Genomic DNA, 230,686 nt, shown 5'->3' on the forward strand with positions numbered 1-230,686 from the left:
AAAAGATAGGATCAAAGCCGTAGCCGATGCGTGTAATGCGCGGGGGATTCCCATTAGAATCGGTGTGAATGGCGGGAGTTTGGAAAAGCCTTTTGAGGAAAAGTATGGTCCAACGCCTAAGGGAATGGTAGAATCTGCCTTGTATAATATTAAGCTTTTAGAAGATTTTGGATTTACTAACATCAAAGTTTCACTCAAAGCAAGTGATGTGATTCGCACAATGGAAGCTTATCGTATGTTGCGCCCTTTAGTAGAATATCCCTTTCATTTGGGTGTAACTGAAGCCGGCACGCTCCCGCATTCAATGGTAAAAAGCTCAATGGCGTTAGGTGGATTGTTGATGGAAGGTATTGGTGATACGATGCGTGTGTCGATTACTGGTGAGCTTGAAGAAGAAATCAAAGTCGCCAAGATGATTTTGCAATATAGTGGGAGACAAAAAAGTGGTGTGAGTATTGTCTCTTGCCCGACTTGTGGGAGGATTGAGGCAAATTTAGTGCAAATGGTCAAGGAAGTAGAATCACGCATTAAGCATATTAAAACACCTTTACAAGTGAGTGTTATGGGCTGTGCAGTAAATGCTTTAGGTGAGGCAAAGCACGCTGATATTGCAATTGCTTTCGGGCATAAAGACGGCTTGATTATCAAAGAAGGCAAGATTCTATGCAAACTTAAAGAAGATGAGATTCTTGATGTGTTTATTCAAGAAGTAGAAGCTCTTGCAAAATCACGCGAAGAAAGTGATGCCGTATGACAAGGTAGATTCTGTATTGTGGAGGAAAAAATGAGCGATCAAAAATCAAATCAACAGCAACTTACACCGCTTTTAGAAACACTGATAGCGGCAAAAGAAAGTGCGCGGATTCTCGCAAACACTTCTCATCAAAAACGCAATCTTGTGTTAAAGACAATGGCAGAGCAGCTTAAAAAACATCAAGAGGCGATATTACAAGCTAATGCAACGGATTTGGCTCTTGCTAAGGAACAGAATCTTAGTCCTTCAATGCTCAAAAGGCTTGAATTGAATGCCCATAAAATTAACGCAATGGCAGATTCTATAAATGATATTACGACTTTAGATGACCCGATACATCAGACTTTGGCTTTATGGACAACAAAAGCAGGATTAGAGATTCGCAAAATCAGTGTGCCTATCGGCGTAATTGGCGTGATTTATGAATCTCGCCCAAATGTAACGAGTGATGTCTCTGCCTTGTGCTTTAAAAGTGGCAATGTTTGTGTGCTTAAAGGTGGCAAAGAAGCGTATCATTCTAACCATGCAATTTTAATTGCTTTGAAAGAAGCCTTAGAGCTGCATCATTTGCCTTTAGCGTGTGTGAGTATGATTGAGGATACTTCGCGTGAAGGGATTTTAGAATTTGTCAAAATGGATTCTTATGTGGATTTGTTGATTCCACGTGGTGGAGAGGGATTGATAGCATTTGTCAAGCATAATGCGACTATCCCTGTGATCAAACACGATAAAGGTGTGTGTCATTTGTATGTCCATAAAGAGGCGGATTTGTCTCAAGCTCTTGCAATTGCAATTAATGCAAAGACAAGCTACCCTGCTGCTTGTAATGCGTGTGAGACTTTATTGCTTGATTTTGACTTGATTGAGAGCTTTTTGCCCACACTTTTAAAGACATTGCGCAAACACCATACGCGTTTAATGTTTGAAGATGAAGCAACACTCCAAAAGTGGGGTAAGCAAGATGAAGATGAAGAAGTCGATGATGGATTGGCAGATTATGAAAGAGAATATGGCACGAATACGCTTAATATCAAGATTGTAAGCGGTTTTGATGAGGCAATTAGCCATATTGCTACCTTTGGCTCACAGCATTCCGAAGCGATTATTACGCAAAATGAAGAAGTCGCGCAGAGATTCTTAGATGAGGTTGATGCAGCCTGTGTGTATGTGAATGCTTCAACGCGTTTTAGTGATGGCGGAGAGTTTGGTTTTGGTGCAGAAATAGGCATCTCGACTTCCAAGATTCATGCACGAGGACCTATGGGTATAGAATCTTTGCGCAGTTATAAGTATCAAATCAAAGGCAATGGAGCAGTGCGTTAAAGTTTAATTTGATTGTTTCAAATGCTTGTCTTAAGCCTATTAGAACAGATTCTTATAGTAAATAAGAATCTGTTTATTCTTATATTTATGGTCTTTTTAAGATAACCTGCATTATACTCACAAATGGGTTTAGCCCAAAAATCAAACAACAAATAAGGGAGTAAGAGATGGCTGTAAAAATCACAGATATTTGTATTGCTTGTGGTTCTTGTATTGATGAGTGTCCTGTAAGTGCGATTGTTGATGATGACAGCAATCCAACAGGTGAAGGCACTTATTATGTGTATCCTGATAAATGTGTAGAATGTGTCGGACACAATGAGCAACCTGCTTGTGCAAGTGCTTGCCCAACTGATGGTTGTATCGTGTGGAGTGAGCCCGGAAAGAGCTTCAGAGACAATATTACTTCAGATTTACGAGATGGCACACACCCTGTAATGCCATAATTTTTTAAGCGTGTATAAAAACTATACGCGCTTTTTATTTATCCCCCCCCCTCCCTATACCTTTTTATTATTTGTCAAATAACATTTACCATTTTTACAAGCAAAAACAGATAAGCAATTTAAATTTTTAAGGTAGAATGTTTCATAGCTTACGCGAGATTCTATGACATAAAAAGGAGAAAAAGATGAGATTCTATAAAATTGCTGGGTTAGGCGTAGCGGTATTATTATTTGCAGGGTGTGGTGGCAATGAGCCTGAAATCGTTACACAAGATACACAAGTTTGTAATCAACCTAAATATACCATTGCAATAGGTAAAATTAGCACGACTGATAGTAATGTGATGAGCAAGGAGGATTTCAGAAGCTTGCTTGGCAAGACGATTAAAAATACGAATTGTTTTATCGTAGAATCTAAGCTTAGTAATCCAAAAGTCGGCTATGTATTGGATATTGAGTATGGGTTGCAAGTGCAAGAAACCAAAGAAGATACAAGTATGATTAGCTCTAAGGACACGGCTCTTTTAAAAAGTGAAGTGCATTTTACCCTCAAAAATCCAAGTCAGACAATTACTCAAAATGCTTCAAACACAATGAAGTTAAGCGGTAAGAAGTACCTTGGATTGGGTGAAAAAGTTGAGGTAACTTATGAACAAAAGAGTGGTCTTGTCAAAAAGAGTCTTTATAGCATCATCACAAATCTGTCTAAAATGCCTTAATTTGGAGAAATTTGTATGACTATCACGATTATCGGTAGCGGGTATGTTGGATTAGTGGCAGGTGCGTGTTTTGCCCAAATGGGCAATGATGTAATATGTCTTGATGTCGATGAAAATAAAATCAATCGTCTGAAACAAGGTATTATTCCCATTTATGAACCCGGTTTAGAATCAATGGTATTGGAGAATCAAAAGCTAGGCACACTCACATTTACGACTGATAAAAAGGAAGCTATTAGAAATGCTCAAGTGATTTTTATTGCAGTAGGGACACCTATGGGAGATGATGGCAGTGCGGATTTACGCTTTGTGCGCAGTGTGGCAGAGGATATTGGGACGCATATAGAGCGTGAATATGTCGTAGTGGTAGATAAAAGCACCGTTCCGGTAGGCACAGCAAGAGAAGTAAGAAGTATCATCAGCTCTGCAATCCAAAAGCGCAATATGACTTTGGTGGATTCTGCTGCGATAGATTCTCATTCTGTGCAGAATCAGCAAGGTAGTCAAAGTATAGCCTTTGATGTAGTGAGTAACCCCGAGTTTCTCAAAGAGGGTGTAGCAATTAAAGATTTTATGAGTCCAGATAGGGTAGTGATAGGCACAGATTCTCCAAAGGCTTTGGAGGTAATGAAGTCGCTTTATGCGCCTTTTTTGATTAAGAGCGACAGACTTATTGCAATGGGTATAGAATCTGCAGAGATGACAAAATACGCGGCAAATGCAATGCTTGCAACAAAAATTAGTTTCATTAATGAGATGAGTCAGATTTGTGAGCGTGTGGGCGCGAATATTAATGATGTGCGCTTGGGTATTGGTTCGGATTCTCGCATCGGATATAGTTTTATTTATCCGGGCTGTGGTTATGGTGGGAGTTGTTTCCCTAAAGATGTGCGTGCGTTAGAGAAAACAGCGGCGGATTTTGGCTATAAAGCGCGGATTCTCGATGCAGTCCAAGTCGTCAATGAAGCGCAAAAAATGCTTTTAGTCGAGAAAATCACACAACGATTTGGTGAGAATCTAGCAGGCAAAAGTTTTGCTGTGTGGGGATTGAGCTTTAAACCTGAAACTGATGATATGCGTGAGGCAAGCTCTTTGGTGTTGGTGCGTGAATTGATTAAACGCGGAGCAAGAATCAAGGCGTATGATCCAAAGGCGTATGAACAAGCATCATTTTACCTTAAAGATTGTCTGGATTCTCTTAGTCTAGAAGGCAGTAAATATGAAGCTTTGAAGGGTTGTGCGGCACTTGTAATTATAACAGAGTGGCGTGAGTTTAGAAGCCCAGATTTTGATGAAATCGCTAAACTTCTCAATGAGCCAATTATTTTTGACGGACGCAATATTTACCAAAGTCTTAATATGCAATCTAAGGGTTTTGAATACCATCAAATCGGCGTGAAGTCTTGATACTAGATTCATAGGATTTGGTGAAGTTTTGTGCAAAAAGACAAGCTTACAAGGAATATCTCTTGTAGGCTATTAAATCAATCTAAAAATATCATCTTCGTATAATATACAATACAGAATCTTGAGATAAGTTTTAAAATATCTTTATCATCGCATTATTTATGATAAAATAAATACTTAACGCACATCTTGCATAGGGTATTATGATGAATAATTTTAGCAAAATCGGTTTTATGTTGGCAGCATTGGGGAGTTCTGTGGGTTTGGGGCATATTTGGCGATTTCCCTATATTGCAGGCACAAATGGCGGAGGATCGTTTGTGTTATTGTATTTGTTTTTGGCATTGGGGATAGGTATTGCAATGTTGATTGGAGAAATGCTGATTGGTAATAAAGGACGGGCAAATGCTTTTAAAAGCTATGAGAAACTCGATCCTTCACCCCGTAAAAGATGGCGTTTTGCAGGTCTGACACTTATCGGAGGTCCTATTATCCTTTCATTTTATGCTATCGTATTGGGGTGGGTGTTTTATTATTTATTTTTTGTGAGTTTTTCTTTGCCTACCGATATGGAGGTTTCTAAAGCAAATTTTGACACATTGTATTCGCAGAATTTTATTGCGCAAACAATGGGTTTGATGCTGGTATTAGGGATTAGCGGTTGGGTTATCGCACGAGGTGTCAAAAAGGGTATTGAGCTTTTAAATTTGATTCTTACGCCTATGCTTTTTTTGATATTTTTAGGATTGTTAATCTATGCAATGAGTATGGATTCTTTCCCCAAGGCTTTGCATTTTATGTTGGGTTTTGAATGGGAGCAAGCAAAAAAAGCCCTAACGCTTTCTATTTTTATTGATTCTTTGGGGCAAGTGTTCTTTTCTCTTTCTTTAGGGATTGGGATTATTATCACCTATGCAGCCTCTTCAGATTCTCAACAGAATCTTTTCAAAAGTGCGCTTTTTATCGTGCTAAGTGGGATTGTTATTGCGATTATGGCGGGATTAATGATTTTTACTTTTGTGTATGAATATGGTGGGGAAGTTGATGGTGGTGCAGGGCTTATTTTTAAGACTTTACCTGTTATGTTTGCACATTTGGGGTTTTTGGGGAATATCATTGCTTTTTTATTTTTAATAGCTTTTAGTTTTGCAGGGATTACTTCTGCAATCTCTTTGCTCGAACCATCGGTAATGTATATTGTCGAATATTATAAAATCAGCCGTTTTAGAGCGACTTGGAGTGTGGTTGGGGTTATTTTTATTTTGGGATTGATGATAGTTTGTTCGCTTTGCACACCTTTGGCAAGTTATTTGACCTTTGGTAATAAATCACTTATGGATATTGTAGAATTTTTATCAGCAAATATTATTATGACATTGGGTGGATTGCTTGCGGTTATTTTTGTGGGCTGGGTGATTCCAAAGACGACACTTTATGAATTTACCTCACATTTTTTTAGCAGTTACGCTTTTAAAATCTGGTATATTTTGATGCGTTATGTTGCGCCTTTTATTACAATTGTGATTTTGATTGCTGTGAGTGTGAAATTCTTTGTCGGACAAGATATTGCAAGCTATCTTTTTCAAGAAGAGGCACTTTGAGTATAGATTGATACTTTGAAGTGAGAATCTAGTCTCAAGATTCTAAGGCATATTCTTAACATAATCACATGCGAATTGATTGTGTAAGGCACAAGCTGACCGATACAGCTCTTTTGCTTTGTGTGGATTAGATGGCACACTAAGACCTTTTTCGTAGATTTCTGCACTTAGCACGCACGCATACATTCGATTTTCTTCGCAGGCTTTAGAATCTAGCTCTAAGGCTTTGAGATGTAATTCTTGTGCTTTTTGTAAGTCTTGCGCGACATTTAAGCCATAGAAATAATATGATCCGAGCATTGCACAAGCTCCCTCCATATCTTGCTCACACATTGCTTCAAGGAAGTCAAAACCTTTTTGAATATCTTGTGCTACTCCACGCCCATCAATCAATGATACTGCTTGTGTGATGCACCATTCTGCTGCGCCTTGTTGGCAAGCTTGGACACTATTTTCAAAGCCAAGCTGGTAGTATTTTTTACTTTCGCTAGGAGAGATGTTAGAGCGTCTTTGAGAGGATTTTTGTTCATAATAGCTACCTAGATATAAACATGCGCCGGGGTGTTTAGCATTGCAGGCTTGCTTGAGAAATTTACTTGCTTCATCGGCGTTACTACTCCAAAGTGATACGCCTTGATAAAAGAGTGAATCTGCCTTGCGGATTTGCTGGATAAGCTCTGATTCTTGATAATATTCAGAGGGAGATTCTGTGGTTTCTTGTGCGTATATAAAGCCTACAATCACGCTCAATAAGTATCCGACTTGTAACCATTTTGTCAAGTGCATATCAAACCTCCTCCAAAAAATAATACCATTAGCTTGTTTTTTTATTGAGATGAATGAGCTGGGGAAAATTTTGGGTGATTAATTCGTTATTTTGTGTGCTGAAAAACTCTTCAATGCGTTGAGTGATCTCATACACATCGGTTAAGTGATTTACAATATTTCTGAATTCACTTGCATTATCGTGTCCTTTGGCATAAGCATGGAGATTCTTGCGAAACATAATTGCCCCACGCTCACCATAAAATGCGATCATTTTATTGAAGTGTTGCAAAACGAGTTCTTTTTTGATAATGGGCGGGATTTGCTGGGTTTGGTGTTTGATTTGCCAAAAGATCCAAGGTGAAGTAACTGCTGCCCGTCCTATCATCACTCCGTTTGCTCCCGTGTGCGCAATAACTTCTTGAGCTTTTTGTGCAGAATCAATTTCTCCATTAGCAATCAAAGGTATAGAGATGTGTTTTTTAATGGTTGCAATCGCATCATAATCAATGCGTTCTTTTTTGTAGCCATCGGCTCGTGTGCGCCCATGCACGACAACAAAATCAGAGCGAACATCTTTGAGGGCTTGAGCAAGCTCGCAAGGTATCTTTTTGTCAAAACCTAAGCGCACTTTAATGCTTGTGTAGGGTGTTTGGCTTGTGTCTTTGATAAGGTTAGCAATTTTGACAAGTTGTTTTAAGTCTTTGAGCAAACCACTTCCATTGCCGTGATTGGCGACTTTTGGAGCAGGGCAGCCGCAGTTTAAATCAATAATATCAATACCTTCTTGAGTGTTGAGAATCTCTACTGCTTTTTGTATGATTGTTTCTTTAGATCCTGCGATTTGGACACTGAAGGGCGATTCTTCGGGGGATTTTTCAATCATTTTGAGCGTTTTTTGATTCTGATAGACAAGAGCATGTGAGCTAATCATTTCACTCACGGTAATATCGACCCCAAAGTGTTTTACCATACTTCGAAAAGGCAAATCTGTATAGCCTGCCAATGGAGCAAGCATCAAGAGATTGTCAAAATTAATCATACTTAATTTCTTCTCTTGTAATCATCATAGCAAAAGCGTTGAAGCAAATGGGCTTCACCTTGAGAATCTATGCTCCAAAGTGAGGGTAAAGGCACGCCATTGAAAGTATTGTTTTTAACAATCGTATAATGCAGCATATCTTCAAAGATTAATCGATCACCTACATTAAGAGGAGTTTGAAAACTATAATCCCCTATCACATCGCCAGCAAGGCAGGTAGGACCACCTAAGCGATAAGTATAAGCACCTTTATTTTCGCCCAAATCAGATTCTATATTGAGAGTTTGACGAGAAATCTTTTTAACCATTGGGCGATAAGGCATTTCTAAACAATCGGGCATATGGGCTGAAGCACTCACATCGATAATAGCAATAGGGATTTGATTATGCACAATATCAAGCACTTCTCCGATAAGAAAACCCACTTGCCAACCTACTGCTTCTCCGGGTTCTAAAAAAATCCCAATATCGTTGTGGTGTTTTTTAAAATCCTTGATGAGTTTCACTAAAAGCTCTCGATGATAGTCTTTTCGTGTGATATGATGCCCTCCGCCAAAATTGACCCATTTTTTACCTTGAAGGTAAGAGCCAAAATGTTTTTCAAAATGGGGTAATGTGCGCTCCAAGGCAGTGCTATCCTGCTCACAATGTGTATGAAAATGCAGACCATCAATCCCCTCTAAGCCGTATTTTTTGACACCCTCTTTGAATGCTTCAGGGGTGATTCCTAGTCTTGAACCCGGAATACAAGGATTGTAAATAGGAGGCTCTACCTCGCTATATAAAGGATTGACGCGTAAGCCTACTTGAATGGGCGCAAGATTTTGATTCTGTAAAAGTTTATTTTTACGGGTAATATGTGGAAGAAACATTTGCCATTGTGCAAAGGAATTAAAGATAATATGTGTGGCGTATTCTAAGATTTCATCAATTTGAGAATCTTTATAGGCAGGAGCAAACACGCATATTTCTTTGCCTTCTTTTCTTGAGCCGATTTCCTCATAGCCTAATCGTGCTTCATAAAGCCCACTTGCTGTGCTTCCGCTTAGAATCTTTCGGAGATTCTCGAATCTGCGCCAAAAGGCATAACCTTTTAATGCAAGGAGGATTTTTGCACCACTTTGCTCTTGGATAGAATTTAAAATAGCAAGATTTTCATCAAGCTTTTCTTCTTCTAAAACATAGGCTGGAGAATCAATTTGAAAAAGCAGGTGAGATTGATACATTACTTGAGAGCAAATTTCCGCACTGCTGCTTCAATTTCCACAGGATTAGATTTTGAAATAAACTCATCAGCATTCAATGAGCGTGCCATATCTTCATTGCTACTACCGCTCATTGAAGAATTGACAACGACAGGCAAATGCGCTGTATTAGGATTTGCTTTTACTTGTTTGATCACTTCAAATCCGCTTGCTTCAGGCATTTCAAGGTCAGTAATAATCATTCCAATAGAGCTTACATCTGTGGTAGGTGCAAATAAGTAATCTAACAAATGTTTGCCATTGATAAAGTCATGGTGAATCACACCTAATTTATTAAGGATAAGCTGCATTGTCCGAAGAACGGTGGGACTATCATCGGCAAGGAGTATGCTTTTTGTAGTTTGGACTTGAGAAATCTTTTGAATCCCTTCTTCTTTTTCTTTTTCAATCCAAGGGAAGACATCAATCAACATTTTTTCAATATCTACAACTTGCACAAGTCTTCCATCAAAGTAGCGTGTTCTGCTCACAAGTTTGCCATTGCGCCCGCCACCACCGACACCGACACCTTGCTCAATTTCAGTCCATTTTTTATTTAAGATACGATCTGCTTCATAGATTCTCACGCCAATCGTCCAACGAGAAAATTCACAAATCATAATAATGTCTTCTTCACCCGGAGCTCGTTTTACGCCGTAGTTTCGTAGATCCTTTCCTCTGTTATTATTGTCATAATAAAACCATTTTCGCATATCAATCAAAGGAATAGTTAGCTCTCTGATTGTAATAAGCCCTTCTACCAAGCTATTACTTTCGTGGGTTACAACTGTCAATGAGCCGCTATATTTGATTACTTCTCTGATTTTAAAAACATTGACAGCATATAAGTCTCTGTCTTTTTCAAGACGAAAACAAAGCAACTGAAGCTCATTATTTTTGTGAAGATTGGTGACTTGATCGATGCTTGACAAACTTGTTTTAGACATAATTGCACCTCATTAATTTATATAGAAAATGTGAAAATAATAGCATAAAATCGCCTAAAAATAACTTTATCTAAGGTAAATCACCATTTTTCAGAGTGTTTTTTCTTTTTCATTTGTTTTGGTGATAAATTTCATTTTAATTAAGATTGCCATCCATCGCAAAATACCATAGACCACATAACAGCTCATCAGAAAGCAAAGCGTTTCTTTGGGATTAATAAACACAATACCTAAAAGCAAGATGACAGCAATAAAAGACTTAAAATTCCAACGCATTTTCTTAAAGCTAGGATAGCGAATATTACTTACCATCAAGATGCTTATGATGATGCTTGTTATCAGCATAATATAGCCATATCCTTGATTTTGGATAAAGCCATAATCCAAATCAATCAATACCCATAGCATCACTAAAACAGCGGCTGAAGGAATAGGAAGACCGATAAAAAATTGCGGTTCTGAAGTCGTTGTGATATTGAAACGAGCTAATCGAACTGCACCCAAGATGACAAAGATAGCAGGCACACTCATTCCTAGCCGACCATAATTAATGCCCACATAAAAATACAATAACATTGCAGGGGCAACGCCAAAAGCCACGACATCAGCTAATGAGTCAAACTCTACACCAAAACGACTTGAAGTATTTGTAAGTCTTGCTACTCTTCCATCAAGCCCATCAAGAATCATTGATACTAAAATCAGCCAACTTGCAAGCTCAAAGTTACTTTTCGAAGCACAAATAATGCTTAAGATTCCTAAAAATATGCTCCCCGCGGTAAAAAGATTGGGCAGGATAAAAAGAGGATTAAATTTCATTGATATGCCCTATTGGACTTCCGAGTGCATACAAACGATCACCAATATTGATTTTGAGCTCTAATTCAGGTGTATTTTTGTTTTGAGGGATAATAAGTTTGGTAATACCCATTTTCATAAATCCCATTCGTTCACCTATGTTGAGATTTGAATCTGCATAGATTTTGTGTGAAGAAAATAATACAGGATAGAACTCCATTCTAAATTTAAAATCTTGTTTGTGGGTAAAAGACATCATAGCATTTAAGGTAGCTTTTTTGTTTTTATTGCAAAATGCTAAAGCAAGACCCTTTTTTTCACCTTTTTCACCCTCTATAATTTCACAAGGTGCTCGAATGACACCCACATCAATGCTTCTTGTTTCGATCAATATTATCACTTCTGAATCTTGTTTTTGAATATCTCTAACAATACCATCTACAGGTGATACAAAGATATTTCTTTCATCTGTTTGGGGGATTCTTTCAGGATTTCTAAACATAAAAAGCCAAAATACAAGTCCTACGAAGAAAATCAATGTTCCCATATCCATATTGAAAAAAATACAAAGAACAAATAATGCTAATAGCACAATAGCCCCAAGCCAACCTTGTTTTACAATGATTTGTGTAGTGTATGCCATATTTCCTCCTTTATGCTTCTTCTAAAGGCACAAGTCTTGATTCCATTTGATTTTCTTTTTCATATTCTTCAATGATTTCACGCACTCTGACACCATCAATCACTTCTTTGTCTAAAAGTTCTTTTGCCATTGATTCAATCACACCAGCATATTCTCTTAGTGTTTTTTTGACATGTGCATAACGTTCATCAAGCATATTTTTAATGTAACTATCCATTTTTTGAGCCATTTCTTCGCTAAATTCACGGCTGCCACCAGCTCCGCCTAAGAAAGTGTTGCGTCTTGTATAGTCTTCTAAAACCATTAGCCCACTGACATCAGTCATACCAAAATAAACAATCATATTTTTGAGAATCCCTGTCGCTCGTCTTAAATCATCAGAAGCTCCATTTGAAATTTCCTCTAAGAAAATTTCTTCAGCTGCACGTCCACCCAAAAGGACATCAATTTCAGCCATCATTTCATGTTTTTGCTCAAGGTGGCGATTCTCTTCTGGTGTATGGAGTGTGTATCCCAAAGCTCCCATTCCTCGAGGAATGATAGAGACTTTATTGACACGATGTGCACCTTTAGTAACTTCACCCATCAACGCATGCCCGCTTTCATGGTAAGCGACAATCTTTTTTTCTTTTGGAGGGATTCTGCGTGTTTTTTTCTCCAAGCCAATCATTGTGCGCTCCATCGCCTCTTTGAAATGTTTTTGAGAAACCTCTTTTTTGTTTTCTCTTCCTGCTAAAAGCGCGGCTTCATTGATGATATTAGCCAAATCCGCCCCTGCTAGTCCTGCAGTGAATTTTGCAATTTCGTGTAAATCCACATCACGCGCTAGATTCACATTTTTGATATGCACTTTCAGAATCTCGACACGACCATTAAAATCAGGAGCATCGACCAAAACTTGTCTGTCAAATCTTCCCGGACGCAATAAAGCTGGGTCAAGCACTTCCGGTCGGTTTGTCGCAGCCAATACGATGACGGGTGCAGATTCTGAACCAAAGCCGTCCATTTCAGCCAAAAGCTGATTGAGTGTTTGCTCTCTTTCGTCATTTCCGCCAACCATACTTCCTGCAGCGCGGCTTTTACCAATAGCATCAATTTCATCGATAAAAATAATACTGGGTGCATCTTTTTTTGCCATTTCAAACAAATCTCTGACACGACTAGCCCCCAAGCCCACAAACATTTCAATAAAACTACTTCCGCTCATTGAGAAAAAAGGCACACTTGCTTCGCCTGCAACTGCTTTTGCAAGTAAGGTTTTTCCCGTCCCGGGAGGTCCTACAAGCAATACACCTTTGGGAATCTTAGCTCCTACTGCAATATAGCGTTCGGGATATTTAAGAAAATCTACAATTTCTACAACTTCTTCTTTTGCCTCTTCGTTACCTGCCATATCATCAAACCTGACATTAGGCTTTTCAGCATTGACGAGTTTTTTAGAATTCCCCACACCAAAGATTCCACCACTCATACTTTTTTGCATACGGGTAGCTAAAAACATCCATAAAGCCAAGATAATAAAAATAGGCAAAAGCATATTGACTAAATCGCCCAAAAAGCTACCTTCGCTAAACCCGCTGTATTCGATTTTCTTTTCATCAAGTAGGGGAACTAAGCCTAAATCTGCCACTTTTTTGGTTGTGTATAAAATGCGCGGAGAGGTTTGAATAGAGTAAGCTTTGATATAAGTTTGTCCAATACTTACAGAATCAATCTCTCCTTTTGAGACAAGCTCTTTAAATTCGTTGTAAGGGATTTCTTTTGTAACACTACCACCCATAAAACGATCCGTAATAGAATCTCCGCTTGGAGAAAAAACTTTAAACATCACTAATGCAATGATGACAAAAATTGCAAAAGTTAGAAAAGGATTCTGTTTAAAGGGAGGTTTTTTATCATTTGGGTTTTCCATTGTTTATCTTTTCCTTTAGTTGTTTTGTGAAATCAATTTTAATGCTATCCACTCGTCTTTTTGATGTATTTCTGACAATGTGAAGTCGTTAAATGTTGCTATTATATCAGATTTATATTCATCTAATATCCCGGAGAGAATTAAAATGCCATTTTTTTTGAGTTTTGCTTTAAAATCGTTGTGTAAAAGTTTCACAACAAAAGCGACAATGTTGGCGACTATGACATCGTAATGTGAGGGTGTATCAGGAGATTCTTGAATGCTGCCTAGCCACAGAGATTCAAGGGAAATATGATTATTGTGAGCATTTTTTTGTGTTTCTTGAATGGCAAGTTCATCAGTATCACATGCAAATACTTTTGCTCCGAGTTTGCTTGCAGCAATTGAGAGTATGCCACTCCCACAACCAACATCAAGCACATTTTTATTTTTAAGATTTATAGCACTTAAAAACTCTAAGCACATTAAGGTGCTAGCGTGGTGTCCCGAACCGAAAGCAAGAGCAGGGTCAATGATGATTTGTTGCAAATGAGAAGGTGAAGAAGACGCCCATGATGGGCAAATATAGAATGGTGGGCATTCTATGGGTTTGATAGAATCTTGATAGATTTGTAGCCAATCGTGATTGTGTTTTTGTACAATATGGTAGCAAAAATCCACTTTTGTAGGATAATCATCTTTTTGTGTTGCAGTGTATTCGTTAAGTGCGGAGGTAAAATTTTGTAAAGATTCTATCAAAGCGTGAATCTTGGGATCATAAGCTGAATGGTCTGTGTCATTTACTGAAGAGGGAATCCGTAAAATAATTTGTGTTGTTTGAGGACATTGCTTTGCTTGTGTGATGTTGAAGTTATGAAAACTTTGCCATGATGTGTCTTCGTAGCTAATATAAAAAGGAGATAATTGATCAGAAAGATCTTGGTATTCTATTGCGCAAGAAGTTTGATCAATTAAAAAGTTACTAAAAGCATCTAAAAAAGCATTTGGATAAATAATAATTTCCCAATAAGTTTGCTGTTCCAAACCTTGCATTAAATATTGAGCCTATTCTTCATTCACACCTAAAACTACTTCTAGCTTTTCTTTTAAAACTTGTGGGGTAAAAGGCTTGACAATATAGTTATTTACACCTGCTTTGAGAGCGGTAATTACTTCAGCTTTACCACCTTCAGTAGTTACCATAATAATAGGTATAGAAGTGTAGCGAGAATCTGCTCGCACTTTTTTAACTAAATCCAAACCATTCATTTCGGGCATATTCCAATCAGTAATAAGTATTTCAATACCTTCTACAGTGTCCATAAGCTGCCATGCCTCCACTCCATGCTCAGCCTCAAGAATATCCTCATACCCTAATCTTTGAAGAGTATTCTTTATGATCCTTCTCATTGTAGAGCTATCATCAACTACCAACAGTTTCAAGTCATCTCCTTTATTATAGCTATACCTTAAACAAACTAGGGTAATTCTACCATAAATTTTTAATAATCCTACTTATTAAACTTTATGATTTTTCTAAAATTCGTATTTTATCTTAATTTCTAAAATTATACAATATATCTTTAAGATTTATCTTGTTTTCGTAAAACGCTTTTCCTATAATTACGCCCTGAATATAAGGATTTCTCTCAAGAATCTCTAGCTCTTCTGTGTTTGAAAAACCTCCGCTCGCAATAGTATAAATTTGGCTTTGTCGCCCAATATCTTCTGTAAAATCAATATTGATCCCACTTAATGCACCATCACGATTAATATCTGTGCAAACAATTGCTGCAATACCGCTACCAGCAAACATTTTTGCCAATTGATTTGCTTCTATCTGCCCTTCTTCTGCCCAGCCTTGAGCGGCAACTTTTCCATTCCTTGCATCGATTCCTACAACAATAGGATAGATTTGCGCCATTTCTTTGACAAATTGCGGATTCTTCATTGCCATAGAACCAAGTATCACTCTTTTTACACCCATTTGGGTATAGCGTTTGATGCAATCTTCATCGCGAATCCCCCCGCCAATTTGAATCTGTAAATGCGTATGTTGGAGTATTTGTTCGATTTGTTTGATATTTTTTGGCTCACCTGCGAAAGCCCCATTCAAATCCACAATATGAAGCCATTTTGCTCCCATTGCTTCAAATTGTTTGGCAAAATCTAAAGCATCACCATAAACAATGGCACTTTCCATTTCTCCTTTGAGGAGTCTTACAGCTTTCCCATCTTTTAAGTCAATTGCGGGGTAAATATCTAAGCTCATTTTTTGATCCTTGATTTTATTGTTGATTATCAGAATTTTGGGTGTTGTTATACATCCATTCTACGCACCAACCCACAAATGCAAAAATTAAAAAAGTATATCGAGCATTAAAGGAATTATCAGAGACAGCTAAGATAGAAGAGCAAATCAAGCAAATGATAATGCCTAGTATAAGCAAACCAAAATTTATGCGTTCGTAGAATCCAAAAATTTCTTTATGCTTTCTAGAGACATAAATAAGCATACCTATGCCTACTAAAAGCGCAAAAATATCAAGATAGACATAGAGATTATCACGATAGTAATAGGGTTGCAAGGCAAGCGCGAAAAGCATTATAATGACGATATTAATTGACGGACGCATATCGTAGAGAATCTTACCTAGTTCGCTATTTTCATCGGGTTTAATATTTAAAATCATAAAGAGTAAAGGAAGATACACGAAAAATACATAAGCACATATTACGAGTATAATGCGGAGAGAATAGTCTTTTAAAAGCTCAAAAAAACCTCGATGATAAATACTTCCTTCAATCGCAAACATATCTACTATGTCTTGAGTTTCAGGTGTGTGGGAGCAATTTAAGACCATCAAATACATAAAGGCAGTGCTCAAAATAAGCATTATGATTTTTTGAGGGATATTTCCAGAATCTTTCCAGCTACCGATAATCACAAAAGACACACTTAAAACAAATCCACAAAAGAATAACAGGGTGCTTAAATGATCAAAAAGCTGATCTTCGCGAATAAAGATTAAAAAAAGATGTGAAAAAGAGTGTGAAAATTGTGAAATAAAAAGTGTTAAATTGACAAAAACAAAAAGTGCAAAAAATAATAGCGATAAGATAACGGTAACCAAAGAAGTTTGTTTCATTTAAATCCTTAATAATTTCTTATAAAATAGCCATCAATGCCATCAGCAATACCTTTTGCTAAAAGTTTTTGGTATTCTTTTTTGGAGATTAGTTTACCCTCATCTTTATGAGAAGCATAGCCTATTTCAATCAAAACCGATGGCATTAATGCTCCCGCTAAGACCCAAAATGGACCTTCACGCACTGCTCCATCATGGGTGTCATATTGTGGGCGCACTGCATTCAATATACCTGATTGAATGTCAATGGCAAGTTTGTGCGAAGCTACGAGATGAAAGGAACTGATAGTATTGAGAAAAGATTTTGTAGCAAAATGGCTCATTGTTTCCATATCACCTTGATTCTCTGCCTTTGCCACTTGCTCTGCACGTTCGCTTCTTGCGGGAGAGAGGAAGTAGGTTTCTACACCGCTAGGAGTTTTGGGAGAATCTTTAGGCATGGAGTTTGCGTGTATAGAAATAAATAAATCTGCATTTTTGGCGTTGGCAAATTCTGTTCTTTTGCGCAGATCAATATACACATCGGTATTACGCGTCATATAGACATTATAGCCTCGATTTTTTAGTTCTTGAACGACAAGTTTAGCTGCATCAAGGACAATGATTTTTTCGCATTTATCTTCTACGCTTTTTGTGCCACAATCTTTTCCACCATGACCGGGATCAATGACAATCTTCTTTCCCGTCCCCGTTCGTGTTGCGGTTTTGTTTGTTTGGAGCGTGCTTTTTTTCGATTCTGTCTCAAGATTTTCAAAGGTTTTTTTGACTGATTCTGGGGGAGTAGAAGAGGGTTCAGCTAAGGTTACTGATGGCTTTTGTGTTTGGGTTTTGGGTTTGAATTGAATGTAGAGATTTTCTTTCTCTTTGACAATCTCATAGGTTGAATGTGCGTGAGGACTGATAACAACACGCACTATTTTGGGTGTATTTTGTGCAACTTGAAGCGTTGAATTGTCTTTAAAGATAAAATTGCGTTTGGGTATGGTAAGGTTGGCTTCAAAATCAATAAACTTTTTATTAGCATCTTTGAGATGTTTGGTTTGCCATTGTAAATCCGTGATGGGTTTGTCAAATACAATTTTGAGATTATTGTCGCCAAAAGGAACCATTCTGATGATGCGGTGTTCTCCCCATAGGCACAGCACCATCAGAAATAGTAACGCCACGATCCTTTTTAACATCGGCATGCTCTATTCGGGGTCTTTGACTAATTGAGCAATAATATCTTTTACAGGTTCAATGGTTTGGATTCTGTAGCCATTTGCTCCCGTGAAATACAAACCTTTCTCCCTATCTCCTATATAGCCTAATCCTAAAGAATCAGCGATGCAATATCCTACTTTTTTTGCTTCCGTCCCTCTGCGACAAGGCGTAACACAATGGCTTACACATTGAATCTTGGGTGCATTACCTTCAGCAATGCGATCAAAAATACCCGTTTTTACAGCTCTTGCAGGATAGCCTACGGGAGATTTGACAAGAACGATATCTTCTTTTTTGACCAAAGGCATTAAGTTTCTGTAAGCAACAGCATCGCATTCTTCTGAACCGAGCCATCGTGTTCCCATTTGCACGCCACTTGCGCCTAATCCTAACATTCTGTCAATATCGTTTCGATCCCAAATGCCTCCTGCTGCGATTACAGGTATATTTCCCCATTTTTTAGCTTCACTGACCACTTGAGGTAAGACATTTTCGAGCTGATATTCTTCTTTGAAACAATCTTCATAGGTAAATCCTTGATGCCCACCACTTAAGGGACCTTCGACTATGACTGCATCAGGGATACGCTCGTATCTGTCTTTCCAACGCTTGCAAATAATTTTTAATGCTTTTGCCGAAGAAACAATAGGCACTAATGCCACATCAGGGAAATTTTTTGTAAATTCAGGCATATTGGTAGGAAGTCCTGCTCCTGTAACAATGATATTTGCTCCAGCTTCACACGCATCTTTGACAACTCGCCCATATTCATTGATTGCATAAAGAATATTTGCACCCAAAGGATTGTCTCCACAAATTTTTCGCGCATTTTTAAAAATCTCAATGAGTGCTTGTTTAGAGTAAAAATTAATTGCCTCAAATGGCTTTGAGTTAGCAATTCTTTCAACAAATTGCATCTTTTGATAGTATCCTGTGCCTACAGCACTGATGATTCCTAATGCACCTTCTTTGGATACATTGCCCGCAAGTCTGTCCCAGCTGATGCCTACACCCATACCCCCTTGAAAGATTGGATATTTGATTGTGTGTTTGCCAATTTTAAGCGGTTTCAAGCCCATATTATATCCTTAATGTATGATCACTTTTGCAAATTTTCGTTTGCCAATCTGAATGATGTATTCACCTGCTAGCATTTTAAGATTCTCATCACTTATTTTTTCCTTATTAATCTTTAAAGCCCCTGCGCGAATATCTCGCCTTGCTTGTGAAGTAGAATCACAGAATTGACATTCTACCAAAATTTTGCATATCCACACACCTTCATTGTATTTAAAAGTCGGTAAATCCGTGGGTGTTTCATTTTTACTAAACACATTATCAAAGGCTATTTTAGCGTCTTTTGCTAAATCGGCACTATGATAACGTTCAGTTATTTCTAAAGCAAGTTGTTCTTTAGCGGATTTAGGGTGAATTTTTCCGTTTTTTACATTTGTTTTGAGATCTTCAATTTCCCCCAAGCTTAGATTTGAGAGTAAATTATAATATTTCCACATCATTTCATCACTGATGCTTAATATTTTTGCATACATTGTTTTAGAATCTTCTGTAACGCCAATATAGTTATTGAGTGATTTACTCATTTTATGGACACCATCAAGCCCTTCTAATAAAGGCACGGTAAGGATAGATTGTTCTTTTTTAAGTCCATAAGATCTTTGCAAGCTCCGTCCCACTAAAAGATTAAATTTTTGATCATTCCCGCCTAATTCTATGTCAGATTCTAATGCGACAGAATCATAGCCTTGTAAGAGCGGATAGAGAAATTCTACAATAGAAATGGGCAAGTTGTTTTGGTAACGTTTTGTAAAATCATCTCGCTCAAGCATTCGCGCGACTGAAAACTTTGAGGCTAATCCAATCATACCGCCCACACCAAGCTCATTAAGCCATTGAGAGTTAAAGCATACCTCGGTGTATTGAGGGTCAAGAATCTTAAATACTTGCTCTTTGTATGTGATTGCATTGCGTTCTACTTCATCTTTGCTTAAAGGCTTCCGTGTTTCACTTTTGCCACTAGGATCGCCGATTGTTGCGGTAAAATCACCGATTAAAAATTTGACATTCCCTCCGTATCGCTGAAAAGTAGCGAGTTTTTGGAGTAATACTGTGTGTCCTAAATGCAAGTCTGGTGCAGTAGGATCAAATCCAGCTTTGACAATGAATCTTTCCCCACTTGCATAAAATCGCTCTACAAGACTTTGAATATATTCTTGCCCAATAAATTCGACACTCCCTCTTGCGATTTCAGACAATGCCTCTTTGATTTTATTCATTTTTTTCTCCTTAGCCCGAATATGCGTCTTTAAGATTGCTAAATTCAATGATTTTGTATTTTTTTGTTAAAGTGTCTTTGAGTGTTTTGATATTTTGAGAATCTGTCTCAAAGCAGATTTGACAATAAGTCGAAAACTGATGTTCTAACGAATTGAAATCAACGCTCATTACGCGACAATTATATTTTGCTAAGATTGTCAAGAATCCTATCAAGGCACTTTGGTGATTGTTTAATGCAATGATAATCTTATAAGTGTATTTTTGTGTATTGACCCATTGGACAAAAAGCATATCATGCCCTTTTTCTATTTCTTCAATCGCCCTTTTGCACATTTTGTGGTGTATGTAGGCTTTTTGCCCATTTTTTAATGCCACGATATTATCGCCAAATTTTGGATAACAACAATAATCAAACACTACGCCATTAATATTGCGATTGGTTTGCAAAACGATATTATCAAAAACCATTTCTTTGAGTTTAAGCATATTGATTTTGATTTTTCCTAAAAAATTGACTTCACGCACAAAGTTACCTTTGAGGATATTTTTGATGTCTTTGAGATAAGCAGAATCTCTTGCTGCGCGGTAGAGATTGGATTCGAGGTTATTTTCTTTAAGATATGTCAAAATAGTCTTTTGAGAGCTATCAAAGATTGTTTTAAGAATATTGATTGTGCTTTTTGTGTCAATTTCTTTGAGACGAGTTTGGCATTGGATTCTGATATGATTTTTAGCACGGGAAGTTTTTACAGCATCAATCCAAGTGCATCGAGGGTTTGTTTGTTCGTCTTTGTTAAAGAGTGTGATTCTCACAATATCACCATTTCTTAGAGGTTGTAATAAAGATGCTTTTTTATGATTAATATAGGCTTGTTTGGCGTTGTCTCCAATATCACTATGAACAGCATAGGCAAAATCCAACGCAACCGCCCCAACAGGGAGATTATAAATATCTCCTGCAGGCGAAAAAACTATCATATCTTCTTTGTATAAATCATTTTTGGCAAGCTCATAAAACTCTTCAATCGTATCGTTTTGGTATTGTATATTGTTGAGCCACTCTAAATTTGGCTCTCTCCCGCCACTTTTGTATTTCCAGTGTGCTGCTATGCCGTATTGTGCGCTTTTGTGCATATCAAAAGTGCGAATCTGCACTTCATAAATACTTGAATTTTCAAAAATTGTTGTATGGATTGTCTGATACCCATTTTCTTTAGGAAGTGCAATATAGTCCTTTAAGCGTGAAATCACAGGTTTTAACTCAAGATGTAAAAGCCCCAATACCTTGTAGCAAAGAAGTGGGGTTGATACGATGATGCGCACTGCAAGTAAGTCGAGAATCTCATCAATCCCGATGCCTTTGCGCTGCATTTTTAGATAGACAGAATAATGGCGTTTGACACGACTTTCGATTTCAAAATCTTTTTCAGTAAAGCCATTTTGCAAGAGAATCTTGGCAATTTTTTGCGCAAAACTATTGAGTTTAAGCGTGATAGATTGGTTATTTTCTTTGATATACTGATCAATTTGTTGATATTCTTCGGGAAAAATATAGTAAAAACTGCGGTCTTCAAGCTCATTTTTGAGCGAAGCAATACCCAAGCGATGAGCAATCGGAGCATAAACAATAAGCGTTTCTTCCGCAATGCGTTTTTGTTTGTATGCAGGGAGTGCATCAAGTGTCAGCATATTGTGCATACGATCGCTGATTTTGATGACAAGCGCACGAATATCTTTGATTGATGCAAGAAGCATTTTGCGAAAGCTTAATGCCGATGCAGCAAGTTTTTCATTGACATTTGTATTAAGCTCTTCTTTGCGGATTTCTACGATTTTTGTTAAAGCATCGACCAAATGCCCCACATCCCAACCAAAGTGTTTTTGAATCTCTTCAATATCACATAAGGTATCTTCAACTACATCGTGTAGCAATGCAGCACAAAGCATCGTCTCATCACCACCATAAAATGCAACGATGCAGGCAACACATAAGGGGTGAATAACATAAGGAATCCCACTTTTGCGCAGTTGCCCTTGGTGATATGTGGTTGCCATATCAATAGCTTGTTGGACTTTAGGTGTGATAGTTGTCAGGGAGTAAAGTTTTTGAATAGCAGAATCTACGCTTTTAATCTCAACAAGATCATTAAAAAAGTCCAATATTTACCCTTAAGATTTATTCTTTTTCTTCAACAGAAGCAAATTCGATTTTTCCTTCAGCAATTTCGCGCATTGCGATGTCAGGCAATTTGTATTTTTTTATATCCATTTTTACCAAAGGTTTTGCTCCTGCTCCCAATTCCTTGACGCGTTCAAAAATTAAATTTGCAAGCAAATAACGATCATCATTAACGCGCGCTAATGCTTTTGCTGCAATTTCTTCGGTTCTTGATGTTTCCATGAATATTTCCTTCAATTAAATTAAATCAGTGATTCTACTATGAGTTTTATTTAGATTTGCTTTGATTTGATGTTATTTCACGATTGAATAAACACCTTTACCATCTTTCAAAAGATGAAGCAAGTTTCCTTCTTTAAACATATTGCATACTAAAATGGGCAATTTATTATCTTTAGCTAGCGCAATTGCTGTATCGTCCATGACTTTAATATGATCACGCAATGCTTCATCATAGCTGATACTTTCTAGCATTTTGGCATCAGGAAATTTATGGGGATCTTTGTCATAAACACCATCGACTTTTGTTGCCTTGACAATGACATCAGCACCAATTTCTACTGCACGCAATGTCGCTGCACTATCAGTTGTAAAAAAAGGATTGCCTGTGCCTGCACCAAAAATAACTACCCGTCCTTTTTCTAAATGTCTGATTGCGCGGCGGTAAATATAGCTCTCACATATTTCTTTGATTTCTAGCGCACTCTGCACACGCACATCTATGCCTAAATATTCAAGAGATTCTTGCATAGCAACAGCGTTAATCACCGTTGCAAGCATACCCATATAATCGCCACTTGTTCGGCGGATCACCCCGCCTTCAGCCGCAGATACACCTCGAATAATATTCCCTCCGCCAATTACGATGCCTACTTCAATACCATTATCCACTAAAGATTTTATTTCTTGTGCGATATATTTGAGAATCTTGACATCAATCCCAAATCCACTATCACCAGACAAAGCCTCACCCGAAAATTTTACCAATACACGCTTATATTGCATCACCCATCCTTTAAAAAAAATCGTGTTATTGTATCCTAAGATACTTAAAACTAGCAATGAAGCTTTACAATTAGGATTAAGTCGAATGTGATACAATTATGACTTAAAACAACTCAACCAAAGGACAACAAATGCGAAGTGATATTATCAAAAAAGGATTCCAAAAAGCCCCGCACAGAAGCCTTTTGCGCGCCACAGGGCTAAAAGACGAAGACTTTGACAAACCCTTTATCGGCATTGCCAATAGCTATATTGACATTATTCCCGGGCATTTTTTCTTAAACAAATACGCACAGATTGTCAAAGACGAGATTCGCGCTGCCGGTGGTGTGCCGTTTGAGTTTAACACGATTGGTGTTGATGATGGCATCGCTATGGGGCATAGCGGAATGCTCTATTCGCTGCCAAGCCGCGAACTGATTGCCGATAGTATCGAAACGATGATGAACGCGCACAGCCTTGATGCGATGGTTTGTATCCCTAATTGCGATAAGATTGTGCCCGGAATGCTTATGGGCGCGCTGCGGGTGAATGTCCCGACAATCTTTGTCAGCGGCGGACCGATGCGCGCGGGGCGGCTTGAAGACGGGACGATTCTCGACCTAAACTCGGCGTTTGAAGCGGTGGGCGCGTTTAACGAAGGTAAGATTGATGAGCAAAGATTACACGAGATAGAATGCAAGGCTTGCCCTAGTGGGGGGAGTTGTAGCGGAATGTTTACTGCAAACTCGATGAATACCCTCTGTGAGGCAATGGGTGTCGCGCTGCCCGGGAACGGGACGATTTTAGCCCTTAGCCCCGAACGCGAAGAGCTTTTGCGCAAAGCCGCGCGGCGGATTGTCGAGATTGCGCTTGATGAGAAAAAAACCGAGCAATTTAGATTCCGCAATATCTTAAACAGAAAGGCTGTGCATAACGCGTTTGTGGTCGATATGGCTATGGGTGGCAGCACCAACACGATTTTGCATATGTTAGCCATTGCCAAAGAAGCCGAGGTGGATTTTAATCTTGATTCGATTAATACGATTGCAAGCCAAGTTGCGCATATTGCAAAGATTGCGCCCGCGCTTGGCACGATTCACATGGAAGACATTCACCGCGCGGGCGGGGTTAGCGCGGTGATGAACGAGGTGGCGAAGCGCGAAAATAAAGTTTTGCACCTTGATACGCTCACAATCACCGGCGAGACTTTGGGCGAGAGAATCGCGAATGCAGAGATTAAAGATAGTGAGATTATCCGCCATAATGAGAATGCGTATTCGCAAATGGGGGGGCTAAAGATTCTCTATGGCAACCTCGCGCGTGAGGGTGCGGTGCTAAAGGTCGCCGCGGTGGCAGAAAAGATGAAAGAATTTGAAGGCAGTGCAGTGTGTTTTAACTCGCAAGATGAGGCGATTAGGGGCATTGCAGGGGGCAAGGTCAAGGCTGGGAATGTCGTGGTGATTCGCTATGAGGGACCAAAGGGCGGACCGGGAATGCAAGAAATGCTTAGCCCCACGAGTATGATTATGGGAATGGGGCTTGGCGAGTGTGTCGCGCTGATTACCGATGGGCGCTTTAGCGGCGCAACAAGGGGCGGGTGCATTGGGCATGTTAGCCCCGAAGCGGCAGAGGGCGGGCTGATTGCGCTTGTTGAAGACGGCGATAAAATTGCGATTTCTGTAAGCAAAGGGAGCTTGGAACTGCTTGTGGATTCTAAGGTTTTAGAAGCGCGTAAGGCAAAGTGGAAGCCGATTCAAAAAGAGATAAAAAGCAAGTGGTTGCGCCGCTATGCACTGCTTGTGAGTAATGCCGCAAATGGCGCGGTGCTGAAGACGGAGGTGTAGGGGAAAATGAGCTTAGTCAAAATTGCAAATGATAGATTTTACTCTAAGGTTATAAAAATTAGACAAGGAATGTGGGATAAATGCCAAACACTTTAACTTTTGAGGAATTTTTAAAAACACTGCAAACTACCAATAGACGCTTAAACTTTTTTGTGGATTGGCAAAAATGTTTAAGCAATAGAGATTCTGTTAGTATTTGCCTCAATCATTTGAATTTTTTATTGGGTAAAAATAAAGATGAAATGCAAGATTGTGTGCATAAACTCTTTGCTGAATATCCAAAGGCTTTTGAGGTTTTGCACATTTTGATTGCAGTGAGGGATAAAAAAGAAATGGTTTTGGATTCTAATAATAGTCTTTGTGCTATAGAATCTTATTTTTATAATGCAGACAAAGCTTATAATTTTATTTGTGAAAGTGGCTTGTGCGAAGTTTTTAGCGATAGAAAGATTAAGGATTTGAATGATTTTGTATTTGGTATTGAAGTAGGACTTGATAGCAATGCAAGAAAAAATCGTAGTGGTAACACTATGGAATCTTATCTTGAAAATCTTTTTGCAAGGGCTAATTTGCATTTTAAAAGCCAAGTTAATATCAAAGATTTTAACGATTTGCACCAATCGTTTGGAGCTGATATTAAAAAATTTGATTTTGTCATTTGGGGTAAAAACGCTACCTATTTTATAGAATCTAATTTTTATACAAGTGGTGGAAGTAAGCTTAATGAAACTGCAAGAGCCTATCAAGATTTAGCGTTAAGATTCAAAACCTTTTCTTCTTATAAATTTATTTGGATAACAGATGGGCAAGGTTGGTTAAGTGCTAAAAACAAACTCCAAGAGGCTTATAAATCTGTAGAAATTTATAATTTAAGCAACATTAATGACTTCATTCAAAAGGTAAAAAATGGAATTGCTCAATAAAAACTTGTCTCCTATTTTTATAAGTGAAGATTCTCTCTTTAGGCTTTATCAAGGGGATTGCAATCAAATATTGCCTGATTTTAAGGGACAATTTGATCTTATCTTTGCCGATCCTCCTTATTTTCTCTCTAATGATGGTTTGAGTATTCAGAGTGGCAAAATAGTTAGCGTTAATAAAGGAACTTGGGATAGAGAAGAGAACATTAATGATATTGATGAATTTAATGAAGAGTGGATACGCAATGCAAAAATTGCCCTAAAAGATACAGGGAGCATTTTAATTAGTGGAACTTATCATAATATTTTTTCTTTGGGGCGAGTCTTGCAAAAACTTGATTTCAAGATTCTTAATCTCATCACTTGGCAAAAAACCAATCCTCCACCCAACTTTAGCTGTCGCTATCTCACGCATTCGACTGAACAAATCATTTGGGCAAGAAAAAGCCCAAAACATAAGCATATTTTTAATTATGAAATCCTTAAAAGGCTTAATGGAGATAAGCAAATGCGTGATGTATGGAGTTTTCCAGCGATTGCCCCTTGGGAAAAAGCTAATGGCAAACACCCTACACAAAAGCCTTTGAATCTACTTGTGCGATTGCTTTTAATGGCAAGTAATGAGGATTCTATTATCTGCGATCCTTTTAGTGGAAGCTCCACCACAGGAATAGCGGCTAATCTGCTAAATAGAAGTTTTATAGGTATAGAAAAAGAAAATGAGTTTATCAAAATGTCAGTGGATAGAAAAGTGGAGTTAGATAAAAATAGAAAAGAGATAGAATCTAAGATAAAAGACATATCAATACGATTGTCTGCAAATCTTAAATTATCTACTAAGTAAAACTTCCTAAAAACAACACAAAGGAGATTAACCAAATGAAATTCTTAACCAACCTTTTCAAATCCAAGCGCAAAAAGTTTGAAGAGTTACTCAAACAAACCCAAATTATCAGAATTAGGACACTCGAAGAGGGTTGTAATGATGAGATTGTCATCACTCCCGCTATTAATGATGATTTGATAGATTCTATCCACAGCTTATTGCAAAAAGGTGTAGAGGTTACACAAGATGATATTGACTGTATCGAAGAATCCTTAGAAGATTTGAAGCAAGATATATGCAAAAATCCAGAATATCACGATTGTCCGCAAGAAATTCTTAATGTAGAATCTCGGCAAGAACTGCAAGATTGGGTTGAACAAACTTTCACAACACACCCACGAATCCTTGCATTACAAGAGATTCTAAGACTTTTGCAGCAATATTTCCTTAAGGAAGTAAATAGGTAAGCTACATAATGCTTAATATAGAACAACATATCACCTTACTTTGCGATCATAATATCACCCAAAAGCCGCGCTCAAGTCGCTTACTCCAAATGCTTTGTGGGATTACGACACTGAATCTGCACATCAACATCATTGCCAAAGAATGCACAAGCCTTGAATTTTTGTCTAATCTCTCACCACACCTCAAGCTTTTAAGCTTTCCAGCAGATAAGACAAGCAAACAACGCAATGCCCAAGAAAATGCACTTATTCAAAGCTATTGTCATAAGGGTGAATTTGAGCCTTTGATATATACTCCCGCGCGTCTGCATATCCGCAAATATCTCGATTCTTTGCCCCAGCAGGATTTGCTTATCATCGAGGACATCACGCTTTTGCCTTTTGCGTGTGATTATAAAAAATCATTTCCCCATTGTAAGATTCTGATTGATTTGCGTGAATTTTATCCTTTGGAATATGAAAATGACCCTGTATGGGTGCAGGGATTGGGGCGGTTGTTTGTGTATTTGTGCGAAGTGTATTTGCCACGCGTTGATTATGCAATCAGCGTAAGCGAGGGATTGTGCGAACGATACAAGAGAGATTATGGGATTTTATGCGAGGTGTTGTATTCGCTTCCGCCATTTTTTGAATCTGCGCCAAAGCCTACCTTTGCACAACACATTAAAATTCTCTATCATGGCTTTATCAGCCCTGATCGCAGTAGTCAAGAAATGCTTGAGCTAGGGGAGAGGCTTTCAGAATCTGATAAAAAATATCAACTTTATGTGATGGCTTTAAGCAATCAGAAAGGTTTTTTAGAGGATTTTATGCAAAAAGCACACAAGATTCGCTCTCTTAGTGTTTTGCCTCCGGTAATGATGCAGGAGATTATTCCTTTTAGTAGGGATTTTGATATAGGGCTTATTCCTTTTAAGCCTACGACTTTTAATCTTACGCATTGTATGCCTAATAAGCTTTTTGAATACATACAGGCGCGCTTGGCAATTTGTGCGACACCTCTTCCCGATATAGCGCGGTTTTTAAAGCAAAATGCTTGTGGGATTGTATCAAATGGATTTGAGGTCTCCCATATTATGCAGACTTTAGAATCTCTCACACCAGAGGAGATTAATACATTTAAAGCAAATGCGCACAAAAGTGCGTATCAATGGAGTATGCAGACGAATCAAATGCTTGTTGAGCGTATCGTATCGGGGCTATTGGAGCGTTAAGCACATCAAAAATAAAGGGCGACAATGCGCTCACCTACGAGATAAAGTGAAGTGATAAAACCTATGACATCAAGCGTAATAAGCGGAGCAAAAAGCATATTTTGGTTTTTTGAGTGGAAAAGAAAAAATATACTTAAAGGGAAAAGCACAAAGCCCCAACCCAAAAAAATCCACCCTAAAACACACAGCAAAGCTCCGAGCCAAAACATTTGGATTCTCTAAGAGATTCTAGGCTTTCAATAAAACATGCTCAAGCACTTCGTTGATTGTATTGACACCGATGATTTGAAGTTCATTAAGCACTTCTTGAGGAATGTCCTTAAGGTCTCGCTCTTGATTTTTTTGAGGGATAAGAGCAGTTTTTATCCCTGCTTTATGCGCGGCAATGAGTTTTTCTTTTAATCCACCAATTGGTAATACATTGCCCCGTAATGTTAGCTCGCCCGTCATCGCGACACTTGCATTGATTTTGCGCTCTGTGAGAATCGAGGCAATCACACAAGCCATAGCAATACCAGCACTTGGACCATCTTTAGGTGTCGCTCCTTCGGGGACATGGAGATGAATATCATAAGCTTGATAAATTTGTGTGTTTTTGATTGTTTTGGGATTTTGAAGAAATTTTTGATCAAACAGCACTTTGACGACAGAATGTGCGATATGTGCAGATTCTTTCATTACATCACCCAAACTCCCTGTGAGTGTGAGTGTCCCCTTTCCTCGTATTTTAATGGCTTCGATTTTCAACACATCTCCACCTACACTTGTCCAAGCCAAGCCATTAACTAAGCCTATGACATTTTGCTTATCTGCGGGTGAGATTTCAAAAACGATTTTATCAAGGAATGAAGAGAGATTCTTAGGTGTAATACGAATATTTTTTTGTGCGCCTTGAAGAATGATTTTTGCGCTTTTTCGCATAATTTGTGCGATTTTGTGTCTTAAGGAGCGCACACCTGCTTCACGCGTGTATTTTTCTATGATTTCTTTAAGGGCTTGAGGGGAGATTCTGACTTCTTCGGATTGTAGAGCGTGTTTTTTAAGCTCTTGAGGAATCAAATATTTTTTTGCGATTTCAAATTTTTCTTGAGGGGTGTATGATGATACTTCAATAAACTCCATACGATCACGCAAAGGCATAGGAATAGTGGTAATATCATTTGCAGTCGCGATAAAGATGATTTGTGAGAGGTCTAAATTGAAATTGACATAATAATCTCGGAATGCGTGATTTTGCTCGGGGTCAAGAATCTCAAGTAGCACACTTGTAGGATCGCCTCGAAAACTTTTACCGACTTTGTCAATTTCATCAAGCACGACTACGGGATTCATCTCCTTTGCTTCGATTAGTCCTTGAGTGATGCGTCCGGGCATTGCGCCGATATAAGTGCGTCTGTGTCCGCGTAATTCATTGACATCTTCTAAGCCTCCTAAAGCGACACGCACAAGTTGTCGTTTGATTGCTTTAGCAATAGAATTTGCAAGACTTGTTTTACCCACGCCCGGAGGACCATAAAAACACAAAATCGTGCCTTTTTCGTTTTTAATATCCTTTGTTTTAGAGGGATTAGTTTTTTGACGCTGATTGAGGAGTTCTTTGACAGCAAAATATTCTACGATACGCTCTTTTGGCTTCTGAAGTGAATAATGATCACTATCAAGTTGCCTTGCGACATTATCAATGGATAATTTTTTGTGTGCGTGTTGCCCAAAAGGGATTTCAAGCACCCATTCGACATAATTTTGCAAAATATTTGCATCGGCACTGTCTTGGTGCATACGCGAGAGGCGATTAATTTGTTTTTGCACTTCTTTATAGGCATCTTCGCCCATATGAGGCTTGAGGGCGTTTAGTTTTTGTATATATTGATTGATTTCTTCATCGCGTTGATTATCCGTGCCAAGCTCTTTTTGAATCTGTTTGAGTTGCTCTTTAAGGAAATATTCCTTATTGACTTGTTCCATTTTGTCTTGGACTTTGCTTTTGATTTCTTTTTGGAGTTTTTGTGATTGAATCTCTTCAATCACATATTCGATTGCTAAAAGCACTCTTTCTTGGACATTATTCTTTGCAAAAAGTGTGTAAGCTTGATCTTTTTTTAAGCGCATAGCAGCAGCGACTAAATCGACAATACGATTGGGGTCTTCTGTCTCTTCAATGCTTTGAGGTAACTCTGTGGGGAGATAAGGATTGAGATGCGCAAGCACTTTGACTTTTTCTCGCAACACTTGCAAAATCGCGTTGATTTCTTGTGGGTCATAGTCTTCATAGCGGATTTGATCGACTTTTGCTTGCAAGGGGTCATTACCTTCGATAGAGAGAATCTTGCCTCGATATAAGCTTTTAAAAAGTAGTTTCACACGCCCATCGGGCAAGGAAACTCTGCGCATAATCCAAGCAATAACGCCGACATCATAGAAAGATTCTGAAAGGTGTTTATCGGTATGTGTTTTAGCTGCGCTGATAAAAACGAGATTATTTTGATCTTTTGCTTTATCTGCTGCTTTAATATTAGCTTTATCACTTGTGTAGATAGGTCTAATCATAAAAGGATAAATTAATTCATCTTCGACAATGATGGGAATCGTCATCGGGAATTCGTAAGTATTATTCATTCATACTCCTACCAATTGAGAATTTTAACATACCATGGGATATGCGAGGGTTTCGGATCAAGATCCTTATAAAGTTCTTCATCATTTCTGCTGATATATATTTCTTGCGCTTGGGTTTTATTTTGTTTTTCATAGACCCTTGCAATGGATTGATTAAGCTCCATTTGTCCTAATTTAAATTTTAAATAAACATACTCGACATAAGGGGCATAGCGACTATGAGGGTAGTTTTGTAAAAATTCTTGAGCATCAGTAATACTTTGGGTCATAAATTCTTGATCTTTGCTGTAGTTTTTGAATCCAAAGTAGTTTGCGAGAATCTTTAAATACCGCACATAATCTTGGTCGGCAAGAGAAGAGTAACGCTTGAGATATTCATCAAAATAAAATGTCGCAAGGAGATATTCATCTTTTTCCATATGTGCTTCACCGAGAATAAGCATCGCTTCGGGCAATAGAGGTGAGTTGATATGCTCACTTTGTAAAGATGCAAAATACCCATCTGCACCTTCTAAATTACCGAAATTGATTTCTTTGATGATCGATTCATACCAATAAGTGGCAGGTTTGTTGTATTCGATTTCTTTTGACGCGCACCCTAAAAATAAACAAAACATTCCTATGTATAAAATATAACGGATTATCTTTAAAAACATTAAAAACCTTTAAAGAATGATGAGATGTAAAAATGTATTATACCTAAAATACTATTCACTATTTATCATAAAAGCATAGATTTGTGTTATAATGATATTTTAAGAGTTTGTTAAGGTCAAATGGAGTAATAAATGATTTTTGAAGTTAAGTCTCCCATTTTAGGTTTTGAGAGCGTAACAAAAATGAAACTAGAGAAGTTAGATGACTTATTTATGAAGCTTTGTAATGTCGATGGATCAGTGCCACATTTTACTTTGGTGAATCCTTTTTTGCTTCGAGAATATGAATTTGAAGTCCCAGCAAGTATTAAAATACTTCTTGATTTGGAAACATCAAAGAATCTTTTGATTGCCAATATTATGGTGATTCAACAACCTATCGAAAATTCTACAATTAATTTTCTTGCACCTTTGGTATTTAATTTTGATAATGCTACAATGGGGCAAGTAGTGCTTGATAGCACACAATACCCATTTTATAGTCTCAATGATCCTATTGGCAGATTCTACAACAAGGACGAGGCAGAAAAAGGCGAGCAAGCCTCATCTGTAAGAAAACATCAAGATTAAAGGGTTTTTAATGCCGACAAAACGCACACTTATAGTGGTGGGTTATGGAAATATGGCAAAAGCCATTCTCACACAAAATACTTATATTTTCACGCATTATGAAGTATTTATCAGCGGAAGACATAGTGAAAAGATTGATGCTTTTATCCAAGAATGTGGTTTAGAGCAGAAAGCAAAAGTTTTAGAGATTCATAATAGAGAGATACCTATCGAAAATAGTGATGTCTTGCTTTGTGTGAAACCCAAAGGATTAGAGAGTTTTGTATTTGTAGGGCGGGCAAATTGTGTTTATAGTGTGCTAGCAGGTATCAGTATTACAGAAATGTCTTTAAGAATCCAAGCATCAACTTATATCCGGTTAATGCCAAACATCGCCGCTTATGTGAAAAAATCAGCCACTGCAGTATATATTGAGCCACGAGATTCTAAAAATTCTGTGGATTTAGAATCTATCAAGGCTTTAGTAGATTCTTTTGGCAAGGCTGTGATTGTCGATAATGAATCGCTTATCAATGCGAGTATTGCTACTAGTGGAAGTTCAATTGCTTTTTTGGCGTTGATTGCAGAATCTCTTATTGATGCAGGCATTTATGAGGGGCTTACATATCCCCAAAGCGTGGCTTTAGTCAAGCAAACTTTTGAGGGTTTTGCTGACATATTGCAAGACAAAGATCCAAATGCGTTGAAATATGCTATTTCAAGTCCGGGTGGGACAACGATTGCGGGTTTAGCCATTTTGGAGCAAGAAGGAGTAAAAGGGGCTATGATGAAAGCGGCTCACCAAGCAGTGCAACGCGCCTTAGAGCTCGGAAAAAGCCCTAAATGAAAATATTAGATGTGCATATTGATGCACAAGATGGCAAGGCAAGAGCCTTGAGTTTTGCACTCAAGCAAAATACAATTGAGACACCTATTTTTATGCCTGTAGGCACACAAGGCTGTATTAAATCGCTTGATAGTAATGATGTTTGGGAGCATCTAGGAGCAAAAATCATTCTTGCAAATACCTATCATATGTATTTGCGTATGGGGATTGAACGAATGAAAATGCTCGGAGGATTGCATCAATTTGCGCATTACAAGGGTAGCTATTTGACTGATAGCGGCGGTTTTCAAGCCTTTAGCCTCCAGCAAAATACGACTTTATCGCCCGATGGCGTGGCTTTTAAGTCTCATATTGATGGGTCAAAGCATTTTTTCACGCCCGAGTTGGTTTTGGATATACAATACGCACTTAATAGCGATATTATGATGGTTTTAGATGATTTGGTGGGATTGCCAGCAGATGAGGGGAGAATTGCAGATTCTATTCACCGCACGACAGAGTGGGCAAAAAGATCTCTCCTCTATCATCAGCAGCAAAAGATGCAAGGAAAGGCTTTGGACAATCATCTTTTTGCGATTATACAAGGTGGGACAAATCCGCATTTTAGAGAAATATCCGCTCAAGAGTTGGTGGCACTTGAAGGATTTGATGGTTATGCAATTGGAGGGCTTGCAGTGGGAGAATCTGATCAAGAAATGTATGAGACGATTGCACACACAACCGCGTTTATGCCTACCCACAAACCCCGCTACCTTATGGGTGTAGGCACACCAGAGAATATTATAGAATCTATCGCATTAGGCGTGGATATGTTTGATTGTGTGATGCCCTCACGCAATGCGCGCAATGCGACTTTATTCACTTCTTTTGGTAAGCTCAATATCAAAGGTGCAAGGTTTATGAATGATGATGCGCCTATTGATGAAGAATGTGATTGTTATACTTGCAGACATTACTCCCGTGCGTATTTGTGCCATTTGTTTCGTAGCCATGAGATTACCTATCATCGTCTTGCGACTATTCATAATCTACGCTATTATTTGAATCTTGTGCGAGGAGCGCGAGAAGCGATTCTAAAAGGCGAATTTAATCATTATCGCCAGATGTTTTATCATAAGCGTCAAATGGAGGTGCCTTTATGAATAATCAACAAATCAAACGCCAACGATTAGAATCTTTACTCCAAGAAGTCCTAAATGAGGCATTTGCCCAGCTTAGCGACCCTTGTTTGAATGCTTTGAATGTTACGAGCGTAGAATGCTCAAGGGGCAAGCAAAGTGCAGAAGTTTTTATCGAAGGCACAGACATTGCGCAAAATGAGCGTCCTGCATTGTTGCACAAGCTTTCAAAAGCACAAGGTGTTCTAAGAGAATATGTGCTTAGTGCGACAGAGTGGTTTCGATGCCCGAATCTTCATTTTAAGTTTGATGATTCTTTGCATCAAGCCAACACATTAGATTCTATCTTTGATAAACTTGCTCAAGAGAAAAAACACTAAAAATACGCAAAGGATTATTATGCTTAGTGAAAATACGAGACAAAAAATTGAGGCACTCGCCAAGACCTTAGGGCTTTATATTTATGATATGGATTTTATCAAAGAAGATTCTCGTGATATTTTTCGCGTGAGTATTACCAAAAAAGCTCCTTTTATATATCAAAGCCCAAGCTCATCGACATCAGTTGGTGTGCAAGATTGTCAGAATCTTAGTGAGCTTATTTCTCCGTTACTTGATGTTGAAGAAGTGAATCTTGATCGTTATAATCTCGAAGTCAGCTCGCCGGGTTTGGAGCGGAGCTTAAAAAAACCTCAACATTATCAGTTTTCCTTAGGCGAAAATGTGCGTATAAAACGCGTGGATAAAAGCATTGTAGAGGGAATCTTAGAATCTGTTGATGATCAGAAAATCAGTATTAAGACAGAAGATGAGACGCAAGAAATCCCTTTAAGCGACATCAAAACAGCAAAGGTTTGCTTTGAGTTCTAACTTTTCGTGCGATAGCTTATTGCTCAAAGAATGTGTGAATCTCGCTTGGCAGGCACAGACATTAGCTTTGCCTAATCCGAGTGTGGGAGCATTAGTCGTTGATGCAAAAGGTAATATCATCGGGAGAGGCACGCATCAGCTTGCTGGTGATGCTCATGCGGAAGTGTTGGCAATCAAACAAGCTTATCATCATTTGAGTGGTGATGATGAGATTCTATCCATTCATTCAAGCGAAGCCCTGCATGCGTATCTCTCTAAGCATCATCAGAATCTTTTTACTTCATGCGTGCTTTATGTGAGCCTTGAGCCGTGTAATCATTTTGGCAAAACACCCCCTTGTGCGGCACTGCTTGCCAAGCTTAGATTCCAAAAAGTCTGTATAGGCATCAAGGATTATCACCCTGATGCTAATGGGGGATTACAAACTTTACTCCAAGCAGGTATCCAAGCTGAAATCTTAGAATCTCAAGAAGCGCGTAATGTGCTTTATCCCTTTTTGTGCCTCCAAGAAAAAGGGCATTTTAATCTCTTTAAGCTCGCACAAAGGCTTGATGGTAATTACTTGCACGGACAGATTTCAAGCAATCTTTCACAGCAATTTACACACGCTCAACGCAGTGTGTGCGATGCGATTTTTATCTCTGGACAAACGCTAAGGGAAGATAATCCGCGGCTAGATTCACGCTTTGCACCGCCACCCTATGATGCGAAAACTTACCCAAAAGTAGGAATTTTCACAAAAACTTCTTTTGCTCTGCCTCCGCAAAGTCATCTTTTTACACACAGACAAGATTTGCATCGTTGTGTCGAAATCCCCGCATCTTTGTCATCACTCCAAAAAGGATTTCATATCATCGAGGGCGGTTGGAATCTTTTGCCTTTGGTCTTGTCTGATGTGGATATGATTTTATTGCATCTCGCACCTAAGCTTGATTCACTAGCTTATACCCTATCTCACACACTTCAAACGCGATTTAAGATTCTACACACGATGATGTTAGGAGAGGATTTGGCTCTATGGCTTGCAAAGCTTTAAGAATCTATCAACTCTCCGATGGGTATTGCTACAACACCGATAGCCTGATTCTCGCGCATTTTGCAAAGCCATTCCTTAAAAAGTCAATGCGTATTTTAGATGTGGGCGCGGGAAGTGGGATTTTGGGAATCTTGTGCGCACGCGAGATTGTGGAGAATCTACAAGGCAGTGTCGATTTGCATTTGGTTGAAAAAGATCCTCTAATGTGTTTTCTCGCCAATAAAAATGCTTTCAGATTTCAAGGACAAGTTTATTGCGAGGATTTTCTTGCTTTTCGTGATGTTTCTAAGTTTGATCTCATTATTTCTAACCCCCCTTTCTATACGCGCGGTGTGCGGCAAAAAGACAATCCACGTAAAAATATGGCGAAAAATCGCTCATTTTTACCGCTTGATGCGATGCTTTCCCACATTAAACGTCTCATACAGCCTAATGGCGTGCTGTGTATGTGTTATGATGCGCGTAATAGTGGAGAGCTTTTTTATGAATGTCAGCAAAAAGGATTGCGTATAGAAAGTGTGCGTTTCGTGTATCCTTTGCCCGATAGAGATGCTACGCTTGTCTTGCTTAAAGCACGGATTCAGACGCGCTCACAAATGCAGGTTTTACCTCCGCTTTTTACGCATCAAAGTCCTAAGCAAATGGACAATACAGAAGAATTAAAGGCGATTTATGAATGGGCAAAAACAGCAAGTATTAAGGTAGATTCTCAATGGTTGCACACACAAAACTAGTATTATTTGTGTCGGTAAGTGGTATAATGTGTGCTTATATATAAATAAAATGATAATTTTGGTTTTTAGGAAAATACAATGTTATATGGGAAGATTATTAATGTTAATGCTCAAACGCAGACTGCTCAAGTCGAACAAGATTTGAATAAACGCGTTTTTGAGTTTTCTTTTGATATATGGGGAGATGAGGTCAGTGATCTTAAAAAGGGTGAGGAGGTCGAGTTTCTCGTTGAAAGCAAGGTGGTTGTTAAGGCACATCTTAAGCCAAAGCCTGTCGATCCCGATCAGATTCCTGTAACCAAACCTTCGCGCGTGTGTATCGAGGAGTTTTTTGCTCGAGAAAATGAAATTTTAAGTAAGTATAAAGACTATGTATCGGGGCATTTGACACTTGACTTTTTGCGAATGCGGCGATTCTTGCTGACGGCTTATAATGATTTGTGTGCAATGGATTCTAATATTGAAAATGAAGTGCTAAAAAAATTAAAATATGAAATTGCTTATCTTTCCAAAGAGTTTGAGGCTTATCATAAAAAGACGCAATACACCGTTATGTATGCGTTTGAGACGATTTTTTTGGTGCGTCAAGTTGAATTTAATAAAACGGCTCGTCATATTGAGGAGATTCAAAGCTCTCTCGCTAATGCTCAAGCACAAACAAATGTTTTGAGTGCTAGCCTTCAAGATGCCGAAAAGCAATTTGCTAGACGCGAAGATAAAGGGAGCAGGGAATATCTTGAAGCAGAAAAAGAGCTTAAGGGTATGCGCAAGCGTTATGTGGATTTGCTGAATTTTATTGGTAATCAAAAAGATGCCTTAGTCAATGAAAATGCGCGTTTAAAACGTTTCAAAGAAGAGCATTTTGAAGCGTTTAGCTCTGTATATACACCAATGACTGATGAGATTAAAAAGCGATTCATTACGCTTTTAGACACAAAGGCTTATGATTTTGATTCGACTTTATGGAGTCGCGCTAAATACAGCCAAAATGTCAAAAACTTCTTTCGTAATTCCAGAATCGAAGGGAGCTTTAGCTCTAAGACTTTCTTGCGCTACTTTTTGCGTGGTTTAGATAAGAGTAAGCTTTCAAATCGCTCCAAAGAACTCTTTGATTTATTAAAATATTTAGAAAATATTAATCGTAAGAATCTCCTTATCGTGCGTGCTACAGCGGTTAATGTCTCGAAATATAAACAAGTGATTGAAAAGATAGATTCTAGTTTGTCAATCACGACAGACAGCGATCCTTTGAATGCTTTAAAATCTTTGAGGGCTAATCCACAAGATATTATTGTGATTGATGAAAAGATTGGCAATGTGAGTGCGTTTGGATTCATTAAGACCTACAAAGAAATGCCTGAAGCTAAGCCCAATGTCGTCTTTTTAGTAGTCGTCCCCCAGCTTCCCCCAGCTGAAATTGTGTCTAAGGGGAAACAAATGAATGTAGAATTTATACCCGAGCAAAATATGGATATGCTTTATGATGCTGTCCGTATGGCATTGTAGGCGTTATTACAGAGAATCTTTTACAATCTTTTAGCCTATGTGTATAATCAAGCCTTTAGCATAGACTTAGAAGCGGTTTGGTATTTATGATGAATAATGCAAATGACAACAATACAAATGAGACGAAACCACCTAAACAATCCCAATTAAAACATTTTCCGGTGATGATGTTTGCCATTACAATGGGTTTTGGGGGATTAACGCTTGATTATAAAAAAGCAATTGAGATTTTGTCATTTTCCCCTTTGGTTTATAAGATGCTTTCTGTTTTTGTGGTGATGCTTTTTTGCGTGATTGCAGTATCGTATGTGTGCAAGATATGCGCATATCCTAAAGCTGTTTTAGATGAATTCAACCACCCCATTCGGGTTAATTTCTTTGCAACAATCTCAATGAGCACTTTGCTTCTTTCAAATATTTTTCACGAATACACACAAGTCGCTTTGGTGCTTTTCATACTCGGTGCAGGATTCCAAATATTTATCGCATTTTATGCAATTAGCTATTGGCTCAAACGCGACATTGAGTTTGCGCATTCTACTCCTGCGTGGTTTATCCCTGTGGTAGGGAATCTCCTCGTAGTAACTGCTGGAGCAGGATTTGCTGATCATTACACATTAATGTTTTTCTTTTCTTTAGGTATCTTTTTTTGGATCATTTTAAGCGCAATTCTTGTCAATCGAATTATTTTTCATGGTATGCTCGTCCAAAAGTTTTTACCCACACTTGCAATCTTTATCGCTCCGCCTGCTGTGGGAATGCTAGGTTATCTTAAGATTAATCATGGGGAGTTTGATTATTTTGCCGAGATTATGCTAAATGTCGCGATTATCTTTGCGATTATCCTTTTTGCACTCGCACGCAATTTTTATAAACTCAAATTTTTTATCTCGTGGTGGGCTTTTACTTTTCCTTTTGCGGCTCTTACTTTAGCACTTTTGACAGCCTATGAAGTCTCAAGCTATCCTCCTTATTATATTATGGGTTTTTTGTCAATCCTGCTCACAACCTGCATTATTTTGTTTGTTGCTTTTAAGACAATCCAAGCAATTTTGCGTGGCGAACTTTTTGTCGAAGAGAAATGATCACGCACGATTATTTGTATAGACTAGATTCTGTGATTTTGTGATGAGTAATGCGCTGATTAATTTTATAGAATCGTATGACTAAGCCAAATATAAAGTGATATACTTTACAATACAAGCCATTCAATCCTACAAAAAGGCTTCTTTAATGCGCGGTTTCAAACTCTTCAGTGGTTCAGCTCATATTGAGTTTAGCACGGAGCTTGCTAAATATCTTGATGTGATTCTTTCTAAGGCGACTATTAATCGTTTTAGCGATGGTGAGATCAATGTCCAAATCGGTGAATCTGTGCGTGGGAAAGATATTTTTATTATTCAGCCCACTTGTGCACCGACAAATGATAATCTTATGGAATTATTAATTATGACCGATGCCTTAAAGAGGAGCGGGAGTAATAGTATCAATGCAGTGATTCCGTATTTTGGCTATGCAAGACAAGATCGTAAAGCAGCACCTCGTGTGCCTATCAGTGCAAAACTTGTAGCAAATCTCATTGAACAAAGCGGTGTCGATCGTATCATTACAATGGATTTGCATGCGGGGCAGATTCAGGGATTTTTTGATATTCCTGTTGATAATCTTTATGGTTCAATTGTGTTTAGGGATTATTTACGCGCCAAACATTTTCAGAATCCAATCATTGCTTCTCCCGATATTGGTGGGGTTTCTCGTGCGAGATATTTTGCAGACAAAATGGGTATGGATTTAGTCATTGTGGATAAAAAACGAGAGAGGGCGAACGAAAGTGAAGTGATGAATATCATCGGTGATGTGAGCGGAAAAGATGTGATTTTAGTCGATGATATGATTGATACAGCAGGGACAATGTGTAAAGCAGCGGATATGCTCAAAAAGAAAGGTGCAAATAGCGTTATGGCTTTAGGCACACACCCGGTGCTTAGCGGCGTGGCTTTAGAGAGAATTGCCAAAAGTGCGCTTGATGAAGTGATCGTAACTAATTCAATCCCGCTTAAACAAACGCACCCAAAGATTCGGGTTTTGAGTGTCGCACCACTTTTTGCAGAAGTGATTCGCCGCATTTATCATAATGAAAGTGTGAATTCGCTTTTTATTTAGATTTTGTGTTTTTTGAGTCATTTGCAAGGATTTTTCAATGCAGCATATTGAGCTAATGGGTGTTTTTAGTATTGCCTTTTTTGCTTCTTTGGGACATTGTGTCGGAATGTGTGGCGGAATCGTCCTTGCCTATTCTTCTTTACATTTTCCCTCACATACGCATTTTTTGCGCAAAATCTTTTATCATTTGATTTATAATTTCGGACGCATCAGCACTTATGTGATTCTAGGTAGTATTGTCGGAGGATTAGGCAAAGTCGTGTTTTTTGATGTTTTGCCGAAGCATTTTGCCTTATTGGGTATGGGTATTTTAATCGTGATATGTGGTTTGGGGATTTTATTTTTTCCTAGAATCTTGCGTGTGGTTGAGGTGAGTTTCTCCCCGCAGTCGTCTTTTTTTGCTTTTTTTGGTAAGCTTTTAAAGAATAAGAATCCCAGCAGTTTGTATGTGTTGGGGCTGTGTAATGGATTATTGCCTTGTGGGATTGTGTATTATTTTTTGCTTACTGCATCTGTTGCGGGAAATGCTTTGAATGGTGCGATTGTGATGTTTGTTTTTGGCGTAGCGACTTTGCCAAGTTTATTACTCTTAGGGCTTTTTACTTCAAGTTTGCAAAGCAAAAGGGCTCTTTTCCTTATATTTAGCGGCGTGGGAATGTTGCTTTTAGGAGGATATGAAATCTATAAGGCAATCCGTATGTGGCATTTATCATAAATGACAGATTTGACAAAGGAGGCAAGATGCGTCAATGTGCGTTTTTTGATCGTGATGGTGTGATCAATCACGATACGGGCTATGTGTATCAAATTAAGGATTTTGTTTTTTGCGATGGAGTTTTTGAGATTCTTAATACCTTGCACCAACAGCAGTATTTGTTGATTGTGCTAACCAACCAATCAGGCATAGCACGAGGCTATTATACAGAATCTGATTTGGCAATTCTCCATAACTTTATGCAAGAAGAGCTCACAAAACACTTAGGATTTGCTTTTGATGCGATTTATCATTGTCCGCATCTTCCCACAGAGGATTGCCAGTGTCGTAAGCCTAAAATCGGAATGATCACACAAGCTTTGCAAAAGTTTGATATTGATTTGCAGCATTCGTTTTTTGTCGGCGATAGGGTCAGCGATATGGAATGCGCACAAAATGCGGGAATTTATGGAAAATTTTTCTTAGGTAAGGAACAAGAAGAGATAAAAAACATTCAAAATGTCCAAAAGATTACTTCTTTACATCAATTGAATAGTATAATAAAAGAAAATGTTACAAGGAGCAATTGATGAAATACATCTATGATGATCTTGCTGGCAAAAAGATTCTCATTACAGGAGGAGCGGGATTTATCGGGAGTAATCTTGCCTTTTATTTTCAAAAACATCACCCTTTGGCAAAAGTTTATGTCTTTGATAAGTTTCGCAGTGATGAGCGTTTCCCCAATGGTCATTTTAAATCTTTGGGGCATTTTCAGAATCTGATTGGTTTCAAAGGTGAGATTATCATAGGTGATATTAACAATCCTCAAGATTTAGCCTTGCTTGAGAATCGAGAGTTTGATTATATCTTTCATCAAGCGGCGATTTCTGATACGACCGTGCTTGACCAAGAGCTTATAATGAAAACCAACCATATAGCCTTTTTGAAACTTTTAAAAATTGCTCAAAAACATAATGCTTTAATGGTATATGCCTCATCAGCAGGGACTTATGGGAATTCACCCGCGCCAAATGTCGTAGGAGCTGGAGAAGTGCCTGAAAATGCGTATGGATTCTCAAAGCTTTGTATGGACGAAAGTGTGAGGAAGATTCTCGCAGAAGATCCTCAAAGACGCATTATTGGATTAAGATATTTTAATGTCTATGGGCATAATGAATTTCACAAAGGGCAAACTGCCTCAATGATTTTGCAGCTTGGTTTGCAGGCGATCAAAAATAAAAAAGTGCGATTGTTTAAGCATGGTGAGCAAAAAAGGGATTTTGTGTATATCAAAGATGTGATTCAAGCTAATGTCAAAGCAATCGAAGCTCCTGTGAGCGGTATTTATAATATTGGTAGTGGGAATGCGCGTAGTTTTAATGACATTGTTAGCTGTTTGAAAGCACATTTGGGTGAATTTGAAGTAGAATATTTTGATAATCCTTATTCATTTTTCCAAAATCACACTGAAGCGGATATTTCATTAAACGAAGAATATCTTTCTTATATCCCGAGATTCACCTTAGAAGACGGGATCAAACAATATATTGATGAAATCAAAGCCATTGCTGAAAAATACTAAGGTCAGTTGATGTTTAATCTTGAATCAAAAACCCCCAAAATCCTTGTGATTGGTGATTTGATGATTGATCACTATGTATGGGGACAATGTGAGCGTATTTCTCCAGAAGCTCCTGTGCAGGTCGTAGATGTGAAAAGTGAAAGTAATCGTTTAGGCGGTGCTTGTAATGTCGTGAGTAATCTTGCAGCACTCAATGCACAAGTGTTTGTTTGTGGAGTGATTGGGAGTGATGATGCAGGATTATGGCTTGGTGATAAGCTTGAATCCATGGGTGTGGATATTTCTTATCTTTTTGTAGATACTGCACGTCCAACGACTAAAAAAACGCGTATTATTATTTCTAATCAACAAGTTTTGCGTGTCGATCGCGAGAGCAAGATGCCCGTTGATTCTGAAATCATTGATGATATTAAGCAACGACTTCAAGCGGCGATCAATGAAGTGGATTGTGTGATTATTTCAGATTATGGAAAAGGGCTTTTGAGTGTGGATCTCACGCAATACATCATTAAGCACGCAAAAAGTTGTTCTAAAATTATTTTGTGTGATCCTAAGGGCAAGGATTATTCGAAATACAAAGGTGCGACACTACTTACACCTAATAAAAAAGAGGCGCAAGAAGCCACAGGGATTGATATTGTTGATGAGCATACATTGATTGAAGCGGGTATGGCAATCAAAATGCAATGTGAACTTGAAATTTCCTTAATCACATTGAGTGAAGATGGGATTGGCTTGTTTGAGAATCATACGATGCGACAGATTCCCACGGTCGCAAAGGAAGTCTTTGATGTAACAGGTGCGGGAGATACGGTGATTGCTGCGCTTGGATTTGCGCTTAGCGGAGGGTGTGATATTTTACAAGCTTGTGAATTTGCAAATGTCGCTGCTGCTGTCGTTGTAGGTAAAGTGGGGAGTGCTAGTGCTACACATAGTGAGATTTTGCAATATCATACGCAATATTTTTCTTGTAATGAATCTAAATTTGTTTCTCAAGAAATGCTTCTTCATATTCTTCAGGGATTAAAGCAAAGCAAGGTGGTTTTTACAAATGGTTGCTTTGATATTTTGCATCGCGGACATCTTACTTATCTTGCCAAAGCACGAAGTCTTGGTGATGTTTTGATTGTCGGGATTAATAGTGATGATTCAGTAATGCGTCTAAAGGGTGAGAATCGCCCGATTAATTCTTTAGAAGATCGTGCTTATATGCTATGTGGGTTAGAATGTGTGGATTATGTCGTGAGTTTTTCATCAGATACGCCTTTGGAGCTGATTAAGGCAATCAAGCCAGATGTATTAGTCAAGGGCGGAGATTATCATAATAAGGTCGTAGTAGGAAGTGAATTTGCAAAAGAGGTTGTTTTGATTGATTTTGTAGAGGGAAAATCTACAACTAAAATCATTCATAAAATCCAACAAAGGGGCGAATAATGTATCAATCTTTTATAGAATCTGAAATTAGTGCGCATCTTGCTGTCGCACAAAAAATGTCGAATTTATCTCCGCTTATTGTCCAAAGTGCAGATTTGATTATTGAATCACTTCAAAATGGAGGTAAGATTCTCATTTGTGGTAATGGTGGAAGTGCTGCAGACGCACAGCATTTTGCTGCAGAGCTCACGGGACGCTACAAGAGGGAAAGAAAAGGGCTTGCCGGTATTGCTTTGAGTGTCGATACTTCCGCACTTACAGCCATAGGTAATGATTATGGTTTTGATGAGGTATTTTCGCGTCAAGTCCAATCCCTTGCTAAACCTAATGATGTGTTTTTTGGAATCTCTACAAGTGGTAATTCAAATAATGTGCTTAAAGCTGCTCAAATGGCTAAAGATTTGCAATGTCGAGTGATTGGCTTGAGTGGTCGTGATGGTGGAAAATTGAACACTTTATGCGATGTGAATCTGATTATGCCTGATAATGACACGCCTAGAATCCAAGAAATGCACATTCTTGTGATACATATTTTATGTGATTTGATTGAAGACAAATGCGGGGTTGTCTGAATTGCTACTCCCCAAAACACTTCAAAGTCTTAGCACTACTCAAAGAGACAATATCGCAACAACAATTTCTGATATGCTCATTGATGAAGGTATTGCAGCGGGTTTGGTAGATATAGTTTTTGGACATTATTTTGTTTATGTGCTTTTAAGTGATGGTGTTTTGATACCTGTATTCTTGTATGAAGAGCGTATGAGTTATAAACAATTTCAAAGTTATGGTGCGCCTAAACTACATTTTTGCCATTGTTCTGAAATCAAGCAAGATTTTTGCGCCCAACAAAGGCATCATACACTCACACATCGACACTATCTTGCTAAGATTACCAAACGCAATGCGTTTAGCTTTAGTATTTGGCAGGGTGCTAGTCAAGTCGGACTTTATAACGATTATCCCCTTGAATTATGCGCTGCTTGCAGTGATATTTTGAGTGAGATTCGGGAAGGTCAGAGAATCGATAGCACTTTAAGTGTTTTTGTTTTTAAGAATGAATCATTTCATCTTCTACAAGCTAATCCGTCTTTTTTGCAAAAAGAACTCATTGCTTTTCAAGTCGCTGGTTTGGAGTGCTATAAATGCAAACAAAAAATCACACTTGATTCGCAAATATGGATACAAATAAATGGAAATCATCTTCAAGTTTGCTGTTGTTGATATTAACTTTTTGTTGCTAAGATTTATATTTGCTATGTAATCGTAGCAGTCTCATAGTTTTATTTTTATTGTATTTTTGAGAGGTTGATATGAGTTTAACTTTAGGGATTGATATAGGAAGCACGACTGCCAAAGTTGCTTTGATGGACGGAGATGAAATCATCTATAAGCGTTATGAAAGACATTATTCAAAGGTGCGTGAGAAAAGCATTGAGATTGTGCAAGGTATCAAAGAAATTATTGGTGATAGGGAATTAAAAGTTGCTATTTCCGGTTCGGCTGGTTTTGGTATTTGTAAGGCTGTAGGGATTGATTTTGTTCAGGAAGTGTTTGCCACAGCAGGTGCTGTAAGGCATCTTGTTCCTGATGCTGATGCAGTGATTGAGCTTGGTGGAGAAGATGCTAAAATCATCTTTTTGACGGGTGGAACAGAAGAGCGAATGAATGGATCTTGTGCAGGTGGGACGGGAGCATTTATCGATCAAATGGTAACACTTCTTGCCATCACTGCTGAAGAATTTGATGCGATTTCACTTAAGCATCAGAAGCTTTATCCTGTCGCATCTCGTTGCGGTGTTTTCGCTAAAACAGATGTGCAGCCCTTATTGAATCAAGGTGTGAATAAAGAAGATATTGCTGCGAGTATTTTTCAAGCAGTCGTGGATCAGACGATTACTGGTTTGGCTCAAGGGCGAAAGATTGAAGGTAAGATTCTCTTTCTGGGCGGACCGCTTTATTATTATAAGGGCTTACAAGAACGTTTTGCAAAAACGCTTAAGCTTAGCCCCGAAAATGCAGTTTTCCCGGATTTTGCGCAATATGCAGTAGCCATAGGGGTATCACTCCAAGCAAGAGAATTAGAGAAGACTTACACTTGCGATTCGCTTATCGCAACACTTGAAGCAAGTAAAAACACAGCTTCAACCAATAAATACCTTGAACCGCTTTTTGCAAGTCAGCAGGATTTTGATGAATTTATTGAGCGTCATGAGAGTGCAAGTGTTGATGAAATTGATATTGATGAGGCTTATAAAAGGAATAATCATAAGAAGATTGATGTTTATATTGGGATTGACTGCGGAAGCACTACGACTAAATTAGTGATGCTTGATAGCAAAAATGCCATTGTTTATCAATACTATAATTCCAACAAAGGGAATCCGGTAGAAATCATCTCCACACAGCTTAAATACATTTACGAGAATTTTGGTGATAAGATTGTTATCAAAGGAAGTGCGGTAACAGGCTATGGTGAAGAATTGATAAAAGCAGGATTTAATCTTGATGCAGGGCTTGTCGAGACGATGGCACACCTTAAGGCTGCTAAATATTTTAATCCTCAAGTGGATTTTATTATTGATATTGGCGGACAAGATATGAAATGCTTTTATATCAAAAATGAAACTATTGATTCTATTATGTTAAATGAAGCTTGTAGCTCGGGCTGTGGAAGTTTTATAGAAACATTTGCAAAGTCTATGGGATATGATATTCAGACTTTTTCTAAGCTTGGATTAGATTCTAAACACCCTGTGGAATTAGGCAGTCGTTGCACTGTGTTTATGAATAGCTCTGTGAAAGAAGCACAAAAAGAAGGTGCAAGTATTGAAGATATAAGTGCTGGGCTTTCAATGAGTGTCGTAAAAAATGCCATTTATAAAGTAATACGAGCAAGAGATGCAGATGATTTGGGCAAGCAAATTGTAGTTCAAGGCGGAACATTTCTCAATAATGCGGTGCTAAGAAGCTTTGAAAAAGAGATTGGCAGAAATGTCGTGCGTCCTAAGATTAGTGGGTTGATGGGTGCGTTTGGCGCGGCATTGTATGCTAAAGATTTGGCATTAGAGCAATCAACCACGCTTTCTGTGGAACAACTCGCTACATTCTCACACACTGCGACAGCAAGCGTGTGTAAAATTTGCGGTAATAACTGCCATTTGACAATCAATCGTTTCGGTGAGGGCAAGAAATTTATCTCGGGCAATCGGTGTGATAAGCCTTTGGGATTCAAGAAATTACTTTTCTTACCTAATCTTTATGATTACAAACTCAATAAGATTAAAGCACTAAGTAGCTATGAGGGGCAAGATAAGTCTCGTCTTACACGAGGAAAGATTGGTATCCCCTTAGGGCTCAATATGTATGAGAATCTGCCCTTTTGGCATACACTTTTGAGTGAATTAGGCTATGAAGTAGTCGTATCAGATATAACGACTCGTAAGACATTTGCTTTGGGACAATATAGCATTCCAAGTGATACGGTTTGTTATCCTGCAAAGCTTCTTCATGGGCATATTGAGAATCTCCTCAATAAAGGCGTTGAAAAAATCTTTTATCCTTGTATGAGTTATAGTTTCGCAGGTGATGAGAAGCATAAAGACAGCAGCACGAATAACTATAATTGCCCTGTAGTGGCTTATTATCCAGAATTACTCAATGCAAATGTAGATAAGCTTAGAAACATCAAATTTTTCTATCCTTATTTTGGATTGCATCAAAAAGAAGACTTTAAGAAAAAAGGCTTTGAATTCTTTAAAAAAGAGCTAGGTGCAGACAAAAAGTCTTTCCTCAACGCTGTGCAAAAAGCTTATGATGTGCGTGATCAGTGGCTAAGTGATGTCAAAGAACAGGGCGAAAAAGCACTCCATTTTGCAAGAGCGAATAAACTTAAAGCGATTGTGCTATGTGGGCGTCCTTATCACATTGATCCAGAAATCAATCATGGAATTGATAAATTGATTAATTCTTTGGGGCTTGTTGTGCTTAGTGAGGATAGTGTAGAGCATATGGCAGAAGCAGGGGAGCTTCAGATTCTTAATCAGTGGAGTTACCATTCTCGGCTTTATAATGCTGCAGAGTTTGTTTCTCATGATGATAATATCGAGCTTGTGCAGCTTGTAAGCTTTGGCTGTGGGATTGATTCTATCACAACTGATGAGGTGAGAGAGATTCTCGAAAGCCATAATAAATTCTACACTCAACTTAAGATTGATGAAATCAGCAATCTTGGCGCGGTAAAAATCAGAATCAGAAGCTTGCTTGGAGCAATGGAAGAAAAACAAGCCAGCAAAAAAGCAAAAAATTTCCTTGCTTCAAGTAAAATTTTAGAAAATGCTTAATATCAAAAAAAGGAATTCAAATGACACAAAAAATTACACCTAATATCAATTCTTGGCAGGCAGGTAATGGAAGCGAGAATCTTATTTTCAAATCCGAAAATAAGCGTGAGATTCAACGCGTCCCTTTTACAGCAGAGATGAAAGAAACGCACACTATTTTAGTGCCAATGATGCTTCCAGTGCATTTCCGACTTTTAGTTAATATTTTGCACTTGCATGGCTATAAAGCAGAGCTTTTGCACAATGATGGCAAAGGTGTTGTTGATGAAGGATTGCGTAATGTGCATAATGATACTTGTTATCCTGCCTTGCTTGTGATTGGACAAATGATTGATGCGTTAAAAAGCGGTCAGTGGGATTTGGACAAAGTCGCATTGCTTATCACGCAAACCGGTGGAGGTTGTCGTGCGAGTAATTATATTTATTTGTTGCGAAAGGCATTAAACAAGGCTGGGTTTGGCAAGATTCCCGTTATTTCGTTGAATTTTAGCGGACTAGAAAGCAATGAAGGCTTTAGCGTTACAAGACCAATGCTCCAAAACTTTATTAATGCTATCTTATATGGCGATTTGATTATGCACATTGCCAATCAATGTAAGCCTTATGAAAAAAATCCGGGTGATACCGATGCGATGGTAAGTAAGTGGGTCGATCGTATCACCACAGAAGGCACAAATGAAGGCTTGAAAAAATACAGCGCATTTAAGAAAGATATGAAACTCATCTTAGATGATTTTGCAAGTATTCCTAGAGAGAGCGCACAAAAGGTGCGGGTGGGGATTGTCGGTGAGATTTATATTAAATTCTCTCCTTTGGGTAATAATAATCTCGAAGATTTTTTGTTGGCTGAAAATTGTGAAGTTGTGATACCCGGCTTTATTGATTTCTGTCTTTATTGTATTAACGATACGATTGTGGGCGGTAAAATGTATGGCGGGAGTTTGATGCAGACATTGATTTATCGTGTGGTTTATTGGTTTTTTGCAAGCAAACAAGTTGATATGATTAAAGCAATTAAGAAGCATGGTGTATTCAGAGCTCCTACTGCCTTTAACCATACGAGAGATCTTGTAGAGGGATATGTTTCTCAAGGTATGAATATGGGCGAAGGGTGGTTATTGACAGCGGAAATGCTTGAATTAATCGGACAAGGTGTTGAAAATATCGTTTGCACCCAGCCTTTTGGCTGTCTGCCTAATCACATTGTAGGACGAGGTATGATGAAAACGATTAAAGAACGCAATCCTCAAAGCAATATTGTATCGATTGATTATGATCCCGGTGCGACTAAGGTCAATCAAGAAAATCGTATCAAACTAATGCTTAGCAATGCTAAAAAGGCACACGCACTCTCTCAAGAGACAGCCGAAGCTTAATAAACGAAAGGAGTTTCTCTTATCTGATTAGGATAAGAGAAACTTTATCTTGCTTTGTGAGTGATGCAAAAGCAAAGCAAGATTCTTTAAAATCAAGAGTTTAAAATCGCTGCTTTTATAGAATCCTCACAGATTTTTCAAATTTCAATTCAAATAGCCATAAATAATAAAAGACAAAAACAATCTTGATTGCGTAAAGGGTGCTAATTAATGTCTCAAGCCACAAGATTCTAGAAATAGTATGTTGTTTCAATGAGGAGAAGAGTAAAATATTAAGTAAGAATCTATCGCCCTCTTTTGGTGATAAAAGGGCGATTAAGATAAATTATAATTTGTCTGCGTTTTGGCTAAGATATTCTGCTACACCTTTAGCGTTAGCTTTCATACCTTTATCACCTTTATTCCAACCAGCTGGGCAAACTTCGCCATGTTCTTCAACAAATAACATCGCATCAACCATACGAATCATTTCATCGACATTTCGTCCTAATGGGAGGTCATTAATGACTGCGTGGCGAATGACTTTGTTTTTGTCAATCAAAAAGCTACCGCGAAGAGCGACTGCACCATTGAAAAGTACATCATAATCACGAGAAATTTGCTTAGTGATGTCTGACACCATTGGGAAGCTCACAGCCCCGATACCACCTTCTTTGACAGGTGTATTTCTCCATGCAAAATGCACTTCTTTAGAATCGATAGATACCCCAATCACATTGATTCCTCTTTCGGCAAAATCTTTTACTCTGTGGTCAAAAGCAATGATTTCACTAGGACAAACGAAAGTAAAGTCTTTAGGCCAAAAGAAAATTACCGCTCCATTTTTACCAATATTTTTATAGAGGTTGAAATTATCCTCAAACATACCATCAGCCTTGATAGCTTCAGCAGTAAAGTCTGGCGCAGGTTTTGTAACTAACATATAAAACTCCTTAATGAAAAAAATTATTGATAACAAATTATTATCATAGATGATATTGTATGACACTCAAGTAACAAAACGCTAAATAAATGTTAAATTATCCTGCGATTACAGAATCCGCATAAAATCTATGCGGATAAATTTTAAAAAGTGTATTGATATACCATATTTAGAAGTGTTGAAGTTTGCCAATGAAATTTGTCATCATATTTGTTTGTTGTAGGCTTTTTGGCATAAAATTCTAACCGATGCTTTGCATTTAGAGTAATGGCTGCACCAAAATTGATAAATCCTGAACCGCCTGTAAGCGTTGTTAAGTTTTCCCAAATTGATGCTGGGGTATAGTTAAATCCAAATGATCCAAAACCTCCCCCAATAAACAAACCAACATAGCTATAAGTATTAGGGATATTAAAATCCATAAGTATGTCAGCGTTAAGGGCTGTAAATATTTGCATGGTTGTAGCCCCATCCTTAAAAGTTCCTGCACCAACAAAACTATCAAGATATATTCTCCCACCAAATACTTTATTATTAGGGAATCTTTGATAACCAATTCTTGCATTTCCTGTTACAAAATTTTCATTAAAACTTGTTGTGCTAGATAAATAGTCTATCTTTACAGATCCGATTCCTATGCCTAACAGCACCCCATTACGATTTTTGCCAAATATATTCTTGACTTCCGCATCGCGCATTTCTTGTGTGATGACACCAGATGAGTTAGGATTCTGAACAGTGGTTTGTGCTGGGTAGGTTTGTTGTGGGGCTGTTTGCTGTCGTGGAGTTTGACCTGATAACTCTTGGTCAGCTTTAGTTTGAAGCTGTTGCAGTCTGCGCTCAAGCTCTTCTACCTCTTTTTGTTCGTTTTGTTTTGCCTCTAGCTCTGCGATTTGTCTCTCCAATTCTGCTTTTTTATCACTTAACGCATCGGCATAAAGGATTTGTCCTAGCATACCAAAGATAATTGCACTTCTATAAAACATTTTCATAACCGCCTCCATTGATTTTAAATCGAAAAGTCGGATATTCTATCCCCCCCCCCCCTTAACTTTTACTTAATTGTCCTTGTTGTAAGCTGCAAATAAAGGCTTATTGGCATAATAAATCAAACAAAAAATTCAAAATACAATACCTATTTAACATTTTTTACTATCATTTCTTTACAGAAAATCCAAAACACAAGGTGAATTTATGAAAAAATCCTTTCTCTTTACTTCAGAATCTGTAACCGAAGGACACCCCGACAAAATGGCTGATCAAATCAGCGATGCTGTGCTTGATTATATCTTGGAGCGTGATAAAAAAGCGCGTGTAGCGTGCGAAACCTTAGTAAGCAATGGCTTTTGTGTGATTGCAGGGGAGCTTAAAACAACCGTGTATGCGCCGATGCAAGAAATCGCACGCAAAGTTGTAAAAGAAATCGGCTACACTGATGCGCTTTATGGCTTTGACTATCGCTCTGCAGCGGTGCTTAATGGTATCGGTGAGCAAAGTCCTGATATTAATCAAGGTGTGGATAGAGAAGACGGAGAGATTGGTGCAGGCGACCAAGGGCTGATGTTTGGCTATGCGTGTCGCGAAACACCTTCTCTTATGCCTCTGCCTATTTGGCTCTCTCATCGACTTACAGAGGGATTGGCGCAAAAGCGAAAAGATGGCACATTGCCCTTTTTGCGTCCAGATGGTAAGTCTCAAGTAACTGTGCGCTATGAAAATGGTGTGCCTGTGAGTATTGATACAATCGTGATTTCTACTCAACACAGCCCAGAGACAAGCCAATCTCACCTCAAAGATGCAGTGATTGAAGAAATCGTGCAAAAAGTCTTGCCCGAAAAGTATTTAAACGATAATATCCGCTATTTTGTCAATCCCACCGGGAAATTTGTCATCGGCGGACCACAAGGTGATGCAGGTTTGACAGGGCGTAAAATTATCGTGGATACTTATGGTGGAAGCTGTCCGCATGGCGGTGGGGCATTTAGCGGTAAAGATCCTAGTAAGGTTGATAGGAGCGCAGCGTATGCAGCACGATATGTCGCTAAGAATCTCGTAGCAAGTGGTGTTTGTGATAAGGCTGTTGTGCAGTTAGCCTATGCTATTGGTGTGGTTGAGCCGGTTTCGATTCTTGTCGATACGCAAGGCACAGGCAAAGTCGATGATGCTGTTTTGACTGAATGCGTGAAAAAAGTCTTCCGACTTACACCAAAGGGTATTATAGAATCTCTTGATTTGCTCCGCCCTATTTACCAAAAAACCGCATCTTACGGGCATTTTGGACGAGAATTAAGCGAATTTAGTTGGGAAAAGACAGATAAGGTCGAAGCCATTAAGGATTTTTGTGGCTTAAAATAAATACAGCTAGCATACCTTAAGAATCTGCGTGTTTGCCGTGTGCTTATATAGATTCTTAAACTGACCATAATGATAGAGTAAAACAATGAAAAAATATCTTGCGATGATATTGCTAAGCTTTTTTTGTGCGTGTGTGGGGATTGTGATTTTTTATGATAAGCCCGCACAGATTCTAGAATCTACACAAGATGCTCGTATCACGCATATCATGGTAGAAAAGGCTAAGCGCACCTTGAGTTTGTATGCAGGTGATGAAGTCATTAAAACTTATACTATTGCCTTAGGGAAAAATCCTATCGGACATAAGCAGTTTGAAGGCGATAGCAAAACACCTGAAGGAGAATATGTGATTGATTCTAAGAATCCCAAATCGCGTTATTTTCTGAATCTCGGCATCAGTTATCCTAATGAAGCTGATAAAGCCTACGCACAAAATCTTCACAAGAGTGCAGGTGGGGATATTAAGATTCACGGGTTGCCTAATGGATTTGGTTTTGCTAAAGGGCTTTTTAAACTCTATGGTGATTGGACTGATGGCTGCATTGCTGTGGATAATGAATCCATGCAAGAGATTTATCAGCTCGTTCCTGTTGGGACAATTATTACAATACTTCCTTAGAATAAGATTTATTTAAAGTGCAAAAAACATAGAGAAAAAGTGATGAAAAATGATATTTTGCGTGCGTTAAGTATCTTTTTGTTGGTTATAGCCTTTTCCTCGCAAGGACAAGATTCGACACTCAATATCCAATCTTTAGCTCCTTATGGAGAAAATGAAGACGCCGCATCGCTTTCGCTCTCTCTCAATACTTCCTATATGAAAAATAATCTCTTTAGTATTTATGCGCAAAATGTGGGTGTGGGCTACAATACGCAACTTTTTCAAGACGATTACAATCTCTTTTTCCATTCAGAAATCGGTGTTTCTACACTTCGCCTTGATGGCAAAGATTCTGAAAATAGCCTAAGTGTAGGGGGATTTGGCAATGTTGATATTGAATTTGGCAAGTCATCACGCGGGTGGCATCTCATCGGTGTGGATTTTGGCTATGCTCTAGGCATACCTCAATCACAACATAGTCAATTTGACGAACACAATATCTTATTAAATATCGATTATGGCTACGCGTTTTTAGGCAAATATTTTTCGTGGATTCCCTACGCGCGTGTTGAAACTTATATCTTTATCCCGCGTGCTTATCGGAAAAATATACCCTTTGATGGTGGTATGAATGCGATATTGGGTTTGAAAGGCATACAAACATTTAAGATGTGGGAATGGGGTTTTAATATCGGTGCTTTTAGTGATTTAAATCTTTCAGGTTCGAGTATTGGAATCTTGGCGGATAATACGATTATTTATGATCGTGAGGGCATCAGTAATGGGGCTTTTGGTGAGTTTAATATGGCATTAATCACTTCGCATCATTTCCAAATGCTGGCAAAAATCAATTGCTCTTATATGCTTTCGTATTATGAGATTAATCTCAAGGGGACTTTGTTGCTTTCTTATCAATTTTGACACAATCTCGCGTAATAATGTGAAAATATCGGATTTGCTTGGATTTCTTGCGTGTTTTGCGTTAGGGTTTTATCATAGATTCTAATAGAATATGGTATAAATCCAAAGTTTAAATTTTTATAATTTAAACTTGACTTAAGTAACAAAAAGGAGGCTAACATGCAAAAGAGAGAAATTGACAAAAAAGCCGTCAGTGATTTTTTTCGATTTTGTGAGGAAAACGAAGTTGAATTTATCGATTTTCGTTTTACAGACATCAAGGGCGTATGGCATCATTTAAGTTTTAGCATAAGCTCTATTGATGAAGGAAGTTTTGAAGGTATTCCTTTCGATGGTAGCTCTATCCCTGCATGGCAGCCTGTGAATAAATCTGATATGATTCTTATTCCTGATCCAGTAAGATATTTTATTGATCCTTTTACAGCCGATACGACAGCAGTCGTCTTTTGTGATGTATGGGATATTTATAAAGATGAACCTTATGAAAAATGTCCAAGAAGTATTGTTAAACGCGCTATGAAGCATCTTAAAGAAAGTGGGATTGGCGATGTAGCGTATTATGGTCCCGAAAATGAATTTTTTGTATTTGATAGTATCAAGATTAAAGATTCAGTAAATTGTCAATATTATGAAGTAGATACAGAAGAAGGCGAGTGGAATCGCACACGAGAGTTTGAAGGTGGTGTGAATATGGGGCATCGACCCGGCACAAAAGGCGGGTATTTTCCTGTAGCACCTGTAGATTCTATGGTAGATTTACGCGCTGAAATGGTAAAAGTGCTTAATCAAGTGGGGCTAGAAACTTTCGTCCTTCATCACGAAGTCGCTCAAGGACAAGGTGAGATTGGTGTAAAGTTTGGTGATATGCTTGAAGCGGCTGATAATGTCCAAAAACTTAAATATGTCGTTAAGATGGTCGCACATCTTAATGGTAAAACAGCGACTTTTATGCCTAAACCTCTTTATGGCGATAATGGAAGCGGTATGCATGTGCATATCAGTATATGGAAAGAGGGTAAGAATCTCTTTGCAGGTGATGCCTATGAGGGAATGAGTCAAACTGCCTTGCATTTTTTGGGTGGCGTATTGAAACATGCTCGCCCTTTGGCGGCTTTTACAAATCCTAGCACTAATTCTTATAAGCGTCTTATTCCGGGATTTGAAGCTCCTAGTATTTTGACTTATTCTGCACAGAATCGTTCTGCAAGTATCAGAATCCCTTACAATAGTGGTGAAAAAGCAAAAAGAATGGAATTCCGATTCCCCGATAGCTCGAGCAATCCTTATTTGGCTTTTTCTAGTTTGCTTATGGCAGGGCTTGATGGCATACGCAATAAGATTGATCCGGGCAAACCTATGGAAATTAATCTGTTTGAACTCACACTTGATGAAATTCGCGAAAAAGGCATCAAACAGCTTCCGCATACTTTGCGACATGCGATTGAAGAAATGCTTGCCGATAAAGATTATCTCAAGGTCGGTGATGTCTTTACTGAAGAGTTTATCCAAACTTATAAGGCTTATAAATTTGAAACTGAAATTTGGCCATGGGAAGCGCGCCCACACCCATTTGAATTTATCACAACTTATAGCTGCTAAGAATTCTCCCCATTGAGGGAGAATCTAGCATTTTTTTGGTTGTGCGATTTCTCTATAATTGTTCTAAGATTCTGAAATCATTTTTCTGCGCTTAATCTCAAAGACATTCTTATCGCCTTGATTTATGCCTATTTCGTGCGCTTTGAACTGATTAAGTTATAAAAACTTCCTAAAAAGATAAGGCAAAATAAGGCAATTACGCTATTTTTGGGACAACTTGTAAGGAGATTAAATTATGAAAGCTGTGGGTTTATATGATCCATCATTTGAACACGATGCGTGCGGTATTGGTGCAGTAGCAAATATTCGCGGAATCCGTTCTTATAAAGTTATTAATGATGCACTGAAAATTTTAATGTCTTTGGAGCATCGTGGTGGAGCTGGAGCAGAAGAAAATAGCGGCGATGGTGCAGGAATCTTAATCCAAATGCCCTATGAATTTTTTAGCACGCAGGATTTAGGCTTTGATTTACCTAAAGCTGGAGATTATGCCGTTGCACAAATCTTTTTCTCTCCGAATCTTGAAGCTAAAGAAGCAGGAAAAAGCATCTTTTTAGAGGTGCTTAAAGAGCAAGGGATTGAGTTTTTAGGATTCCGTGTTGTGCCGATTAATCCGAGTGATTTAGGCAAAACTGCACTTGCGGCGATGCCTTATTTTTTACAAGCTTTTGTCAAACGCCCAAATGATGTCCCTCGCGGCATTGATTTTGAACGCAAACTCTATGTGGCAAGGCGCATCATCGAAAAGCGTGCGATAAATGTGCCAAAATTTTATATTTGTAGTTTTTCTTCACGCACGATTGTTTATAAGGGAATGCTCCTTTCAACGCAATTGAGTGATTTTTATTTAGATTTTAAAGATGTGAATATGAAATCAGCCATTGCGCTTGTGCATTCTCGATTCTCAACTAATACTTTTCCAAGCTGGGAACGCGCTCACCCTAATCGTTATATGGTGCATAATGGTGAAATCAACACTATTAAAGGCAATGTGGATTCTATTACCGCAAGAGAGGGGCTTTGTGAAAGTGAATACTTTGAGGATTTGAATCAAGTATTTCCGATTATTGCTAAGCCTAGCAGCGATTCAGCAATGTTTGATAATACTTTAGAGTTTTTAAGCCTCAATGGGCGGAGTCTCGAAGAGGCTTTTATGATGATGATCCCCGAGCCATGGAGCAAAAACCATAATATGGACGCTAAAAAGCGTGCATTTTACGAGTATCATTCAATGCTAATGGAGCCATGGGACGGACCTGCGTCTATTATTTTTACCGATGGAATCATCATGGGTGCGAGCCTTGACCGCAATGGATTCCGTCCTTCGCGCTATTATTTGACAAAAGATGATTTTTTGATTCTTGCAAGTGAGACAGGTGCGCTTCATATCGATGAGAATAATATCGCTGCAAAGAAACGCTTAGAACCCGGCAAGATGCTCCTTGTCGATACTGCAAGGGGGCGTTTGGTTTCAGATACCGAGCTTAAAGAGCAATACGCTAATGCAAAGCCTTATGGTAAATGGTTGGAGAATCTTATCAGGATTGAGAATCTTGAGCTTAAGGGCTACAAAGAGACTTATTTGGACAAACAACAAACTTTATTGCTTCAAAAAGCTTTTGGTTGGAGTTATGATGAGCTTAAAGAGAGTATTTTGCCTATGGCACAAGCAGGTAAAGAATCTTTAGCCGCAATGGGTATTGATACGCCTTTGGCTGTTTTGGACGATAACCCACAGAATCTTTTTAGTTATTTTAAACAACTCTTTGCACAAGTAACCAACCCGCCGCTTGATGCGATAAGAGAAGAAATCGTAACTTCTCAACGCATTTATTTAGGGCGAGAGGGGAATTTGCTCAAGCCTAGTGAAAAAAATTGTAAGCGTCTCAAGCTCCCTTATCCCGTGATTAGTAATGAGGATTTACATAAAATCAAACACTTGAAAGGCTTTAAGGTCGCAGAGATAAGCATTTTATTTGACTATCGTAAGCAAAGTTTAGAAGAAGCCCTTGATGCGTTGTTTCACAAGACTTTAGAGGAAATTGAAAAGGGCGCGTGGATTGTGATTCTTAGTGATCGAGGTGTGAGTGAGAATCTTTGCGCTATTCCTTCATTGCTTGCTGTATCGGGTCTGCATAGTTTTTTGGTGCGTTGTAATCGTAGGACGCATGCAAGCCTTGTGATTGAGACTGCAGAACCTAGAGAGATTCACCATTTAGCGTGTTTGTTGGGATATGGAGCAACTGCGATTAATCCTTATTTGGTATTTGAAAGTATTCATCAGCTTATTTTGCAAGGTGAGCTTCGTATAAACGATAAAGAAGCAGTCAAAAATTATATTCATGCTGCTTCTAAGGGGATTGTAAAAATCGCATCAAAAATGGGAATCTCGACAATGCAAAGCTATAATGGCGCACAAATATTTGAATGTGTGGGAATCAGTAGCGATGTGATTGATAAATATTTCACCTCTACACCAAGTAAAATCGAAGGTATTGGATTGGAACAAATTGCCAAAGATTTGCTTAGTGTGCATAAAAGTGCATTTAGCTCACACACCAATGCACTAGATTCTAAGGGTAATCATCTTTACAGAAGTGGTAAGAGAGAACATTTGCTTGATCCTCTTGTGATTTTTAAGCTTCAAGAATCTTGTAGGAGAGGAGATTATGAGCTTTTCAAAGAATATTCGCATTTGGTAGATTCTAAGATTGTGAATTTGCGTGATTGCTTGGAGTTTGATTTTAGTGAGGCGATTGGAATTGAGGAAGTAGAGAGTGTAGAAAGCATCGTCAAGCGTTTTAAAAGTGGCGCGATGAGTTATGGTTCGATTTCTAAAGAAGCGCATGAAACACTTGCGATTGCGATGAATCGTCTTGGTGCAAAAAGCAATAGTGGCGAAGGTGGAGAGAATGCGAGCCGTTACACGCCTCTAGCAAATGGTGATGATAAATCAAGTGCGATTAAACAGGTAGCGAGTGGGCGTTTTGGTGTGAATATTGAATATCTTGTGAATGCAAAGGAGATTCAGATTAAAGTCGCTCAAGGGGCAAAACCCGGTGAAGGAGGGCAATTACCCGGCTTTAAGGTGTATCCATGGATTGCAAAAGCGCGAAACTCTACACCCGGTGTGGCACTCATTTCGCCTCCACCTCATCATGATATTTACTCGATTGAAGATTTGGCGCAGCTGATTTATGATCTTAAAAATGCAAATCCTCATGTCAATATCTCTGTCAAGCTTGTTTCAGAATCTGGCATTGGCACAGTAGCTGCAGGGGTCGCAAAGGCTGGAGCAAATATTATCCTTGTTTCGGGTTATGATGGTGGCACAGGAGCTAGTCCAAAAACCTCAATCGCTAATGCGGGGATTCCATGGGAGTTAGGATTAGCAGAAACACATCAAACATTGATTCTCAATCAATTGCGTGATAGGGTGCGCTTGGAAACTGACGGCAAGCTTTTGACGGGTCGTGATTTGGCGATTGCTACGCTTTTGGGTGCAGAAGAATTTGGCTTTGCGACTGCGCCTTTAATCGTGCTAGGTTGCACAATGATGCGTGTGTGCCATATGAATACTTGTCCTTTTGGTATTGCGACACAAGATAAGGAATTACGCGAGCGATTCAAGGGTAAGCCCGAAGATGTGATGAATTTTATGCGTTTTATTGCTCAAGAATTGCGTGAATATATGGCAAAGCTTGGATTTAAGACGCTCGAATCGATGGTAGGGCGTGTGGATAAACTGCGCCAAAAACAACTTAGCGGTAAGAAAGGAATGATCAATCTTGACAGAATGATTAAAAATCTTAGCACTTACAATAAAACAGCGGTGCATTTTCAAGGATTTAAAGATAATAAGCTTGAAAAAACGATTGATTATAGAATCTTGCTTCCGCTTTGCCAAAAAGCAATCAAGGAGCGTAAAAAAATCAAGCTAAGCCTAGAAGTATCAAATCTTTCCCGCACTTTTGCTACGATGCTTTCTAGTGAAGTTACAAGGCTTTATGGTTTGAAGGGCTTGGCTGAAGATTCTATTCAGATTCAGGCTATTGGTAATGCAGGCAATAGTTTTGGAGCATTTTTAAATCATGGAATCCGCTTAGAGATCATTGGCGATGCGAATGATTATTTGGGCAAAGGGCTAAGCGGAGGAAAAATCATTGCTAAAACCTCAAGTGCTTTCACTTTGAGTGCGGAAGAAAATATTATCGTAGGTAATGCGTGTTTGTATGGAGCGACAAAAGGTGAAGTGTATCTTGATGGTATTGCAGGAGAGCGGTTCTGTGTGCGCAATTCCGGTGTGAGTGCTGTCGTGCTAGGAATGGGTGTGCATGGTTGTGAGTATATGACAGGCGGAAAGGTGTTGTGTTTGGGCGATGTGGGAGAAAATTTTGCAGCAGGAATGAGTGGTGGATATGCTTATATCTTAGGGCAACATAATATCCCACGCGTGAATAAAGAGCTTGTCGATGTGCGCGAAATCAATCGAGATGATGAACGAGAGATTAGAGCATTACTTGAAGCGCATATCTGCTATACAGATTCTAAAAAAGCAAAAGAGGTGCTTGAGCGATTTTCCAAGAACGATTTTTTCAAAGTGATGCCGCGAGATTATGAAAAGGCGATTAAGGCTTTACAATCGTGTAAAAACGAGAGTGATCCAGAGCTTGCGGCATTTTTAAAGATTAGTCAAGGGATAATAAAAGATTGATAAAGACAAAGGAGCGACAATGGGAAAACCAAGAGGATTTTTAGAAGATGCAAGAACAGAAGCAAAGGCATTAGCCCCTAAAGAGCGTGTAAAAAATTATCAAGAGTTTTATGTGCCTCTTAGCAAGAAAGACCAGCAGATTCAGGCGGGACGCTGTATGAATTGTGGTGTAGCATTTTGCCATACAGGCATCATTGCTCCCTCACAAAAAATAACACAACCCTATGGTGTTATTGGCTGCACGCAAACTTCTAATCAACGCATTGTCGGTGGTGAAGTAGGCTGTCCGTTGCATAATCTTATCCCAGAATGGAATGATTTGATTTACAAAGGGCATTGGGAGCAAGCCTATGATCGCTTGAATCTGACAAATCCCTTTCCAGAATTTACCGGGAGAGTTTGTCCTGCTCCTTGCGAAGATTCTTGTGTGTGTGCAATCAATGGAGAGAGTGTAACAATCAAAGCAAATGAGCTTGCAATCATTGAAAATGCTTATAAAAATAAGCTTGTAACACCCTATAAGCCGATGAATCGGAGCAATAAAAAGATTGCAATCATTGGTTCAGGTCCTGCAGGATTAGCGTGTGCGTGGGAGTTAAATCAATACGGGTATCAAGTCGTAGTATTTGAGCGAAGTGATAGAATCGGTGGGCTTTTGATGTATGGCATACCCGATATGAAATTAGATAAAAGTGTGATAGAGCGTAGAGTAAAGATGATGTGTGAGAGTGGGATTGTATTTAAGACTAATCACCCTATTGATTCACAGAAAAAAGTAGATTCTCTTTTATCAGAATATGACGCGCTTGTTTTGGCTACCGGAGCGAGTAAGCCTATTGATTTGTGTTTAGAAGGTCGGAATTTAGAGGGTATTATGTTTGCGGTGGATTATTTGACACACAGCACAAAATCTTTGCTTGATTCAAAACAAGGCGATTATCTCGCAAAGGGCAAAGATGTGCTTATCATAGGAAGTGGTGATACAAGTGTGGATTGTGTGGCGGTGGCGACTAGACAGGGTGCAAAGTCTATCACGCGTTTTGAGCGAAGTCCAAAGCGTCCGTTATCTCGCCCCAAATCCAATCCTTGGCCTCTAAAAAAACAAACTTTCAGCACAGATTATGGGCTTAAAGAGGCGATAGAAGTGTATGGTAAAGATCCTAGAGAGTATCAGAAACTCACGCAAAAGTTTGTCGGTAAAAATGGCAAAGTAAGCGGTGTGATTGCAAGTGATTTATGTTGGAGTGAAGATTCGCAAGGCAGACGCATTAGCCAAGCAGTTAAAGATTCACAAAAAGAATACAAAGCGGATTTGGTTTTGCTTGCAATGGGGTTTGGTGGGAGTGAAGAGCAGATTCAAACACATTTCAATGTCGCATTTGATGCAAAAAATAATATTTGCACCCATAACTACGAAACGACACATCATAGAATCTATGCTTGTGGTGATGCAAAAATGGGTCAAAGTCTTGTGGTTTGGGCGATTCAAGATGGAATCAAATGCGCTCAAGCAATCCAACAAATGCTTGGAAAAAGTGATGAAAATCAAAAAAATAACAATAAATGCGTATAATAAATGCTTTGAGAATCATAAATAATTTTGTTGGAGTGTGAAAATGAGTAAAGATTCTGGGCGACAAAACTTGTTGGTTTCGACAAGAAGCGAAGATGCGGTAGGTGTAAGCTTTGAAGAGGCGATTTTGCAGCCTGTGGCAAAAGAAGGAGGGCTTTATACTTTTCAGTCTTTGCCTACTTTGAACAAGGACGATATTGCAAGGTTTGAACGATTAAGTTATAGTGAGCTTTGCGAGGATATTTTTGCAAGATTGGGGTTGGGATTAGATACTCATATCCTTAAAGAAGCCTTGCAAAGTTATGAAAGTTTTGATGATATTACTAATCCTGCACCTGTTAAAAAGATAGATTCTGACCTTTTTATCTTAGAGCTTTTTCACGGACCCACGAGGGCTTTTAAAGATATGGCTTTGCAGCCTTTTGGGAAGCTTTTGTCAAGTTTTGCCAAACAAAAACATCAAGATTATTTAATCCTCACTGCGACAAGTGGAGACACAGGACCTGCAGCATTAGAAAGTTTTGCTCACAAAGAAAATATCCGTGTAGTGTGTTTGTATCCTCAAGGTGGGACGAGTGATGTCCAACGTTTGCAAATGACGACACAAAATGCACATAATCTCAAAGTATTGGGAATCGAGGGAGATTTTGATGATGCACAAAGTGCTTTAAAATCGCTTTTGGCTGATAGTGCGTTTAATGATGCTTTAGCGCAACGAAAAATTGCATTATCCGCTGCGAATTCTGTCAATATCGGACGCATTGTTTTTCAGATTATCTATCATATTTGGGCGTATGTGAGTTTGATAAAAACGCATTCTTTAAGCTATGGTGAAAAGCTTTCTATTATTGTCCCTAGTGGAAATTTTGGCAATATCTTAGGGGCATTTTATGCAAAGAAAATGGGATTGCCTATTGGGCGTTTGGTCGTAGCGTCTAATCCTAATCATATCCTCACAGATTTTATTACAAGCGGTGTTTATGACATTACGCAACGTTCGCTTATCAAGTCTTTTTCACCTGCTATGGATATTCTCAAAAGTTCCAATGTGGAGCGGGTATTGTTTGACCTTTATGGGGCAAAGCGCACGAAGGAATTGATGCAAAGTCTTGAAAAAACACGCCGATATGCGCTAACATCATCGGAATTGGCTTTATTGCAAGAACATTTTGATGCGTTTTTTTGTGATGATGAGAAATGTCTTCAAAGCATTGCAGCTGCTTTTGAGAAAGGGCATTTGATTGATCCTCATACAGCGGTAGGGTATTATGTCGCACAAGTTTTGGGACGCGAGAAATTGGGTAAATGTGTGATTGCCTCAACCGCAGAATGGAGTAAATTTGCCCCGATTGTGGAAAGTGCGATTTCATCAAGAGACACTCATCAAGCTCTTGTTGATAAAGAGGCGATTAAGGCGATTAGTCAATATCAGATTCAGGGTCAAAATGTGTGCATTACGCAATCCATAGAGAATCTTTTCAGTAAAACTGAAGTGCATCGTGAGATTCTCAAAACCTCGCAACTAAAAGAAAATATTTTGCATTGGCTTGATGAGGCATAAAAGGTATTAAAAATGCTTAGCGTTTTTGTAAAGTATGATTTAAGGAGCATATAATGGATTTTGTAAGTGTGATTATGGGGAGTAAAAGCGATTGGGCGGTGATGAGCGAATGCGTAGAAGTGCTTAAAAAATTTGATGTTGCTTATGAGGTGATCATTTCATCAGCGCATCGTTCGCCCGATAGGACAAAATCTTATATTAAAGATGCTCAAGCGCGTGGAGCGCAAGTATTCATTGGAGCAGCAGGTATGGCAGCTCACCTTGCTGGGGCGATTGCTTCTCAAACTTGCAAACCCGTCATTGGTGTGCCATTAAGCGGAGGCGCGCTTGATGGCTTAGATGCGCTGCTTTCGACAGTGCAAATGCCCAGCTCAATGCCTGTAGCAACGGTGAGTATCGGTAAAGCAGGCGCGATTAATGCCGCTTATTTGGCAATGCAGATTCTTAGTCTGAAAAATGATGAGCTTGCGGGCAAACTCGTTGAAGATCGTGTGATGAAAGCCAAAAAAGTTGAGCTAGATTCGGCAGATATTGAAGTGAAAATTTCATAGGGGGATTATATGGAAAATGCACCTAGCACGAATGTCTCAAATGAAAATACCTCGAACATAAATTCTGAAACGACTTGGCTAATTTTAGAAGAATTTGTCAAGCTTTCCGGGCTAGATGAGACGAAGATTTTGGATTTGATTAATGAAGGCAGTATTAAAAGCAAAAAAGAAGATAATAAAATTTTTATTGATGCGACAAGTGGCACTTCGGCGTTAGTCAAAAGGGTTGAATCTGGGCTTGTTTCAGCAGATATGAGCGGTAAAGAGCTTGATCCGGTATTTGTAGAAAAAACTATCTCAACGATTCTAGGATTACACGATAAAGTTGTCGCGGCAAAAGATGAAACCATTAGTGCATTTAAAAATGAAAATACATTTTTGAAAGACGCACTCATTTCGATGCAAGAAGTTTATGATGATGATAAAAAGACAATGGAAACCCTACGCGCGGAATTGGAGCGTTCAAGAGAAGAGATTGAATTTATGAAGCGTAAATATCGTTTGATGTGGGGAAAAGTATCTAATATGACAGAGCCTAAATGATCGCCCAACATACATGCTTTGATTGTCTGCAACGACAGATTCAACATTTTTCTTCTTCTTTAAAAGATCAGAATCTTGATGTGTGTTTGGCAACTCAAAAGATTCTCGCACCTTTACGCATCGCCCCTCCTGTAGATTCTGCACCACCACAAATCGCTATTGATGTGTATGAAAATCTCTCGACAATGCTGGGCGTAAGTGATCCTTTTTTGCGCATCAAACAAGAAAGTATGTGCAAAGCAAAATATGCTCTTAAGGCTATCTTAGGTATTTTCCCTCCTCCTTTGCCTAATATATTGGATTTTCTAGAATCTGATTTAAGCTCCCTGCCTGTGTCGGATTTGCCCTCGTCAGATTCGCACAAAGAAAAGCTTTTAGCGTGGGCGATCAAGGTTGCGGTAATAGGCAATGTGATTGACTATGGCTCTCAAAGCACTTTTTCTTTTGAAGAGGCAGATTTTGATCCTTTGGGATTAGAATTTGCATTTTTTGACATAAATGGATTTATAAATAAGATACAAAATGCTAGAATTATGCTTTATCTCGCAGACAATGCAGGTGAAAATTATTTTGACGAAGTGTTGCTTGCGACATTAAAAATATTATATCCGACACTTGCAATTTACTATGCTGTGCGAGGAAAGCCGATTATTAATGATTTGACAATGGCGGATATGAGTGGAGATGCGCGTTCAATCGAACGATTTTGCACTTTGCTTGATTCTGGTGTGCGAAGCCCGGGTTTTGTGTATCGTGATGCAAATGCCCAAACACAAAAGATTTTTGATACTTCTAGTGTGATTCTTGCTAAGGGAATGGGAAATTTTGAGTGTTTAGAATCTTATAAAGACGAACGATTATTTTTGCTTTTTAAAATTAAATGTGATGTTGTGGCAAATTTTTTAGGAATCCCACGCAACAAAATGGTATTTAAACACAATATCTAAAGGAGTGTAATGTTAAGTTTTTCAGATATTTTGCTCACCTTGCAAGAATTTTGGAAAAAACAAGGCTGTTTGATTGTCCAACCTTATGATATTCCTGCGGGTGCGGGGACATTTCACCCTGCGACTTTGCTAAGGAGTTTGGATTCTAAGCCATGGAGTGTCGCCTATGTCGCTCCTTCTCGCCGACCTACTGATGGGCGATATGGTGAGAATCCTAATCGTTTGGGGAGTTATTACCAATTTCAAGTGCTTATCAAACCTAGTCCTGATCGCATACAAGAGCTTTATTTAAAAAGCTTAGAAGCATTGGGATTGGATCTCAAAGCTCATGATGTGCGATTTGTAGAAGATAATTGGGAATCCCCAACGCTTGGTGCTTGGGGACTTGGCTGGGAAGTATGGCTTGATGGTATGGAAGTTACGCAATTTACCTATTTTCAGCAAGTAGGAGGGATTCCCTGCCACCCTGTGGCTGTGGAGATTACCTATGGGGTAGAGCGTTTAGCGATGTATATACAAGGTGTGGAGAATATTTTTGATATTTTATGGAGTGAAAAAACTTCACAACGTGAGGCGATGTATTATGCCGATGTGCATTTACAAGGCGAGTATGAGTTTTCAAAGTATCATTTTGAGGTTGCTACGACAACGATGCTTTTTGAGCTTTTAGGACAATACACACTTGAAGCAAAGAAATGTTTGCAGGAGAGAATCCCGCTTGTGGCTTATGATTACACAATGCTTACAAGTCATTTTTTTAATATCCTTGATGCGCGAGGAGCGATTTCGGTATCACAGAGACAAAATTATATCTTACAGATTCGAGAGTTGGCAAAGGCTTGTGCTGTTTTATATAAAGAAATGGAAGAAGAACGCGAACAAAGACGCAAAAAGATCAAAGGTAAATAAGTGATAGCTAAATGGCTTATAGGGCTTCTAGTATTCTTAAGTGTGGTGAATGCAGAGAATCTTGTGCGTGATTTTGAGTTATACAAGCTCAACGAGGGAGACAAAAGAGCACCGACTTTATTGCTTATGGGTGGCATACATGGCGATGAACCCGGTGCGTATTATTCAAGCGATTTGTTTTTACGGCATTATAAAATTACAAAGGGCAGTGTGTGGGTTGTGCCTGTGGTGAATCCTCACGGAATGTTTGCAAATATGCGAGGTGTGTATGGTGATATGAATCGCAAATTTGCCGCTTTATCTTCCAATGATCCTGATTATGCGACTATTATGCGTATTAAAGAGCTCCTTGCCCAACCAGAAATTGATATTTCTCTGCATCTTCACGATGGGAGTGGTTATTGGCGTTCGCATTATGTCAATGCGCTACTGAATCCACATCGTTGGGGGAATTGCTCGGTTGTTGATCAGCCTGTGCTTGAGGGGGTAAAATATGGCGAATTAGAGGGTTTTGTAACGCAAATGGTTGCAGATATTAATCAGCATATCCTTGCACCCATACATGCTTACCATGTGCATAACACCGACACAAAAGCCAAAAGTGATCAAGAGCAGCTTAAGGCTTTGACTTTTTATTCGCTTTCGATTAGAAAGCCTGCACTCACAAATGAGGCAAGTAAAGAGCTTGATTTGCATACGAGAGTGTATTATCATCTCTTAGCCATTGAATCGTTGATGGGACAGCTTGGTATTGGCTTTGAGCGTGATTTTGAACTCACTCCTAAAAATGTCTCTCAAATCCTTTCGCCCTCCATTTTGCAGATGAAGATTGAGGAGAGAATCTCCTTACCACTTGTTGATTTGCGTCCTCAATTGACACATTTCCCTTTGCCCAAAAATGTTTCATTGAAGAATCTTACTATTCAATCCCAAAGTCGCATACTTGGTCTTGTCAATCAAAGCAAAGGTGCTGTGGAGCTAAAATACGGCTACAAGACTTTAAGCACCCTTTATCCAGATTGGATTGAGTTTGATAATGACTTAGAATCTGTGAAAGTTATTATTGATGGTGTGCGTAAAGTCGTGCCTGTGGGATCAATCATCGAGGTGAAAGAGAGTATTGAATTTGAACCAATTGCAGATCATCGTGTGAATGTGATTGGTTATGTTAAGCCTAATGATACATCTGAACGCCCCAATGAGACGGGAGTTACAATCTATAAGAAAGATTTTATCCCAAGATTCTCTTTAGATAAAAATGGGCAGATTTATCGCGCGGAAATTTATAAAGATAAGGCTTTTAGCGCGATGCTTACAATTTCTTTTGCGCCTATTCCTGTTTATTCATCGACATTTATCAATGTCGCTTATCAGCCTGCACCTCATTCGCCTCTTGCGAAGAAACTAGCTTTAGCTGTTAATGAGAATGATAAGATTCACGCATTGCCCAAATCTCAAACGCCTCCATCGCCCTTAAGAGAATCTAATCACAAAGCATCTCAAGAAACTAAAAAGCCGAATGTTTCAAAAGCACAAACACGAGATTCTGTGGTTGCGTATGTAAAGTCTCAAAAAGGTGTGAATGTGCGTTTGTCTCCTAGCACACAAAGCGCGATTGTAGGCAAGCTTGCAATGGGTGCAAAAGTAGAGATTGTAAGCAATGAGGGAAAATGGAGTAAGATAAAAGCACCGCAAGGTTATGTCATCTCTCAAGCGTTGATTGAGACGCCGCCTAAGGCGACAAACGCATCACCTCTTTTGCACTCGCCATTAGATTCTGATGCTAAAAGCGTAACTTTAGAATCTCCAAGTGTCGGCAAAGATACGCCTGTATCTAATCTATCAAAACCCGCTAACGATTCTGTGAAAGATTCTCAAAAGAGGGATTATAAGGTCAATGCACGAGTGATTGTGAATGTGGCAAATGTGCGTTTAGCACCTTCGCAAGAATCTGCAAGTATCGCAAAAGCACCTTTAGGGCGAGAAATGGAGATTCTTAGTATTGAGGGTGAATGGGCGCATATTTATTATGTGTTTCAAGGTAGTAATGGAGAACGCGTGATTGATGGCTATATTGCCAAAAGATTATTAAAGGGTTTTTAAAATGACATTTTCTATTGATTCTGATACTTTTCTTATTTCAGATAGTCATTTTGGACATAAGGCAGCATTAGTAAAAGAGCCTAGTCGTTTGAGAGCGGCTCAAGCATATGGATATGAGGATTTTTATACGCTTCATCAAAGTTTATGGAATGAAGAAGTAGGTAAAAAAGATTTTGTTTTGCATTTGGGAGATTTGTATTATCCGGGTGGATTCAAATACTTAAAGAATCTGAATGGCAAAAAAGGTTTGATTGTGGGTAATAACGATGTCGAGCGTTACCCTAAGCTTAAAGAACTTAAAGATTGGCGTGTGCAAAGGGGTTTGCGTCTAGAAATAGAACAAAAAGATACGATTCTTGAGGCTTTAAAAAATAAATACGGCAAAAGCGCACTCAAAGATGATGTGTATTTTAATGCTTTGGTTGTCGATTATGATCATGAGCGCATTATGTTTTCGCATTTCCCGGTGTTTAATCGCAAGCAAAACGATCGTTTTGCCAAAACCCGTGATGTGCTTGATGATGCGTTTAAATTTGCGGATTGTTCGTTGAATATCCATGGGCATTTGCATTCGCGCCAAACGCAGAATTCTTTTTGTTTTAATGTTTGTTGTGAGCAATTAGGTTTTCGCCCAAAGAAATTGAAAGAGATTCTGACATTGTGGCGTCATAAGGCTTTTATTTAAAGGCGCACTATGCTGTCATTTTATGCGCTTATCGCGACTGGCTGTCCAATGCGACAGATTCACAAATCTTTTATATGGGCATTAGAGCGTCTAAAGAGCTTTGGCGTTTTGGAGATTAAAGGGGATTTTTGCACGCTCAAGTCGGATTTTGTCATCGGCAGTATTGATATTTCCCGCAGCAAGAAAGTTTTTTTAAAAAGTTTTAATCCTGCACACACGCGAGATTGGGTTGTGCAAGGAGGATTTGGACTGAAAAAAGGCGATGTTATCCTTGCAAAGATAAATACGGCTAAGGGTGTGAAATCACACAAAACAACTAAAAAACGCACAAACGCGCGATATATCACCACGCTTTTTTCTCCTCAAACGCATATTATTGCTCTTATTGTGATGAATAAGGGTCGATACAAGGCGTTTGCGTTGAGTAATTCTATGGAAAATGTGCTTGTAGATGTGAATGTCTCACAAAAATCACTCAAAGTATTGCCTAAAAATTGTGTGGTAAAACTTGAATTGCAAAGCAAAAATATTACTGAAGTCTTGGGTGTGCTTGATGATGCGCATATTGATGAAAAAATCGTGCTAGGATATTATGACAAGCAAGAAGTATTTAGTGAAGAAGCATTAAAAATGGCAGATTCTTTTGGGCAAGTCGTAGAGGCGAGTATGTATCCTTCTCGTGAGGATTTACGGCATTTGCCTTTTTGCGTGATTGATCCTATTGATGCCAAAGATCATGATGATGCGATTTATTTTGATTCTAAAACACACACACTTTATGTGGCAATCGCTGATGTGAGTGAATATGTAAGTATCAATAGTGTGCTTGATAATGAAGCACGCAAACGAGGATTCAGTATTTATTTTCCTCACAAGGTTGTGCCAATGCTGCCTTTTGCACTTAGTGCGCATATTTGTTCTTTACTCCCTAATGAGGATCGATTGGCGATGGTGTGGCAAATCACACTTGATGAAAACGCGCAAGTGATAGAATCTCGATTGTTTGAGGCGATCATAAAGTCGTATGCGAATGTTTCTTATGAGCAAATCAATCAATGGCTTAATCACCCAAGAAGCAAACATACTATTCCCAAAAATATCACTCAATGGCTCAAAGCCTATATCCCGTATGTGCAGAAATATAAAGAGAATCGTTTGTGTTATGGTTATGAATTTAATCATCAAGAAATTATTTTGGAGCTAAATCAAGATGCTTTTGTTTGTGGTTGGCATAAGCATAAACAGACTTTTGCACATAGTATTATTGAGGAATCTATGCTGCTTGCTAACACGCAAAGTGCAAAAATGCTCCAATCTCACACACCTAAAGCTCTTTTTAGAATCCACCCTCCACCAAAAGAAGAGCGCATTAGAATGCTGATGTGGGAGCTTGAGAATCTAGGCTTTGAAGTGTTAGATTCTAAGAATCTGCACACATTGATTACGCATCTCCAAACACAGAGTCATAATGAGACTTTAAGAGATTTGCTTGATAGCGCGATTATCAGATCGTTTGCCAAGGCGACTTATAGCACGACTAATGTGGGGCATTTTGGTTTGGGATTTGAATCTTATACGCATTTTACCTCACCGATTCGCCGATATAGTGATTTGGTCGTGCATCGGATTTTAAAAGCGATTTTGCACCAAGAAAAAAATCTCACCTTTTTGCTTGAATCTTTAAATGGCATTGCAGAGGATCTTAATGTAAAAGAAAAGCAAATAAGTCATATTGAGCAATATTTTTATCATCTTAAGATGCTTCGTTATACTGCATTTCTTTTGGAGCAAGATTCAAAACCGCTGATGTGTCAAGCTCTTGTGATTGATGAGATTTCTCATTGTGTCGCGCTTGATATAATTCCCGAAGCAAAGATTTTGCTCCCTCAATCTTTAGAAAAATTTGCACTTGTGTCTGTTGAGATTGTCAATGTCGATAGAGTAAGAGGGATTATTTATGGCGAGATACGATTGACAAACAAGGGAGATTCTGTAAAACAAAAGGATTTTTATGTATAAATCACAGCTTGACACATTACTCAAAAAAACCGCTCCAAGAGCAAGTTTGCTTTATGGTGAGAGTGAATTTTTGATTAATTATTATAGTAAAAAGATTGCTCAAAATATCACCACACAAAGTGAAGAAAAAACGACTTTTTATTTTGATGAGTATCAATTTGAGAGTGTCAATGCGCTTTTGTCGCAAGGTTCTTTATTTGGCGGACAATCTCTTGTGGTTATCAAGACAACGCAAAAATTACCCGCAAAAGAGATTCAATCGTTTTTAAAGTCTATTGCTCGTTATCCTCAAAATGCTTTGATTATCGAGTATTATGCTCCAGCCTCTAAGTCATTAGGGGAATATATGAGAGATTGTAAGGCATTTGTGGCATCATTTAAGAATCCTGAACTTAAGGGCAACGACATTGCTGAAGTGCGATTTTTTACGCCACAATTTGATGAATGTAAAATGTTTTTGCAAGAGAGGGCTAGGGAATTAGGCTTGGTCATTGATGATCGTTTGCTAAGCCATATTTTGAGTTTGCATAATAATGACATTGGTATTGCAAGCAAGGAGCTTGAGAAGTTTGTGATTTATAAAACAGACAATCAACCTAAGACGATTGAATTGGGTGATGTTAATGTGCTGTGTGATGGTGTGGCGAGTTTTAGTGTCGAAGAGCTTAATTATGCGCTTATGGATAAGAAGCCATTTTTAGAGATCCTGCATGCGATTTATGAAGAAGGTGTGAATGAGATAATGATGATTAGTGAGATTCAGAGATTTTTTTACCAGCTTTTTTTGTTTTTTGCTTATATCAAGATTCACGGCAAGGCTAATGCTGTAGAAATTTTAGGTTTTAATCCACCGCAACAAATCACCCAAAGACTATCGCATTATTGTATTCGCTTAAAAGAGCAAGATTATGCTCGTATTTTTGAGATTCTTTCCCAATGGCGTTATGATGTGAGCAAAGGGCAATCCAAACAATCCTACAATGCTTTAATAAAAATTCAAGCATTAATAAGATAGAATCCGCAGTTTATACCCTTGCTCTTTGGTCTTACCAAAGGGCGGATACACCAAAAGGAGCGATAATGAAGTTTTATGAAACAATGTTTATTCTCAAACCTACACTTGTAGAAGAAGAGATTAAAGCACGGATTGAATTTTTTAAGGAAGTTCTCACCAAAAATGGTGCAGAGATTGAGGCTTGTCTTGATATGGGTATGCGTAATCTTGCCTATGAGATTAAGAAGAACAAGCGAGGTTATTATTTTGTTATTTATTTTAAGGCATTGCCACAATTGATTGCAGAATTAGAGAGAAATTATCGAATCAACGAAGAAGTCTTACGATTTATCGTTATCAAATACGAAAGCAAGAAGGAGCAAAATGCGTGGCGCACTTTAGTCGATAGGGCAAATGGCAAAGTAGAATCTAAACCTAGCAAAGCCAAAAAAGTAGCTGAAAATACAGAATCTGAATCTGCACAACCAAGCCAAGAAGAAGCTAAAGAATCGGCTCAATCATAAAAGTAAAATAAGGGTAGCTAGATATGTATAATAAGGTCATCATAATGGGCAATCTCACCCGTGATGTGGAGTTACGATATTTGCCAAGTGGGAGTGCTTTAGCAACCATTGGTTTAGCGAGTAATCGAAGATACAAAAAACAAGATGGAAGCTTAGGCGAAGAAGTGTGCTTTGTAGATGTAAAACTTTTTGGACGCAGTGCTGAAGTCGCTAATCAATATTTGCGCAAAGGCAGTCGGATTCTGATTGAGGGACGATTGACTTTGGAAAGCTGGACTGATCAAAGTGGCGCAAAAAGAAGCAAACACACAATCACTGCTGAATCGATGCAAATGTTGGATTCTAAGTCGGCAAGTGATAATGCTCAAAATACTAATTATACTAATGCTTATAGTGCGCCTAGTGCGAATGTCGGGAATGTGGATAACACAAATTATCCCCAAAATATCCCTGAAATCAATATCGATGATGAAGATATACCTTTCTAAAAATTCAAGGAGATACAATGGAAAAGAAAAAATACTCAAAACGTTACTGCCGATACACAGAAGCTAAACTCGAATTTATCGACTACAAAGATGTAGAGATGTTAAAACACTCGCTTTCTGAACGTTATAAAATTATGCCAAGACGCTTGACAGGCAATACTAAACGATGGCAAGAACGCGTAGAAGTAGCAATCAAAAGAGCGCGTCATATGGCTTTGATTCCTTATATCGTTGATCGAAAAAAGGTAATTGAAAATCCTTTTAAGATTTAAGTCGTATTGCGCATTTAATCCTTTGTTTGCAAATCTTTCTGTCAATACATTTTAGGTATAATGCTAAAATGTATTGCACATTGTGAGGGGAACAATATTTTCTTTATACAAAGGATTCTTTATGCTTCGTTATGTCAATTTTATCTTGTTTGCATTGTTAGGAGGAGCATTTTTACTTTTCTTCCAAACGCAGAAAATCACCCAAGAAGTGCTTGACTTATTTCCCACAACGCAAGATCGTAAGATTATTGATATTTATCAGCAGTTTTCAGCTTCCAATTATATCCCTGTAGCGATTAAAGGTTTTGATGAATCATCAAATCAAGAGTTAGACACTCTTCTTAAGCGTATAGAATCTTTAGATAATGTCATCTCGACACAAAAAGAAGCAAAGCCAAGCGCGGAACTTGAAGACTTTATCACTAAAAATTATCTTTACCTTGCGTCTCCAAAGGATTCTAATCCCCCTCTTCTTAGTCAAGCTCAAATTGCTCAAAAATTATCTATGGGTCTTATCAATCCTCTTGATCCTTTGGGATTATTTGCATTGCCGCAGAGTGCCCCTAAAACACTTATGGCTAAAGATTATGGCTATATGGCATTAGTAGAGCTCAAAAGTTTGGATGACAAGCCGATGAAACAAACTTTGCAAGATTTTAGAGAGATTGCAAAAGATTATCCGACACTGCATTATTTTTCACCTAAGTTTATGATGGTTGAGAATCTTGATCTTATCCTTAGTGAAGTGAATTTTTTGTTAGGATTTGCTTCGCTTGTTTTTATCACGCTTTATTTTGTAATTATCCGTATTCCTCTTTTGACGCTTAATACAATATGCACTTTGATTTGCTCAAATATTATTGCGATTTTTGTCGTGTCTAGTGTGTATCCAAAGGTTACTATTATGGCTCTTAGCTTTGGTATGGGGATTTCAAATATTGCCATTGATTATATGATGCACCATAATTTTTTTGGTCTTTACGCGCAAAATAAACGCGTTTTTAATCGTCCTGTTTTTTATGGGTATATTACTACGATTGTGGGCTTTGGAGCGTGTTTATTTATCCCTTTTCCGCTTCTTGCTCAACTTGCGCTTTATGCGATTATTTCGCTTAGTATTGCTTATATTAGCTTTGCATTTTTGTATCCGCGCATCGGTTTTAGTCAGCCTCGATTGTTTCCTTATCTAGCATCTTTGCGATTCCCGCGTGTGCCTAGTGTGATTTTTCTTACCTTAGCATTTGTGTTTTTTGCTTTTAGCGCAAGTCATCTCAAACTTGATTTTGACCTCTCTAAACTTGACTATCAAAATGAGCCAATGCTTGCAGAGAGGGATTTTTTTGATAAAGCTTTAAATGAAGATAAAACGCAGATTTTATTATCGGCTTCTAGCGTGGAAAATTTGATTATGTTAAGTAAATCTTTGCAACAAAAAATTAATACAGAATCTACAAGCAGCAATCCTACTTTTATCCCTCTATCCTTACTTCCTACACAAACACAGATAGAGGCGAATAGGGCTTATTTGCAATCAGATAATATGCAGCAAAACAAGGCGATTTTAAAAGCGTTGCTCCCAAACCTTCAAGCAAAGATGACTAAAGAGGCAAAAGATGATTCTATTCATCAACTTTTTGCAATGCTCCAAATGAGCTATGATCTTCCTCAAGAGCCTATTTTAGATATGGATACATTGGGTAAGCTAGGATTTGCCTTAGTTACAGATGATAAAGATTCTTTGCAATATTATTATCTTGCAGAGATTGAGAAGGTAGATTTGGCTTTGGTGCAAAAGTTCGCACAGAATCTTGATTCTGATTTATCTCAACAACAAAATATCACAGAGCATTTTGCTAAAGATTCTGCCAATATTGAAACGCGTCCTTTGCAAAGCATTATGGACCATTTGACCGATGGCATTTATCAGCCTATGCTTGTTGTGTTAGGCATTGCTTTTGTCTTGATGATAAGCACACTTTTCTTCACAGCTAAGGGAGCGTTTTTTGATGCGGTAGTGTTTATTTTATTCCCCTTATCGGCGGCATTGTTTGTTGTGGCTTTGCATAGCCCTTTAAATATTATGCACCTTTTTGCTTTATTGATTTTGGTGGTTGTGAGCGTTGATTATGGTATTTATTCAGTGAAAGAGGGAGATAATCCACGCACTGCTCATGCGATATTCTTTTCTTCAATCACGACTGGTTTATCGTTTGGAATCTTGATTACTAGTCATACAAAGGCTCTTAATTCTTTTGGAGAAGTGATTTTTACGGGTATGTGTTGTGTATTATTGATGTTAGTGTTTCATAAGGCAAAGCATAAGATTAATGTATAAAATAAATTGAAGTTGGAGCAAAATGAGGACATTCTCTAACACAAGTTTAGAGAATGTTTCGACCTCTTTAGCGATCCTTGAGTTTAAGTTCAGCGATTAGTTTTGTGTAACGATGATATTGCGTTTTTTTAAGGTAAGAAAGCAATGATTTTCTTTGTCCCACAAGTTTTAAAAGCCCTAATCGGCTTGAGTGATCTTTGGGATTTGCTTTAAGGTGTTCTGTAAGATTGCTGATTCTGTGTGTGAGTAAAGCTACTTGCACTTCACAAGAACCTGTATCTTTATCATCTCTTGCAAATTTTGAGATAATCTCTTTCTTTTTTGCCACATCTAAAGCCATTTTGACCTCCTTGATTTGGTATAAATGAAGTTAGGATTCTATCGCAATAACCTAAAAATAACATAAATATTTTAGAATCAGAATAGGTTGATTTGAGATATTTTTCAGTGTTTTTGAGTAAAATTTTAAAAAAGGATTGTCGGTGAATGTGAAAAATGAAGTCTCTCAAAGACCTATTTTAGATAAAAACCTTGATAGTAAAGCATTTCGCGATTATTATTATTTGAAGCAAGAATTGATTGATTTTTGTAGGAAAAATCATTTGCCTATTTCGGGAGGGAAGATAGAAATAACAGAGCGGATTGTTCATTTTCTTGATACAGGAGAGATACTTCCCGCATCAAACCAAAAGAAACAAACAACATTTTTATTTGATATTAACAAAAATACAAAGATTGAAAGCCCCTTTGTTTGTTCTCAAAAACACAGGGTATTTTTTAGAGAATCTATCGGTAGCAGTTTTTCCTTTAATGTTGCCTTTCAAAAGTGGTTAAAGAATAATGCGGGCAAAACTTATCAGGAAGCTATCATAGCTTATTATCGTATTCTTAAAAAGAAAAAACAGAAAAAACCAGAGATTGATAAGCAGTTTGAATACAATATCTATATAAGGGATTTTTTTGCAGACAATCAAGGAAAATCATTAAAAGAAGCTATCAAATGTTGGAGATATAAAAAATCGCTGCAAGGACACAACCGCTATGAAAGATCAGACCTTGTTGTATTAGAATCTCCCACAGCTTGTGTTGATTAATAGATTAAGAAACTTTATTCTTCAATATAATTTTTAAGTTTCCGTCCTACTTTTGGGTGTTTGAGTTTTTTGATTGCACTAGATTCTATTTGTCGCACTCTCTCACGCGTAACATTTAATTCTTTGCCAATTTCTTCTAAAGTGCGATCACTTTCATCATCAAGCAGTCCAAAACGCATTCGAATGACTGCTTTTTCTCTGTCGTTAAGTTGTTCAAGCACTTCATCAATCTGCACTTTTAAATCTTCTTTTAAAATGTAGTCCATCGGACCAACCGAGCTTTTGTCTTCTACAAAATCTCCAAATTTACCATCGTCATCACTGCCGATTGGTGCATCAAGGCTCACTGGTTCTTTGGTGATTTTGATCACATTTTTCACTTTATCAATAGGCAAACCTACTTCTTTGGCAATGTATTCAATATCGGGTTCTTTGCCTGTTTCTTGCACATGTTTGCGCATAATTTTGTGGATTCTGTTAATGGTTTCAATCATATGAATCGGGATACGAATAGTGCGGGCTTGATCGGCGATTGCGCGTGAAATTGCTTGACGAATCCACCAAGTTGCATAAGTAGAAAATTTAAAACCTTTTTTGTATTCAAATTTATCGACTGCTTTCATTAACCCGATATTACCCTCTTGTATCAAATCAAGGAAAGGCAATCCGCGATTTGTATAACGTTTAGCGATACTTACTACAAGGCGGAGATTAGATTTTGCCATTTTTGCTTTTGCTTTGTCTGAAATGGATTTTCCTCGCTTGATTTGCTCTAAGATTTCTTTGAGTTTTTCTGGCTCGAGGTTAAACCCCCCCTCACTGGCCTCTTTTGTTTGGAAAAGTTTTTTGAGCTCAATATAAACGCTGACCATTGTTGTCTCTGGCACCATTGCAGCAATTTCATCGCGCGTCATTGTTGTGATTTGAGAGAGAATCTTTTGATGATTTTCAATGAGAGCTTCATTAAAAAGGGGTAATTTATACTCAAGACGCTTAAGTTCTTTTTCAAAACCATCACCACTTTTAAGAGTATTTTCCATTGCTTTTACAAGTTCACTGATAAGCTTGCTTGTGGGTCCCAAGTCTAAAAGACGCGATTTAAGAATATGTTTTTTGTGCGAAAGTAGAAGGATATACATTAGTTCATCTTCGTCTTCTGCGATAGGGGTTTCTAGTATTTTTAGCCATTCTTTTTTGGCTTTATCTAATGCCTTAAAGCTTTCCACTACTTTTTCGATACGTTTTTGATCTCGCTTTGAATTTGTTTTTTGTGTCGCTTCATCTTCTTCGAGCATATCGAATTCATCGTCATCATTTTCCTCTTCTTCCTCATCGTCAAAACTTTTAAACAATTCCTTGACGCGTCTTTCACGATTAATGAGCGCGTCCTTGTAGTCATAAATAAAATCAATCAAATAAGGGACAGAACAAATGGCATCAAGAATAGTGTTTTCACCCAGCTCAATTTTCTTGCTCAAGCTAATTTCCTCTTCTTTGACTAAAAGAGGTATTTGTCCCATTTCTCGGAGATACATACGCACAGGGCTATCGCTTCTGCTCCACTCAAGCAATTCTTTGTCTTTCATAAAATCAAACTCATCTTCGAGCTCTTCACTCAACATTTTTTGTTTGTTTTCTTGACGTTGAATCTGCTCTTGAGTATTAAGCATTTTTGCTACTTCTGAAGAGCTAAGCAATTGTTTGTTGTATTTTTTGCTAAGTTCTTTGATTTTTTTTACTTGAGCAGCAGTTGGAGCTTTAAGTAATGTTTGAGCAATTTTTTCATAAGTGATATAATCACTATCTTCTTCTTTAAAAAGATTTTCTAATTCTGTATTGATTTCTTTGGCTTTTTTGGCGTTTTTTTCAGGTTTATCTGACATAGAGATTCCTTGAAGCAAGTTGATAGAACCTTCGATTATACCGAAGATTCTATTAATATTTGCTTACAATAAGTGTTATTTGGGATTGATTTCTTCTCTTCGTTGGAGATATTCCCATCGTGCATCGACATCTTTTTGGAATTGTGCGATGATATGCTCATTTTCGGGTTTAAAAAGGTGTTTAAAACGTCCTTGAGCACCGAGATAATCACGCACAGGTATAACATTTCTTGGACGATAGGTGATATGTAATTCTACACCATCAATAATCTCAAAAAGTGGGAATACGAGAGAATCTACAGCCAAATCGCTGATTTCAACGGTTCTATGAGATTCAAAACGCCATTCTGTGGTGCATGCACTCATTGCATTGATAAATGTAGGACCTTCTGTATCTACAGCGCGTTTGATTTTTTTGTTCATATCTTTCCACTTATTAGGAGCTACTTGTGCCACATAAGGAGCATTGTGTGCCGCCATAATGAAAAGAAGATTTTTTTTGCGCTCTTTCTTGCCATAACTTGCGCTTCCTGCAGGCGTAGTGGAAGTGCTGGAGCCTAGAGGTGTAGAGCCACTACGTTGCCCACCCGTGTTTGCATAGACTTCATTGTCTAGACAAATGTAGGTAATATCATGTCCGCGCTCAAAACATCCGCTGATCCATTGGAAACCAATATCGTAAGTTGCACCATCACCACCGAATGCAACAAATTTTGGTTTTTCACCTTTGTAACGTCCTTTTTTTGCGAGTGCCTTATACATTGCTTCAGCTCCCGCTACTGCTGTAGAGCCATTCTCGAATCCAATGTGAATCCAAGGCACATCCCAACTTGTGTGAGGATATACGGCACTTGAAACTTCCAAACAACCTGTAGAATTGCCTAAAATGATAGGTCCATCGACTGCACTCAAAACCTCTCGCACAATCATTCCGTGCGCACAGCCCGGGCAGAGTAGGTGAGCTCCTTCAAATTTCTTTGACGATTTTTGAAATTCTTTAAGATTTTTTACTTCTTTTACCATGGGTTACTCCTTTAATAAAAGCTCATTTTGGGTCCGCGGAGCCCTAACATTTGCTGAACAGGGTGTGTAAGCTTACCGGCTTTAGCGTTTGCATCAAGTTCTTGATAGATTTGTCCTAAATGCGCTTGTGTAAGATCACGCCCACCCAAGCCATAAATATAGTTTGAAACAATAGGACGTGCGCCACTTGCAAGAGCTGCAGCCGAAAATTCATTAAAGAGCATACCCATTGCGCCTGAAGGCAAACTTCTATCCAAACAAGCAATTGCTTTAAGATGTTTGAGTGATTCCCCCACTTGTTGGAAAGGGAAAGGACGCAAAGATCGGATTGATAAAACTCCTGCTTTAATACCTTGTTCTCGTGCTTTTTTTGCAGCTACACGCGCAGATTCAACACTTGTGCCTAATGCGACAATTGCGACTTCGGCATCTTCTAAATCATAAGATTCTACAAGACGATATTGACGTCCGCTTAGTTTTGCAAATTTGTCAAAGACTTCTTGAATCACACTTTGAGAATCCATAATTGCCTTATGGAGTTGTGCTTTATGTTCAAAATGCCAATCTTCTTCTGTTTGTGCACCATAAGTAACGGGTTTAGAAAAGTCCAACATTGGATTGTGTGGGCGATATTCTCCGATAAATTTATACGCCTCTGCATCATTTAATGGTCGCACAGATTGTGCTGTATGTGAGCAAATAAAGCCATCTTGATTAACAATCACCGGCACACGCACACGCATATCTTCAGCGATTTTAAATGCCATGAGGTTGAAATCGTAAGCTTCTTGAGGATTGTAGGTGCATAGATTGACCCAGCCTGTATCACGGCTAAGATACATATCGGAATGATCACCATTGACATTCAAAGGCGCAGCCAAAGCACGATTGACAAGATTCAAAACGATAGGTAAGCGCATTCCTGAAGCTTGATAAAGGACTTCAATCATTAACGCAAAACCTTGGGAGCTTGTCGCAGTCGCTACACGCCCACCTGCTGCAGCTGCTCCTACACAAGCACTCATAGCAGCATGTTCGGATTCTACCATAACAAACTCGCCATCAATATAGCCATTGCTCACATAACTCCCATAATTTTGCACAATAGGGGTTGAAGGTGTGATAGGATATGCAGCAACGACATCAATTTGTGCTTGACGAAGTGCTTGAGATGCCGCTGTGTTTCCGTCCCATACTTCAATTGTTCGTAATTCCATTGTTTTAGCCATTTTCCCCTCCTTATGCTTTATTTTTAGGCTCTTTAGCAGGCCATTGTTTAAGAGCCTCTTCATTAGGCTTGTGATCGTTAAACATTAAAAGCGATTTGGGGTTTGTCGGGCATACATCAACACACACACCACAACCTTTACAATGCACATAATCTATACCAGCGAGTTTGTCATTGCTTGTCAGAATCGCCGCATCAGGGCAAAATACCCAACAAGTAAAACAATTAATACATATTTCGCTATTATGCACGGGTTTATCCACGCGCCAATGCGCTACACTATCACTGAATGAGCTATCGCCGCTATAAGTTCTTTCTTGTTTATAAAGCTCCATTGCGCCATCTACACCTTTTTTAAAAGGAAAAAGCACAGAGCCAATCTCAAATTGATCCCAATCTTTTAACTTATCCATCATCTCTCCTTTGGCTTTGTTTATTTTACTTCTTCGTATGCTCGTGTAATGGCTACTTTATTTGCCTCAATCACTTGTGGAGGAAGTTTTTTGCCAAGCACTTTAGAGAAAGATTCTAAGAAGAAATCAAGTTCAAGCATACCAGAGACTTTCATCAATGCCCCAAGCATAGGTGCATTGGGGATAGATTTGCCAAGTGTGTCAATAGAGATTTGGATACAATCAAGTGTGTATATCTCTTTGCTTGCAAGTTCTGGTTTTTTTTCAATAAGTTCATCTTTGCTTAGTCTCGTTGTGATAATGTATTTAGTCGAAGGTTTGTCGTAAAGACAAATATTGGTAATAAATACAAGACCGGGGTCGATCACTAAAATATAGTCTGGATTCATAAATTTCTCATGGTTGAGAATTGGTTCAGAATCAATCCGATTATAGGCTGTCATTGATGCACCACGTTTAGCTGAACCATAAAATGCAAAAGCTTGCACCTCTTTGCCTGTCCCTGCAATCACATCTGCCAAACCCTTTGCACCTGTTACAGCACCTTGTCCAGCACGAGAATGCCATCGTATCTCAAGCATTTTGCTTCCTCCCTTTGTTGATTTTGCCCAATATTCTATCACAATATTTACCATATTGTGTAATCTTGAAACAATTTTAAATAAAACTCTGCGATTTAATGGTAAAAATTACACATTATTTACGAGTTTAACTAATGCAAATGACATGATTATTGCGATAGATAAAATTCCAAAATATTCATCAATCTATTTAAATTATATATCGTCTTTGAAAATTTAAAGTATCAAAATCATAAGCTTGGATAAAAATTATAGTATGATTACATATCGTATTTTCAGGGTTATAATTAGAATCTATAACAATAAATCATATAGCCAACAAAGGAAAACAATGACAAAAAAACGCGTTTTTTCTGGGATTCAACCTACGGGAAATATTCATTTGGGCAATTATTTAGGAGCAGTAAAAAATTGGGTAGATTCTCAAGATGAATATGAAAATATTTTTTGTGTTGTCAATACACATGCAATCACAATCAGACAAGACCCCAAAGAATTAAAAAAGAAAACTTATGAGCTAGCAAGTATGTTGCTTGCATGTGGCATTGATATAGCAAAATCAAACCTTTTTATCCAAAGTCATATTGATGAACATGCTGCACTTGCATGGATTCTGGATTGTCATATTCCTATGGGTGATATGAGTCGTATGACACAATTTAAAGATAAATCTGTGAAGAATCCTAAAAATGTGAATGTCGGGCTTTTTAATTATCCGGCTTTGATGGCAGCAGATATTTTGCTTTATCAGGTTGATGATGTGCCAGTAGGGGAAGATCAGAAGCAACATTTAGAGCTTGCGCGTGATGTGGCAATGCGTTTTAATCGTGATTATGGAGAGTGTTTTAAGATCCCCAAGCCGATGATTCCTGCAGTCGGAGCAAGGATTATGGGTTTAGATGACCCACAAACTAAAATGAGTAAATCCGCACAAGGAGAGAATCACGCGATTTTCTTGCTTGATAGCCCCGATGTGATCAGTCGTAAGTTTAAAAAAGCAGTTACAGATTCTCAAACCTCTATTGTATTTGATCAAACGCGTGCTGGGCTGTATAATTTGCTTAGTATCTATGAGATTCTTACAGGCAAAACACGAGAAGAGATAGAATCAGAATTTGAAGGTAAAGGTTATGGACATTTGAAAACTGCCCTTGCCGAAGTGGTGATTGAAACCTTGCGACCTATTCAGGAAAATTACCACAGAATCCATAAAGAAACAGGCTATTTAGAATCTGTGCTTTATAATGGTGCGCAACAGGTGCGTCCTATCGCAAAAGCGACTTATGATAAAACTAAAGAGCTTGTAGGGTTATTGTAAAGCATCAATCCTTATTTAGCGGATTCTTATTTATGCTTACTATCGTGTTTTGTGATGTTAAGATTCTATCTCATCACTTAACTCATAGAGTTTTTTTGTAAGCAGAATCTCATTGCGGCTTGTGTCGATTAGCCCTTGAGATTTAAGCTCTTTTATCACGCGTGCAACTGCCTCTCTAGCACTGCCAATGTTGTTTGCTATGCTTTCTTGGCTTACTTCTACGCGATTATCTTTAGCATTGCTTAGCAGAAATTTCACTACCCGATTTTTCAGACTTTTAAAGGTTACATCATTAATTGTATCAAAGGCTTGTTTAAGGCGTTTGGAAACTAAAGAGAGATTAAAACGCATAATGGATTCATTGTTGTGCGTGAGCATATCAAACACCCTATTTGGCACGATGAAAACTTCAGAATCTACCATAAACTCTAGCACCACATCAGCTTGAATATGTGAGAAAATACAGCTTGTAGAGATGATACAGCTTTCTTTGTCGCCTATGGTAAAAATGGTTATCTCTTTGGCATTGCTTGAGACACTAAAAAAACGAATCTTCCCGCTAATGACATACAAAAAGCCTAAAAGCTCATCACTATCCGGGTAGATTCTGTATCCCTTTGTATAAGTTTTAACAATGCCTTGTGATTGGAGAATCTCAAAGCTTTTTTTATCGCCACATATTGCGGTATTGATCTGTCCTAAAATGTCTGTAGATAGAAGTTTCATATTTTCCTTTTGTGATAAAGTTACACACAAAGCTTACAAACTTGCATACAATGCCATAAAATTATATCTCAAAAAAGGCAGGATAATGCAAAGACGCAACTTTTTAAAATCTCTAGCACTTACCCCTGTGCTAGTAGCTAGTGCAAATGCAGAATCTACAGATTCTACTAAAAAAGATACGCGATCGCTTATAGATTCTAGCAAGTTTAGTAAAACTAAAGGCAAGGCAAGCATCATTGATTTAGATAAATGCGATGGTTGTGTGGGCTATGATACGCCGCAATGCGTGAGTGCGTGTAGAGAGAAAAATACCAAAAGATTCCCAGGACCAATAAAAGAAATCCCTGAATACTTCCCGCGTAAAATCTATGAAGATTATTCTAAAAACAGAGATGATATTTCACGCTTAAGCCCGTATAATTGGACTTTTGTAGAAGTAGTAGAAGTAGATTCTAAAAAGGTTTTTATCCCACGCCGCTGTATGCACTGCGATGATCCTACTTGTCAAAAAATCTGTCCTTTTGGGATTATTGGTAAAGATGACAATAATGCGGTGGATATTAATGAGCATTTTTGCTTTGGTGGAGCGAAATGTCGTGATGTTTGCCCTTGGGGGATACCGCAAAGACAAGCTGGAGTAGGAATCTATCTTAAAATAGCACCAAAATTTGCTGGTGGTGGAGCAATGTTTAAATGTGATATGTGTGCGGATTTACTCGCACAAGGAGAACAACCTGCCTGTGAGACAAAATGCCCAAAAGAGGCTTTAATCTTTGCGGATAAAGCTAAGATTCTCTCCCTTGTGGAAGAGGCAAGGGAAGAGGGCAAATATATCTATGGCGATACGCAAAATGGCGGCACAAGCACATTTTATATCTATTCTGTGGATTTTGCAAAGATTGATGAAGCCATTGCTAAAAAATATGGCAAAGAAGATGGTGTGCTGGATAAGAAAAGCCAAAAAATGGGGCGACCGCATATGAATGTCGTGGTGAAAAACTTTGTGAGCGAAGATTCAGCCTTTATTAAGGGTGTGTTAGCCGCACCACTTATTGGCGTGGCAGCAGGGGCGATTGCTGTAGCAAAGTCTAAAAAATTAAAAACAAAATAGATAAGGAGAGGTTATGGAAATAAAATCGTGTGTGCAACCTAATACAAATAATGCTTTAAATCGCAATGCAAAAGCTTTGCGACCAACGATATTGCGTCAAAGCCTGCAAAATCGTGTCGTGCATTGGGGTGTGGCATTTAGCACTTTTATTCTTATTGCAAGCGGGATTTTTCAAATGCCTGTATCAAAGCGATATATGATTAATGAACTACCCTTAATGGCGTGGAGTGGGGACTATCATATAAGCCTTATGTTGCATTATGTGGGAGCATTTGGACTGATATTTTTTGTAGCGTTTCACTTGTATTTTCATATTGCAAGGGCGGAGTTTGATATTTTCCCCAAAAAAGGCGATAGCATCAAAAGTCTAAAAATCATCAAAGCTATGCTTTTTGGTGGGGAAGAGCCGCCGAGTGAGAAATATCTGCCCGAACAAAGACTAGCGTATTTTTTCATCGGGCTTGTGTTGTTGCTTTTAATTATTACCGGGCTTATAAAGACGCTTAAAAACTTAGCAGGGTGGAATCTAAGTGATAGTTTGTATATTTGGAGTGCGCAATTGCATAATCTTGGAATGTTTTTAATCATTCTTGGAATCATAGGGCATTTAATGGCATTTGTGTTTAAGGCAAATCGTCCGCTTTTAAGGGCGATGTTTAGCGGACGAGTAGATTCTGCTTATATTGCTAGGCGACATAGTTTGTGGCAAGATGGGATTCAAATGGTGGAAGATACTAAAAATGCGCAAGAGCAACACAAGGGGTAAGCTATGGCACAAGAGAGTGTAAAACTAGAATCCAAACTTGCAAATCTCCCTATTGCATTGTTTGCTTCAGTTATGGGGATTGGGGGATTAAGCCTTGTATTTAAAAAAGCAAGCGTCGCTTTTGGCAGTGTGGCAAGTATAGATATGGCAGAATCTATACCGGTTTCTAGTGTGGCAAAGACAATTGCTCCATTTTTATGGTGGAGTGCGTATGGATTTGCGATTATAGCAGCTGTTGTTTTTAGTCTTTTGCTTGTGTGCTATGGCGCAAAGATAATTTATCATTTTGATGCTTTTAAAGCGGATTTAACGCATCAAGTCAAAATCAATTTTCTCTCTAGTATTCCTATCAGTATGCTTATTATCGTAGCGTTTTGGAGTGATTTAAGTGGTGGTGTGGATATACTTTGGTATGGTATTTTGGGGTTATTTTATGTGGCGAGTGCCTTGCAGCTGCTCTTAAGCTTGTATGTTATGTCCTTTTGGTTTAGGGAGAGTATGAAAAGCTCTTTGCTTTCTCCTGCGTGGTTTATCCCAATTGTAGGCAATTTAATCGTCCCGCTTAGTGGTGCGATTATCCACGCACCAAAAGATATGCTACTCTTTTTCTTTGCCATAGGTTGCTTTTTTTGGATTATTTTAAGTGCGCTTATTATGCAGCGACTAATTTTTGAGCAAAGTTTAGAATCTAAATTTCTCCCCACGCTTTTTATCTTTATCGCTCCGCCTAGTATTTTTGTGGTGGATTTTCACAGCCTTTTTGGATTCCATAGTGCGCTAAGTGTTATGGCGTATTTTGTCGCACTCTTTTTTGTCCTATTGCTGGTATTTTTGGGCAATATTTTTACGAAACTAAGCTTTGCTCCATCGTGGTGGGCTTTCACATTTCCGCTATGTGCCTTTGGGATAGCAAGCTTTGATTTGTATATGAGCTATGCTTCGAGATGTTTTTATGGATTTTTGGGAATCTTGGGGCTTGTAATGGCACTTTTTGCAGTGGTGTTTATTTCATACAAAACCTTGAGGGCTGTGGCAAGTGGCGCGATTTTTAGGGAGTAAATTAAAGCAGTCAAAGGCAGGATTTGCCTCATAGTGTTTTTAAGATAATTCTTATATTGTCCTTGCATCTAAGGCGCGTTTGAGCGTTTTACCAAGATCAGAGGCGAGTTCGGGATTAAGCTCCTTGAGACGTTTTTCTGTTTCAATGATAAGTTCTGTGGAGGTATTGACATGCACAACGACTGCAAATAAAAACATTCGTTTGCGGTAATCACTAAGTTCAAGTTCATTATAATGCTCAAAAAACAAATCCACAGCTTTTTGGAGTTTGTGTAAATCACTTTTGGGCGTTTCAATGACTTTCATAATTTCTTCGATAGTAATCTTTTGATTGGGCTTAGAGGCAGAATCTTCTGCTTTTTTGGGAGAAGGACCAAAAAGATAGAGAATAACAATCAATGCAAATAAAGCAACACAAAAAATACTAACCAGCATAAAAATACTATCAGGAGAAATCATAAAATAACCTCGAAAGTTAAAAAGTTTAATGTGATTTTAATCTTATATTTTAACATAATATTATGCTATTGTAGATAAAATTTCCTTTTGTATTTTTCATTTTTATTTGTTGTTTTTGGAGAAAATTTATGGATTACAATACACTTGCTTACACCTATCAAACCCCGCTTTATGTCTATGATTTGGATAAAATTAGCACTCAATTTGAATCTATTAAAGAGGCTTTTAAGGCGCGTAAATCATTAATTTGCTATGCAATCAAGGCTAATTCGAATCTTTCTGTGATTCATCATTTAGCTCTTCTAGGAAGTGGTGCAGATTGTGTGTCTATCGGTGAAGTCAAACGCGCCCTTATGGCTGGGATTCCCAAATATAAAGTTATTTTTAGCGGTGTGGGAAAAAGTGATGATGCAATCAGAGAAGCTTTAAAAGAAGATATTTTGTTTTTAAATATTGAGAGTGAGGCGGAGCTTTCACGCGTTGAATGTATTGCCAAAGAAATGAGCAAGGTTGCGCGCATTTCTATACGCGTCAATCCCAATATTGATGCTAAAACACACCCTTATATTTCTACAGGTTTGCATGAAAATAAATTTGGTGTAGATATTGATCAAGCTAAAGCAATGTATATTTTTGCAAAAAACTCCCCATTTATTGAGCCTATAGGGATACATTTTCATATCGGATCGCAGATTACAGAATTAGAGCCTATTAAACAAGCTGCACAGAAAATCGCCCAGCTCGCCCATAGTCTTCTTGCGTTAAAAATTGATTTGAAGTTTTTTGATGTGGGTGGTGGAGTAGGCATTCGTTATACTGATGAGCAGACAATCACACCTTATGATTATGCTCAAGCAGTCTTAGAATCTTTGCGCGGTTTGGATTTGACGATTATTTGCGAACCCGGACGATTCCTTGTGGGCGAAAGTGGTGTGCTTCTTACAAAGGTTTTATATGAAAAATATAATGGACAAAAACGTTTTGTGATTATTGATGCAGCGATGAATGATCTTATGCGCCCCACACTTTATCACGCTACACATCAAGTGAGACATTACAAAAGCGAGCAAAACACGAGTCTTTGTGATGTTGTAGGTCCGATTTGTGAAAGCAGTGATTTTTTAGCGAAGCAAGTCGCATTGCCTCCAATGGAATCTGGCGATTTGCTTGTGTTTGAAAATGCAGGAGCGTATGGGTATAGTATGTCTAGTCAATACAATACACGCCCACGAGCCGCAGAAGTAGCAATCCACAATGGGGAAGTGCGACTTATCAAGCATCGAGAAACTTTTGAAGATATGGTGCAAGATGAAAAAACATTGTTGCAAACATTTATAGATTCTGATAAGTCAAATGAAACCAACAATGGATAAAGGATCATAATGGATAGTGATAAAGCATTACTTTTGCTCCGACAAAGTATTGACAAGATTGATGATGAAATTTTTGAAAAATTACAAAAGCGTATGGAATTGGTTGCGCAAGTAGGTTTGCATAAGTCAAAAAATGGCAGTGCAATCTATCGCCCTGAACGAGAGAGAGAAATCATTGAGCGTTTGAGTAGCAAAAAAAGTCCTTATCTTGGTAGCAAAGCCATTGAAGCTATTTATCAAGAGATTTTTGCTATTTCTCGGAATCTTGAATTACCCGAAAAAGTCGCATTTCTTGGACCTTTGGGAAGCTATACGCATCAAGCAGCAGAAGAGCGGTTTGGAGCGATGAGTGAGTATATCCCACTGAAGACAATCACGGCAGTTTTTGAAGCACTTGAGCACAAGAGGGCAAAATACGGCGTGATTCCGATTGAAAATAATAGCAATGGAATGGTGGGTGAAACGATTGATTTACTTGCCACAAGTGAGCAAAAAATCATTGCTGAAATTATCTTGCCTATACACCATAGCTTTTTAAGCACATGCGAACATACGAGTGAGATTAAAACGATTTTTTCTAAAGATATTGCTTTTGGGCAATGTCAAAAATTTCTTCATGCGCATAATTTTTATTATATTGAACAAATCCCGACAGATTCTACTGCCAAAGCGGCACAACTTGCCAAAAATACACCAAATAGCGCGGCAATTTGTTCTAAAGTCGCGGCTAAACTTTATGATATTCCTGTGATGTTTGAAAATATCGAAGATTCTCAAAATAATAAAACGCGTTTTGTGATTGTGAGTGATTTCGCAAATGCTGCGAGTGGAAAAGATAAAACTTCGCTCTTTGTGAATATTAAAAATATGGATCAAGTCGGTGGATTGTTTATGTTGCTAAAGGATTTTAAAGATCAAAATATCAATCTTACCAAGATTGATTCTCGTCCGATTCGTGCTAATAATGACTTTAGAATGGGATTTTTTATTGATTGTGAAGGGCATTATTTAGACGAGAGTTTGCAGAAGCTTTTTGCCAAACGAGGTGATGAAATCAAATGGCTAGGAAGCTATATGCGCACTGATAATATTGAGGAGTAAAAATGGAGTTTAAAGCACTTGGGCTAGAAGACAAGCCTTTGATTGATCGATATTTACATCAAGATAAGACAAGCATTTCTGATACAAATTTTACAAATATGTTTATGTGGAGGCATTCGCGTGAGATTAGTTACAGCATTGTCAATGATCAGTTGATTATTCAAACGCGTTATCCCAAACAATTACCTTTTATTTTTTATCCTATCGGTCAAGGTGATAAAAAATCCACAATCAATGCTTTGATGAATTATTACCAGTCGCTCGGTTATCCTTTTGAGATTCACTCTTTAGAATCTTATCAGCTTGAGGAGTTTTTGGCTTATTTTCCTTCTGCATTTGAGGTGATTGAGAGGCGAGATCGTTTTGAATATATCTATCATTTGCCCGAGCTTATCGAGCTTTCAGGGCGCAAATATCATAAAAAGAAAAATCATCTTAATCGTTTTTGGCAAGAATATCCTCAAACACAATACGAAAGTTTGAGAGATTCTCTTATTGATGAGGTTGTTGCAGTTAATAATGCGTGGTTTGACGCATTGCCTAATCCCGATGATGGCTTGAAATATGAGAATCTCGGCATTAATGATGCACTTAAAAATTTTGATGCCTTAAAGATTCAAGGGGGGATTTTGCGATATGAGGGTGAGATTATCGCATTTAGTTTTGGAGAGGTGCTAAATAGCACGACAGCTCTTATTCATATTGAAAAAGCAAATATCGCCTATAAGGGGGCTTATCAAGCGATCAATCAAGCTTTGCTCAAAAATGAGTTTGCTTCTTTGCGTTATGCAAATCGTGAGGAAGATTTGGGTATTGAGGGATTACGCAAGGCAAAGCTTTCGTATCAGCCCGAATTTTTGCTTGAAAAGTATGATGTAAGGCTCAAGGCTTGAAAAGCTTTGTAAAGTGGGGAGTGAGAATCTGTATTTGCTTAGTCATTGTCGCTATTTTGGGCGGCGTGTTTTTTATCTTACAAAGCGGTGGTATCGTATGGTTTAATATGCCAAGTCATACGAAATATCCTATCAGAGGTGTTGATGTCTCTGCTCATCAAGGGAGCATTGATTGGACAATTTTAGGCAGACAAAATATCCATTTTGCTTTTATTAAGGCAACCGAAGGAAGTTCGTGGGTTGATAAACGTTTTGCCTATAATTTTGAAAATGCTAAAAAAGAGAATCTCTATGTGGGTGGGTATCATTTTTTTAGCTTTGAAAGCAGTGGAAAGACACAAGCGCAAAATTTTATCAACACCGTTCCTTTGCCTACCAACGAACAAGAGCGTTTGAAATTTTTACCCCCTGTGGTTGATATGGAATTTTATGGTATTTTTGCTAAGCAGCCTCCAGAGCCTCAAAGCGTGTATGAAAAGCTTAATGATTTGCTCCTTGCTTTAGAATCTCACTATGGCACAAAGCCTATCATTTATACTACGCCGTCATTTTATAGGGCGTATTTACGGGATCATTATCAAGACTATCCGTTGTGGATTCGCTCGATTTTCTTTGCTCCAGATTCTACTTGGGCGCGAATGTTTGATGTGTATTTTACGCAGTGGAAATTTTGGCAATACAATCCCAAAGGGATTCTCAAAGGCTATAAAGGCGGGGAAAAATACATTGATTTGAATGTGTTTCAAGGTGATTTAGATGATTTGCACCAATGGCTTAGAGAATCCCGCTAATGAAAAATATAGGGGAATTTTATCCCTCTACCACTTCGTATGCAGGCAAAGATTCTAAAGTCTTCATCGTGCGCACACTCATTTCTATCACGCTTAACAGCAGATGCAATACATACTTCCCGCCCTTAAGTCCTTTTAATGCGCCCTCCTCGCATTCATAGAGATTAGGGTCATTTGGGATATGAGAATCTTTATCAATCTTTACTTGATACCTATCTATAATCCACTCTATCGGGCTTTTGCCATTGACTTTATACTCATACGCTTTTAAAGGGATATGCACAATCGCGATATTATCATTAAAGATGATAGTATCTAGCTTGCCTTTTGCTTCAAAACGCAATTTATTGATTGTAAAATCTTTCTCTTGTAAGGCTTGTATATCTCTCATCGCTTCTTCTTTGGTGTGAAAGAGATTTTGCCCTTTAAAATCATTCATTTTTGACTTGAGACACGCAAAAGCACCATTGCTAGAATCCAAGCAAGCCTCTGCAAAACTTTCATAGTTAAGATGTAGCTGCGCTAAAGCCCTCCCTGCATTCTCAAATCCCCAAAAGTCTTTCATAAAAGGGATTCTCGGGAGCATTTTAGAGAGATTATCTTTATACTTTTCTTTGTAAGTGGGGTGATTAAGGAGGGCATAGAGATAATAGAAAATCGCTTCTTTCGTGATAGTTTTATCTTTATAGACTTCTTGGAATCTTATTAGTGCTTCATTGCGGATAGCGTCTTTTCTTTTATAATAGACTATTTTGTCATTCTGAGGTGAAACCGAAGAAACTCTATCAAAGCTCTTATTATTTTCTTTTTCTCTATTTCGCAAAAAGGGGTTTATCCCCTCCCCGCTCCCCTTAACCCCGAAAAAGTCGCCGCTTTTTCGGCAATCAAGGGGAGAGCCTCGCTTATCCGCTTCTAGCTTCGCATTGGCGGAAGCACTACTGCTTCCTTTTTCCCAATGCTCTGCACCACGAAGCGGGCGAGATTCTAAGGGCATAGAATCTTCGTCCTTAAAGCCTTCAACTTCATTATACAAATCCATTGTGCTTTGTATGCCTTGCGTATTGTGAAAATCTTTTGAGCTGATTTGCTCATAATAATAAAGCGGGAAAGCTTGGGTTTGTGTAAAAATATGCAAATCATATATCGAATCAGTTATTAACACTCCAAACTCCCCACCACCCTTATCATTAACACAAATGCTAAGATTAGGTAAATATTCATAAGTTTGAGAAACTTGCGTTTTTCTATTGGTAGCCTTATTGATAATCACAGCCTTTAAGTCTTGTGAGATGGGAAACATTTTAGGTATTTGATTAAATCCCTCTATAAAATGAGAAGTCCAATACATTCTTGTTTTAACAAAAGGTCTGTATAAAATAGTAATGGATAAGCTTTTTTTGAATGCGTGTGCTTTTATTAATCTATCAAAATTTTTAAAAACAACTCTACTCCAGCTAATTTTTGTCTTGTCTAAATTAGGTTTATAGCGAGAATCTAGTTCTTTTTTGCTACTTCCGCATTATAGTTTTCTATCATTTTAGTCATATTGGATTCTAAATGCTCTTTAGAAAAATTATATACCCAAGGATCGCAACCAGTGGAGATTCCACGAGAATAAATTCTAAAAATATCTAAATCCTTAGGATTTGTTTTTTTGAGTTTTGTTTCTTTACTTCCGATTGGGAGAAATGCCATAAAACTATAATCCCTTGGGTTGATCCAATCATAGTCTTTATTGGGAGTGATGATTTGGAATCGTCCCTCTAAGCCCTCTATGGATTTGAGATTGGCTAGGATATTAAGTTTCTTTTCTGTGCTTAAATTATCGCCTATATCATAATAATAGATGTGCGCTTTTTCTTGTTTATTGCGGGAATCTTTAATCAAAAGAGAGATTGCCACTGAAGTTTGGGAGGCATCACCAAAAATATTGCCCCCCTCGCCACTTTGTTTATTTTGTATATTTTTGCGAATGTTTCCACGCAAATTAAAAATATACATATAATCAAATTCAGATTCTAAACACGCCCTTAAGCCACTATCGGCATTGCCTTCTATAAAACTCCCATTGGTTACAAAGCCAATAATCCCATCATCACCAATTCTATCGCTTGAATATCTAATTGCTCTCTTGAAAGAATCATATAGGCTGCCTTTCATTGTAGTGCTTGATTTGTTGGCATAAGTTTGAGAAATGCGAGAATCTAGGTAATTATATTTTATATTTGCGTTATTATCATTGCCTGATTTTTGCCCGACCGAGTAAGGAGGATTACCTAGAAATATTTTAAAATCGGTGTTTTTAAACTCTTGTATTTTGTCATAATTTTTCTTCAGATATTCGCCTTGAAAAAGTTGCGGGTCTTCTTTTTTACCTTGAAAGCCTTTAGAATCTGGCGTGTAGGTATTAAAAGTATCAGTGAAGAGAAGGTTATCAAAGAGTGTAAAGGATTCACTCTGGGCTTGGCTTTTAGGCAAAAATCGCGGAGATTTGCCTTTCGCTTCGTCGGTGAATGCGTCTATTCTACCTCCTTGCTCAAGGCTGCACAACCCCGATTTTTCCTCTAAAATACTTCGCCCTTGATTTTTACTCTCTTTAGAATCCACAAAATTATCGCTAAACCCTTTCGCTTGGGAATCTTTGTAAGAATCTGTTTGATTATGGAGTTTAGAATCTTCGCATTCTAAGGTTGTAGATGAATTTTTGGGGTTGTGCGAAGTAAGCGAAGAGTCTTGAGTTTGTGAATCTACTTCACTCTCTAAGCTTCCAAGATTTGCTCTCCTGCTTTGCTGGTTTTGCGTAGGTTTGAGGGGTGAGCTAGACAAATGGTCTGCGATATCCCCTTCAAATCCTGCGCAATCTGGCGAATGAGGAGACAAAGCTGAAGTTTCCTTAAGCTTTGAGAGGTGTTCGTGATAGGCTGTGGTGATATTTATCTGCGCAATATAATAGCCTAGCAGTGTGATTTCATTTGCCCATAGCTCATTTTTGTATTTAGATTCTAGATTAGCATCTAAATAGCCGCTTTGGATAAGACGCGTGAAAAATGTCCCTGTGCCTGTGAATGGGTCGCAGATATGGACATTTTCATCGCTAAGATTCTTATTAAAATGCTTTTTTAACACATAGGCAATAGAATGAATGATAAAATCCACGACTTCAATAGGCGTATAGACGATGCCTAGCTTTTCTTGTGTCTTTTTAAAAGCCTCCTTAAAAAGCCTATCATAGAGATTGCGGATTAAATCTTGCTTGCTTCTATCGCTTTGGGCATATTGTGCATTTTGCTTCACGCTCTCATAGAATCTCTGCAAGTCTTTGACTTCAGATTCTAATCCAAGTGTGCAAAGCTCTTGATAGAGTTTATCGAGCTCGTGGCTTACCTTATCAAATGTGCTAAAGTCAAGATTGGGGAAAATGCACTCAAAAATAGGCTTTATGATGATATGCTGGGCGATTAAGGCAGTCGCCTCGTCTGTATCAAAACTCGCATTGAGGTTGCCCTGCAGGGCTTTGCAAAAAGATTCAAAGAGCGCCTTGATGTCGTTATGATTTTCAATCAAATCTTTTATCCTTAAGGCTAGGGAGTGCATAATGCCTCCTACTTTTGCACCATAAAGCTCCCAATATGCTAAATCCCCTAAATGTTTAGGGATAGCATTTTTCATATTGTCAAATAGCTCTTGGAGTGCAAAAAGTGTAGCCTCTGGGAGGCTTTGGCTTTCTTTAGCATCTGCAGTGATTTTGACTACTTCATTGATGCGTCCAATATCTACAAGCCGCTCATCGTGGCTTCTTAGGGCTTTTAATACTTTCCAAATGCCCTTAAACTTATCGCTTTTTAGGGTTTTGTCATATTCTTGTATTTCTTTGTCGCTTAGGACGATGGGGAGGATAATATAGCCGTATTTCTTACCCTCACTTTTGCGGATGGCGCGTCCTACGGCTTGGACGATATCCACGACAGAATCTCGCGGGTCAAAAAACGCTATGGCATCAAGGCTAGGCACATCAATGCCTTCTGTGAGGCATTTTGCGTTGCTTAAGACTCTGCATTTGCCCTCTTCCTCCTCCTCACTTAGCCAAAAAAGCTTCTTTGCTTTTTCCGCGGCATTATCTGTGCCATCGATATGACACAAGGTAATGTCTTGTGAAATGACTTTAAAATTATCTGTAACGAATTTTGAATGCTTGATACTTGAATGAAAGCATAATGCGCGCCGCATCGGGAGAGTGGTATCACCAAACACATCTTGTTTAAGCTCTTCATCGGGGGTTTGTTGGCTTCCGTCAGTATCGATAAGGACGATATTTTTCTTTGTGAGGGCATTCGCAAAGCCTATCATTTGCCCCGCATCATGGATAGAGAGTTTAGAGTGCTCTTGTGCTTTGGTGCGTGCGCCTAAGTATTGAGTAATCAGCTCTTCACTCATAAAGCTAATAATCACGCGATAATCGCTTAAAATGTTGCGTTTGATTGCTTCGCCAAATTTGAGGCTAAAAATCTCACTACCGAAAAGCTCCTCATCGCCCATATCAAAAAGGAGCAAATCTTTGCCTGATTTGTCTTTCAATGTCTTTTTTGCTTCTTGTCGTTTTTCTAATGTGTCGCCATAGATTCTGGGTGTGGCAGTCATATAGAGGCGATGTTTGGCATTAAGCAAGGTATTATCATGCGTCTTTTGCCATACGCTTAATTCACTAGGGGCTTCTCCTTTTGAATCTAGCTTTTGATACCCTGCGGTGCGGTGTGCTTCATCATTGATGATGAGTTTGATTTGGCGTTTAAAGATTTTTTGTGCTTTGATAATGGTATCTATACTTTGGTAGGTAGAGAAAATGATGATTTTATTGTTGGATTCTAAGTAGTGATTGATGTAGTGTGCAAGTTTTAAGGAGTCTGTTGTCGGTGGGATTATAAGCTCATCTTGCTTAGAATCTTCACTTGCCCCCCCCCCGCTCACTTTTAAGCCAACCTTAGAATCTGAACATACCGCAAAGACGCGATAATCGCCAGAAGATTCTTTAAAAAAATCTTTTAACATTTGATTGATAAGCGCAAGGCTAGGGGCGAAAAATACGCAAATCTCACCCTTTTGTATGATAGAATCTATAGTGCGGATAGAAAGTAGGCTTTTTCCTGTGCCACAAGCCATTATGACTTTAGCCCGCGGTTTGTTTTGCTCTAAAAATGTGTGCTTTATCGCTTCAAGGGCTTGCTTTTGATAATCTCTTAGAGATTTTTTACCCTCTAATGACAAGTTTTCGATGCTAGATTCTATATTTTTATGATTTAAGCTATTCCAATTGATGCCTAACTCTTGAGCTAAGTGATAATAGCTATAAGATTTTGCATTGGTGCTTTGAGTGATTGCTTTTTGATAGTTACTGCTTTCAATTTCGCAAGTGTGAAAAATGAGCTTTTCTGCAATATCGCAAATAAAGTTATTATGAGTATCGAATAATCTATCGATTCCTAAGAAGTTTTTTAAATCATTTTGTTGCAAAATGTGCTTAGAATCAAAACATTTACACTGAATGCTTACATACTCATTATTATAAGTGATTGCCATGATGTCTATGCCAATATCTTGCGATTTGAGATTATATTTTGCGCTAAATTCATTCCATAAATAGACTTCTTTAAATCGTGTTGTGAAAAGTGGGGAAGTTTGCAGGATTTTTTTAATGAGCTTTTCAAATAATGTGCCTTGTTCTTTAGCGGTATCTGTGATATTGTTGTTTTGTAATTGTTTTAAAACCTCGTTAAAACTCATTTGTTGTCCTTTATTGTCGTATGAAAGGTAATATTATATTGATTTTGCTCTTAAGATTCTATACATGAGATTTTCTTATTTTTTAGAATCTTTAATATTTTTTTATTTTTCATTCTTTGCGATTATTTTGCGATTTGCCTTTCTTTAGAATCTTAATAATTATCTTTGTAAAGGAATAAAATGGACACGCCAATTTCAGTGCATAAGGATTTGACTTTTAATTCTTCTTGTGATGGCTTAAAGATTTACTATGATATTTATGAGCCAAGCCCTCTCCCATCTCGCCCTATCATCATACAAATCGCGCATGGAATGGTTGAACATAAAGCGCGTTATGAATGGGCAGCGTCAAACCTCGCACAAAAGGGTTTTATTGTCGCGATAAATGATCATCGCGGACATGGTAAGAGTATCGATAAATCCCACCCTTGGGGTGAGATGCGAGGCTTAGGAGATACAGAATCTCAAGTCAATCAAGATTCTAAAAACCATACAAATACAGATAAATCCCGCGCAGAATCTACTGACGGCTTTAGGCGCGCTGTTAAGGATATGCACCAGCTCACAGAGATTCTAAAGTCGCGCTATAATGATTCTAAGTTTGTTTTGCTTGGGCATTCTATGGGTTCACTCCTTTCGCGAGGCTATCTTAAGCTTTATGTGTCTGAACTTGATGCGTTAATCCTTTCAGGCTCTCCAGCGTATAATCCGCTCATAGGCGTGGGTAAAACTTTGGCGCAGATTCTGAAGATTCTTACATTAGAATCTCAAGGCAAGAATATCATCAATGCGTTATCTTTTGGCGGATTCAATCGCCCGTTTTTGCACAATGTCGGCGAGGATAATGCCAAAGGAGGCTTTGCGTGGCTGTGTCGCGATAAGGCTGTGGTAGAGGCTTACAAGGCGGATAGTGCGTGTCAATTTGTCTTTAGTCTCTCAAGTTTTATCGGGCTTTTTGCAGGTATGCAGTGGGTCAATGATACGCATGATGTGCAAGCGGAGCATCTGCCTTTGTTGGTCGCGAGTGGGAATCGTGATAGTTGTGGGGATTTTGGCATAGGTGTAGAGAAAATCGCACGACAATATGAAAAATGTGGTTTAGATGTGGAGCTAGTCCTTTATGAGGGCGCAAGGCATGAGATTCTTAACGAAACGAATAAAACCCAAGTGCTCAATGATATGATTGCATTTATCAATAATGCGATAGAATCAAAATAGGGGGATAAAAATGAAGCGATTTTTATTAATGATTCTTGGTGCGAGTGTTGCGTTTGCATTTCCTCCCAGTGAGGCGTATTTTCAGAATCTTTTAGTTGATAATGGTAAAGTTATCAAAAACACCCTTAAGCCTCGTCCTTACTCCTATCAAAATCAAAACGAATATAAGATTTGTTTTGAGGGTGAGATGATGTTAAGCGGTGTGCTTGAGCGATCGGATAATACTGATGCTGATATGATTTATAATGCCTTGAGATTTTACCCCGATAAGAATCTTAGCTTACCCTTTTTGTATAGTCATTCTGATGATGATTCGTTAGAATCTAAAGGCGCAGTGAGAAAAAATAATGCGTGGGATTTAAGCAAAGTAGCGTTCGAGGGATTGTCTTTTGGCGTCTTGCTTAATGATAAAAATGTGAGTTTGCCCAAAATGTTAGACTCAAGGCTTTTTGGCGTTGCAGCTGTAAGAGCGGAGATTGGCATTAAAAATTATTGTTTTTATGGAGAAGGAGATGCGGGGAGAGAGGCTTATGCAGACCTTGTGGAATTAAAGCTTTTGGGTGAGATAAAGACAAAATATTTTACGCGCAAAGATTATGACTACTATAATACTTATGTAAAGCTTTCATACCACTCCAAAGATGATTATATCAATATTAGAGAAAGGGCTAATGGAGCAATAGTCGGCAAGATTCTTAAAGAAGATATGGTGAATAATAATGGGCTTTTAGTGTATGCAAATGGAGATTTTTATTTTAATCCAGAAGATTTAGATTCGATGTGGCTTGAGGTGTTTTATCTCCCTCCTGATGCCCTTGATGGAAAAGATGCGATATATGGGGTTGTGCATGGCTCACAGATAAAGCTTGTGGATTGATTTATGAATAGCTTACCATTCATCGAGGAGTTGCTTTGTGTGGGAGAGAATAGCATAATCCATACGATCACCAAATTTTCTGTCTGTTTCGTTTGTATAATCTTCAGAATCTGCATTTGAGAAAATATTTTCTAAAGTTTTTATTAAATGTATTAAAGATGCTTTAGATTCTGTAGGCAATATATTTTTAAAAAGACGCGCTGCCCAATATATCGTTTCTCTAGAATCATTTGTCTCCAAAAGAAGTTTGATTGTATCGATTTTATGATGAGTGATGAGGTATTGCGCGGCATTTTCAATGTCCCATTGGCTATTTATTTGCTCATCTTGGTCATCTTCAACCACTGCTTCAAAATAAACAAAAGCTGCTTCAGACAAGAAAAACTGCGCGTCAATTTCAAGCTCTTCATCATCAGTGCGTTGCCACCAGTCGTTGAAAAATGCGCGCCAATGCTCGAAAAATGTTTCTTTTGAGATAAGCTTGAATGTCTCATTTGTCCAATCTGTCCCATTACAAAGGTAAGATTTTAAAAAGTCATACGCTTCAGTTGATGAGTGTCCATTGCTCGTGTAGTAATGCTCCTTTATGGGTTCTTCTCTGATTGCTCGAGAGATACCATTGCTTGAGTTAGTAAAGAAAAATGTGCCTAATTCACCTTGGTATTTGACAAAATACTCTCCGGTGTAGTCGTGTTTGCTAAATTCTACTAATGTGTTTCTTAAGTCTATTTGATGGGTAAGATTCATAGATTTATAATTAATCTCTGCAGTGATTATGCCATAGATACATTGCGGAGAGTGAATCAGTGCGATATTAGCACAGATGCCATGCCTATTGAATAATGATGTGAGATTTTCCACTCGCCTTGATGCTGATAAGGCGAGATCTTTAGGATCAAGCCAGATAACAATCCTGCCTTCAAAAATACCACTTTTAGGATAAAGGAAATATGCTATTCCATCATTTTCCTTATCAAAAGTTTTATAATAATCCCCATCGGGCTTAAGGTCGAGAATCTTGATTTCATCTTCACGAAGAAAGATGCTGATAAATCTCACCCACCATCTGCGGTAACGGGAGAGATACCACAATATACCGCCAAATATTCCTGCTATCCCTAGCACGATAAGCCCTCGATAATCCCCCTCATTCATCGTGCGATATACTTCAAATCCAATTATCACTACAAGAAAAACAATGCTAGTTATTACTATAATAGTATAGGCAGTGATTGTGAGAATCCCCCGATTTTTGTTGAAATTTTTATTGAATGGGATTTCTGTCCCTTTTTCATACAAGAATATCAGCAGAAAAATAAAACACATCACACCGCACAAAGCAAAAAGAAATGTATCAGGTAGGGACTTTACTATTTTTGGGAACATAAGAGAGCAGATTATAGCGATGCTGAAGATGAGGAGTTTCATGAGTTTTGACCTTGCGGAGCCTGGATTTTGTTTGTGGTAGAAATTTTAATACAAGTTAATCCAAATGTAAAGAAGTGTCTAATCCTTAATGTATTGTTTTTAATACTTATGGATTGTGTATTTTGTGCTATAATCTCCAAATGGAACAATTTATCAAAAAACTCAAACGCGAAGTGTTGCGTCCTTTTAAAAGAAAAACACAATCTAAAAAGATGACTTTTGAGGAAATAGAGAACGATAGAGAATCTTATGTCCGCTTAAATCAAGACAAACGTTTTATGATGAATCGTGCGTATGATTACATTTGCAAGTATGACAAATATGCTCCCAATGCGAATTTTATGGATTCAGGATATTTTATCCAAGACATTTGGGGGGCACGCAAAGTTTTGGAAAATACTCCAAAATTGCATTATGATGTGGGCTCTAGTGTGGCAGGATTCATCGCGCATTTGTTGGCTCAAAAACAAAAAGTTGTTTTGCTTGATATTCGTCCAATCAATAATCAATTTAATACAAAATTCCTCAATGGGGGGGGGGGGTATAACCTATATTCAAGCTAATGCGACACTTCTTGAAGGTATTGCCGATAACTCTATCACATCACTTTCGGCATTGTGCAGTGTAGAACATTTTGGATTAGGCAGATACGGAGATCCTATCGAGCCTGACGCATGGGAAAAAGCCCTCAAATCATTTCAAAGAGTCCTCAAGCCTCAAGGCAAACTTTATATCAGTGTCCCTGTGGGGGCAGAAAATAAAGTCTGTTTTAATGCTCACAGAGTTTATAAGCCCCAAACAATTATTGATACCCTAGATCAGATGCAGATTGTAGAAATGGGCTATATTGAAGGTTTTGACATAATAGAGTGTATCACTTGGCAAGACAAAGAGCTTATAATGCACCAAGAGAGATTAGATTCTATTCCTGATATAAAAAATAATGGAAAAACAGGATTGTTTGAATTTATCAAGCTATGAATATCGGGATTTGTGGTGAAAGGCACAAACTATTGATAGCTCATAGCACAAGACAGAAAGGGGTGAGCGGGGTCATTCTCACCGACAGATTAACGACCCCAATTTTCACAATTCTGCCAAGAGGCATTATACTGCAAAATCTCACCGATTTAGAACATTCCCATAGAATCTGCCAACATTAGTAAAAAGTATTAAACCAATACAGCCTTAAGAAAGTGAAATATTTTAAAATATATTTTATCAATTTTTGTCTTTTAATTGATAGAAATATTTACCAATAATCCCTAATCCTTGTATATTAGGGAAAGATAAAATGTAGTAAAATCGATTTTTAAGGGTAAATTTTAGAATCTTTGGATTTTAAAATTGTGCGTATCTTCCGGAAAGTTGTAAAAAAGTTTCTAAAGATTTGCCAACTTGCGAGAGATTCAAACCTTTTGCGATAATGACTAATTTTGAGCCTTTTGCTTGCGTCTTGATATGGCTTGTCGGATAGATGAGATGTCCCACGCCATTAAGATTCACAAGATAGTCCTCCCCCACATCTAAAAGCCCTTTCACTCTTAGAATCTGCTTTCCATAGCGATGCAGGAGCATACTTAGCCAAATACTAAAAATACTCCAATCCAATGCTTCTTCAAAGCAAAGGCATAAAGAATCAATATCGCTTGTGTGAGATTGTGTGCGGGAGGTTTTGTCATATGTAAAGTCTAAATTTTGATTTTTGACATTGATGAGTTGATCAAAGCTAAAATCTTTTTTATCGATAAAATCTATGCCACGATGAATAGAATCTATCTTTGTTTTCAATGCGCTTACATCGGGGTTGAGGTCTGTTTTTGTGAGCAAAATACAATCCGAGCTGATAATTTGGTTGTGCGCTTCTTGGTTATTTTGTATATGTGAAAGTCCGCTAAGTGCATCAATACAAGTAATGATATTAGCAATCTCAAAATGGTTTGATAAAAATACATCACTTAAAAAGGTAAAAATAATCGGAGCGGGATTAGCGATGCCTGTCGTTTCAATCAAGATTCTTTCAAGTTTTTGATTATTTTGGTCATACCTATTAAGAAGTTCTTTAAATTTTATGCTCAAATCTTCTCTTTTGTTGCAACACATACAACCCGTATCAAGCATAATCGTTTTTTCTTTGACAAATTCGGTTTGGATAAGCGTATCATCAAGTGAAATTGCACCAAGCTCATTAACGACAACAGCTATATTTGCCTCTTTTTTATCGCTTAAAAGCTCTTTTAAGAAAGTCGTTTTGCCACTTCCCAAAAAACCTGTGATGATATGGATAGGGATTTTAGCTGGCATTTTTTGTATTTAAAAAATTAAGAAGATTTTCATCAATAGCATCAAGCGAGAATCCTTCAAGTTCATTGGCTTTAATCCATAAGTCGCCAAGATCATTGACAATCACAAATCCGCCTTTTTTGTTGCTTAGGAGATATTTGCTCCCTTGCCAATCTTTTAAACTTAACCCATAAAATGCCAAAATATCATTAATGATTGCTACTTTTTTGAGCCTTAGACGCATTCTCTCTCTTTGATGCTCTCCTGCGATGACTAAAGAGCTTTCTTCTTTGAATCGTGCATCACTCCAATGAAAAGTGCTTAGTATCTCTCCGCATAAAATACACATTGACAAACCTTTAAAGGGCTAAGTTTTAGCCCTTTGTTTTAGTATTTTCTTCGTGGAGATCTTTTGAGGAAGTCATCAGCGATTTCATTGAAATTCACCCAACGCACACCTTTTTTCTTATTGATATGCTTGATGATTCTCTCATGCATAAGCAATACTTGAGGTCTCGCACTCACATCAGGGTGTATCGTCATTGCAAAGACTGCATAATCCATTTCTCGATAAACCCAATCAAATTGATCAATCCACATTTTGCCTATGTCTCGTGGGGAAACAAACCCAAAACTATTGGGGGATTTTTTGATAAACATCATTGGAGGTAAATCATCTAAATACCAATTTGCAGGGATTTCTACCAAATCTGTTTCTCGCCCTCTGATTAGAGGTTTCATCCAATCTTTCGCATCAGCTCTGTAATCAATTTTTGTCCAACTATCACCCACACGCACATAATAAGGTGTAAAATCATTGTGCATTAAGGAATGATCGTATTTAATGCCATGTTTAAGCAAAAGCTCATTGGTAACATTGGAAAATTCCCACCATGGAGCGACATAGCCATTTGGTTTTTTACCGGTCAAACCCTCAATCAATTCTATGCTTTTCACAAGCACTTCTTCTTCTTGTTTGGGTGTCATTGCAATTGGATTCTCATGCGAATAGCCATGCGCACCGATTTCATGTCCTGCTTCTACGATCATTTTCATTTGTTCGGGAAAAGTCTCTATTGAATGTCCGGGTGCAAACCAAGTCGCTGGAATATTAAACTTTTTGAATAAATTTAAAAGTCTAGGAATCCCTACTTCACCCGCAAAAAGCCCTCGTGAAATATCATCAGGAGAATCTTCCCCACCATAGCTCCCAAGCCAACCTGCAACTGCATCAATATCAACGCCATAAGCCACTAGAATTTCTTTTGCCATTTGTTCTCCTTATGTTAAGATAAAAGCCCTTTAAGGACTTTTCGGTTAAGCCTTATATCTATATCTTTCAGATAAGGCAGATTCTCTCTTTGCAGTGCAACTTCTTCAAGATGCAAATCCGCTATAATGACCTCTTCATCTTGCAAAGCTTGAGTGAGAATCTCACCTTTTGGATTAATGATTCTAGAATTTGCAGCAAATTCTAATTTTTCTCCACTTATTTGTGAGACTTCAGAGCCACTGCGATTATTCGCTAAGACAAAAACACCATTTTCTAAAGCCCTTGCTCTGCTTGCCAAATCCCACACATAATTTCTTGCTTTGCCAAAAGCAGCAGGATAAATAAGAATCTGCGCTCCTTTGAGCGATAAGTATCTCGCCCCCTCGCCAAAGCCTATTTCATAGCAAATGCCTAAACCTACTTTGATGGATTCTTTGTCGATTTTGAGCTTAAAGACAGGATAGTCTTTGCCTCTTTGGAATCGTTGTTTTTCATTGCCCCAAAGATAGATCTTGCGGTATGTGCCTACCAAGCCATCTTTATTGATAATATAGGCACTATCATAAATCTTACCCTTGTCTTTTTGAATACTTGAAGCGACAATGTGGATTTCATAGGTTTTTGCAAACTCGTATAAGCGGGCAAGAGTAGGGTATTTTAAGGAAAGCTCTTTAAATTTTTTGTCTTTAAGAGCTTTTTGAAAGAATGCAAAATCAAGCCCTAGTTTAGAATCTTGTTTTTCGACACAATACCCGCTATCAAAAAGTTCAGGTAAAACGATGATTTTCGCCCCTTCTTCAATGGCTCTTAGAGCAAGTTTCAAAGATTTTGCGAGGTTTTCTTCTCTTTGGTTGGCTTTGGGTGCAAATTGTATCAAGGCAACTTTCATGATTCAATCTTTAAATTTTGTTTAAAATAACTCTTTACATTGTAGCTAACAAAACTTAAAATTTACTGATTGATAAAATTTCATTTACTTAAAATAGCTTGATTTTAATACCCGTTTTGAGGTGAGAAACTAATCTTGTGATGTATCTTGCAGACAATGCCCTAGTAATGCTTCGAGAAATATTGTAGCATAGCTTCCTTTGGGAAGAGTGAAGCTTAATTCAAAATGTGCATTTTGCTTGATGTATTGACTTTCGATATTTTCCGCCCATACCCATGCGTAACGTCTTGAACCATTTGCTTTGATAGAATCTAAAAAAGGCTCTTCAAGCGTATAGGCGAGACTTGATGAAGGAGTGAGTTTCTGCCCGCAAATAGCACCTGTAGGTGCGATGAGACGATCTTTGAAACGCAAGGATTCTGTTTCTAGTTCTTTAGCCTCAAAGGTTTTGCCAAAGGGATAATGGCACATTAAATCACCTTGTAAGATCTTAAAAATAGAGGGTTGAGATTGCAAAGATTTGATCATTTCAAGCGTGAGAGGGAGTGCATCAAGAGGAGATAAATCCGAATGTTTCAAGGATTGCAAAACTTCTTTGGGTGAAAAAGCATTCAGAATCTTTGTAAGCGTGATGCGTGTATTAAGCCATTGATTAAAAAGATAACTTTGATAACTGCTAATCAAAAATGAGCTTAGTTTTTTATTTCTCAAATGCTCTTTGTGAAGATGAATATCCTTGCCAATGTGGTGATTATTGCCGTCTTTACCAAATCTTTGTGCGCCAAAAAAATTTGGGAATCCATGTGTGGAGAGGATTTGTAGAGTGGATTGGAGCTGTGCTTGTTGGACAGGAAGCACTTTTTTTAAGCGCACAAAAAAAGCATTACCTTTCAGATGCCCGATTTTGAGTTTATTATCATGACGCGTGCAATTGAGAATCTTAATCTGCAGAGATTCTAGGTTATCTAATGCGCTTTGTAGTTTGCTTTCTAGGCTTTGGTGAATACTGATATATTGATAAGTAGTCGCCGCTTTGTCTTTAAGCCCTGCATAGCCAATGTCCCTTTCTTTGCAACCGAGTGTGCGGGATAGAATCTTGAGCAATTCAAAAGTGCTTAGCCCTTTTTTGCGCACAAAGACGATAAGGTGTTCGCCTTTCCCACTAAATTCATAAAGAGGTATTTCTTTGACGACAAAATCACGCATAGAGGGATTGAAATAGCATGAAATAGGTGTGTGTGTAAAGGGGTAGATTCTATTTTGAGACATTTAAATAATCGTGCGTTTGATAAAAGGTGAGAGACGCACAAGAATCTCGTAGCTAATCGTATTAAAAGCCTTTGCTAGTTGGCTCACATCGTCAAATACGCAGATTCTCTCCTCATTGCACAGACATGAGAAGCAGTCCATTGAAGAGCGGGGCAATATCGGATATTCTTTTTGTGTGAGAATCTGTAGCCCTTTATCAATGCGAAGCAAACCATCGCCATAACCAATGTCATAAGTGCTCACAATCGCATCAGATTCTAAAACACTGCAGCCGCTATAACCAATGCGCGCTCCTTTTTTGAGTGTCCTTTGGGAAATTTTATCCGCCCATAATGAAGCGACTTTTTGCAGTTTAGAGCTTAAAGGATTCTGAAATTGTGTATCAAGATAGCCATAAATTGCAATCCCCATACGCACCAAATCATCATCAATCGTGCCATTCATTGCAGTGCGTATAGCAGCCGATGAGTTGAGAGAATGGAAACGAGGAAGAGGGAATCCGTATTTTTGGCTTAAATCTTTGGTCGATGCTTTTATTTGTTCAAAATGTTTTTGTGTGTTGTGAAATTCATCATCTAAATCATCACCATAGCCGTTGTGTGAGAATACACCAATAAGATTGAGCTTTTGCTCCAAGATAAGGCGAATAAAAGTCTCAATTTCGTCAGATTCTATGCCATTACGATTCATACCGGCATTGACTTTTAGCTCGACATTTGTATGTGGAGGAAGACAAGTGATGTCTTCTTTGCGATTGATGACCATTGCGACATTAGGAGGGATTACGCCTTGCGCTCTCCCATAAAGTGCGGTAATAGATGTGAATTTATCCTTGACACTGATTGCTTCGGCGTAATTTTTAACAAACGCATTCTTGATACCATATTGTTGGGAGAGATCACTCATTTGTGCTAACCCATGTCCATAGGCATTGTCTTTAAGCACGACTGCAATTTTATCGCGACTGCCAATGTGTGCGGATATGATGTCAAGGTTGTGTTTGTAAGCTTGAGAATTGAGGATAATTTCAGACATTTATAAGCCAGCTTGCGAGAGAATGAATCTCTCGCAAAAAGAGGATTTATTGTTTTTTGGGAAGTTTAGAAACATAATCTGCTAATGCTTCAATATCCTCATCACTAACATTTGCCATTTGACCATACATAATAGCCTTTGCACCACCATTGTCGGCAGTTTTAGCTTTGTAACCTTTAAGCTGTGTAAGTAGATAGTCTTTAGGCATACCAGCAATTGTTTTATCACCTTTAGAACCCGGAGCGATTTTTTGTGCATCAGGACCATGACAAGCAATACATTTTTTGAATACTGCAGGAGCATCTGCAAGAGCAACACTAGCAAGACCTAAAAGTCCTAAAATAAACAACTTTTTCATTTTCAATCCTTTTGTTGAGATTTGAACAGACCTCATTATACAAAAAATAAACCAACAAGATTCTTTAAAGTTTGACTCGTGAGCTCATAGCTCTTGAGAGCGAAAGCTGATCAATCGCATCAAGCCCAATGCCTGTTGGCACACCTTGAGCGATTTTGCTAAACTTAATCGGAGCGGAGATTTTGTCTTCGACATAAAGCATTATTGCTTCATTAGCGAGGCTGGGGGAAAGTGCAAAAATGACTTCTTCAATGTGTTCAGAGGAGATTCTCTCATTCAAAAGGGCAAAATCAATATGTTCTAAATCATTTTGTGATTCTAAGACGAAATAGCGTCCGCAAAATTCTCCCATATCTTCAATGATAAAAATATCACGCGGGTTTGCTATGATGCACAACTCACCATTAAGACGAGAATCATCAAGACAAATATCGCATATTTCACTTTCACTTAACCCAAAGCATTTTTGGCATTTTTGCACATTCATTGTGGCATTTTCAATCGCATGAGCAATATTTAGTCCTAAAAATTTATTTTCTATACTAAGCGTATAAGCCATTTTTTGCGCACTTTTTTTGCCAATGCTTGGGAGTTGCTCAAGTGCTTGCACAAGATCATAAAATGCTTTAAGCCCGGTTTTATACGAATACATTTATCTACCCCTTTAGGTTTAAGAAGCCAAAAAAGATTCTAAAATCAAGCAAGTTTTTATAATTTTTTGGTTGGAATATTTTTTGGATTTGTAATCATAGTTTGGCTAAATTTAATTTAGCCTTATAAAATTTTGATAGAATCTTAGGTTTTATAAAGGAAAAAGGAGTAGGTTTGGAGAATTTTGATTATTACGAGGTGTTGGGAATCTCGCGCACTGCAGATAAGGAAAGTATCAAAAAGGCTTATCGCAAAATGGCACTCAAATATCACCCCGATAGAAATCCTGATGACAAAGAGGCTGAAGAAAATTTTAAACGCATCAATGAAGCTTATGAAGTGTTGAGCGATGATTCTAAGCGTCAAATTTATGATAAATATGGTAAAGAAGGCTTACAAAATTCAGGTTTTAGCGGCTTTAGCGGACGTGATTTTAGTGATATTTTTGGAGATTTGGGTTCGATTTTTGAATCTGCTTTCGGTGGAAGTTTTGCTTTTGGCGGCAAACGCACAGGAAATGAAGGAAAATATCAGCTTGATGAGTTGATTGGTGTTGATTTGAGTTTTAAAGAAGCGGTTTTTGGGTGTAAAAAAGAAATCACACATCGTTATAAAGTCGCTTGTGAAGATTGCAAAGGCACAGGCGCAAAAGATGGTCGTTTGAATACTTGTCCGGATTGTGGAGGGAAAGGGCAAGTATTTATGCGACAAGGTTTTATGACATTTGCACAAACTTGTCCAAAGTGTAAGGGTGCAGGGCAAAGTGCTGCAGAGAATTGTCCAAAATGCAAAGGGAATGGCTATGCAATGCGTGAGGAAAAATTTGAAGTCAGTATCCCCGAAGGTATTGATGATGGTCAGAGAATCCGCATCACGGGTCGAGGTAATGCGGATAAAAATGGCAAAAGAGGAGATTTGTATATTTCAGTGAGTGTGGCTGAAGATGAAGTCTTTGTGCGTGATGGAGAAAATGTCTATATTGAAGTGCCAGTATTTTTTACTTCTATCGTATTGGGAACAACACTTAAAATCCCTTCTTTGCGAGGCGAATTGGAATTAAAAATACCGCCTAATACAAAAGATAAAGCGCAGTTTGTATTTGATAATGAAGGCATTAAAGATGTCAATAGTGCTTACAGAGGAAAGTTTGTCGCACAAATCAAAATCACTTATCCCCCTAAGTTAAACGCTAAGCAAAAGGCTCTTGTAGAAGAGCTCCAAGAGAGTTTTGGGATTGAAAGTGAGCCTTATAAGAATCTGTTTGAGGAATGTTTTGCAAAAATCAAGCAATGGCTGCATCATAATAAGGGCGAGAAAGATTCTTAAATCTATCTGATTCGTTTAAGGTATGGCTTTAGATTCTGTGCGTTTGTCGTATCTTTAATAGAATCTATATTAGAATCTTCGCAAGTATTAATGAAGAGATATTTGACAAAAAGATTTTTGTTCCCGCAAGCGAGGCGGTTGAAGAGATTGATAAGATACTTTGCGCATTTTATGCGTCATAGAATCTTTGAGATTTGGGGACGATGGATAGAAATCTTCTGTAATAATGTATCGCTAAGATTCTAGAATCTCGCTAAATATTATAAAATATTCAAGAATAAAATTGAGAAGTTTGAGATTCTAAAATCTTAGAAAATGTGTAAGGGGTTTTATCCTTACAGACTGCGGATTTTTGCGATTTCATCACGGAATCTTGCCGCTTCTTCAAAATCAAGCCGTTTTGCTGCTTCGTGCATTTTTTTGGTAAGTTCCTTAACAATGCTTTCGCGTTCAGCTTTGGGAATCTTATGGCGATTTTTTTCATAAAGTTTAGACAATCCGCTACTTTCGATTTTAAGCTCTTCTTCGAGATTTCTTTGAACGCTTGTGGGCGTGATATGATGCAGTTGATTAAATGCTTCTTGTTTGGCTCGGCGATAGTCAGTAATATCAAATGCTTTTTGCATTGATTGGGTGATTTTTTTAGCATACAAAATCACCTTGCCCTCGACATTTCTTGCGGCTCTTCCCATTGTCTGAATAAGGCTTGTTTCAGAACGCAAGAATCCCTCTTTGTCTGCGTCCATAATAGCAATCAAGCTCACTTCAGGTAAGTCTAAGCCTTCACGCAAAAGATTGATACCAATCAGCACATCAAATTCTCCAAGTCTCAAAGAGCGTATAAGATGATTGCGTTCAATCGCATCAATATCGCTGTGCATATAGCGCACCTTGATGCCTAGCTCTGTGTAATATTTGCTTAGTTCTTCTGCCATTTTTTTGGTCAAGGTTGTGATAAGCACGCGTTGCTCTTTAGCAATACGCACTTTAATCTCATCAAACAAATCAAGCACTTGAGAATCAGAATCTCGCACCTCATAAAGTGGGTCAAGCAAGCCTGTGGGTCGTATGATTTGTTCGGCAATATGTTCTTTGCTAAGATCGAGTTCTTTTTGTGATGGTGTTGCGGAGACAAAGAGAAAATGCGGGGCTTTAGTGATAAATTCATCAAAACGCAAAGGGCGATTATCAAGTGCGCTAGGTAATCGGAATCCGTATTCGACAAGCACTTCTTTGCGGCTTCTATCACCGGCATACATACCGCCGAATTGTGGTAAGCTCACATGAGATTCATCGACAATGACTAAATAAGGTTTGCCCTTTTGTTCGAAATAATCTAATAGCGAGTAAGGTGTTTCCCCCGGAGCTTTACCTGTGAGATGTCGTGCGTAGTTTTCAATCCCCTTGCAAATGCCAGATTCTCGTATCATTTCCAAATCAAACTCTGTGCGACCTTTTAGTCGTTGATATTCTATTTGTTTGTCTTGTGCGAGAAATTCTTGCAATCTCTTATCAAGTTCGTTCTCAATATTTTTCAGTGCAGTTTGCAAACGATCTGCCCCTACGATAAAAGGATTAGCCGCATACAGCACAAAAGATTCTAATGAGGTGAGTTTGACGCGCTCAATAGAATCAAAAACAGCAATATGCTCAATCTCATCACCAAAGAATTCAATGCGGATAAATTCATTTTCATTATAGGCAGGAAAAATATCAATCACTTCTCCATTGACACGAAAATCTCCGCGTTCAAAAACACTATCATTCCGTGTGTAACCCATATCGACAAGTTTGACTAAAAAATCTTTTTGCTTTCGTTCTTGTCCAACTTCAATTTTTTCAATCATTGTGAGATATTCTTTGGGATTACCTAATCCATAGTTTGCAGAAACGCTTGCGACTACAATCACATCATCATAGGCTAAAAGTGAAGTAGTAGCCGAAAGGCGCAATCGCTCTAAATCTTCATTGATGCTTGAATCTTTTTCAATAAATAAATCCCTTCGGGGGATATATGCTTCGGGCTGATAATAATCAAAATGAGAGATAAAGTATTCGACATGATTTTTGGGAAAAAATCCTTTAAATTCACTATAAAGCTGCGCAGCAAGGGTTTTATTATGTGTCATAATAAGCGTGGGAATCTTGAGATTAGCAATAATATTTGCCATTGTGAAAGTTTTTCCGCTCCCTGTAACACCTACTAATGTTGTGTATTTTGCATTGTCTTTGATAGAATCTGTGATTTTAGCAATAGCTTGGGGTTGATCACCCGCAGGTGCGTATTTGGCATTCAGAATAAAATTTGCCATTAAAATATATCCTACCTTGCGTTATTTTGGTGTAATTTGTGTTAGAATTATACTTTATTTTAATAACCAAAGGATAGTTTATGAGCGGTGTGATGGAAAAATTGTCCCAAAAGATTGAAGAGATGCTTGCAAAAATCGCAAGTCAAAAAAATGAAATCGAAACCTTACAGCTTGAAATTTCCTCTCTTAAGGCACAAAACGAAGCTAAAGATAGTCAGATTTCAAGTCTTTATGAAGAAATTGCCAACAAAGATCAAGGTTTTGAGAATCTTTTTGCAAAGATTGATGAAGGGCTTAGATAATGGCTCAAGAAACCATAGAAATTTCTTTAGCGCAAAAACGTTTTAATATCACGCTTGATCCTCTGCTTGATGAGGCAAAAGCAGAAGTCAAAGCACTTTTTGCAAATGAAGTTGATGTCGATATTATTACGCTTTTGAAAGCTTATATCACCAAAACTCAAGAATACGCTCGAATCTGCCAATCATTAGAGGCACTTTATGCAAATATTGAAAAAAGCCAAGAAATTGGCACAAAAGATCAAGAGTGTATCAAAATCCAGAGTGTTGAGAATCCTCATTCTTGAATTATTATCTCATCGCGCCCCTAGGGCAAAATTCTCCACTTTTGACCTATGCTTGCGATGAGTCTTGTCAGATTGGGCAAATTTGCCTCATACCTCTCAAAAGCAAAACGACACAAGGCGTTGTTTTATCCGCTACCTCTAAACCTGATTTTGAATGTAAAATCGCTACCAAAACAACTTCTTATTTTTTACCCAATCAACAGCTTTTGGCGCATTTTATTGCATCTTATTATTGTGCGAGTATCGGTGAGAGTTATAAGCTTTTTACGCCTTTTGATGCAGTATTAGAATCTCAAATAATATTTGAAGAAGTGAGAGATTTGACACTTCAGCCTTTAAGCGAATCCCAAAATAAAGCATTGGCTTTTTTGCAAACACATCACAACCCTTTGCTTTTTGGCGATACAGGGAGCGGAAAAACAGAAATTTATATTCATTTGATCGCGCAAACTTTGGCTCAAGGGAAGAATGCTTTGTTTTTAATGCCAGAAATTTCTCTCACACCACAGATTGAAGCGCGTTTAAGGAAAATTTTTGGGCAAAAAGTAGGAATATGGCATAGCAAAATCACACAACGCAAAAAACAAGAGATGCTCCTTAAGCTTGCACAAGGTCAGATACGCGTTATCGCAGGTGCAAGAAGTGCATTATTTTTGCCTATATTCTCTTTAGGGTTGGTCATAGTCGATGAAGAACATGATGATGCGTATAAGTCCCAAACACGCCCACGATACAATGCACGCGATGTGGCACTTTATCTTGGTGCGAAAAATGAGGTTAAAATTGTTTTGGGGTCAGCTACCCCTAGCCTCAATAGTTATTATCGTGCTACAAATGATAAAAATATGTATCGTTTGAAGGGGCAGTATTTTAACGCGCATAAAACTTTTACTTTTGAATCTCCTCATTTGCCTACAGATTTGTATCAGAATGATTGGGGATTGAGTGCGTCTTTGGTGTCAAAAATGCAGAAAGTTTTGGATAGACAGGAGCAAATTATTGTTTTTTTACCCACACGCGCTAATTATAAAATGCTTTTGTGTGAAAAATGTGGAGAAGGGATAAAATGTGAATTTTGTGCAGTAAATATGAGTTTGCATACGGATAAAAATGCTCTTATATGCCATTATTGCCATTGGAGTAAGCCTATAATGAGCGTGTGTCCGCATTGTCTTTCTCCAACATTGCGTTCATTGCGTATTGGCACGGCTGAAGTTGCAAAATATTTGTGTGAGATTTTTCCAAAAAAGCGGATTGAAGTCTTTGATAGGGATCATATCACTACACATCGTAAGCTTACAAGAGTTCTTGAAGATTTTAATAACGGCGAGATTGATATTTTAGTAGGCACACAAATGCTAAGTAAGGGACATGATTATCATAAAGTGAATCTTGCTGTGATTTTAGGGATTGATTATATTTTAGGGGCGAGTGATTATCGTGGTAGCGAACGAGCTTTAAGTCTAATGTATCAGATTGCGGGGCGTAGCGGACGAAAACATCATGGTGAAGTGTATATTCAAAGTGCTAAGAGTGATTTTTTAGAGAAATTTATAGCAGATTATGAAATTTTTTTGCGTTATGAATTATCCACACGCCCGAAGCTTTACCCTCCTTATATGCGATTGGCAAACATTACTTTTGCGCATCATATTGAATCTAGAGCTTCTCAAGCTCTTTATCAATCTCTTGAGATTCTGCAAAGAAAGCCACATAGTGAGGTTGAGATTGTCGGTCATTCCCGAGCGATGATTCAGAGATTATACGGGAAGTTTCGTTTTGTCCTTTTACTCCGCTCTCATTCTCCTCGCGCACTTCTTGATACATTGCATTATTTTATCTCCCAAAGCCCTCCAGAGCTACAAAGAATCTACGAAATTGATATTGACCCTTTAAATGTGTTGTGAAAGTATATTTGGTTTTTTAGGTTACTTTTAGATACAATTTAAGATGTTATTATCATCAGGGAGGAAGTTATGAAAATCGCTCTAAAGTGTCAATCCCCGCTATTGGAGAGTAGCTTGACAATGTTTTTAAGAGATCATATTGTGTGCGAAGAAGAATGCGATTTTGTTATCAGCGATGAGCTTATAGAGAGTAATAAGGCAGTATGTTTGATAAATGATAGAGAAGATTCTCATATCCGCAAACCTTTCACAAAAGAAGGTTTGCTTGAAGATTTACATCGATTTTACGAAACAATTACGCTCAACCCTCCTTTGAAAAATACACTTGAAGTATCGTCTGCTCAAGAATCTTTGCAAGATTTTGTGCCTCTAATGTCTCCACCAAATTATCCGCATAGTGAGCATACACAAGATTTGCAAGAGCAGATTCAAAAGCTTGCTCAAGAGTTTGCCCAAAAAGTGATTGCATTAGTTCAGAATCCTTCATACAAATGATAGACGCAGGCAATGAATTTTAAAATCACGACAGGCATATTAAAGAATCTTCCTTTAACGCTTAATCCAAATCCCTCCACGCGTCCCACAAAGTCCATTGTGAGGCAATCATGCTTTAATACTATTGGTTCAGAAATTATCGAAAGTGTGTTTATTGAGGGCTTTGGTGGTTGTGGCTCAATGGGGATTGAAGCTCTTTCGCGTGGAGCAAGCAGAGCGATATTTTTTGAAAAAGACGCTTTTGCCTATGAGATTCTTTTAGAGAATCTTGCACTTGCCAACAAAAGAGAATCTTCCCTTGTCTTTCAGGCTTATAATGCTGATTTTTTCACTGCTTTTTGGAATCTCCAAAAGGCAATTCTGTCTGCACACAATGTGATTTTATACCTTGACCCACCTTTTTGTATTCGTAAAGGAATGGAGGATATTTATGAACAATGTTTTACATTCATACAAAGTTTGGAGCAAGGTTTTGTGAATTTAATTGTTTTTGAACATTGGAGTGAGTATAATATACCTCATTTTATTGGAGATTTTGCTTTGTATAAAACGCGCAAGTTTGGCAAAACAACTCTCACTTATTATTTACTAAAGGACGCATAATGGCAGAAGAAGAAAAAGCAGCCGAGAAGAGTAGCGGAGAAAAAAAGAGTAAAGCAATTTTATTTGTTGTGATAGGAATCGTTTTTGTTTTGTTGTTGTTGATAGGGATTTTAGTCGCTGTGATGCTTGGAGGAGGCGGAGATGAAGAGGCTCATAATGAAGCTCAAGTCGAAGTCGTGCAAGAGCAGCAAGCTCCTACTCAACAAGCAGCGAAAATTATTGTAGGTAATACCGTTACAGCAAGAAGTTCTGATCGTTTGAAACCCGGACCTATTTATCCAATCCCTACAGATTTTACGGTGAATCTGATGACGCAGACAGGCAAACGATACCTTAAAACAAGTATCAGTCTTGAGATTGATAAGCCCGAGACTGAACCAGAGATCACAACAAAATTGCCCATCATCACTGATACGATTATTGAGATTCTCTCATCAAAATCACTTGAAGATGTTTCTACAGCAAAAGGTAAGAATCGTGTTAAAGATGAGATTGTCAAGCGCATTAATGAATTTTTACTTGATGGGCAAGTAAGGGATTTATTCTTTACACAATTTGTTGTGAGCTAAGTTGATAGGTATTGATATTGTCCAAATCGCTCGTATGGAGCGATTGATAAAAAGATTTGGTGAAAGAGGGCTTCATCGCTTTCTTTCACTAGATGAAATCGCGCTTTGTATGCGTTATCCTGAAGATGCACAAACATATCGAACATATCAAAATTTACATAATGAGAATTTACAATCACATGCTGTTTTATCTCCCGCTTTTATAGAGAGTTTATTCCATACAGATAGAATCAATGTCGCTCGTGTCGCTGGATTTTGGGCTGCAAAAGAGGCATTTTCAAAAGCTTTGGGTGTGGGTATCGGGTATGAATTAGGGTTTTTGGATATGATTGTTACTAAAGATTCGAAAAATGCTCCACACATCACGCTCACAAAATCCAAACAAACTTATTTTAAAATCAAACAAAGTGCATTAAGCATTACTCATGACGGAGGGTTTGTCATTGCTGCTGTGATATGTCTATGAAGTTTTACAGAATCTTGACAAAGATTCTGTAAAATTTAGAAAGTTATTGCCCTTGCAATGTTTCCTCAAGGATTGATTGAGCGACAGGAGCATCTTTAGGATCGACAAAGAAAAAGATTTCTACGCGATTATTTTTCGCACGATTTACAAGACTATCGTTGGGCACAATAGGCTGATGTTGTCCGTAACCTGAAAATGAAATTTTGTCCGCAGATATGCCGTTTTTGATCAAATGTTTCATCACAGTTAGGCTTCTTGCTGATGAAAGCTCATAGTTATCCTTATAACGCGATCCAATAGGCAAAGCAGAATCATCTGTGAAGCCTCTCACATCAATTTTGACATAGTCTGGGAGTTTTTTGATGATGGCAGTGATGCGTTGTAAATATAAAAATACATCACTATCGGTGATTTCTGCACTTCCTGCTTCAAAGAAGAGATTGGAAGGTAGGCGTAAAGACATACCCATTTCCATCTGTTCGAGAATCCCACCTTCTTCTGCCATTTGTTCAATATCAGCTGTCGTAACCGAAGAGTTGAGCGTTTGCGCTCCACTTTCGCTTTCAATTTCAGTCTCACTTATGTCTTCTTCATTTGTAGGAAGTGGGGCGGTGAGTGTGAAATCAAAAATCTTGACAAATTCTGTTTTGACTGCTTCAGCATCTGATTCACTTGTCGATGAAATCGCCCAAAGTGCAATAAAGAGCGCAAGTAGAAGTGAAAGGAAGTCCGCATAAGGGACAGCCCATTTTTCTCCTGCAGGGCATTCCGGACATTTTTTCTTTTTAGACATTTTGATTGCTCTTATTCAAATTGTGAGACTTTTGGCTCACCCGGTGGGATAAATCCTAATAGTTTCTCTTCAAGGTTACGAGGGTTATCACCATTGGCGATACCTACCACACCCTCTAAAACGATTGTTTTTTCTTTCATAATTTCTTTGGATTTTGCAATCATTTTGTGTCCCCATGGACCAAATAGCGCATAAGAACAGAAAATCCCTGTAACCGTTGCGGTAAATGCTCCCGAAATACCAGCAGCCATTGCTTTTGGGTCATCAAGTAATTGTAAGGCAAGAATAAGCCCGCAAACCGCTCCGACAAGTCCCATAGTAGGACATGTTTCAGCGTATAATATCCAAAAGTGAGCCGAGCCATGATAGTATTCTTCCAAAGATTCTATTTGCACTTCCATATCTTCACGCACCGCACCTGCATCTCTTCCATCAATAATCATTGAAAGTGCTTGACGCATAAAATCATCTTCAATCTGCGCTGCTTTTCCTTCGAGGGAAAGCACCCCATCTTTTCTTGCTAAAGTTGAGAGTTCAACAAGTGTGCGTATGGTTTCATTATAATTAACGCCTGTTGAACCAAAGATAATTTTTATTTCTTTAAGTGCGCCCTTGATGTGTGAGCCATGTGTAGCTGCTACAGCTGCAGCACCAGCAGTAGGGATAATAATGATGAGTGAGCTAAGGTGGATAAGATGTAAAGGGTTACCACCTTCCAAAATATCGCCTACTGAAATACTTGCAATAGCTCCTATAAGTCCCAAAATAGATGTTAAATCCATTATGCACCTCTCTAAATATTATTTAAACAAAAAGCAAAAAACATTCCTTCCTTGCGGATTATGCACTCAAATGTTTAATCCAAAATTGCACATTTGTTTGTTCATCATGAAGATTTGTAGGAATCCCATGACCGGGATAAATGATTTTGTTTGGATTGTTGGGTATTGCTTGAAAACGTATCAGAGAATCAAGCATATCTTGAGTGCTTGAATAGGGAAAATCACTGCGCCCAATAGAACGATGGAAGATAAAATCCCCGCTAAAAAAATTGTCTTGAATCTCAACCATAGAGCAGCCCGGCGTATGTCCGGGAAAATGATAGAATCTTACCTTGACACCTTCAAAATCCATATCTTGAATTGTTTTATCGCATTCGACCATGATGTCAGCCTTGCTAGGTAATACTCCTGTGCCAAAGCAATCAGATTCTAACATAAAACAATCAAGTTTAGGACATACGAGAGGTGTGTGAGGAAAATATTCTTTTAAAGCGGCATTACTCCATATATGATCAAAATGCCCGTGTGTGTTGAGGATTGCAAGAGGATGAGGAGCGTTTTGGATTACCCATTGTGTCGCTCCCATTCCTGCATCAATGATAATTTCCCCTTGGGGAAATTTGCAAATATAACAATTTGTTTGATATTCGCCAAAAGCTTGAGATAAAATTTCCACGAGAATCTTATCTTTTTGAGAATTGTGGGCTTCGGCGAGCTTTGCGCTTACCATATTTTTTACGTTCAACAACTCTTGAATCTCGAGTAAGGAGACCTTTTGGCTTGAGAATTGCTCTAAAGGCAATATCGTAGTTATTTAACGCTTTAGAAATACCATGTCGCAATGCTTCAGCTTGTGCAGAATAACCTCCACCAAAAGTTACGGCATTAATATCAACTGATTTTTCTTGTTTTGTAAGAATCAAAGGTTGCATAACTTTCATTTTAATTGCTTCGTGCCCACCAAGCCATTCATTAAGGCTTTGCCCGTTAATAGTGAGTTTGCCACTGCCATTATTGAGCCAAACTTTTGCGATTGCTGTTTTTCTTTTTCCTGTTGCATAAACTTTTGCCATACTTTATCCCTTATTTTGAACTTTTGGAGACTTGCGCACTATGAGGATGTTCGCTGCCTCTATATACTTTGAGTTTTTTAAGCATTGCTCGACCAAGTTTGTTCTTAGGTAACATACCTCGCACTGCAAGGTGATAGAGTTTTTCGGGATTCTTATCAAGCATTTCTTGCAATGTTTTGCTTTTGGTGCTACCAAAATATCCTGAATGCGTAAAGTATTCTTTATCTTGAAGTTTCATACCTGAAAACTTGACTTCAGCAGCGTTAATCACTACGACAAAATCACCACAATCAATATGAGGGGTGAAACAAGGTTTATGTTTGCCACGCAAAAGTGTAGCAATTTGGGCAATCAAGCGACCAAAAGTTTGACCTTTTGCATCTAGCACAACCCATTGGCGATTAATATCGCTTTCTGTGGCTATTTTTGTTAATTCCATTGTTTTTCCTTACGAATTTAAAAGTTGATACAAAGATGCAGATTCTAAATCAATTTATCTTAAATATCCATTAAGTTAAGTAAATTTTAATATTAATACAGAATCTAGCCTAAAATTTGAAATTTTTCTAAAAATGCTTGATCAATATCTTTTAATAGCCCCTTTTCTTGTAACGATTCAATCACTGCTGGGGTGCAGTTCGTTTCTTTAGGCCATTCTCGTAAATGTCCATCGCATTGGTTTTTATCAGTCGCGTCAATAAAAATGAGATTCTGTATAATGACTATATCACGCTTAGCATCAATGTGATTGACAATGCGCCAAGTGAGCATATAAGGGTTTGATAAGTCATTTTTATCAGAATCAACCAAGATGATAATGCTCATTGCGTTTTGCACAGAATCAAATTTATTAGGATTAGCACGAATGTAGGTAGTGAGACTATCTTGTTTTTCTACGGCAATAATGCTTATAGGATTAGATGTGTGTGCAAAGTATTGTTTGAGGGCTTTAGCTTGAGGCATGCAGGGGGCAAAAAGTTCCCATAGTTTTTTATCATCATAATGAATAAAATCAAGCTTTTGCATAGGTGTGATTGCTTCAACGCCTAGTTTGCCTCCTGTGCCATAATGTGGGCTTGAATGATCAAGCGCATCGCAAATGCCTTCTGTGATGAGAAGAGATTGAGGAGAAAATCGTTCAAGAATATAATTGCCCAATGCCTCGTAATCAGCTAAATCTGGCGCATCTTCACCCACAAAGATAGCATGTTTGACAAAGCTCATTTGTCCCACACCCCAAAAATTGTGCATAATTTGTTTGCTGTGTGAGGGATAATCAGACTTAACTTTAGCAAAAATAAGGTTATGAAATACGCCATTTTCAGGCATATGATAATCCATTAACCCATGTGCCGTCATTTTTAAGAGTGGCAAAAACACGCGTTCTGTCAAATATCCCATATATTTGTCTTCTAAAGGTGGTTTTCCAACAACGGTGGCAGGATAAATAGGCTTTTTACGCATTGTAATAGCACTCACTTCAAGCACCGGATAAGGTTCAATAGGCGTATAGAATCCTGTATGATCTCCAAAAGGTCCTTCATCATGCATTTGACTAGGATCTACCCAACCTTCAATCACAATATCGACATCACTGGGCACATAAAGAGGATTGGTGATACAACGCGAAAGTTTGGGTCTTTTGCCGCGTATGAATCCATAAAGCATCAGCTCGAAAATACCCATTGGCAACGGAGCTTGCCCACACCAAATATATAAAGGGTCTCCACCCAACGCAATGCTTACAGGCATCTTTTTCCCGGCTTTTTTGTATTTGAGGAAGAAATGTTGTGAATCTTTATGTATTTGCCAATGCAAACCTAAATGATTGCGGTCATAAACTTGTAAGCGATACATTCCTAGATTCTTTTTTTTGCCATTGAGGCTTTGTGTATAGACTTGCCCCATTGTGATAAATGCTCCCCCATCATGCTCCCAAGTCGTGAGTATGGGTAGATCAAAAAGATTAATCTGTGAATCTTGCAAGATAACTTCTTGACAAGCCCCTCTTTTTTTTATGTATTTGGGAAAAATATGACGCAAAGCAAGCACATCTTTGAATTTTTGATAAGCATCTTTGAGATTTTTTGGGGGAGTAAAACGCAAAAGATTCTCTATGCGCTTTGTGATATGAGGGATAGGCTGTGTGAGCAAAAGATTTAATCTCGAATAAGAGCCAAATACATTCATTAAAACAGGTGTATCAAATGTTTGATTGCGTTTTGCACAAATAGGGCGAGTGAATAAAAGAGCTTTGCTGTGAGGCTTCTTGACTTCTAAATAAGCAAGGTGAGGAATTTGTAAATCAATATCTAAAGGCTCATCAATAATAGTAATTTCATCGTATTCTTTGAGGTATTCAATCAGTGAGTGAGAATCAAAATTCATTTAATCTCCAAAATATAACTATAGACTAATAGACAAAAACACAGAATCTGCGTGGCTCGCTCTGATTCTGTGTTTCAAGATTCTAAAAATTAAAGAAATTTTAGAAATGTAAAGCTACAAGTCCTTGAATGCTGTGCATTGTTTGGCTTTGAGATGTAGCGTCATAGTCGGGAGCTTGATAAGTATAAAGCACACCAAGAGAAACAGGAATAAAGTTGATTTTAAGTTTTAAACCAACATTATAAGCCATAGTGTCTTTAAAATATTTGTTAAAGCTTGAATAATTCACACCAATATAAGGTGTTAGTCGTGCAACGAAAAGCCCGATGTTATATCCCACAGACAAACCATATTGGGTGTTTGAATAGTTGCTATTCCATTTGTTGTAATCGTATTTGACTTGAGGAGCTACGACAACATTAAATGCTCCCAACCATACTCTTGCAAAACCACCATAGTTTGTCGCATCATCACCCGTATCTTTTAGCTTTGTCATACCGCCAGCAAAACCAATTTCTGGGCTGACCTCAAGTCCTGCAACACTCATCGCATTAACTGAACTGATTCCGAAAACTGCACTCATAAGCATCATTAGTAGATATTTTTTCATAAAGCAAACTCCTTAACATTTGATGAAACTGAGCGGTGATTATAACTAAAAATTTGCGAAATTGCAAAATAACCTAATATTGTGAAACAATTTTACAAAATAGCATTTTATGTCTCTAAAAGTAAGCGGTTTGATTTGCATTCAGAAGGGTAATTTGGATAGAATCTAAAATGATACACAAAGTGCTGACACTTAAACTATAAGGTAAAGGGGACAGAATGACAATCAATGATTCAAGAATGTATTTTAATCGTGAAATTTCATGGTTAAAGTTTAACACACGCGTGCTTAATGAGGCAAAAAACACTAATATTCCACTTTTGGAGCGTTTGAAATTCATCGCCATTTATGGAACAAATCTTGATGAATTTTATATGATTCGTGTAGCAGGGTTAAAACGACTTTATGCAAGCGGTATTACAGAAGTGGGTGCTGATAAACTTACTCCTTTGCAACAGCTTAAATATATTCGCGAACATTTAGACAAAGAAAAACAAACCCTTGAGGCGATTTTTAATGAAATTAAAACCGGACTTGCTAAGGAGGGTATGTTTATCAAGCAAGTAAGTGATTTGAATGCCCAACAAAAAAAGCATCTAAGAGAATATTTTTTAAATTACCTTTATCCTGTTATCGTGCCTGTTGTAGTAGATTCTACACACCCATTTCCGCATTTAAATAATCTAAGCTTTGCGATTGCGCTTAAACTTAAAAACACACAAGACGGAGGCGTTAAATTTGCAATGGTGAGAATCTCGCGAATGTTGCCACGATTTGTAGAGGTAGAAAGTGGTGTGTTTGTCCCGGTAGAATGTGTTGTGGGCGAATTTGCTAATGAGCTTTTTAGTGGGTTTGAGATTATCAGTTATGTCCCTTTCAGAATCACTAGAAATGCGGACATAGAAATCGAGGAAGAGGAAGCTGATGATTTTATCGAAATTATGAGTGAAGGATTAAAAACTCGTAGAAAGGGAGAGATTGTCCGACTCGAGATAGGGCAAAGCAAGGATAATAGTTTTTTGAATGCTATTAATACCTATTTAAATGTTGATTCTAAAGATATTTATATTTATACGATGCCATTAAATTTAAGTGGTTTGTGGGAATTGGTAGGCAGTAAGGCTCATGCTCATTTGACTACACCGCCTTTTAATCCTAAGACACTTCCCCCTCTCCATGATGCTGTGGATTTATTTTCAACGATTGAAAACCATGATGTAATGTTGTTCCATCCTTATGAAAGTTTCGATCCAGTGGTGAATTTTATTCAAAATGCGGCTAAAGATCCCGATGTGCTTTCGATACGAATGACGCTTTATCGTGTGGGAAAAAATTCACCTATTGTTAAGGCTTTAATTCAAGCAGCCGAAAATAACAAACAAGTTACAGCATTGGTAGAATTAAAAGCGCGTTTTGATGAGGAAAATAATTTACATTGGGCGCATTCTTTAGAATCTGCGGGAGCACATGTTATTTACGGTGTGCCGGGGCTAAAGGTGCATGCTAAAATCGCGCTTGTGATTAAAAAGATAGGAAACACACTGAAAGAATATGTCCATCTTAGCACAGGGAATTACAATCCTAGCACAGCTAAAATTTATACAGATGTTTCTTTGCTGACTTCTAATCATGATTTTGCCAAAGATGCGATTAAGTTGTTTCATAGTCTTTCTACGGGTTCATCGTATCGCACTAAGCTTGATAGCCTTTATATTGCACCTACACAAATTAAGCTTAAAATCCTTGAATTGATTGATAATGAGACAAAAATGGGAGCTGAAGGGCGAATCATCATGAAAGCCAATGCGTTTGTTGATATTGATGTGATTAAGGCTTTATATAAAGCATCGACTGCAGGCGTGAAGATTGATTTGATTGTGCGAGGTGTGTGCTGTTTGAGACCGGGTGTCAAAGGCGTGAGTGAAAATATCCGAGTGTTTTCAATCGTTGGCAAATATCTTGAACATGCTAGAATCTATCATTTTAAGCACGATAAAATCGGTATCTATTTCGCTTCAGCAGACATTATGCCTAGAAATTTGGAGCGGCGTGTGGAGATTCTCACACCGAGTTTGAATGCCCAAATGAGCCAACGACTAATGGATATTTTACAAATGCAATTAAAAGACAATGTGCAAATGTATGAGCTTCATAGTAATGGTGAATATCAAAAGGTCGCATCTAAAGAAAAGGCTTTTAGCTCACAAATTGCCTATGAAGACTATGTCAATGGTATTTATAGTGATTCTGTAGAAAATGAAGAGGCTATCAAGGCAAAAAAACTTGCTAAAAGAATGTTGAGAGAGAGCTAAGAAAGTCTTAAGGCAATGATTATTGCCTTAAAGGATTAAAACCCAAAACTAAATTGCAGACGCACTATGTGGCTGCTATTTTTGGGTTCATAAATCGCCACACTATCACCTGTTACTATGCTTTGTGTTCTCATAGGATTTGCCGCACCAATATTCCAATACTCATAGACAAGATACACACCTCTTCGATTAGAATCTTTTAGATAAGTTGCTCCTAGCAAAGCATTAATCCCAAAGCCATTTTTTTGAATTGTATGATAATCATCAGTAAATCCGTAATTAGACGCGGCTGTAAAGTGATTCCCTAATATAAAATAACGATAGCCAAGCAAGAAATTTAATGCCATAGATTTTTGAGCAGGAAGTCTGACTTCACCTTCAAGCTCTAGGGGGACATACAAATAACCTTGCAATCGATTGGCTGACATAAATTCATTGCGATTGAGAAAATAACCTATACCACTTTGAAAATAGAGTTTTGCATTATCTTGATGAAAAGGCTTGAGAAGATCATATCCTGCTTTTAAATCAATATTCCCTGTGAAAACACCATCTAGATTTTGGACAGCCTCTCCATTACGATCGGAATTATCCGTATCAAGAATGCTTCCTGTATAAATACCTAGACCATAACTTGCTTCCAAAATCCCTTCTAGTTTGACACCTCTTGTCGCATAGCCAAGATTTCCTACAAAACTTAAACGAGCAGTATTGATACTCATTATAAAACCCCCATTTTCATCTTGTTCGGAGTAGTTATACCAACCGATGGAGACACCTAAGGATTTGTAAAAATTCTCTTTAAACACATCATTTCCCCAAAGCCATAATGGCAATAAGCTTATCATAAAAATTTTGCGCATATTTCCTCCTTAGAATCCAAACCCAAATCGCATACCTATATAAGCTGTATGACTTTTAGGGTAATACACTTCGTTTGATACGTCAGGTTTTGCACCGGGCATACTAGTGTCAGCTATGGTGGTGATCGTAGTTTTTTGGGAGGCATTAAGGTTTGCATACCGAAATATTATCGTTGCAAAGAAAAAATATTTTTGTGAGAGTTGATAGGTAAAGCCTATATTTGCTCTAAGTGCATACCCTCCATTGATAGGGAGTTGTTTTGTCTCTTGTATTTCACCTAGAATCCCAATAGCACTTTGCAGTTGCAAATCATAGCTTGCAAGGTATTCTAAACCCCATTTACCTTTGATAAGATTGCCTTTAATTTCCAAAGGAAGATAGGTGTTGACAACTATTGCCGTAATGGGAATATCAACAGCACCTATAGCAAAGTTATTAATGACTAGACCCGTCCCTAGATACAGGGGATGATCTTTTGGGCTTGAGATGAGATTATACCCAATTGTTATAGTCATATCACTTACGATATTTCCCCCACCTTTGGGAGTAGGGAGATCAGTAAATGATTGGATACCAACCAAAGGGAGTCCATTTGATAGTTTGTTGGGGCTTGAACCTATCTGAACATCATAACCAAGCTCCATTTGATTGGTAAAAGTGTATCCGCCGTCTATATACAATGAAGCAAATACGCTTTGTGAGCGAGATTGTCCAGCTTGATGCACCAAATCCGCAATGCCGATGCCTGCGCGCCCAAACCACCCATGCTTTAGAGTATCATTGCCATAGAGTGTGATCATGCAAAGGCTTAGGAATATCAGAATCTTCTTCATACCCCACCCCTTTTTTTACAGATTCTAAAGATTTTTTATTGAGATATTTTCATTATAAAGTATGAATTATATCTTAATTTTAAATAAATTTGAAATGGGCTTTAGGATAATTAAGACAGAGAACAAAGAAAATCTAAGTTTCAAAGAGGAAATTAAAGTTTTTTTGATATAATGGCGAGTTTCTCTTTGAGAATCTTAAATCTTTTAAAAATATTTAACTTCTCATTTTTTGGATAATTTAATGTTTAGGTCGGGAGCGTAATCTAATGGGAATAACCACTATTCTTTTTGTTGTGCAAATTATTTTAGCCGTGATGATAACAATTGTTGTGCTTTTGCAAAAAAGTTCAAGCATAGGGCTTGGTGCTTATAGTGGAAGTAATGAATCTGTATTTGGCGCAAAGGGACCCGCAGGTTTTATGGCAAAATTTACTATGGCATTGGGTTTGATTGTTGTGTGTAATACTATTGCTTTAGGTTATTTTTATAATCAAGCAAGCAGTAAAAGCGTTATCGATTCTGTTCAGTTGCCTCAATCGGATATTCCAAACGCTCCAGATTCTCCTTTAAGTGCAGGTAATACAGAATCCGATGCAAGTGCATTTATTGTTGATGAGAATGCCGCCCCATCAGCCCCTATTTTTGATGCAGAAGGAAAATAAGATGCTTGCAGAAATTTATCAAAACGCTAAAACTCATATGGACAAAACAATAGAATCTTTGAGACGAGATTTTGGCACACTTCGCAGTGGTAAAGTCAGCGTAACGATTTTGGATAATATACGCGTGGATTACTATGGCACGCCCACACCTCTTAATCAAGTGGGTTCAGTAATCGCTCAAGATGCGACAACGATTGTTATCACGCCTTGGGAAAAACCTTTGATCAAAGAGATTGAAAAAAGCATTCAAGAGGCAAATATCGGTGTCAATCCTAACAGCGATAGTGAATGTATAAAATTATTTTTTCCTCCAATGACTCAAGAGCAACGCAAGGAAATTGCTAAGAATGCTAAGTCAATGGGTGAAAAGGCTAAAGTAGCGATTCGTAATATCCGACAAGAGGCAAACAATGCAATCAAAAAATTAGAAAAAGATAAATCAATCACAGAAGACGAAAGCAAAAAGGCTCATGATGAGATTCAAAAATACACTGATGAATATGTTAAAAAGTCCGATGAGATGGTCAAACACAAAGAAGAAGAAGTGATGAAGGTATAAAATGAGTGAATTAATTGGTGTTTATGCACAAGATCACATTTATGATCTTTGCACATCAGATGAGCTAGGTATAAAGGGTGAAGCTATCTATTTTGATAATTCTGCCCACGCACTTTCAATTATCAGACATTCTTGTGCGCATTTGATGGCTCAAGCGATTAAAGAAATCTATCCTGAAGCGCAATTTTTTGTAGGTCCTGTGGTTGATGAAGGATTCTATTATGATTTTAAGGTCCATAGCAAAATAGGCGAGGAGGATTTGCCTCGTATTGAAGAAAAGATGCGGGAAATTGCACAAAAAGCTTATCCTATCACCAAAAGAACGCTTTTGCGACAAGAAGCTCAAGAGATATTTAAAGACGATGAATTAAAACAAGCAGTTATGAGTAGAATCAATGATGATAAGTTGAGTGTCTATGCGCAAGGAGATTTTGAGGATTTGTGTCGAGGACCGCATTTACCCAATACAAAATTTTTGCAGCATTTTAAGCTCACAAAGATTGCAGGAGCATATTTAGGGGGTGATGAAAAAGCTCAAATGCTCACAAGAATCTATGGTATTGCCTTTGCAAATAAAGAAAGTCTCAAAGCATATCTTTTCCAGCTCGAAGAGGCTAAAAAGCGTGATCATCGTAAGGTAGGGCAAGAAATGGGGCTTTTTGGTTTCGATGAAGAAATTGGAGCAGGCTTACCCCTATGGCTACCTAAAGGTGCAAGACTCAGACGCAATCTTGAGAATCTTCTCACAAAAGCTTTGATTGTTCGCCATTATGAACCTGTCCGAGCTCCAGAGATTCTTAAAAGTGATGTGTGGAAAAAAAGTGGGCATTACGCAAATTATAAAGAAAATATGTATTTTACAATTATTGATGAGCAAGAATATGGTATTAAACCTATGAATTGTGTGGGACATATTAAGGTTTATCAAAGCGCGATGCGAAGCTATAGGGATTTGCCTTTGAGATTCTATGAATATGGCGTGGTGCATCGGCACGAAAAAAGTGGCGTGTTGCATGGACTTTTACGCGTGCGTGAATTTACACAAGATGATGCGCATATTTTTTGCACTTTTGCACAAATTAAGCAAGAGATTAATCATATCATTGAATTTACTAAAAGCATTATGAATGCCTTTGGATTCTCTTACGAAATGGAGCTTTCTACGCGTCCTGAAAAATCCATAGGCAGTGATGAAAAATGGGAAAGTGCGACCTCGGCTCTCAAAGAAGCATTAGATGAGAATCACATTTCTTATCAGATTGATGAGGGCGGGGGTGCATTTTATGGACCTAAAATCGACATTAAGATTACCGATGCTATTGGGCGTAAATGGCAGTGTGGCACGGTGCAGATTGATATGAATCTCCCCGAACGTTTTGAGCTTGCTTATACAGATGAACACAATGCACAGGTGCAACCTGTAATGATTCATCGTGCGATTTTAGGTTCATTTGAGAGATTTATTGCTATACTCACAGAACATTTTGGCGGAGAATTTCCATTATTTATCGCTCCTACGCAGGCTATCCTTATCCCTATAGGCGAAGCACAGTTATCTTATGCAAGAGCCTTGCGTGAAAAGATTCTTGCTCAAAGTGATGCGTATGTAGAGATTCTTGATAAAAATGAAACATTAGGCAAGAGAATTCGTGATGCTGAAAAGCAACGAGTGCCTTTGATTGTCGTGCTTGGTAATAAAGAAGTTGAAAGCAAAGTGCTTGCTATTCGAGATAGGCGGGAGAAAAAACAATACGAACTCCCTGAAGATGAGTTGATTCAGATGTTAAAACAAAAAATAGGAGAGGTTCATTTTTGAGCAAAGAAGAAGTGTTACTCAATGAGGAGATAGATTTAAAAGAAGTGCGTTGTGTGGGAGATGATGGCGAGGTATATGGTATTATCTCTTCCAAAGAAGCTTTGAGTTTAGCGGTCAAACAAGGATTGGATTTGGTGTTGATTTCAGCGACTGCCAAACCACCCGTGTGTAAAATAATGGATTATGGAAAGTTCCGTTATCAAACTGAAAAAAGGCAAAAAGAAGCTCGTAAAAAACAAAAACAAATTGAAGTAAAAGAAATCAAGCTCTCTACACAGATTGCTCAAAATGATATTAATTATAAAGTGAAACACGCTATTGAGTTTTTAGAATCTGGCAAGCATGTCAAGTTTAAAGTGTTTCTCAAACAGCGTGAGTTGAATATTCCGCAGGCAGGAATGGAGACTCTTAGAAAAGTAGCAGAGATGCTTGAGGACATTGCAGTAGCAGAAAAAGAGCCTAAATTAGAGGGCAAACATCTTAATGTCCTTTATGTCCCTAAGAAAAAATAATCGCAAAGCCTTTTATGGTTTAGCTTAATCTTATGAAAGGAGTGATAATGCCAAAGATGAAAACTAATCGTGGTGCAGCTAAGCGTTTTAAATTGAAGAAAAATGCAATTAAACGCGGGAGTGCTTTTAAAAATCATATTTTGACTAAAAAGTCCCCCCAACGCAAAGCTAATCTGAATGCACCCAAATATGTTCACCGCACAAATGTTGATTCTGTAAAAAGCTTACTTTGTATGCTTTAAGAGAATCTGACTCCCCTTATTAAAAGTGATAAGGGTAAGAGAAGCAAAAGCTTACACCTTCAAAAGGTAAAGGAGAAAAAATGAGAGTAAAAACAGGCGTTGTCCGAAGAAGAAGACACAAAAAGATTTTAAAACTTGCTCGAGGTTTTTATAGCGGACGCAGAAAACATTTCCGCAAGGCAAAAGAGCAATTAGAACGCAGTATGTGTTATGCGTTTCGTGATCGTAAGCAGAAAAAACGTGATTTTAGAAAGCTTTGGATTACGCGTATTAATGCCGCGTGCAAAATGAATGGCACAACCTATTCACGATTTATCCACGCGCTTAAGCTTGCAAATATTGAGCTTGATAGAAAGGTTCTTGCTGATATGGCGATGAATGATATTGCAGCATTTAATCAGATTGTTGCAAGCGTAAAAGATAAAACAAAATAATTTCAAGATTCTGTCATCTTACGGGATAGACAGAATCTATACAAACTCACGACCAATCCTAAACCCACATTAGTATTTGCTTTTATTCATAGTCCAAATTGTTTCATTTTCTCAATCATATCTTTTATTCAATATGTTATAATCCTAAATAATTTTTTTAAAGGAGTATAAATGCAAGATGTTCCACAAATTGCTCAAATGCAAAATGCTTTTTTTCCGCTCGTTGGGGCTTTGATTTTTATTTTGCTGCATTTTTATATCTATAAAGGTTTGGTAAAATCTGTTTCTACCAAGCCTACAATCCGTTTGCTATGGAAAGTTTTTGTCGTGGTTAATATGTTTGGGTGTATCGCGTATTTGTTTTTTCGACAGAATCCTATCATTCCTCAAGCGATCTATTTCTTGCTTTCACTTTCTTTGGGTATGGCTTTTGTGCTGTTTATCGCTACTTTATTGTATCAGTTTTGTTCTCTTTTTATTATGATGATTCGGAGTAAATCTGAAAGAAGTCGCTGGAGACATCGTTCAAAGGTAGGTATTTTTGTATTAAGCCTTGTGATGATTGTTTATGGCACATTTAATGGCATCAAAACACCCGATGTTACTTCTGTGAAGATTGAATTAGAAGGTTTGACAACACCGATTCGCGCAGTTGTATTGAGTGATCTTCATATTGGAGGCTTGATTGAATCTAATAAAATCAATGAAATTGTCCAAATCGTCAATGACCTTGATGTGGATATGGTTTTTCTTACAGGTGATATTGTCGATGCAAGACTTGCTGATGCAGAAGAGGCTATTGATAAACTCAAAGGGCTTCAAGCAAAAGATGGTATTTTCTATGTGCTAGGCAATCATGAGTATTTTCACGATATTGAAAATATTATCGCTAAGATAGAATCTTTAGGATTCAATGTGCTTATCAACAAAAGTCAAATCGTCAATGATAATGTCAATATCGTAGGGATTGCTGACTTAATGGGCTTTAGAGTAGGGTATCTGATGCCTGATTTTCAAGAGGCATTTTCACAAACTAATCCTGCTTTGCCCACCATTCTTCTTTCTCACCAACCTAAGGTGATTGAATATCTTAGCAACGATGATAAAGTCGATTTGATTTTGAGCGGACACACACACGGAGGGCAAATATTTCCCTTTTCTTTAGCGGTTTTAGTGCAGCAACCTTATCTTTATGGTTTGCATGAGATTCCAAATTTTCTTAAAACTAAAATTTATGTGAATCAAGGCACGGGTTTTTGGGGTCCGCCGATGAGAATTGGAAGCTATCGTGAAATCACACTTTTGGAGCTTACTCCTCCTTCATCAAATCCTTAAAGTATGGTGGTTTTATTGCAAGATTCAGAGGAAGGCAACTGCTATCCTTTCCTTTTGAATCTATACCCAAAACTTCATTTGTTTGAATCTGCTTTGAGGTTAATATTTATACTCGATGTGCAAGGATTTGACAAACATAATATCCCAAGCATTTTGCATCAGCACGCGATAACCCTTTGTGTGTAAAAAATCTATTATTTGGTATTTAGCATCTGTGTAGTTATGCTCTATGGTCATAACACTGAAAGTATATTTATCAAAATCTATGCCGCGTAATACTTCCATTTCACCCCCTTCAACATCTAGGGTCATAAAATCAATATGAAAAACATCTGGATAATGTTGCATAATCTCATTAAATGTCGCTGTCTGCACAGATATGGTTTTTGCTCCTCCAAGTTTATCGATGCGTTCTTTGTGCGATTGTGTCAAGTTTATCTCTAATGTATCAAGTGCAGAGCAATCAGAATCTGAAGCGACAAGAGTCGTCATACCGATATTTTTAGAAAAAATAGCAAGATTGTAAGTATCGCATTTTCTGTTTTTCTTTAGCGCAGTATAGGTTTGCGGATTTGCTTCGACACAAAATCCACTCCAACCAAGACGCTCAAAAAGATAGCTGTTATTAATGCTTATGCCATCATGCGCACCAATATCAACAAAAAAACCATTTTTCTTTTGACGCAAGATTGAATACGCAAGAGCATCTTGCCCTAATTGCCCTTCAAATCTTTCGTTTTGTAAGTTTGAAAGCCATAGCGTGTCAATAAGATATTCTATCCTGTCGATTTTTTCTTCTAATGCGTATTTAGAGTGCTTACTGCGTTGATATATGGGCATACCAAAAAGTTTATATTGCTTTCTTATAATTTTGCCATCAGATAAATATTTTTTATGCGTTGTAAGCACAGGAATGCCACATATTTTCCTTATCTTTTTATTGTCTTGAATCTCTTTTGTAACAATGCGCATACAAATCCTTTATTTTATGATGCGAAGCATTCTACACAAAAAAAAAAAAAACGATTCAAGAGGTATTAAAGTGATTTAATTTACTCAAATAAAAGTCTAAAGAGGTTTGTTGTAGAGTGAAAAAATGGCAGCTATTCTTGCGTATTTGTAGGGTTTTGTGAGGATTCTTCTTGCTCTACTGCTTGTGAAGTTTGGCTTATCTCATCAGTATTATTTTCTTCTGAATCTTCTTGATGTGTTTCTTGAGATTCTGTGGATTGAGATGTATTTTCTTCATCTTCATCTTTGTCTTTTTTTGCTTTGGATTTGTGTTGCAAGGTTTGGAGAATGTTATTTGAAAAATAACAATCAACATAAATGCGATAATTGAAAGGCTTTTTAGCCTCAAAATGTGGCACAACAATAGCAAATGTTTTTTCTTCTTGGGGTTGAATCTCAATTTCTAGCTTTGTTGAAAAAGACGATTTGGGCAATACGGCATTGATGTATTTTATAAGCGTATTTTTCTCTTCTTCCCGCACTTCATTAGCGGTAATGCGGCATTCATTGATGGCAATTTTACCTTGATGTATGATATTACCAGCGACAAAAAAACCTTTTGTGTATTCCATAGGGTGAGCGGTTGTTATATCGACTTGGATTTTGTAGAAAAATTTTGTCATAGCTAATTGCAATGTGATAGGCGTGCTAAAGATGACACAGATTGAAAGAAAAAAGAAAAAACCAGCGATAAAACGTCTCCCGCGTAATAATAGACCTAAGGTAAAAAATAGAATAAAGCAAAAAAAGATAAGCAATAAGATTCCGAGTTCATAGATTGAAAAATATGAAATCATTTGAAATACGAAATCTTTTAGCTGCTCTTTCAAGTCATTTCCTTGGTCTGTTATTTTTTTGTTCTTGAGGCTTTTTCAGCAAGACCACTTTGTCCCATACGCGATTTGAGTTCTTGATAAACGCGCTCTATGGAGATGTGTTTAAAAGCTAGAGCGACAAGAGTATGATACAGCAAATCCGCACATTCATAAATAATCTCTTTTTCATCGTGATCTTTGAGGGCAAAGCAAAATTCTCCCGCTTCTTCGATAATTTTTTTAGCAATGGTGTTATCGCCTTTTGCAAACAATGAGGCAGTATAAGACACTTCGGGCGAAGCATGATGTTTTTCGCATAAAGAATGATAAAGCTGATCAAGTACATCATAAGTATTGCTCATATCTTTTGTAGGGATTTTTTCATCTTGAGTAATGTGATGAGAGCTAAGACTGCGATAAAAACAGCTGTATGCACCTGTGTGGCAGGCTACACCTTCTTGCTCAACCAAAAAAAGCAGACTATCATTGTCGCAATCAAGCTTAATACTTATAATTTTTTGGATATGTCCGCTTTGCTCACCCTTTTTCCAGATTCTATTCTTGGATCGAGAAAAATAATGAGCAATATTGCTTTGCAATGTCTCTTGCAATGATTGACGCGAAGAGTAAGCCAACATCAAAACATCTTGCGTCTTTGCATCTTGAGCGATAGTCGGTATCAGTGAGCATTTTTCCCAATCAATTTGATCAAGCACGGATTGCATTAATTATTGTCCTAAAGCAGTATTTTTTTGCTTGGATTTAGAATCCACCCAAATATTAGGCACAGCACCACCGGGAGTAAGGAAAATTTGAGCATCTTTATTTTCTTTGAGTGCTTCATTAAATTTACCTTGTGTCTCGATTTGTCGGAGCTCAAGTAAGCGTTGAGAGAGGCTTTCATTGACAAGGCGGTTTGCCTCACTTTGCCCTTTTGCTTCGATTTCAATCGCATCAGCCTTACCCTTAGCACGCTCACGCAAAGCATTTGCTTCTTCTTTTGCCTTTTGTGCATCTCTTTTGGCTAATTCTACACCTTCGATTCTGATTTTTACTTGTTCGGGCAGGACGATTTCGCGCAATTGAATAGAATCTAATCTCACAGGTTGATTAGGCGTTGAATCAAGCTTATTTTTAAAGCCTGTGTAGATAAGATTCGCGACTTCATCGCGTTTAGTGGGTAACTCTTCAGTGGGATAATTCCCTACCGCACTTCGCACGACATCACGAATCACAGGATTGATAATCTTCTGTTCCCATGAAGTGCCGTATTCTGCGATAGTTGCAGGGACTTTGTCCTTGTAGAGTTGGTATTGCACGGTAAGCTCAATAGAAATCGTCATACCGCTTGTGTCCATCACATTGATTGCATCATTGCGTAAAATACTTTGATTTTTGCCAACCGTTCCCATATCCTCACTACGAGAAAAGTTTAGCGTTCGCACTTTTGTATCCACAATGATCACATCTTGAATGATAGGCACAAAGAAATGCAATCCCGGATCAAGAGGTTTGGGGTCATATTTACCTGTGGTAACTTTAATCCCTACTTCACCTGCATTGACGATGACAAAAGGACGCGCTAAAATAAAAATTAATATCAGCAAAATAATAATGCTTAAAACGGCAAGAGATTTGCCATTAGGCATTGAGGGCATAGGAAAAGATTCTATATTGAATCCGTTTTTGTCTTTGTTGTTTCCACCATTATTCCAATTGTTAGGATTCTTTCTGGGAGGCTCTTTATCGGATTTATTTTCTTGAGAATCTTGGTTTTGGTCAAGCTGTGCTCGTTTTTTCTTGAGGTGCTCGTTTAAGTCAATGGGCATAATATTTCTCCTAATTAATATAAGTCAGATAGTGATTGTATTTGGGATTCTCACCATTGACAATTGCAAAAAACGCTTCTTGAAGTTTTTTGGTTATTTCGCCTGCTGTGCCTTTGCCAATACTTCTTGCATCAACTTCTCTAATAGGTGTAATTTCTGCGGCTGTGCCTGTGAAGAATGCCTCATCAGCAATATAGATTTCATCTCTTGTAATATGTCGTTGTTTGAAAGGAATATTCAAATCTTTTGCGATTTCAATCACTGTTGCTTGAGTGATAGATTCTAAAGTGTTGTCATAAGGAGGCGTAATCAATGTGCCATCTCTGACGATAAAAAAGCATTCTCCGCTTCCTTCAGCTACGAATCCATTATCATCTAAGAGCAATGCTTCATCACAACCATAAGCGATTGCCTCGTGTTTTGCCATTTGTGAGTTAAGATAATTTGCCGCTGTTTTTGCTTTACCCATTATTGCTTTAGTCGGATTTCTTACAAAAGAGCTGATTTTTACTTTGATACCATTGGTGATACCTTCAGCCCCGAGATATGCTCCCCATTCCCATGCAGCGATAGCGACATTAACAGGAGCATTCATATGATACAGACCCATTACACCATAACCGAGATAAATAAGAGGACGAATATACACATTACCTTTGTAATCATCTTTGTTGGCTCTTAGAAGCTCAATATGCGCATTTTCAAGCTCTTCTTGTGTATAAGGTGAGTTAATGCAGACAATTTTAGCAGAATTTAAAAGCCTTTTAGTGTGGTCTTTTAGTCTGAAAATTGCTAAACCTTTAGGTGTCATATAGGCTCTTGTGCCTTCGAATACTGCATTACCATAATGCAAAGTATGGCTCAAAATATGTGTTGTTGCCTCTGCCCAAGGCACTAATTTACCATCTTTCCAGATATATTTTGCTTCTTTCATTTATAAACCGCCTTTTTTGAAATTAAAACATACGATTCTATCAAAACTTTTATAATATTAATATTTAAGATATTATGAATAGCGCACTTAAAGCAAACCTTGACTTTTTTGATCCAAAAGCAAATATTGATTGATTTTTTCTTCAAGTTCATTTTCAGCTTTTTCAAGCTCTTTGGCAAGAGTATTGATACCTTGTGTTTCGTAGATTTGAGGGTTGCTTAGAGAATCTTGGAGTGTTTTGATGTGAGATTCTAAGGTTGCAATTTGTAAGGGTAATGATTGCAATGCTCTTTGTTCGTTATAGCTTAGTTTTGTTGGTTTTTTGTCATTTTTGTTTTCGCGTAAAATATCTTTGGGATTCTCATTAGAATCGTTCTTATTGATTTTTTCGGCAATTTTTTGTAATTCGTTTAATGATTCTTGAATGTCTAAATATTGGCTATAAGCAAGATGAGAGGTGCTTACTTTTCCATTTCCTTCAAAAATAAGTAGTTTTTGAGCAAGTTTATCCACAAAATAACGATCGTGGCTGACAAAAATCACACTACAAGACATACTAAGCAAATACTCTTCGATAATATTAATCGTTTGAATGTCTAAGTCATTTGTCGGCTCATCAAGAAGAAGCACATCGACTTCTTTAGTGAAAAGTAGTGCTAAGGCGACACGATTTTTTTCGCCTCCGCTAAGCGCACCGATTTTTTGATTCAAAAATTCTTTAGGGAATAAGAAGTTTTTTAAATACCCATAAACATGTATATTTTTGTCTTTGACTTGGATATGGTCTCCGCCCATTGGACAAAATGTCTCAAGCAAATCTTTGTCATCATCAAGGATTGCAATGTGTTGATCAAAATATCCTATACGAATGTCTCCGACTTTGATAATGCCTTGATCGGGTTGTTGCTCTCCAAGCAACATCTTTAAAAAACTTGTTTTGCCCGAACCATTTTTGCCCACTATGGCTATTTTTTCATTTTGCAGGATTCTAAGGTTGAGATTTTCAATCAGGCACTTATTACCAATATATTTGCTAAGATTTTGAATGTCAAAAAGGCATTTTTTATTATTTTGCCCCTCTGTGCGGTTAAAGGCTTTTTGTTCTCTTTGAAGCTCAAGCTGCATTTTGCGTAAAACTGACGGATTCTTTTTGGCTTCTTGACGCATCGCTATGAGGCGATTTTTTCTCCCTTCATTGCGTTTGAGACGCGCTTTGACACCTTTTCTCAACCATTCTTCTTCTGTCTTGAGAAGTTTGAGAAGTTTTTGGTGTTGGGTGCTAAGATTCTTAAGAATCAATTCTTTTTGATTCAGATAAGCCAAATAACCTCCTTCAAAGGAACGAATCTTCCCTTCATCAATTTCGACAATACGCGTGGCAATATGGTCAATAAAGTAGCGATCATGGCTAATAAAAATAAGCGTAGTTTTGCTATCAAGAAGAAATTGTTCTAAAAATATCACCATTTGTGCATCAAGGTGATTGGTTGGCTCGTCTAAAAGAAGAATATCTGTGCTTTGCAAAAGTAGTCCTGCAAGAGCAATGCGTTTTTGCTCACCACCGCTCAAAGAGTTTGCCAGTCGATCTTTAAAGGGAAGCAATTCAAAGCGTTGCAGGATTTCGAGGGTTTTTGATTCTAAATCCCAGCCATTATGTTCGTCTAAAAATGCACTGATTTGAGCGTATTCATCGAGAATCTCCTTGCTAGGGTTATTTTCAATAAGCTGTGCAAGGGTTTTTAGTCGCTCATTTGCAATTTTAAGTTCGCCCATACTTTCTTGCAAGACATCATTGACGCAGGCGTTAGGAGGAAAGTAAGGTTTTTGCTCTAAGGAAGTGATTTTGAGATGATTAATGGCGGTTCGTTGCCCCTCGTCAAATTCTAAATTTCCTGCGATGATTTTTAGTAGGCTTGTTTTGCCCGAACCATTTTTGCCCACAAGGGCAATGCGTTCATTTTTGGATACACTCAAGGAGATATGATCTAAAATGATTCTGTGATCATATATTTTGCTTATATCCTGCAGCGAGAGGAGATGTGCCATTGATTAGAATGTGAGCTTTTTTACATCTTCTATCGATAAAAGCGAAAAGTTTGTGTCTTTATTGCGTCTTGATTCTTTTCCTATTTTAAGGATAGCAGCAGGCTTTTGTAATCGCAAATTAGAATCAATGTAAATAAGCTCATACTTTGTATTATTAACAGCACTGAAATATTCGACTTCTTTGTGAAAGACTGTTACATGGTGATACTTGCTTGCAGACATAATTTTGATTTTGAGATCCACACCAAAATCAGCACTATCTGAAAATATAAGAAAATTCTTAATATTTTTTGAGACATATTTATTATAATATTGGTAGATTGAATATTCATTATCTCGCAATTTGGATTTATCAAGTCTTTTGACATGATTGCCTAAAAATGTCATCGCACAAAAGGGGCTGCCGATATTGTTTTGCTTAAAAAAGACATTTTTAATCGCCATTGAAGACATACCGAGCTGCCATAATTTATTGTCAATATGTGTAGCGCAAATATCCATTGCGGATTTGGTTTGAGAAATAAGAATCTCATACATTTTATTAAAGACAACTTCAAATTGTTTGAGATTATCCTTAAAGAATTGTTGGGAGAGATTTTTTAGACGATCAATGGTTGATTCGATGACTTTAATATCTGATTCTGCCTTTGTGATGACTGCTCTTGTCTTGCTCTTTTTTTCTTCCAAAAGTTTAATATCACCCTTTTTAGCATCTATCTTAGACTGGATTGAGCGCAGTTCCATTGCACCCACGCGTATTTTATTTTGCATTGCAAGCTTTTTTTCATTGAATGTTTCAATAGCTCGCAAAACGCCTTTATAGTGATATTGCACATCTAGGAAACATTCTTGGAAGATTTTATCAGGTGTGAGATTGGTGTTTGTTTGGAATTGTCGGTAAGCGTATTCAAGCTGTTTGAGTGTCTGCAAATCATCAGCAAAATTATCCATTGTGATATGTCTGTCATTAAAAACTAAGTAATCAACAGCTTTTGTTAAGTAGGGTTTGACAATAAGATAATTGACTTTATATTGTTGTTGTGTAGGGTCATCTTCCATTGTTGCAATTGCATTGAGTGTATTAAACTCATCACGAAAGTAATCTTTGATAGTTTCAGGTATAGGAGTGCTAAGCTGGATACTATTAAGCTTGAGGTAATTTGTCTCATTAAAGATTTGTTTGGCAATCGCGGTTCTTGCATCGGCTTCTTTGCTCTTAAGTTCTTCATCAGTATTTGTGCGCCAAAAATCAATTTCGCGTATCAATCCCTCTTCGGGAAAATGCTGATACCTAGAAGCCCTACAATCCGTGATTGTGTAGCCCCCGTCATCAAGGCGAAATTCTACGAGCATACCTGTGCTTGGCATCATTCTTTGATCATGCCAACTTGTATTGCGTAGCTCAAAGATTTTTTTTGAAGCATTGACTACAACACCATTTTTTGTTTGAGTTGAGTATCTTAGTATTTTGCCATGCACACCAAACTCCTCAATTGGTTTTATTCGGGTGAAGCAGGTTTATTTACTGCTCCATCACTTTTAAAGTTTTGGATTATAATCAAAAAAATATAAAAAAATGATTATATGAACAAGGCTTTGTGATTTTGTTTGTGTTATAATAACAAATTTATTTTAAAAATGTTTTTATCTCTAAAATCAAGGATTAATCATAAAAAAACTTTATTCGTATATCGCAATCAATATTTTATTAATATTTTTCTCTGTGGCGACAATTATCGGGGATTATGGTGTAGTAGGGGAGTTTGGGATTGCTTTTGCCAATGCCAATATTAGTATTTTTGGCTATTTTGCTTATGTGTATTTATTGCTCTTGCTTTATCCTGCATATCGATTCTATAAAAAACCTTCGATAGATTTCAGACGTTTAGAGTTGATTGTTGCGTCTTTATTATTTTTTGTTGCTTTATTGATTTTGCAAGCATTAATTTTTTCTAAGGGTTCTTTTGGCAATAGTCTTGTGCTTTTTTTGAAAGATTATATTGGCTATTTTGGTGTTTGGATATTAGATATACTTTTTGTATTCATTTCTTGGCTTGTTGCAACAGAAAAAAATATTGATTTGTTGAAAAAAAAGGCTCAAAATAAGATTCTCGTTTTGGCTGATCGATTAAAGCATATAAGCATTATGTTTTATCGTTTATGTAAGCATTATGCGAAAGTTTGTTATCAGAAAGTGCGCACATTGACAGAGACTTGGTTTGTCCAAAAACGCGACAATATAAGTGGAGTGATTAATCTAGAAACTCAAGTCCAAGAGAAAACAATCAACGCCCAATACGATTTTAAAGATGTCTTTGTAGAAGAGGTTTTCGATGAGGTTTCTTCTCAAATGCCTCAAGATACAGATTTATCGCACATTTCGCCTGCCCCATCGCATGATTCATCGGAGCAAACTCCATTGCCTACTGATACTCAAACACCCTTACAGACAAACCAAACACAAGCTCAAGTAGATTCTATCTCTTCGCAAGATTTATCAACCAATCAAGACAAATCACAAGAACATACTATGTCTTCTCCATTGAAAATTGTCAAAGCTTCAAAAGAACAAAAACTTGAAGATTTTCTTAAGAATCAGCTTGCCGAACATCGCGATATGCTTGAGAATCTAAAACTTCAGCAATACACAGCTCTCTCAAGTCCTGCGTTAAAGTCTCATACGCCTAAGATAATCACTCCAAATTCTCGTGTTTTAGATGAACATACTGCGCAAGAAGATACCCAGCAATCAGCTCAACAGACGCAGGTTGCAAAAGATATGCCTACCTCTAAACGCCCCTTAAACCCTAATGTGTTTTTGAAATCCACGCCAATTCCCCACGCTCATATCGAAGAAGAGAATCTAAAAGCTGCTCAAAATTTATCTGCTACATTTGATACGCAAAAAACACAAGAAAAACTCGTAGATTCTCAATCTCTTCCTGTAAATCAAGAAAATCAATCCCAATTACAAGTAACACAACCGCCCTTATATCCTCAAAATCCTCAAACGACTCAATCAGATGTATCAATGACTAAACCTGATTCTCAAAGTGATTTACAAAGCTTACAAACACAAACAATTCAAGCCAAGACTCAAGTCTCAACAGCAGCTTCAGAATCTACTATTAAGGTTATAAGCGATTCTGCAACACAACCTCAAGATGCTTTAACACCATTTCTTGATATTGAGATTCAGGAAGTTTCAGCGACACCACAGACATCAAATAATGAGCGTGGTGATTGGGTTGATACTATTGTTCAAGAAATTCAGCCTCAAGATTCTTCTCAAACACTAAAAAATCGATTTGATTATCCTCCAAATAAACGAGCGTTGGTTACCGAGCTTGATGAAAATGCGGCATTATTACAGAATCTTGACTATGGTAGAAGCGAAAAACCGCTTAATTTTAAGCTCCCTAGCACGAGTTTGTTGAATCAGCCTAATGATGAGAAAAATGAGATTGATGAAAGTGAAATTGATCGCAAGATTGAGGATTTGCTTGCGAAACTTAAAATGTTTCGTATTGATGGGGATATTGCCCGCACTTATTCAGGACCAATTGTTACGACTTTTGAGTTTCGCCCAGCTCCTAGCGTGAAAGTCAGCAAGATTTTAGTGCTTGAAGATGACTTAGCAATGGCTTTAAGGGCGCGTTCTATCCGTATTCAAGCACCAATACCGGGTAAAGATGTCGTGGGCATTGAGATTCCTAATAACAAAACACAAACGATTTATTTGCGTGAAGTTTTAGAATCTGATATTTTTAAAAACTCTACTTCGCCTTTAAGCCTTGCTTTGGGTAAGGATATTGTGGGCAATCCTTTTATCACAGATTTGAAGCGATTGCCACATTTGCTGATAGCTGGCACGACAGGAAGTGGTAAAAGCGTGGGTATTAATGCGATGATTCTGTCTCTGCTTTATAAAAATTCGCCTGATCATTTGAAGCTATTGATGATTGATCCTAAAAAAGTAGAATTTAGTATTTATGCAGATATTCCACATTTGATTGCACCTATCATTACTCAACCCAAAAAGGCAATTACAAGCCTTAATAGTGTCGTGATTGAAATGGAGAGACGTTATGATTTGATCAGTGAAATGCGCACAAAAGAAATTGATACTTACAATAGAAAAGTTTTAGCTGAAGGAGGAGAGAAACTTCCTTATTTAGTAATTATTATTGATGAGTTAGCAGATTTGATGATGACAGGAGGCAAAGAAGTAGAAGTTTCGCTTGCTCGTATTGCGCAAATGGGGAGAGCAGCCGGGATACATATCATTGTCGCTACACAACGTCCTAGTTCCGATGTGCTTACGGGGCTTATCAAGACAAATCTTCCCTCGCGTATCAGCTATAAAGTTGGAAACAAAATTGATGCTAGAGTCATTCTTGATGTTTGTGGTGCAGAGTCGCTTTTAGGTAATGGTGATATGCTCTTTACTCCACCGGGTATAGGGGGCGTGATACGTTTGCATGCTCCTTGGAATACTGAAGAAGAAGTTGAGCGAGTGGTGAATTTTATAAAAAATCAACGAAGTGCGGAATATGATGCAAACTTTATGTTTGACGAAAGAGAGAATACTCTCCCCATAGATTCTAATCATTCAAGTAATGAAAGTGCAGACTTGATAGTGGAAGCTAAAGCAATTATTTTGCAAGACAGAAAAACATCAGCAAGTTATCTCCAAAGACGATTATCTATAGGTTATAATAAGGCTGCAAACATCATAGAACAGCTTGAAAGAGAGGGATTCTTGTCTGCACCTAATACTAAAGGTATAAGAGAAATTTTAGGCTCATAAATCCGAGTTGTAAAATATTTAATTTAACTTAATAGAATCATTCTTTGTATTTGAATATCAATTATTTTGGATTTGTCAAGGAGTGTTTATGAAATATGTCAAGATATTTTTTTTAATGTGTATGTTGGGCTTGTGGAGTGTTGCTTTAGGGTTTGATATTAAAGAAAGTCCTAAAGTCCAAAAACGCATTAGCCCTCAAGAAAATAGTGATGTTTTGTATTCTTTTAGCTCTTCAATTGAAGATGCAACTAAGGCTGTCGTCAATATCTCTACACAAAAAAATGTTAGCAATCAGTTTTCTAATCACCCGATGTTTAATGATCCATTTTTTCAGCAATTTTTTGGTGATATTTATGGACAGATTCCCAAAGATAGGGTAGAGCGAAGTTTAGGAAGCGGCGTGATTATTTCAAGTGATGGCTATATTGTTACAAATAATCATGTGATTGAAGATGCCGATAAAGTGATAGTCTCGCTTTCTAATAGCACAAAAGAATATACCGCTAAAGTTGTAGGCACAGATTCTCGCAGTGATTTGGCAGTGATTAAGATTGAGCAGACTAATCTTTCTCCTATTAGTTTTGCAGATAGTCAAGCGGTGCGTGTGGGTGATGTCGTCTTTGCGATTGGAAATCCTTTTGGTGTGGGTGAAACCGTTACACAAGGGATTGTTTCTGCAATCAATAAGAGTGGTATAGGTATCAATGATTATGAAAATTTTATTCAAACAGATGCTTCGATTAATCCGGGAAATTCGGGTGGTGCGCTGATAGATTCTCGTGGCGCACTTATTGGCATTAACACTGCTATTTTGTCCCGCACAGGTGGGAATCATGGTGTGGGCTTTGCAATCCCTTCGGATATGGTCAAGAAGATTGCCAAAGAGCTTATTGAAAAGGGCGGTATTAAACGCGGATATTTGGGAGTAGGGATTCAAGATGTGAGCGAAGATCTCAAAGAAAGTTATGGTGATGCAACAGGTGCGGTTGTCATTAGTCTTGAGCCACAATCTCCTGCTGCAAAAGCAGGGATTATGGTGTGGGATTTGATCACACATATTAATGGCAAAAAAATCTCCAATGCTTCAGAGCTGAAGAATCTAATCGGTATGTTATCCCCTAGAGAAAAAGTAACGGTGAAATTTATACGCGATAAGCAAGAGCGTGTTACACAAATTACGCTTGCAGAGTTGCCAGATTCTAAATCTAATGCTTCCAATGCTTCTCCTAATACACAGGGTAAAAATAATCAAATGGAAGGTTTGAGTGTGAGTGAGCTTGATGCTACTCAAAGGCAAAGATATAGGATTCCAAGTCAGATTAATGGTGTGATTGTAACGCGTGTAGAAAAAGATTCTAAAGCTCAAAAGGCAGGTTTTGAAGTAGGGGATATTATCGCTCAAGTAGAGAATCTTCATATTCGAAAGCCTATTGATTTACAAAATGCTTTTACACGTTTCAAAGATAAAAATAAACGAATTTTGGTTTATAGCTCTAATGGAACAAAAACAATTGTGCTAAAATAATATCAAAAACAAGGAAAAGTTCGCTATGGTGATGCTTGATACAAAACAGCTAAATATCATCAAAGAAAAACTCTATGAATATTGTGGAATTTATTTGGGTGATTCTAAGCTTACAATGATTAAAAATCGCATTTATCATTTGATGCGTGAGACACAAGTGTCAGACATTAATACTTTGCTTGCGGGGCTTGATCGTAATGAGAAAATCCAGCAGTCTTTTATTAATAGCTTTACAACAAACAAGACTGATTTTTTTCGTGAGGATTTTCATTTTCAAGATATGATTGATCGGTTGTTACCTTTATTGTTTAGACAAAATCAACCTATTAAAATTTTTTGCTGTGCAAGTTCTACGGGTCAAGAACCTTATTCGATTGCGATGAGTGTATTGTATGCAAAAAAGATTTATAGCTCAAATGTGCCAGTCCAAATTATTGCTACAGATATTGATACAGATGTGCTTCAAGAGGCAAAAGAAGGAGTTTATACGATTGATTTTAAGGTAGAAAAATTCCCTAATTGGATTGATATATCAGAATATTTTGATGCTCTTGATGATGGTAAAAACCCTCATGTGAGAATGTTTAAGGTGAAAGATAAACTCAAATCAATGATTACTTTTAGGCAGCTCAATTTATTCAATAAGCGTTATCCCTTTACAAATGGAGAATTTGATGTGCTTTTTTGCCGCAATGTTTTGATTTATTTCAAACAAGAGGATCAGCAAGAGATTCTCAAGCGATTAATTGATACTTTACGCATAGATGGGACATTTTATTTGGGACATTCTGAAAGTCTTTATCAGTGGGCGGATAAATTTGAAAAGCTTGGTAATAAAATTTTTATAAAAACAAAGGTATGATAATGGTGTTAGAAACAACAAAATACCATCCTGATACGATTTTAAAAAGCAATCCTTGTAAGATTACGCGTAATAAGTTAGTTGTGATTGGTGCATCGACAGGTGGTGTAGATGCGCTTTCTTATATTTTTTCTCGACTCCCTGCTTCACTTCCGCCTATTGCAGTAGTGCAACATATTCCACCAACCTTTGGGAGTTCATTTATTAAACGATTAGATACACTTTCGGCTTTAACGATTTGCGAGGTTACCTCAAAACAAATTTTGAAAGACAATAATGTGTATGTTGCAGGTGGAGATAAGCATATGGTCATAGATTTTGATAGAGGGTCATATTACGCTTCTTCACTTAATGAGGAATGCAGAATCTCTCGTCATAAACCAAGCGTGGATATTTTATTTCGTAGTGCTAATAATGCTGCTGGAAGATCAACTTTGGGTATTATTCTTACTGGAATGGGTGATGATGGCTGTATCGGTCTGAAAGAACTCTACGATAATGGTGCGCATACTCTTGCAGAAAATCAAGAAGATTGTGTTGTCTTTGGAATGCCTAAAAAAGCTATTGAGATGGGTGCAGTGAGTGAGATTCTAAGTCTTGATATGATTATTCATCGTATTGTTGATTATGCTAAAAAACCATTAAAAGATATTATTAACGAAAAGCAAGAACCTGCCATTTTGCTTGATGATAATACTTCATCTCCTGCCTCTGATTTATCAAAGTAAGCTTCAAACAGAAAGCGACTTTGATTTGTGGTTTGGAGGTATGGGTATTTTATTCTATGATTTGTATTTCTGGCTCAAGCTGTATGCCATTTGTCTCATATACGCGTTTTTGAGCAAGTTTGATGAGAGAAATGGCTTCATCAAAGGTTGCATTTCCCACATTGATAAGGAAATTAGCATGCTTTTCACTGAAAGCAACGCCACCGAGACGATAACCCTTAAGTCCTACAGATTCTAAAAGTCTCCCTGCGTAGTCTCCATGGGGATTCTTAAAGCAACTCCCGCAGCTAGGTTCTTTCGGGTGGGTTTGACGCATCTTAATAAATTCTGCTTGGAGTGAGGCATCAAAACCTACGCGTTTATAGAATCTCCCTGCCAAAATAATGCCCTCTATACCACTATAACGATATTCCATTGGAAAAGCATTTGTGTTGTGCCATTGTCCATTGACATTAATTGATTGAAGCAGGTTTTTCATTTCATATTGTTTCATTCCCGCATTCATTTTGATAAGCCCTCCCAAGCTCCCGGGTAATGCTTGTAAAAATTCTGCTCCTGCTAGATTGTGGGATTTGAAATAGCTAAAGATTCTTCCCGAAGCCAACGCCCCGCCTATCTCGATGTATTCTTCATTATCTTGAATGTAATTATAGCTTTTGTCTAAAATAGCAAGTTTCTTTGCTTGAGGAGAGATAAGGAGATTATTAGCTTTGCCGATGATTCTGTAATTTTCAGAGAGGCAATCAAAAGCATCTTGTAGGGTTTGTATAAGGGCAACATTAAGTGGTGCTCCGATTTTGATGCTAGAGTAGGTGGAAAAATTAATTAGTTTATACTGCATAGATTAGTAATTAATAGTTCCTATTAGCTCAAAAAGCATACGTGTATATTCGGTAATCATATTAATCATCCAAGGCATTGCGAAAATGATGACGACTACTACAGCAAGGATTTTTGGGACAAATGTTAATGTCATTTCATTGATTTGTGTCGTAGCTTGAAAAATGCTGATAAGCAGTCCTACAATAAGTCCAGCAAGCAACATTGGAAGTGAGAGAATCAAAGTCAATTTATAAGTCTGTATTGCTAATGCCATTAATTGCGCTTCCATAGCACAAGTCCTTCTTTTAGAATTTGAGATTGGCAAGAAGGCGAGAGAATCGAACTCCCCAAGGATTAGACACCTAACCCTTCAATGGGTTTGAAGCCCACGGCGATCACCAGAGACGCTAGCCCTCCATAAAATTTATTATAGCATTAATTTTTATCAAACTGATAGTTTATTCAGCGAAATTGCGGTGGGGTTAATGCCCACAACCACAACCTCCACCGCTATGTCCGCCACCACCGCAGCAACCACCGCCACCATGTCCGCCACTGCTACAACCACAACCTCCACCGCTAGCTTGTAGTATTTCCATTTCATTTGGCTCACGCACATCAAGCACTTTGACTTTAAAGCATAAAGTTTTTCCTGCTAATGGATGATTGTAATCAACAATGACGAATTGATCATTGAAATCTTTGACACTTACTTGCACGGTTTGTCCATCTTCACTTTGTCCAAATAATGTCATTCCAGCTTTAAGCTCAATACCTTCAAATTGATCCTTTGGCACTTCTTGCACGAAATCACTTTGGTAGATTCCATAGGCATCTTCAGGTATAATAGTTGCCTCAACTACATCACCTGCTTTTGCCCCCATTAGGGCATTTTCAAGTCCTATAATAACTTGTCCTGAACCGACTAAAAATTCTAGAGGCGCACCACCTTTATTTGAATCTAAGAGCGTTCCGTCAGAAAAATCTAATACCTCGTATTCTATAGAGGCAATTTTATTTTGAGCAATCATTTTTTATCCTTATTTTTGGTTTTTAAGTTTTTTTGCACTTTGAGCTTCCTTACTCGTGGGGTAATTGGCTATCAAAGAATCTAAAAACTTATTATAATTTTTTGTATCTTTGATAGCGTTGAAAGATTGTGCGGTATGCAATAATAAAGTAGGCATATAGGTTGCTTTATCATTACTCATTACACTTTCTTTATAATAAGAAATCGCATCATTATGGCTTTTGGTTTCAAAAGCGATTTCTCCTAAATAAAAGTAACATTCTGCCTTTTTATAGTTAATTTGTGCTAACCACACAAATCGCTCTTTTGCAGAGTTATATGATTTTTGTTCATAAAATTTTTTTGCTTGGGTGAAAATGTCGGCTTGTTTTGTCTTGTCTTTAATAAATTTTTGTTCAGTTTGAGTTGTTTGAGCAGGAGTGTTTATTTTATTAAGTTCGGCAAGAATAGATTGATTAAGTGTAGTGATGTTCTTATTGATTTCTTGGAGCTGTGTTTTAATACTTTTGATTGCTTGTGTGTTTGAATCTACTTGCTTTTTAAGATTATTTAAGGTGTCAAGCTGTGTTTGGATTTCTTCAATATGTTTGCCTTGTTCAGCATTTTCAATAATTTGTTTTTGCAGTTTGCTACTTTGAGATTCGTAAAGGCTTGATACTCCCTCTTGTGTTTGCTGAAGGGTATCAACTTTTGATTGTAGGTTTGCGATATGACGTTGAATATTTTTAATATCGTCTTTGGTTGCTCCACTCTGTTTTTCAAATGCAGAAGGCTCTGCAGCGCAGAGCAACAATGGGATTAAACAAGCAATCAAATAAAACTTTGCCAATTTTTTCCCTTATAATGATTGAATTATTTATTTCGCAAGTTTAAATTCAACGCGTCTATTTTCTTGGTTGCATTCTGATGTTCCAGTGGTGCAAACAGGCTTGCTTTCACCATAGCTTACGGTTTTGAGTTGAGAAGCATTTACGCCACGAGCAATAAGAGCATTTTTAACAGCATTAGCTCTTTTTGTTCCTAGAGCATAATTGTAAGTGTCAGAACCATAAGAGTCAGTATGTCCTTCTAGCACTACTTTAGCACCAGTTGATTTAAGTGCAGCAGCACTTTTTTCTACTCTGTCTTCCATATCTGAACGAATATCATATTTATCAAAATCAAAAAATACTTTTGCGTATCCAGAAGCATCATCAAGATTCACAAAATTATCACTGCCATTGCTTGTAGCTGTTGTCCCGCTACTATCCGCTGTCTCTGGTTCTCCGCAGCCTGCTATAAATAATACAGCTAATGTACATATTGCAACATATCTTTTCATTTCTATCTCCTTAAAAGCTTAAATTAAGGTTTAATTTTATGCCATAAAGGTAAATAAATCAGTAATTACCAATCAAATGCCTGAATCTTCATTTTATTAAGTGGAAAGAAATAATTTGTATTGTAATCCACACGAATAATGCCTAAAGCACTTTGAGCTTTATAATGTTTGAGGAACATGATTGTTCTACCATCATGAGAATATCGAGGCATTTGATTCTTGCCGGTTGCGGTAAGGCGTCTGATATAGTTTGAATTTGGAGCAAGTGAAATAAGATAGAGATTAAAGGTATTATCCCCAAATTCATTATTAGTTTCACGACTTGTATAGACGGCATATTGACCATTAGAATCTACAGCACTATTATTTCTACCATGTAAAACAACTTGTTCAGTGCCTCCTCCATCAATTCGCATCATAAAAATATTAGGATAACCTAATCGGTCTGATACAAAAATGATTTCTTTTTCATTATTGATGAATTTTCCATCGACATCAATACCTGAATAATTAGTCAATTTGCGAAGATTTTTTGTGTTGGTATTGTAGAGATAAAGATCGGATAATCCTACAGGAGAGAGGCTTAAAATCAAATTTTCTCCGTTTTTGCTGACATCAGAAACAACGGCAATTCCTTCGCTACTGACAAGCTGTTGGATTTCTCCTGTGGCAAGATTCTGTTTGACAATTGTTGGTGTCTCAAGGTATTTTGTATAATAAATGTTTTCTTGTTTAGAATCTGCCCATTTTGGGAAGATATTAAGTCCGCCTTTCACGACTACTTTTTGATAAGTCAGCGTATAATCTGCAATCATAATTTCACTATTGCCTGAAGTTGTGTATTTAGACAAAACTACAAGACGTTGCATCCAATCAATGCTGGGGGCTTTAATATGTGCATTTGTATCAATCGTCATACGATGTGCAATAAAAGGAAAGCGTCCCAATTCATTTTCGCTATATTGCTTTGAAAATATCCTTGCAGAAGTATTAATATCATAAAGATTGAGCGTTCCTGTGAGTTTTCCAGAGGATTTATTGACTTTGATTTGAGCAAGTAAGTCGATTTTTTTATCGGCATAATCTTTGAAATTTATTTCTTTTTCTTTGATTATTCCTCCATCATATACTTGAAAATGTCCGCTTACCTTCAAATCCGCGACAAGCATTTTAAGCACTTTTGCACTATATTCACTATTTTCAGAATCAAGCTGTTCCACGATAATATAGGGAATCTTATTTGTGTTTTTAACAATTTCAAGGGTCGCATCTATGGCAAATAAATGAATACTCCATAGTAGGATTAGGCTCAATATTCTCATAAAACTCCTTTAATTTTTAAAAGTGATTGCAATATCCTTATTGCCTTTGGGATGAGGCGGGAAATGTTGTTTGGTGCATTCCTCAAGCATCATCTTAAGCGCATTATCAAAGGCTGAATTACCGGAGTATTTTACAACTTTATAGCTAAAAACTCCATTGTTTGTGATACGAATATGAATAACTGCTGCGAGTTTTTCTTCAATATAGATTGTTTGCTGCCAACGTTGATAGAGTATTTTTTCAATCTCGGCATACCATTCATCGTATTCTCCATCGGTATGATGAGAATCTGTGCTGATGGTAAGATTGCTCAAAGTATCAAGTTTGTTTTGAAGTTCTTGCGTAGCGGCTTTGAGATTCTCCAAACGTTCGTCATTGCTTGCATTTTGTTCGACTTTATCTCGATTATCGCCTATTTGCGTATTTTGAGAAGGTTGTTTGCTGTCGATTCTATCAAACATATCTTTGATGCCAGATCCAGCGAGAGGATTATTCACACTAGCAGGTTTTTTATCGACTTTAGAGGGCGTGGGGCTATCATCAATAATCGCTTCAATGCTAATGGCATTAAGGGCAATCATTGAATCTTTAAGCGAAGAGTAGTGAGTGGGAGTTGAGATAAAACTAAAAATAAGCGCAATGAGTAAGAAGCAATAGGTGCATATAGCAATAATTCCACTCGCCACAAAGAGAAGTGCATTGTTCATTTTTAACTGCTAGTAATGAGAGATACTTTAACAAAACCAGATTCTTTAGCCACTTTGAGGATATAGATGACATCTTCATATTTTAGATTTTTATCGGCTCGGATAAAAATATCAAGATTCTTGTCAAGATTCTTACTGAAGAGCACGAAACTATCAGCAAAGTTGTTAAATTCATACACTTGATCACGAATATGGATTTTTCTATTCGCACTCACACGTATTTCAAGCATAGAATCTTGAGCAAGTTTTTTGGTTTTTGAACCTTTGGGAAGAGTGATGTCTTCTTGGTAGGTGATTGTGGGTGTGCTGACCATCAAAATAGCAAGTAATACAAGCATAATATCTACAAGAGGCGTGATATTTAACTCGGGCTTTTCTTCCCATTCAAAATCATCATTATTCATTATGAGAGCCTATTTATGGGACAACATCATATCAATTTGCATTTGAATACAATTACTAAGATGATAGGCTTTGCGTTTGAGCAAAAGGTGAAAAGAATATGCAGGGATTGCTACAAGGATTCCAGCAGCAGTAGCTACAAGAGCTTTGGATATGACAGGTGCAACAACATCAAAAGTAGCGTTACCACCACCTAAATAGCGGAATGTCTCAAGAATCTCAACAACCGTTCCAAATAAACCGATAAATGGTGCAGTAGATGCGATGATGCTTAAGATAACCAAACCAGAAGTAGCCTTTTGGGTTACTTTGAGTTTCCAAACTTGAAAGATTTCACGGGAGATATGCCCTTGCGTTTTTTCTAAGAGTGCTACAAGAAAAGGACTCTTAGATGTAATGATAGATTTTGCAAGAAGCATATCTAAGTAATATTTTTCTGAAGCCAACCACTCGCCTAAGGCGAAATTTTTATAAATATAAATCCAAAATGCGAGCAAAAAATACAATGATAACCAAATTAATACGATAATGGTTACTATCGTGCTTTCATCAAAAAAGGCTTTAAAGACTGCCATCAATCAGAATCTGCTTTTTGCGGCACTTTCTATACGCGAAACCACAGTTCCTATGATAGCACTATCACTCGTTGCTTCATTGAGCAGTTGTTTAGCGTTATCAATGGCTGAAGCAATTTCAGATTCTAAATTTCCTGAAATTGCAACAGCACCATCGGCAAGGACTTTGACATCAGTCGGAGATACTTGAGCATATCCCCAATTGATTGCAACAAGCTCTTTGGAGCCATTTGTAGATTCAAATTCCACAACCCCTACTTTAAGAAGAGAAAGGAGATTATAATGTCCGGGATAAACGCCAAATTCCCCTTCGCTTCCGGGCATAATAACATACTTGACTTCCCCATCATAAATCGTCCCATAGGGTGTTACAATACTTAAATTTATATTTTCCATTGTCAGCCCTTATGCGCTTTTAATTTTTTCAGCTTTTTCTAATACTTCTTGAATATTGCCTACCATATAGAAAGCATTTTCTGGAATATGATCATATTTTCCTTCCAAAATACCCTTGAAACCTTCTAGAGTTTCATCAAGAGTTACATATTTACCGGGACTTCCTGTAAAAATTTCTGCAACAAAGAAAGGTTGAGAAAGGAATTTTTCAATTTTTCGAGCACGATCGACAACTTGCTTGTCTTCTTCTGAAAGCTCGTCCATTCCAAGTATAGCAATGATGTCTTGCAAGTCTTTATATTTTTGAAGCACTTGTTGGACGCCTCTTGCAATTTTGTAATGTTCTTCTCCCACAACTTGTGGATCAAGAATACGAGAGGTAGAGCCAAGAGGATCGACAGCTGGATAAATACCTTTTTCAGCAATCTTTCTTTCAAGCACGGTTGTTGCATCAAGGTGTGCAAACACCGAAGCAGGAGCGGGGTCTGTAAGGTCATCAGCAGGAACATAAACTGCTTGCACAGAAGTAATAGAACCTTTTTTGGTTGATGTAATTCTTTCTTGTAGCTTGCCCATTTCACCTGCAAGTGTTGGTTGATAACCCACGGCAGAAGGAATTCTTCCTAATAGCGCAGACATTTCAGAACCAGACTGAGCGTATCGGAAAATGTTATCAATAAACATCAAAACATCGAGTCCTTTTTCATCACGGAAATATTCTGCCATAGTTAATCCTGAAAAAGCAATACGATTTCTAGCACCTGGTGGTTCATTCATTTGTCCGTAGCAAAGAGCCACTTTGTCCAAAACACCACCTTCTTTCATTTCGTGATATAAGTCATTACCTTCTCTTGTTCGTTCGCCAACTCCAGCAAAAACAGAATAACCGCTGTGTTTATAGGCAACATTATGAATAAGTTCCATAATGACCACGGTTTTACCTACTCCAGCACCACCAAATAGCCCAACTTTTCCACCTTTAGAGTAAGGAGCAAGCAAATCAACGACTTTTATACCTGTTTCAAACATTTCAGTTCGTGTGCTTTGATTCTCAAAATTTGGAGCTTCACGATGAATAGGCCATTTAAGATCGGTATTGATAGGTTCGCCTCCATCAATAATGTCTCCTGTTACATTGAAGATTCTGCCAAGGACACTTTCTCCTACGGGAACTTCTATCATTTTTCCTCGTGCCTTAACTTCTTGACCGCGAGTAAGCCCTTCTGTCATATCCATTGCAATGGTTCGCACTCGATTATCTCCTAAGTGTGCAGCAACTTCAAGGACAAGTTTATTCGTTCTTCCTTCGACATCAAAAACTACATCAATTGCCTCATTAATCATCGGTAGATAAGAATCAAAGTCAATATCTACAACCGGACCCATTACTTGCGTAATCTTACCTTGCATATCATCTCCTTTTTAAATTTATTTCATCGCTTCAACACCAGCATTAATCTCAACAAGTTCTGTTGTGATTGATGCTTGCCTAGCTTTATTATAAGAAATCGTCAAACTCCTGACTAATTCTCCAGCATTATCTGTTGCAGCATCCATTGCTTGGATTCTCGCACTATGCTCTGCCGCTAAAGAATCTACTAAGGCATAATACATATTATACTCAATATATTTTTTTGCCAATTCGTCTAGGATAATATCCTCATCATCTTCAGGTTCAATATTGAGAATCGAGGCATTATCATTTTGTGTGGGCGCATTAATTGTGAGGGGTAAAAGCGCCCGAGATTCTATTTCTTGTGTGATCATATTTTTGAATCCATTATGGACAATGATCACTTCATCAGTTGCACCATTGAGAAAATCTTCAACGATGCTTTCAATAAATTGAGCTGCTTTTTCGAATGTAGGCATTGAACTCATTCCTACAACTTTATCAAGAACCTCAATGTTATTAAAAGCAAAGAATGAGATACCCTTTTTGCCAATACCACGCAAACGAATCTTAATCCCTTTTTGCTTGTATTCTTGCATTAAGCGCATAACTTCTTTAATGGTTGCAGTATTAAATCCACCACACAAGCCTTTATCAGCTGTAATGAAAATAATGTCTATTTTTTTAATCTCTTTGTCTTTAGAATCGACAAAGTAACGACTATTGATACTATCCAGTCCCCTTAAACGAACTTTACTGATAATATCATCGAACATTGCATTAAGCTGCTTTGCATAAACTTTGGATCGTCTTGCTAGCTCTTCTGCTTTTTTGAGCTTAGAGCTAGAAACAAGCTTCATTGCTTTTGTTGTTTTTTGTGTGTTTTTAACACTTGTAATTTTTTTTCGAATATCTTTGAGGTTGCCACCCATAACAACTCCTTATTTTATGCTCCAAAATTTATTTTGAAATCTCCAAGAGCTTTTTCTAGCTCTGCTTCTATGTCTTTATCCAGTGCTTTTTTTGCACTAATTTCTTCAAAGAGTTTAGGATATTTTGCCTCTAAGAAAGGATACAATTCTGCTTCAAAATCAACAACTTTTTCTGCAGGAATACTGTCCAAATGCCCATGCGCTCCTGCATAAATGATAATAACTTGTTTCTCGATTCCTAAAGGAGAATAAGGAGGTTGTTTGAGAACTTCAACCATTCTTTGTCCTCTCTCAAGTTGTCTTCTACTTGATTCATCTAAGTCTGAAGCAAATTGTGAAAATGCCTGAAGCTCTCTAAATTGTGCAAGATCAAGTCTTAATGTTCCTGCTACTTGTTTTGTTGCTTTGATTTGTGCTGCACCACCCACTCGAGAAACAGAAAGACCAACATTGATAGCAGGTCGTATACCAGAATTGAATAGGTCGGTTTCCAAGAAGATTTGTCCATCTGTGATAGAAATAACGTTTGTGGGGATATACGCTGCCACATCACCTGCTTGAGTTTCGATGATAGGAAGAGCAGTAAGAGAGCCTGCACCTAATTCATCACTAAGTTTTGCAGCTCTTTCGAGAAGTCTTGAGTGTAGATAGAATACATCCCCTGGGAATGCTTCTCTTCCGGGGGGTCTTCTTAAGATAAGAGACATCTCTCGGTATGCTACAGCATGCTTACTCAAATCATCATAGATAATAAGCGCATGACGTGCATTGTCTCTAAAATATTCACCAATCGTTACCCCTGTATAAGGAGCTAGGAATTGCATTGCTGCTGAAAATGAAGCAGGTGCATTAATAACAACAGTGTATTCCATTGCTCCATGTTCTTCAAGTCTTCGGACAACTTGTGCAACTGTAGATTCTTTTTGTCCTATAGCGACATAAATACAAATTACATTTTGCCCTTTTTGATTGATGATAGTATCAACGGCAACGGTGGTTTTTCCTGTTTGTCGATCCCCAATAATAAGCTCTCTTTGTCCTCGACCAATAGGCACAAGCGCATCAATAGCCTTTATCCCTGTTTGTAATGGCTGATGGACAGATTTTCTTGCCATAATGCCCGGTGCTTTTTCCTCAACAAATCGGAATTCATTTGTATCAACTGATCCTTTACCATCAATAGGTTCGCCTAGTGTATTGAGCACTCGACCTACTACAGCGTCTCCTACAGGAACTTTCATAAGTTTTTTAAGACGTTTAACAGAAGTTCCTTCTTTAATTGTGCGTCCAGATCCAAGTACCACAACCCCAACACTACCTTCTTCAAGGTTAAATGCAAGTCCTGTATCTCCTGTATCAAATTCTACCATTTCATAATACATTACATTATTGAGCCCATAAACTTTGGCTACACCATCAGCATAAGTAATAACTTTACCTGTCTCACTAATGTCAATGTTTATTTCAAAATTCTCAATTCGCTCCTTGATGATTGAGCTAATTTCTTCCGACTTTAATTTTGTTGTCACTGGTCTCTCCTTATTTATAAGATAAAATTAAATGGCTTTGAGAATGTGATTCTTTAAATCACTCGCAAAGCGTTCTTTCGAAAATGCAACCTCAATACCTAAATCCTCTACACTTAATTTGATGCCATCTAAACCACTTAGTTCTTGTTTAATACTAAGTTTTACACCTAATTTATTTGCAAGTGAAGCTTGAATTTTTTGAAGTGTTCCACTATCAAGCTCTTCTTTGCTGACGAGTTTTGCCACATATTCTTTTTTGAGAGCAAGTATTCTCTTTTCTAATTCTAATGCGATGTGTGGAATGAGCAAAAGCCTACCTGAATGATTGAGGAGCTTAATAAAATTACAAATTTTTTGGTTTGATTGATCTAGGACACTTAAAATCAAACTCTCTTTTTGATTCTTGTTTAAAAAAGGAGAAGCAAGCAAATCATAGACTTTTTTATCCTTAAAAACAAGACTAAGATCTTTAAAGATTTGAAGATCGGCTTCTAATTCTGCGGAATCTTTGACTGATCGCATTAAAGCTTGGGTGTATTTTTTTGCAACGATACCATACATTATGAGATCCTTTTCGTAATGATATTGATGTAATCTTCCTTATTGAGCTGAACTTCTTCGCTTTGCATAAGCTCATTTAAGACTTCATTAACACTTTCTTGTGTTAGCCGTCTTTGCTCAAATTCTATACTTGCATCTAAAGAATGCTTAAGTAATTCTATATCTCTTTTGATTTGATCATTATATTTTTGCTCAATAAGATAAGCTTCTTGTTTAGCAGCATTGACAATGTCTTTTGCGCGTTTTTTACTTTCTTCTAGACGTTTGTTAGCACGCTCACTTTCTTTTTTTGCTTGTTGGAGATTGTCTTGAACAGCTTGAAGTTGGTCTGAAATAGCCAATCTACGCTTTGTAAAAATGCCTTTAATTGCATCAAAAGCAAAATACCACAAAATGGCAAGAAATATGACGAAGTTAATGACTCGTTGGATAAAATCACTTTCTTCTAAACTTCCTGATGCAAACATAAGCGATGGAATGCTTACGAGAATGAATAATCCTGCTATTTTTTTCATTAGTCAGCCCCCTAAATTTGTTTAAGCTTTGTTTTAAGCGATTCTCTAAAAAGCGGTAATTGAGCAATGAGATCACTACGAAGCTCTGCTTTTTGAGCTTGAAGCTCTTCTTTGTATTGAGCAAGCTTGGCTTCATTTTCTGCTTTTTTGCTATTTATTTTACTTTCATAAGTAGCTTTTGCTTCTTTTGTTGCTGCATCTAGTATTTGTGCTGCTTCTTTGCGAGCTTGTTGAAGATTCTCAGAGATTTCTTTTTCAATCTGGGAAATATCATTTTTATGCCCTTGTGTGCTTTCTAGGTCTCTCCGAATCGATTCATCTCTATTTTTCATAAAGGTAAACATAGGCTTGTAGAGCCATTGATTGAGGAGATAAATCAGAAGCATAAAGACAACAAAGACAAGTAACATTAAGTATGGATTAAGGGTAATACTCATTTTATTCCTCCTCTAAAGTCAAGTAATCTATTCTAGCAAGTTAAATTGTTTTTAACCTTAAATAAGAATTATTTTGAAATTTTTTTTATGAGGGTGGTAATTTCCGCATCATTTTCAAAATATATAGTGAGCTTTGGGGACGCAATTTGTGAAGTGATACCCAGTTTATCAAGCTTTTCTTGAAGAGAAAGTAGCAAATCTGTATCGATTTTTTCAATATAATCAGCTTGACTAATTTTAGATGAGTTTGGCGAACCTTTTTTGTTTTTAAGTTTTTTAATGAGATTTTCCGTATCCCGCACACTTAGTTTTTGCCCCATAATAGAATCTGTAATAAGTTTTTGCTCTTGTTCATCAAGAGTTACGAGCATTTTGGCGTGCCCCTGTGTAATTTTATTTTGATTCAGCAAATCTTTTGTTTCATCACTTAAGTTAAGCAAACGTAATGTATTGGTGATTTGAGCACGTGATTTTTTAATGCGTTTTGAGAGTTCTTCATGTGTAATACCGTATTCTTCTAAAAGTTCTTGATAAGAAAGTGCTAATTCAATTGCCCCTAAGTCTTCGCGTTGGATATTTTCAATAATAGCAAGCTCTCTTAAGCGTTTGAGATCAATATCTGCGACAATGGCTCTAATATTTGTTTTGCCTGCAAGTTTTGAGGCACGCAAACGCCTCTCTCCTGCGATAAGCACATAATCTCCACCGCCATTATCATAGACAATAATAGGTTGTAATAGCCCATGCTCTTGTATAGATTCTGCAAGCTCTTTGAGAGATTCGTCATCGAAGCTTTTTCTTGGTTGATAAGGATTTGCTTTAATGATGTCGATATTTAACTCTAAAACAAGTGATGAATCATCACTTAGGTTCTTTTCATAAGCTTCTTCTACTTCTCCTAATACTGCCCCGAGTCCCCTCCCTAAGGCTTTTTTCTTTGCCATTCGTTTATGCTCCTTGCAAAATCACTCTTGCAAGATTCTCATAAGCTATGCTACCATTTGACCGAATGTCATAGAGCAAAATAGGTTTGCCAAAACTCGGAGATTCTGCAAGTTTAACACTGCGAGGCACGATAATAAATTCATTTTCATCTTTAAAAAGCTCTTTGCTAAAATGCTGTGTGAGCTCTTCAAAAACTTGCCTTGAAAGGTTATTTTGTCCTGAATACATTGTCGGTAAAAAGCCCTTGATGCTAAGTCGAGGATTAATTGTGTCTTTTAAGATTCTGATTGTGTTTAAAAGTTGAGCTAAACCTTCAAGTGCAAAAAACTCACATTGGATAGGGATAATGACAGAATCTGCAGCCACAAGAGCATTGACCGTGAGTGATCCGAGTGCAGGAGGGGAATCAATAACGATAAAATCATATAAATCTTTAACTTCGCTGATTTTTTTACTCAAGAGTAACTCACGTCCTTTAGCATTATTTTTATTATAAAATTCTTTTTCAATACCTGCTAGTCCAATATTTGAAGGAGCAATATCAAGTAAAGGAATATCTGTTTTAAGAATGATTTCTGAAAGTTTTTTAGAACCTGTAAGGACATGATAAATATCAAATTCGACTTTATTGCGTCTTATACCAAAACTTGTTGTTGCATTTGCTTGCGGATCATAATCAATTACTAAAACTTTTTTATTTGCGGATGCCAAAAAAGCCGCCAGATTAACCGTAGTGGTAGTTTTACCTACACCACCTTTTTGATTTGCAATAGTTATAATCTCACACATTTGTTTCTCCATTATCTTAAACTATAAATTCTTTGTCCATTAAAATTCAGCGAGCCATCATCATTGAGAGATGTTTCCCTTAAGCAAACCCTTTGACCTTGAAAATGAAAGGTAAAAGTATTGTTGCGATAAAATTCTAGCTTATAAATACTAAAAATCTGCTTCCAAGAAGTATTTTTTTTGATGTTTTTTATATATTCTTCCAAGAATGCTTGTGGCTGTATTTTTTGGCTTACTTCCTCCTCTAATATCCCATAGGGACAATGTTTGTTGCTATAAAGATTAATACCAATCCCACAAACGAGGATATTTTGGACTTTTTGAGTGAGAATCCCACCGACTTTATTTTCTCCAATATATAAGTCATTAGGCCATTTTAACCACACTTGCGAACCCAAATTGGCGAGAGATTGCTGGAATATAAACCCAAAAAAAATCGAGCTTGATTCTACAGGAAGATCTTGAGGGAGCGTTTCAATATTCATGGCAAATGAAAATGTCAGAGCTTTGGCGACTTGATCCCATTTGTTTCCACGACTGCCTATTGCATCGCTTTGGTGTTTTGCAAGGATACAAAATGGCGGGGTAAGAGCGTTTGACTTGATTTGTTCGATAGCATAAGTTTGTGTAGAGGGTAGAGTATCAAATGTGTAGATTCTCAACATAGAATCTCCCCAATCTTCAAACGCTTGCCACATAAATATTCTACTGCACTAAGAGCCTTTTTCCCCTCTTGTTGTAATGTCTGAATCCGCAAACTTCCTTTGGCACAGCCTATTATAATACTATCAGATTCTATAGCGAGTATTTCTCCTTGTGTGTTTGAAGATGATGCCTCACATAGAGAAATATGAGAAAGCTTAAGTGTATAGCCTAAGGAAGAATGTATGAAAATATGGGGCCATACGCAATAGGCTAAGTATTTGTGATAAATTTCACAAGCGTTATCAAATGTTACACACCCATCATTTTTTTTGATTTTTTGACAATAAGTAGAATCTGCATCAATTTGTTTGAGGGCTTGGAGAGAAGAGAGATTTTTAAGCACTTTTAGAGCAAGTTTCCCTCCACTTTGAGCAAGTTCAAGAGACAATGTAGGAAAATCTTGATGTGTATTAGGCAGATAGCTATACCCGAGAATTTCTCCGCTATCAAGCTTTGGGCTGATATTCATTGCGGTGATACCAAAATAATCAGGTTGGTTGATAAGCATTTGTTGCAGCGGGCTTGCCCCACGCCATTGAGGTAAAAGTGAGGCGTGAATATTGATACAACAAGCAATATTTAAGAATCTTATAGGCAGGATTTTGCCATAAGCGACTACGAGAATCACATCAGGGGCTAGAGATTCTATTATTTTTATTGTGTCTTCGTCAATTTTAGTGGGTTGTAAAATTTTGATGCCTAATGCTTCAAAATGTTCTTTTGTGTGTGGTGGTTTGAGTTCACCCTTACGCCCAAAAGGTTTGTCAGGTTGGCATAAAAGCCCTACGATAGTAAAGCTATTGTCATGATAGATTCTCTCAAATATCGCTGTGGCAAATGCGGGTGTGCCTGCAAATAAAATTTTCATAGATTCCATATACCTTTCAAGCCTTGAGAATCTTTGGGGCAAAAAAGTGTGCCAGAAGTTTGTTTGTGTTCAAGTAAAAGATCTCGCACGATATGAAGTTTATGAGCATGACTTAAAAACATTGCGCTACCTTTTTGGAGTAAAAAATCAGCCGCCATAAGTTTGGTTACAATGCCTCCGGTGGCAAATTGTCCATGTGGTGTGTGTTGGGCTTCGAGGGTTTGTTGTGGGATATGATTGACAAGAGAGAGAATCTTTGCATCATCATATTGGTGTGGATTCTTATCAAAATACCCATCAATATCACTCAAAATAATCAGAAGTTTTGCGCCAAAGTAATACGCAATATACGCGCTCAAACGATCATTATCGCCAAAGACAATTTCACTAATTGCGATTGCATCATTTTCATTAATAATAGGTAAAACATTATTAGCAAGCAAAGCGTCAATCGTGCCTCGTGCGAAGTCTGTGCTTTTACGCGAATCAAAGTCGTGCCCTGCCAAAAGTAGCTGGGCAATGTGAATCTGATGAGATTCAAAAGATTTGCGATAACTTTCAATCAGCAAGGGCTGACCAATGCTCGCAAGGGCTTGTTTGTTTTGGAGCGTGTTTTTGTTAATACAAAGCTTTGTATGTCCGATAGCCACAGCTCCAGAGCTGACAAGTATGACATCATAATATTGGCGTAAGTCTTTAATCAAAGTAGCAAGTGCATTCATTTGATCAGTGTGAATGGTTGTGCCATCACAAAGCGTGGAGCTGCCTACTTTGAGGACGATTCTGTGTTTAGAGGACACGGCGTTTCCTTAGAATGATTTTAGAGGCTTTTGTGTTGTGCCTATTTTTAAGATTTGCGATTATACTCAAAGAATATGTAAAAAAAAATAAGCCGATGATTTTAGTCTGTGAATCTCAAATGCCTAGTTTATGATGCAAAATATCATAGAAGTGATTTTGAATGACAAAAACATCTAGCATAATAGGATACAGAGGCGTGTTTTTCAGCAAGAATCGCCCATCTTCATCAGTTTTGAAATAATAAGGCTTAGATTCTATCATTGCACACAGCATACTATAACGCACATGTAATGCTTTGAGGTCATTTTGCAAGAGGGTTTGATGATGAGGCTGATGAGTGATGAATTCTATAATGCGTTCATTCAAGATGAGATTCAGTGTTTTGAGCTGTTCAAAATCTTTTAAGAGATCATCAAAAGCAGTGATTAATAAAGGTGCGCAATGCTTTTCGTTTTTTGCCTGCAAGGTTAGATTCGAAAAGTCATTGATGCTTCTTGTGAGCTGATTTTGATACTCAAGTATTTGACTATCTGTCTCAAGATAGGGGAGGGATTGCGTGAGGAGATTGAGCTTTTCTAAACATTCTTTACATTTGGGTAAAATCTCATCAATACTATACGAAGGATAGAGAATCTTTGAAGTAAAAAAGGCAAACATCAAACCCAATAAAATATCACCGAATCGATACGCAATAAGCTGGACAAAATGTTGATCTACAAAAGAAAACATCACGACAAGCTCCAACATCGTGATACTTGTCCAAAGCATCAGCGGATAAGGTTTGAAATAAATCACTAAAAACAAATTGCACACGAACAATATGTAAATAAAAGTAGAATCTCCTAGAAATGTTACCAATCCAAATCCTAGCATCAGCCCTATCAAACTTCCAAATACAGAATCTTTCCCTGTATTTTCGATAAGTGTGATGTTAGGGTGCATCATACTTATCACGCCTAGAGCAATCCATGCGCCATGATCAATCTGAAAAAATTGTGCGACAAACATTGCCATACCCATCGCTCCGCTGTATCGCAGGGCGTAATGCAAGGGTTGGGGATTCTCACGGAGAGATTGTCTCATTTCGCTGAAACTTTTGCGTGGCGTGTTTTCTACAAAAGCTTTAGCTTCTTGATGCCCGATGCGTATGAAAGATTCGAGTTTGGAATAAAAGATTTTCAAGCCATTGACCCAAGTCCAATCGATTTTTTGTTCCACAGCTGCGATAAATACCGAGGTGTGCAAGGTTGGTTTTTTGCCGTAAAATATTGATGAGAGTTCTTTAAGGTTTGTAATCATTTCTTGTTGAATATGTTTTATGAGTTCGTGAGATTGTGGGGATTGTGATTCTAAAGAGTAGTGCATAGAATCAATCACATAATACATACTCTCAAGTTTGTAGAGATAAAATAAGGCTCGCTTATGGTTTTTAATCGAATGTGCATCTTTAATTTTCGCTCCTTGCGATGAGAGCTTTGCTTTGAGGAGAGAAATATGATTGAGAATCTGAATCTTGATAATGTCATAATCCTTGTGATTGCCAAGATTCTCACACATAATGCTTAATTCAAATAGCATTTGAACAAATTGTGTTTGGATAAATTTGCCGTATTGTCCAAATGAAATAAAGAGTCTGATACCGATAGCTACTCCTCCGCCGAGCATTGCAGCAAGTATGCAACGCCAAATCTCTACATCAGGGTGAGAAGTCGCATAAATATTCGCTACGAGTGCATTGACAAGTGTCATCGTAATGATTTTGGGGAGATCGTTGTTATAAAGGCTTGAAATGCCAATCAAAAAAGCCAAACACATAGTGGGAAGTATAAGCCACAAACTGCCTTCCCAAATGCTAAATAAGGGTATCATAGCACAAACGCAAACGACAAAAAGCACGAGATATTTTCCGTCCATATCTTTGTTGCTTGCAAAGCCATTGAGGAAAAAGATATACATTGCCATCATTACCGACCAAATGACGACAGGAGAGCCTAATAGAAAATAGCTTAGCCCCCCGCTGATACACACAGCAATCATTGCTTTGCATGCGTAAATCAGGCTAAAGAATCCGGGATCATAAACATAGAAAAATCGTTTGAGTAAAAAATTAATCCCTTTCACCCTTGTTTCACTTTTAAAAATCCGTTTTATTTTTTATAGTAATGTCCTTTTGCTTCTACGCATTGTTGAGTGCAGCTTGTGCCTTTACAGATGGTTTGGCATTCGAGCGTTTGAAAATTTCCAACAGGCTGTTTTTGTGTCCCACAAGCACTTAACACAATCAATAAAGTTGCGCTTAAAAGCAAAGCAATTGTCTGAAAATGTTTCATCATTATACTCCTTTCCTTTAATGATAGTGTAATCTAAGCATTTTTGATACCAAAAGCAATACTCTTGCAATGCCTTTTAGATTCTGTAAGCCAAAATGAGTTAAGCTTTTGATATTTCTAAGAAATGATTAAATTATATTCAAGGATTGGATATGTCGATAATTCCCCCCCAACTCAAACCGAGTTTGCTTAAGAAAATTTTTGTTGCTGCAAGTATCCGCCGATGGAATGACCAAGCTACGCCGGTGGAGTTTGTCGAGCTTGATAAACAAGCGCATAAAATTGTGATTGCCTATATTCTTGCAAAATATGAAGAAAATCAGGGCAAAAGTGTGGATTGGGAAGCTTTGATTCTGCAGTTTTGCTTTGAGTTTTTTGAACGCATTGTTTTGACTGATATTAAGCCTCCCGTGTTTCATCAACTTCGACATTCTCATAATAAAGAGCTTGTTGAGTTTGTATGCGCTCAATTAGAAAATGATTTAGGTTCGTATGTATTTTTTCCTCAAATGAAAGAATATCTCTTAAGCACTAAGAGTAATCTTGAAAAGGAGATTCTCAAAGCTTCGCATTATTATGCTTCTAAATGGGAGTTTGATATTATTTATCATTTTAACCCCTATATGTATGATGTCCAAAATATCCGCAATATCATTAATAAGCAAGTCGAGGAGCATTATCATCTCGCAGGTATGCAGCAAATTATGCTGTATGAAGATGTGCGGGAGCTTATCACGATGTTTGGGCAGCTAAGATTCCAAAAGCGTTGGAGTCAAACGCCTAGAGTTCCAGCGACTTCTGTTTTAGGGCATACGCTTATTGTAGCCTTGAGCGCGTATTTAGTGAGCTTTGATATAGGCTGTTGTAAAAAAATGCGTATCAATCACTTCCTTTGTGGGCTTTTTCATGATTTACCTGAAATCCTCACGCGTGATATTATCTCGCCGATTAAACGCAGTGTGAAAGGGCTTGATAAGCTCATTAAAGATATTGAAAAAGAGGCGGTGGATAAAAAGATTCTCTCCATTGTCCCGCCCAATATTAAAGAAGATATTGTGTATTTTACAGAAAATGAATTTGCCAATCGTTATATGATAGAACATTTTATTTATAATGCTAAGAGTGGCGAGGAATTGATGGAGCAATATAATTGTGATGAATATAATAGTATTTATGGAGAGTTTTTGAAAATATTTGATTATTTGAGTGCGTTTTTAGAAGCGAGAATCTCAATCTCTCATGGAATCTCAAGCGATGATTTGGTTAATGGTGCAGAAGACATTTATCAAAAATGCGCTCATAAAGTGATCAATAATATCGATATAGGCAAACTTTTTAGAGATTTTAAGTGAGAATAAATAATTGTGCAAATACTTACTTTAGAGGTCTGATAATGCAGCAATGTAGATTGATTCTCATACAATTAGGGCTTTCTTTTTGTCTATTGTTTTTTGCTGGGGCGGTGTATTATTTTATGGTGTTTCAGCCAAGCGGGGAATTTGTGGGATTCTATCCTTTTGATTTTGGGATTAGGAGCTTGTCGTGGCTCTTGGTGGGATTCTTGATTGCTTTATTGATCGTGTGGTGTTTTTTGACATTTTTGCCTCGTCAAAAACTCTATGATGAAAATGTTTTAGCATTTTCGCAAAGTATTTTTCTATGGTTTGCGCTGCCTTTTTTCTTTCTGAATGCTTTAAGTGAAGAGATGCTTTTTCGAGGAGCTTTGCAGTATCAATGGGGGATTCTTATCGCGACTATTGCTTTTACCCTTGTGCATTTCTCGTATTATAAAAAGCCTTTTATGTTGCTGCAAGTTTTTGCACAAGGTTTGCTTTTGGCATTTCTCTATGAGATGAGTGAATCTTTGTGGGTGTGCATACTTTGCCATACAGGGGTTAATTGTCTATTGATTTACCTTATCAAAAAGAAATATATAAGATATAAAGACCAAGAATAGCAACGATAAGAAAACGCGAGTTGTGTTATACTTTCAAGCAAAAATTGCGTTTTGCAAGAGGAGTAAAAGATGATTATTATCCCCGCACGCTTAGAATCGACACGATTCCCTAATAAAGTCTTATGTGATATAGGTGGATTGCCTATGGTGGTGCGCACAGCACTGAATGCAAAAAAGGTCGATGATGTCATTGTGGCATGTGATGATGCACGCATACAAGAAGTGTGCAAGGCGCACAAGATAGAATCTATACTCACAAGTAAGCAGCACACAAGTGGGACTGATCGATGCGCACAAGCTTGCGAAGAGTTGAGATTGGCAGATTCTGAAATTATTATCAATGTCCAAGCCGATGAGCCGTTTTTAGAATCTGAAGTGATAAAAACTTTGCAAAATCTTATGAAAAAGAGCGGGGCGTTTATGGGGAGTTTGGCAAAAGTGATTGATAAAACACAGATCAATGATACAAATCTCGTCAAAGTCGTGTTAAATGCACACAATGAGGCGATTTATTTTTCGCGCTTAGGCATTCCTTTTTGTCGTGATGAAAGTAGTGCGGCTATCGTGGATAAAAATCCATATTTAGGACATTTGGGAATCTATGGATTCAGTGCGCGAAGTTTGATTGAGTTTTGTCGCCTGCCTAAAAGCCCTTTGGAAGATATTGAAAAGCTTGAGCAACTAAGGGCAATTTATCATCGCAAAACGATTGCTATGGCGATTGTGCAAACCCAAAGCGTGGGGATTGATACACCAGATGATCGTGAGAGGGCAGTAAAGCTTTTTCTATCATAATAAATCTTAAGTGAGGTTGATATTATGAGCGGAATGAATGCTCAAAAAGTTGATTTGGGCAAAGATTCTATTTATCGGTTGTTTTTTTATTTTTTTATCCCTAACCTTTGTGCGATGTTGGCACTCTCGACTTATTCGACCGTTGATGGAATCTTTGTGGGTAAAAAATTAGGTGAAGATGCCTTAGCAGCTATCGGGCTGTGTTGGCCTGTATTTCCTGCAATCATTGCTTTTGAGCTACTTTTCGGATTGGGTGCAGCATCAATCGCATCATATTTTTTAGGCAAAGGGCAAGATCATCGTGCAAGGCTGATGTTTAGCTCGGTCTTTTATTTTGCAACAAGTAGCAGTGTGATTATCGGTGGAATCCTGTTTGTCTTTGTCGAAGATGTGGCTTTAGCATTGGGTGCAAGTGAATCTACCTTGCCTCTCGTGGTTGTGTATTTGCGTGTGATTTTTAGTGGGGCGGTGATCATGGTGCTCCACCCTTTGCTTGATGTGTTTGTGATTAATGATAGACGTCCGATTCTCGCAATGGTAGCGATGATCATCGGATCGGTATCAAATATCATTTTGAATTATTTATTTTTGTTTGTTTTTGAAATGGGTATTTCTGGCTCGGCTCTTGCCACGGTTTTGGGGCATATGTTTGGAATGTGTATTTTGCTTAGTCATTTTGTGATGAAATCCGGCAAAGTGTATCTCGTCAAACGATTTTCGTTTAATGCTGTTCTTGCTTCTGCAAAAAATGGTATCCCTCAAAGCATTTCAGAGTTGAGTGTGGCATTTGTAATGATTGTATTTAATCACACCTTAAAGGGGCTTGCTGATACTGAAGAGCTTAAGGTGAGCTATTTGGCGATGTATAGTATTATTATGTATGTGGGTGTGGTTTGTTTTACAATTTTGCTTTCTTGTGCGCAAGGAGTTCAGCCAATCGCAAGTTTTAATTATGGTGCGAAACAAAACAATCGCGTGCGACATATTTATCTTTTTGGCGTGGGGTTTGCTACGATAATAGGTATAGTGGTTTATGTGTTGTTTATGAGTGTGGATACGCATTTGGTAAAGTTGTTTTTAAAACAAGGACAAGAGGGTATCTTAGAATCTACACTTGATGCGATGAGTGTTTATTTTGTGGGCTATATTTTGTTGGGATTTAACATCGTGAGTGCAATATTTTTTCAATCCATTCAACGCCCTAGAAGCTCTTTTATTATCACGATTTCTTATAATCTGATATTTGTTTGTATTTTGCTTTATGTGCTAAGCCATTTTTATGGATTGAGGGGTGTGTGGCTCGCCTATCCGCTTTCTTTGGTGTGTTCAAGTTTGGTAGCACTTGGCGTGGTGATTTATGAATATCGCTTTGGTGCACTTGCTAAAGGAAAACACAGCTGATGATTATGCGGGATTTTATAAATTCTATCAAGATTAGTGTTTTTTGGTTTTGCCCATGAGGTGCGCAATTGATCCAGCATAAATAATATTTTCAGTAGGGATAGAGGTATTGTTAAGAAATTCACACACACCTTCTTCATTAGTTTTGATTTGAGCATTGATTTCATCTTCTTGATACGCATAGTGCATATTTGCGCTGATTACTCCCTCAAGGTTTTCCAAACAACGATTGATAGCGATTTCTTCTTCTGTATTGGGGGCTTCAATCACGACAATAAGATGATGGGTGGATTTGTCTTCAAGGTAAATTTCACACCCTTGTATTTCATTGATAATATTTTTGACAGATTCAAAGTGATTTTCGTGCGTTTTAACGACAATGCTTGATATATTCATTATTTATCCTTTGTGAGATGAGGTTTGAGATGCCAAATGATAAGCTGTTGATTATCGCTCCCTGAAATAAGCGTGTATTCGTCAATAAAAACAAGCGTATTGATAAGGGAAGTCGAGCCTTTTAGTGTCAGAATCTCCGCTAGATTCTCTAAATCCACAATCCCGATGTCATTTTGTTCATTCTTGCTGTATGCGCCTAATGTGGCATTTGGGGAAATGCCTACTGCATAAATAAGAAAATCACTCTTGATTGCTTGAGCATTTTGAAGACTAAAATGCGGTGTAGGCTTAAAGGTATAAATTGCCATTTGCCGATCTTGTCCTGCAGTGAGAATCTTATCACGGGCAGAAGCAATTTGGTAGTTGTTGTCTTTGTTGATAGAATCAATCCTTGAAAGTGTGTTGCCATTTTTGACATCAAGCACATTAACGACACCAGATTCATCGGTGCTAAAAATAAACGATTCATTAAGGGACATATCCGAAAATCCTGCTGTGCTAGGGTGAGACAGATATAAAAAACTTTGCGTAGAGAGGTCAAATACTCCGATTTCGTTACTCAAAAAACCTACAAGTAGATGTTTGGCATCTAAAGCAAGAATCTTTTTGGGAGATAGAGGTGTTTCATAAATGATTGAAGGCAGAATCTCCTCTGCAAGATTGATATACACAATCGATTTTTTGCCTTTGGAGGATTCACTAAGGACGAAAAGATTTTGACCATCAAAGGTGGTAATATGAAAAACTTGAGGAGCTCTTTCATCGCCAAAATAATCTTTAATCATTGGAAGCGTGATTGTGCGAATCTTTCGTGCTTTGTGAGAAATATCTAGCTCAAAAATTTCAATATGACCGGTGGCATTACCCACAAAAAAGCGATTTTTAAATACGCTAATATGAGTAATAATGCCCTCTATAGGGATATTTTGTTGCTCTGTGGAAGACAAAATATAAGATTTTGCCCACAGAGGCAGTATTAAGAATAAACAAAGAGCAATTGCTCTCACTTCACGCCCTCATTGAGAATATCAAGAAGATTTGATTGGCTTTTGCTTGATTGATCTCTAAAGTCAGGTGTAAAAGTATTGGTAATGAGTGGGAGTGCATTAGTCTGTGGAGTATGACAAAGCACACAATTAAATCGTGCATTTGCAACTTCGCCAAGTGATTTGTTGAGACGCAAATCATAAGTGTGTGAGCTAGGAACGGCAATCGCACCGACATCGGCTGCAATCGCAGGATCATGACAAGCAAGACACTGATTATCGTCTTTTGTGATAGGCAGCATTCCCTCTACGCTGTGTGAAATCATCGGAGGAGCATTTTCAAATGAGCGTTCAATGCGCTCACTTTCGCCAGCAGCTGAAGAAATATACTCATAGTCAAGCAATTTGACATCTTTTTCATCTTGGAGGTCGACTTTTCTAAGTCCTATGTCGCTATCACGCACACTTTCGGATTGGCTTTGAGTGTTAGAATCTGAACACGCAAATAAAACAAACCCTAGAGAAACTATTAAAATACCTTTCAACCATCTTTTCATTTTGACTCCTTTTTTAAAAAGTTATAAATTCCAAAATTCAGTGCATCATCATTGCACGCCTCAATACATCTTCCACAACGAATACAAGCCATAGACATAAGCGCACCACTTTGTTTGCTAATAGGTTTTAGCACTTCTGGTTCGGGACAAACTCGCACACATTCCATACATTTTGTGCAACGCGAATGTGTGTGTTTGACGCGCAAAAGGGCAAACTTCCCGATTAAAGCATACATTGCGCCAAGCGGACAAATATGCCCACAAAAACCATTTTTAAGCAGCAGTAAATCAAACAAAAATATTGCTAAAAGCGCAAATATGCCAAAGCCCATACCAAAAACAATACCACGATGAGCCATTGAAATAGGGCTAAGAATCTCAAATGCACCCACTCCAAAGATAAAGCTTAGGACAAGCACTAGAGCGAGAATCACAAAGCGTGTATAGCGAGAGAGAAAAAACTTGCGTTGCGCGGTGTTTAATCCGAGTTTAGCGCGTAAAAAATGAGCTAAATCCGTGATGAGATTAATAGGACACACAAAGGCACAATAAGCTCTTCCTAAAAATACACCATAAATGATGATTACAAGCAAAGCTCCTAAAACAATATCAAAAGCCAAACCACCTCCAGCAAGAAAGATTTGCATCACACTCAAAGGATCACTTAGGCTAAAAGCTCCACCAAACCAACGAGAATGGCTAAGATTGCCTTGTGCAAACCAGCTTGTAAAACTTGCTTCCTTTGCTACAACAGAGCTAGAATCACCGATTAAATGCTCAATATTACCGCTAAATACACCCACAGAATCCATATTTTGGACATTTTTAATCGTAGCAATAGAATAATTACCCAGAATAAAAATGGCTAAAATGGCACATTGTGTGAATCTTCGCACGATTAAGTATTTGTATTTGGATAGTTTAGATAGCTTCATCACAAATCTCCCAAAGAGCTATTGAGATAATCTAAGCTTTGCAAAGGTGTATCATTGGATTTTTTAGGTGCATCTTTTTTGATGTCAAACAAACGATTTTCATCGGTTTTGTCCCAACCTTTAATATAATTTGTCCCCATTTTGCCAAGAGCGACATTGCGAGGAAATACAATAATCGTTGGTAATTCTGTTACGCAAGCTTTTTCGCACATACCACAACCCGTGCAATAATCGCTATCCACGACAGGAAGCAAGAATCCATGCTTACCTGTGCGTTCATTGCGTTTATATTCTAGCTTGATGGCTTGATCTATCAAGGGACACGCACGATAGCACGCATCACATTGAATCCCTGCATACGCTACGCAATGTTTAGAATCTACGATTGCTACGCCCATTGTCGCATTATTGATATTCGCCTCTGTATAGGTTTGCTCTTCTATTTGGGCTTTTTTAGGGCGAAATAAACGCTCTAAAGAAAGTGCTTGTGTCGGGCAAATGCTTGCACAGGGAATTTCTTTACACATATAGCAAGGCACTTTGCGCGCTTCAAAAAAGGGCGTGCCTATGACAGCAGGATCGCTAGGAGTAGCGAGTTTAAGTGTATAGAACGGACAAGCTTCTACGCAAAGCCCACATTTGATACAGCTTGCGACAAATTCTTCATCGTTTTTGCTTGCACCCGGCGGACGCAAAATCATACCATTACCTGCTTTAGCGACATTGATATAAGCTCCCCAAATCAATGCACCAAATAAGGCAAAACCAGCATTTTGCCCTATCTTGACAAGTGCTTCGCGTCTTTGAGGGTTAAATTGGTTAGGAGTTTTGTTTGACACATTTTTCCCTTTTTAACTATGCTTTATAAACTTTAACTGCACATTTTTTGAAGTCAGTTTGCTTTGAAATCGGACAAGTCGCATCAAGGCAAACTTTATTGATAAATACATTTTCATCAAACCAAGGCACATAAATAAGCCCTTTTGGAGGACGATTGCGCCCACGCAAGTCAAGCTTTGCTTTCACTTTGCCTCGTCTGGATTCTATCCATACGGCTTGATTTTGCTCAAAGTTATATGCTTTAGCATCTTCTGGGTGCATATAGCAGAGTGCTTCAGGCACAGCGCGATAAAGTTCAGGCACACGCATTGTCATTGTGCCGCTATGCCAATGTTCCAAAACTCTTCCTGTGCAAAGCCATAATGGGTATTGTTTATCAGGCATTTCGCAAGGGTCCATATAAGGGCGTAAGAAAATCTTTGCTTTGTTGTCAATACTCATTTTTTCTTCGCTTGGAGCGTTCAAAGATCCAGCAGGCATACTTTTGCCTTGATTCCCATAGAAAGCGAAAGCCTTGCCATTGCCAAGTTTTTGAGCGTAGAAATCATATTTTGCATTGAATCTCCATTGTGTTTCTTTACCATTGACTACAGGCCAACGCAAACCTCTTACGCGGTGATAAGTATCAAAATCAGCCAAATCGTGCGCGTGTCCTACGCCAAATTTACGATATTCTTCCCAAAGATATTTATGGACAAAGAATCCATAGCCTTTGAATGGTTGTCCATTTTCACCCTCGACATTACGATAATCTCCAAATACTTCGGTGTTGAATTGGTTTTTAAGCATCGCATCATCACTACCAAAAGCTTTTGCGCTTTGGTTTGCAAATAAAACATCAAAAAGTGTATCGTCTTCTTTGTAGCCCATAGCTTTAGCAGATTCTAAAACAGGTTTAAGATCAAGTTCGGGATATTCTTTATTCCATACCTCACTTAGTTTGAAACGTTTGGAGAATTCCATCATTTGCCAAATATCCGTCATTGCTTCGCCCGGAGCGACAACTTGCTGTTTCCAATGTTGTGTTCTTCGCTCGGCATTGCCATAAGCTCCCCATTTTTCATAAATCATTGCAGTAGGCAAAATCAAATCCGCGACTTTAGCACTCACACCCGGATAACACTCGCTTACCACGATAAAATTATCCAACTCTCTTGCTGCAGCAATCCAATGATTTGCATTAGCAGTATTTTGCCATGGATTATTGACATGCACCCATGCCCATTTCACTTTAGAATCTTCTAAGTCTCGCATAATTTTTAGGAAAGGCGCACCGATTTTACCATTGAGTGTGCCAGCGGGTAGATTCCATATCGTTTCTGTAATCTCTCGGTGTTTGGGATTTGCCACAAGCATATCGGCAGGAAGTCTGTGTGCAAATGTCCCGACTTCTCTTGCTGTCCCGCACGCGCTTGGTTGTCCTGTGAGCGAAAATGCTCCATTACCGGGTTGAGCTTGTTTGCCTAAAAGCATATGCACCATATAGCTTTGCTCATTGACCCATGTCCCTCTTTGATGCTGATTCATACCCATTGTCCAGAAGCTTACAATTTTGCGATTTTTGTCAATATAATAATCAGCAAGGGCTTGAAGTTTTTGTTTGAAAGATTCTATACTTTCATCGGGATTGCCTTTGGCAAGATTAGCTACAAAATCAAGTGTGTAGGGTTCTAAACCTTTTTTGAAGTCTTCAAAACTGATGCCCCAATGGTTGCCAGCTGCTCCAGCTTTGTCCATTTTCATCATATCACCGCTTTTGATGCCAAGATATTGCAAGGTGATACCCTCATCATCACTGACTTTTTTTTCAACTTCTTTAGCGACAATTTCTTTTTCTTCAGGCTTGAATTTAGGGTGGTTAGGATTATTTCGCATACCATAGCCAATATTAACAAAACCCGTGCTAAAGACGCAATTGTCTTGCACAAATTTTGTATCGACTGCATTGCGTTTAATGATCTCACGCGCAATATAGTTCCAAATCGCAAGATCAGTGTGAGGCTTAAAAATAATTTCAATATCTGCCAAATCCGAAGTTCTATTTGTATAGGTAGAAAGATTAATGATTTTGACATTGTTATTGCTAAGCTTTCTGTCTGTTACGCGACTCCAAAGCACAGGGTGCATTTCAGCCATATTCGCTCCCCAAGTAACGATGGTATCAGTGAGTTCGATGTCATCATAGCAACCTGCAGGTTCATCAATACCAAAAGTTTCTATGAATGCAACCACCGCACTTGCCATACAATGTCGTGCATTAGGATCGATATTATTACTTCTGAATCCTCCTTTGATGAGTTTGACAGCCGCATAACCTTCTTGCACGGTGTATTGTCCAGAGCCAAATACGCCAATACCGGTTGGTCCAAGCTCATTGTAGGCTTTTTTGAAATGTTTTTCCATTTCATCGAATGCTCTTTTCCAGCTTACGGGCGCAAATTTTCCTTTTTTGTCAAATTCTCCTTGACTATTAACGCGCAAAAGTGGTTTAGTGAGGCGGTCTGCTCCATACATAATCTTGGCACAAAAATAACCCTTGATGCAATTAAGCCCTCGATTGACAGGTGCTTCAGGATCACCTTTAATCGCAACGATTTTGCTTTGTCCATTGGCATCTTTTTGTGTAGCTATCATAATACCACAGCCTGTCCCACAGAATCTACATACACTTTTATCCCATTTCCATTGTTTTTGTGCGTCTTGTGCTTGAGCACTCATCATACTCGGTATGCTCAAACCAACACTTGCTGCCGCTGAAGCTGCCGCTGCACTTTTTAGAAATTCACGGCGTGAGAGAGTAGGCTCTTTGCCTTCCATTTTAATTGTCATAATACCTCCTAGATACAGAATCAGCTTTTACATTCGAAATTCTCATTTTCAAATGATTGTGTGAATTATGAATTCATTCCCGATTTGATTAATTGATGATTATCAATTGAAGTCAAACTTTTATTTACCTTTTTTTAAAAACCAATATATTAATTAATATATATTTAGTCATAATTTTCTGTTGCAAAGGTTATAATTGCACTTTTATTGAATCTGCAAAGGTATGTATTTATGGGAGAAAAAAGCAAAAAAACAGGGATTATTTTATTTGATTTGGACGGGACATTGATTGATTCTACTGCTGCCATTTATGCGAGTTTTTGTGAGGCATTTGAGAGAATGGGAGAAAATCCGCCGTCTTTAGAATCTGTAAAATCATGTATAGGGCATACTTTAGAGGATATGTTTTTACAAAATAATGTGCCAAGTGGGCTTGTTAGTGAGTATGTGGAACATTATAGAAAACATTATCGCTTGATGATGGAGGAGGGCACAAAGCTTCTTGATGGCGTTAAAGATGCGATTGAAAGAGCGTATGAAATGGCATATTTGGGTGTAGTAACCACTAAGAGAGGAGATTTTTCTCGTATTTTACTTGATAGGTTTGGTGTGGGGAAATATTTTGATACGATGATTGGTATAGAATCTGTAGATTATCCCAAGCCAAATGCCCAGCCGATTCTTAAAGCAATCCATGCAATAGAATCTCAACACGGAATAATACAACCAGAGAGAATCTTTATGGTGGGGGATACACCTTTGGATTTGATTGCTGCAAAAAATGCCAAGATTCAGAGTGTGGGTGTATTGTGTGGGTATGGGAAAGCGACAGATATGCGAGATTTGACACCTTTTCTTTGTGAGCATGTGCTTGATGCTGTGGATTGCATCGCCCAAAGATTGAAAATTTAACCCTTTTGTTATGTTAGTTTGGTTATGATAGGCAAGATAAAATGCAGTTTGATAATAAATTGAGAATCAAAAATGGAGTAAGGTCTAATGATTAAAGAACCAATGACAAATTATGGGTATGAAAAATTGTGTGCAGAATTAAAGAATCTTAAAGAAGTAGAGCGTCCTAAAATTGTGGTAGAGATTGATGTAGCACGTAGTCATGGGGATTTGAAAGAAAATGCTGAATACCATGCAGCACGAGAAAAACAAGCATTTATTGAAGCGCGTATTAATGAATTAGGCGTAATGCTTGCCAATGCACAAGTAATTGACCCTTCGACTTTATCCCATGATAAAGTGAGCTTTGGTTCAAGTGTCAAAATACTTAATTTGGATACAGATAAAGAATTTATCTATACATTGGTAGGTTCAATGGAAAGCAATCCTTCCAAAGGGCTTATTTCTGTCTCTTCGCCTATCGCTAAATCATTAATTGGTAAATCTCAAGGCGATGAAATTACGATTGAACTCCCCAATGGTGAAAATGAATTTGAGATTCTTGAAGTATTTTATAAAGATATTGTTTTTGAAGATTGACAATTGGCATTGAGATTTAAGACAAGGGTAAATTGATGAAAATCAGAATTAAAAAACTTCATAAAGATGCTATTATCCCAACTTATCAAACACCACAAGCAGCAGGGTTTGATTTGCATGCTCTTGAGAGTAGTGTGATTAAAGCAGGGGAGAGGGCATTGGTCCAGACAGGATTAGCCTTTGAGATTGATGAGGGTTATGAAGTGCAGGTGCGCCCACGAAGTGGATTAGCCTTAAAGCATGGAATCAGTGTCTTAAACACACCCGGCACCGTCGATAGTGATTATCGTGGAGAAATTAAAGTGATATTAATCAATCATTCTTGTGAGGATTTTACGATTCAAAAAGGCGATAGAATCGCGCAGGGTGTTGTGTGTTTGGTGTATCAAGCAGAGTTTGAAGAAGTGCAAATATTGGCAGAAAGTGTGCGTGGTGAGGGTGGATTTGGTTCTTCAGGTTTGGCACAAGAAGGCGCGTATCATACCAAAAAAGCTGATAAAATATAAGATAATTTTTTAAGGAGAATAAAGTGAGTTTAAAACAGAATCTAAAAACTATTAAACAAGAATTTGACCAAGATGAAAAAATGCTTGAGAATGCGTTTCGATTGGAGATTCTTGCTAGACGTTATCGCCGTTATTTGATTGCGATAGCTGTGATTTTAGTCGCTATAGGAGTGTGGTATGGTGTGAGCCATTACTTGAAAGCACAACATACACATCAAGCGACTGCGGCATACGCCAAACTTCTTGAAGATTCTACCGATAGTGAGGCTCTTAAGGCATTAGAGAAAGCAAGTGTTGAGCTGTATGATTTATATCGTTATAGTAATGCAAATGAAGATGAGGTTTTTCAAAGTTTAACACATTCTAAAAACGAGCTTGTGCGGATTCTAGCGACTTATGAGTTGGCTTCTATTGAAGCAGGAAAGGCAGACAAAGAGGGTAAGCTTAATACGGCAAATCTTGATGCAACGCCTAACTATCCGTTAAAAGATTTTGCGCTTTTGCAAGAGGCATTTTTGCTTTTTAATCATCATCAAGCTCAAAATGCTAGAGATAAACTTTTATTAGTCTCGCAACCTTCGATTTTGCAGGAAGAAGTTGATAATTTAAGACATTATCAAATATTTGAAAAATAAACAGAGAATTATTGTATTTTGTATGAGGAATATCAATGAATAGATTGATTATATTGCGCAATGTGATGGTTGTATCAATATGTATAATGATATGGGGTTGTAGCTCTAAAAAGCATTTTGAGCCACCATTAGTGAGTGGAGAAATGGTTTTTGATGGGAAGCTTTCTAGTGCGATTGAAAGCACTTCAAGAGAGGGAGCAGTTTTAGCTGATCAAACATTGATCAGTTTTCAAGAAGGTATTACATCTCTTGTGTTGGAAAAAGATTATAAGTTTCTTTCACAAGATGAGCATTATTTTTTATTTCAAAAACAATGCAAAGATCTTTTGATTGTTGATGCAAATAATAAAAATATTCAGACCATTCCCTATGATCAATGTGTGCTTTCAGCGAGATTGCAAGGCGATAAGATTGCTATGGTGTTGATTGATAATACATTAGTGTATTATAATGTGAAAGATTCTCAAACGATTTTTTCACAAAAATATGCCCCTGTGATAGCGATTAATTCTTATCTTGCTTCGCCGTATATTTCTTCTGAATATATCGTTTATCCTGATTTAGAGGGTAAAGTGCTTGTGTATAGTATTGCTCAAAATAAAATCATTAAAGATATTTTAGTGAGCAGTGATAAATTTTTTAACAATGTGATTTATCTTTATACACAGAACAATTACCTTGTAGCAGCGACTTCTAAACGCGTAAGTGTGGTGATAGATAATAGAAGTTTTAAATACGATATTGATTTGCGTGATGTGTTGTTTTATAAAAATAATATCTATGTCTTGAGCATAGAAGGTGAGATTATCGAAATGGATCATACACTGAATCCTTTGCGCCGTGTAAAGCTACCTTTTGCTATTTTGAGTGGTATTGTGATACAGGATAATAAGCTTTATACGCTTGAAAAAGGTGGCTATGTGATTGAGCTTGATTTGGCGGATTTTGTGCCTAAAGTGTATAGAAGTAAGCTTAAAAAACATAAGGGTATGTTCTACAATCAAGATACGATCTTTTATGATAGGGTATTTAAAAGGTTTCAATGATGCTTTTATGTGATGTGGGCAATACTTTTTTGCATTTTTATCATAAAGGTAAGATTTGGAAAGAAAAGCCTTATGCTCTTACATCTAAAAGGGAGAGTCTTCCTATTTACTATATCAGCGTGAATGAACGCTATGAACGATGTCTTTTAGCTTCACACAGTCATTGTGTGAATATTGCTCCTTATATTGAGGTAGATACAAGCTATCAAGGGCTAGGCATAGATAGAAAAGCTGCTTGTAAGGCAATTGATGATGGGGTGATTATTGATGCGGGTAGTGCGATTACGATTGATGTGATGCAGCAAGGAATCCATATAGGGGGTTATATTATGCCCGGTTTGGGGGCGTATAAGATGATGTTTAAAGAGATTTCTAAAGTGCTTGATATTGAGATAGAGCCAGGTGTGGATCTTTCAAGGTTGCCTCAAAATACAAAAGACGCACTAAGCTTTGGAGCGATTAAAAGTATTATTTTGATGATTAAAAATACTTCACGCACAAAGAAGATTTATTTTACAGGAGGCGATGGGAAATTTTTCGCAAGGTTTTTTGAAAATGCAATCTATGACAATACCTTAGTTTTTAAGGGTATGCAAAGTGCGTTGTCAAAACATATTTAATAAGAAAGAATAAAATTCAAAAAAAGGAGGTGATAGATGATTAAGGTTGCATTGCCTAAGGGGCGTATAGCCAAAGAAAGTTTGGCATTGTTTGAAAAAGTGTATGCAAAAAAATTTGTGTTTGATGACCGAAAATTGATTTTACAACAAGATGATTTTATTTTTATGCTCGTGCGTAGTCAAGATGTGCCAACTTATGTGCATTATCAAGCTGCAGATATTGGAATCGTAGGACGCGATGTGATTGAAGAGCAGCAGGTTGATCTCGTGAAGTTGCTTGATTTAAAGATTGGCAAATGCAAGGTTGTTGTAGGTTCTCAAGAAGGCAAAGGCATTGATTATCAAAAGCCTCAAATAAAGATTGCCACAAAAATGCCAAATATTACGCGAAAGTATTTTGCGACTAAAGCCGTAGCAATTGAAGCCTTAAAACTTTATGGTTCAATTGAGCTTGCGCCATTGGTAGGGCTTAGTGATGGCATCGTGGATATTGTCGAGACGGGAGCTACGATGAAGCAAAATCATCTCAAGATTGATGAAGTGATTATGGAATCTAGTGCATTTTTGGTCGCAAATCAGCATAGTTTTTATGAGAAAAAAGCTTTGATTCTGGATATTTATCAAAAGTTACAGGAGGTGATATGAGAATCTTGTGCATACTCGCTTTTTTATGCTTGAATATCGCTTTGTGCAATGAATGGGTGATGTTTAGTGATGGTAAAGATACTTATATCTATAATGCTAAAAGCGGAGAAATTTATATTCGTCATTCAATGGGAAAAGCAAATTATGAAGATGTCTTTGTCAAAATGCCACGAGGAGCACAACCTAGTGAAATAAAAACTGGCAGATTCTCACAAAATAACACCTCAAATTCTTCTAATACATCTTTGTCTGTGAATACTGATAATGACAGAATCAAGCAAATGCAACTTGATGCGATTAAAAAATCTCAAGAAATGCTTAATAGTGCGCTTGAATGAAAGCAGAATTTTGCCTGCAAAAAATGGCAGATTCTGCAATGCAGATTCTTGACACTTGTAAAATATGCAGAATTTAGGAAAGCTTTTGCAACAGCTCTAAATAAAGTTTAGCCTCTTTGCGTAGTTGTGCGCGATAATCTTTAGCGTGCAGACAATGTTTGGTTACTAAATGCCAAAAGTCTTGCGAATGGTTTTTGTGATGAATATGCGCAAGCTCATGAATAATGACATAATCAATAAGATGATAAGGAGCAAACACAAGCATTAGTGAAAAAAATAAACGATTATCATAAGTGCAGCTTCCAAATTTTGAGCAGGCATTGGTGATTTTTATATGTTGAAAATCCAGATTCATTGTGTTGGCAAGCTCTTGAGTGCGAGGAGCAATGTAGGTGTATAAAAGCTCTTTAAAGGCATTTTTTTGGAGTGGATAAGATAATGTCGCAATATCTTGCCATTGTCCAAAGATGAGAATCTGATGAGTATGCAAGAGAATCTCATCAGATAGGTCTTGATGATTTTTAGAGATTTTAGCAAGCGTTTTGTCAATCCATTTTTGATGATACTCAATGAATGCTTGCGTGTGATAAGATGAGAAATGAAGAGGCACACTGACGATAATTTTTTGAGATGTTTTGATAGTGATGCGCGGATTTTTAATCGGTTTTTTGAAAATTTGTAAGGAGGGTTTTAACATAATATTGCCACTTTTAGTTATAATTTCGAGATTATAATCATAACAAAATGGAGAAAATATGAAAGTCCTACTTTTAGAAAATGTGCAAGGGCTTGGCAAGAAGGGTGAGATTGTAGAAGTCAAAGACGGCTATGGGCAAAATTTTCTGATTGCTAAGGGCAAGGCACAGCATGCAACGAATGAAGTGATTAACAAATATAAGGCTCAAGTCAGAAAACAGCAAGAGATTGAGGCATTAGAAATCGCCGAATTGCATCAAATGAAAAATGTCCTTGAGCAATTAATGCTCGTATTGCATAAAAAAGTGGGCGCAAATGATACGCTTTTTGGTTCAATCACAAAAGAAGAAATTGCCGCAGAGATTGAAAAACAAACCAAGATGAAGATTGATAAAAAACATCTTGAGATTCCCGTTGCGATAAAACATTTGGGTCAATTTCAAGTGCTTATTAAATTAGGACATGGTATTCATACAACCCTCAATGTGGAAGTAAAGGCGCAAGGATAGTAAATGTTTGAAGCAACAACGATTTTAGGCTACAAAGGCGAATATGAAGGCAAACCATACGCAGTGATTGGCGGCGATGGGCAAGTAACTTTTGGAAATTGTGTATTGAAAAATAATGCCACTAAAATCCGCACGCTTTATAATAATCACATTCTAAGCGGTTTTGCAGGTTCTACTGCCGATGCGTTTAGTCTTTTTGATATGTTTGAGCGCATTTTGGAAAGCAAAAAAGGCGATCTTGTCAAGAGTGTTTTGGATTTTAGCAAAGAATGGCGCAAAGATAAGTATTTAAGGAAGCTTGAAGCAATGATGATTGTCCTTAATAAGGAGCATATTTACATTTTAAGCGGGACAGGTGATGTGGTCGAGCCAGAAGACGGGAAAATCGCAGCCATTGGAAGTGGAGGAAATTATGCTTTGAGTGCAGCTAGGGCATTGGATCGTCATACAAATCTTCCTCCTAAAGATTTGGTCGAAAATTCTTTGCGTATTGCCGGAGAGATTTGTATTTACACAAATACGAATATTAAAATTTTAGAATTATGAGAATCTGATAAGGCGAAGGAAGTTTGATGAAAGAAAATATGACACCCAAACAAATTGTAGAGTATCTTGATAATTATATCATTGGGCAAAAAGAGGCAAAAAAGGCGGTTGCTATTGCTTTGCGTAATCGCTATCGCCGTATGAAGCTTGATAAGGAAGTGCAAGAAGAAATTACTCCCAAAAATATTTTAATGATAGGTTCAACTGGTGTGGGTAAAACAGAGATTGCTAGACGCATGGCAAAAATGATGGGATTGCCTTTTGTAAAAGTTGAGGCAAGTAAATACACTGAAGTTGGTTTTGTGGGACGCGATGTAGAATCTATGGTGAGGGATTTGGTCTTAGCAAGTGTGAATCTTGTCGAAAGTGAGCATCGGCAAAAGGCTCAAGCCCAAATTAACGATTATATTTTAGAGAAAATCACTCAAAAGCTTTTGCCACCTTTGCCTAGCGGCGTGAGCGAAGCGAAAAAAAACGAATACGAAATGAGTTTTGCCAAAATGAAACAAAAAGTGATTAAGGGAGAAGTTGATGACTTGATGATTGAGCTTGAAGTCAGCAAAAAGCCTTCTGTGAATCTGAATGATGACCATCTCACACCGGATATGATAAAAGTCCAAGAATCTATCTTTAAGGTGCTGAATGTTACAAATGATAAGATTAAAAAAGAAATTAGCGTCAAAGAGGCTAAAGAAGCACTTATGTATGAAGCGACAGAATCTGTGCTTGATGCAGAAAGCATTCGGAGTGAGGGGCTTAGACGCGCACAAGAAAATGGCGTGATTTTTATTGATGAAATTGATAAGGTTGCTGTAGGAAGCAAGGATAGCTCAAGGCAAGATCCGAGCAAAGAAGGTGTGCAAAGAGATTTACTTCCTATTGTTGAAGGGAGTGTGGTTAATACAAAATACGGACAAATCAAAACTGATTATATTTTATTTATTGCTGCAGGTGCTTTTCATTTTAGCAAACCAAGTGATTTGATTCCAGAGCTTCAGGGACGCTTTCCTTTGCGTGTAGAATTAAGCACACTTGATGAACAAAGCCTTTATGAGATTCTCACTCAAACAAAAAGTTCTCTTTTGCGTCAATATCAGCTTTTGATGCTTACAGAGGAAATCAAACTAGATTTTGATGATGATGCGGTGAGAGAGTTAGCGAGGCTTTCGCATAATGCAAATCAACGCACAGAAGACATTGGTGCAAGGAGGTTGCATACGACTATTGAGCGTGTATTAGAAGATGTCAGCTTTGATGTGGATCGATATAAAGGCAAGGAAGTAGTGATTACTGCCCAAATGGTGCGTGATTGCTTAGGGGATTTGGTTGAAAATGTTGATTTGGCACGTTATATTCTCTGATTGCTTTTACTAATGATACCCACAAAATCAGGCTTTATTGCGACATTGGGCAGACCCAATGCGGGTAAAAGCACACTGCTTAATTACCTTATAGGAGAAAATTTAGCTCTTGTTTCACACAAAGCTAATGCCACGCGCAAACAACTTCATCTTATCGTGCCTTATGAAGATGCGCATTGTAAGGCTCAAATGATTTTTGTCGATACGCCCGGAATCCACCATCAAGAAAAATTACTGAATCAATATATGCTTTCTCAAGCTCTTAAGGCAATGAGTGATTGTGATATGGCACTTTATCTTGCGCCTATCAGTGATGAAATTAAACATTATGAGGATTTTTTACAATTAGCACAAGGCGTGAAGCATCTTCTGATATTGACAAAGATTGATTTATACACTAAGGAGCAAGTGCTGCATAAAATAGCACAATATCAAGTTTTTCAAGATACTTTTCTTGAGCTTTTACCTATCAGTGTCAAAAGAGGTTTTGATAAGAATCAATTTCTTTCTTGTATTGCATCACATTTGCCCATATCGCCGTTTTTGTATGATGAGGAGATTCTGACTACGACTTCGACAAAAGAGATTTGTAAGGAAATGATCAGGGAGAGTTTGTTTGAGAATCTTAGTGATGAGATTCCCTATGAATCTGATGTGATTGTTACGCATTTTCATCAAATGCCACAATTAGACAAAATTTATGCGCGTATTATTGTCGAAAAACCCAGTCAAAAAGGTGTAGTCATCGGGCAAGATGCTCATACCATTAAGCGTATCGGTATTGCTGCGCGTAGAAAGATTGAGTTATTTACCCAAAAGCATATTTTTCTTAAGCTTGATGTGGAAGTCAGAAAGGGTTGGAGCAAGCAAAAGGATAAATTGAAAAAAATAGGGTATGATTTTACTTTGTGAAATACAAAAAAGGAGTTTCATCAATGAAGCATTTATTAGGCGTTGTATTTATCGCTTTATTAGTTAATGGTGCTTTGGCACTTGATTCGCAGTTGGTTTCTTTGGTCAATGAATATAAGAAAAATGGTATCAATGCGATTGAAGCGAAGTTGGAAGGTTATCTTTCGGATAAGGATTATTGGCAGGAAATACTAAAAAATACAGCTACAGATTATGGTTATTTTGAAGATTTGCAATATTTATTTGTATCAGACAAAAGTGCGCCCTCACTAAATCTGTATCAATTAAACGATTCTAAATTTACTGAAATTGGGCATTCATCAGCTTTGGTAGCAAAAGGAAAGGGCAATAAAAATCGTGAGGGGGATTTGACAACGCCCATTGGTTCTTATGACATTACTGCAAGGCTAACAGGGCTTGATCAATATTATGGTCCTTTAGCCTTTAGCACAAGTTATCCTAATGTCTATGATCAATCTCTTAGAAAGACGGGCGGAGGGATTTGGATACATGGTTTACCGCTTAATGGTAATCGAGAAGAGCTTAATACGCGCGGTTGTATCGCGATTGATAATGAGATTCTCAAAAAATATGACAAGGTTATTGATCATAAAAAAACAATGTTGATTACTTATGAGGGATCATTAAAGCCAGCAACAATTGAAGAGCTTGCTATTGTCTTAGCAAGTTTGTATCAATGGAAAAATGCTTGGCAACAAAGTGATTTAAAAACTTATCTTGCTTTTTATGATGAAAAAGATTTTTATCGCCCTGATGGTATGAGTTTCAAAGCATTTAGTAATCATAAGAAAAATATCTTTGCCAAAGGTGAAAGTAAGAATATACGCATTTCGCACATTAATGTTTCAGTCTATCCTAACGAATCTCATCGCAATATGTTTCGTATAAGCTTTATGCAGGATTATAAAGCCACGCTTAATGGAAAGACAAGCTTTTCTTCAGTGGGTAAAAAAGATATGTATGTTGTATTAGAAGGAAATCAAATCAAGATTCTTAGCGAAAAGTAATTTTAAGTATGCGTTATTGTAAAAGTATCTTCATACACCAAGTGCTTTGTTTATGCCAATGCAAGGGAGCAAGATGAAGCGACTTTGGAGCATTTATGGTTTTTTGCCTTTCATTTGTGTGGCATTTCTCAATGCTTTTGTCGATTTGGGACATAAAATCATCATTCAAAATACACTCTATAAGGTTTATGATGGTGCGGAACTCACACTTTTAAGCACACTTATTAATGCCCTTATTATTTTGCCTTTTGTGCTTCTTTTTACGCCTTCAGGATTCTTAGCTGACCGATTTCCAAAGAATCTTGTGATGCGTGTGAATGCTTGGGTGGCAGTTGTCATTACAATTTTTATTACATTGTGTTATTTTATGGGTTGGTTTTGGTGGGCATTTTGTCTTACTTTGCTGATGGCAGCTCAATCGGCAATTTATTCTCCTGCAAAATATGGCTATATCAGGGATTTGGTTGGTAAAGATATGCTTGCGTGGGGAAATGGAGCGATGCAAGCGACTGCTATTGTTGCGATTTTGGCAGGAATGAGCGTATTTTCTTTATTTTTTGAAGCTTTTTATGATTTTCATTATGTGGATTGGTCGCCTACTCAAAGTGAGATTCTGCAAAGTATCGCGCCTTTAGGTTTTTTATTGATTCTCTTTTCAGTCATTGAGCTTTTTTTGTGTTATCGTCTTCCTACATTTACGCAGGGTAACCCCCAAGCCTTTAATCGTCAAGATTATCTACGCGGCAAGATGCTCAAACAGAATCTCAAGATTCTCACAAGCCATCGAACAATTTGGTTTTGTGTGGTTGGTATTTGTGTGTTTTGGTCGATTTCTCAATTACTCTTAGCCTCTTTTCCTACCTATGCTAAATCAAACTTTAATGAGATGAATACCTTTAAGATTCAAATGGTGATTGGTTTCTCGGGGTTGGGTATTATTGTCGGTTCTGTCATTGCGGGAAGATTCTCAAAATACTACATTGAAACGGGGCTTATTCCTTTAGGGGCGACTTTGGTTTTTGTGATGAGTTTGCTTTTGATGAGCTTTGATAGTTTGATGCCTTATAGTGTGGTGTTTTTCTTATTTGGTATGGGTGGCGCACTCTTTATTATCCCGCTTAATGCGCTGATACAATTTCATGCTAAAGAAGAGCAGTTAGGCAGGGTATTGGCGGGTAATAATTTTGTCCAAAATATCGGAATGTTGTCTTTTTTGCTTATCGGCACTTTTGCTTCTTTGTTGCATTTGCCTGTAGAATATCTTTTTTATTTATGTATGATTGTTGCTTTTTGTGGGTTTGTGTATGTCATTTGGTTATTGCCTTTTTCTTTGGTCAGAATGCTTATCACACTTGCTTTTTTACAACGTTATCGTTTGAATGTCGAGGGTTTTGAAAATGTCCCAGAAAGTGGTGGGGTGCTTTTACTTGGGAATCATATCTCATTTATTGATTGGGCAATTGTGCAGCTTGCCTTGCCACGCAAAGTATATTTTGTAATGGAGCGGAGTTATTATAATCGTTGGTATATGCGCATTTTCCTTGACCTTGTTGGTGTGATTCCGGTTTCTCATGGTGCGAGTAAGGGGGCGTTAGAATCGATTCGCAAAAAACTCTTAGAGGGGCATATGGTGTGTTTGTTTCCCGAAGGGGCAATTTCACGGCATGGGCATCTTAATACCTTTAAAAGCGGTTTTGAGCTTGCACTTAAAGATTTGTCTTTAAGTGATGCGATTATTTTACCTTTTTATATTCGTGGTCTGTGGGGGAGCGCATTTTCGCGCAGCCATGAGTCGTTTATTCAAAGACGCAAAAGCTTTGCCAAACGCAGAGTTACGATTGCTTTTGGCGAACATTTGGAGATTCATTCAAGTAAAGAAAAAGTTAAAGCTAAAGTTTTTGAGCTTTCTTTCAAGGCATGGAAAGCTCATTGTGAATCTTTGCCTTCAATCCCTCGCGCATGGATTGATAGCGCAAAGAAATGGCGTGGCGAAACAGCAATTATCGATAGTATGAGCGGAGCAATGAGCTATACGCGAATGCTTGCAATCACAATGATACTTTCAAGAATTTTTGCTAAGCATCAGTCAAATCTTCCATTACGCTCATCATTTGATTTAGATTCTGATAAAAAGGCACATTGTTTTGAATGTGCGGGGATTCTCTTGCCGGCATCTTTAGCAAGTGTGTTATGTAATCTCTCGTTATCAATGACAGGAAAGGTGGTTGTGAATCTCAACTTTACCGCTGGGCAAAAGGCTATAGATATGGCAATAGAATCTGCAGCCATTCAGCATATTTATACTTCTAAGCAGTTTATGGCTAAACTTAAGGGCAAGGGAGTGGATTTGGTGTTTGCCCCAAATGTGGAGATTCACTATATGGAGGATTTGATTGATGAGGTGAAAGCACGCAAGTTTGTGCTTTTGTCTGCAATGCTTCAAGCAATGATTTGTCCGGCTTTTATCCTAAAATACCTTTATACGAAAAAACAAAACAATACTGATGTGGCAGCGATTTTATTTAGCAGCGGGAGTGAGGGCAAACCAAAGGGTGTGATGCTCTCTCATCTCAATATTATGAGTAATGTCTCACAAATTTCTGATGTAATCCATGCGCGTGATAATGATGTGATGCTTTCTTCTTTGCCACCATTTCATGCTTTTGGATTCACGGTAACGACTTTGATGCCTTTGCTAGAAGGTATGCTTTGTGTTACTTATCCTGACCCTACCGATGCGGTGGGGGTTGCTAAGGCAATTGCGAAAAACAAGGTAAGTATTATGTGTGCGACATCGACATTTTTAGGTATTTATGCGCGACATTCTAAACTTGATAAGGTAATGTTTGAGAGTTTGCGATTAGTCGTAGCGGGTGCGGAAAAGCTGAAAAAAGATGTGAGCGAGGCTTTTATGCTGAAATTTCACAAAAATATTTATGAGGGTTATGGAGCGACAGAAACCACACCTGTAGCAAGTGTGAATCTCCCTAGCGAGTTTGATGCACATCATTGGGAGTTGCATAAAGCGAGTAAAGAGGGCAGTGTGGGTATGCCTTTGCCCGGGAGTGCGATACGCATTGTCGAGCCAAACACTATGGAAGAGTTGCCTGTGGGTGAAGATGGTATGATACTTATCGGCGGACATCAAGTGATGCTTGGTTATCTTGATGATGAAGAAAAGACAAGAGAAGCTTTAATCAAACTTGATGGTATTGTGTGGTATAAAAGCGGCGATAAAGGGCATTTAGACGAAGATGGTTTTATTCATATTGTCGATAGGTATTCGCGATTTGCCAAAATTGGCGGTGAAATCGTGAGCCTTGGCGGTATTGAAGAAGAGGTGCAAAAACTCATTAAGACTTTAGAAATGAGCGAGAATCTCAAATATGTTGCAGTCGCTATCGAAGACAAGAAAAAGGGCGAAAGTGTGATACTTTTGGTGAGTGGGAGCGAGGAAGAGTGTCAAAGCCTTGAATCTGCGATAAAAGGCTCATCTATCCCTCCGCTTTTTAAGCCTGCTAAAGTGTTAAGAGTGGATTCTATCCCTGTGCTTGGCTCGGGGAAAGTTGATCTCAAAGGTGCGAAAGATTTGGCACAAAAAATGATAAATTGACAATAAGGAGTATGAATAATGCAAAAAGAGATGATGGAGTTTTATATAAAGCGTTTGGTTGTGAAAATCTTGTGTTGGTTTGTGCCAAAGAAAAAGTGGCGTTTAGCCTTGCGTAATCATTTGCGATTTGGTAAGCAGGTCGTGCTTTTGCAGGATACAGATTCGTATGTGCCAAAACCTGTGCTTGAGATGATGACAGAATCAAACCCTTCTTCTTTTCTTTCTTCTTATCAAGAGATTCTCCAACCCTTGCCTCTAGCACGCATTATCAATGCTAATAAATTATGCCCCCCCCCCCATTACACCGCTAGAAGTATTACAAAATCACGCTAAAAACGCGCATTTACATATCAAACATCAAGGGTATTTTCTTGCTGATGAAAATGCCAAAGACCCCTTTTCCCCGCGCAATCCATGGGCATATATCCGTGTGAGAAATGAAGCCCATACCTTAAGGGCATCTTTGTATTCGATTTTGCCTGCGATTCAGCGAGGTGTGATTGGCTATAATGATTGCGATGATGGGAGTGAGGAGATTATTTTAGAATTTTGTGAGAAATTCCCGAGTTTTATCCCTGTGAAATATCCCTATCATGTGGATATTTATAATCCTGAAAAAGAAGAGAATAAGTTTTATGCGTATTGTAATTATGTGCTGAGTGTGATTCCCAAAAATCAATGGCTTGTGAAAATCGATGTGGATCATATCTATGAGGCAAGCAAGCTTTTTAAGAGTTTTTACTTGCTTCAAAAGCCATGGGATATGTTGATTTGGAATCTTATTGATATATGTTATACAGAACAAGAAATATTGATTAATAAAAATACTCTTGTAAGCCATGAGCAGGGCGATCATTTTGTGCTAAAGAATTTTAGTTTTTATTTTGCGCAAGTAAGAGAATCTTGGAATGGTATAGATGATAGAATTGGATATTTTGAAACGCCAAAGCCTCACACTAATCACATTATATGCCCAGAAGTCAATAATTGGCATTTCCCTTACCAAAAAGATATTCGAAAAAAGGTTATTGATAAATACACTTGGATACCTTTAGAATCTTGGCAAAGCGAAGAAATTGGCACAAGGATAGATTCTAGCATGCTTACAAGCAAAGTGCTACATACTCTCGTAAAAGAATTTGAGTAGTTTTTATAAGTTTATTTTGCTCTTGTTTAGTATTTAATATTTTGATAATTAATATTATTAATAATATTTTAATTTTTTTTGCAATAAGATTGTAGAAGCTTTATTTTAGAATCAGGTCAAAATAAAGTAAGCTTAGTTTTAGGGTTAAGTCCATTAGATGCTAAAACACAAAATACTATAGAGCAGGCTGATATGGAGATGCTGTTTCATTCTCATGATGCGGCTGACTTTGCTCATCTTAATGTTATGCTTCTTAGTGATAAAGAAATGCAAAATACACAGGGTGAAGCTTGGTGGACACCTATTTTATATGGTGTTTTAAAGGGTGGTGCGATTTGGAGTTATAATTGTTTTATCAAAAAAAGTTGTAGGAATTGGAAAGTAGAGATAAAATTTTAAAAAAGGAGTAGCAAGATGCGTCAAATGATGATATTACTCTTCTTTTGTGTGATGTCTTGTGTGAAAGTTTTTGCTTATGTTTGTAATCATAGTGGCTATTGCGAAGACGGGCGCATTGGCATCGGAGCGCATTATAGCAATCTTGCTTCTCCTATTTCAAAAGCCTCTAGCACAGGCGGATACATCTCTATGTATGGAGGGTATTATTATAAGAGATTGTATGGGGCATTGGATTTTATAGGAGGGCTTACACGCCCGAGATTTAAGACAGATTCAGGCATATATAGGGATAATGCCTCCTATTTCTTTGCTTCTTCGGCGTTGCATCTTGGCGCGAGTTTTGGTAAAGACAATGCTTTTTTACTCTATCTTGTGCCAAGACTTGAAGTATATAGCTTTGGCGAAGATGATAGATTGGGGAAGTTTGCTGTTGCACACTTTGCCATAGGACCGCACATTCGCAATCGCTTTAGTTTAAGCGAAAAGCTAATCCTTGAAGCAGAATTAGGAGCGGAAGCCAACTCAAGACGATATATAGGTGAAAGCTTTAGCGATAAGAAAGGCTTTGATGGGAGTTATCGCCTCAATGCTTCTTTGGGTTTGTATTTTAAACGAGGCGGTGAATATAGCCGAAAAATTGATTTTTACACTAAATTAGGAGGTGTGTTTTATCATAACAAAGCGTATGTTCATAGCACCTCCGTTCTTCAACCTACGACTAGAGATTTTGCACTGATGCTTGAAGTCGGTATGACGCTTGAAAATCTCTTTCGTTTATGAGCTTCTATTTTAGAATCTATCACGATATGCGGTAGATTCTGTCTTCTTTACGATTCTCGCTCAATATTTTATGAACAAAGTGCTGCATACTTTTTGTAAAATAATTTGAGTATGTTTTTGAAAAATAGAATCTGTATGAATAAGAATCTCAAATCTATCCTTATAAAAAGGAAACTAAAAAATTAAAAAATCTCGAAAAATAGGCAAAGTGCTTGACTTTTTTTCTTAAATTTCATTATAATTAGCGGCTCAAAACATCAATATTATTGATGAGTTCTTTAATGAAATAAGGAAAAAATATGGAAAGAATACGACTTAGGCTCAAAGCTTATGATCATAGGGTTCTTGATAGATCAGTTGCATCTATTGTAGAAGCAGTTAAGAGGACAGGTTCAGAAATTAGAGGTCCAGTGCCGCTCCCAACGAAAAAGAAACGATACACGGTGTTGAGGTCTCCTCATATCAATAAAGATTCACGCGAGCAATTTGAGATTCGTGTGCATCATCGTATTATTGATATTATTTCGGCAACCCCTGATACCGTAGATAGCCTTATGAAACTTGATTTAGCTCCTGAAGTAGATGTCGAAGTAATGTCTATGAGCAAGTAAAGTAAGGTAAAAAGGATTCAAGTATGGAATTTATAGTAGAAAAAATTGGTATGAGCCGAACAATAGGCGTTAAAAGTGAGGCAGTTACTTTACTCAAGGTTTTGGGAGCAAAAGTTTGCGAATTGCAAGAAAATGGCAAGGGTTTAGTAGCGTATGCTCAAGGCAAAACAATGAATAAAGCAATTGCTGGGAATCAAAAGAAATATAATCTTAGTAAAGAGTTTAATCGATTTGCAACGCTTAAGGTTAGCAATAAAGAATTAGGCGATTTGGATATGAGTGTTTTGAATGAAGCAAAAAAGGTAAAAGTAAGCTTCAAGACAAAAGGACGAGGATTCAGCGGTGCGATGAAACGATGGAATTTTCAAGGTGGTCCCGGAGCTCATGGGAGTAGATTTCACAGAAGACTAGGTTCTATTGGTAATCGTGAATGGCCCGGACGTGTGCAACCGGGTAAAAAAATGGCAGGACACTATGGGAATGAGCTTGTAAGCGTTAAAAATAGCGTGATGTCCTTTGATCAAGAGAGTGCTATTTTAGTGCTTAAAGGGTCAATTGCTGGATATAATGGCGCATTGGGTCGTATTCAAATTATAAAATAAGGTAAAATAGAATGAGTAAAGCAATCGTATTGGATAATAAGCTCAAAAAAGTCAGTGAGCTTGCATTGCCCCAAAGATATATGCAAATCAAAGAACATAATTTGTATTTGTATGTAAAGTCTTACTTAGCCTCTTTGCGTGCAAATAATGCAGAGGCAAAAAAGCGTGGAGAAGTAAGTGGCGGTGGCAAGAAACCTTGGAATCAAAAAGGCGGAGGACGAGCACGAGCAGGTAGTATCACTTCACCTGTTTTTGTAGGCGGTGGAGTTTCTCATGGACCTAGCAATAATAGAAACTATATCCTCAAAATCAACAAAAAACAAAAACGACTTGCACTAGAATACGCACTTTTGCAAAAAGCAAATGATAATAAGCTTTTTGTTGTTGATTCTGTAGCGGTTTCTAGTGGTAAGACAAAAGATGCGTATGCAATGTTTAAAGCTATTCAACAAAAGAATGTTTTATTTGTTGCACAAATGAGTGATGAGCCAACTTTCTTGGCTTTTAGAAACTTGCAACAATGTTATTTGATTGATTCTAATGAGCTTAATGCGTATTTGGTCGCAAATTATCGTGCTGTCGTGATTGAAAAAGCAGTATTAGATGAAATCATTGCGTGTGATAAGGGGGAATGAAAATGGCAGATATTACAGATATTAAATCAATCCTCTATACTGAAAAATCTTTGTCTCTTCAAGAAAGTGGTGTGTTGGTCGTTCAAACAGCAAGCCATGTGAGTAAAAATCAACTTAAAGAGATTTTCAAAGAATATTTTGGCATTACTCCTGTAAAGATTAATTCTCTTAAACAAGAAGGTAAGGTTAAAAGGTTTCGAGGTAAAGTCGGGCAAAGGGCTTCATTCAAGAAGTTTTATGTCAGGATTCCAGAGGGCGCAAAAATTGATGCGCTGTCAGTATAAGGAGTGAATGATGGCAATAAAAACATATAAACCCTATACGCCAAGCCGAAGATTTATGAGCAATCTTAGCTCAAATGATATTACAGGCAAGGCAAGTGTGCGAAGTTTGCTTGTCAAGCTTCCAGTAACTGCAGGGAGAAATAATAACGGACGCATTACGAGCCGACACAAAGAGGGTGGAGCAAAAAAACTCTATCGAATCATTGATTTTAAGCGCAATAAATTTAATATTGAGGGGCGTATTGCTGCAATCGAATACGATCCTTATAGAAATTGTCGCATTGCGCTTGTGCATTATAGTGATGGAGAAAAACGTTATATTATCCAACCAAGTGGGCTAAAAGTCGGAGATTTGGTAATGTCTGCAGAATCTGGATTGGATATTAAAACAGGTTTTGCTATGAAACTTAAAAGCATTCCTATCGGAACAATTGTTCATAATATTGAGATGCACCCCGGAGCAGGCGGGCAACTTGCAAGAAGTGCAGGTGCAAGTGCTCAAATCATGGGTCGCGAAGGGAAATATATCATTCTTCGAATGCCTAGCGGGGAAATGCGGTATATTCTTGAAGAATGTATGGCAAGTATTGGGGTTGTAGGCAATGAAGATTTTGCTAATATTTCTATTGGAAAAGCAGGACGCAATCGTCATCGTGGTATTCGTCCGCAGACACGTGGTAGTGCTATGAACCCTGTAGATCACCCTCATGGTGGTGGTGAAGGAAAAACAGGTTCAAGCGGACATCCTGTTTCACCTTGGGGTATACCAGCAAAAGGCTTCAAGACACGCAAGAAGAAAGCGAGTGATCGATTGATCATCTCAAGAAAGAAAAAATAAGGAAAGCAGATATGGCAAGATCAATTAAAAAAGGTCCATTTATTGATGATTATTTATTTAAGAAGGTAACCAAAGCAAGAGAGAGCAAGGATAATAAGCCTATCAAAACATGGTCAAGACGAAGCACTATTCTTCCTGATATGATTGGAATGACTTTTAATGTTCATAATGGACGAGCATTTGTGCCTGTGTATATTACAGAAAACCATGTGGGTTACAAGCTTGGCGAATTTGCTCCAACACGCACTTTTAAAGGACATAAGGGCAGTGTCCAAAAGAAAATTGGTAAATAATAAAGGAGCATAGATGAGTAAAGCATTATTGAGGTATATTAGATTATCTCCGACCAAAGCACGTCTTATTGCTAGAGAAGTGCAAGGAATGAGTGCAGAGCTTGCTATTGCGAGTTTGGAATTTACACCCAACAAAGCGGCAAGAGTTATTTCAAAAGTGATAGCTTCTGCGGTAGCTAATGGTGGCTATGATGCGCAAGATGTGATTGTTACTTCTTGCAGGGTAGATGCAGGACCAGTGCTTCGCCGTTTTATGCCTCGTGCTAAAGGACGAGCTACTCCTATCAGAAAACCTACTGCACATATCTTAGTCGAGGTAGGAACGCAGAAATCAACTAAGTCATCTGTTCAAACACAAGCTAAAACTAAAACAAGTGCCAAATCTAGCAAGACTTCTGAATCTAATGTTTCGGAGGCTAAATCAAATAAAAGCACAGCTAAGTTTTCAGCTTCAAAGACTAAGGATACTTCAAAGAATGCTCAATCTGAAGTAAAGTCGTCTAAGGCAGTAAAAGCAGATTCTGGGACTAAGAGTGCTAGCAAAAAGGTAACGACAAAGAAAAAAAATGAAGGTGAGGAAAAATAACAATGGGTCAAAAAGTCAATCCAATAGGTCTTAGATTAGGCATTAACAGAAATTGGTCTTCGCGATGGTTTTCTGTGTCTCAAACGACCCCTTCAAATATTCTTGAAGATCATAAGATTCGTAAGTTTCTTAAGCGTGAAATGTATTATGCGGGTGTGAGTGAGATTGTTATTGAGCGTGCTGCAAACAAGATTCGCGTTACCGTGGTAGCTTCTCGTCCGGGTTTGATTATTGGTAAAAAAGGTGTTGATATTGATAAACATAAAGAATCATTAAAAAAACTTCTTCAAAAAGAAGTATTTATCAATATCAAAGAGGCAAAACGTCCTCAAGCGAATGCTCAACTTGCTGCAGAAAATATTGCGACACAACTTGAAAAGCGTGTTGCTTTTAGACGTGCTATGAAAAAGGTTATGCAGGCTGCGATGAAATCAGGCGCAAAGGGTGTTAAAGTTAAAGTTTCTGGACGTTTGGCTGGTGCTGAAATGGCTCGGACAGAATGGTATATGGAAGGAAGAGTTCCTCTTCATACTTTACGCGCAAAGATAGATTATGGTTTTGCAGAAGCAATGACGACATATGGTATCATTGGCGTGAAAGTGTGGATTTTTAAGGGTGAGGTTTTGCATAAGGGTATTCAACCTGAAAAAAAAGAAGAGAATAAATCTGATAAAGAGACTCGAAGTAAATCACGAAGAGGGAGGCAGTAAATTATGTTAATGCCAAAGAAAACAAAATATAGAAAGCAGATGAAAGGACGCAATCGTGGTAAATCTTTCCGCGGTTCGTTATTAGCTTTTGGTAATATTGGTATCAAAGCAATTGAGCATGGACGCATTGATTCGCGTCAAATAGAATCTGCTCGTATTGCGATGACACGACATATCAAAAGAGCGGGTAAAGTGTGGATTCGAGTATTTCCTGATAAGCCCTTGACTGCTAAGCCACTTGCAACGAGAATGGGTAAAGGTAAAGGTGGTGTAGAGAAATGGGTGATGAATATCAAGCCGGGTCGTATGATTTACGAAATGGCAGGTATTGATGAAGCATTAGCGCGTGAAGCTTTAACCTTGGCGCAAAGTAAGCTCCCATTCAAAACAAAAATCATAACGAGCGAGAGTGAAAATGAAATTTATTGATTTGAAAGATAAGGATGTTGCTGAATTACAAAAAATGTTGAAAGAAAAGAAGTCGTTGCTTTTTGAAAAAAGATTGCAACTTAAAACAATGCAGCTGACTAATCCTAGCGAAATTAAAGTGATTCGTAAGGATATCGCTCGTATTAATACAGCCTTAAGTGCGAAAAAGGATTCAGAATGAGTGAAAAACAAGCACATAAAAGAGTCATACAAGGTAAAGTAATTAGCAAGGCAGGCGATAAAAGTGTGGTAATACTTGTGGAGCGTAAGGTTGTGCATCCTAAATATCGCAAAATTGTTAAACGTTTTAAGAAATATACCATTCATGATGAAAATCATACATCAAAGATTGGCGATGTGGTTAGTGCGATTGAATGTAAACCTATTTCAAAAACTAAAGCTTTTAGATTGAAAGAAATCGTTACTGCAGGGGTGGAATTATGATACAAAGTTTTACAAGATTAAGCGTTGCGGATAATAGTGGCGCGAAAGAAATTATGTGTATTAAAATATTGGGTGGAAGCCACAGAAGATACGCTCATGTTGGTGATGTTATCGTTGCTTCAGTAAAAAAGGCTATTCCTAATGGAAAAGTTAAAAAAGGGCAAGTGGTGAAAGCAGTTGTCGTGCGAACGACTAAAGAGATTCATAGAGAAAATGGCTCTTTGGTGCGTTTTGATGATAATGCAGCGGTGATTTTGGACGCAAAAAGAGAGCCTATAGGTACAAGAATCTTTGGTCCAGTCAGTAGAGAAGTGCGATACGCAAATTTTATGAAAATAGTATCGTTAGCTCCGGAGGTGTTATAGTGGGAAAGTTCAAAATTAAAAAAGGTGATACCGTAAAGGTAATTGCTGGAGATGATAAAGGCACAAGTGGTAAAGTTCTGCAAGTTTTGCCGAAAAAATCGCAAGTCATTGTAGAAGGTTGTAAAATTGCAAAAAAGGCAATTAAGGCAAGTGAAAAAAATCCAAAGGGTGGATTTATAACTAAAGAAATGCCAATGAGTATTTCTAATGTTAAGAAAGTGGAAGGAGAATAGTCGATGTTTGCTCTAAGAGAAAAATATAAAAAAGATATTGTGCAACAGCTAAAATCTGAGCTTAATATCACTAATCCTATGCTTTTGCCTAAAGTTGAAAAAATTGTGATTAGCGTGGGAGCTGGGGATTATGCCAAAGATTCTAAAGTCATGCAAAATATTGCAGACACAATTTCATTGATTGCAGGACAAAAAGCGGTAATCACTTTAGCAAAAAAATCTGTTGCAGGTTTCAAGATGCGTGAAGGAATGCCAATGGGTGTGAAGGTAACACTTCGAGGTAATATGATGTATAATTTTTTAGAAAAACTTATTGTAATTGCGTTACCTCGTGTGAAAGATTTTAGAGGGCTAAAACGTAATGGTTTTGATGGAAGAGGGAATTATAGTTTTGGATTAAATGAGCAATTAATGTTTCCAGAAGTGGTATATGATGATATTATGGTAACACATGGTATGAATATTACGATTGTAACTTCTAGTAAGAGTGATAAAGAGGCATTCAAGTTACTTGAGCTCCTTGGTATGCCATTTGCGAAAGGGAGATAATTATGGCAAAAAAATCAATCATTGCAAAGGCGAAGAGAAAAGCAAAATTTAGTGCAAGAGCATATACAAGATGTCAAGTGTGCGGAAGACCACATTCAGTTTATCGAGATTTTGGATTATGCAGAGTATGTTTGCGTAAGATGGGTAATGAAGGGTTGATCCCCGGACTTAGAAAAGCTAGCTGGTAAGGAGAGAAGTATGGTGAATGATATTATTGCAGATTCTTTAACAAGAATCCGTAACGCTTCTATGCGAAAATTAGAGGTAACCACGCTTTATTATGCGAAGATTGTTGTTTCAATTTTAGAAGTATTCAAAGTGAAAGGTTTTATTAAAGATTACAAAGTCAATGATAAAGATGGGAAGCAGTCTATTATGGTGCAACTTATTTATGATGAGCAAGGTCGTAGTGCTATTAATGAGATTAAACGAATCAGCAAACCTGGGAGAAGGGTTTATAAAGGACGCAACGAACTTAAACGTTTTAAAAATGGGTATGGCACGATTGTAGTTAGCACAAGTAAGGGTGTAGTTGCCAACGATGAAGCATATCGATCAAATGTTGGTGGCGAAGCACTTTGCAGTATATGGTAGGAGAAAGATAATGTCAAGAGTTGGAAAAAAACCCATTAGTATTCCCAAAGGTGTTGAGGTTTCTGTTCAAGGAAGCAAGATTGTTTTTAAGGGTGCTAAAGAACAAAAAGAGCTTGAAACTTTTGGGCGTGTTCAGATTGAGGTCAAAGATGGTTCTTTGAGTTTTGCTTGTATTGATTCTCAAGCTCAATCTCGTGCGTATTGGGGAACATATCGAGCGTTAGCAAATAATATTGTGATAGGTTTAACTGAAGGTTTTAGTAAAGTATTAGAAATTAATGGCGTGGGTTATAAAGCAAGTATCAATGGCAAGAATTTAGAAATGGCTTTAGGTTTTTCTCACCCAGTTATTTATCCTATTCCTTCCGGTGTAGAGATGAGTGTAGATAAGAATACAATCACAATAAAAGGTGCAGATAAGCAACAGATAGGGCAGATCGCTGCTGAAATTAGAGAGTTTCGACCACCAGAGCCTTATAAGGGCAAAGGGATTAAATATAGTGATGAAGTTATTGTCCGCAAAGCAGGCAAGACTTCTAAAAAATAGAATAAGGTGAAGCTATGACAGAAAAAGTATTGATACAAAAACAGATTCTAAGACGCAAAAGAAAGCTTCGCACACGAAGTAGTATTTTTGGTGTTGCACATAAGCCTAGAGTGAGCATTTTTCGTTCTAATAAATACCTTTATGCACAAGCTATTAATGATGAAAAGGGCACAACTCTTGCACATATTGATGGAAAGAAGCTAGGTTTGGGCAACAATAAAGAACATTCTAAAAAACTTGCGACAGAATTTGCTCAAATGCTAAAAAAAGCAGGTATTGAAGAAGTTGTGTTTGATCGAAATGGATACCTTTATCACGGAGTTATAGGGGTATTTGCTGATACATTGCGTGAAAATGGTATAAAGCTGTAATTTAAAGGAAATCTTATGGAAATTAACAGAGAAGAATTTAGCGAAGTTGTGGTAAATATTGGAAGAGTAACAAAAGTGGTCAAAGGGGGTCGTCGTTTTCGATTTAATGCCCTAGTAGTTGTTGGTAACAAAAACGGATTAGTAGGTTTTGGTTTGGGTAAAGCCAAAGAAGTACCTGATGCAATTCGGAAAGCTATTGATGATGCTTTTAAAAACATTATTCAAGTAAATATCAAAGGCACAACAATCGCTCATGACATTGAGCATAAATATAATGCGAGTAAAATTTTGCTTAAGCCTGCAAGTGAAGGAACGGGAGTGATAGCTGGTGGTTCAACTCGTCCTGTAATAGAACTTGCGGGAATTAAGGATATTTTGACTAAGTCGTTAGGTTCAAATAATCCTTATAATGTTGTGCGTGCGACTGTTGACGCACTTGCTAGAATTAAAGCCTAAAGGGAGAAAGAATGGCACTAGAAAATGTCAAACCTGCAAAAGGTAGTGTGAAAGATACTAAACGTGTTGGGCGAGGACAAGGTAGTGGTATGGGTAAAACTTCTACTCGCGGAGGAAAAGGGCAAACTGCTAGAACGGGCTACAAGGAAAAGAGAGGCTTTGAGGGTGGACAACAACCTTTGCAAAGACGTCTTCCTAAGATTGGTTTTGTCTCCCGTGTGCAAAAGCCTATTGTGATTAATGCGGATAAGTCAAAGATTCTTGATTCTTTGAATGAGATTACAATAGAAGTATTGCGAAAGCATTTTACATTACCAAAGAGTGCTACCAGTGTAAAACTTATTGGCACAAAAGCAAAAACATTAGTTTCAAAAATTAAAGATGCAAATATTAAAACAAGTGGAAATCAAGAATGACAAAAAGCATTATAAATAAGATTCTTATCACGTTAGCTTTTTTGTTTGCGTATAGAATCTTAGCGTATGTTCCTGTTCCCGGCGTTGATGTCTCTGTGATCAAATCATTTATTGATGATAATGCGAATAATGCGTTGGGATTATTTAATATGTTTAGTGGAAATGCGGTCGAACGTTTTAGTATTATTTCTTTGGGAATTATGCCCTATATTACGGCTTCTATTATTATGGAGCTTTTAGCAGCGACTTTCCCTAATCTTGGTAAAATGAAAAAAGAACGTGATGGTATGCAAAAATATATGCAAATCGTGCGTTATGTTACAATTGGAATTACTATCATTCAAGCTGTAAGTGTAAGTATCGGACTTAATAGTATGGGGAGTGGTGCGATTAAAATCGACCTCAATGTCTTTATTGCTGTTTCTGTTTTTTCTATGCTTACAGGCACGATGCTTTTGATGTGGATTGGCGAGCAAATTACTCAAAGAGGTGTGGGTAATGGCATCAGTCTTATCATTTTTGGGGGTATTGTTTCGGGAATACCTTCAAGCATTGCTAAGACATTTAATCTTGTCAATACAGGGCAAATCAATGTCATTGTCTTAATAGTCTTGTTAGCTGTTATCATTGCTACGGTTGGTGTTATTATTTATGTTGAACTTGCTGAACGGAGGATACCTGTTTCTTATGCGCGTAAGGTTGTGATGCAGAATCAAAATAAGCGCATTATGAATTATATTCCTGTTAAAATGAATCTTAGTGGTGTTATACCGCCTATTTTTGCTTCAGCATTGTTGGTTTTTCCTTCAACGATTCTGCAAGCTTCATCTAATAGCACTATTCAAGCAGTTGCAGATATTTTAAAGCCTGATGGTTATTTTTATAATTTTCTTATGTTTGTATTAGTAATATTTTTTGCTTTTTTTTATTCTTCTATTGTTTTTAATTCTAAAGACATTGCAGATAATCTTAAAAGGCAGGGTGGATTTATTCCCGGACTACGACCGGGTGAAGGGACATCAAATTTCCTTAATAATGTTGCTAGTAATTTGACTTTTTGGGGTGCACTTTATTTGGCTCTTGTTTCTACATTGCCTTGGATTTTAGTGAAAGCTACGGGTGTGCCTTTTTATTTTGGTGGGACAGCTGTTTTGATTGTCGTCCAAGTAGCGATTGATACAATGAGACGCATTGAAGCCCAAATTTATATGAGTAAATATCAGACACTTAGTGCTGTGGGTCTTTGATATGGCAATTTCTATCAAAAGTAAAAAAGATATAGAAGCATTAAGAATCCCCAATAAGATTGTCGCTCAAACGCTCGAATTGATGCGTCAGCATATCAAAGAGGGCGTTAGCCTTTTGGAGCTAGATTCTATTGCTGCAGATTATATTGCTTCACAAGGTGCGCGTGCATCATTTTATCAGCTTTATGGTTTTCCTAAATCAATTTGTATTTCTGTGAATGAGGTGATTATTCATGGTATTGCTACGGATTATCGTTTGCAAGAAGGTGATATTGTAGGAATTGACATTGGTGCTGAATATAATGGTTGGTATGGTGATGCAGCAATTACTTGTGGTGTAGGGACGATTACACCAAAAGATCAAGAGTTGATAGCATGTGCTAAAGACACACTTTATGAAGCTATAGGGTATATCAAAGAAGGATTGCGTTTTAAGGAGCTAAGCCAGATTCTCGAACATTGTATCACTAAAAGGGGTTTTATCCCTTTAAAAGGATATTGTGGGCATGGGATTGGTAGGCGTCCTCATGAGGAACCAGAAATTCCTAATTATTTAGAAAGTCCAAATGCTAAGCAAGGTCCAAAAATTAAAGAGGGTATGGTATTTTGTATTGAGCCTATGATTTGTCAGCTCAATGGGAATCCAAAAATTTTGGCTGATGAATGGTCGGTTGTTTCTGAAGATGGGCTTAGAGGCAGCCATTATGAACATACTATTGCTGTTGTCAATGGGAAAGCAGAGATTTTAACGGAGGTTTGAATGAATGGCGAAAGATGATGTTATTGAGGTTGATGGGAAAGTTCTCGAGGCTTTACCAAACGCAACATTCAGAGTAGAGCTTGAAAATGGGCATGTTGTGTTGTGTCATATCGCTGGTAAAATGAGAATGCATTATATAAAGATTTTACCCGGCGATATGGTAAAGATAGAACTTACCCCATACAGCTTGGATAAGGGTAGGATTACTTATAGGCATAAGTAGTTTTATAAGTAGTCTTTAAATATTTTTTTTGTAGAATCGAGGTTTTTTAGCTTGTAAGAGTTAATTAAATTAAGACAAATAAAGACTAAGGGAAACAAGGAGTTAGTATGAAAGTGCGACCTTCGGTCAAGAAAATGTGCGACAAATGTAAGGTTATTAAGCGAAAAGGCGTGGTGAGAGTAATTTGCTCGACCCCAAAACATAAACAAAGACAAGGATAAACAATGGCTAGAATTGCTGGTGTAGATTTGCCAAAGAAGAAACGAGTAGAGTATGCTCTCACTTATATTTACGGGATTGGGCTTAAAAGCTCCAGAGATATTTTGAACGCTGTAAATATTTCTTTTGATAAGCGAGTTAATGATCTCAGCGAAGATGAAGTGTCTTCTATTGCAAAAAAGATTCAAGAAAGTTATATGGTAGAGGGAGATCTCCGTAAAAAGGTAACAATGGATATTAAAGCCTTGATGGATTTAGGAAGTTATCGTGGTTTGCGACATCGAAAAGGGTTGCCTGTGCGAGGACAAACAACAAAAAATAATGCCCGCACAAGAAAAGGCAAGAAAAAAACTGTGGGTAGCAAGTAAGGAGTAAGTGATGGCAAAAAGAAACACTACAAAAAAGAAAAATGTTAAAAAGAATATTGCGCGAGGTATTGTTTGTATTTCTGCATCATTTAATAATACCAACATTACTGTTACCGATGAGATGGGTAATGTTATTTGCTGGGCTACTGCTGGTGGGTTGGGCTTTAAGGGAAGTAAGAAATCTACACCTTATGCCGCTCAACAAGCCGTAGAATCGGCGATGGAAAAAGCAAAAGAACATGGTATTAAAGAAGTAGGAATTAAGGTTCAAGGACCCGGAAGCGGAAGAGAAACAGCGGTCAAGAGCGTAGGTGCGATTGAAGGCATTAAAGTTTTATGGCTGAAAGATGTAACACCATTGCCACATAATGGTTGCAGACCGCCAAAACGGCGAAGAGTATAATTGAAGGGGATATAATGGCACGATATAAAGGACCAGTTGAAAAAATTGAAAGAAGATTTGGCGTTTCGCTTGCGTTAAAGGGTGAGCGAAGACTTGCTGGCAAAAGCGCATTGGATAAGAGACCTTATGGTCCGGGTCAGCATGGGCAAAAACGTGGCAAGATTTCTGAATATGGGCTACAGCTCCGTGAAAAACAAAAAGCAAAAGTAATGTATGGCTTAAGTGAAAAGCAGTTTTTGAATCTTTTCAAAGAGGCTAATCGTCAAGAGGGTAATACAGGTGAAAATCTTGTGCGCATTCTTGAACAACGGCTTGATAATGTCGTTTATCGTATGGGATTTGCTACTACTCGCCGTTTTGCTAGACAATTAGTAAATCATGGGCATGTTTTAGTGAATGGTAAAAGAGTCAATATTCCTTCGTATGTTGTAAAACCAGGACAAAAAATCGAGATTAAAGAGAAGAGTAAAAATAATGCACAAATTATTCGTGCTATTGATTTAACTTCTCAAACAGGTATTGTGCCATGGGTAGATGTTGATAAAGAGAAAAAATTTGGAATCTTTACACGTTTTCCTCAAAGAGAAGAAGTTGTAATACCGATTGAAGAAAGATTAATCGTTGAGCTTTACTCTAAATAAGAATTAAAAGATAAGGATGGTTGAAGAATGAATACAATTAAAGTTGAGCCTTATATCCCTACAGATATTAATATTGAAGAAGTATCAACCAATCGAATCAAAATTAGTGCATATCCTTTTGAATCAGGTTATGCAATTACTTTTGCACACCCGATTCGGAGATTATTATTTTCAAGTTCTGTGGGTTATGCTCCAATCGCATTGAAGATACAGGGTGTTACCCATGAGTTTGACTCAATTCGTGGAATCGTGGAAGATGTTTCTCACTTTATCAGCAATCTTAAAAACATTCGTTTTCTTATAAAAGATAAAGATCTTGATAGAGCAAGTTTGCATTATGAGTTTAAGGGTCCAATGGTATTGAGTGCGAATGAATTAAATAACGAAATGGTAAGTGTTGTGAATCCAGATGCGTATTTGGCAACAATCAATGAAAATGCAGTATTAAATTTTTCATTAGTTGTTCGAAAAGGGATAGGTTATGTGCCAAGTGAAAGCATAAGAGGGACAATTGAAGAAGATTATATTCCCTTAGATGCTTATTTTACACCTGTCAAAAAGGCAGTCTATGAGATTGAGAATATGTTGGTTGAGGATAACCCTGCTTATGAAAAGGTTATTTTTGATATTGAAACAGACGGACAAATTGAACCTCTAGCTGTTTTTAAAGAGGCAATCTCAATTATGCACAAACAAATGAGCATTTTTGGTGTTGATTTGAGTGCGTCTGTGGGCAGTAATAAGAATATTGCTGAAGATTCGGGAGAATTAAAAACATTGATGATTAAAATCGATAGCTTAAACTTAAGTGCACGATGTTTTAATTGTCTTGATCGTTCTGGATTAAAGTATGTTGGAGAGTTGGTTATAATGACCGAAAATGAACTCAAGAACATTAAAAATATGGGTAAGAAATCTTATGATGAGATTGCTGAAAAGCTTGAAGAACTTGGATATCCAGTGGGTGGAGAGGTTGCTGATGATATTTTGCAGTTACTTAATCGTAAGCTTGCCAAATTGAAAAACAATTAGTCAGGAGAAAATATGAGACACAAGCATGGATATAGGAAACTCGGTAGAACTTCAGCTCATCGTAAGGCATTGCTAAAGAATCTAGCAATTGCGTTGATTGAATATGAAAAAATTGAGACAGGTGTATTTAAGGCGAAAGAATTGCAAAGTTATATTGAGAAGCTTGTTACGACAGCAAAGCAAGCTGATTTAAATACACATCGTTATGTGTTTGCACATTTGCAAAGTAAATCTGCTACAAAGAAGCTTATCAGTGAGATTGCTCCACGATACCTTGAGCGTAATGGAGGCTATACAAGAATCCAACGCACAAGATTAAGAAGAGGCGATGCTTCTCCAATGGCAATCATTGAATTTGTGTCATAATAGCAAGATTATAAATATAAAATTCGATAATCCTACAAGAGTATTCTAGAATCTCTCCAAGACACAGAAGAGGTTTCTGGAAAATTCTCTTGTTAATATAATTCTTCCGATAAGTTTTAATCAAACCAACTTTTACTCCATGACGCAATATTTATCATATTTATTTTTTCTTGAATTGCCATGATTTATAAAATTATTAGAAAAAGCGATTCGTATTGCCGATATTGTGAAAATGCTATGTTACCAAACCGAATAGTATAAATTTATATAACGATATTTAATTAAAAGAATCATTGCCTTTTGCGATGATGTTGTATCATTTTATTAAAGAAAATGAAAGTAGGATATATGAAACAAAACATTTTGCCTCTTCAATCTAAAGATTATGAGATTCTCAACGAGGCTAATGAGATTGCATTAGATTTTACTGCTTTTGATTTGAATCGCTCTGTGTTTGTTGCTCCTACTCTTGCGGTTATTGGTAATGGGCAGCTGTGTGAAGATTTTTTAAATTTTTGCACAAAGCAAAATTCTTGCAAACTTTCTATTACGCATCTTTTACCCCAAGATTTTGTGCGTTTGAGTGGGCATTTAGGTGATTTTAAGATTTATTTTAAAGACACATCACATCGTATTGATACGCTTTGTATTGCCCAAGTTGTTTCTTTTGCACACCTTGAGAATCTGTCTGCTTATAAAGGGATTCACCTAGCTAATGCCTATTCTGATGCGGCATCAATGTTTCAAGCAGTTGTAGATTTTATAGGAGAATATGCTTATCGCCAAAATATCATTTTTAATCCTTCGGTATGCCAATATCAGGATCGCCGCCCTTTAGAAAATGGAGAAGGATTTTGTCATTATTGTGTAGATGTTTGTCCTACAATGGGGATAGCCAAAGATGATACGACAATGCTTCTATCCACTTCGCCTATTGATTGTATAGGGTGTGGCAAATGCGTGTGTGTTTGCCCTACGGGAAGTGTGCAGAAAGAAGGCGATACCTTAGAGAGTTTCACATACAGAGCGAGATTGTATAAAGACAGAATCCCTCTCGTAGTCTCATCATCGCAATGGGCTAATGAGGAGAATCTCCCAATCTTTAATACCTTGCTTTCATCGCAACCCCTTGCTTTACCTTTTGTGATTGATGTGCCAAATATGCTCAATGAGACTTATTTGCTGACATTGATTCAAGAGAGTGGTGCGCCAGTCGTCATATTCGGGGAAATTGATGAATTGGTTATGGAATGTGTAGAATCTCTCAATGTAATTTGCGAAAAGATCTTTGGTCGTAAAGGTGTGATTTTTGGAGATTCTTTAAAAGATATAGATTCTTTGATGCTGATGCCTCATTGGCATTATCTTTATACCCCTAATGCTAAAGAAGGCGTAAAAGATATTTTTTCCGCACGACTTCAATCATGGGTCAAACAAGAATCTTTTGGTAGTGTATCCATGAAAGGATTTGGCGAGGTTAAAGTCGATGCTTCAAAATGCACACTCTGCCTTAGCTGTGTAGAGGCTTGCAATACCCATGCACTGATCAATCAAACTTCGAGCTTCGAGTTGCTTTTTAAAGCTTCACTTTGCACGGATTGTGGGTATTGTGTGCCAACCTGTGCAGAAAATGTCATCACTTTAGAATCTCGCACTTTTGATTTGAGCCCCGTGTCTTTTGAGTATGTCTCTAAGGCACAAGATAAGCCTTTTAGATGCGTAGAATGTAATAAGATTTTTGCTACTCACAAATCTATTGAGAAGATTAAGGCGATTTTGTCTCCCGCATTTCAATCCAATCCTTCCAAGCTTAGAAGTTTAGAATGTTGTGCGGATTGTAAAGTTAAGGTGATGTTTGAGGTAGCCAAATGACACATATACAAGATTCTAAAAAGTCCGTAGCTAATGCACGAGCCTTGTATTATGATTTTTTCGCAGGATTTTTTCTGTATGAGCTTTTAAGTGAGCGCACTGATGTGATACTAGAGCAAATCAAGATTCTTAAGAGTAATCCACTTGACGAAAAAGACTTGATATATTTTGAGAATCTCGAAAAAGAAATCTCAAATTTTGGCGTAGAAAATATTATGCAAGAATACACACGCACTTTTCTTTTACCCTTTGCTATTCCTAATGAGCATTCACCGATGCCCGCTCGTTCTAAGGGTCAAGTGCGTGAGAATCCGCAAATTATGCTTTATCTTTCTCATTATATAGAGGGTTGTTTGAATGGTAGCGGTTTGCTTAAAGCACGAACACTTATCAAACAAACAAATTTTAGGCTTAACGCAGAGACATTTAAAGAGAGTGAGGAACATTTTGGATTCTTATTGCTTTTGATGCGTTATCTTTTGCTTTCAAATGACAAAGAAGATAATGATGCTCTCAATGAGGTTTTAAAAGAGCTTGTGTTGCCTCTAGGAGAGTATGTCGCAACAGCTTTATTGCAAAAGGAGGATTTGCATTATTATTCAAGTGTTGGGAATTTGTTGCGCAGTTTTTTGATTGTCGAGCAAAGTTTGTGATATTTTGATTTGAATCTTTTGTGTCAAAGAAGATTCAGATGGGAGTATCCCACAAGCAAAACAAAGGAGGCTTTTATGTCTGAAGTGCAAAAACAACAAAACCATTCTCGGCGAGCATTTTTAAAGACTGCTGGAATCGGTGGGGCTGTGGTTGCCGTAGGCTCGCTGACTTTGAATGGATGTTCTGGAGAACACACACAAAAAGAGGTTATCAAAGGCAAGAGCAAGAAGCAAGAAGTGTTGTATCGCAGTGATACCAAGTATTGGCAAGAATATTTTGAAGTTGCTAAATAGAATCTGTCCAATTTTTTAAGGAGGAATAATGAGCGAAGTAGAAAAAAGGCGCAATGCTCGCCGTTCATTCCTTAAGCTTTCTGCATTAGCTTCTGTAGCTGGTGTGAGTAATGCTTTAGGGAATGACAGCGAACGCGTATTGAGAGCGGCAAATGAAGCAGAGTTAAAGGAACGTTATCCTAATTCGCAAAGAATCAAGACGATTTGCACACACTGCTCGGTAGGTTGTGGTGTAGTCGCTGAAGTGGTTGATGGCGTTTGGGTAAGACAAGAAGTAGCACAAGACCACCCCATTTCTCAAGGTGGGCATTGTTGCAAGGGAGCAGACTTGATTGACAGAGCAAGAAGCGAAACAAGATTGCGTTATCCTTTGGAAAAAATCAATGGCAAATGGGAAAGAGTGGATTATGAAAAATCATTAGATAAAATCGCAACGCAATTAAAACAGATTCGTGAAGAAAGCGGTCCTGATGCGGTAATGTTTATCGGGAGTGCGAAATGTTCAAACGAACAAAGTTATTATATTCGTAAGTTTGCAGCGTTTTTTGGGACAAACAATATCGACCATTGTGCAAGAGTTTGACACAGCCCAACAGTCGCCGGTGTGGCGAATACATTCGGGTATGGTGGTATGACAAATCATCTTGGCGATATGATGTTTTCAAAATATATTTTGATTATCGGTGCGAATCCAGCAGTCAATCACCCTGTATCAATGGTGCATATTTTGCGAGCAAAGGAAAAGGGTGCAAAATTGGTTTATATTGACCCACGCTTTACCAAAACAGCGGCAAAATGTGATGAATTTCACAGAATCCGAAGTGGGACAGACATTGCGTTTGCTTATGGGCTTTTGAATCATATTATTGCGAAAAAGCTTTATGACGAGCAATATCTCAAAGAGCGTGTGTATGGCTATGAAGAGATTATAGCAGAGGCAAAGAAATTCCCTCCGGAAGTCGCAGCTGATGTATGCGGGATACCTGCAGATGAGATTCGACATATTGCTGAAGAAATGGCAGCAGCAAAACCAGCAAGCTTGATTTGGAATCAAGGGCTAACTCAACACACTGTTGGCACAAGCAATACACGAATTATGCCTATTTTGCAAATGTTTTTAGGCAACATTGGAAAAGTAGGTGGAGGCGTAAATATCTTGCGTGGTCATGATAATGTGCAAGGTGCATCAGATATGAATAATCTTTCAGATTCTTTGCCCGGTTATTATGGTCTTGGTGAGCCTGCTTGGAGACATTTCTGCAAGCATTGGGGTGTAGAATATGATTGGATGGCTGCACGATTCAAAGATAAAGAAATGATGGAAAAGACAGGTTTTGCGCATTCGACATGGAAATTTGGTGTGCTTGATGATGAAAATGCTGAAAATAATGGCGGCACAAAATTACGCGCTTTGGTTGTTATCGGGACAGGTATGACAACGGTCTCATTGCTTGATTTGCAGCGAAAGGCAATGGACCAGCTTGATTTGGTGGTGTTTGTCGATCCTTATGTGAATGATTTGGCTATTTATAGCGATAGAAAGGATAATTTATTCTGTTTGCCAGCAGCATCGCAAATGGAGACAAGCGGTAGTGTTGCAGCGACAAATCGTAGTTATCAATGGCGTTCTAAGGTTATGGAACCTTTATTTGAATGTCGCCCAGATGAGGAATTTTTGTTTGGTATGGCGGAAAGATTGGGATTCTTAAAAGAATATCAATGGAGACTTTATGATATTGCAAAATCTAAGGGTAGAGATCATTTTATTTGGCCAGAAGATGCGACAACAGAAATGACTCAAAGTATCCGCAGTATCGGTTTGCAAGGTATGAGTCCTGAAAGATTGAAAGCCCATCAAGAAAATTGGCACTTATTTGACAAGATTACCTTAGAGGGCAAAGGACCATTTAAGGGTGATTATTATGGGCTTCCTTGGCCATGTTGGAGTGATAAACACCCCGGCACCCCGATTATGTATAACGATAATATTCCAGTTATGCGTGGAGGTATGGGCTTTAGGGTCAATTGGGGCTTAACTGCTCCTGATGGTGCTTCTATGCTGACTTCAAGAAGCTTACCTAATGCAGTCCATAAGGGCGGACATGGTCCGGTAACTGCGGCAAATGCAGAATCTTTAGGAATCAAACTTACTGCAGAGGAGAAAAAGGCGATTGAAGGAAGCACTTTTGCTTTAGGTATTGGTAACAATATCCTCGTAGAAAAAGCATTGGAAGCAGGATTATGTCCTTATGGAAATGGAAAAGCGCGTGCTGTTGCGTGGAATTGGTATGATAAGATTCCTTTGCATCGTGAGCCTTTGCATTCTGTGCGTGGGGATTTGGTCGATAAATATCCTAGCTTCCCTGATAAGAAAAGCCATTTTAGAGCGAATATCAAATATCGCAGTCGTCAAAAAGAGCTGGGTGAAAATAAAAATTGGGTTGATGAATTCCCAATTAATATGCTTAGTGGGCGTCTTGTAGCTCATATGGGGACGGGAGCTGAAACAAGGAGTGCAAAATACCTTGCTGAAGTGGAAGGCGAGATGTTTGTAGAAATCCACCCTGATAAAGCTGCAGAAATGAATATCAAAAATGGTGATATGGTGTGGATTTATGGCACGATGGATACGAGAATCTTAGTGCCAGCAAAGCTTTCTTATCGTGTGGATTATAATAGTATTTGGTTGCCACAAAACTTTTCAGGCTTGGATCAAGGTAAGTCAAGACTTGATTTTTATCCTGATGGCACAAAACCTTATGCGATTGGTGAATCGGCAAATATGATTAGCAGCTATGGATTTGACTATAATTCAGCATGTCCAGAGACAAAATGCGGACTTTGCCGCATTGAAAAAGCATAGGGGGTAAAAGATGAGTTTAACTTATTTGGATAATGCTAGTCGTATTAGATTCTATTGCGATACAAATCGTTGTATTGAATGTCATGGTTGCGATGTCGCGTGTAAAGAAGCCCATCATTTGCCCGTAGGGGTGAATCGCAGACGCGTGGTAGTTTTGAATGAAGGTATAGTAGGCAAGGAAACAGCCGTTTCTATTGCTTGTATGCACTGCTCTGATGCTCCATGCGCTCAAGTATGTCCGGTAGATTGTTTTTATATTCGTGCAGATGGGATTGTGCTTCACAATAAAAAAACATGTATTGGTTGCGGATATTGTTTGTATGCTTGTCCTTTCGGAGCTCCTCAATTTCCTAAATCTAATGTTTTTGGTTCAAGAGGTGCAATGGATAAATGCACATTTTGTGCTGGAGGACCAGAAGAAACTAATAGCCCTGAAGAATATGAGCTTTATGGGCAAAATCGCATAGCAGAGGGTAAAGTGCCGATGTGTGCGAGTATGTGTTCGACAAAGGCTTTATTGGCAGGTAGTGGAGAAGAAGTATCTAAAATTATCACGCATCGCTCAACTGTCAGAGGTGAAAATATCCCTAATGCTGTGCCCAATGTGTGGAAAACTGCATATGGAGAATAGGGAGATGAAAAATGCAATGATGTTGTTTAGAATCTTAATTTTTACTTTGGGATTCGTAACTTTTGCTATGGCTGCTAATCCAAGTGTGCCACAAAAAGATGGCAAACAATATGCAGAAGTTATTAGCGGAAATAATGATTTGATTCGTGAAAGTGATCGTGCCAATCCTAAGATTTATGGTGGTCCCGAAGTAGAGGCGATTAAATCATGGGGTTTGGATTCTCCTAATGGTTTAGGTGTGGGTGAGCTTTTTACAATCTTGCAGGGTAAGTATTTTGCACTTATCTTTTTGCTGCTCATTATCTTTGTGCCTTTAGCCTTTTACGGACATTATAAAATCATTGGACAACGGCATTATGCGCATGGTAATTTCTTGCTTGTTTTTAGTAAATACAATATCATCGTGCATTGGTGCGCTGCCGTCCCTTTTGTGTTAATTTGTCTTACAGGGCTAATGATGGTTTTTGGAGACAAGTTTGGAGGTGGTGCGTTTATTAGATTCGCTCGAGATGTGCATGGTTTTGCCACGATTTTTTTTGCTATTTTTGGGACATTGATGTTTTTTATGTGGGTGAAAGATTGTTTGTTTCACTCTTATGATATTAAATGGATGATGATTCTTGGTGGTTATCTTGATAAGGTTAATCGCGAGATTCCCGCACATAAGTTTAACGCAGGGCAAAAAATGTGGTTTTGGATAGCGACATTAGGCGGAGGCGTGATGGTAGTTACAGGCGGTATTATGTTCTTCCAATGTGCAGAGATTAATACATTGCGTTTAATGGCATTGACACACAATATCGTTGGTTTTCTTGTGATTGCATTACTCATCACGCATATTTATATGGCAGTGTTTGCTATTGAGGGTGCGCTTGAAGCAATTCTTAATGGAAAAATGGGCGAAGAAGAAGTTTCTATGCTTCACAGCTTGTATTACAAAGATTTGCAAAAGCTCGGAAAACTTGATTCTATGAGAGTGGAAGGGCATTAATGTTTGCAAAAGAATCACCTTTGAGTGAATTTGCACATAAAATATCAATGGTTAAAGTGAGGCGAGACGATATTGCCTCGTCTTCACTCCATTATGAAAATCATCTTTGTGAAGATTATATTGTCGAAGAACAACGGATTGCTTTTTATCTGAATGATACAAAATTGCTTTCAGTGATGAGTATGCCTAAGGATCAAGATGCTCATTTGGTTGGATTCTTGATGAGTGAGGGCGTTTTAGATTCTGTCGATGATGTGATTTCTTTGGAGATTGCTCCCGATGGCTTGAGTGTGCGAATGCAAGCACATATCAAGGAAGAAAAACTTGCGCATTTGCACAAAGAAAAAACTCTTACTACAGGGTGTTGTGTCGGAGTGAGCGCAAACTTTGAAGGTGAGATTATCCAAAAATTTATCACTACGCCGATGAATGTGCCAATGCCTAGAATCTTTGCATTGCTTGATACATTCAATCAACCTACAGAGCTTTTTTCGCTCACGGGGTGTGTCCATAAAGCGATGCTCGTGCTTGAAGATGATAAATATCTTATCAGTGAAGATGTGGGGCGACACAATGCGATTGATAAAGTGATAGGTAAGGCAAGATTATCGGGCTTTGATATTACGCACTCGATTCTCATTGTCAGCGGACGTCTTTCAATGGAAATGGTGATTAAGGCTGCTATGCACTCTATCCCGATTGTCGTTTCTCGCTCGGCAACGACTTATTTAGGAATCAAATCTGCTCAATTACTTGGCATAACGCTTATAGGTTTTGCAAGAGGAGATACGCTCAATATTTATGCTCACCCTGCGCGTATTGTTTTATAGCTTGAGAGATTGCTTCTGTGCAAATCGAATAGGAATCTCTGGATTACTAATCCATGAAGGATAATCCAAATCTTGCAAAACTCCCTTTTCTCGTTTTTCATTTGTCTTTAGGTTGCGCATTATTTTATGATTACAATAGCTGACTTCTAAAGTCGTGCTAAAAAATAATCCTTTACTATAAAAGATTTTGCCATGATTATTAAAGTGCAAGTGAATAGGCGTAAAAAAATCATTTAATCGTTGTAGCTGTGTGATTCTGTGATGAAAACCTTGTTCTTCTTCTGGATTGCAACCATGGAATTCAAAAATGACTTGCGTGAAGTATTGTGCTAAGATTTTCATATCAATGTTTTTTAGCATATCCCATTCTGCATTTTCAATATCAACTTGTAGGATATTTTCTTGTGTTGAAACCAATCTATTATCACGGAGCACAGATTCTAAGGTAATTGTAGAGTCGCTGTCATAAGATGCGATAAATTTCTTGTGAAAAGTGATGTTTGGGTGTGTGGGGTAGGGTGAATTTGCGATGCTCCCGTCATATTCTCTGACAGAAAAGCCCAATTCTGCCATTTCTAAATCCCAAGGTGAATTTTCTGAAACACCCAAAGAGATGGCTATGGGCTTTTGTGATTTTCGTGAAGAAGGTTTCATTGCCCCCCCCCCCGTTTATTTGCTTAGTTTTTAGCATCACATAGCCGCCGTCTCCTGCACCACCGATTCTTATTAATGAATCTTGATTGAGTTTGGTGGGTCGCAGGATTGTGAGATATTGTGAGATTCTCTCAAATACTTGCGCATTGTCATTAAGTCGGATATAGTTTTTGTCTCTTGTTTGTAAAAGATGTAGTAGGGTTTGTTTATCTTGTTCGTTAATTAAAGAGTGAGCAATCACATTAGACATTAGGATTTGACTTTGGAGGAGATTATTTTGTTTGATGTGTGAGATCAGATTCTCTAAAAGGTTTTTGAGTGTTGTCAGGTTTTGAGATTCCATAAGTTGCCTTTATCTATGATTTTAGGATTTGCTAGAATTATAGCATCAAGAATCAATTTTTCATCTTTAATATCATACAGAATCTGGCATTTTCTATTTGGTGTTGTGAGAGATTTATCATTTTTATGAAATTATTTTGCAATCAATCTTGCCCGTATTATTCAATAATTTTTATTTAAAAATATAATAATAAAATAAATTTAGGTGTATATGCAACTATTTATTAATTCGTGCTAAAATTCTGCTTACTTTTTATAATTTTATGGTTGTAACCACAAGGGAGAAAATAAAATGAGACTAGTGATTATAAGTTTGGGGCTATTGGTATGGCTTAATGCCCAAGTTTATGAGAATCCTTATCCTAAAAATGCCTATCTAGCAAGTGCTGATAATGCTCAAACCTCTGATATACAAGATGAAACGACATCTGATTTGGATAATGAACAAACAGAATCTGCACAATCAGAATCCGAAGAATCTATCGGACGCACTTTTACACTTGCAGAACTCATAGAGGGAGCAAAAAAGAACTATAGTCTTGAGGCAAAGGATTTGGCAATCTTGCAGGCTCAAGCAAACAAATCAGGGGCATACAGCGAGTTTATGCCTACGATTGATGGGAGCTATCAATATCAATACAATAATAATTCTAATATGCGCCTTGATGGACACACAGGGAATGTAAAGGCGAATTGGGAGTTTTTCAGTGGGCTTAAGACCTATAACAAAGTGCGAGAAAAGCAATCGCTTTATCGTGCAAGTTTGGAAGATAAAGAAACCACCAAAGACCAGCTTTTTTTAAGCATTATTGAGCAATATTATACTTATTTTACTAATCGTGCGAGATTCCTTTCACTTGATCATAAGAGAATCCAGCTCCAAGCAAATGTAAAAAGAGTAGAGCGGCTTTTCAAAGCAGGGCTTACGACCATTGATGATTTAGAATCTTTGCGTGCGGAGTTGCTAACCACAGAACATGACATTGAAAGCGTGAGATTAGATATTGAAAAAAACAAATTGACACTCTCATGGCTGACTAATAGTGATGTTGGCTCACTTGAGCGTAAGACGATTAAAACACCCGTCTTTAACCTCAACGAGAATCGCCACGATTTGAATATGCTCACTTATCAAGCAGCGGGTTCAAAATATCAAGCAAGACAAATGACTTATTTGCCAACTATCGGCATTAGTGATAGCTATTCGCTTAATAGTGGATTCGGGCAAGGTTTGCATACAAAAGGTGATACAGGAGGCTTTGATATGTCTCAAATGATTCTGCGCTCTTATCCCGGCTATCAAAATGTCGTGATGGTAACAGCCAGCATTCATCTTGATGCTTTGACGACTTATCGACAATATGAGGCAGCTCGATTAGGGTATCTACAAATGCTTAAAAACCTTGCATATAAGAAAGAAGAGCAAAAGAAAGATGAGAGAGTGTACCGTAAAAGTTTAGAGATTGCAGCGACAAAGATTAAGGCAAGTGAGGCAGCTTTGCGTTCTGCAAATATTGCTTTTGAAAATGTGGCGAAAAAATATGACGCACAGATTCTGAATTTTATTGATTATTTGTCATCTTTGACAAAGAAATTTGAGGCAGAAGCGACATATAATCAAGCACTGAATGATTATGAAATGCAAAAAGCTTATTATATTTATTATAGTGGGCAAGACTTACAAGAGCATATCGAGTAGTGTTTGAAGCAAAGATTTGAAGAAAAAGGATAGAGCGTGAAAAAGATGTTTCGAGTCGTGTTGGTTTGTTTGATGTTTGTTTCGTTTGCTAAAGCTGAAGATGTGTATGCGATTTTTAACGCAGAGGCGATTCAAGATGCAGACTTAAAACTTGCAGTGAGCGGTATTGTGAATGAAATCTTTGTCGATGTGGGGAGTGAAGTGCATAAGGGAGATAAGCTTTTGACACTTTATAGTCAAGACTTAGAAGCACAAGTGATTGCTCTTGAGCATCAATATACTTTTGCTAAAAAGCAATACGAGAGATATAATCGTTCTGGTGGTGCAGTCGATCGAAACACTTTAGACAGATACCGCTCTGAATTTAAAAAGCTTGAGGCAGATTATAATTATCACAGAGTGATGTTAAACAAAACAATCTTACGAGCACCCTTTGATGGAGTTGTTGCTTCTAAAGATGTGGATTTAGGTGAAGGGGTCTCTGCAAATAGCACGACACTTTTTCGTGTCATCAGCAAAGAGGTCAAACTCGTCCTTGAATTTGATTTCAAATATGTATCAAAAATCAAGGTAGGAGACACATTTGACTTTTCAATTGATGGACGCAAAGAAACGATGAGCGCAAAGATTTCTAAAATCTATCCTACTGCTAGCACAACCAATCGAAAGGTCAAAGCTGAAGCACTTGTATCTGGCGTGATACCTGGGACTTTTGGTGATGGATATATAAGGATAAAATAATGTATAAGTTTGCCATTACTCGTCCTATTGCGACATTAATGTTTGCTTTAGCGATTCTATTTTTTGGATTCTTGGGTGTTAAAAAAATGCCTGTTGCATTATTCCCAGATATTGATTTTCCTATTGTCGCTGTGATTACAAGTTATCCGGGAGCAAGCGCGGAAATTGTAGAAACTAAACTCACAGATAAAATAGAAGAAGCGATTATGGGGATTGATGGGTTGAAGAAAATCACTTCAAGCTCTGCGAGAAATTCAAGCGTTGTGATTGTGCAATTTGAGCTTGAAAAACCCCTTAATGAGGCAGTCAATGATGTGCGTGATAAAGTAGGAACGGTGCAGCTTGATTCAGGTATTAAGAATCCGGTGGTTTATAAATTTGATAGCTCTTCTGCGCCTATTATTTCACTTTTTCTCACGAGTGATCAGGTTGAAGCTTCAGAAATGATGCGACATGCAAAGGACAATATCAAGCCGATTTTGCAAAAAATTTCGGGCGTGGGTGGTGTCGAGATGCGTGGGCATCGTGAGCGACAAATCAGAATCTTTGCTAGTCCCTCATTGCTGAATAAATACGGCATAACTTATACAGATATTTCCAATAAAATTGGTTTAGAGAATCTTGAAATTGATGGTGGAAGGCTGATTGGGACATTGAGTGAATGGGCTGTAACCACAGATGCACAAAGCTCTGCTTTAAGTGATGTGGGTAATATTCGTATTGCTGAAGGCATTAGACTAGCCGATATTGCTACCATTGAAGACACTATCGAGGAAGATAAGACTTTTGCTGCATTTAACAAAACACCCGGTGTTATTTTTGAAGTGCAAAAAATTTCTGGAGCAAATGATATTGCTATTGCAGATGCAGTGATGAAGGCATTGCCTCAAATCGAAGCGATTAGCCCAGAATATGAAATCAGACCTTTTAAGGATACTACACAAAATGTGCGTGCTTCTATTGCATCAGTAGAATTTGATGTGATGCTAGGCGTATTTTTGGCTGTGTTTGTTGTCTTTATGTTTTTACGAAGTGCGACTATTGCGTTTGTATCGTTGTTGAGTATTCCTATATCGATATTTGGGACATTTGCGTTGATGAATTTCTTTGGATTCTCACTCAATATGCTTACGCTTTTGGCGGTAGCTCTTGCGATTGGGATTATTATTGATGATGCGATTGTGGTGATTGAAAATATTCACAAAAAACTTGAAAAAGGTATGCGCAAACGCGAAGCAGCCTATGAAGGTGTGAGAGAAATCGGATTTGCGTTGATTGCGATTTCTGCGATGCTTTTATCTGTATTTATCCCTGTGGGAAGTATGAGTGGGATTGTAGGGAGATTTTTCCAAAGTTTTGGAATCACGGTAGCTGCAGCGATTGGGATTTCTTATATCGTTGTGATTACAATTATCCCCATGATTTCTTCCATCGTTATTAACCCTAAGCATTCACGATTTTATTACCGCACAGAGCCTTATTTTCAAGCTTTAGAATCTGCATACATTGCTACCTTAAAAACGGTGTTGCGTCATAAGATTAAGGTTATTGTAGGGATTATTGCCATATTTTTTTCATCTTTAGTCTTGCTAGGAATCTTAGGAATGGAGTTTATTATTCCCGATGATAAAAGTGAATTCCAAGTCTTTATGGAAACAAAGCCGGGCACGAGTATGGAGGCAATGAAAGAAAAGACTAATCAACTACAAGATATTGTAATGTCGCATGAAGATGTTGCATTTTCAACCTTGCAGATTGGCTATGACACCCAAAAAACAATCTTTAAGGCTCAAATTTATGCGAGGCTTAAGCCTATTAAAGAGCGAGCAAGTAAGCAATCACAATTTAAGATTATGGCTGAAGTAGGGGAATGGCTTAAAGCAAGTGAAGCGGGTAAAGGGTTTGTGATTTCGACCTCTGAAGTATCTGATTTTGGTGGAGGAGATGATTCGCCTTATCAAGTCGCTATTCTTGCCCCTAATGATGCAGTGCTCAAAAAGACTAAAGATAACTTGATTAATCTTTTAAACACTGATCCAATTTTGGCAGGTAAGGTAACCAATATCCACCTTAATACATCAGATGATTTGCCCGAGTATCGTCTTAGAGTGCTTCGTGCAAATGCTGATCGATATGGTGTGAGTGCGCAAGAGATTGGAAATGTCGTGCGAGGGGCATTTTCTGGTGAGGCGGCAATAGGATATTATAAAGAACGGGGCAAAGAATATGATATTACAATCCGTGTGCCTGATGATGAGAGAATCTCACTGAATGACATTAAGAAATTGCAAGTCAAGAATAGTCGTGGGGAATTGATGTTTGTTGAAGGATTGGTTGATATAGAAACGACAACTGCTCCTTCAGTGATTTCGCGTTTTGATCGGCAGCGAAGCGTTACCGTGTATGCGTATCCCATCAAAGATTCTGGTATTTCTTTGGGAGATATGATGCGAGTTACTGCTGATAAAAAGGACCAATGGCTTGAACCCGGGACAACTTATCGTTTGCAGGGAGAAGCCGAACATGCTGAAGAGATGACAATGGCTTTTCTTGTGGCAGTTTTAACAGCTATTGTATTGATTTATTTGATTCTCGCTGCTTTGTATGAATCATTCTTGCAACCTGTTGTGATTATGATGACCTTACCTTTCAGTTTCTCTGGTGCGTTTATCGCATTATTTATCGTGCAGCAACCTTTCAGTATGTTTTCGTTAATGGGGCTTATGATTCTTATGGGATTGGTAGGAAAAAATGCTACCTTATTAATTGATGTTGCTAATGAAAAGCGCAAAGAAGGTCATTCGACAGATGAAGCATTGATCCTTGCGGGAGGTTCGCGTCTGCGTCCGATTCTGATGACAACAATTGCTATGGTGTTTGGAATGATTCCTCTTGCAATCTCAACAGGAGCAGGTTCGGGAATGAAATCACCAATGGGTATCGTCATTATCGGCGGATTGCTTTTCTCAATGTTTCTTAGTTTGCTTATCGTGCCTGCTATTTATCGATTCCTTGCGCCTTTAGATGATTGGCTACAAAAATTCTATAAGCCTAAAGCGGAGGATAAATTCTAAGAAATAAAAGTGCATAAAAGTTGTAAAATACCCTAAGCCTTTAAGGTTCATTTTTTGCTTGAGAGTAAATATGAGATCAGCGGTTTTGGTATTTTTATGTATTTTATGTGTGCAGGCTATGGGGATAGATAGGGATAGAATCGCTCAAGAATGCCTCAAAAAATATTATCCTCAAATCAAATCCATTGAGGATAATCAAGTCATTTTGCATGATGGAAGAGTGTTTGTATGGAATGATGGTATCAAAAAGACCTATGAAGAAAAGGTTCTTAATCCCGATATGCACAATGCCTTTGAAGTTCCCTATCCTTTTCATGGCTCTATTGTGGAACGTGATAAAGATACTTCGAGGATACGACATTTGGAATTTTATAAATCGATTTACGGAGACACAGAAGATGAAGTCGCTTCGAATCTCGTCAAGATTCCATGGCTTAGTGAGTGGATTGATCAAAGCTATATTTATGTAAGCTCTCGTAATGGTGCAAGTGAAGCATTTAAGAGAGTGATTGAAAAGCTTGAGAATCTTCCCCCGACATATTTTCAATTTCTCAAAGATCAAGATGCTTTTTATTGGCGTAATATTGCAGATTCTCCGAATCTTTCTCCTCATAGTTTTGGTATCGCACTTGATATTAACACACAATATTCTCAATATTGGCTTTGGGATATTAAAGAGCGCAAACAATATCGTTATGAGAATCAAATCCCTTTAGAGATTGTTCAAATTTTTGAGGAGGAAGGCTTTGTGTGGGGTGGGCGTTGGTGGCATTACGATACGATGCACTTTGAGTATCGTCCAGAGATTATTTGTTTTGCAAAAAATTACAATGCCTCCCGATAAGCGTGAAACACAGAATCTTAGTTGATTTACAAGATTCTGTGTTTTGTGTTTGCAAAGAATCGGGCTAGAATCTTTTAATCTTATTTCGCTTATGAAAAGAATGGTAAAAATCGCGTTATTTTTTCATAACTAAGTATTTTAGGGAAAGTGCCATTAATAAAAATGAGCAAAATAATAAAAGGCAGGATAAATTTCACATAATAAAACCATACTTTAGTGAGTTTGGGGGCAAGTGAGCCGTTATTGCTTAACTCTTGTATCGCTTCATTTTTAAGCACCCAGCCTACAAAAAGCAGTGTGCCTAAAGAGGTCAGCACGAAAAGAATATTGCCACTGATGAAGTCAAATTGATTAAAAACTTCTTCGCTAAGGATACAAGGGATATTACCTAAAACAAAAATAACACCTAATGTGATATTGATTGCTGTTGTGCGTGGGATATTGAATTTTTCATTCAGAGCTGTAATGATAACCTCATAAATAGGCAGTGAAGTTGTCAGAGCAGCCGTGAGAAGTAGGACAAAAAATACAATGGCTAAGACATTACCTAAATAAATATGTGAAAATACAATAGGGAGAGCTTGAAAAACAAGACTCGAGCCTTGTGTGGGCTCAAGGTCAAAGCTAAAGAGTGAGGGGAAAATCATAAGTCCTGCCAAAAGTGCGATGAGTGTGTTAAGAATACCTGTTGTGATAGCGGTTTTGATCATATTTTCTGATTTTTTGAGATAAGAAGAAAGTGTGATCATCACGCCAAATCCAAGTGAGAGCGCAAAAAAGACTTGCCCTAATACATCAATAAAGAGTTTAGGAGTGATTTTGCTAAAATCAGGCATCAGATAGAATCTCACCCCCTCCATTGCATTGGGTAGTGTGAGATTCCGAATAACCATAATGATAAGGCAAATAAGCAGCAAGGGCATAAGGTATTTCATACTGCGCTCAATACCATTAATCACACCTTTTTTGAGGATAAACCAGTTAATGCTAACAAAAAGCATTGTCCAAATACTAATCATTATAGGGTTATGTTCAATCTGTGTGTGATAAAAATGTGAAGCGATTTCTTTATCAATCGGCGAGGAGAGATTCAGATTCCCGTTTAAAATATTAATGATATAGGTAATGACCCAGCCGCCTAGCACCATATAATATGCCATAATCCCAAATGCCCCCAAAACTCCAAGATAGCCAACAAGGCTAAAAATTTTTGGAATGGGCTTTGTGTTTGCTACGCCCTTAAAGGCGTCAATGGCGTTTTTATGAGCGCGCCTACCGATGACATTTTCTACACAAATAACCGGGATTCCTACTAAAATCATTGCAAGAACAAAAACAAGCACATACGCCCCACCACCATTTTCGCCAACTAAATAAGGGAATCTCCATGTTGCACCAAAGCCGATAGTCGCTCCTGCAACGGTTAAAACATAAGTGAGTGTGTTGCTCCATGTCTGTCTTTTTTGCATTTTTTATCCTTGAATGTTGAGATTATTTTTTGGGTTTGATTGGTTTCCAAAATGTGTAAATGATTTTAATCAGAATGCTAAAAATAATGCCTTCTAAGATTGCACCGAGAATGAAAGACGCATAAATCGTATCGTTAAGCTCTCCTAAGCCCTTGCCTAAAGTTGCAGTAGCAATAAGAAATGTTAAAGGCATAGAATCACTTAAGGCAAAAAGAAGTGTGTATTTTACATTTTTAAAATATTGGCTAAAGACAATACTTGCAGAAATAATGCGCAAGGCTAACATACCCAAAATAAGATAGGAAGCATGAAAAAGGATTTCGATATTTGTAAAAACAGCGGTGAGGTCAAGTGTAGAACCCACATAAACAAAGAAAAATGGCACAAAAAACCCGAATCCAAAATCATGAAGTTTTTCGGGGAGTTTTGCTTTGTATTTGAAAAAAGTGCTTAGGATTGTTCCTGCGATAAATGCACCTAGCACTGCTTTAATATCCAAAAATAGCATTAAAAGCACAAAAATGAAAAGCAGCATTACTGCAAAGCGCAAATCTTGAGAGTTTGTGTCGTCTCGAGGAAGAAATAAAAGCTTGATAGAGGGTTTCCACCAAAATATGATTTTTGTGAGTTTGAAGGCTATAATCACTAGAATCAAAAATACAACTAAGACGATGAGTTTGTGTCCGAGTTCTGTATTCATACCATGCCTTGTAGAGCCATCGATAATCACCAATACTGCAATACTGACGAGCTCACCTATGATGCCAATTTTTAGGGCAAGATCTAGCCATGGTTGATTTTTACCATAGTCTTTGATTAATGCTACGATCATTCCTAAACTCATTACGGGAAATGCTGCGATATAGATATAGGACAAACCTGCGCTTAAAACCACAATGCAAGTGATGCTGTAAAGTGTGCAAAAATATGCTAAGGCTCTAAGCATAAAAGACTTACGAAGTTTGGTAAAGGATTTAATATCTACTTCTAAGCCACACAAAAACATCAAGAATAAAAAGCCCACTTCTGAAACGACTTTGACTTCTTCGGATTGATTGAAAAAGGTAAAAAAATGTGCGCACAAAGCCCCTAGTATCATTTCAACGACAACAAGGGGGATTTTGGTAAGATTACTGATGGGAGAGGCTAATAAGATAAGCACTGCAAAAATACTGAATGCAGAAACGATTTCCATCGTGTGATTCATTATTTAGTCTCCTGTGGTGAATCTTGTAGTGATGTCGCATCAAGATTCAATGCTTGAAGCACGGCAATGGGATAAAGCTCGTATTCAAGCGTATGGATTTTGTGTTCAAAAGATTCTAAAGTATCTGTTGATTCTAAAGCGACTGACTTTTGAGTGATCAACGCTCCCCCATCAAGCTCTTCATTGACCCAATGAACACTCACACCACCATAAGAATCGCGTGCGTTAAAAGTATCAGCAATAGCATGCGCACCCTTATGGGCAGGCAAAAGGGAAGGGTGAATATTGATAGTAGGGAAATGTTGCGTGAAACTCGGCGTGAGAATCCGCATAAATCCAGCCAAAATACAAAGATCAATATGATGAGAATCTAAAACTTTAATCATCGCCTCATCAAATGCAAGGCGAGAAGAAAAATCCTTGTGGGGGATAATGACACAAGGAATGCCTAAATCTTGAGTGCGTTTAATCCCATGCGCAGAGGGATTATTGCATAAGGTAATAGCGACTTCAAGCTTGATATTTTGTTTGTCAGAATCTTGAAATACTTTTTGATGCAATGTTTCGATGAGATTTTGCATATTACTTCCATTGCCGCTAAACAAAATGGCGAGTTTGCGTGTGAGTGTCAAGAGAATCTGCCTAACGAAAAAATTTTGGATATTTCTGACGCAAAGATTCAATGATACCAATCATTTCTTCTTGTCCATAGGGAGCATCTTCTGGAAGCTTGGCATAAAAAATATCCATTTGTTCTGTATAAAGCTCAATCAAGTCCTTGATATGTTGTTTTTTTGCCCCAGCAAAATGTAATGCTACCGAAAGCATATCAATCACTTCTAAAGCCATTTCTTCAAGACTCATCTCAAGGGTTAATTCATCACTAATAGCTTCATTGATATGTTTATTGCTCATCGCTCCTCCTTATTTTTGTCTAAAATATATTGCACTTGTGATTTTATATCTGCATACGCAAAGCTTTCTTTAAAGCCATCAATCTTGCCGCCTGAAGCATTTTTATGCCCTCCACCATTAAAAAGCTCTTTGCTCATGAGACTTACATCGCAGTTACCATTTGCTCTTAGGCTTACATTGCCTTTGGTATTGACATCGAGATAGAAATCGTATTCGGGATTTTGTCGTAAAAAAAGATTAGCTAATACGCTGATTCCACCCATTGAATAGCTTAAGAATCCTCTTTTGTCTTTATAAAATATCGTGCAAAGCTGCTTTTTTGAGCTGAGCAAATGCACTTGGATATTTGATGTGATGCTATCCATTGTTTGTGTTTGGGGATTTCCACCCAAGGCAGTTTTTTTGATACTATAAACTGCATTATCAAAATGCACTTCCCCATGAGGTGTGTCTAAAAACTCTTTCATTGATTCTATCAGTTTAAATTTATAATCACGATGTTCCTCATCAAACATAAAGCGATTAAGTTCATTGCTTGTGCTAATCACGCCCATTGCGACTTTACCAAAAGCAAACTGATAGCCATCTTCAAGCCAAATATCTACGGAATTGATCATTTGGCTAAGATTCTCTATCCATAGTTTGCGTGTGCTATCACGCATAGGGTATTGAAGACTTAAAGTATCAAAGGTGATTTTGGAAGCGCATCGAGACGAATCGAGATTATACCATTCGTATTTTTGCATACATTCTTGTCCGCTAATATGGTGATCTAAAAGTAAAATATCCACATCGATACCAGAGATTTTAAGCTCTTCAATGCGTTGATGAAGATGATGCGCTTCATTTAAAGTAAGATTAAGATCTGTGATGAGAATCAAGAATTTTTCGGAAGAAGTGTTTTTATGTTTAGGTGTTTTGCCAAATTTAGAAGCAAGCAAACTTTCCGGCGTATGTGTGATATGATCAAGTATAGTGTTTAAACGCACCAATACTTCCTTACCATAATTTGCATTATAGAAATGAATATGCTCAAAAAATTCTTTGGCAATGAATTGACAGCCGTAGCCATCAAGGTCTGTATGAGAAAGGTGAAAAACGCGCATAAATCTCCTTAAGTAAAGTCAATATGAAGTGTGCCTATCACCTCAAAAGGTGTGTGAGCATCAATTTCGGCATTGCTAAGCACTACGACATTTGTTTTGAAAGATTCAAGAAGTTTTGTGAGTGGTCGGCGAATCTTATAATCCACAAGAATAATAGGCACAATACTTTTTCTTACCCTGTCTGCTTCCTGTCTAATGGTATTAACAAGCTTTTCAATATTATCTGTGGAGAGTATGAAAGTCTTGCCACCGGGTTGTTCTTTGAGTTTATTGACAAGGAATTGTTCAGAGCCAAGTGAGAGGGTAAAGATTTTCAATGTGCCATCTTCGGAGACAAATGTATCTGTGATAGTAAGAGACAAGCGAGAGCGCACTTGTTCAACCATTGCATCTAAATCATCACGCAAAATTGGATAAGTATCAGTGATACTTTCAAGGATTGTAGGTATATCTTTGATAGGGATTTGCTCGTGAAGAAGTTCTCGCAATACATAGCGGATAGTGCTCATAGGGATTTTTTCTGCTTCGCTAATGATCACAGGATAATCTTTAGCATGACGCGTCATTAACATTTTGACTTCATCTTTTGTAATAAATTCTTCTGCATATTGTTTAATCAGCTCTGTCATATGAGTGGTGATGATTGTTGAGGGTTCTACAATCACATAACCTTGTATAATTGCATTTTCTCGATCTTTTGCATCAATCCATAGTGCGTCTAAGCCAAAGGCTGGTTCTTTAGTGGGGATTCCCTCAATGGGCGATCCTATGCCCCCGGTATTCATCGCTAGATATTTATCAGGCATGACATTTCCTTCGCCGATTTGTCCGCCACGAAGCAAAATGCGATAGTGGTCAGGCGATAGGCTTAAATTGTCTTTAATACGCACTTGCGGGAGAAGAAAACCATATTCAGCGGCAATTTTTTTACGCATACCACGAATGCGCTCGAGTAAATCACCATTTTGTTTGACATCTGCAAGACGGATAAGTTGGAATCCTAAGTGGATTTCAAGTGTGTCAATCTTAAGGGCTTCATTAAGCGAAGCTTCTTCTTCTTTTTTGATTTCTTCATCGGTTTTATGAGGCTTTTGAGCTTTGTGTTGGGCAATGTCGGTTTCTGTTTTTTGGGATTGTTTATCACTTGCTGTGCTTGATTGAGAATCTATTTTCTTACCAAGCCATTTTTCAATCGTTGAAAATAGGCTCGTTACATCTTCGCGACTTGTAAGCCATGCTACTCCCAAGAAGAATATGCCCACAAAGCCTAGCGAAATAGGCAATCCCGGAACGAGTGCAAAGAGAATCAAGATAAAACCAACAATGACAAGGATTTTGGCATTATTTGTGATTTGTGTGATAATGTCGCCTGCAAAGTTTGTTTGAGAGCTTTTAGCGGCTCGAGTAGTGATGATACCTGTAGCAGTAGCGACAATAAGAGCAGGAATCTGTCCAACTAATCCATCACCAATGGTGAGAATCGTGAAGGTTTCCGCGCTTTGTTTAGCAGTCAGTCCATGCTGAAAAACACCGATGAGAAATCCACCGATAATATTAACAATAGTGATGATGATTGAAGCAATGGCATCACCTTTGACGAATTTACTCGCTCCGTCCATTGTGCCATAAAAATCTGCTTCTTGTGCTAGGGCATCGCGCCGATTCTGCGCTTCTTCTTGGTTAATAAGCCCTGCATTTAGGTCTGCATCAATCGCCATTTGTTTGCCCGGCATCGCATCAAGTGTGAATCTTGCACGCACTTCAGTAACACGCGTTGATCCATTGGTGATAACAATCAGATTCACAATAACGAGAATCGTAAAGACGATGACCCCAATGACATAGTTTCCACCGACAACAAAATTACCAAACGCACCCACGATACTGCTCACAGCTTCTGGTCCGTTATGTCCTTCACTAAGGATCATTCGCGTTGTAGCGACATTGAGAGCAAGACGATAGAGTGTTACGATAAGTAAAACCGTTGGGAATGCTGAAAATTCCGTTGCTTTATCAACATAAAGTGTGAGGAGAATGATTAAAATCGATAAGGCAATCGAAATACTTAAAAGAAAATCAAGCACTCCAGAGGGTAAAGGCACGATAATAATGCCGATAATAACGATGATGAAACATATAACAATCATCTCTTTGCTCTGCGTGAGATGACGGAAAAAGGGCAGAGTTTGATCGAGAATCTTAGATGTATTTAATGCTGGCAATTTCTATCCTAAAATTATTTCTTTAAAATCTATGATATTTTTAGCAAACTATTTTAGCAAGATTTTTGTAAAACTTTGCTTGTATCTTTGAGGTTTGTAATTTCAGCGAAATTTATGTTGATTTGAGAGGACGCAAAAGCAATTATTGAGCGTATTTTAATGTTTTTTGCCCTACAATGGCATTTTGCATTTCCTAAATAGGGCAAAAATCGCAAATAGTGAATTGGGATTGCAAGTTGAAGGTGGTTTATTTATGGATAAGGAAATATTATTAGCCAACATAGATAAGATTCACACCACTCCATTGGGGATAACTAGGATAAGGAATAATCTCCAATTAGATGCTTGTGATGTTGTAAGTCATTGTAAAAGCAAGATTCTAGACAAAAATTGCAGAATCTACAAGCAAGGAAAGAATTGGTATTGTGAAATAGATTCTGTAAGAATCACATTAAATGCTAGGAGTTATACAATTATCACTGCGTATTTGCTTTGATAGATGCTTAAGTCATTTAGGAGTTAATAAAATTAGGGAAGGATATTTGGAAATGGATAAAAATGGACAAAGTGTGCAAGTGGAGCATCATACAGAATATAATCCGCGAATGATTGAAACAAAATGGCAAGCATTTTGGCAAGAACACAGAAGTTTTGAGCCTGTTAGTATTGATACTCAAAAACCTAAAAAATATATTTTGAGTATGTTTCCTTATCCAAGTGGAGCAATTCATATGGGGCATGTGAGAAATTATTGTATTGGTGATGCCCTAGCGCGCCATTATCGTAAAAATAATTTTAATGTCTTGCACCCTATGGGTTGGGACGCTTTCGGAATGCCTGCTGAAAATGCTGCGATTAAGCACAAAACACACCCAAAAACTTGGACTTATGCAAATATTGACACAATGAGAAAAGAGCTTCAAAGTTTAGGGTTAAGTTTTTCTAGGGAACGTGAATTTGCTACAAGTGATGCGATTTATACAC

At 37.8% G+C, this 230,686-nt stretch carries 240 protein-coding genes, 1 tRNA gene and 1 pseudogene (2 of these 242 cut by a window edge); 145 read left to right on the forward strand and 97 right to left on the reverse strand.

Annotated features, from left to right (window positions below; all coding sequences use genetic code 11):
• The 6 genes from ispG to LS68_RS00905 all read left to right on the forward strand — a co-directional run.
• Positions 1-754 carry the 3' portion of a flavodoxin-dependent (E)-4-hydroxy-3-methylbut-2-enyl-diphosphate synthase gene (gene ispG / locus LS68_RS00880; protein WP_199741471.1) on the forward strand. Its footprint begins 326 nt before the window's first position, so the window shows 754 of its 1,080 coding nt (coding positions 327-1,080); its start codon lies off the left edge, out of view; it ends in the stop codon at positions 752-754.
• Positions 755-784: 30 nt separating this feature from the next.
• Positions 785-2,077 (forward strand): glutamate-5-semialdehyde dehydrogenase, encoded by a 1,293-nt coding sequence (locus LS68_RS00885; RefSeq protein WP_081950889.1) that lies wholly within the window; start codon positions 785-787, stop codon positions 2,075-2,077.
• Positions 2,078-2,244: 167 nt separating this feature from the next.
• Positions 2,245-2,523 carry a 4Fe-4S dicluster domain-containing protein gene (locus LS68_RS00890; RefSeq protein WP_034370019.1) on the forward strand — a complete coding sequence of 93 codons (279 nt, stop codon included), beginning with the start codon at positions 2,245-2,247 and terminating at the stop codon, positions 2,521-2,523.
• A gap of 185 nt (positions 2,524-2,708) precedes the next feature.
• Positions 2,709-3,242, forward strand: coding sequence for a hypothetical protein (locus LS68_RS00895; RefSeq protein ID WP_034370021.1), 534 nt, complete (start codon positions 2,709-2,711; stop codon positions 3,240-3,242).
• A 15-nt stretch (positions 3,243-3,257) separates the two neighbouring features.
• Complete coding sequence (locus tag LS68_RS00900; protein ID WP_034370023.1) at positions 3,258-4,649, forward strand: UDP-glucose/GDP-mannose dehydrogenase family protein; 1,392 nt, start codon at positions 3,258-3,260, stop codon at positions 4,647-4,649.
• Between the two features lie 206 nt (positions 4,650-4,855).
• Positions 4,856-6,250: a sodium-dependent transporter gene (locus LS68_RS00905; RefSeq protein WP_138090744.1), complete on the forward strand. Its 1,395-nt coding sequence runs from the start codon at positions 4,856-4,858 to the stop codon at positions 6,248-6,250.
• 42 nt (positions 6,251-6,292) lie between these two features.
• Here the strand turns inward: LS68_RS00905 and LS68_RS00910 are convergent, their stop codons facing one another.
• The 17 genes from LS68_RS00910 to pyrH form a co-directional block, all read right to left on the reverse strand.
• Positions 6,293-7,036, reverse strand: a complete 744-nt coding sequence (locus LS68_RS00910; RefSeq protein ID WP_034370027.1) for a tetratricopeptide repeat protein — start codon at positions 7,034-7,036, stop codon at positions 6,293-6,295.
• Positions 7,037-7,064: 28 nt separating this feature from the next.
• Complete coding sequence (locus tag LS68_RS00915; protein WP_034371080.1) at positions 7,065-8,054, reverse strand: tRNA-dihydrouridine synthase; 990 nt, start codon at positions 8,052-8,054, stop codon at positions 7,065-7,067.
• Between the two features lie 5 nt (positions 8,055-8,059).
• A complete protein-coding gene (nspC, locus tag LS68_RS00920) occupies positions 8,060-9,283 on the reverse strand; it encodes a carboxynorspermidine decarboxylase (protein ID WP_034370028.1) in 1,224 nt (407 codons plus the stop codon).
• The gene (locus LS68_RS00925) at positions 9,283-10,248 is read right to left on the reverse strand and encodes a chemotaxis protein (protein ID WP_034370029.1); all 966 of its coding nucleotides are present in this window, start codon (positions 10,246-10,248) and stop codon (positions 9,283-9,285) included. Before LS68_RS00925 ends, nspC begins: the two co-directional genes overlap by 1 nt.
• A gap of 90 nt (positions 10,249-10,338) precedes the next feature.
• Positions 10,339-11,067, reverse strand: a complete 729-nt coding sequence (gene pssA, locus LS68_RS00930) for a CDP-diacylglycerol--serine O-phosphatidyltransferase (RefSeq protein WP_034370030.1) — start codon at positions 11,065-11,067, stop codon at positions 10,339-10,341.
• Positions 11,057-11,689, reverse strand: a complete 633-nt coding sequence (locus LS68_RS00935) for a phosphatidylserine decarboxylase (protein WP_034370031.1) — start codon at positions 11,687-11,689, stop codon at positions 11,057-11,059. Before LS68_RS00935 ends, pssA begins: the two co-directional genes overlap by 11 nt.
• Positions 11,690-11,699: 10 nt before the next feature.
• A complete protein-coding gene (gene ftsH / locus LS68_RS00940) occupies positions 11,700-13,601 on the reverse strand; it encodes an ATP-dependent zinc metalloprotease FtsH (protein WP_034370032.1) in 1,902 nt (633 codons plus the stop codon).
• Positions 13,602-13,616: 15 nt separating this feature from the next.
• On the reverse strand, positions 13,617-14,633 hold the full coding sequence (locus tag LS68_RS00945) for a 50S ribosomal protein L11 methyltransferase (protein ID WP_034370033.1): 1,017 nt from the start codon (positions 14,631-14,633) through the stop codon (positions 13,617-13,619).
• A gap of 12 nt (positions 14,634-14,645) precedes the next feature.
• Positions 14,646-15,023 carry a chemotaxis response regulator CheY gene (locus LS68_RS00950; protein ID WP_034370034.1) on the reverse strand — a complete coding sequence of 126 codons (378 nt, stop codon included), beginning with the start codon at positions 15,021-15,023 and terminating at the stop codon, positions 14,646-14,648.
• Between the two features lie 112 nt (positions 15,024-15,135).
• Positions 15,136-15,852 (reverse strand): 1-(5-phosphoribosyl)-5-[(5-phosphoribosylamino)methylideneamino]imidazole-4-carboxamide isomerase, encoded by a 717-nt coding sequence (gene hisA / locus LS68_RS00955; RefSeq protein ID WP_034370035.1) that lies wholly within the window; start codon positions 15,850-15,852, stop codon positions 15,136-15,138.
• Positions 15,853-15,868: 16 nt separating this feature from the next.
• Positions 15,869-16,729: a hypothetical protein gene (locus tag LS68_RS00960; protein WP_034370036.1), complete on the reverse strand. Its 861-nt coding sequence runs from the start codon at positions 16,727-16,729 to the stop codon at positions 15,869-15,871.
• 8 nt (positions 16,730-16,737) lie between these two features.
• Positions 16,738-17,910, reverse strand: coding sequence for an N-acetylmuramoyl-L-alanine amidase (locus LS68_RS00965; protein ID WP_034370037.1), 1,173 nt, complete (start codon positions 17,908-17,910; stop codon positions 16,738-16,740).
• 9 nt (positions 17,911-17,919) lie between these two features.
• Positions 17,920-19,011: a nitronate monooxygenase gene (locus LS68_RS00970; protein WP_034370038.1), complete on the reverse strand. Its 1,092-nt coding sequence runs from the start codon at positions 19,009-19,011 to the stop codon at positions 17,920-17,922.
• A 9-nt stretch (positions 19,012-19,020) separates the two neighbouring features.
• Positions 19,021-20,226 carry a tyrosine--tRNA ligase gene (gene tyrS / locus LS68_RS00975; protein ID WP_034370039.1) on the reverse strand — a complete coding sequence of 402 codons (1,206 nt, stop codon included), beginning with the start codon at positions 20,224-20,226 and terminating at the stop codon, positions 19,021-19,023.
• A 10-nt stretch (positions 20,227-20,236) separates the two neighbouring features.
• Positions 20,237-22,387, reverse strand: coding sequence for a RelA/SpoT family protein (locus tag LS68_RS00980; RefSeq protein ID WP_138090747.1), 2,151 nt, complete (start codon positions 22,385-22,387; stop codon positions 20,237-20,239).
• Between the two features lie 16 nt (positions 22,388-22,403).
• Positions 22,404-22,628 (reverse strand): DNA-directed RNA polymerase subunit omega, encoded by a 225-nt coding sequence (locus LS68_RS00985; RefSeq protein ID WP_034370041.1) that lies wholly within the window; start codon positions 22,626-22,628, stop codon positions 22,404-22,406.
• A 72-nt stretch (positions 22,629-22,700) separates the two neighbouring features.
• Entirely contained in the window at positions 22,701-23,411 is a 711-nt protein-coding gene (gene pyrH / locus LS68_RS00990) for a UMP kinase (RefSeq protein ID WP_034370043.1), read from the reverse strand.
• A 131-nt stretch (positions 23,412-23,542) separates the two neighbouring features.
• Between pyrH and ilvD the strand changes: the two genes are divergently transcribed.
• The 5 genes from ilvD to LS68_RS01015 all read left to right on the forward strand — a co-directional run bounded on the left by ilvD (position 23,543) and on the right by LS68_RS01015 (position 28,664).
• The gene (gene ilvD / locus LS68_RS00995; protein WP_034370045.1) at positions 23,543-25,237 is read left to right on the forward strand and encodes a dihydroxy-acid dehydratase; all 1,695 of its coding nucleotides are present in this window, start codon (positions 23,543-23,545) and stop codon (positions 25,235-25,237) included.
• A gap of 80 nt (positions 25,238-25,317) precedes the next feature.
• Positions 25,318-26,160, forward strand: a complete 843-nt coding sequence (locus tag LS68_RS01000) for a type II restriction endonuclease (RefSeq protein ID WP_034370047.1) — start codon at positions 25,318-25,320, stop codon at positions 26,158-26,160.
• A complete protein-coding gene (locus tag LS68_RS01005; protein ID WP_034370049.1) occupies positions 26,144-27,001 on the forward strand; it encodes a site-specific DNA-methyltransferase in 858 nt (285 codons plus the stop codon). The genes LS68_RS01000 and LS68_RS01005 overlap by 17 nt, the downstream gene beginning before the upstream one ends.
• 35 nt (positions 27,002-27,036) lie before the next feature.
• Complete coding sequence (locus LS68_RS01010) at positions 27,037-27,450, forward strand: hypothetical protein (protein ID WP_034370051.1); 414 nt, start codon at positions 27,037-27,039, stop codon at positions 27,448-27,450.
• An 8-nt stretch (positions 27,451-27,458) separates the two neighbouring features.
• Positions 27,459-28,664: a capsular biosynthesis protein gene (locus tag LS68_RS01015; protein ID WP_034370053.1), complete on the forward strand. Its 1,206-nt coding sequence runs from the start codon at positions 27,459-27,461 to the stop codon at positions 28,662-28,664.
• Positions 28,665-28,669: 5 nt separating this feature from the next.
• Here LS68_RS01015 and LS68_RS01020 read toward each other — a convergent pair whose 3' ends face one another.
• Genes LS68_RS01020 through bamD form a run of 3 tightly spaced genes read right to left on the reverse strand, consistent with a single transcriptional unit; the run spans position 28,670 to position 31,936 of the window.
• Entirely contained in the window at positions 28,670-28,873 is a 204-nt protein-coding gene (locus LS68_RS01020) for a hypothetical protein (protein WP_034370055.1), read from the reverse strand.
• A 19-nt stretch (positions 28,874-28,892) separates the two neighbouring features.
• Entirely contained in the window at positions 28,893-31,280 is a 2,388-nt protein-coding gene (gene lon, locus LS68_RS01025; protein WP_034370056.1) for an endopeptidase La, read from the reverse strand.
• Between the two features lie 8 nt (positions 31,281-31,288).
• Positions 31,289-31,936: an outer membrane protein assembly factor BamD gene (gene bamD / locus LS68_RS01030; RefSeq protein WP_034370058.1), complete on the reverse strand. Its 648-nt coding sequence runs from the start codon at positions 31,934-31,936 to the stop codon at positions 31,289-31,291.
• 132 nt (positions 31,937-32,068) lie between these two features.
• Between bamD and fliW the strand changes: the two genes are divergently transcribed.
• The 18 genes from fliW to LS68_RS01120 all read left to right on the forward strand — a co-directional run bounded on the left by fliW (position 32,069) and on the right by LS68_RS01120 (position 50,191).
• Positions 32,069-32,506: a flagellar assembly protein FliW gene (gene fliW, locus LS68_RS01035; protein WP_034370060.1), complete on the forward strand. Its 438-nt coding sequence runs from the start codon at positions 32,069-32,071 to the stop codon at positions 32,504-32,506.
• Between the two features lie 10 nt (positions 32,507-32,516).
• A complete protein-coding gene (gene proC, locus LS68_RS01040; RefSeq protein ID WP_034370062.1) occupies positions 32,517-33,332 on the forward strand; it encodes a pyrroline-5-carboxylate reductase in 816 nt (271 codons plus the stop codon).
• The gene (gene tgt / locus LS68_RS01045) at positions 33,329-34,474 is read left to right on the forward strand and encodes a tRNA guanosine(34) transglycosylase Tgt (protein WP_138090750.1); all 1,146 of its coding nucleotides are present in this window, start codon (positions 33,329-33,331) and stop codon (positions 34,472-34,474) included. The genes proC and tgt overlap by 4 nt, the downstream gene beginning before the upstream one ends.
• Positions 34,471-34,830: a 30S ribosome-binding factor RbfA gene (rbfA, locus tag LS68_RS01050; protein WP_034370571.1), complete on the forward strand. Its 360-nt coding sequence runs from the start codon at positions 34,471-34,473 to the stop codon at positions 34,828-34,830. The genes tgt and rbfA overlap by 4 nt, the downstream gene beginning before the upstream one ends.
• Positions 34,831-34,849: 19 nt before the next feature.
• Entirely contained in the window at positions 34,850-35,320 is a 471-nt protein-coding gene (gene rimP / locus LS68_RS01055) for a ribosome maturation factor RimP (protein ID WP_034370574.1), read from the forward strand.
• Positions 35,310-36,356 (forward strand): bifunctional diaminohydroxyphosphoribosylaminopyrimidine deaminase/5-amino-6-(5-phosphoribosylamino)uracil reductase RibD, encoded by a 1,047-nt coding sequence (ribD, locus tag LS68_RS01060; protein ID WP_034370577.1) that lies wholly within the window; start codon positions 35,310-35,312, stop codon positions 36,354-36,356. The genes rimP and ribD overlap by 11 nt, the downstream gene beginning before the upstream one ends.
• On the forward strand, positions 36,338-37,090 hold the full coding sequence (locus tag LS68_RS01065) for a methyltransferase (protein WP_138090753.1): 753 nt from the start codon (positions 36,338-36,340) through the stop codon (positions 37,088-37,090). The genes ribD and LS68_RS01065 overlap by 19 nt, the downstream gene beginning before the upstream one ends.
• Positions 37,091-37,168: 78 nt before the next feature.
• Entirely contained in the window at positions 37,169-38,596 is a 1,428-nt protein-coding gene (locus tag LS68_RS01070; protein WP_034370581.1) for a hypothetical protein, read from the forward strand.
• Positions 38,597-38,682: 86 nt separating this feature from the next.
• Positions 38,683-39,681 carry an SLAC1 anion channel family protein gene (locus LS68_RS01075; RefSeq protein ID WP_081950904.1) on the forward strand — a complete coding sequence of 333 codons (999 nt, stop codon included), beginning with the start codon at positions 38,683-38,685 and terminating at the stop codon, positions 39,679-39,681.
• A gap of 148 nt (positions 39,682-39,829) precedes the next feature.
• On the forward strand, positions 39,830-40,759 hold the full coding sequence (locus tag LS68_RS01080; protein WP_034370587.1) for a ribose-phosphate pyrophosphokinase: 930 nt from the start codon (positions 39,830-39,832) through the stop codon (positions 40,757-40,759).
• 37 nt (positions 40,760-40,796) lie between these two features.
• Positions 40,797-41,474: a sulfite exporter TauE/SafE family protein gene (locus LS68_RS01085; RefSeq protein ID WP_034370590.1), complete on the forward strand. Its 678-nt coding sequence runs from the start codon at positions 40,797-40,799 to the stop codon at positions 41,472-41,474.
• Positions 41,459-42,043, forward strand: coding sequence for an HAD family hydrolase (locus tag LS68_RS01090; RefSeq protein ID WP_241993636.1), 585 nt, complete (start codon positions 41,459-41,461; stop codon positions 42,041-42,043). The genes LS68_RS01085 and LS68_RS01090 overlap by 16 nt, the downstream gene beginning before the upstream one ends.
• The gene (gene rfaD / locus LS68_RS01095; protein WP_034370596.1) at positions 42,043-43,038 is read left to right on the forward strand and encodes an ADP-glyceromanno-heptose 6-epimerase; all 996 of its coding nucleotides are present in this window, start codon (positions 42,043-42,045) and stop codon (positions 43,036-43,038) included. The genes LS68_RS01090 and rfaD overlap by 1 nt, the downstream gene beginning before the upstream one ends.
• Positions 43,039-43,047: 9 nt before the next feature.
• Positions 43,048-44,472 carry a D-glycero-beta-D-manno-heptose-7-phosphate kinase gene (gene rfaE1 / locus LS68_RS01100; RefSeq protein ID WP_034370599.1) on the forward strand — a complete coding sequence of 475 codons (1,425 nt, stop codon included), beginning with the start codon at positions 43,048-43,050 and terminating at the stop codon, positions 44,470-44,472.
• Entirely contained in the window at positions 44,472-45,044 is a 573-nt protein-coding gene (gene gmhA / locus LS68_RS01105) for a D-sedoheptulose 7-phosphate isomerase (RefSeq protein ID WP_034370602.1), read from the forward strand. The genes rfaE1 and gmhA overlap by 1 nt, the downstream gene beginning before the upstream one ends.
• Positions 45,019-45,696, forward strand: coding sequence for a hypothetical protein (locus LS68_RS01110; protein ID WP_241993637.1), 678 nt, complete (start codon positions 45,019-45,021; stop codon positions 45,694-45,696). Before gmhA ends, LS68_RS01110 begins: the two co-directional genes overlap by 26 nt.
• A gap of 89 nt (positions 45,697-45,785) precedes the next feature.
• A complete protein-coding gene (locus LS68_RS01115; RefSeq protein ID WP_052100248.1) occupies positions 45,786-48,815 on the forward strand; it encodes an acyl-CoA dehydratase activase in 3,030 nt (1,009 codons plus the stop codon).
• A gap of 20 nt (positions 48,816-48,835) precedes the next feature.
• Positions 48,836-50,191 carry a 2-hydroxyacyl-CoA dehydratase gene (locus LS68_RS01120; RefSeq protein ID WP_081950905.1) on the forward strand — a complete coding sequence of 452 codons (1,356 nt, stop codon included), beginning with the start codon at positions 48,836-48,838 and terminating at the stop codon, positions 50,189-50,191.
• A gap of 325 nt (positions 50,192-50,516) precedes the next feature.
• Here LS68_RS01120 and LS68_RS01125 read toward each other — a convergent pair whose 3' ends face one another.
• Positions 50,517-51,113 (reverse strand): peroxiredoxin, encoded by a 597-nt coding sequence (locus LS68_RS01125; RefSeq protein WP_034370606.1) that lies wholly within the window; start codon positions 51,111-51,113, stop codon positions 50,517-50,519.
• Between the two features lie 143 nt (positions 51,114-51,256).
• Positions 51,257-52,105, reverse strand: a complete 849-nt coding sequence (locus tag LS68_RS01130) for a hypothetical protein (protein ID WP_158621811.1) — start codon at positions 52,103-52,105, stop codon at positions 51,257-51,259.
• A 202-nt stretch (positions 52,106-52,307) separates the two neighbouring features.
• Here LS68_RS01130 and metK point away from each other — a divergent pair, with 202 nt between their 5' ends.
• From metK to LS68_RS01225, 19 genes are all read left to right on the forward strand, one after another.
• Positions 52,308-53,468, forward strand: a complete 1,161-nt coding sequence (gene metK, locus LS68_RS01135; RefSeq protein WP_034369227.1) for a methionine adenosyltransferase — start codon at positions 52,308-52,310, stop codon at positions 53,466-53,468.
• An 85-nt stretch (positions 53,469-53,553) separates the two neighbouring features.
• A complete protein-coding gene (locus tag LS68_RS01140; RefSeq protein WP_034369224.1) occupies positions 53,554-54,087 on the forward strand; it encodes a L,D-transpeptidase family protein in 534 nt (177 codons plus the stop codon).
• Positions 54,088-54,129: 42 nt separating this feature from the next.
• Positions 54,130-54,990: a hypothetical protein gene (locus tag LS68_RS01145; protein ID WP_034369221.1), complete on the forward strand. Its 861-nt coding sequence runs from the start codon at positions 54,130-54,132 to the stop codon at positions 54,988-54,990.
• A gap of 159 nt (positions 54,991-55,149) precedes the next feature.
• Complete coding sequence (glnA, locus tag LS68_RS01150; protein ID WP_034369220.1) at positions 55,150-56,589, forward strand: type I glutamate--ammonia ligase; 1,440 nt, start codon at positions 55,150-55,152, stop codon at positions 56,587-56,589.
• Positions 56,590-56,824: 235 nt separating this feature from the next.
• Positions 56,825-61,303 carry a glutamate synthase large subunit gene (gene gltB, locus LS68_RS01155; protein ID WP_138090759.1) on the forward strand — a complete coding sequence of 1,493 codons (4,479 nt, stop codon included), beginning with the start codon at positions 56,825-56,827 and terminating at the stop codon, positions 61,301-61,303.
• Positions 61,304-61,322: 19 nt separating this feature from the next.
• Positions 61,323-62,876: a glutamate synthase subunit beta gene (locus tag LS68_RS01160; RefSeq protein WP_034369218.1), complete on the forward strand. Its 1,554-nt coding sequence runs from the start codon at positions 61,323-61,325 to the stop codon at positions 62,874-62,876.
• Between the two features lie 43 nt (positions 62,877-62,919).
• On the forward strand, positions 62,920-64,437 hold the full coding sequence (thrC, locus tag LS68_RS01165) for a threonine synthase (protein ID WP_034369217.1): 1,518 nt from the start codon (positions 62,920-62,922) through the stop codon (positions 64,435-64,437).
• Between the two features lie 53 nt (positions 64,438-64,490).
• A complete protein-coding gene (gene purE, locus LS68_RS01170; RefSeq protein WP_034369216.1) occupies positions 64,491-64,988 on the forward strand; it encodes a 5-(carboxyamino)imidazole ribonucleotide mutase in 498 nt (165 codons plus the stop codon).
• Positions 64,989-64,997: 9 nt separating this feature from the next.
• Positions 64,998-65,531, forward strand: coding sequence for a DUF3972 domain-containing protein (locus tag LS68_RS01175; protein ID WP_052100099.1), 534 nt, complete (start codon positions 64,998-65,000; stop codon positions 65,529-65,531).
• Positions 65,528-66,478, forward strand: a complete 951-nt coding sequence (locus LS68_RS01180) for an ARMT1-like domain-containing protein (protein WP_034369215.1) — start codon at positions 65,528-65,530, stop codon at positions 66,476-66,478. Before LS68_RS01175 ends, LS68_RS01180 begins: the two co-directional genes overlap by 4 nt.
• A 9-nt stretch (positions 66,479-66,487) precedes the next feature.
• Positions 66,488-67,387 carry a glycine--tRNA ligase subunit alpha gene (gene glyQ, locus LS68_RS01185; protein ID WP_034369213.1) on the forward strand — a complete coding sequence of 300 codons (900 nt, stop codon included), beginning with the start codon at positions 66,488-66,490 and terminating at the stop codon, positions 67,385-67,387.
• Positions 67,388-69,490: a M99 family carboxypeptidase catalytic domain-containing protein gene (locus tag LS68_RS01190; protein ID WP_241993638.1), complete on the forward strand. Its 2,103-nt coding sequence runs from the start codon at positions 67,388-67,390 to the stop codon at positions 69,488-69,490.
• 1 nt (position 69,491) lies between these two features.
• Entirely contained in the window at positions 69,492-70,175 is a 684-nt protein-coding gene (locus LS68_RS01195; RefSeq protein ID WP_034369211.1) for a metallophosphoesterase, read from the forward strand.
• Positions 70,176-70,184: 9 nt separating this feature from the next.
• Positions 70,185-72,194 (forward strand): ribonuclease R family protein, encoded by a 2,010-nt coding sequence (locus LS68_RS01200; protein WP_241993639.1) that lies wholly within the window; start codon positions 70,185-70,187, stop codon positions 72,192-72,194.
• Complete coding sequence (gene holA / locus LS68_RS01205) at positions 72,187-73,209, forward strand: DNA polymerase III subunit delta (RefSeq protein ID WP_034369208.1); 1,023 nt, start codon at positions 72,187-72,189, stop codon at positions 73,207-73,209. Before LS68_RS01200 ends, holA begins: the two co-directional genes overlap by 8 nt.
• A gap of 65 nt (positions 73,210-73,274) precedes the next feature.
• Positions 73,275-73,712 carry a 30S ribosomal protein S6 gene (gene rpsF / locus LS68_RS01210; RefSeq protein ID WP_034369206.1) on the forward strand — a complete coding sequence of 146 codons (438 nt, stop codon included), beginning with the start codon at positions 73,275-73,277 and terminating at the stop codon, positions 73,710-73,712.
• Positions 73,713-73,735: 23 nt separating this feature from the next.
• Entirely contained in the window at positions 73,736-74,200 is a 465-nt protein-coding gene (locus LS68_RS01215) for a single-stranded DNA-binding protein (protein ID WP_034369202.1), read from the forward strand.
• A 17-nt stretch (positions 74,201-74,217) separates the two neighbouring features.
• Positions 74,218-74,472 carry a 30S ribosomal protein S18 gene (rpsR, locus tag LS68_RS01220; protein ID WP_034369199.1) on the forward strand — a complete coding sequence of 85 codons (255 nt, stop codon included), beginning with the start codon at positions 74,218-74,220 and terminating at the stop codon, positions 74,470-74,472.
• Positions 74,473-74,593: 121 nt separating this feature from the next.
• A complete protein-coding gene (locus tag LS68_RS01225) occupies positions 74,594-76,807 on the forward strand; it encodes a hypothetical protein (RefSeq protein ID WP_034369196.1) in 2,214 nt (737 codons plus the stop codon).
• Between the two features lie 67 nt (positions 76,808-76,874).
• Here LS68_RS01225 and rpsO read toward each other — a convergent pair whose 3' ends face one another.
• The gene (gene rpsO, locus LS68_RS01230) at positions 76,875-77,147 is read right to left on the reverse strand and encodes a 30S ribosomal protein S15 (protein WP_034369193.1); all 273 of its coding nucleotides are present in this window, start codon (positions 77,145-77,147) and stop codon (positions 76,875-76,877) included.
• 142 nt (positions 77,148-77,289) lie between these two features.
• On the opposite strand from rpsO, the gene LS68_RS01235 reads away from it, so the two are divergent.
• On the forward strand, positions 77,290-77,901 hold the full coding sequence (locus tag LS68_RS01235; RefSeq protein WP_199741458.1) for a DUF6434 domain-containing protein: 612 nt from the start codon (positions 77,290-77,292) through the stop codon (positions 77,899-77,901).
• A gap of 14 nt (positions 77,902-77,915) precedes the next feature.
• Here the strand turns inward: LS68_RS01235 and rpoD are convergent, their stop codons facing one another.
• From rpoD to LS68_RS01260, 5 genes are all read right to left on the reverse strand, one after another.
• Positions 77,916-79,784 carry an RNA polymerase sigma factor RpoD gene (gene rpoD, locus LS68_RS01240; protein ID WP_034369190.1) on the reverse strand — a complete coding sequence of 623 codons (1,869 nt, stop codon included), beginning with the start codon at positions 79,782-79,784 and terminating at the stop codon, positions 77,916-77,918.
• Between the two features lie 75 nt (positions 79,785-79,859).
• Positions 79,860-80,807 carry a thiamine pyrophosphate-dependent enzyme gene (locus LS68_RS01245; protein WP_034369188.1) on the reverse strand — a complete coding sequence of 316 codons (948 nt, stop codon included), beginning with the start codon at positions 80,805-80,807 and terminating at the stop codon, positions 79,860-79,862.
• 11 nt (positions 80,808-80,818) lie between these two features.
• Positions 80,819-82,036: a 2-oxoacid:ferredoxin oxidoreductase subunit alpha gene (locus LS68_RS01250; protein WP_138090762.1), complete on the reverse strand. Its 1,218-nt coding sequence runs from the start codon at positions 82,034-82,036 to the stop codon at positions 80,819-80,821.
• Between the two features lie 10 nt (positions 82,037-82,046).
• Positions 82,047-82,448 (reverse strand): 4Fe-4S dicluster-binding protein, encoded by a 402-nt coding sequence (locus tag LS68_RS01255; RefSeq protein ID WP_138090765.1) that lies wholly within the window; start codon positions 82,446-82,448, stop codon positions 82,047-82,049.
• 20 nt (positions 82,449-82,468) lie between these two features.
• Positions 82,469-83,029 (reverse strand): pyruvate flavodoxin oxidoreductase subunit gamma, encoded by a 561-nt coding sequence (locus LS68_RS01260; protein ID WP_034371028.1) that lies wholly within the window; start codon positions 83,027-83,029, stop codon positions 82,469-82,471.
• 331 nt (positions 83,030-83,360) lie between these two features.
• Between LS68_RS01260 and trpS the strand changes: the two genes are divergently transcribed.
• Positions 83,361-84,347: a tryptophan--tRNA ligase gene (trpS, locus tag LS68_RS01265; protein ID WP_034369925.1), complete on the forward strand. Its 987-nt coding sequence runs from the start codon at positions 83,361-83,363 to the stop codon at positions 84,345-84,347.
• A gap of 57 nt (positions 84,348-84,404) precedes the next feature.
• Here the strand turns inward: trpS and LS68_RS01270 are convergent, their stop codons facing one another.
• A complete protein-coding gene (locus LS68_RS01270; RefSeq protein ID WP_081950884.1) occupies positions 84,405-85,073 on the reverse strand; it encodes a Crp/Fnr family transcriptional regulator in 669 nt (222 codons plus the stop codon).
• A gap of 85 nt (positions 85,074-85,158) precedes the next feature.
• On the opposite strand from LS68_RS01270, the gene LS68_RS01275 reads away from it, so the two are divergent.
• The 3 genes from LS68_RS01275 to LS68_RS01285 are packed head-to-tail and all read left to right on the forward strand — an operon-like array spanning position 85,159 to position 88,009.
• Positions 85,159-86,184, forward strand: a complete 1,026-nt coding sequence (locus LS68_RS01275) for a 4Fe-4S dicluster domain-containing protein (RefSeq protein ID WP_034369927.1) — start codon at positions 85,159-85,161, stop codon at positions 86,182-86,184.
• Between the two features lie 13 nt (positions 86,185-86,197).
• The gene (locus tag LS68_RS01280) at positions 86,198-86,950 is read left to right on the forward strand and encodes a cytochrome b/b6 domain-containing protein (protein ID WP_052100182.1); all 753 of its coding nucleotides are present in this window, start codon (positions 86,198-86,200) and stop codon (positions 86,948-86,950) included.
• A 3-nt stretch (positions 86,951-86,953) separates the two neighbouring features.
• Complete coding sequence (locus LS68_RS01285; protein WP_081950885.1) at positions 86,954-88,009, forward strand: C4-dicarboxylate ABC transporter; 1,056 nt, start codon at positions 86,954-86,956, stop codon at positions 88,007-88,009.
• A 51-nt stretch (positions 88,010-88,060) separates the two neighbouring features.
• Here LS68_RS01285 and LS68_RS01290 read toward each other — a convergent pair whose 3' ends face one another.
• Positions 88,061-88,468, reverse strand: coding sequence for a hypothetical protein (locus LS68_RS01290; protein ID WP_034369929.1), 408 nt, complete (start codon positions 88,466-88,468; stop codon positions 88,061-88,063).
• Positions 88,469-88,596: 128 nt separating this feature from the next.
• Between LS68_RS01290 and lysA the strand changes: the two genes are divergently transcribed.
• The 4 genes from lysA to LS68_RS01310 are packed head-to-tail and all read left to right on the forward strand — an operon-like array spanning position 88,597 to position 92,626.
• Entirely contained in the window at positions 88,597-89,841 is a 1,245-nt protein-coding gene (lysA, locus tag LS68_RS01295) for a diaminopimelate decarboxylase (protein WP_034369931.1), read from the forward strand.
• Positions 89,842-89,850: 9 nt separating this feature from the next.
• Positions 89,851-90,942, forward strand: coding sequence for a prephenate dehydratase (gene pheA / locus LS68_RS01300; RefSeq protein ID WP_034369933.1), 1,092 nt, complete (start codon positions 89,851-89,853; stop codon positions 90,940-90,942).
• A 2-nt stretch (positions 90,943-90,944) separates the two neighbouring features.
• On the forward strand, positions 90,945-91,835 hold the full coding sequence (locus LS68_RS01305; protein ID WP_034369935.1) for a phosphatidylglycerol lysyltransferase domain-containing protein: 891 nt from the start codon (positions 90,945-90,947) through the stop codon (positions 91,833-91,835).
• Positions 91,832-92,626, forward strand: a complete 795-nt coding sequence (locus tag LS68_RS01310; protein WP_034369937.1) for a GH25 family lysozyme — start codon at positions 91,832-91,834, stop codon at positions 92,624-92,626. The genes LS68_RS01305 and LS68_RS01310 overlap by 4 nt, the downstream gene beginning before the upstream one ends.
• Positions 92,627-92,645: 19 nt before the next feature.
• Here the strand turns inward: LS68_RS01310 and LS68_RS01315 are convergent, their stop codons facing one another.
• A complete protein-coding gene (locus LS68_RS01315) occupies positions 92,646-93,926 on the reverse strand; it encodes a type ISP restriction/modification enzyme (RefSeq protein WP_138090769.1) in 1,281 nt (426 codons plus the stop codon).
• Positions 93,927-94,120: 194 nt separating this feature from the next.
• Positions 94,121-98,404: a DEAD/DEAH box helicase family protein gene (locus LS68_RS01320; RefSeq protein WP_138090772.1), complete on the reverse strand. Its 4,284-nt coding sequence runs from the start codon at positions 98,402-98,404 to the stop codon at positions 94,121-94,123.
• Between the two features lie 180 nt (positions 98,405-98,584).
• On the opposite strand from LS68_RS01320, the gene LS68_RS01325 reads away from it, so the two are divergent.
• On the forward strand, positions 98,585-99,622 hold the full coding sequence (locus tag LS68_RS01325) for an alpha/beta hydrolase (protein WP_034372190.1): 1,038 nt from the start codon (positions 98,585-98,587) through the stop codon (positions 99,620-99,622).
• 10 nt (positions 99,623-99,632) lie between these two features.
• Positions 99,633-100,499, forward strand: coding sequence for a hypothetical protein (locus LS68_RS01330; protein ID WP_034372187.1), 867 nt, complete (start codon positions 99,633-99,635; stop codon positions 100,497-100,499).
• Between the two features lie 12 nt (positions 100,500-100,511).
• Here the strand turns inward: LS68_RS01330 and LS68_RS01335 are convergent, their stop codons facing one another.
• Entirely contained in the window at positions 100,512-101,927 is a 1,416-nt protein-coding gene (locus tag LS68_RS01335; protein WP_034372184.1) for a hypothetical protein, read from the reverse strand.
• A 122-nt stretch (positions 101,928-102,049) separates the two neighbouring features.
• On the opposite strand from LS68_RS01335, the gene LS68_RS09735 reads away from it, so the two are divergent.
• Together LS68_RS09735 and LS68_RS09740 are read left to right on the forward strand one after the other, a co-directional pair.
• A complete protein-coding gene (locus tag LS68_RS09735) occupies positions 102,050-102,490 on the forward strand; it encodes a hypothetical protein (protein WP_241993640.1) in 441 nt (146 codons plus the stop codon).
• Entirely contained in the window at positions 102,456-102,908 is a 453-nt protein-coding gene (locus tag LS68_RS09740) for a DUF268 domain-containing protein (protein ID WP_241993641.1), read from the forward strand. Before LS68_RS09735 ends, LS68_RS09740 begins: the two co-directional genes overlap by 35 nt.
• 360 nt (positions 102,909-103,268) lie before the next feature.
• Here the strand turns inward: LS68_RS09740 and LS68_RS01345 are convergent, their stop codons facing one another.
• The 8 genes from LS68_RS01345 to recR all read right to left on the reverse strand — a co-directional run bounded on the left by LS68_RS01345 (position 103,269) and on the right by recR (position 109,686).
• On the reverse strand, positions 103,269-104,231 hold the full coding sequence (locus LS68_RS01345) for a GTP-binding protein (protein WP_034369696.1): 963 nt from the start codon (positions 104,229-104,231) through the stop codon (positions 103,269-103,271).
• On the reverse strand, positions 104,221-104,559 hold the full coding sequence (locus LS68_RS01350; protein WP_034369694.1) for a hypothetical protein: 339 nt from the start codon (positions 104,557-104,559) through the stop codon (positions 104,221-104,223). Before LS68_RS01350 ends, LS68_RS01345 begins: the two co-directional genes overlap by 11 nt.
• Positions 104,560-104,597: 38 nt before the next feature.
• Entirely contained in the window at positions 104,598-105,482 is an 885-nt protein-coding gene (locus tag LS68_RS01355) for a polysaccharide deacetylase (protein ID WP_034369692.1), read from the reverse strand.
• 14 nt (positions 105,483-105,496) lie between these two features.
• Positions 105,497-106,372, reverse strand: a complete 876-nt coding sequence (locus LS68_RS01360) for a carbon-nitrogen hydrolase family protein (protein ID WP_034369690.1) — start codon at positions 106,370-106,372, stop codon at positions 105,497-105,499.
• Between the two features lie 129 nt (positions 106,373-106,501).
• Positions 106,502-107,641: a tRNA pseudouridine(13) synthase TruD gene (truD, locus tag LS68_RS01365; RefSeq protein WP_034369688.1), complete on the reverse strand. Its 1,140-nt coding sequence runs from the start codon at positions 107,639-107,641 to the stop codon at positions 106,502-106,504.
• On the reverse strand, positions 107,642-108,676 hold the full coding sequence (locus LS68_RS01370) for an alanine racemase (protein ID WP_034369686.1): 1,035 nt from the start codon (positions 108,674-108,676) through the stop codon (positions 107,642-107,644). It lies immediately after the preceding gene.
• Between the two features lie 46 nt (positions 108,677-108,722).
• A complete protein-coding gene (locus tag LS68_RS01375; protein ID WP_034369685.1) occupies positions 108,723-109,034 on the reverse strand; it encodes a c-type cytochrome in 312 nt (103 codons plus the stop codon).
• 64 nt (positions 109,035-109,098) lie between these two features.
• Positions 109,099-109,686: a recombination mediator RecR gene (gene recR, locus LS68_RS01380; protein ID WP_034369682.1), complete on the reverse strand. Its 588-nt coding sequence runs from the start codon at positions 109,684-109,686 to the stop codon at positions 109,099-109,101.
• A gap of 173 nt (positions 109,687-109,859) precedes the next feature.
• Here recR and dnaJ point away from each other — a divergent pair, with 173 nt between their 5' ends.
• Positions 109,860-111,011 carry a molecular chaperone DnaJ gene (dnaJ, locus tag LS68_RS01385; RefSeq protein ID WP_034369680.1) on the forward strand — a complete coding sequence of 384 codons (1,152 nt, stop codon included), beginning with the start codon at positions 109,860-109,862 and terminating at the stop codon, positions 111,009-111,011.
• Between the two features lie 335 nt (positions 111,012-111,346).
• Here the strand turns inward: dnaJ and uvrB are convergent, their stop codons facing one another.
• The gene (uvrB, locus tag LS68_RS01390) at positions 111,347-113,323 is read right to left on the reverse strand and encodes an excinuclease ABC subunit UvrB (protein WP_034369678.1); all 1,977 of its coding nucleotides are present in this window, start codon (positions 113,321-113,323) and stop codon (positions 111,347-111,349) included.
• 80 nt (positions 113,324-113,403) lie between these two features.
• Here uvrB and LS68_RS01395 point away from each other — a divergent pair, with 80 nt between their 5' ends.
• From LS68_RS01395 to acpS, 7 genes are all read left to right on the forward strand, one after another.
• Positions 113,404-113,625 carry a hypothetical protein gene (locus LS68_RS01395; protein ID WP_034369675.1) on the forward strand — a complete coding sequence of 74 codons (222 nt, stop codon included), beginning with the start codon at positions 113,404-113,406 and terminating at the stop codon, positions 113,623-113,625.
• Positions 113,625-113,909 carry a hypothetical protein gene (locus LS68_RS01400; RefSeq protein ID WP_034369674.1) on the forward strand — a complete coding sequence of 95 codons (285 nt, stop codon included), beginning with the start codon at positions 113,625-113,627 and terminating at the stop codon, positions 113,907-113,909. The genes LS68_RS01395 and LS68_RS01400 overlap by 1 nt, the downstream gene beginning before the upstream one ends.
• Positions 113,906-115,816 (forward strand): primosomal protein N', encoded by a 1,911-nt coding sequence (locus tag LS68_RS01405; protein WP_034369672.1) that lies wholly within the window; start codon positions 113,906-113,908, stop codon positions 115,814-115,816. Before LS68_RS01400 ends, LS68_RS01405 begins: the two co-directional genes overlap by 4 nt.
• A gap of 69 nt (positions 115,817-115,885) precedes the next feature.
• Entirely contained in the window at positions 115,886-116,311 is a 426-nt protein-coding gene (locus LS68_RS01410) for a hypothetical protein (protein ID WP_052100156.1), read from the forward strand.
• A gap of 12 nt (positions 116,312-116,323) precedes the next feature.
• Positions 116,324-116,914 carry a 16S rRNA (guanine(966)-N(2))-methyltransferase RsmD gene (rsmD, locus tag LS68_RS01415; protein ID WP_034369670.1) on the forward strand — a complete coding sequence of 197 codons (591 nt, stop codon included), beginning with the start codon at positions 116,324-116,326 and terminating at the stop codon, positions 116,912-116,914.
• Positions 116,914-117,483: a flagellar basal body-associated protein FliL gene (fliL, locus tag LS68_RS01420; RefSeq protein WP_034369668.1), complete on the forward strand. Its 570-nt coding sequence runs from the start codon at positions 116,914-116,916 to the stop codon at positions 117,481-117,483. Before rsmD ends, fliL begins: the two co-directional genes overlap by 1 nt.
• Before the next feature lies 1 nt (position 117,484).
• Positions 117,485-117,949 carry a holo-ACP synthase gene (gene acpS, locus LS68_RS01425; RefSeq protein ID WP_034369666.1) on the forward strand — a complete coding sequence of 155 codons (465 nt, stop codon included), beginning with the start codon at positions 117,485-117,487 and terminating at the stop codon, positions 117,947-117,949.
• Between the two features lie 43 nt (positions 117,950-117,992).
• On the opposite strand, the gene motB is transcribed toward acpS, so the two are convergent.
• The 7 genes from motB to LS68_RS01460 all read right to left on the reverse strand — a co-directional run bounded on the left by motB (position 117,993) and on the right by LS68_RS01460 (position 123,595).
• Positions 117,993-118,742: a flagellar motor protein MotB gene (motB, locus tag LS68_RS01430; protein WP_034369664.1), complete on the reverse strand. Its 750-nt coding sequence runs from the start codon at positions 118,740-118,742 to the stop codon at positions 117,993-117,995.
• Positions 118,743-118,753: 11 nt separating this feature from the next.
• Complete coding sequence (gene motA, locus LS68_RS01435; RefSeq protein ID WP_034369662.1) at positions 118,754-119,524, reverse strand: flagellar motor stator protein MotA; 771 nt, start codon at positions 119,522-119,524, stop codon at positions 118,754-118,756.
• A gap of 58 nt (positions 119,525-119,582) precedes the next feature.
• Positions 119,583-120,254, reverse strand: a complete 672-nt coding sequence (locus LS68_RS01440) for an MBL fold metallo-hydrolase (protein ID WP_241993642.1) — start codon at positions 120,252-120,254, stop codon at positions 119,583-119,585.
• Positions 120,208-120,597, reverse strand: coding sequence for a 30S ribosomal protein S9 (gene rpsI / locus LS68_RS01445; RefSeq protein ID WP_034369658.1), 390 nt, complete (start codon positions 120,595-120,597; stop codon positions 120,208-120,210). Before rpsI ends, LS68_RS01440 begins: the two co-directional genes overlap by 47 nt.
• 10 nt (positions 120,598-120,607) lie before the next feature.
• On the reverse strand, positions 120,608-121,036 hold the full coding sequence (gene rplM, locus LS68_RS01450; RefSeq protein WP_034369656.1) for a 50S ribosomal protein L13: 429 nt from the start codon (positions 121,034-121,036) through the stop codon (positions 120,608-120,610).
• A 104-nt stretch (positions 121,037-121,140) separates the two neighbouring features.
• Entirely contained in the window at positions 121,141-122,985 is a 1,845-nt protein-coding gene (locus LS68_RS01455) for a menaquinone biosynthesis decarboxylase (protein ID WP_034369654.1), read from the reverse strand.
• 100 nt (positions 122,986-123,085) lie between these two features.
• Entirely contained in the window at positions 123,086-123,595 is a 510-nt protein-coding gene (locus tag LS68_RS01460; RefSeq protein WP_034369652.1) for a hypothetical protein, read from the reverse strand.
• 218 nt (positions 123,596-123,813) lie between these two features.
• Between LS68_RS01460 and LS68_RS01465 the strand changes: the two genes are divergently transcribed.
• Positions 123,814-125,907 carry an RNA degradosome polyphosphate kinase gene (locus LS68_RS01465; RefSeq protein WP_034369650.1) on the forward strand — a complete coding sequence of 698 codons (2,094 nt, stop codon included), beginning with the start codon at positions 123,814-123,816 and terminating at the stop codon, positions 125,905-125,907.
• 35 nt (positions 125,908-125,942) lie between these two features.
• On the opposite strand, the gene LS68_RS01470 is transcribed toward LS68_RS01465, so the two are convergent.
• Both LS68_RS01470 and LS68_RS01475 read right to left on the reverse strand, forming a co-directional pair.
• Positions 125,943-126,770: a hypothetical protein gene (locus tag LS68_RS01470; protein WP_052100153.1), complete on the reverse strand. Its 828-nt coding sequence runs from the start codon at positions 126,768-126,770 to the stop codon at positions 125,943-125,945.
• Between the two features lie 9 nt (positions 126,771-126,779).
• Complete coding sequence (locus tag LS68_RS01475) at positions 126,780-127,604, reverse strand: hypothetical protein (protein ID WP_034369649.1); 825 nt, start codon at positions 127,602-127,604, stop codon at positions 126,780-126,782.
• A gap of 272 nt (positions 127,605-127,876) precedes the next feature.
• Between LS68_RS01475 and secG the strand changes: the two genes are divergently transcribed.
• The 7 genes from secG to LS68_RS01510 all read left to right on the forward strand — a co-directional run bounded on the left by secG (position 127,877) and on the right by LS68_RS01510 (position 133,164).
• Complete coding sequence (secG, locus tag LS68_RS01480) at positions 127,877-128,266, forward strand: preprotein translocase subunit SecG (protein ID WP_034370939.1); 390 nt, start codon at positions 127,877-127,879, stop codon at positions 128,264-128,266.
• A 1-nt stretch (position 128,267) separates the two neighbouring features.
• Positions 128,268-128,825, forward strand: a complete 558-nt coding sequence (gene frr / locus LS68_RS01485; protein WP_034369646.1) for a ribosome recycling factor — start codon at positions 128,268-128,270, stop codon at positions 128,823-128,825.
• A gap of 1 nt (position 128,826) precedes the next feature.
• Positions 128,827-130,641: a threonine--tRNA ligase gene (gene thrS, locus LS68_RS01490; protein WP_034369644.1), complete on the forward strand. Its 1,815-nt coding sequence runs from the start codon at positions 128,827-128,829 to the stop codon at positions 130,639-130,641.
• A complete protein-coding gene (infC, locus tag LS68_RS01495) occupies positions 130,638-131,153 on the forward strand; it encodes a translation initiation factor IF-3 (protein WP_034369643.1) in 516 nt (171 codons plus the stop codon). The genes thrS and infC overlap by 4 nt, the downstream gene beginning before the upstream one ends.
• Before the next feature lie 47 nt (positions 131,154-131,200).
• Positions 131,201-131,395 carry a 50S ribosomal protein L35 gene (gene rpmI, locus LS68_RS01500; protein ID WP_034369640.1) on the forward strand — a complete coding sequence of 65 codons (195 nt, stop codon included), beginning with the start codon at positions 131,201-131,203 and terminating at the stop codon, positions 131,393-131,395.
• Between the two features lie 80 nt (positions 131,396-131,475).
• A complete protein-coding gene (rplT, locus tag LS68_RS01505) occupies positions 131,476-131,829 on the forward strand; it encodes a 50S ribosomal protein L20 (RefSeq protein WP_034369639.1) in 354 nt (117 codons plus the stop codon).
• Positions 131,830-132,000: 171 nt separating this feature from the next.
• A complete protein-coding gene (locus LS68_RS01510; protein WP_034369637.1) occupies positions 132,001-133,164 on the forward strand; it encodes a metallophosphoesterase in 1,164 nt (387 codons plus the stop codon).
• Between the two features lie 99 nt (positions 133,165-133,263).
• Here the strand turns inward: LS68_RS01510 and LS68_RS01515 are convergent, their stop codons facing one another.
• The 7 genes from LS68_RS01515 to LS68_RS01545 form a co-directional block, all read right to left on the reverse strand.
• The gene (locus LS68_RS01515; protein WP_034369635.1) at positions 133,264-134,136 is read right to left on the reverse strand and encodes an FkbM family methyltransferase; all 873 of its coding nucleotides are present in this window, start codon (positions 134,134-134,136) and stop codon (positions 133,264-133,266) included.
• A gap of 131 nt (positions 134,137-134,267) precedes the next feature.
• Positions 134,268-135,005, reverse strand: coding sequence for a DUF2393 domain-containing protein (locus LS68_RS01520; RefSeq protein ID WP_052100141.1), 738 nt, complete (start codon positions 135,003-135,005; stop codon positions 134,268-134,270).
• Between the two features lie 17 nt (positions 135,006-135,022).
• The gene (gene hisIE, locus LS68_RS01525) at positions 135,023-135,715 is read right to left on the reverse strand and encodes a bifunctional phosphoribosyl-AMP cyclohydrolase/phosphoribosyl-ATP diphosphatase HisIE (protein WP_034369563.1); all 693 of its coding nucleotides are present in this window, start codon (positions 135,713-135,715) and stop codon (positions 135,023-135,025) included.
• Between the two features lie 3 nt (positions 135,716-135,718).
• Entirely contained in the window at positions 135,719-136,819 is a 1,101-nt protein-coding gene (locus LS68_RS01530) for a prohibitin family protein (protein ID WP_034369560.1), read from the reverse strand.
• Positions 136,820-136,829: 10 nt separating this feature from the next.
• Positions 136,830-137,753: a branched-chain amino acid transaminase gene (locus LS68_RS01535; protein ID WP_034369558.1), complete on the reverse strand. Its 924-nt coding sequence runs from the start codon at positions 137,751-137,753 to the stop codon at positions 136,830-136,832.
• A gap of 87 nt (positions 137,754-137,840) precedes the next feature.
• Positions 137,841-139,799 (reverse strand): ribosomal protection-like ABC-F family protein, encoded by a 1,959-nt coding sequence (abc-f, locus tag LS68_RS01540; RefSeq protein ID WP_138090775.1) that lies wholly within the window; start codon positions 139,797-139,799, stop codon positions 137,841-137,843.
• 3 nt (positions 139,800-139,802) lie between these two features.
• On the reverse strand, positions 139,803-141,278 hold the full coding sequence (locus LS68_RS01545; RefSeq protein WP_034369377.1) for a hypothetical protein: 1,476 nt from the start codon (positions 141,276-141,278) through the stop codon (positions 139,803-139,805).
• A 244-nt stretch (positions 141,279-141,522) separates the two neighbouring features.
• Between LS68_RS01545 and LS68_RS01550 the strand changes: the two genes are divergently transcribed.
• From LS68_RS01550 to LS68_RS01565, 4 genes are all read left to right on the forward strand, one after another.
• Entirely contained in the window at positions 141,523-144,609 is a 3,087-nt protein-coding gene (locus LS68_RS01550) for a DNA translocase FtsK (RefSeq protein WP_241993643.1), read from the forward strand.
• Between the two features lie 115 nt (positions 144,610-144,724).
• Entirely contained in the window at positions 144,725-146,134 is a 1,410-nt protein-coding gene (locus LS68_RS01555) for a Do family serine endopeptidase (RefSeq protein WP_241993674.1), read from the forward strand.
• A gap of 25 nt (positions 146,135-146,159) precedes the next feature.
• Positions 146,160-146,996: a protein-glutamate O-methyltransferase CheR gene (locus LS68_RS01560; RefSeq protein ID WP_138090778.1), complete on the forward strand. Its 837-nt coding sequence runs from the start codon at positions 146,160-146,162 to the stop codon at positions 146,994-146,996.
• Positions 146,997-146,998: 2 nt separating this feature from the next.
• Complete coding sequence (locus tag LS68_RS01565) at positions 146,999-147,724, forward strand: CheB methylesterase domain-containing protein (protein WP_052100215.1); 726 nt, start codon at positions 146,999-147,001, stop codon at positions 147,722-147,724.
• Between the two features lie 49 nt (positions 147,725-147,773).
• Here LS68_RS01565 and LS68_RS01570 read toward each other — a convergent pair whose 3' ends face one another.
• The 24 genes from LS68_RS01570 to LS68_RS01685 form a co-directional block, all read right to left on the reverse strand.
• Positions 147,774-148,565, reverse strand: coding sequence for a UDP-N-acetylmuramate dehydrogenase (locus tag LS68_RS01570; protein ID WP_138090781.1), 792 nt, complete (start codon positions 148,563-148,565; stop codon positions 147,774-147,776).
• Between the two features lie 3 nt (positions 148,566-148,568).
• On the reverse strand, positions 148,569-148,835 hold the full coding sequence (gene fliQ / locus LS68_RS01575) for a flagellar biosynthesis protein FliQ (protein ID WP_034370402.1): 267 nt from the start codon (positions 148,833-148,835) through the stop codon (positions 148,569-148,571).
• A gap of 30 nt (positions 148,836-148,865) precedes the next feature.
• Positions 148,866-148,962 (reverse strand) — tRNA-Sec (locus LS68_RS01580).
• A gap of 66 nt (positions 148,963-149,028) precedes the next feature.
• Positions 149,029-149,577 carry a peptidylprolyl isomerase gene (locus tag LS68_RS01585; RefSeq protein WP_034370399.1) on the reverse strand — a complete coding sequence of 183 codons (549 nt, stop codon included), beginning with the start codon at positions 149,575-149,577 and terminating at the stop codon, positions 149,029-149,031.
• 9 nt (positions 149,578-149,586) lie between these two features.
• On the reverse strand, positions 149,587-150,405 hold the full coding sequence (locus LS68_RS01590; protein WP_034370397.1) for a tetratricopeptide repeat protein: 819 nt from the start codon (positions 150,403-150,405) through the stop codon (positions 149,587-149,589).
• A gap of 27 nt (positions 150,406-150,432) precedes the next feature.
• Entirely contained in the window at positions 150,433-150,897 is a 465-nt protein-coding gene (locus LS68_RS01595; RefSeq protein WP_034370394.1) for an OmpA family protein, read from the reverse strand.
• A 65-nt stretch (positions 150,898-150,962) separates the two neighbouring features.
• Positions 150,963-152,219 carry a Tol-Pal system protein TolB gene (tolB, locus tag LS68_RS01600; RefSeq protein ID WP_034370391.1) on the reverse strand — a complete coding sequence of 419 codons (1,257 nt, stop codon included), beginning with the start codon at positions 152,217-152,219 and terminating at the stop codon, positions 150,963-150,965.
• Positions 152,220-152,228: 9 nt separating this feature from the next.
• Entirely contained in the window at positions 152,229-152,927 is a 699-nt protein-coding gene (locus tag LS68_RS01605) for an energy transducer TonB (RefSeq protein WP_034370387.1), read from the reverse strand.
• 2 nt (positions 152,928-152,929) lie between these two features.
• Positions 152,930-153,331: a biopolymer transporter ExbD gene (locus LS68_RS01610; RefSeq protein WP_034370384.1), complete on the reverse strand. Its 402-nt coding sequence runs from the start codon at positions 153,329-153,331 to the stop codon at positions 152,930-152,932.
• Positions 153,332-153,340: 9 nt separating this feature from the next.
• A complete protein-coding gene (locus LS68_RS01615; RefSeq protein ID WP_034370382.1) occupies positions 153,341-153,904 on the reverse strand; it encodes a MotA/TolQ/ExbB proton channel family protein in 564 nt (187 codons plus the stop codon).
• A gap of 3 nt (positions 153,905-153,907) precedes the next feature.
• The gene (atpC, locus tag LS68_RS01620) at positions 153,908-154,300 is read right to left on the reverse strand and encodes an ATP synthase F1 subunit epsilon (RefSeq protein ID WP_034370379.1); all 393 of its coding nucleotides are present in this window, start codon (positions 154,298-154,300) and stop codon (positions 153,908-153,910) included.
• A 9-nt stretch (positions 154,301-154,309) separates the two neighbouring features.
• Positions 154,310-155,710, reverse strand: a complete 1,401-nt coding sequence (atpD, locus tag LS68_RS01625) for a F0F1 ATP synthase subunit beta (protein WP_034370376.1) — start codon at positions 155,708-155,710, stop codon at positions 154,310-154,312.
• An 18-nt stretch (positions 155,711-155,728) separates the two neighbouring features.
• Positions 155,729-156,625, reverse strand: a complete 897-nt coding sequence (gene atpG, locus LS68_RS01630; protein ID WP_034370372.1) for an ATP synthase F1 subunit gamma — start codon at positions 156,623-156,625, stop codon at positions 155,729-155,731.
• Positions 156,626-156,639: 14 nt separating this feature from the next.
• A complete protein-coding gene (gene atpA / locus LS68_RS01635) occupies positions 156,640-158,154 on the reverse strand; it encodes a F0F1 ATP synthase subunit alpha (protein ID WP_034370367.1) in 1,515 nt (504 codons plus the stop codon).
• Between the two features lie 27 nt (positions 158,155-158,181).
• A complete protein-coding gene (locus tag LS68_RS01640; RefSeq protein ID WP_034370364.1) occupies positions 158,182-158,715 on the reverse strand; it encodes a F0F1 ATP synthase subunit delta in 534 nt (177 codons plus the stop codon).
• Positions 158,715-159,230: a F0F1 ATP synthase subunit B gene (locus LS68_RS01645; protein WP_034370361.1), complete on the reverse strand. Its 516-nt coding sequence runs from the start codon at positions 159,228-159,230 to the stop codon at positions 158,715-158,717. Before LS68_RS01645 ends, LS68_RS01640 begins: the two co-directional genes overlap by 1 nt.
• 11 nt (positions 159,231-159,241) lie before the next feature.
• Positions 159,242-159,667 carry a FoF1 ATP synthase subunit B' gene (locus tag LS68_RS01650; RefSeq protein WP_034370358.1) on the reverse strand — a complete coding sequence of 142 codons (426 nt, stop codon included), beginning with the start codon at positions 159,665-159,667 and terminating at the stop codon, positions 159,242-159,244.
• Positions 159,668-159,735: 68 nt separating this feature from the next.
• Complete coding sequence (locus tag LS68_RS01655; RefSeq protein WP_034370355.1) at positions 159,736-160,611, reverse strand: ParB/RepB/Spo0J family partition protein; 876 nt, start codon at positions 160,609-160,611, stop codon at positions 159,736-159,738.
• Positions 160,612-160,615: 4 nt separating this feature from the next.
• Positions 160,616-161,401: an AAA family ATPase gene (locus tag LS68_RS01660; protein WP_034370352.1), complete on the reverse strand. Its 786-nt coding sequence runs from the start codon at positions 161,399-161,401 to the stop codon at positions 160,616-160,618.
• Between the two features lie 11 nt (positions 161,402-161,412).
• Positions 161,413-162,066 carry a biotin--[acetyl-CoA-carboxylase] ligase gene (locus tag LS68_RS01665; RefSeq protein ID WP_034370349.1) on the reverse strand — a complete coding sequence of 218 codons (654 nt, stop codon included), beginning with the start codon at positions 162,064-162,066 and terminating at the stop codon, positions 161,413-161,415.
• Entirely contained in the window at positions 162,060-162,974 is a 915-nt protein-coding gene (gene fmt / locus LS68_RS01670) for a methionyl-tRNA formyltransferase (protein ID WP_034371159.1), read from the reverse strand. Before fmt ends, LS68_RS01665 begins: the two co-directional genes overlap by 7 nt.
• Positions 162,971-163,774, reverse strand: a complete 804-nt coding sequence (gene proB / locus LS68_RS01675) for a glutamate 5-kinase (RefSeq protein WP_034370346.1) — start codon at positions 163,772-163,774, stop codon at positions 162,971-162,973. The genes fmt and proB overlap by 4 nt, the downstream gene beginning before the upstream one ends.
• A 115-nt stretch (positions 163,775-163,889) precedes the next feature.
• The gene (locus LS68_RS01680; RefSeq protein WP_034370343.1) at positions 163,890-165,896 is read right to left on the reverse strand and encodes an FUSC family protein; all 2,007 of its coding nucleotides are present in this window, start codon (positions 165,894-165,896) and stop codon (positions 163,890-163,892) included.
• Between the two features lie 26 nt (positions 165,897-165,922).
• On the reverse strand, positions 165,923-166,108 hold the full coding sequence (locus LS68_RS01685) for a hypothetical protein (protein WP_052100213.1): 186 nt from the start codon (positions 166,106-166,108) through the stop codon (positions 165,923-165,925).
• A gap of 149 nt (positions 166,109-166,257) precedes the next feature.
• Here LS68_RS01685 and LS68_RS01690 point away from each other — a divergent pair, with 149 nt between their 5' ends.
• From LS68_RS01690 to LS68_RS01705, 4 genes are all read left to right on the forward strand, one after another.
• Positions 166,258-167,457 carry an HD domain-containing protein gene (locus tag LS68_RS01690; protein WP_034370340.1) on the forward strand — a complete coding sequence of 400 codons (1,200 nt, stop codon included), beginning with the start codon at positions 166,258-166,260 and terminating at the stop codon, positions 167,455-167,457.
• Positions 167,458-167,498: 41 nt separating this feature from the next.
• Complete coding sequence (locus LS68_RS01695) at positions 167,499-168,062, forward strand: type II CAAX endopeptidase family protein (protein WP_034370338.1); 564 nt, start codon at positions 167,499-167,501, stop codon at positions 168,060-168,062.
• A gap of 69 nt (positions 168,063-168,131) precedes the next feature.
• A complete protein-coding gene (kdsB, locus tag LS68_RS01700) occupies positions 168,132-168,857 on the forward strand; it encodes a 3-deoxy-manno-octulosonate cytidylyltransferase (protein WP_034370334.1) in 726 nt (241 codons plus the stop codon).
• A gap of 24 nt (positions 168,858-168,881) precedes the next feature.
• Positions 168,882-170,258 (forward strand): MATE family efflux transporter, encoded by a 1,377-nt coding sequence (locus LS68_RS01705; RefSeq protein WP_052100212.1) that lies wholly within the window; start codon positions 168,882-168,884, stop codon positions 170,256-170,258.
• 33 nt (positions 170,259-170,291) lie between these two features.
• Here LS68_RS01705 and LS68_RS01710 read toward each other — a convergent pair whose 3' ends face one another.
• From LS68_RS01710 to napA, 6 genes are read right to left on the reverse strand one after another with little or no spacing between them, the layout of a single operon-like run.
• On the reverse strand, positions 170,292-170,654 hold the full coding sequence (locus LS68_RS01710) for a chaperone NapD (RefSeq protein ID WP_034370332.1): 363 nt from the start codon (positions 170,652-170,654) through the stop codon (positions 170,292-170,294).
• On the reverse strand, positions 170,654-171,661 hold the full coding sequence (locus tag LS68_RS01715) for a nitrate reductase (RefSeq protein WP_034370329.1): 1,008 nt from the start codon (positions 171,659-171,661) through the stop codon (positions 170,654-170,656). Before LS68_RS01715 ends, LS68_RS01710 begins: the two co-directional genes overlap by 1 nt.
• Positions 171,658-172,197, reverse strand: a complete 540-nt coding sequence (locus LS68_RS01720) for a nitrate reductase cytochrome c-type subunit (protein WP_034370326.1) — start codon at positions 172,195-172,197, stop codon at positions 171,658-171,660. The genes LS68_RS01715 and LS68_RS01720 overlap by 4 nt, the downstream gene beginning before the upstream one ends.
• Positions 172,194-173,132: a quinol dehydrogenase ferredoxin subunit NapH gene (gene napH, locus LS68_RS01725; protein WP_034370323.1), complete on the reverse strand. Its 939-nt coding sequence runs from the start codon at positions 173,130-173,132 to the stop codon at positions 172,194-172,196. The genes LS68_RS01720 and napH overlap by 4 nt, the downstream gene beginning before the upstream one ends.
• Positions 173,132-173,971 (reverse strand): ferredoxin-type protein NapG, encoded by an 840-nt coding sequence (napG, locus tag LS68_RS01730; protein ID WP_034370321.1) that lies wholly within the window; start codon positions 173,969-173,971, stop codon positions 173,132-173,134. Before napG ends, napH begins: the two co-directional genes overlap by 1 nt.
• A 16-nt stretch (positions 173,972-173,987) precedes the next feature.
• A complete protein-coding gene (gene napA, locus LS68_RS01735; protein ID WP_034370319.1) occupies positions 173,988-176,801 on the reverse strand; it encodes a nitrate reductase catalytic subunit NapA in 2,814 nt (937 codons plus the stop codon).
• 231 nt (positions 176,802-177,032) lie between these two features.
• Here napA and LS68_RS01740 point away from each other — a divergent pair, with 231 nt between their 5' ends.
• The 8 genes from LS68_RS01740 (at position 177,033) to LS68_RS01775 (ending at position 182,082) form a co-directional block, all read left to right on the forward strand.
• Entirely contained in the window at positions 177,033-177,713 is a 681-nt protein-coding gene (locus LS68_RS01740) for an HAD family hydrolase (protein WP_034370316.1), read from the forward strand.
• An 87-nt stretch (positions 177,714-177,800) separates the two neighbouring features.
• The gene (gene greA, locus LS68_RS01745; RefSeq protein ID WP_034370314.1) at positions 177,801-178,292 is read left to right on the forward strand and encodes a transcription elongation factor GreA; all 492 of its coding nucleotides are present in this window, start codon (positions 177,801-177,803) and stop codon (positions 178,290-178,292) included.
• A 35-nt stretch (positions 178,293-178,327) separates the two neighbouring features.
• Positions 178,328-178,798 carry a dUTP diphosphatase gene (gene dut / locus LS68_RS01750; protein WP_034370313.1) on the forward strand — a complete coding sequence of 157 codons (471 nt, stop codon included), beginning with the start codon at positions 178,328-178,330 and terminating at the stop codon, positions 178,796-178,798.
• 23 nt (positions 178,799-178,821) lie between these two features.
• Positions 178,822-179,433 (forward strand): hypothetical protein, encoded by a 612-nt coding sequence (locus LS68_RS01755; RefSeq protein ID WP_034370310.1) that lies wholly within the window; start codon positions 178,822-178,824, stop codon positions 179,431-179,433.
• A gap of 35 nt (positions 179,434-179,468) precedes the next feature.
• Positions 179,469-180,479, forward strand: a complete 1,011-nt coding sequence (locus LS68_RS01760; RefSeq protein WP_034370307.1) for a hypothetical protein — start codon at positions 179,469-179,471, stop codon at positions 180,477-180,479.
• Complete coding sequence (locus LS68_RS01765) at positions 180,479-181,099, forward strand: type III pantothenate kinase (RefSeq protein ID WP_138091080.1); 621 nt, start codon at positions 180,479-180,481, stop codon at positions 181,097-181,099. Before LS68_RS01760 ends, LS68_RS01765 begins: the two co-directional genes overlap by 1 nt.
• 36 nt (positions 181,100-181,135) lie before the next feature.
• Positions 181,136-181,744 carry an ATP phosphoribosyltransferase gene (hisG, locus tag LS68_RS01770; protein WP_034370299.1) on the forward strand — a complete coding sequence of 203 codons (609 nt, stop codon included), beginning with the start codon at positions 181,136-181,138 and terminating at the stop codon, positions 181,742-181,744.
• A complete protein-coding gene (locus LS68_RS01775) occupies positions 181,741-182,082 on the forward strand; it encodes a hypothetical protein (RefSeq protein ID WP_034370296.1) in 342 nt (113 codons plus the stop codon). Before hisG ends, LS68_RS01775 begins: the two co-directional genes overlap by 4 nt.
• Positions 182,083-182,155: 73 nt before the next feature.
• Here the strand turns inward: LS68_RS01775 and LS68_RS01780 are convergent, their stop codons facing one another.
• Positions 182,156-182,779 (reverse strand): SprT family zinc-dependent metalloprotease, encoded by a 624-nt coding sequence (locus LS68_RS01780; protein WP_034370293.1) that lies wholly within the window; start codon positions 182,777-182,779, stop codon positions 182,156-182,158.
• A 58-nt stretch (positions 182,780-182,837) separates the two neighbouring features.
• Between LS68_RS01780 and rplI the strand changes: the two genes are divergently transcribed.
• From rplI to fdhD, 46 genes and pseudogenes are all read left to right on the forward strand, one after another.
• Positions 182,838-183,287: a 50S ribosomal protein L9 gene (gene rplI, locus LS68_RS01785; RefSeq protein WP_034370290.1), complete on the forward strand. Its 450-nt coding sequence runs from the start codon at positions 182,838-182,840 to the stop codon at positions 183,285-183,287.
• Positions 183,288-183,290: 3 nt separating this feature from the next.
• Complete coding sequence (hslV, locus tag LS68_RS01790) at positions 183,291-183,833, forward strand: ATP-dependent protease subunit HslV (RefSeq protein ID WP_034370287.1); 543 nt, start codon at positions 183,291-183,293, stop codon at positions 183,831-183,833.
• 26 nt (positions 183,834-183,859) lie between these two features.
• Positions 183,860-185,194 carry an HslU--HslV peptidase ATPase subunit gene (gene hslU, locus LS68_RS01795; protein ID WP_034370284.1) on the forward strand — a complete coding sequence of 445 codons (1,335 nt, stop codon included), beginning with the start codon at positions 183,860-183,862 and terminating at the stop codon, positions 185,192-185,194.
• A 12-nt stretch (positions 185,195-185,206) separates the two neighbouring features.
• Positions 185,207-186,106 carry a GTPase Era gene (gene era / locus LS68_RS01800; RefSeq protein ID WP_199741459.1) on the forward strand — a complete coding sequence of 300 codons (900 nt, stop codon included), beginning with the start codon at positions 185,207-185,209 and terminating at the stop codon, positions 186,104-186,106.
• A 23-nt stretch (positions 186,107-186,129) separates the two neighbouring features.
• Positions 186,130-187,134 (forward strand): L,D-transpeptidase family protein, encoded by a 1,005-nt coding sequence (locus LS68_RS01805; protein ID WP_034370281.1) that lies wholly within the window; start codon positions 186,130-186,132, stop codon positions 187,132-187,134.
• 73 nt (positions 187,135-187,207) lie between these two features.
• Positions 187,208-190,747 carry an acyl-[ACP]--phospholipid O-acyltransferase gene (locus LS68_RS01810; RefSeq protein ID WP_138090785.1) on the forward strand — a complete coding sequence of 1,180 codons (3,540 nt, stop codon included), beginning with the start codon at positions 187,208-187,210 and terminating at the stop codon, positions 190,745-190,747.
• 18 nt (positions 190,748-190,765) lie between these two features.
• Positions 190,766-191,080 carry a hypothetical protein gene (locus tag LS68_RS01815; RefSeq protein ID WP_138090789.1) on the forward strand — a complete coding sequence of 105 codons (315 nt, stop codon included), beginning with the start codon at positions 190,766-190,768 and terminating at the stop codon, positions 191,078-191,080.
• Positions 191,019-191,894 carry a beta-1,4-N-acetylgalactosaminyltransferase gene (locus LS68_RS01820; RefSeq protein WP_138090792.1) on the forward strand — a complete coding sequence of 292 codons (876 nt, stop codon included), beginning with the start codon at positions 191,019-191,021 and terminating at the stop codon, positions 191,892-191,894. The genes LS68_RS01815 and LS68_RS01820 overlap by 62 nt, the downstream gene beginning before the upstream one ends.
• Positions 191,895-192,086: 192 nt before the next feature.
• On the forward strand, positions 192,087-192,293 hold the full coding sequence (locus LS68_RS01825; RefSeq protein ID WP_034372316.1) for a hypothetical protein: 207 nt from the start codon (positions 192,087-192,089) through the stop codon (positions 192,291-192,293).
• 15 nt (positions 192,294-192,308) lie between these two features.
• Complete coding sequence (locus LS68_RS01830) at positions 192,309-193,073, forward strand: hypothetical protein (RefSeq protein ID WP_034372319.1); 765 nt, start codon at positions 192,309-192,311, stop codon at positions 193,071-193,073.
• A gap of 299 nt (positions 193,074-193,372) precedes the next feature.
• Entirely contained in the window at positions 193,373-193,684 is a 312-nt protein-coding gene (gene rpsJ / locus LS68_RS01835) for a 30S ribosomal protein S10 (RefSeq protein ID WP_034372322.1), read from the forward strand.
• Between the two features lie 23 nt (positions 193,685-193,707).
• The gene (gene rplC / locus LS68_RS01840) at positions 193,708-194,286 is read left to right on the forward strand and encodes a 50S ribosomal protein L3 (RefSeq protein WP_034372325.1); all 579 of its coding nucleotides are present in this window, start codon (positions 193,708-193,710) and stop codon (positions 194,284-194,286) included.
• An 11-nt stretch (positions 194,287-194,297) separates the two neighbouring features.
• Positions 194,298-194,921, forward strand: coding sequence for a 50S ribosomal protein L4 (rplD, locus tag LS68_RS01845; protein WP_034372328.1), 624 nt, complete (start codon positions 194,298-194,300; stop codon positions 194,919-194,921).
• 2 nt (positions 194,922-194,923) lie between these two features.
• Positions 194,924-195,205, forward strand: a complete 282-nt coding sequence (locus tag LS68_RS01850; RefSeq protein WP_034372331.1) for a 50S ribosomal protein L23 — start codon at positions 194,924-194,926, stop codon at positions 195,203-195,205.
• A 10-nt stretch (positions 195,206-195,215) separates the two neighbouring features.
• Positions 195,216-196,043: a 50S ribosomal protein L2 gene (rplB, locus tag LS68_RS01855; RefSeq protein WP_034372334.1), complete on the forward strand. Its 828-nt coding sequence runs from the start codon at positions 195,216-195,218 to the stop codon at positions 196,041-196,043.
• A gap of 11 nt (positions 196,044-196,054) precedes the next feature.
• The gene (rpsS, locus tag LS68_RS01860; protein WP_034372337.1) at positions 196,055-196,336 is read left to right on the forward strand and encodes a 30S ribosomal protein S19; all 282 of its coding nucleotides are present in this window, start codon (positions 196,055-196,057) and stop codon (positions 196,334-196,336) included.
• Positions 196,337-196,349: 13 nt separating this feature from the next.
• A pseudogene (rplV, locus tag LS68_RS09745) lies at positions 196,350-196,736 on the forward strand (50S ribosomal protein L22); the annotation flags it as partial.
• Positions 196,737-196,924: 188 nt separating this feature from the next.
• On the forward strand, positions 196,925-197,632 hold the full coding sequence (rpsC, locus tag LS68_RS01870) for a 30S ribosomal protein S3 (RefSeq protein WP_034372343.1): 708 nt from the start codon (positions 196,925-196,927) through the stop codon (positions 197,630-197,632).
• A 3-nt stretch (positions 197,633-197,635) separates the two neighbouring features.
• Positions 197,636-198,061 carry a 50S ribosomal protein L16 gene (gene rplP / locus LS68_RS01875; RefSeq protein WP_034372347.1) on the forward strand — a complete coding sequence of 142 codons (426 nt, stop codon included), beginning with the start codon at positions 197,636-197,638 and terminating at the stop codon, positions 198,059-198,061.
• Positions 198,048-198,242 (forward strand): 50S ribosomal protein L29, encoded by a 195-nt coding sequence (gene rpmC, locus LS68_RS01880; protein ID WP_034372350.1) that lies wholly within the window; start codon positions 198,048-198,050, stop codon positions 198,240-198,242. The genes rplP and rpmC overlap by 14 nt, the downstream gene beginning before the upstream one ends.
• Positions 198,239-198,505 (forward strand): 30S ribosomal protein S17, encoded by a 267-nt coding sequence (gene rpsQ / locus LS68_RS01885; protein WP_034372354.1) that lies wholly within the window; start codon positions 198,239-198,241, stop codon positions 198,503-198,505. The genes rpmC and rpsQ overlap by 4 nt, the downstream gene beginning before the upstream one ends.
• Positions 198,502-198,870, forward strand: a complete 369-nt coding sequence (gene rplN, locus LS68_RS01890; protein WP_034372357.1) for a 50S ribosomal protein L14 — start codon at positions 198,502-198,504, stop codon at positions 198,868-198,870. Before rpsQ ends, rplN begins: the two co-directional genes overlap by 4 nt.
• Entirely contained in the window at positions 198,867-199,103 is a 237-nt protein-coding gene (gene rplX, locus LS68_RS01895; protein WP_138090795.1) for a 50S ribosomal protein L24, read from the forward strand. Before rplN ends, rplX begins: the two co-directional genes overlap by 4 nt.
• 3 nt (positions 199,104-199,106) lie before the next feature.
• Complete coding sequence (rplE, locus tag LS68_RS01900; protein ID WP_034372363.1) at positions 199,107-199,652, forward strand: 50S ribosomal protein L5; 546 nt, start codon at positions 199,107-199,109, stop codon at positions 199,650-199,652.
• A gap of 2 nt (positions 199,653-199,654) precedes the next feature.
• Positions 199,655-199,840 (forward strand): type Z 30S ribosomal protein S14, encoded by a 186-nt coding sequence (locus LS68_RS01905; RefSeq protein ID WP_002956257.1) that lies wholly within the window; start codon positions 199,655-199,657, stop codon positions 199,838-199,840.
• Positions 199,841-199,850: 10 nt separating this feature from the next.
• The gene (gene rpsH / locus LS68_RS01910) at positions 199,851-200,246 is read left to right on the forward strand and encodes a 30S ribosomal protein S8 (protein WP_034372366.1); all 396 of its coding nucleotides are present in this window, start codon (positions 199,851-199,853) and stop codon (positions 200,244-200,246) included.
• A 10-nt stretch (positions 200,247-200,256) separates the two neighbouring features.
• Positions 200,257-200,793 (forward strand): 50S ribosomal protein L6, encoded by a 537-nt coding sequence (rplF, locus tag LS68_RS01915; RefSeq protein WP_034372369.1) that lies wholly within the window; start codon positions 200,257-200,259, stop codon positions 200,791-200,793.
• 14 nt (positions 200,794-200,807) lie between these two features.
• A complete protein-coding gene (rplR, locus tag LS68_RS01920; protein WP_034372372.1) occupies positions 200,808-201,164 on the forward strand; it encodes a 50S ribosomal protein L18 in 357 nt (118 codons plus the stop codon).
• A 15-nt stretch (positions 201,165-201,179) separates the two neighbouring features.
• The gene (rpsE, locus tag LS68_RS01925) at positions 201,180-201,620 is read left to right on the forward strand and encodes a 30S ribosomal protein S5 (protein WP_034372375.1); all 441 of its coding nucleotides are present in this window, start codon (positions 201,180-201,182) and stop codon (positions 201,618-201,620) included.
• An 11-nt stretch (positions 201,621-201,631) separates the two neighbouring features.
• Complete coding sequence (gene rplO / locus LS68_RS01930; RefSeq protein ID WP_034372378.1) at positions 201,632-202,036, forward strand: 50S ribosomal protein L15; 405 nt, start codon at positions 201,632-201,634, stop codon at positions 202,034-202,036.
• Positions 202,033-203,283 carry a preprotein translocase subunit SecY gene (secY, locus tag LS68_RS01935; RefSeq protein ID WP_034372380.1) on the forward strand — a complete coding sequence of 417 codons (1,251 nt, stop codon included), beginning with the start codon at positions 202,033-202,035 and terminating at the stop codon, positions 203,281-203,283. Before rplO ends, secY begins: the two co-directional genes overlap by 4 nt.
• A gap of 1 nt (position 203,284) precedes the next feature.
• Complete coding sequence (map, locus tag LS68_RS01940) at positions 203,285-204,043, forward strand: type I methionyl aminopeptidase (RefSeq protein ID WP_034372382.1); 759 nt, start codon at positions 203,285-203,287, stop codon at positions 204,041-204,043.
• A gap of 4 nt (positions 204,044-204,047) precedes the next feature.
• The gene (infA, locus tag LS68_RS01945; protein WP_034372384.1) at positions 204,048-204,266 is read left to right on the forward strand and encodes a translation initiation factor IF-1; all 219 of its coding nucleotides are present in this window, start codon (positions 204,048-204,050) and stop codon (positions 204,264-204,266) included.
• 107 nt (positions 204,267-204,373) lie between these two features.
• Positions 204,374-204,487, forward strand: coding sequence for a 50S ribosomal protein L36 (gene rpmJ, locus LS68_RS01950; protein WP_002956266.1), 114 nt, complete (start codon positions 204,374-204,376; stop codon positions 204,485-204,487).
• A gap of 3 nt (positions 204,488-204,490) precedes the next feature.
• Complete coding sequence (gene rpsM / locus LS68_RS01955; RefSeq protein WP_034372387.1) at positions 204,491-204,853, forward strand: 30S ribosomal protein S13; 363 nt, start codon at positions 204,491-204,493, stop codon at positions 204,851-204,853.
• A gap of 10 nt (positions 204,854-204,863) precedes the next feature.
• Positions 204,864-205,256: a 30S ribosomal protein S11 gene (gene rpsK / locus LS68_RS01960; protein ID WP_034372391.1), complete on the forward strand. Its 393-nt coding sequence runs from the start codon at positions 204,864-204,866 to the stop codon at positions 205,254-205,256.
• Between the two features lie 14 nt (positions 205,257-205,270).
• Positions 205,271-205,897, forward strand: coding sequence for a 30S ribosomal protein S4 (gene rpsD / locus LS68_RS01965; RefSeq protein ID WP_034372394.1), 627 nt, complete (start codon positions 205,271-205,273; stop codon positions 205,895-205,897).
• 27 nt (positions 205,898-205,924) lie between these two features.
• Positions 205,925-206,929: a DNA-directed RNA polymerase subunit alpha gene (locus LS68_RS01970; RefSeq protein ID WP_034372397.1), complete on the forward strand. Its 1,005-nt coding sequence runs from the start codon at positions 205,925-205,927 to the stop codon at positions 206,927-206,929.
• 12 nt (positions 206,930-206,941) lie between these two features.
• Complete coding sequence (rplQ, locus tag LS68_RS01975; protein WP_034372400.1) at positions 206,942-207,295, forward strand: 50S ribosomal protein L17; 354 nt, start codon at positions 206,942-206,944, stop codon at positions 207,293-207,295.
• A 348-nt stretch (positions 207,296-207,643) separates the two neighbouring features.
• A complete protein-coding gene (locus tag LS68_RS01980) occupies positions 207,644-209,167 on the forward strand; it encodes a hypothetical protein (protein WP_034372403.1) in 1,524 nt (507 codons plus the stop codon).
• Positions 209,164-209,820: a molecular chaperone TorD family protein gene (locus tag LS68_RS01985; RefSeq protein ID WP_034372406.1), complete on the forward strand. Its 657-nt coding sequence runs from the start codon at positions 209,164-209,166 to the stop codon at positions 209,818-209,820. Before LS68_RS01980 ends, LS68_RS01985 begins: the two co-directional genes overlap by 4 nt.
• Positions 209,821-209,895: 75 nt before the next feature.
• Positions 209,896-210,114: a twin-arginine translocation signal domain-containing protein gene (locus LS68_RS01990; protein WP_034372409.1), complete on the forward strand. Its 219-nt coding sequence runs from the start codon at positions 209,896-209,898 to the stop codon at positions 210,112-210,114.
• Between the two features lie 28 nt (positions 210,115-210,142).
• Positions 210,143-212,977, forward strand: coding sequence for a molybdopterin-dependent oxidoreductase (locus LS68_RS02000; RefSeq protein ID WP_241993644.1), 2,835 nt, complete (start codon positions 210,143-210,145; stop codon positions 212,975-212,977).
• A gap of 10 nt (positions 212,978-212,987) precedes the next feature.
• The gene (gene fdh3B / locus LS68_RS02005) at positions 212,988-213,608 is read left to right on the forward strand and encodes a formate dehydrogenase FDH3 subunit beta (RefSeq protein ID WP_034374149.1); all 621 of its coding nucleotides are present in this window, start codon (positions 212,988-212,990) and stop codon (positions 213,606-213,608) included.
• Positions 213,609-213,612: 4 nt separating this feature from the next.
• Entirely contained in the window at positions 213,613-214,599 is a 987-nt protein-coding gene (locus tag LS68_RS02010) for a formate dehydrogenase subunit gamma (RefSeq protein WP_199741460.1), read from the forward strand.
• Positions 214,599-215,429 (forward strand): formate dehydrogenase accessory sulfurtransferase FdhD, encoded by an 831-nt coding sequence (gene fdhD, locus LS68_RS02015; protein WP_241993645.1) that lies wholly within the window; start codon positions 214,599-214,601, stop codon positions 215,427-215,429. The genes LS68_RS02010 and fdhD overlap by 1 nt, the downstream gene beginning before the upstream one ends.
• Here fdhD and LS68_RS02020 read toward each other — a convergent pair.
• Positions 215,424-216,083 (reverse strand): FkbM family methyltransferase, encoded by a 660-nt coding sequence (locus LS68_RS02020; RefSeq protein WP_052100551.1) that lies wholly within the window; start codon positions 216,081-216,083, stop codon positions 215,424-215,426. The genes fdhD and LS68_RS02020 overlap by 6 nt on opposite strands.
• Complete coding sequence (locus tag LS68_RS09750) at positions 215,968-216,426, reverse strand: hypothetical protein (RefSeq protein WP_241993646.1); 459 nt, start codon at positions 216,424-216,426, stop codon at positions 215,968-215,970. Before LS68_RS09750 ends, LS68_RS02020 begins: the two co-directional genes overlap by 116 nt.
• Positions 216,427-216,717: 291 nt before the next feature.
• Here LS68_RS09750 and LS68_RS02030 point away from each other — a divergent pair, with 291 nt between their 5' ends.
• The 4 genes from LS68_RS02030 (at position 216,718) to LS68_RS02045 (ending at position 222,783) form a co-directional block, all read left to right on the forward strand.
• On the forward strand, positions 216,718-218,124 hold the full coding sequence (locus LS68_RS02030) for a TolC family protein (RefSeq protein WP_138090801.1): 1,407 nt from the start codon (positions 216,718-216,720) through the stop codon (positions 218,122-218,124).
• A 45-nt stretch (positions 218,125-218,169) separates the two neighbouring features.
• Positions 218,170-218,865, forward strand: coding sequence for an efflux RND transporter periplasmic adaptor subunit (locus tag LS68_RS02035; RefSeq protein ID WP_034371104.1), 696 nt, complete (start codon positions 218,170-218,172; stop codon positions 218,863-218,865).
• A complete protein-coding gene (locus tag LS68_RS02040) occupies positions 218,865-221,939 on the forward strand; it encodes an efflux RND transporter permease subunit (protein ID WP_034370101.1) in 3,075 nt (1,024 codons plus the stop codon). The genes LS68_RS02035 and LS68_RS02040 overlap by 1 nt, the downstream gene beginning before the upstream one ends.
• A gap of 70 nt (positions 221,940-222,009) precedes the next feature.
• A complete protein-coding gene (locus LS68_RS02045) occupies positions 222,010-222,783 on the forward strand; it encodes a M15 family metallopeptidase (RefSeq protein WP_081950893.1) in 774 nt (257 codons plus the stop codon).
• Positions 222,784-222,872: 89 nt separating this feature from the next.
• Here LS68_RS02045 and LS68_RS02050 read toward each other — a convergent pair whose 3' ends face one another.
• The 6 genes from LS68_RS02050 to flhA are packed head-to-tail and all read right to left on the reverse strand — an operon-like array spanning position 222,873 to position 229,702.
• Entirely contained in the window at positions 222,873-224,252 is a 1,380-nt protein-coding gene (locus tag LS68_RS02050) for a sodium-dependent transporter (RefSeq protein WP_052100204.1), read from the reverse strand.
• A gap of 22 nt (positions 224,253-224,274) precedes the next feature.
• Positions 224,275-225,459 (reverse strand): cation:proton antiporter, encoded by a 1,185-nt coding sequence (locus LS68_RS02055; RefSeq protein ID WP_034370105.1) that lies wholly within the window; start codon positions 225,457-225,459, stop codon positions 224,275-224,277.
• Entirely contained in the window at positions 225,459-226,151 is a 693-nt protein-coding gene (gene purN, locus LS68_RS02060) for a phosphoribosylglycinamide formyltransferase (RefSeq protein WP_347232415.1), read from the reverse strand. The genes LS68_RS02055 and purN overlap by 1 nt, the downstream gene beginning before the upstream one ends.
• On the reverse strand, positions 226,102-226,374 hold the full coding sequence (locus LS68_RS02065; protein WP_034370107.1) for a hypothetical protein: 273 nt from the start codon (positions 226,372-226,374) through the stop codon (positions 226,102-226,104). The genes purN and LS68_RS02065 overlap by 50 nt, the downstream gene beginning before the upstream one ends.
• A complete protein-coding gene (locus tag LS68_RS02070) occupies positions 226,371-227,480 on the reverse strand; it encodes a phosphoesterase (protein WP_034370110.1) in 1,110 nt (369 codons plus the stop codon). The genes LS68_RS02065 and LS68_RS02070 overlap by 4 nt, the downstream gene beginning before the upstream one ends.
• A gap of 8 nt (positions 227,481-227,488) precedes the next feature.
• Complete coding sequence (gene flhA / locus LS68_RS02075; RefSeq protein WP_034370113.1) at positions 227,489-229,702, reverse strand: flagellar biosynthesis protein FlhA; 2,214 nt, start codon at positions 229,700-229,702, stop codon at positions 227,489-227,491.
• Positions 229,703-229,955: 253 nt separating this feature from the next.
• On the opposite strand from flhA, the gene LS68_RS02080 reads away from it, so the two are divergent.
• A complete protein-coding gene (locus LS68_RS02080) occupies positions 229,956-230,198 on the forward strand; it encodes a DUF3781 domain-containing protein (RefSeq protein WP_034370116.1) in 243 nt (80 codons plus the stop codon).
• Positions 230,199-230,250: 52 nt separating this feature from the next.
• On the forward strand, positions 230,251-230,686 hold the start of the coding sequence (gene leuS / locus LS68_RS02085) for a leucine--tRNA ligase (RefSeq protein ID WP_052100205.1). It continues 2,102 nt past the right edge of the window; 436 of the gene's 2,538 nt are visible here — the first part of the coding sequence; the start codon lies at positions 230,251-230,253; the stop codon falls past the right edge of the window.

Source organism: Helicobacter sp. MIT 05-5293 (assembly GCF_000765665.2).
In the GTDB taxonomy this organism is placed as follows: domain Bacteria; phylum Campylobacterota; class Campylobacteria; order Campylobacterales; family Helicobacteraceae; genus Helicobacter_C.

Excerpts from the sequence above, each read along its gene's own strand:
- pyrH (WP_034370043.1), bottom strand. The coding sequence starts at position 23,411 with ATGCAATATAAGCGTGTATTGGTAAAATTTTCGGGTGAGGCTTTGTCT.
- LS68_RS00925 (WP_034370029.1), bottom strand. The coding sequence starts at position 10,248 with ATGTCTAAAACAAGTTTGTCAAGCATCGATCAAGTCACCAATCTTCAC.
- LS68_RS09750 (WP_241993646.1), bottom strand. The coding sequence starts at position 216,426 with ATGGAATCTCAAAACCTGACAACACTCAAAAACCTTTTAGAGAATCTG.
- LS68_RS01195 (WP_034369211.1), top strand. The coding sequence starts at position 69,492 with ATGACATTTTCTATTGATTCTGATACTTTTCTTATTTCAGATAGTCAT.
- ilvD (WP_034370045.1), top strand. The coding sequence starts at position 23,543 with ATGCGAAGTGATATTATCAAAAAAGGATTCCAAAAAGCCCCGCACAGA.
- LS68_RS01070 (WP_034370581.1), top strand. The coding sequence starts at position 37,169 with ATGTTATATGGGAAGATTATTAATGTTAATGCTCAAACGCAGACTGCT.
- LS68_RS01720 (WP_034370326.1), bottom strand. The coding sequence starts at position 172,197 with ATGAAAAGATGGTTGAAAGGTATTTTAATAGTTTCTCTAGGGTTTGTT.
- thrS (WP_034369644.1), top strand. The coding sequence starts at position 128,827 with ATGAGTGAATTAATTGGTGTTTATGCACAAGATCACATTTATGATCTT.
- rpmI (WP_034369640.1), top strand. The coding sequence starts at position 131,201 with ATGCCAAAGATGAAAACTAATCGTGGTGCAGCTAAGCGTTTTAAATTG.
- LS68_RS01515 (WP_034369635.1), bottom strand. The coding sequence starts at position 134,136 with ATGCGCATTGTTACAAAAGAGATTCAAGACAATAAAAAGATAAGGAAA.
- LS68_RS01850 (WP_034372331.1), top strand. The coding sequence starts at position 194,924 with ATGGCAGATATTACAGATATTAAATCAATCCTCTATACTGAAAAATCT.
- purE (WP_034369216.1), top strand. The coding sequence starts at position 64,491 with ATGGATTTTGTAAGTGTGATTATGGGGAGTAAAAGCGATTGGGCGGTG.
- LS68_RS01665 (WP_034370349.1), bottom strand. The coding sequence starts at position 162,066 with ATGTTGAGAATCTACACATTTGATACTCTACCCTCTACACAAACTTAT.
- LS68_RS01710 (WP_034370332.1), bottom strand. The coding sequence starts at position 170,654 with ATGAATATATCAAGCATTGTCGTTAAAACGCACGAAAATCACTTTGAA.
- LS68_RS01145 (WP_034369221.1), top strand. The coding sequence starts at position 54,130 with ATGAAAAATGATATTTTGCGTGCGTTAAGTATCTTTTTGTTGGTTATA.
- hslU (WP_034370284.1), top strand. The coding sequence starts at position 183,860 with ATGAAAGAAAATATGACACCCAAACAAATTGTAGAGTATCTTGATAAT.
- LS68_RS00910 (WP_034370027.1), bottom strand. The coding sequence starts at position 7,036 with ATGCACTTGACAAAATGGTTACAAGTCGGATACTTATTGAGCGTGATT.
- LS68_RS01250 (WP_138090762.1), bottom strand. The coding sequence starts at position 82,036 with ATGGCTAAAACAATGGAATTACGAACAATTGAAGTATGGGACGGAAAC.
- metK (WP_034369227.1), top strand. The coding sequence starts at position 52,308 with ATGAAAAAATCCTTTCTCTTTACTTCAGAATCTGTAACCGAAGGACAC.
- LS68_RS01650 (WP_034370358.1), bottom strand. The coding sequence starts at position 159,667 with ATGAGTATTACCCTTAATCCATACTTAATGTTACTTGTCTTTGTTGTC.
- rpmC (WP_034372350.1), top strand. The coding sequence starts at position 198,048 with ATGAAATTTATTGATTTGAAAGATAAGGATGTTGCTGAATTACAAAAA.
- recR (WP_034369682.1), bottom strand. The coding sequence starts at position 109,686 with ATGTATTCGTATAAAACCGGGCTTAAAGCATTTTATGATCTTGTGCAA.
- secY (WP_034372380.1), top strand. The coding sequence starts at position 202,033 with ATGACAAAAAGCATTATAAATAAGATTCTTATCACGTTAGCTTTTTTG.
- gltB (WP_138090759.1), top strand. The coding sequence starts at position 56,825 with ATGAAAGCTGTGGGTTTATATGATCCATCATTTGAACACGATGCGTGC.
- LS68_RS02020 (WP_052100551.1), bottom strand. The coding sequence starts at position 216,083 with ATGAAACCTTCTTCACGAAAATCACAAAAGCCCATAGCCATCTCTTTG.
- LS68_RS01280 (WP_052100182.1), top strand. The coding sequence starts at position 86,198 with ATGGAAATAAAATCGTGTGTGCAACCTAATACAAATAATGCTTTAAAT.
- hslV (WP_034370287.1), top strand. The coding sequence starts at position 183,291 with ATGTTTGAAGCAACAACGATTTTAGGCTACAAAGGCGAATATGAAGGC.
- LS68_RS01815 (WP_138090789.1), top strand. The coding sequence starts at position 190,766 with ATGCAAAAAGAGATGATGGAGTTTTATATAAAGCGTTTGGTTGTGAAA.
- rfaD (WP_034370596.1), top strand. The coding sequence starts at position 42,043 with ATGAAATACATCTATGATGATCTTGCTGGCAAAAAGATTCTCATTACA.
- fliW (WP_034370060.1), top strand. The coding sequence starts at position 32,069 with ATGATTTTTGAAGTTAAGTCTCCCATTTTAGGTTTTGAGAGCGTAACA.
- LS68_RS02055 (WP_034370105.1), bottom strand. The coding sequence starts at position 225,459 with ATGAATCACACGATGGAAATCGTTTCTGCATTCAGTATTTTTGCAGTG.
- LS68_RS01225 (WP_034369196.1), top strand. The coding sequence starts at position 74,594 with ATGCTTCGTTATGTCAATTTTATCTTGTTTGCATTGTTAGGAGGAGCA.
- rplB (WP_034372334.1), top strand. The coding sequence starts at position 195,216 with ATGGCAATAAAAACATATAAACCCTATACGCCAAGCCGAAGATTTATG.
- LS68_RS01690 (WP_034370340.1), top strand. The coding sequence starts at position 166,258 with ATGTCGATAATTCCCCCCCAACTCAAACCGAGTTTGCTTAAGAAAATT.
- rpsI (WP_034369658.1), bottom strand. The coding sequence starts at position 120,597 with ATGGCAAAAGTTTATGCAACAGGAAAAAGAAAAACAGCAATCGCAAAA.
- LS68_RS01780 (WP_034370293.1), bottom strand. The coding sequence starts at position 182,779 with ATGTTAAAACCCTCCTTACAAATTTTCAAAAAACCGATTAAAAATCCG.
- rsmD (WP_034369670.1), top strand. The coding sequence starts at position 116,324 with ATGAATTTTAAAATCACGACAGGCATATTAAAGAATCTTCCTTTAACG.
- gmhA (WP_034370602.1), top strand. The coding sequence starts at position 44,472 with ATGTATCAATCTTTTATAGAATCTGAAATTAGTGCGCATCTTGCTGTC.
- rplR (WP_034372372.1), top strand. The coding sequence starts at position 200,808 with ATGACAGAAAAAGTATTGATACAAAAACAGATTCTAAGACGCAAAAGA.
- LS68_RS01320 (WP_138090772.1), bottom strand. The coding sequence starts at position 98,404 with ATGAGTTTTAACGAGGTTTTAAAACAATTACAAAACAACAATATCACA.
- LS68_RS01820 (WP_138090792.1), top strand. The coding sequence starts at position 191,019 with ATGCTAATAAATTATGCCCCCCCCCCCATTACACCGCTAGAAGTATTA.
- rplT (WP_034369639.1), top strand. The coding sequence starts at position 131,476 with ATGAGAGTAAAAACAGGCGTTGTCCGAAGAAGAAGACACAAAAAGATT.
- LS68_RS01610 (WP_034370384.1), bottom strand. The coding sequence starts at position 153,331 with ATGAATAATGATGATTTTGAATGGGAAGAAAAGCCCGAGTTAAATATC.
- LS68_RS01350 (WP_034369694.1), bottom strand. The coding sequence starts at position 104,559 with ATGTGTATTTTATGCGGAGAGATACTAAGCACTTTTCATTGGAGTGAT.
- LS68_RS01140 (WP_034369224.1), top strand. The coding sequence starts at position 53,554 with ATGAAAAAATATCTTGCGATGATATTGCTAAGCTTTTTTTGTGCGTGT.
- LS68_RS01990 (WP_034372409.1), top strand. The coding sequence starts at position 209,896 with ATGTCTGAAGTGCAAAAACAACAAAACCATTCTCGGCGAGCATTTTTA.
- LS68_RS01290 (WP_034369929.1), bottom strand. The coding sequence starts at position 88,468 with ATGATTTCTCCTGATAGTATTTTTATGCTGGTTAGTATTTTTTGTGTT.
- LS68_RS01015 (WP_034370053.1), top strand. The coding sequence starts at position 27,459 with ATGCTTAATATAGAACAACATATCACCTTACTTTGCGATCATAATATC.
- hisA (WP_034370035.1), bottom strand. The coding sequence starts at position 15,852 with ATGAGCTTAGATATTTACCCCGCAATTGACTTAAAAGATGGGAAAGCT.
- thrC (WP_034369217.1), top strand. The coding sequence starts at position 62,920 with ATGAGTAAAGATTCTGGGCGACAAAACTTGTTGGTTTCGACAAGAAGC.
- LS68_RS00885 (WP_081950889.1), top strand. The coding sequence starts at position 785 with ATGAGCGATCAAAAATCAAATCAACAGCAACTTACACCGCTTTTAGAA.
- rplI (WP_034370290.1), top strand. The coding sequence starts at position 182,838 with ATGAAAGTCCTACTTTTAGAAAATGTGCAAGGGCTTGGCAAGAAGGGT.
- LS68_RS01740 (WP_034370316.1), top strand. The coding sequence starts at position 177,033 with ATGGGAGAAAAAAGCAAAAAAACAGGGATTATTTTATTTGATTTGGAC.
- LS68_RS01585 (WP_034370399.1), bottom strand. The coding sequence starts at position 149,577 with ATGATTGCTCAAAATAAAATTGCCTCTATAGAATACGAGGTATTAGAT.
- greA (WP_034370314.1), top strand. The coding sequence starts at position 177,801 with ATGATTAAAGAACCAATGACAAATTATGGGTATGAAAAATTGTGTGCA.
- fliQ (WP_034370402.1), bottom strand. The coding sequence starts at position 148,835 with ATGGAAGCGCAATTAATGGCATTAGCAATACAGACTTATAAATTGACT.
- LS68_RS01465 (WP_034369650.1), top strand. The coding sequence starts at position 123,814 with ATGACAATCAATGATTCAAGAATGTATTTTAATCGTGAAATTTCATGG.
- abc-f (WP_138090775.1), bottom strand. The coding sequence starts at position 139,799 with ATGGCACATCTCCTCTCGCTGCAGGATATAAGCAAAATATATGATCAC.
- tyrS (WP_034370039.1), bottom strand. The coding sequence starts at position 20,226 with ATGAATAAAATCAAAGAGGCATTGTCTGAAATCGCAAGAGGGAGTGTC.
- frr (WP_034369646.1), top strand. The coding sequence starts at position 128,268 with ATGCTTGCAGAAATTTATCAAAACGCTAAAACTCATATGGACAAAACA.
- rpsM (WP_034372387.1), top strand. The coding sequence starts at position 204,491 with ATGGCTAGAATTGCTGGTGTAGATTTGCCAAAGAAGAAACGAGTAGAG.
- LS68_RS01325 (WP_034372190.1), top strand. The coding sequence starts at position 98,585 with ATGGACACGCCAATTTCAGTGCATAAGGATTTGACTTTTAATTCTTCT.
- LS68_RS00970 (WP_034370038.1), bottom strand. The coding sequence starts at position 19,011 with ATGGGCTTGAAACCGCTTAAAATTGGCAAACACACAATCAAATATCCA.
- LS68_RS01655 (WP_034370355.1), bottom strand. The coding sequence starts at position 160,611 with ATGGCAAAGAAAAAAGCCTTAGGGAGGGGACTCGGGGCAGTATTAGGA.
- LS68_RS01530 (WP_034369560.1), bottom strand. The coding sequence starts at position 136,819 with ATGCCCATTGACTTAAACGAGCACCTCAAGAAAAAACGAGCACAGCTT.
- LS68_RS02035 (WP_034371104.1), top strand. The coding sequence starts at position 218,170 with ATGTTTCGAGTCGTGTTGGTTTGTTTGATGTTTGTTTCGTTTGCTAAA.
- LS68_RS00965 (WP_034370037.1), bottom strand. The coding sequence starts at position 17,910 with ATGTTAAAAAGGATCGTGGCGTTACTATTTCTGATGGTGCTGTGCCTA.
- rbfA (WP_034370571.1), top strand. The coding sequence starts at position 34,471 with ATGAATAATCAACAAATCAAACGCCAACGATTAGAATCTTTACTCCAA.
- LS68_RS01270 (WP_081950884.1), bottom strand. The coding sequence starts at position 85,073 with ATGAAACTTCTATCTACAGACATTTTAGGACAGATCAATACCGCAATA.
- kdsB (WP_034370334.1), top strand. The coding sequence starts at position 168,132 with ATGATTATTATCCCCGCACGCTTAGAATCGACACGATTCCCTAATAAA.
- LS68_RS01075 (WP_081950904.1), top strand. The coding sequence starts at position 38,683 with ATGATGAATAATGCAAATGACAACAATACAAATGAGACGAAACCACCT.
- tolB (WP_034370391.1), bottom strand. The coding sequence starts at position 152,219 with ATGAGAATATTGAGCCTAATCCTACTATGGAGTATTCATTTATTTGCC.
- glnA (WP_034369220.1), top strand. The coding sequence starts at position 55,150 with ATGCAAAAGAGAGAAATTGACAAAAAAGCCGTCAGTGATTTTTTTCGA.
- rpsD (WP_034372394.1), top strand. The coding sequence starts at position 205,271 with ATGGCACGATATAAAGGACCAGTTGAAAAAATTGAAAGAAGATTTGGC.
- LS68_RS02040 (WP_034370101.1), top strand. The coding sequence starts at position 218,865 with ATGTATAAGTTTGCCATTACTCGTCCTATTGCGACATTAATGTTTGCT.
- rpsS (WP_034372337.1), top strand. The coding sequence starts at position 196,055 with ATGGCAAGATCAATTAAAAAAGGTCCATTTATTGATGATTATTTATTT.
- lon (WP_034370056.1), bottom strand. The coding sequence starts at position 31,280 with ATGAATAATACTTACGAATTCCCGATGACGATTCCCATCATTGTCGAA.
- rplF (WP_034372369.1), top strand. The coding sequence starts at position 200,257 with ATGTCAAGAGTTGGAAAAAAACCCATTAGTATTCCCAAAGGTGTTGAG.
- LS68_RS01120 (WP_081950905.1), top strand. The coding sequence starts at position 48,836 with ATGACACAAAAAATTACACCTAATATCAATTCTTGGCAGGCAGGTAAT.
- LS68_RS01395 (WP_034369675.1), top strand. The coding sequence starts at position 113,404 with ATGAGCGGTGTGATGGAAAAATTGTCCCAAAAGATTGAAGAGATGCTT.
- LS68_RS01275 (WP_034369927.1), top strand. The coding sequence starts at position 85,159 with ATGCAAAGACGCAACTTTTTAAAATCTCTAGCACTTACCCCTGTGCTA.
- atpC (WP_034370379.1), bottom strand. The coding sequence starts at position 154,300 with ATGGAAAATATAAATTTAAGTATTGTAACACCCTATGGGACGATTTAT.
- LS68_RS01305 (WP_034369935.1), top strand. The coding sequence starts at position 90,945 with ATGGAGTTTAAAGCACTTGGGCTAGAAGACAAGCCTTTGATTGATCGA.
- LS68_RS01760 (WP_034370307.1), top strand. The coding sequence starts at position 179,469 with ATGAATAGATTGATTATATTGCGCAATGTGATGGTTGTATCAATATGT.
- napH (WP_034370323.1), bottom strand. The coding sequence starts at position 173,132 with ATGAAGCTATCTAAACTATCCAAATACAAATACTTAATCGTGCGAAGA.
- LS68_RS01560 (WP_138090778.1), top strand. The coding sequence starts at position 146,160 with ATGGTGATGCTTGATACAAAACAGCTAAATATCATCAAAGAAAAACTC.
- nspC (WP_034370028.1), bottom strand. The coding sequence starts at position 9,283 with ATGTATCAATCTCACCTGCTTTTTCAAATTGATTCTCCAGCCTATGTT.
- LS68_RS01115 (WP_052100248.1), top strand. The coding sequence starts at position 45,786 with ATGAGTTTAACTTTAGGGATTGATATAGGAAGCACGACTGCCAAAGTT.
- fdh3B (WP_034374149.1), top strand. The coding sequence starts at position 212,988 with ATGAGTTTAACTTATTTGGATAATGCTAGTCGTATTAGATTCTATTGC.
- LS68_RS01400 (WP_034369674.1), top strand. The coding sequence starts at position 113,625 with ATGGCTCAAGAAACCATAGAAATTTCTTTAGCGCAAAAACGTTTTAAT.
- LS68_RS01615 (WP_034370382.1), bottom strand. The coding sequence starts at position 153,904 with ATGGCAGTCTTTAAAGCCTTTTTTGATGAAAGCACGATAGTAACCATT.
- LS68_RS02065 (WP_034370107.1), bottom strand. The coding sequence starts at position 226,374 with ATGAGCAATAAACATATCAATGAAGCTATTAGTGATGAATTAACCCTT.
- LS68_RS01360 (WP_034369690.1), bottom strand. The coding sequence starts at position 106,372 with ATGAAAGTTGCCTTGATACAATTTGCACCCAAAGCCAACCAAAGAGAA.
- LS68_RS01660 (WP_034370352.1), bottom strand. The coding sequence starts at position 161,401 with ATGTGTGAGATTATAACTATTGCAAATCAAAAAGGTGGTGTAGGTAAA.
- LS68_RS01775 (WP_034370296.1), top strand. The coding sequence starts at position 181,741 with ATGAGAATCTTGTGCATACTCGCTTTTTTATGCTTGAATATCGCTTTG.
- motB (WP_034369664.1), bottom strand. The coding sequence starts at position 118,742 with ATGTCTAAAAAGAAAAAATGTCCGGAATGCCCTGCAGGAGAAAAATGG.
- LS68_RS01810 (WP_138090785.1), top strand. The coding sequence starts at position 187,208 with ATGAAGCGACTTTGGAGCATTTATGGTTTTTTGCCTTTCATTTGTGTG.
- rpsE (WP_034372375.1), top strand. The coding sequence starts at position 201,180 with ATGGAAATTAACAGAGAAGAATTTAGCGAAGTTGTGGTAAATATTGGA.
- holA (WP_034369208.1), top strand. The coding sequence starts at position 72,187 with ATGTATAAATCACAGCTTGACACATTACTCAAAAAAACCGCTCCAAGA.
- LS68_RS02030 (WP_138090801.1), top strand. The coding sequence starts at position 216,718 with ATGAGACTAGTGATTATAAGTTTGGGGCTATTGGTATGGCTTAATGCC.
- LS68_RS02080 (WP_034370116.1), top strand. The coding sequence starts at position 229,956 with ATGGATAAGGAAATATTATTAGCCAACATAGATAAGATTCACACCACT.
- rplE (WP_034372363.1), top strand. The coding sequence starts at position 199,107 with ATGTTTGCTCTAAGAGAAAAATATAAAAAAGATATTGTGCAACAGCTA.
- LS68_RS00985 (WP_034370041.1), bottom strand. The coding sequence starts at position 22,628 with ATGGAAACATCAAGAACCGAAGAAATTGCAGCAAAAGCATTAGCGCGC.
- LS68_RS01685 (WP_052100213.1), bottom strand. The coding sequence starts at position 166,108 with ATGATGAAACATTTTCAGACAATTGCTTTGCTTTTAAGCGCAACTTTA.
- pssA (WP_034370030.1), bottom strand. The coding sequence starts at position 11,067 with ATGAAATTTAATCCTCTTTTTATCCTGCCCAATCTTTTTACCGCGGGG.
- LS68_RS01980 (WP_034372403.1), top strand. The coding sequence starts at position 207,644 with ATGAAACAAAACATTTTGCCTCTTCAATCTAAAGATTATGAGATTCTC.
- proC (WP_034370062.1), top strand. The coding sequence starts at position 32,517 with ATGCCGACAAAACGCACACTTATAGTGGTGGGTTATGGAAATATGGCA.
- LS68_RS01315 (WP_138090769.1), bottom strand. The coding sequence starts at position 93,926 with ATGTTTCCCATCTCACAAGACTTAAAGGCTGTGATTATCAATAAGGCT.
- hisIE (WP_034369563.1), bottom strand. The coding sequence starts at position 135,715 with ATGCAATCCGTGCTTGATCAAATTGATTGGGAAAAATGCTCACTGATA.
- LS68_RS01375 (WP_034369685.1), bottom strand. The coding sequence starts at position 109,034 with ATGAAAAAGTTGTTTATTTTAGGACTTTTAGGTCTTGCTAGTGTTGCT.
- LS68_RS01260 (WP_034371028.1), bottom strand. The coding sequence starts at position 83,029 with ATGCTTGAGATACGATGGCATTCTCGTGCTGGACAAGGTGCTGTAACA.
- uvrB (WP_034369678.1), bottom strand. The coding sequence starts at position 113,323 with ATGGCAAATTTTATTCTGAATGCCAAATACGCACCTGCGGGTGATCAA.
- LS68_RS01645 (WP_034370361.1), bottom strand. The coding sequence starts at position 159,230 with ATGAAAAAAATAGCAGGATTATTCATTCTCGTAAGCATTCCATCGCTT.
- rfaE1 (WP_034370599.1), top strand. The coding sequence starts at position 43,048 with ATGTTTAATCTTGAATCAAAAACCCCCAAAATCCTTGTGATTGGTGAT.
- rimP (WP_034370574.1), top strand. The coding sequence starts at position 34,850 with ATGCTTAGTGAAAATACGAGACAAAAAATTGAGGCACTCGCCAAGACC.
- LS68_RS02050 (WP_052100204.1), bottom strand. The coding sequence starts at position 224,252 with ATGCAAAAAAGACAGACATGGAGCAACACACTCACTTATGTTTTAACC.
- LS68_RS01825 (WP_034372316.1), top strand. The coding sequence starts at position 192,087 with ATGGAGATGCTGTTTCATTCTCATGATGCGGCTGACTTTGCTCATCTT.
- LS68_RS02045 (WP_081950893.1), top strand. The coding sequence starts at position 222,010 with ATGAGATCAGCGGTTTTGGTATTTTTATGTATTTTATGTGTGCAGGCT.
- rplN (WP_034372357.1), top strand. The coding sequence starts at position 198,502 with ATGATACAAAGTTTTACAAGATTAAGCGTTGCGGATAATAGTGGCGCG.
- LS68_RS09740 (WP_241993641.1), top strand. The coding sequence starts at position 102,456 with ATGGGGGGGGGGGGTATAACCTATATTCAAGCTAATGCGACACTTCTT.
- LS68_RS01125 (WP_034370606.1), bottom strand. The coding sequence starts at position 51,113 with ATGTTAGTTACAAAACCTGCGCCAGACTTTACTGCTGAAGCTATCAAG.
- LS68_RS01640 (WP_034370364.1), bottom strand. The coding sequence starts at position 158,715 with ATGTATGGTATCGTTGCAAAAAAATACACCCAAGCTTTAATGCGATCA.
- LS68_RS01970 (WP_034372397.1), top strand. The coding sequence starts at position 205,925 with ATGAATACAATTAAAGTTGAGCCTTATATCCCTACAGATATTAATATT.
- tgt (WP_138090750.1), top strand. The coding sequence starts at position 33,329 with ATGAAAATATTAGATGTGCATATTGATGCACAAGATGGCAAGGCAAGA.
- rpsH (WP_034372366.1), top strand. The coding sequence starts at position 199,851 with ATGGTGAATGATATTATTGCAGATTCTTTAACAAGAATCCGTAACGCT.
- LS68_RS01510 (WP_034369637.1), top strand. The coding sequence starts at position 132,001 with ATGCAAGATGTTCCACAAATTGCTCAAATGCAAAATGCTTTTTTTCCG.
- LS68_RS00945 (WP_034370033.1), bottom strand. The coding sequence starts at position 14,633 with ATGCAAGGTTTGGAACAGCAAACTTATTGGGAAATTATTATTTATCCA.
- LS68_RS01410 (WP_052100156.1), top strand. The coding sequence starts at position 115,886 with ATGAAAATCGCTCTAAAGTGTCAATCCCCGCTATTGGAGAGTAGCTTG.
- LS68_RS01200 (WP_241993639.1), top strand. The coding sequence starts at position 70,185 with ATGCTGTCATTTTATGCGCTTATCGCGACTGGCTGTCCAATGCGACAG.
- LS68_RS01255 (WP_138090765.1), bottom strand. The coding sequence starts at position 82,448 with ATGGATAAGTTAAAAGATTGGGATCAATTTGAGATTGGCTCTGTGCTT.
- LS68_RS01355 (WP_034369692.1), bottom strand. The coding sequence starts at position 105,482 with ATGGCAAAAGAAATTCTAGTGGCTTATGGCGTTGATATTGATGCAGTT.
- napA (WP_034370319.1), bottom strand. The coding sequence starts at position 176,801 with ATGACAATTAAAATGGAAGGCAAAGAGCCTACTCTCTCACGCCGTGAA.
- LS68_RS01605 (WP_034370387.1), bottom strand. The coding sequence starts at position 152,927 with ATGAACAATGCACTTCTCTTTGTGGCGAGTGGAATTATTGCTATATGC.
- LS68_RS01000 (WP_034370047.1), top strand. The coding sequence starts at position 25,318 with ATGCCAAACACTTTAACTTTTGAGGAATTTTTAAAAACACTGCAAACT.
- LS68_RS01455 (WP_034369654.1), bottom strand. The coding sequence starts at position 122,985 with ATGAATTTTGATTCTCACTCACTGATTGAATACCTCAAAGAATACGAT.
- LS68_RS01805 (WP_034370281.1), top strand. The coding sequence starts at position 186,130 with ATGAAGCATTTATTAGGCGTTGTATTTATCGCTTTATTAGTTAATGGT.
- LS68_RS01020 (WP_034370055.1), bottom strand. The coding sequence starts at position 28,873 with ATGTTTTGGCTCGGAGCTTTGCTGTGTGTTTTAGGGTGGATTTTTTTG.
- LS68_RS01005 (WP_034370049.1), top strand. The coding sequence starts at position 26,144 with ATGGAATTGCTCAATAAAAACTTGTCTCCTATTTTTATAAGTGAAGAT.
- rpsF (WP_034369206.1), top strand. The coding sequence starts at position 73,275 with ATGAAGTTTTATGAAACAATGTTTATTCTCAAACCTACACTTGTAGAA.
- LS68_RS01080 (WP_034370587.1), top strand. The coding sequence starts at position 39,830 with ATGCGCGGTTTCAAACTCTTCAGTGGTTCAGCTCATATTGAGTTTAGC.
- LS68_RS01535 (WP_034369558.1), bottom strand. The coding sequence starts at position 137,753 with ATGAAAGAAGCAAAATATATCTGGAAAGATGGTAAATTAGTGCCTTGG.
- LS68_RS01565 (WP_052100215.1), top strand. The coding sequence starts at position 146,999 with ATGGTGTTAGAAACAACAAAATACCATCCTGATACGATTTTAAAAAGC.
- trpS (WP_034369925.1), top strand. The coding sequence starts at position 83,361 with ATGACAAAAAAACGCGTTTTTTCTGGGATTCAACCTACGGGAAATATT.
- LS68_RS01345 (WP_034369696.1), bottom strand. The coding sequence starts at position 104,231 with ATGCCAGCTAAAATCCCTATCCATATCATCACAGGTTTTTTGGGAAGT.
- rpoD (WP_034369190.1), bottom strand. The coding sequence starts at position 79,784 with ATGTCAGATAAACCTGAAAAAAACGCCAAAAAAGCCAAAGAAATCAAT.
- LS68_RS01830 (WP_034372319.1), top strand. The coding sequence starts at position 192,309 with ATGCGTCAAATGATGATATTACTCTTCTTTTGTGTGATGTCTTGTGTG.
- rplM (WP_034369656.1), bottom strand. The coding sequence starts at position 121,036 with ATGGAATTAACAAAAATAGCCACAGAAAGCGATATTAATCGCCAATGG.
- dut (WP_034370313.1), top strand. The coding sequence starts at position 178,328 with ATGAAAATCAGAATTAAAAAACTTCATAAAGATGCTATTATCCCAACT.
- LS68_RS01215 (WP_034369202.1), top strand. The coding sequence starts at position 73,736 with ATGTATAATAAGGTCATCATAATGGGCAATCTCACCCGTGATGTGGAG.
- LS68_RS01470 (WP_052100153.1), bottom strand. The coding sequence starts at position 126,770 with ATGCGCAAAATTTTTATGATAAGCTTATTGCCATTATGGCTTTGGGGA.
- LS68_RS01905 (WP_002956257.1), top strand. The coding sequence starts at position 199,655 with ATGGCAAAAAAATCAATCATTGCAAAGGCGAAGAGAAAAGCAAAATTT.
- atpD (WP_034370376.1), bottom strand. The coding sequence starts at position 155,710 with ATGCAAGGTAAGATTACGCAAGTAATGGGTCCGGTTGTAGATATTGAC.
- era (WP_199741459.1), top strand. The coding sequence starts at position 185,207 with ATGATACCCACAAAATCAGGCTTTATTGCGACATTGGGCAGACCCAAT.
- LS68_RS00905 (WP_138090744.1), top strand. The coding sequence starts at position 4,856 with ATGAATAATTTTAGCAAAATCGGTTTTATGTTGGCAGCATTGGGGAGT.
- LS68_RS02070 (WP_034370110.1), bottom strand. The coding sequence starts at position 227,480 with ATGCGCGTTTTTCACCTTTCTCATACAGACCTTGATGGCTACGGCTGT.
- LS68_RS01065 (WP_138090753.1), top strand. The coding sequence starts at position 36,338 with ATGGCTTGCAAAGCTTTAAGAATCTATCAACTCTCCGATGGGTATTGC.
- LS68_RS01595 (WP_034370394.1), bottom strand. The coding sequence starts at position 150,897 with ATGAAAAGATATGTTGCAATATGTACATTAGCTGTATTATTTATAGCA.
- LS68_RS00890 (WP_034370019.1), top strand. The coding sequence starts at position 2,245 with ATGGCTGTAAAAATCACAGATATTTGTATTGCTTGTGGTTCTTGTATT.
- LS68_RS01765 (WP_138091080.1), top strand. The coding sequence starts at position 180,479 with ATGCTTTTATGTGATGTGGGCAATACTTTTTTGCATTTTTATCATAAA.
- rplD (WP_034372328.1), top strand. The coding sequence starts at position 194,298 with ATGAGTAAAGCAATCGTATTGGATAATAAGCTCAAAAAAGTCAGTGAG.
- infA (WP_034372384.1), top strand. The coding sequence starts at position 204,048 with ATGGCGAAAGATGATGTTATTGAGGTTGATGGGAAAGTTCTCGAGGCT.
- fmt (WP_034371159.1), bottom strand. The coding sequence starts at position 162,974 with ATGAAAATTTTATTTGCAGGCACACCCGCATTTGCCACAGCGATATTT.
- truD (WP_034369688.1), bottom strand. The coding sequence starts at position 107,641 with ATGTCTCAAAATAGAATCTACCCCTTTACACACACACCTATTTCATGC.
- LS68_RS01460 (WP_034369652.1), bottom strand. The coding sequence starts at position 123,595 with ATGAAAAAATATCTACTAATGATGCTTATGAGTGCAGTTTTCGGAATC.
- LS68_RS01440 (WP_241993642.1), bottom strand. The coding sequence starts at position 120,254 with ATGGTAAGCGCAAAGCTCGCCGAAGCCCACAATTCTCAAAAAGATAAG.
- LS68_RS01180 (WP_034369215.1), top strand. The coding sequence starts at position 65,528 with ATGATCGCCCAACATACATGCTTTGATTGTCTGCAACGACAGATTCAA.
- LS68_RS01985 (WP_034372406.1), top strand. The coding sequence starts at position 209,164 with ATGACACATATACAAGATTCTAAAAAGTCCGTAGCTAATGCACGAGCC.
- fliL (WP_034369668.1), top strand. The coding sequence starts at position 116,914 with ATGGCAGAAGAAGAAAAAGCAGCCGAGAAGAGTAGCGGAGAAAAAAAG.
- LS68_RS01695 (WP_034370338.1), top strand. The coding sequence starts at position 167,499 with ATGCAGCAATGTAGATTGATTCTCATACAATTAGGGCTTTCTTTTTGT.
- LS68_RS01010 (WP_034370051.1), top strand. The coding sequence starts at position 27,037 with ATGAAATTCTTAACCAACCTTTTCAAATCCAAGCGCAAAAAGTTTGAA.
- LS68_RS01085 (WP_034370590.1), top strand. The coding sequence starts at position 40,797 with ATGCAGCATATTGAGCTAATGGGTGTTTTTAGTATTGCCTTTTTTGCT.
- LS68_RS02010 (WP_199741460.1), top strand. The coding sequence starts at position 213,613 with ATGAAAAATGCAATGATGTTGTTTAGAATCTTAATTTTTACTTTGGGA.
- rpsR (WP_034369199.1), top strand. The coding sequence starts at position 74,218 with ATGGAAAAGAAAAAATACTCAAAACGTTACTGCCGATACACAGAAGCT.
- LS68_RS00935 (WP_034370031.1), bottom strand. The coding sequence starts at position 11,689 with ATGGCATACACTACACAAATCATTGTAAAACAAGGTTGGCTTGGGGCT.
- LS68_RS01175 (WP_052100099.1), top strand. The coding sequence starts at position 64,998 with ATGGAAAATGCACCTAGCACGAATGTCTCAAATGAAAATACCTCGAAC.
- LS68_RS01570 (WP_138090781.1), bottom strand. The coding sequence starts at position 148,565 with ATGCAGTATAAACTAATTAATTTTTCCACCTACTCTAGCATCAAAATC.
- LS68_RS01555 (WP_241993674.1), top strand. The coding sequence starts at position 144,725 with ATGTGTATGTTGGGCTTGTGGAGTGTTGCTTTAGGGTTTGATATTAAA.
- glyQ (WP_034369213.1), top strand. The coding sequence starts at position 66,488 with ATGTTAAGTTTTTCAGATATTTTGCTCACCTTGCAAGAATTTTGGAAA.
- LS68_RS01705 (WP_052100212.1), top strand. The coding sequence starts at position 168,882 with ATGAGCGGAATGAATGCTCAAAAAGTTGATTTGGGCAAAGATTCTATT.
- LS68_RS01160 (WP_034369218.1), top strand. The coding sequence starts at position 61,323 with ATGGGAAAACCAAGAGGATTTTTAGAAGATGCAAGAACAGAAGCAAAG.
- bamD (WP_034370058.1), bottom strand. The coding sequence starts at position 31,936 with ATGTTTTTAAAGATAATCCGTTATATTTTATACATAGGAATGTTTTGT.
- rplC (WP_034372325.1), top strand. The coding sequence starts at position 193,708 with ATGGAATTTATAGTAGAAAAAATTGGTATGAGCCGAACAATAGGCGTT.
- rpsO (WP_034369193.1), bottom strand. The coding sequence starts at position 77,147 with ATGGCTTTAGATGTGGCAAAAAAGAAAGAGATTATCTCAAAATTTGCA.
- atpG (WP_034370372.1), bottom strand. The coding sequence starts at position 156,625 with ATGGGTGGCAACCTCAAAGATATTCGAAAAAAAATTACAAGTGTTAAA.
- LS68_RS00900 (WP_034370023.1), top strand. The coding sequence starts at position 3,258 with ATGACTATCACGATTATCGGTAGCGGGTATGTTGGATTAGTGGCAGGT.
- map (WP_034372382.1), top strand. The coding sequence starts at position 203,285 with ATGGCAATTTCTATCAAAAGTAAAAAAGATATAGAAGCATTAAGAATC.
- LS68_RS01330 (WP_034372187.1), top strand. The coding sequence starts at position 99,633 with ATGAAGCGATTTTTATTAATGATTCTTGGTGCGAGTGTTGCGTTTGCA.
- LS68_RS01475 (WP_034369649.1), bottom strand. The coding sequence starts at position 127,604 with ATGAAGAAGATTCTGATATTCCTAAGCCTTTGCATGATCACACTCTAT.
- motA (WP_034369662.1), bottom strand. The coding sequence starts at position 119,524 with ATGGATTTAACATCTATTTTGGGACTTATAGGAGCTATTGCAAGTATT.
- LS68_RS00895 (WP_034370021.1), top strand. The coding sequence starts at position 2,709 with ATGAGATTCTATAAAATTGCTGGGTTAGGCGTAGCGGTATTATTATTT.
- rplP (WP_034372347.1), top strand. The coding sequence starts at position 197,636 with ATGTTAATGCCAAAGAAAACAAAATATAGAAAGCAGATGAAAGGACGC.
- lysA (WP_034369931.1), top strand. The coding sequence starts at position 88,597 with ATGGATTACAATACACTTGCTTACACCTATCAAACCCCGCTTTATGTC.
- LS68_RS01245 (WP_034369188.1), bottom strand. The coding sequence starts at position 80,807 with ATGGTAAAAGAAGTAAAAAATCTTAAAGAATTTCAAAAATCGTCAAAG.
- rpsJ (WP_034372322.1), top strand. The coding sequence starts at position 193,373 with ATGGAAAGAATACGACTTAGGCTCAAAGCTTATGATCATAGGGTTCTT.
- hisG (WP_034370299.1), top strand. The coding sequence starts at position 181,136 with ATGATTAAGGTTGCATTGCCTAAGGGGCGTATAGCCAAAGAAAGTTTG.
- LS68_RS01130 (WP_158621811.1), bottom strand. The coding sequence starts at position 52,105 with ATGAAAATGTTTTATAGAAGTGCAATTATCTTTGGTATGCTAGGACAA.
- LS68_RS01370 (WP_034369686.1), bottom strand. The coding sequence starts at position 108,676 with ATGTCTGAAATTATCCTCAATTCTCAAGCTTACAAACACAACCTTGAC.
- rplQ (WP_034372400.1), top strand. The coding sequence starts at position 206,942 with ATGAGACACAAGCATGGATATAGGAAACTCGGTAGAACTTCAGCTCAT.
- rpsQ (WP_034372354.1), top strand. The coding sequence starts at position 198,239 with ATGAGTGAAAAACAAGCACATAAAAGAGTCATACAAGGTAAAGTAATT.
- pheA (WP_034369933.1), top strand. The coding sequence starts at position 89,851 with ATGGATAGTGATAAAGCATTACTTTTGCTCCGACAAAGTATTGACAAG.
- LS68_RS01335 (WP_034372184.1), bottom strand. The coding sequence starts at position 101,927 with ATGAAACTCCTCATCTTCAGCATCGCTATAATCTGCTCTCTTATGTTC.
- fdhD (WP_241993645.1), top strand. The coding sequence starts at position 214,599 with ATGTTTGCAAAAGAATCACCTTTGAGTGAATTTGCACATAAAATATCA.
- LS68_RS01285 (WP_081950885.1), top strand. The coding sequence starts at position 86,954 with ATGGCACAAGAGAGTGTAAAACTAGAATCCAAACTTGCAAATCTCCCT.
- rplO (WP_034372378.1), top strand. The coding sequence starts at position 201,632 with ATGGCACTAGAAAATGTCAAACCTGCAAAAGGTAGTGTGAAAGATACT.
- rpsC (WP_034372343.1), top strand. The coding sequence starts at position 196,925 with ATGGGTCAAAAAGTCAATCCAATAGGTCTTAGATTAGGCATTAACAGA.
- rpsK (WP_034372391.1), top strand. The coding sequence starts at position 204,864 with ATGGCAAAAAGAAACACTACAAAAAAGAAAAATGTTAAAAAGAATATT.
- ftsH (WP_034370032.1), bottom strand. The coding sequence starts at position 13,601 with ATGGAAAACCCAAATGATAAAAAACCTCCCTTTAAACAGAATCCTTTT.
- rpmJ (WP_002956266.1), top strand. The coding sequence starts at position 204,374 with ATGAAAGTGCGACCTTCGGTCAAGAAAATGTGCGACAAATGTAAGGTT.
- LS68_RS00960 (WP_034370036.1), bottom strand. The coding sequence starts at position 16,729 with ATGAAACAAACTTCTTTGGTTACCGTTATCTTATCGCTATTATTTTTT.